Origin of the sequence: Paenibacillus piscarius (assembly GCF_022234545.1) — a bacterium.
GTDB classification, from domain to species: Bacteria; Bacillota; Bacilli; order Paenibacillales; family Paenibacillaceae; genus Paenibacillus_AQ; species Paenibacillus_AQ piscarius.
The window spans coordinates 1-217,185 of the sequence record NZ_JAIEUI010000012.1; the positions used below are offsets into that span (position 1 = coordinate 1).

A 217,185-nucleotide genomic window follows, 5' to 3' on the forward strand; every position below is an offset into this window, starting at 1 on the left:
AAAGAGCAAGGTTACGGCAAGTACCGATTGTATACGGAGGACTCCGGGATAAGGGGGTCGCACCGATGAGATGTATAAATCCCTTTGGTAAGGCGAAAAGTGGGCAGGGCGAGGAAATGTAAGGGATAAATCCCTCTGGTAAGGCGGCAAGTGGGTTGTATGAGTAAATGAGAGGTATTAATCCCTTTGGTTCGGTGGAAAGTAGGCTGAGCGAGGAAATGTAAGGGATAAATCCCACTGATGCGGCGGAAAGTGGGTTAGTTGAGTAAATGAGAAATATAAATTCCACTGATTCGGTGGAAAGTGGGCTGTGTGAGGAAATGTAAGGGATAAATCCCTTTGGTAAGGTGGAAAGTGGGCTGGGTGAGGAAATGTAAGGGATACATCCCTCTGGTGCGGCGGGAAGTGGGTTGGATGAGGGAGTGTAAGGGATAAATCCCACTGATGCGGTGTGAGGTGCATTAGTGCACCTGAACTCGTAGATAGTCGGCAGAATGAGCTCAGGTGCACTAGTGCACCTGAGCTCGGCGTACGTGCCCCTCACCCACCCTATCCCGGCCTACTACCCATCACATCTTATATCTCCCGCTCACCCGTCACATGTGCTACCCTTCCCCGCCATCCGTGTAGAACAGCTCAAACACCAGGTCCTCGTTGTAATTGCCGAATCCTTTGCCAAACAGGGTAAGGCCGCCGATATGGACGGCGTCTTCTTCAACGGCTAGTCTGAAGGTCCATTGTTTGCTGCGGATGCCGACCTGGTCCAGGGTGACGTCCGAGAGCTTCTGACCGTCCATGAATGTGCCTGCCGGGGTAATCCGCAGCTGCTTCAGCAGGCCGTACTGGTTGGTGAGCGCCGGCCACCAGGCGGGGGTGTATTTGCCCGGACTGTCCCCGTAATCGCCGGGGCTTGTCCAGAAGCCGAGCGGCTGCCCGTTCAGGGTGAAGCTGATGTCAGAGGGCCAGTTATTGTTAATCGAGGGCGCTTCGGAGGCGATCTCCATTGTGATGGCCAGCTCCTCGGGCTTCTGGCTGGAGAGCAGGAAGTTCGGAATTTTATATTCCACGAAGCCCTTGCCGAACCAGAGAATACCCGCATTTACCCGCTCTTGATCCCAGAAATAACGCGGATCGTCGAAATTGCCGATGACCTTCTCTGTGGTGGACAATCCGCAGGTAGGCTCGATCTCGAAGTCGGAATAATGACCGACCGGAATCTCCTTGCGGTGGGCTCTGCGCTGCGTGCGGACCTGGCCGGGGAAGATGATCTCCGCCCGGTCGGCGGCGAGTGTGCAGATCTTCTGCAGGCCGCTTTTGCCGGGAGCCATATGGCTGCGGATCAGCCCTGCAGCTTCGAGCTTGCGCACGTGCATCGTCATAATAGCGCTGCTGAGCTTCAGAGCGGCAGCCAGCTCCTTCACGTTCATCGGCTGATCGGACAACAGCCGCAGCATGTGCAGGCGTACCGCACTGGACAAGGCTTCGTACACAGGCAGGGATTGTTCGGTTAAGTCTAGTTTCATGAGAGGCCTCCACGTTCAGGTTCAGGTTATATAGTTAATAATTATATTACTCATATGAACTTTCTACAAGCAAATCAGGATTGGAAACGGTATTCCAATTTATATCACAGACAGGCCCTAACTGCTCCGCTATGATGTAGGAAGAATTAGCGCGAACAAGGTGCCCTTGCCGTATCCGGCCAGGGATAACAGGGAATCGGGTGCAACTCCCGAGCGGTCCCGCCACTGTAAGGAAGAGCTGAGCTTCATGAGGTCACTCGGGTAGTCCCGGGGAAGACGAAGCCCTCAGCGCTTGTATTCCGAGCCAGGAGACCTACCTTGTATACGCACACCACGACTCTACGCGGATAGGAGCGGTGTACGGATAGGTTCATAAGATGAGGCGTTCGGCCCTGAAGAACCGGTGCAGTCCTGCAAATAGCAGGATTAGTCCGGTATGCAACTGCGGAATAGATGGATGAGACGCTCCAGACCCAAGGGAGCGGAGCGGCATCTTGTTCCGTCTCGCAGAAGACGGCCTACGCTATCGGATTTGCCTGCGTACATGCACTCCCACCCTGATAGGGTGGGATTTTTTGTGGACTGAAATTTGATGAGAACCTGGAGGCTGACAAATGAAAAGACGCAGAAATTGGAGCCTGGCGGCACTCGTGGCCGGATTCACCGTGTACTTCATGCTGAATGAGCCGGGCACAGCGCAAGCGATGCATATTATGGAAGGTTTTCTGCCGGTTGGCTGGGCGCTGTTCTGGTGGGCGGCGTTTATCCCGTTTTTTGTGCTTGGCATCATCAGGCTGCGGGCAATGACCCGGGAGAACCCGGAGCTGAAGCTGCTGCTGGGTCTGGCCGGGGCGTTCACCTTCGTCCTCTCGGCACTCAAAATGCCCTCCGTTACCGGAAGCAGCTCCCACCCGACCGGAACCGGACTGGGAGCTGTGATGCTGGGGCCGCTGCCGATGGGCGTGATCGGCTCGATTGTACTCTTGTTTCAGGCGCTGCTGCTGGCGCATGGCGGGATTACCACACTCGGGGCCAATGCGTTCTCGATGGCGGTGGCGGGCCCTTTTGCCGGCTATGCCGTGTATAAGCTGATGATGAAGCTGCCGGACCGCGAGAAGCTGGCCTTGTTCTGTGCCGCAGCGGTAGCGGACCTGAGCACGTATGTAGTGACGTCCTTCCAGCTTGCAGTGGCGTTTCCGGCGGCGGATGGGGGCGTACTGGCGTCTTTTCTGAAATTCGGGGGAATCTTCGCCGTGACCCAGGTCCCGCTGGCGGTCAGCGAAGGGCTGCTGACGGTCTTGCTGTGGAACTGGCTGAAATCGTATAGCCCGAATGAGCTGTCATTGCTGAAACGCAAAGTGAACGGAGGAAGAGCCTGATGAGCAACAAACTGAAAAACGGATTGATGCTGCTGGCCGTCGTCCTGCTTGTTGTTCTGCCGCTGCTGCTGGTCAATGGGGAGTTCGGCGGGGCCGACGATGCGGCCGAGGGCGTGATCACGGAGCTCAATCCTGACTATAAGCCCTGGTTCAAGCCGCTGACGGAGCTGCCGGGTGAGACGGAGAGTATGCTGTTTGCGCTGCAGGCGGCGATTGGCGCCGGAGTCATCGGTTATACCGTGGGGCTGCTCAAAGGGAGACAGGGCGCGAAGAAGCAGACTGGCAGCAAGTGATCCGGAGGATTGATGTTCTCTCCTATAATAATGCGCTGAGGACCTTGTCCCCGATGTGGAAAAGCGCGTTCGCAGCAGCCATGCTCCTGCTCTCTTATACCGTACACCCGCTGCTGCAGATTACCATCACCCTGTGGATGATGTCCTGGTGCATCCGGCAGGCAGGCATTCCTATACGCGCGTATGGACTGCTGTTCGGCACCGCGCTGGTGTTCTATGCCTTGAGTGTCCCGGCGCTGCTCGTGGAATTCGGCCATCCGGCCGCAGGACAAGACGGTATATTCCGGCTGCCGGGACTGTCTCTGCCGGTATATGTCACCTCTGCAGGCCTGCATCGGGCCTGGGAGCTGCTGATCCGAATCTCAGCCTGCATGAGCTGCTTCTTCTTCCTGATCTTCACTACACCATTCAGCGATCTGCTCCAGGTGCTGCGCAGGCTGCATATGCCGCAGATTGTGCTGGAGCTGATGTTGATCATGTACCGGTTCCTGTTCCTGCTGTCGGATGCGGCACACGGGATGATGCTGGCCCGGCGGCTGCGGGGCGGAAGCAGGGGGTATACGGCCCGGCTGCGGGAGACTGCGGCGATGGGGGGAGCGCTGTTTGGCAACACGTTGCACCGGTATTACGGGTTGTCGCAGGGGCTGCTGGCCCGCGGTTTCACCGAGGAGATCCTTCTGCCGCCATATGCGGCGCAGCCGGTGCCCCGGCGTTATGCGGTGCGCGCGTATGCGGGGATTTCCCTGCTGCTGCTGGCCCAGTTGTACCTGTGGCTCAAATCATCATAAAAGGAGTACGTAATGCATCATGGACGAGGAATATAGTCTGGTCTTGGACGGGGTTGTGTTCCGTTACCCTGATACGAAGGAGCCTGCGCTGAAGGGACTGACCCTCTCTATTCCCAAAGGCCGTAAAACCGCAGTACTGGGCCATAACGGCTCCGGCAAATCGACATTGTTCCTCCATGCAGTAGGCATTCTGCGTCCGCAGAGCGGTACGGTAATCCAGGGCGGCAAGGCATTGTCCTACTCGAAAAAAGAGCTGGCCGCTCTGCGTAGGCGCGTAGGCTTGGTGTTCCAGGACCCGGAGCAGCAGCTGATCCTCAGCACACCGCTGGAGGATGTGTCGTTCGGGCTGCGCGGCAGCGGCATGGATGAACCGGCGATTGCTGCACGCTGCCGGCAGGTCATGGAGCTGCTGAATCTGGCAGACCTTAGTGATAAGCCTATTCATCAGCTCAGTCTGGGCCAGAAGAAGCGTACGGCGCTCGCCGGAATCATGGCGATGGAGCCGGAGCTGATTCTGCTTGATGAACCCACCTCCTATCTGGATCCTTTATCCGAGCAGCAGATGCTGGAGGGTCTGGAGGCGATCCATCAGAGAGGCGCAACGGTGGTGATGGCGACGCATGATATGGATCTGGCTTACCGTTGGGCGGACTGGATCATTGTGCTGGACCAGGGACGGTGCCGGGTGGAGGGCAGACCGGAGGAGATTTTTGCGGCGCAGGAGGAGCTGTTGGCGGCCGGGCTTCGCCTGCCATTGCTGGCTGACTTATGGTACAGTCTGCCTGCTGAAATGACCGGCGGGAGCAGCGCCCCCCGCACAGCAGAGGAATTCAAAGCGCGTATGAAAGGGATGCTGGAGCTGTATCCAGCCCTTAAGCCTTCATGAACGGGGGAAGAAGAATGGGGAAACAAGGAAAACTGCTGATCATCGGCTTCGGCCCGGGTGCGCTGGAGCATATTACCGGCCGGGCACTTGCTGCTCTAGAAGAGAGCGAAGCGGTTATCGGCTATACCACTTATGTGGATCTGATCCGGCCGCTGCTTAAGGATCAGGAGATTGTTGGCACCGGCATGACCGAGGAGGTCAGCCGGGCTCAGGAAGCGGTCCGCAGAGCGGAGGCCGGTCAGACGATTGCCGTCATCTCCAGCGGGGACGCTGGTGTATACGGGATGGCCGGCCTGGTCTATGAGGTACTGATTGAGCATGGTTGGAGCCCTTCGAACGGTGTGGAGGTCGAGGTGATCCCGGGAATCTCGGCGATCCAGTCCTGTTCCTCTCTGCTCGGAGCGCCGATTATGCATGACGCCTGCACCATTAGCCTGAGCGATCATCTGACGCCGTGGGAGAGCATTGCCGCGCGTGTGGAGGCGGCGGGAGCTGCTGATTTCGTCGTGGCCTTCTATAATCCGCGCAGCGGCAGACGGACGCGGCAGATTGAAGAGGCGCGCCGGATTCTGCTGCGCTACCGCGATCCGTCCACTCCGGTCGGCATTGTCAAAAGCGCCTACCGCGACCGCCAGCAGACGGTTGTAACGACGCTGCAGGATATGCTGGAGCATGAGATCGGGATGCTCTCGACCGTGGTGGTCGGCAACTCGGCGACGATAGTCTACGAGGGTCTGATGGTCACGCCGCGCGGATATGAGCGCAAGTACAGCCTGGGCGCGCAGACGCAGGCGCTCAAGCCGCATGAGCGGCTGCGCCCGGCGGCCGAGCCCTGGTCGCTGGCTGCGGCGGAAGCGGGCGGAAGTGACGGTACGGAGGGTGTGATGGCGGCTGCGGAGGCTGAGAGGAACCTGTTCGAGCTGGAGATCTCGCCAGCGGTTGGCCGCCGTGAATATAGCGGTGCCCAGATGAAGCTGCTGGCGGAGCTTGCCGGCGATGAGGGGCAATTGGTCTATACGAAGGACGGAACCTTCCTGCTGCGCGGAAGCCGGATAGCAGAGGCTGAGGCAGGAGCGAGAGTGATTGCTGCCGGACTGAATGCCGGTATTCCCGGAGATTACGTGAAGGTGAAGACCTGCGGGTTCTGTGAGCTGCGGCGGAGCGGAGCGCTAAGCGCGGCGGTCCGGCTGCACAGCCTGCTGCAAGGGCATGCGGTGCCCAAAGAGCTGCACATCAGTGTGGCTGGCTGTGGAATGGCCTGCGCGTCGGCTGTGCTGGACGACATCGGGCTAATCTATTCACGCGGCAGCTACGAGCTGTATCTGGGCGGCAAGAAATCCGGCCGGGGAGCCCATGCGGGTGCCATGGTCCGGGAAGGGATGGACGAAGAGGCGGCGTTAGCTGCTGTTGCTGCGGCTGTGGAGGACTACATCGCCCATGGCCGGGAGAATGAACGGTATTCCGCTTATTATGAGCGGGTGCACAGCAGCCCTGCCGGTGATGTACATAACAGCCAAGTTATATCTGGAGGAGAACGAGCTATGAAGACTGTATTGCTGGTTGGACACGGGAGCCGGGTACCGGCGGGGAATGAGGAGCTGCTCCGGTTCACCGGCCAGCTTGCCGCCCGCAGACCGGAGCTGAAGATGGAGACCTGCTTCATCGAGCTGGCATCGCCGTCCATTCTTGGCGGAATCGCCAAATGTGTAGCGGACGGAGCCACACAGATCTATATTGTGCCGATTATTCTGTTCGCTGCGGGGCATTCGAAGCTGGACATTCCAATGGCGATTGATGAGGCTAAGCGGAACTATCCCGGTGTGGAGTTCATCTATGGACGGCCGCTGGGCGTACAGCCGCGGGCAGTGGAACTGCTGCTGGACCGGATCGGCGAAGCGGAGCAGCTGCCGTTTCCGGCGGTTCAGGTGAATGAGACAGGCATCCGGGCCTCGAAGCCTCAGGCAGTCCGCACTTCAGCAGTCGCGGATGAGGATACTGCCGTTCTGCTGATGGGGCGCGGGGGCAGTGACCCTGATGCCAATAGCGACTTTTATAAACTGGGGCGGCTGCTGTGGGAGAGAACCGGCTACCGCACCGTAGAGAGCTGCTTCATTGCCGTTGCCAAGCCCTCGCTGCCGGATGGCCTTGAACGCTGCCTGGCACTGGGTGCGCGCAGAATTATCGTGCAGCCGTATCTGCTGTTCACCGGAGTGCTGATGGAGCAGTTCGCAGAGATAGTTGCACGCTTTGCCGCAGAGCATCCCGGGATAGAAGTGGAGATGGGCGGACCTCTCGGTGCGCATCCGCTAATGCTCGATATGCTGAACGAACGGATCGATGAGACACTGGAGGGAAGGGCCTTCAGCAACTGCGATAACTGCCGGTTCCGCGATGAAGCCTCCTTGCATCACCACCATCACCATCATCATGGTGAGGGGCATGAGCATCACGGGCATGAGCATGGACATGAAGAGTATGGTCATAGTCATCATAACCACGGGCATCATGAACATGAGCATGTGTGCCATGGACATCACAGCCACGGGCATATGTGTCACGGACATGACGAACATGGACATGGTTGTCACAGTTACCACAACCACGAGCATGGGCACCATGATGTAACGCAGACAGCAGCTGCGGCAGAGGGCCGGGAGCTGCCGGAGCGGCGATGATTCTCATGCTGTGCGGGACCAGCGATGCCCGGGAGCTGGCGCTGAGCCTGTCGCGCCAGGGCCTGCCGCTGAAGGCCAGTGTGGTAACTTCAAGCGCCGCGGAGCGGCTGGAGGAAGCGGGGATCGCTACCCGCGCCGGCAGGCTGGACCGGACCGCGATGATCTCGCTGCTGCGGGAGGGCGGCTATCGGGCTGTGGTGGACGGCAGCCATCCCTTCGCGCTGGAGGCTCATGCCAATGCGATGGACGCGGCGGCTGCGCTGGGCCTGCCGTACTTCCGCTACGAGCGGCAGCGCCTGATCTATGACAGCCATCCCCGGCTGATCCTGGTGCATTCCTATGAAGAGGCGGCGTGCAAGGCGAAGACGCTGAAGGGCTCCGTTATGCTGACCACCGGCGGCAAGACGCTGGAGGTATTTGCCCGGGAACTGCTGGGCGACCCGGACATCCGGCTGACTGTGAGGCTGCTGCCCTGCCTGGAGAATATGGAGAAGTGTCTGGCTCTGGGCATCGAGCAGCGGAATATCATCGCGCTTCAGGGTCCTTTTAGCAGAGAGTTGAATGAAGCCTTATTCCGGCAGTATGGCACACAGGTCATGATTACCAAGGAGAGCGGAGCGGAAGGCTCGGTCGATGAGAAGCTGTATGCGGCGCTGGATATGGGGCTGTATGTCATTCTGATTATGCGTCCGGGGATGTCTTATGGCGGCAGCGGGAATGTGTTTGATTCGTTCGACGGACTTACGGATGCCGTGAGGGCTGCGCTTTAACGACAGAGAAAGAGGGATGAATGTGGATTTCGGGACAGAGTTCAAGCCGGTGACGGTACAGCCGCAGGAGATTGAGAGTCTTAGCTTTCAGATGATTACCAAGGAGCTGGGGGAGCATCCCTTCAGCAGTCTGGAGTATCCGGTTGTGCAGCGGATCATTCATGCTTCGGCTGATTTTGAGCTGGGGCGCAGCCTTGTGTTTCATGCCGGAGCGATTGAGGCCGGGATCAGCGCCATTCTCCAGGGCAAGCCGATTATAGCAGATGTGCGGATGGTGGAGGCGGGCATTGCCAAGGAGCGGATTCAGCGGTACGGCGGGGAGGTCAGAGTGCATATTTCCGATCCGGATGTGACCCGGGAAGCGAAGGCGCTCGGAACCACGCGGGCGATCATCGCAACACGCAAGGCCTGTGCGCAGGCTCCGGGAGGTATTTATGTCATCGGCAACGCGCCTACAGCTCTGCTGGAGCTCATCCGTCTGGTCAAGGAAGGCTTGGCTCAGCCGGGGCTCGTAATCGGGATGCCGGTCGGCTTCGTCTCGGCGGCAGAATCCAAGGAGGAGCTGCGCAAGCTGGACATCCCTTACATCACCAATATCGGCCGTAAGGGCGGCAGTACGGTCGTAGTCGCAGCCGTGAACGCGCTGAGTCTGCTGGCGGTCCGCCGGGCCTCAGGCGAGCTGGGGTAGCGGATCAGAGGATCAGGCAGCTGTAGCGTATGGGGCCGTAGTTCGCTGATTGTATTCTATACAACAGAATTCATAATTTTATCGATGAGATCCGGTTCTATTGCAGTTCGTACACTTGATTGCTGGAGATAGACTCCAGAACGCCACTATTTCCAAATTCTAATGTACGAAGTGCAGCAGATTGAACTTTTGGGCGGATATGGGGTTTATCGAGTGTACAAAATGCAATGAAGCCAGAGAGAGGGAGGGCCATGACCATGGAAATGCCCGAACAGGCTGACGATCTGCGAATGGCCGCTTCCTCATCCGCAGAGCAAACCCCGGATTCCCCGATGCGCAGAGGCTACACGACTGGCGCCTGCGCCGCAGCAGCAGCCAAAGGTGCAGCACTCCTGCTCATCACAGGCGAGCGCCTGCCTGCGGTAGAGATTGATCTGCCAGCCGGGTTCCGGCATACGTTTGAGCTTACGGGCTGGCAGCTCGAAGGAACGAATTCGGCCAGCTGTGCCACGGTCAAGGATGCCGGAGATGATCCCGACGCGACGCACAGGGCCCGTATTGAAGCGGCCGTAAGCTGGCGGGAGCAGCCGGGGGTTGAGATCGACGGAGGCCGCGGCGTCGGGCGGGTGACCAAGCCGGGTCTGCCGGTGCCTGTCGGAGAAGCGGCGATTAACCCGGTTCCGCGGCGGATGATTCTGGAGGCAGTGTCGGAGGTACTGGAGGAACACGGAGCGGCACGAGGGCTGAAGGTCATCATCAGCGTGCCTGAGGGTGAGAATATCGCGCAGCGAACCTTGAATCCGCGCCTTGGCATTGTCGGCGGAATTTCAATTCTCGGCACGCGGGGCGTGGTTACGCCATTCTCCACCGAAGCCTATAAGGCGAGCGTGGTCCAGGCGATCTCGGTTGCGGCAGCGGCGGGGAACCGGCAGATCGTGCTGACCACCGGAGGCAGCAGCGAGAAGGTTGCGATCGCGATGTTCCCGGAGCTTCCGGAGGAAGCTTTTGTGCAGATGGGGGAATATGTGGGCTTCTCGCTGGAGCATGCCAAGGCTTACGGGCTCCGCAAGGTGACGCTGGTCGGCATGGCCGGCAAATTCTCCAAGGTTGCGCAGGGTGCGATGCTGATCCACTCCAGGAATGCTCCGGTCGACTTCGGATTTCTGGCCGCAGTGGCCCGGGAAGCCGGGGCTAAGGAGGAACTGGTGCAGCAGATCGCTGGCGCGAATACGGCCTCACAGGTGGTGGATCTGATGACGGAGGCGGGGAATGCTGCGTTCTTCGGACTGTTGTGCAAGCATGTCTGCGAACAGAGTCTGCAAGCTGTGAACGGAGGTTTTATGGTGGAAATGGTGCTGATTACGATGAAGGGCCGGGTGCTGGGAAGGGCGGAGATGGATGGGTAACGTAATTCATGTGATCGGGATCGGTGAGGATGGTGCGGGTGGTCTGACACCGGACAGCCTGAGCCTGGTGAACAACAGTGAGGTATTGCTTGGCGGGGAGCGGCAGCTGGGCTTTTTCAGTACATATACAGGTGTGAAAATCGTGCTGCAAGGCGGGCTGAAGCCCTTTACAGACAAGCTGGAGGAGGTGTGGCGTGAGCGGCGGACCGTGGTGCTGGCCTCGGGGGACCCGCTTTTTTTTGGCATTGCCGGATATCTGGTCCGCAGGTTTGGGCCCGAGCATGTGGAGGTAATTCCACATTATAGCAGCGTGCAGCTTGCCTTTGCCCGGCTGGGGGACAGCTGGCAGGATGCCGAGCTGATCAGCCTGCACGGGCGGCCCATTCAGGGCCTGGCCCAGCGCATGGACGGCAGGCACAAGGTCGCCCTGCTGACAGACGGAAACAACACGCCTGCGGTCATCGCCGCTTATCTGCTGGAATTCGGGATGAAGGAATATGAGGCCTTTGTCTGCGAACGGCTGGGCGGGGACGGGGAGGTCTGCCGCTTCTGGGGGCTGGAGGAGATGGCGGCAGGCGAATTCGACGCATTGAATGTGGTGATTCTGCGCAGGAAGCCGGGGAGTGCGGTTCCGCTGCGTCGGGGATTCGCTTTCCCGGATGAGGAATTCCGGCAGCGGAAGCCGGAGAAGGGCCTAATCACCAAGCGTGAGGTCCGCGCGCTGGTTCTGTCGGAGCTGAATCTGTCCGAGGATGCGGTGGTCTGGGATATTGGCTCCGGCTCGGGGGCGGTGGCGGCGGAATGTGCGCGGATTGCCAGACTCGGCAGGGTCTATGCCCTTGAGAAAAGCGAAGAAAACCTGGCCAACATGGCGGCCAACCGTCTGCGCTTCCGGGCGGACTTCGAGATCATCCATGAGAAGGCTCCGCAGGGATTAGCATCCTTGCCTGACCCTGATGCGGTCTTCATCGGCGGCAGCGGCGGGGAGCTGGCGGATATTATTGCCTATAGCGCCGCCAGGCTGCGGCCGGAGGGCCGGATTGTGGTGGGGGCGATTACGGTGGAGACGCTGCACGGCAGCATGGAGGCGCTGAGGTCGGCCGGGCTTGCCGCCCAGGTCACCCTGCTTCAGGCCTCGCGCGGCAAGCCGATTCTCGGCATGACCCGGTTCGACGCGATGAACCCCGTCTATGTGGTGAGCGGGAGCAAGAATTGAAGCAGGAAATGCAGCCCCGGCACCGAATCATTCGTAATAACAGCAAGCTGACAGCATCATTAACGAAGGAGGAAACCGTAATGAAGACGAATATAACGGAGCCGCGCCTGCACATGGACGGGCAGGAGGCCTCCGCAGGAGCCGGACAAGATACGCTGCTGGCCGAAGCGGCGTTGCAGGCTGCGGAAGCGTTGTATGGCGCTGAGGAAGGGCTCAAGCTGGAGGAAAGATTGACCCCCCGGGCGGTCGGAACGCTATACGGCATCGGGGTTGGTCCAGGCGACCCGGAGCTGATCACGCTCAAGGCGTGCCGGCTGCTGCGCGAATGTCCGGTGATCGCCTATCCGGCCACGCAAAAAGGCGGTAAATCCTACGCCTACGAAATCATCGAGCTGCATGTGGACCCGCAGGACAAAATCATGCTGGGCCTGGTGTTCCCGATGACCAAAGATCCCGAGCTGCTGGCCAGCGGCTGGACCCGCACAGCGGAGCTGTGCTGGGCGGAGCTGAAGCAGGGGCGGGATGTGGCTTTTGTGACGGAGGGCGACCCTAATCTCTACAGCACCTTCATTCATCTGGCCCGGCTGATGCAGGAGCTGCATCCCGGTGTGCCGGTCGTCTCGGTTCCGGGGATCTCTTCGGTGCTGGGCGCTGCGGCGGCGCTGGAGCAGCCTCTGGCGGACGGCAATCAGCGGGTGGGCATTATTCCGGCTACGGACGACAGGGAGATGCTTAGAGAAGCGCTGCTGCATCACGATACGGTAGTGTTCCTCAAGGTGGCCAAGGTGCTGGATCTGGTGCTTGACGTGCTGGATGAGCTGGGCTTGTCCGGCCGGGCTTCTGTAGTAACCAAAGTGACTTCGCCGCATGAGACGGTCTGGCGGGATGCGCGGGATCTGCGGGGCAAGGAACTGGAGTATCTCAGTCTGATGGTGGTAAGCAAATGAGCGGTCTTGTCTTGGAACCGAAGGTATATATTGTAGGCGCAGGGCCCGGTGATCCCGAGCTGATTACGGTCAAGGGCAGCCGGATTCTGCGCTCGGCCGACCTGGTGCTCTATGCCGATTCGCTGGTCAGCGCAGAGCTGATCCGCAGCGCAAAGCCCGGGGCGGAGGTGTTAAGAAGCTCGGGCATGGACCTGGAGCAGCAGGTGGAGCTGATGGCAGGCGCTGTTCAAGCCGGCAAAAGCGTAGCCCGCGTGCACACCGGAGATCCCTCCATGTACGGTGCGATTCTGGAGCAGATGTCGCTCTTGAAGCTGTGCGGCGTCCGCTATGAGATCGTGCCGGGCGTAAGCTCTGTATTCGCCTCTGCGGCGGCGCTTGGCGCAGAGCTGACTGTGCCGGAGCTGACGCAGACGGTCATTCTGACCCGCGCGGAAGGACGCACTCCGGTGCCGGAGCGCGAGCAGCTGCGGAAGCTGGCGGAGCATCATTGTACGGTGGCGGTTTTCTTAAGCGCCTCCCTGGCCGGGCAGGTGAGCAGCGAGTTCCTGGCCGCAGGCTGGAGCCCGGAGACGCCGGTGGCTGTCGTGAAGCGGGCCAGCTGGCCCGACCAGCAGATTCTGCGGACGACTGTGGCGGGGCTGGAGGCCGATCTGCGTGAAGCAGAGATCACGATGCACGCCATGATTCTGGCCGGTTGGGCGCTGGACCCGGGCTTGACAGACCAGGACCGGCACCGCTCCAGGCTGTATGATAAGGCCTTCACCCACGGCTGCCGGGAAGGGAACATCTCTGGTGGATAAGCGGTACGCGGCGGTTGCCATTACCCGGAACGGCACCCAGCTGGCCCTGAAGCTGGGTGAGCTGCTGGAAGGCACCGCCGTATTCGGTTATGCCAAGTACAGCGGCGGTCTGGAGCAGGAGAATGGTAAGTTGCGTGTTTTTGACGGGCCGGTAAAAGAGCAACTGCCCGGTCTGTTCCGCGAATACGAAGCGTTGATTCTGTTCTTCTCGCTGGGTGCGGCTGTGCGGTTAACCGCTCCGCTCCTGCGGGATAAACGGACTGATCCTGCGGTCATCGTCATCGATGAGCGCGGAGAGCATGTCATCAGTATGCTCTCCGGGCATCTGGGGGGAGCCAACCGGCTGACACTGCAGATTGCCGGGCTGCTGGGCAGCCATCCGGTGATTACGACCGCATCGGATGTGCAGGGCACATTCGCTGTGGACCTGCTTGGCCGGGAGTACGGCTGGCGTGCGGACAGCTTCGCGCCGATGAAGGCGGTCAGCGCCGCACTTGTGAATGGGGAGCCGGTCGCTGTGGTGCAGGAGAGCGGGGAGGAGGACTGGCTACCGCAGGGAGCCGTGCTGCCGGAGCATGTCCGCTTATTCGCCAGTACGGAGGAGCTGCGGCAAAGCGGTTATCGTTGCCATGCGGGGATCGTCGTGAGCGACCGGCTGCTGGAAGAGCCAGAGGCAGGCCTTGAGGCTGGACATGTTGTAGTGTATCGCCCCCGCAGTCTGGTCGTTGGGCTTGGCTGCAACCGAGGTACCTCTGCGGAGGAGCTGGAAGCCGTTGTAAAGGACACGCTGACCGCGCTTAAGCTGTCGCTGAGCAGCGTGCGGAATGTGGCGACAGCAGACATTAAGGGCGATGAAGCCGGGCTGCTCGCCCTGTGTGCGAAGTATAGCTGGAAGCTGGCGTTGTATTCGCCGGAGGAGCTAAACACAATTAGGCTGGACTTGCCGTCTGAGGTGGTCTTCCGGGCAACGGGGGCATACGGGGTCTGTGAACCGGCTGCGTTGCTGTCTTCAGGAGCTGCCTCCCTGCTGCAGCCCAAGCTGAAGAGCGGCAATGTGACCATCGCCGTAGCCCGGGTGGTCTATCCCGCAGAGGATGGAGGAGTAGACTGTGAGTGAGAGTAGCAACGGGGCAGCTGGCCGGGAGCCGCAGCACCGCGCCCGGCTGGTGATTGCGGGCACAGGCAGCGGCTCCGGCAAAACGACGGTAACGCTGGGGTTAATGCAGGCTTTTGCCCGGATGGGCCTTACGGTCCAGGGCTTCAAATGCGGCCCCGATTACATTGATCCGGCGTATCATAGCGCTCTGACCGGACGGCCTTCGCGCAATCTGGATTCCTGGATGACTTCAAGCACCTATCTGCAGGAGTATTTCCTGCGTGCTTCGGAAGGTGCAGACTTGTCGGTGATTGAAGGCGTAATGGGGCTTTACGACGGCAAAGAAGACACCACCCTTACTGGTTCAACGGCGGAAATCGCCTTGCTGACCGGCAGCCCGGTGGTGCTTGTTGTGGACGTCCGCAGTATGGGCCGCAGTGCGGCGGCGATTGTACTGGGCTTCCGGCAATTGGAGCCACAGGTGCGGATTGCAGCAGTCATCGTGAACCGCTGCGGCAGTGAAGGCCATTACCGGATGGTCAAGGCTGCGATCGAAGCCGCCTGCGGCCTTCCGGTGATTGGCTGGCTGCCCCGCGACGCCGGCCTGGCCGTTCCGGAGCGGCATCTGGGCCTGTTGCCCGCTGTGGAACGCGGGGAGCTTGCGCCGCTCTTCGGGCACTGCGCCGATGTGTTGGCGCAGGGCACGGACCTGCAGCGGCTGCTGGAGCTTGCAGCCGCTGCACCAGCACTGCCGTATCCGCCGGAAGCGGGACCGGCAGTGGAGCTGGCGCTGCCGGAGGCGGTGGAGCCGGCGGAGGTTGTGCCCGTGATTGCAGTGGCCCGGGATGCGGCATTTAATTTCTATTATGCCGACAATCTGGAGCTGCTTACGCGCGCCGGCGCGCGGCTGGTTGCCTTCAGCCCGCTCAGCGGCGAAGGGATTCCGCAGGAAGCCGACGGCATCTATCTCGGCGGCGGCTTCCCGGAGGAATTCGCAGCGGAGATTGCTGCGAACTCCCTCTTTCTTGGCGGGCTGCGTTCAGCCGCAGCGGCCGGAATGCCGCTGTATGCGGAATGCGGAGGCTACATGGTGCTCGCCCGCAGCCTGACGGACCGCGCCGGTGCGGTGCACCAGATGGCCGGGATCATTCCGGCGCATACCCGGATGCTGGACCGCCGGGCCGCGCTTGGCTATCGTGAAGTCACAGCGCTTCATGACAGCCTGCTGCTGAAGCAGGGGCAGCGGCTGCGCGGCCATGAATTTCACTATTCGGTTATGAATTATGTGGAAGGGGAGGCCCGGACCTATGTCTATGAGAGCCAAGGCCGGGGAGGCGCCCAGCCTGAAGGCTATCTTAACGGCAACATTATGGCCGCTTATGCGCATATTCATCTGGCCTCCTGCCCTTCGGCAGCCGGACGGCTAGTAGCCGCCTGCCGGAGCTACCGCCAGCACAAGCACCTTGTGGATGCAGGAGCGTAATGTAATCGAAAAACCGACTACATTACGCCGGCTGGTGCTGCGCGGTCCTAATGTAATCGAAAAACCGGCTACATTACGCCGGCTGGTGGTGCGCGGTCCTAATGTAATCGAAAAACCGATCACATTACGCCGGCTGGTGCTGCGTGGTCCAAATGTAGTCGAAAAACCGACTACATTACGCCGGCTGGTGCTGCGCGTACCAAATGTAATCGGAAACCCGACCACAATGCGCGGCGCGGAGACGTGTGGCCTAATATGGCAACGCGCCGCTCATATCTCCACCTGTCTCCCCATCCTTTTATGTTAACCGCTTGTCACACACTTGGGAGGCACGTATAATAGGTTCGAGAGAGCGCTTAATTCACCCGCTTGCAGGCCGCCCGTTGGTGTTGAAGCCAGGGGAATACGCGCGCATTAGGCAGCAACAGCTTAATGATGTACACCGAGAGGAGAGAACGCTGCAGTGAAATTGTTGGGAGCGATTGAAGCAGGCGGAACAAAGTTTGTATGCGGAATAGGACATGAGGACGGAACGGTCATCGATAGAGTGAGCTTTCCGACCACGACACCCCAGGAGACGATGGGCCTGGTGACTGATTATTTCTCGGGCAAGAATGTGGAGGCGCTGGGCGTCGGTTCCTTCGGACCGATTGATCCGGTGGTCGGCAGCCCGACTTACGGATATATTACAACCACTCCGAAGCCTCACTGGGGCGGTTATAATCTGGTGGGGGCGATAGAGGAGCAGTTCAAGGTTCCCGTTGGCTTCGATACTGATGTGAATGGTGCGGCTCTGGGCGAGTATACGTGGGGAGCTGCACAGGGGCTCGACAGCTGTCTGTACATCACAGTGGGCACAGGAATCGGTGCAGGTGCAGTTGTAGGTGGGAAGCTGATCCACGGGCTGTCCCATCCCGAGATGGGTCATATTCTGGTCCGCCGTCATCCGGAAGATCAATATCCGGGCTTCTGCCCGTATCATGGCGATTGCCTGGAAGGCCTGGCAGCGGGGCCGGCGATTGGAGCGCGTTGGGGCAAGCCGGCAGGTGAGCTTCCTGCGGACCACTCGGCCTGGGCGATGGAGGCCCATTATCTGGCCCATGCGCTGATGAACTATGTGCTGATCCTCTCGCCGCAGAAGATCGTAATGGGCGGCGGAGTGATGAAGCAGAGCCAGCTTTTCCCGCTGATCCATACCAAGCTGCAGGAATTGCTCGCAGGCTATGTGCAGCATCCGGCGCTGAATCAGGACATTGGCAGCTATATTGTTCCGCCGCAGCTGGGCGATAATGCCGGCCTTACCGGTGCGCTTGGCTTAGCTAAGCTTGCTCTGGACCGCAATTAGAACAGCCTGCACAAAAAGCATTGACACTTGCGTAATATATGGTATCCTAGGTTTTAACAGTATAGCATTTAAGAGGAAGCACCTCTTTCACGAAATTCGTGGGAGAGGTGCTTTTTGTGCGTCCGGGGGTCTGCCCGGAGATCAAGCCCTCATCGGATACGGCAATCTCTGCTTCCCGCCGGCGCAGGGATAATGCTTGCTGTAACACTAAGAAGGTAGGGATTACATATGCAGATCGTATTTATGAACCGGTTATCCAGAATGTCGGGAGCGAATCAGGAGGTTTTCGCCCAGCTGTGGATTGGAGAGGAGGAGGGGCTATGGCGTCTGGGCTGGCGCGACTTCTCCGGGGAGCAGGAAGCGGGCGACAGCTTGTGGTATGAAGGCAGTTCATGGAATGAGATGCTGTGTGTATACCGGCATGAGCTGGCCATGAAGATGGGGGAAGGCTACCGGCCCCTAATTGACGGGGGATTTCATGAGGAGGATCAGCACAGCAGCCGCAGCCAGGAGCAGCTTAGGCTCCAATATTACAGCGAGCAATTCGGAAATGACGCGGTCTATGAGGAACTGTGCTCCTGGCGCAGAGGGAAGGCTTCCAGCGAACGGAAGGCGCCCTATCTGCTGGCCAGCAACCGTCTGCTGCGGATGATCAGCACGTTTCTTCCCCGCACATCAGAGGAACTGCTGCAGCTTCCGGGTGTCGGCGAAGGCAAAGCTTCACAGTATGGTGAGGACTGGCTCAGCATCACCTCGGCAGCTCCGCGTGAGCATCATTTTCCGCTAAGCTGGGTGAATGATGTGATTGACGAAGAGAGCTTCATGTCCTGGCAATACAAGCAGAAGGAGCTGAAATACAGAAGACAGCTGGAACGGCTGCGGCTGCGGCGGGTGCTGCTTCAGGGAATTGAAGAAGGGCAGGATATGGCACAGCTTACGGTGCTTAGCGGAGTAAGCCGCCGTGAAGTGCTTGAGGTTGCGGAAGAGCTGGAGAAGGAGGGCTATCCGGTGGAGAAGCTGATTGCGCTTGAACTCAGGGAAGTGACCTCTGAAGAACTGAACCAGGTCTGGACAGCCTTTGAACTGATCGGTGACAGCTTCCTGAAGCCGGTGCTCTTCAAAGCTTACGGAGAGGATTTCGCGCCTGCGGAAGGACTTGACCGGTATTATGAACGCCTGCGGCTGATCCGGCTCCGCTTCCGGAGAGAGCATCCGGGCACGCTCAACGCGGCCAACGGCCTGTAGCCTGTAAGGGAATATAGCAAAAAGACGAAGGCTTCCCTATACTCTGGTGGTATACGGTGCCTTCGTCCTGCTTATTCGTCCACCTTGGTTCATAGCCATTCCTTCTTACGGAAGATAATGAGCATTCCGCAGCCGAGCGTCACCATGACGGCAATGACGCCATAATAGCCGTACTCGGTGTGGATCTCAGGGATATTGTCAAAGTTCATGCCGTAGATCCCGGTAATCACGGTCAGAGGCATGAATATAGTGGTAATTGCCGTAAATACACGCATGATTTCATTGGCGCGGTTCGCGATACTGGATTGATAAGCTTCGCGCAAGTTGCCCATGAGGTCGCGGTAGGTCTCGAAGGTTTCAGAGATCTTGACCGCATTCTCGTAGATATCGCTGAAATACTTCTGAAGCTGATCGTCGATCAGGCGGAGATCCTTTTTATTCAGGGTATTAATAACTTCCTTCTGCGGACCCAGCATCTTCTTCAGCCAGAGAATCTCACTGCGCAGACCAATAATCTCGCTGAGATGCGATTTCTTGGTATGCATCAGGATATCCTCTTCCAGCTTCTCAATCCGCGCTTCAATCCGGTCACCGACCGAGAAGTAGTTGTCAACGACAAGGTCAACCAGCAGATACAGGAACCGGTCAGGCGCGTTGACCTCCTGCTCCCACAGGACAGGCTTCAGCACACGCAGCTCATGGATCTTCTGCCGGGTTACGGTGATGATATAATGTCTGCCCAGGAACACGTTGAGCGCCCGGAGGAAGATCTCTTCATCATCGAACCGGATGCTGTTCACGACGATAAAATAATGGCTCTCATAAATTTCAAGCTTCGGACGCTGATCCTCTTCACTGAGGCAGTCCTCCACAGCCAGATCATGCAGACCGTACAACGGCTGAAGCTCAACCAGGTCCTCCGTGTCCGCATCAATCCAATAGAACCCCTCTGCCGGGGCGGTAAGTGTATCTTCAATGTTATCAATAGGCGTAAAAACCCCTGCATTCACCAGCCGGATTTTCATCTGATTCACTCCTTTGATCCCTGGTCTTCGTCCAGGGTATGCTCATTTCAGCACACGGAAAAATCAGCTTGGCCGGTGGTACAATCATGGACGAAGTCCAAAAGACGGTTCGAGAGCATGAAGAATAAGGGCTCCCGCCGCCGGCAAGCTGATGCAAATCCTGTGTGGTTGTTCATTCTGCACGCTTATTCGCGAGCCCGGGTCGCCTTCCATTCTTCTCTCACCTCTTCTTTTCGCCGATTGGGTTGAAGCACCTGTCTAGTATACCGCTGGGATATGCCTCTTACAAGAGAAATTCTTTTCATTTTGGTGGCTCCTTCAGCATTGTATGGACTTGACGAACAGGAGGTTCATGATTTAAAGTGAATTTTAAGCAAAGCATCCTTCGGGTGCCTGAAATACCCCAATTAAATACGCGAAATCTTATCAAGAGCAGGTGGAGGGACTGGCCCGATGAAACCCGGCAACCGGCGCGCAAGCGCACGGTGCTAATTCTTGCGGAGGCTTGGCAGGACAATGATTGTCCGGCTTAAGCGCTCTGGCAGATGAGAGAGGCGCATATGACAGCAGATATGACCTTTCTCAACCGGGAAAGGTCTTTTTTCGCGGGTGCTGCCTTGTTAGCCGCCCTGCAGACCCTATATTCAGTTAAGGAGTGAACCAGCAATGCCTATCAAAATTCCCGACAGCCTGCCGGCCAAGGAAGTGTTATCCGGTGAGAATATTTTTGTAATGGATGAGAGCCAGGCCTTTCATCAGGATATCCGTCCGTTGCGTATCGTGATTCTGAATCTGATGCCGACCAAAGAGACCACAGAGACGCAGCTCTTGCGTCTGATCGGGAACTCGCCGCTTCAGGTGGATGTGGTGCTGCTGCATCCCAGCTCCCATACGTCGAAGAATACCTCTGCCGAGCATCTCAAGAGCTTTTACACAACCTTCAATGAAATCAGCCACCGCCGCTTTGACGGAATGATCGTCACCGGCGCTCCTGTAGAACAGATGGAATTCGAGGATGTCAACTACTGGGAAGAGCTGAAGGTGATTTTTGAGTGGAGCAAGCAGAATGTAACCTCGACCATGCATATTTGTTGGGCTGCACAGGCAGGATTGTATCATCACTTCGGTGTGCGCAAGGTAAGCCTGCCGGAGAAATGCTTCGGAGTGTTTCCGCATACCCTGAGCCATAATAATGTCAAGCTGCTGCGCGGCTTCGATGAAGTGTTCCATGTTCCGCATTCCCGCCATACCGACGTCTCCCGCGAGGATATCGAGGCTAATCCCGAGCTGCAGATTCTGGCCGAGTCGGAGGAAGCCGGGGTGTACCTGGTGGCTACGCATGACGGGAAGCAGATTTTTGTCACCGGGCATTCGGAATATGATCCGTTCTCGCTGAAATGGGAATACGACCGGGATATTGCCAAAGGGATGGACGTGGCGCTGCCGAAGCACTACTATCCCAAGGATGATCCGACTCGCACCCCGCCGGCGGTCTGGCGCGCCCATGCCAACTTATTATTCTCTAACTGGCTCAATTACTATGTATACCAGGAGACGCCTTACGATATCGGAGCCTTTATCTAAGCAGCACAGTATTCTTATATAGAAGCTATTAATTTTGGTATACACACAGCCGATGCTTCCGAAGTGAGTTTTGCCCGAAGAATAATCAGGTCGTGTACGCTATACAAAACTTTAGGAGGCCGTGGAGATGGACGAGAAACTGAGAATTGAGAGCAGACTGGCACAGATTGGTTCGCAGGAGGACCCCGCCACCGGAGCGGTGAATTATCCGGTATATCAGTCGACGGCCTTCCGGCACCCGAGACTGGGTCAGAGCACAGGCTTTGACTACATCCGCACCAAAAATCCAACCCGTGCTGTACTCGAAGATGCAGCAGCCGCACTTGAATCGGGGGATGCCGGCTTCGCCTGCGCCTCCGGGATGGCTGCGCTCACAACCGTGTTCACCTTGTTTGGACAAGGGGATCATCTTGTAGTGTCGCTTGATCTGTACGGCGGAACCTACCGTCTGCTGGAGCGGATTCTCACCAAATACGGCATCAGTGCCTCCTATGTGGATACGAATGACCTTGATGCGCTGGAGGCGGCCCGCCTGCCGGGCACCAAAGCCGTATTCATTGAGACGCCGACGAATCCGCTGATGATGATTACAGATATTGAAGCGGTCTGTAGCTGGGCCCGCACTCACGGTCTGCTGACGATCGTCGATAATACCCTGCTGACCCCGTTCTTCCAGCGTCCGCTGGAGCTGGGAGCCGATATCGTCGTTCACAGTGCAACCAAATACTTAGGCGGACATAACGATGTGCTCGCCGGACTGATTGTTACCAAAGGGGAGGAATTGTCGGCGGAAATGGCTGTGCTGCATAACTCGCTGGGGGCCGTGCTTGCGCCTAGTGACAGCTACCAGCTGATGAAGGGGATGAAGACGCTCGCGCTGCGTATGGAGCGGCACGAGAGCAATGCGCTGGGGATTGCCCGGTATCTGCTGGAGCATCCGGCCATCGCTGAGGTCTTCCACCCCGGGCTGCCGGACCATCCGGGCTATGCCATTCAGAACCGCCAATCCTCCGGCAACACCGGCATCTTCTCCTTCAAGGTGAAGGAGGCCAGCTATGTTGAGCCGCTGCTGCGCCATATCCGCCTGATCGCCTTCGCCGAGAGTCTGGGCGGAGTGGAATCGCTTATGACCTACCCGGCGATTCAGACCCATGCCGATATTCCGGTGGAGATCCGCGATGCTGTAGGTGTGGATGACCGGCTGCTGCGTTTCTCTGTCGGCATTGAGCATGTGGATGATCTGATCGCTGACCTTGGACAGGCTCTGGAGGCGGCAAGGCTCGAACTGGAGGGATAGAGAGAATCTCCCTGTATTATAGCAATCCAGGCAGCAGCACCGGAGAGTGCTGCTGTTTGCTGTGGACAGAATTTCAATTCTGTCCGGCGAAACATTTCTCAAGGGCAGCCGATTGTGATACGATGGGAGAACGGATTATTTTTAATTCAAATTGTATTTATCTCATAGACTTCATAGATGAAGAGGAGGCCGTGAACAGTGAGTGCAATCGATCTTATTCTGGATAAAGCACTGAAGGGTGAACGTCTTCAGTTGGAAGATACGGTCACATTGTTTGAGAGCAATGAAATTGAGAAGATGGGTGCGGCAGCAGATATTATTATGAAGCGTTGGCATCCGGAGCCGATCACCACATTCGTGATTGGACGCAATATTAACTATACCAATGTATGCGACGTCTATTGCCGCTTCTGCGCCTTCTACCGCAGACCCGGCTCAGAGGAAGGCTATGTGCTTCCCGATGAAGCCATTTATCAGAAGATTGCCGAGACGGTCAGCGTGAACGGGACCGAGATTCTGATGCAGGGCGGCACGAATCCGAACCTGCCGTTCAGCTATTATACGGATATTCTGCGCGGAATTAAGCAGCGCTTCCCGGACATTACGATGCACTCCTTCTCCCCGGCGGAGATTATGAAGATGGTTGAGGTCTCCGGCCTGCCGCTGGAGCAGGTGATGCGCGAGATTCATGCCGCAGGGCTGGATTCCCTGCCGGGTGGGGGCGCAGAGATTCTCGATGACCGTACCCGCCGCAAGATTAGCCGGCTGAAGGGCTCCTGGCGCGAGTGGATGGATGTCATGCAGACCGCTCACCGCATCGGCATGAACACTACTGCAACGATGGTTATCGGCCTCGGCGAGAGCATGGAGGAGCGGGCGCTGCATCTGCTGCGTGTACGCGAAGCCCAGGACGAGTGCATTGCCAACAAGTATGACTCGGAAGGATTCCTGGCGTTCATCTCCTGGACCTTCCAGCCGGACAATACGAACCTGAAGCTGGACCGCCAGACCCCGGAAGAGTATCTGAAGACGGTAGCGATCAGCCGCCTGGTGCTGGATAACATCAAGAACTTCCAGTCCTCCTGGGTAACCATGGGTCCTGAGATCGGAAAGCTCTCGCTGCAATACGGCTGCAATGACTTCGGCAGCACGATGATTGAGGAGAACGTGGTCTCCTCGGCGGGCGCAACCTACAAGGTTAACATCGAGTCGATCACCCAGATCATCCGCGAGGCGGGCAAGATTCCGGCGCAGCGCAACACGCGCTACGACATTCTGCGCACGTTCGAGGATGCGAGTGCGAAGATTGACCATGATTTTATTATGCAGAACTAGAATATAGTTTTAGGGTGCTTTTGGCATAATAGGGTAAACACCTATATGAGATAACGGAGTAGTACTACACATTTTTGTAGTATTTACTCCGTTTTTTTGTGCCGCAATCCCATATAATGAATCCATAGTACATTCGGGAGTGCACTGTATGCGGGAGGGGAATCGTAATGAGCAAGTACGGTTTAGCGGCTATAAAAGCAGCATCCTTAATTAAAGATGAACCTGGTTGTACACCTTTAAACGGATGGAATCAGTCTACGAATGAGCTTTACGGAGAAAACACGCATTCCCAGCGTAAAGGATGCCCGAAAAATGCATTCTTGGGTTTATGTGAGGAAGGATTAATCAGAGGTATTTCTAAGGGGAACTATGCCTATAAAAGAAAATCCCATAATTCGCAGATGGATGTTGTGCTAGCTTTGTGGAACAAAGGACTTATCCTACAAGAGGGAGATCAAGAATGAATAAAACTCTATTCATAGTATTTATTGTTATCCTTAGTTTGTTAAATGCCAATCATTCAGAGTGTTTTTATCCAGTTGATGTTACAGGCACAGATGTCATTGATACTTTTATTTTTAAGTCTGAAAGGTGATACCTTCCGCATTAAAAGGGAGGATGGAGGAGCTCCCGGAATACAACCGGTTCAGCCATTTGGACCGGAGGCTAAAGCTTTTATCAGCAAACTTCTTCTTGGCTGGACCATTTTACTGGAGACTGAACTATCAGTGCGGGACGAAGATGGGCGTATACTGGCTTTTGCCTATTATGAGAATACTATGGTTAGCCAATTTAAGTACGACTCTGCCCGGTGGAGTCAACTTAAATTGGTTTTTTGTTGTTTTGCCATGGAATTGTAAATTTGCATCGTTATATTTTACAAAAAACGATGAATTAATGTGAGATTTTACACAACAATTTATAAGAGTTAATGCATTTTGATAGATTCCTAGAGTGGGCTATGATACAATTTTTCGGACAGTGGTAGAATAATATAGCAATCACAGGGAGGAAATTAGGTTTATGGGAGAGAGAAGATGGAACAAGCCGATAGCTTCTTTACTGGCTACCACAGTTCTGGCGGCACAGGTGCTGGGCGGAGTATTCAATGGTCCTGTGCTGGCGGCAGGAAAGGCAGAGGCTTCTCCGGTGATTGAGCCGGGAACCACCATTAATTTACGCTTGATGAGTACCACTGATGTGCATACGAACGTATACGGCTGGGATTATTTCAAGGGTGCCCCCTCCGCGACTGTTGGTCTGGACCGTACTTCAACCTTGGTAAAGGCTGCGCGCAGTGACGAAGAGGGCAAAAACAACCTGTTGCTGGACAACGGCGATTTAATTCAAGGCACACCGCTGGGAACGTATATGGCCCAGATTTCTGATTTCAAAGACAGCGAAGACCAGATTCACCCGATCATCGCAGCGATGAACCTCATGGGTTATGATGCAGCAACCTTCGGCAATCATGAATTCAATTATGGATTGGATTATCTGGACCGGACTGTTAAAGGCAATGTGAGCAGTGTAACTTATAAAGATTCTACGGGTGCGAAATTTCCTTATATCAATGCAAATATTTATAATGTATCCAATGGTGAAAATACATTCACTCCTTATAAAATCATCGATAAAGAAGTAACGGACAGCAAAGGCAATAAGTTTACCATTAAAGTCGGCCTCCTGGGTCTGGTTACTCCGCAGATTTTGGAGTGGGACAAGGTGAACCTTGAGGGCAAGGTAATTGCTAAGGATATTGTGGCAACCGCGGAGAAATTCGTGCCTGAGATGAGGGGAAGAGGCGCAGATGTCATCGTCGCCATGACGCATTCCGGGTTCGATGCGGCGGCCTCCGGTGAAAATGCGGAGAATGTCATCAACCTGCTGAGTAAAGTTAAAGGCATCGACGCCATTACCTTCTCGCATACCCACAAGGTATTTCCGACGAACGGGGATAACAGCAAGCTGGATGCTTCCTTCAAAGATCCGTCCACCAAGCTGCCTTACAATAATGATATCGCCCAAGTGGATAATGTTAACGGCCATATCAACGACACTCCTGCTGTACAGGCTGGTTATGGCGGAGGCTATCTGGGCCTGATCGACCTGAAGATCGTCCATAACAGTGACGGCTGGGCGGTAGACAAGCTGAACTCCAAAGCCTCCACCCGTTCGATTGCAGACGCAGCCGTTGACACGGCTATTGATGATCTTGCCGGAGCGGCACATCAAGCTACGATTGATTACGTGAATCAGCCGCTGGGTGTTACAGCTGCGCCGATGAACAGCTACTTTGCGCTGGTGCAGGACGATCCGACTGTACAGATTGTTACGTATGCCCAGCAGCAATATGTTTCTAACCTGATTCATACGAACGAGAATCTGGCTGCATACAGAGACCTGCCGATCCTGAGCGTCGGTGCACCGTTCAAGGCTGGACGCAACGGCCCGGACGAATATACGGATATTAAGAAAGGCGACCTTACCATCGCCAGTGCAAGCGACCTGTATCTCTATGACAATACGCTGAAGGCGATTGTAGTGAAAGGCTCAACCGTCAAGGAATGGGTTGAGATGAGCGCTGGTGCGTTTAACCGCATCAAGCCGGCCATTTCTGCGCCGCAGTCCTTGTTGAACCCGGCATTTGCTGTTTACAACTTCGATGTGATTGACGGCATCAAATATACAATCGACGTGACCCGCAATGCGAAGTATAAGCCGGACGGCAGCATCAACGATGAGTCCTCCAGCCGGGTAACCTCCATCACTTACAATGACCAACCGCTGAGTAATGATCAAGACTTCGTGGTCGTTACCAACAACTACCGTGCAAGCGGCGGGGGGAACTTCCCGGGCGTCAAAGGCGCGCAGATGATCATTGATTCCCAGATGGAGAACCGTCAGGTGCTGATGGATTACATCAAGGAAGCGGGAACCGTTGATCCTACCGCAGACAACAACTGGTCGATTGCTCCTATTGAAGGGAATGTCAATGTAACCTTCACTTCTTCACCTAAGGCAGCGGCATCCGCTCCTTCGAACATCACAGCCACAGGGGTCCAGGATGTTAAGGGCTTTGAAATCTACAACCTTGATTTGAAAAAATCCGTTCCAGCCCCAACGGGAGATGTTGAAGTTCACCTGCTGGGCATCAACGACTTCCACGGCCAACTGGACACCACTTCTGTGGTGAACGGGGAAAATGTAGGAACGGCAGCAACACTGGCTGCTTACCTGAAGGAAGCCCGTGCCAAATATGAGCATTCACTGCTGTTCCACAACGGCGACTCCGTAGGTGCATCCGCACCGGTATCTTCGCTGGAACGCGACAAGCCTACAATGGAATGGATGAATCTCATGAAGTTCGACGTCGGCACCCTGGGGAACCATGAGTTTGACCAAGGTGTTGAGGCAATGAAGGCTCAAATCTATGGCGGCAAGGACCCTAAAAACACCAGCATCGTTCACAATGGTGCCGATTTCGATTATATCAATGCCAATGCAGTAGACAGCACTACCGGCAACCCTATTATCACTCCTTATGTTGTAAAAGAAATTGGCGGTGTGAAGATCGGCTTCATCGGAGTCGTCACCAAAGCTACGCCAAGCAAGGTATCCCCGGCCGGTACAGCAGGGGTGAAATTCCTGAGCGCCGAGGAAGAAGCGGCGGCGATTGAGAAATATGCTGCTGAGCTGAAGAGCAAGGGCGTCAATACGATCATCGTGCTGGCCCATGATCCGGCTACTACCAAGGTTGATCCAGCCACCAAAAAGAATGTATCCACCGGTGAAGCTGTAGATCTGGCCAATGCACTGCCGGCGGATTCTCCGGTGGATGTCATCGTGGCCGGCGACAACCACGGCTACGCTAATGATGTAGTCAACGGCAAGCTGATCGTTCAGGCTTATTCTTACGGAACGGCTTTTGAAGACATCAAGCTGATCATTGACGGACCTACCGGCAAAGTAAAGGATAAGACGGCAGTAGTAACGAATACTGTTCAGAGCAAAATTCAACCGGATGCCGAAACCAAGGCACTGGTAGACTTCTACCTGAACCGTCACCCTGAACTGACCCAGCCTGTAGGAACGACTGACGGTACAATTACCCGTACAGATGCCTATACCAAGGAATCAGCATTGGGTAACCTGATTGCAGATGCAATGCGCAGCGCTGATTTCAATGACGGAGCTAATGGTCCGGCTGATTTCGCCTTCATGAATCCGGGCGGTATCCGTGCCGATCTTCCGAAGGGGAACGTATCCTTCGGCGATCTGGCGAAGATCCAGCCGTTCGGCAACACGCTGGTGAAGCTGACCCTGACCGGACAGCAGATCAAGACGCTGCTTCAGCAGCAATGGAATGTGAAGGCAGACGGAACACCTGACATCAAGACTTTGCAAATCTCCGGCCTGAAATACACAGCCAATATGTATCTGCCGGTTGAACAGCGTGTGGCTAACCTGACCAAGACGGACGGAACACCGATTGAAATGAACAAGAGCTATACCGCTGTAGTCAACAACTTCATGGCTGCAGGTGGAGACAATTACAAGGTGCTGACACAGGCAAGCAGCTCGCTGGCCGGGCCGATTGATCTGGATGTATTCTATGGTTATATCGTCAAAACATTCAAAGGCGGCGCGATCACCGCCGCTATCGAAGGCCGGATCACCAATGTGGAGAAAGATCCTGGAACGGTGACTCCTTCTCCTACACCTAGCTCCAACCCTGGCAACAACCCGAATCCGGGCTCTAACCCGGGACCGGTTGTAACAGCAACGCCTAAGCCTACAGCATCTCCTTCGGCTACCCCGGCGGCAACAGCTACACCGGCACCAACCGCAACACCTGTGCCAACCGCTGCTCCGGCTGCCGCTGCAGTGTTCAAGGATCTGGGTAAGGTGGCCTGGGCTGCAGACGCAATTAATGCGCTGGCTGCCAAAGGAATCGTCAAAGGTATGGATGGCACGAACTTTGCTCCGACGAAGAGCGTAACCCGTGCAGAATTCGTAACCATGCTTGTCCGCTCGCTTAATCTGGATAATGCGGCAACACCTGCGACATTCAGCGATGTGAAGCAAGGGGTCTGGTACGCAAGTCCGATAGCTGCCGCTGTGAATGCAGGGCTGGTCAAAGGCTCGGGCAACGGCAGATTTGAGCCGGGCCGCGAGATTACCCGTGAGGAAATGGCGATTATGATCGCTAATGCCCTTAAGGACCAGCTTAAGCCGGTGGATGCTGCTGCACTTAACAAATTCACAGACAAAACTAAGATTGCGTCCTATGCCCAGCAGGCAGTTGCGCAATTAACTGAGGCTGGAATCGTTAATGGGGTGGACGCTAAGCAGTTCGCACCGAAGAGTCTGGCGAACCGTGCCCAAGCTGCTGTGATTATCTACCGTATGCTGGAGAAGACAGCTTCATAAGTTATAGTTTAATCCTCAAATGATACTCACGCAGGATAGTGGGCCCGTGCTGAAATAGCACGGGCCTTTTTCTGGTTTACAGTTGTATCCAAAAGTGATATCATAATTATATCAAATACATATCTAATGGAGGCGGCATTATGAAAGAGAAATTGTTACATCCGGTCAGCGGTTTCTGGGTCCTCGTTCTGATTGCAGTGTGCCTTGGCGGCGGGATTTACGGAGCAGTTGCGGGATACATAACCCTGCCAGTTATCTTGTTTGTGGCGGCAAGTATACTGTCCACCGGTATTTCAGTGGTTCAGCCGAACAGCTCAGTGGTCGTGACCTTCTTCGGCCGTTACGTGGGGACCATTGCCTCAAGCGGAATGTACGCCGTCATTCCCTTCAGCATCCGCAAGACCGTATCGCTTCGGGTCCGCAACTTTAACAGCGTGAAGCTGAAGGTCAACGACGTGGAGGGCAATCCGATTGAGATTGCTGCGGTCATTGTCTTCAAGGTGATCAATTCGGCGAAGGCGCTGTTTGATGTCGATAAGTATATGGCCTTCGTGGAGATCCAGAGTGAGACCGCACTGCGCCATGTGGCCAGCAAGTACCCGTATGACAACTTCAATGAGACTGGCATGTCCCTCCGGGCCAACGCCGATGAGATTGCCAAGGAGCTTGCCTCAGAGCTGCAGGAGCGCCTGTCCTTATCCGGCGTAGAAGTGATCGAAGCCCGGCTGACCCATCTGGCTTATTCAACAGAGATTGCCAGCACGATGCTGCAGCGCCAGCAGGCTTCTGCCATTCTGTCCGCACGCCAGATTATTGTCGAAGGTGCGGTCAGCATGGTCGATATGGCGATCCGCCAGCTGAAGGACAGCGGTGTAGTTGAGCTGGACGAAGAGCGCAAGGCGGCAATGATTAACAATCTGATGGTGGCGATTGTATCTGAACGCGGCGCGAGCCCGGTTATTAACGCCGGCTCGCTGTACTAAAGGCGGGATTATTATGGCGGCCAAAAAAAGCTTTCCGCTGCGGATTGATCCTGCAGTGCATGAAGCGCTGGAACGCTGGGCGGGAGAAGAGTTTCGCAGTGTAAACGCACATATCGAATACTTGCTGCGTGAGTCTTTGAAGCGTGCAGGCCGCTTGCCGGGCAAGAAGCGACAGGAAGAAGAATAGTCCATCCGGGACGGCTGCGCTTCACACCTTAGAACGGGCAGCCCTTACACGCTTGACGGAAGATTAGCGGCGATTTATAATTACCCTAAATGTAGTTATCAGCGTTGACAAAGATATGAATCGTGGCTTTGGACCGTTTCAGAGAGAGGGAACCTCAGGCTGTAATTCCCTCCGGTGCTGCCGCTGGTTTACCCCTTTGTAGCTGCGGTGAAGAACTTCTGGTGTGACCCGGGCTATGGCTTTGAGGACATTCCAACGGATAGTAAGAACCGCCGGTTCATAACCGTTATCTTATGGGAATGAAGGATGATTTTGTGCAGGAAGCTCGCTTGACCTCAGGCAGCTTATGCAGGAATGAATCGAATTTGGGTGGAATCACGGGTGCAATCACTCGTCCCTTTGCGGGACGGGTGTTTTTTGTGTGCAGAAGCCGCAGGTGCAGGAAAATGAAGCATCAGACCAACATGTAGGGGGAAAGAACAATGTCAGTCAATATCAAGCTTCCGGACGGTTCCGTCCGGGAATACGCAGACGGCAGCAGCATCGATGATGTGGCAGCCTCAATCAGCAGCGGACTGCGCAAGAACGCCGCTGCCGGCAAGCTCAACGGGATTGTGGTAGACCTGTCCGCCAAGCTGCAGGAAGGCGATCTGGTAGAGATCGTAACTCTGGATTCACCGGAGGGCCTGGAGGTCATGCGCCACAGTACCGCTCACCTTATGGCTCAGGCAGTAAGACGCCTGTTCGGCACGAAGGAAGTGAAGCTCGGGGTAGGTCCGGTCATTGAGGACGGCTTCTACTACGACATGGACCTGGAGCATCCGCTCAATCCGGAGGATCTGCTGAAGATTGAGAAGGAGATGGAACGGATTGTCTCGGAGAACCTGCCGATTGTCCGCCATGAGGTCAGCCGTAAAGAAGCGCTGGACCGCTTCGGTGAGCTGGGTGATCCTTATAAGCTGGAGCTGATTGAAGCGCTCCCTGAGGACAGTGTGATCACGATCTATGAGCAGGGTGAGTTCTTCGACCTGTGCCGCGGGCCGCATCTGCCGTCCACAGCCAAGATTAAGGTATTCAAGCTGATGAATGTCGCCGGTGCGTACTGGCGTGGAGACAGCAAGAACAAGATGCTGCAGCGTGTCTACGGCACAGCCTGGGTGAAGAAGGCACAGCTGGATGAGTATCTGCGCCTGCTGGAGGAAGCGAAGAAGCGCGACCACCGCAAGCTGGGCAAGGAGCTGGAGATCTTCACCTTCAACCAGCTGGTGGGACAAGGCCTGCCGATCTGGCTGCCGAAGGGTGCGAAGCTGCGCAGCATCCTGGAGCGTTACATCGTGGATCTGGAGGCCAGCCTTGGCTACCAGCATGTCTACACTCCTGTACTCGGTAACGTGGAGCTGTACAAGACCTCCGGTCACTGGGAGCATTACCAGGAGGACATGTTCCCCAAGATGGTCATTGATAACGAGGAGTTTGTGCTTCGCCCGATGAACTGCCCGCACCACATGATGATCTATAAGAGCTCCATGCACAGCTACCGTGATCTGCCGATCCGTATCGCCGAGCTTGGGATTCAGCACCGTTATGAAATGTCGGGAGCCTTGACAGGCCTGCACCGCGTCCGCTCGATGACGCTGAATGACTCGCATATCTTCTGCCGTCTCGACCAGATCAAGAGCGAATTCATCCGCGTGCTGGAACTGATCAAGCAGGTATACAGTGACTTCGGCATCGAGGATTACCGGTTCCGTCTCTCCTATCGCGATCCTAAGGATACGGAGAAGTATTACGCTAATGACGAGATGTGGGAGACTGCGCAGCGGATGCTGCGCGAGGTGGTTGAAGAAGCCGGCTTGCCGTTCTACGAAGCTGAAGGCGAAGCGGCATTCTACGGTCCGAAGCTCGACGTGCAGATCAAGACGGTTCTCGGCAAGGAAGAGACTCTCTCAACCGTACAGATCGACTTCCTGCTGCCGGAGCGCTTCGAGCTGGAATATGTCGGTGACGATGGACAGAAGCACCGTCCGGTAGTCCTGCACCGCGGGATTCTGGGAACGATGGAACGCTTCGTAGCCTTCCTGCTGGAGAACTTTGCCGGCTCGCTGCCGCTGTGGCTGTCCCCGCAGCAGGTGAAGATTATCCCGGTATCGTCAGCATTCGACGATTACGCGAAGGAAGTGGAAGCGAAGCTGCTGAAGAGCGGCATCCGTGCGGAACTGGATCTGCGTAATGAGAAGATGGGCTACAAGATCCGTGAAGCACAGCTGGAGAAGCTTCCATATATGTTCGTCGTCGGCGAGAACGAGATGAACGCCGGCAGCGTATCGATCCGCAAGCGCGGCGAAGGCGATATTGGAGCCCGTCCGCTCCAGGAAGCTGTAGACTCCCTAGCCCGGGAAATTGCCGGACGCGTTATCTAATCCGGACTTAACTGAACCTCTGGTATAAGCTATATGGGACTGCTGCAATGCGGTTTCATGTATAAAGTTTTGTGAATCGGGAAACCCTCGTACTATGGGGAGGGTTTAACTAATGAACAAAATGGGCTTATATCAGAGGTTTTGGTGTCTTTTCGTCACGCTTGTTCTTCTGCTGACCGCAGCCGGGATTTACCCGGACTACTCACATCAGTCGGCACAGGCAAGGGGACTGGAAGACACTGCAGGACAGGCTGGCAGCAGCTCGCAGGTGAAGTCACAGGTTCAGCGTCAAGACACAGGTGCAGCATCTGCGCTTGGAGGCTCCTCCAGATCCGTCCGGCGTGAATCGCCAGTGACGGCTCCGAAGGCTCCGGCTCCGGCGGCTAAACCGAAGACCGCAGTGAAGCGGCCCGATTCCTTGCCGGTAGCTGCACCGGAACCGGAACAGATCATCACTTCACTTAAGGTGACAGCAACCGGTTATACAGCCGGATATGAATCTACAGGCAAAACGGCAAGCCATCCGGAGTATGGCATTACTTATTCTGGAGTTAAGGTACGCCGGGACAAGAATGCAGTCTCGACCATCGCTGCAGATCCTAAGGTTCTGCCGCTGGGAAGTATTTTATATATACCGGGTTACGGATATGGCATTGTGGCGGATACCGGCTCGGCAATTAAAGGGCGGAAGATTGATCTGTACTTCAGCACCACCAAGCAGGTCTACAAGGAATGGGGCAAGAAGTCGGTCGTAGTCCAGGTAATCAAGCGCGGCAACGGCAAATGCACCGAAAGTATGCTGAAGAGCCTTGGCCATGCGATACAGACCTACAAAACGGTTCCGCAGCATATCCTGGAAGAGGCCATTTAACGGCCTGTGCTGCCAAGCGGCGAGCTTGATTTTATTTTCACGTGCTCATGCATAATACGCCTTCCGGATTCCCATAATATCGACTGGGGCAAAAACTTGCTTCTTCCGATCGATAAGGGAGGTGATTTCCGTGGCTAATTCCAAGAAACCAAAGGTTCAAGAGAACTACAAGACACCGAATGAAAAATACAATGCTGAGTTTGCTGTTGAGAATGATGGCGCGACTAAGCAAAGCAGCAACACATTTGCCAAGCCGGCTCAGAAACCGCAGCAGTAATCCGGAATTCCGGCAAGTCTCCCAGAGACACCAAAACTGTCCTGACCTTCCCGTTAAGCGGGGGCAGGGCAGTTTTTTTATTGAAATATTTGTATGTTCTGGGGTCCCCGCAAAGTATCTGAGTCATCATCGAAGCAAAAGCCTCACTGTGAGGGGTTGTTTTACTTATTATTCCAATCTTCTCGGTCTGGAGACCGAGACCCTCTTCCTTCTCCCGCCGCTGTTCTCTGCTGCCAACTTCCTGTACACTATACATATAAGCGCGACAAGGGATAAGCTGTACTATCCATAAGGGGGAATTCATTATGAAACGAAGGTACACAAGCCGGGTGTTTGGAGGTCTGCTGCTGATCGGTCTGGGAGGGCTGTTCCTGCTCCGGCAGATGGGTTACACGTCGTTCAACCTGGGTACACTGATCTCCACCTATTGGCCGGCTGTGCTGATTGTGATGGGGGTTCAACGGCTGTTAGCGCCGGATGAAGAGCATTCCAGATTCTCTGCCATGCTGGGCGGATGCTTCTTTCTGGCCATCGGATTGTTCTTCCTGGGACGGAACCTGGACTGGTTCTATTACTCGGTAGGCGATTTCTTCAAAATGCTGATTCCGGTCATGCTGATCGGCGGCGGCCTGGCGGTTATCTTCAAGCCGCGCAGCTCCTCACCGCCGGTACCTCCGGTGCCGCCGGCACCACCGAACTATTATCCGCCCGGACCGGGCAAGGGACCGCAGAATACGGAGCCGCCCGCACCGCTGGAATCTACACTGGATGAACAGTTCGAGCAGAAATTCGGCAAGCCGGCAGGGAGCAGAGAACGGGACTGGAATGATTATCTGTCGAAGGAGGATGGGGATACGGAACGTGATCCTCATCTCTCCTCGGCGGATGCCCGCTGGCAGGAGAAGCAGGAGCGCCACGAACGCAGACGTCAGGAACGCCAGGAGCGGCAGGCCCGCCGCCACGGTGAATGGCATGAGGAGTTCCAGCATACTGCCAGTGACAAGGATACTACGAACCGTTCGGCTTTTATCGGGGATGTGCATATGGGCCGTGAGCATTTCCAGCTGAAGAGAACCAATATTTCGCAGTTCATCGGCGATGCGGTACTGGACCTGACCAATGCGCAGATTCCTTACGGCGAGACGAAGATTAACATCTCCGCTTTTGTCGGCGATATCAAGGTATATATTCCGGATGATATGGATCTCGGCGTTGCCGTGACCAGCAGCTCCTTCATTGGAGATATGCAGGTGCTGGAGCAATCCCGCAGCGGGTTCATGAGCAATGTGCAGTGCAAGACGCCTTATTACAAGGAAGCGGGCAAAAAAGTGCGGATCAACGCCAGCTGCTTCATCGGTGACATTAAGGTCAAAACGGTGGGTTAGATGGGAATGATCTTCAGCAATACAAAATGGATGCTGCTGGTGTATTTCCTTCTGAGCGGCGGGGTAACTGCCGGGCTGATGTACGCAGGCACATGCTTGGGCTATATACAGGTAGTGGACACCCGGATGTGGATCTACCTGTGCCTGGGCATCGTGCTGTTCACGGTCATTATCGGCTATATCGCCGGACAGCGGATTCAGCGGCGGATCGATCATCTGGATTTGAATATGCTGCAGGTGGCCAAGGGGAATATGTCGGTGCGGATGCCGGAGAGCGACGATCAGTCCTTTGCCCGGGTCTACCATGAGTTCAACATCATGATGGATACCGTGGAGAAGAAGATGAAGCTGCTCCAGCAGCTTGGCGAGCAGGAAGTGATTGAGAAGGAGAAGGCAGCGGAGAGTGCGGTGCTGGAGGAGCGTCGGCGTATGGCCCGGGATCTGCATGATACGGTGAGCCAGCAGCTGTTCGCGATCCATATGTCCGCCTCCTCGCTGCCTAAAGTGCTGGAACGCAGTGCCGAGCACGGGCAGACGGTGATGGATCAGCTGATCAGCATGTCCCAGATGGCCCAGAAGCAGATGAGAGCGCTGATTGCACAGCTGCGTCCGGTGGAGCTGGAGGGGCGCAATCTGTTCGAGGCACTGGAGAAATGGTTCCCTGATTACTGCCGCCAGAACGGACTTAAAGGGGTGAAGGAGCTTGAGCTGCAGGGTGAGCTATCCGAGGCGATTGAGCATCAGCTCTTCCTGATTATTCAGGAGTCGATGGCGAATATCGTCAAGCACGCCGGTGCGCGTGTTGTCAGTCTGTCACTGCGCGAGGTGCCGCGCCAGGTCGTGCTTAGCATCAGCGATGACGGGCAGGGCTTCGAGCATGTGCAGCATAAGCAGGGCTCTTACGGCCTGACCACCATGCGCGAGCGGGCCGAGAAGCTTGGCGGGCAGGTAGAGATAATCAGCCGCAGGGGAGCGGGAACGACGATCCGCGTACATATTCCGAAGTTTGTCCAAGGTCATGCGGAGCTGGCTGAGAGTACCGGGCCGGTGAATGGACTGCTGCCGGATGCCGGTTCTGAAGAGGCTTAATGGGCTTGAACGTGAGGATACAAGATATTAGGGGGAATACGGGATGAGTCTCGTTAGAGTGCTGCTGGTGGATGATCACGATATGGTGCGGATGGGCCTCAAAACCTATCTGATGCTGGAGCCGATGTTTGAGGTGATCGGCGAGGCAGCGAACGGCCAGGAAGCGCTGGAAATGCTGCGTGACATGGGACCGGAGGGGCTGCCCGATCTCGTGCTGATGGATCTGATGATGCCGGTCATGAACGGGGCGGAGACCACACGTGCCGTCCTGGCTGAATTCCCGGGACTTAAAATTGTCATCCTCACCAGCTTCCTGGAGGATGATCTGGTCGTGGATGCGATTGAAGCCGGTGCAGTCAGCTATGTGCTCAAAACCGTCTCGGCGGAAGAATTGATCTATGCTCTGCAGGGCGCTTACCGCGGGATGCCGGTGATGACCGGGGATGTCTCACAGGCACTGACCCGCGGCATCCGCCAGCGCACGGTCCAGGGCGACTCCTCCGGCTTAACCGAACGGGAGAAGGAGGTGCTGCTCCTGATTGCCGAGGGCAAGACCAATAAGGAGATCGGCGAGGAGCTGCACATCAGCATCAAGACCGTCAAGACCCATGTCAGCAACCTGCTGATGAAGTGTGAGCTGGATGACCGCACTCAGCTGGCGATCTATGCGCACCGCAAGGGCTGGGCACAGGGATAAACGTTGTATAAAAGTAAACAGGCCATTCCGCAGTTGTCAGCTTACAACTGCCGGAACGGCCTGTTTTACTTAAGGGCAAGGCTGCCATTCAAGGCTGCCGCCGTAGATCGGATGGTAACGCCATACAGAGCAGAGCTGCTGATTATCCTTGCCGTTACCCGGCTTTTTGTTGTCCGGTTTGGGCGTACTCTTCGGCTGGTTTTTCGCGGCTTCTTGTTTGGCCTTCTCCAGATACTGGTTGAAATTATCCAGCAGCTGTTGTTTGGTTAGACCTGTCTGCTCCAGATAGGCAGAATCATACGTGTGCACTGCATTCATATAGGGGTTCCACAGCACCACCGCGTTGCTTGCTTCACCGATGAAGCGGAGGGGCACCAGCGTGTTGCCGCTGATGATGGCAGCGGGTTCTGCCAGCTGCACGGATTTTCCGTTAATCACAGCCTGTTTACTGCCCACCTTAAGCGAGAATTCAAGTCCGGACTTTGTGCCATGCACCGTTTGAGCCGCCTGATCCCAGCGTAAGGAGATACCGAGTGCCTCGAATACTGGCCGCATCGGCACCAGCGTAGTGCCGTTCTTCGCATAAGGCGGCGTATTAAGCTGTAGTTGTTTATCATTATGAATGACGACAATCTGCGGGCTGCCCTGGGCCAGCGCGGTTGTTTGATTCAGGGGAATGAGCAACAGAATAAAGGCAAGTGTGGCTGCTAGTGCTCTCACCAGCTTCAATCTTCATCAACTCCTTTTCTTCATTTGTACCCCCCTCCTCCGGCTGTGAACCCCAAAATTACCCATTGATTCTTTTGCCTATGCTGATCTTTTATCTCCGCTTAAATTGTTTTTAAGGTGAACTTAAGGTTTAAAGTCCAATATAAGAACAGGAAAACAAATAACACTTTGCCAGGCACGGCAAGGCGCGGGAGGAAAGAAACATGGACGATAACAAAAACAGCTTCAATCCAGAAAACAACAACAATCGTGATCATGAACCGGGACCGGATCGTGAATGGGACAATAACAATAATAACAGCACTAATTCTTCTGAAGGCGGCTCGTACTACTACTCCTATGGGCCTTTCAAATCCCTGAATAATGAGGAGAGCGGCGGCAGTGATCCTCAGCACTATAACCGCCGGGAGCCTGAACGGGTGGAGGTTACTCCTCCCCAGCCGGTGAGATCTCTGCCTTACAGCACTTCGCTCCGTACGGGCGGGAGTGACGGGAACGGCGGGCGCGGCGGCAATGACGGCGGGAGCTCCTGGCAGTATAACCGCAAGCCGAAGAAGCCGGTGAAGGCGATGCTGATTTCTTTTCTCGCCGGAATGGTGGTTCTATCAGGCTCAATGTGGATGGCCGACCGGGGGAACTGGTTCACTGGCGGCGAAGCGGCCACGGTGGCAGCTACGAATCCGGCAGGGAAGACCGCCAGCGGCGATGCCAAAATTACACCGTCCAACTCCACGGCCGCACTGGTCACCGGATCTGGAGATGTATCCAGCGTAGTCGACAGCGTGGGACCGGCAGTCGTTAAGATTGAGACGCTGGTGAAGACGAATAATTCCCGGAACAGAAGCAGCAGCCCGAATATGAATGATCCGTTCTACCAGTTCTTCTTCGGTGACCAGTTCGGCGGCGGCTCCTCCGGCTCGAATAATTCGGAATCGCAGCCGGGCACGAATGGCTCGAATAATTCCAATTCATCGCAGCTGACACCTTATGGTATCGGTACAGGCTTCATCTATAACTCGGACGGTTATATTCTGACCAACCAGCACGTGGTGGATGGCGCTGATGTTATCCAGGTTACTGTAGACGGCAACTCCAAGCCTTATGAAGCGAAGCTGCTGGGCTCCAGCAAGGATCTGGATTTGGCAGTACTGAAGATTGAAGGATCGGACTTCCCGTCCGTAGCCCTTGGCGATTCTGACAGCATTAAGGTCGGATCTGAGGTTGTAGCCATCGGGAACCCGCAGGGCTTCGACCATACGGTGACCACCGGGGTGCTTAGCGCCAGAGGCCGCAGCATCGATATTGCGGAAGAAGACGGCAGTGGTACAAAAACCTATAAAAACCTGCTCCAGACCGACGCTTCCATTAATCCGGGGAACTCGGGTGGACCGCTGCTAAATATGAACGGCCAGGTTATCGGGATGAACGTTGCGGTGAGCAGAGATGCCCAGGGGATCGGCTTTGCGATTCCGGTGAATACAATCAAAGGCGTAGTGGATAAGCTGGAAGCGAATCAGGAAATTCCTAAAGAGCCGGTTCCATTCATCGGGGCAACTCTGATGACCATTACCGATGAAGTGGCTAAGCAGATGGGGACAGACATCAAAGAAGGCTCTGTCGTGGCCGAGATTGTCTTCAAATCCCCTGCGTATGTGGCAGACCTTCGCCCTTACGATATCATTACAGGCATCGACGGCAAGAACTATGCAACCAACCAGGATCTGATTACCTACATCCAGACGCTTAAGGTTGGCGATAAAGTAACCCTGAATGTCGTCCGCGACGGCAAGAAGCTGGATCTGCCGGTAACGATCGGCAACAAGAATGATTTCGAGAATGCGCAGACTCAGAAGCAATAAGCACACCCTGGCGGTGAGCGCTGGAGCGGAAGGGGCAACCCTTCCGTTCTGTGCTGTCCGGGGACTGAAGCGTAAGCGGATGCGGAGAGACGGATGCATCTGCTACAATAGAGATATATGACTTGGACAATGGGGGCTGCCGGATGCGACCGAATATATTAATTATTGATGACGATGAGAAAATAATCTCGATGCTGCGCCGCGGGCTGGCTTTTGAAGGCTATGATGTTAAAACAGCGGCTAACGGAGCAGATGGACTGCGTGCTGTACTGAACAGTGATCCCGATGTGGTCATTCTGGATGTTATGATGCCCCAGGTGGACGGGTTCGAGGTCTGCCGCCGTCTGCGGGAGGGCGGGAGCAGTGTGCCGATCCTGATGCTGACCGCCAAGGATGAGATTGAACACCGCGTTAAGGGACTGGACCTCGGTGCAGACGACTACCTGGTGAAGCCCTTCGCTCTGGAAGAGCTGCTGGCCCGGGTCCGGGCGCTGCTCCGCCGCAAGAGTGAGCAGGGGGGAGCCTCCGAACAGGCCATCTCCTATGAAGACATTACGCTCGATGTGGACTCCCGGGAAGTGACCCGCGCAGGCAAGCGTCTGGAGCTGACTGCGAAGGAGTTCGAGCTGCTGCATCTGTTCATGCAGAATCCGAAGCGGGTGCTCTCCCGTGATCTGATCATGGATAAGATCTGGGGCTATGATTACAGCGGGGAGTCCAATGTGCTCGAGGTATACATCGCCATGCTGCGGCAGAAGACCGAGGAGCATGGCGGCAAACGGTTGATTCAGACGATCCGGGGAGCCGGTTACATCCTAAGAGGTGACTAATATGTCCATACGACTGCGGCTCACTGCCTGGTATTCAGGGATTCTTGCCGTTATGCTGCTGGTCTTGTCGGCCGTAATCTACGGCTTTGTCTATATTAATACGTACGGCGATTTGAAGAACCGGCTCCAGAATCTGTCGCAACAGGTTGAATTGAAGGCGGGCCTGACTCAGGACGGAACCCTTCAGCCGATGCTTGGTGGACCGGCGGGTCAGAGCCTGTTTGCCCAAATGTACATCTATGATCTGGATCGGCTGATTCCAAGCCAGAATATGACTGAAATTAAACTGAAATTCCAGGTTCCCGCCAAGGAGGACCTGCATAGGCAGGAGGGATTCCTGCAAGCTAGGTATGGCGGCAACCCCTTCCTGATTTATCAGCGGGCGGTTGATGTAACACTCAACAACAGTCTGCCTGCGCCTGCTGTTCTTCAGGTCGCTGTCTATACGGGTGAACAGGTGACGCTGCTTAACCGGCTGAAGAATATTCTGCTGGCCGGTTCCTTCGCTACTCTGGTCGCGGCCTTCACCTTCGGCCTGTTCCTGGCCCGCAAGGCGATGAGCCCAATCGGCATGGTCATTGAGGCGGCGAACGGGATTCAGACGGGTACGGACCTTAGCTCCAGAATTGAATATGACGGGCCGCAGGATGAGATCGGGCGGCTGATTGCAACCGTCAACAGTATGCTCGGGCGGATGGAGGGCTTCTATACGGGGCTGGAGGAGGCCTATGCCACCCAGCGCCGCTTCGTCTCCGATGCTTCGCATGAGCTGCGGACACCGCTTACAACGATCCGCGGGAATATTGACCTGCTGCAGAAGGTCTGGGAGATGGAGCCGGATGACAGCCGGATGACCGAGGCGGAAATCCGCCAGCTTTCGATTGAATCGGTGAAGGATATTGCTGATGAGTCCAAGCGGATGAGCCGCCTGGTGGCGGATATGCTGTCCCTGGCCCGGGCCGATACCGGCCGGACCTTCGACATCGAGCCGGTAGCGCTGGAGCCGATGATGAATGAGGTGGCCCGCCGGGCGTCCTTCCTGCCGCGGGAGGCCGAATGGTCCGTTGGCGACCTGAGCCATCTGAACGGCAAGTACATTCTCGGCAACAAGGATTATCTGCAGCAGATGATGTTCATCTTCATTGATAACGCCTTCAAGTACACGCCGGAGGGCGAGGTTACGCTGGATGCGGTCTTTTATCAGAATCAGGTGGGGATACGCATTGCCGATACCGGGATCGGGATGGACAAGGACGAGGTGCCGCATATCTTCGACCGATTCTACCGTGCGGATGAATCGAGGGGAATTACGGAGGGCATCGGCCTTGGACTGTCCATTGCCAAGTGGATCATCGAGGAGCATGGCGGCTCTGTTGAGGTGGTCACCCGGCAGGGGGAAGGCACGACCTTTGTGATCTGGCTGCCGCTTCTCTTTGCCCCGCCGCTGGAATAGGGTATAATTGAGGGGCTTCTATTACAGCAGTCATTGACAGCAGAAAGCGGTGAATTCATTGGAAGTCCTCAAAATCTCTCCCCGGGGCTATTGCTATGGTGTAGTTGATGCGATGGTGATGGCTCGGCAGGCTGCGCAGAATCTGGATCTGCCCCGGCCGATTTATATATTGGGCATGATTGTGCACAACAGCCATGTCACGAATTCCTTCGAGGATGACGGAATCATTACGCTGGACGGGCATAACCGTCTGGATATTCTTGAACAAGTAGACAAGGGAACGGTGATCTTCACTGCGCACGGCGTATCGCCCGAGGTCCGCAAGCTGGCCCGCGCCAAAGGGCTGACTACGGTGGACGCAACCTGCCCGGATGTAACGAAGACGCATGACCTCATCAAGGAGAAGGTCGATGAGGGTTATGAGGTTATTTATATCGGCAAGAAGGGTCACCCCGAGCCGGAAGGCGCAGTCGGGATCGCTCCTGAGCATGTCCACCTGATCGAGAAGGAGGAGGAGATTGCCGGTCTTAGCGTGCCTTCTTCCCGCATTGTTATTACGAACCAGACGACGATGAGCCAGTGGGATATCAAGCATATCATGCGTAAGCTGCTGGAGACCTTCCCCGGCGCTGAGGTCCATAATGAGATCTGTATGGCGACCCAGGTCCGGCAGGAGGCGGTTGCCGAGCAGGCGGGCCAGTGTGACTTGGTGATTGTCGTGGGCGACCCGCGCAGCAATAACTCCAACCGCCTGGCCCAGGTGTCGGAGGAGATTGCCGGCGTGCCGGCCCACCGTATCGCCGATGTGTCTGAACTGAACATTGAGTGGCTTAAGGGGGTTGCCAAGGTAGGTGTCACCTCAGGTGCTTCCACGCCTACTCCGATCACCAAGGAAGTCATCAATTACCTGGAGCAGTATGATGAAGCCGATCCGGCAACCTGGGAGATCAAGCGCACCGTCAATATGGCGAAGCTGCTCCCGCCGGTGAAGCGGGCAACAACGAACTCATAGTCGTGATAAGTGACAGTGCAGTCCTTGGGGCTGCACTGTTGTTTTATGTTAAGGGGATTGTTATGGGCGAATAATGGTTGACTGAAACGGGATTTTGCGGTAAAATCACTTTAGTGCTTAAAAGCGTACACGCGTCGTAGCGCGATAGTATCGGATGATGAAATTCAATACGGGTCCAAAAGGGGAGCTATCATATGATCGTTATTACATCAAATCAGACACCGCAGGAACAGGTAGATGATATCATTGCCGTCATTGAGAAGGAAGGACTGCAGGTTCATCTCTCCAGAGGGGCGGACCACACGGTCATTGGACTGGTAGGGGGCGTTACGCCCAAGCTGGCTGAGCATCTGCGCCAGATGAAAGGCGTCGAGAATGTGGTGAAGATTACCAAGTCCTACAAGCTCGCCAGCCGTGACTTCCATCCTGAGGATACCATTATCGATATCCGCGGGGTGAAGATCGGCGGGGAGAATCTGGTCGTGATGGGCGGTCCGTGTGCGGTGGAGTCGCCGGAGCAGATCGATGAGATTGCCCGCCTGGTTAAGGCGTCCGGCGGCCAGGTGCTGCGCGGGGGAGCCTTCAAGCCGCGTACCGGACCTTACAGCTTCCAGGGAGTAGGTGTAGAAGGGCTTACTATGATGGCTGAAGCCGGCAAACGCCATGGCCTTCTAACCATTACTGAAGTTATGACGCCGGAATATGTGGATATCTGTGCCGAGCACGCGGATATTCTGCAGGTAGGTACACGCAACATGCAGAACTTCGATCTGCTGCGCAAGCTGGGCACCTGCGGGCGGCCTGTGCTGCTCAAGCGCGGCTTCAGTGCGACTTACGATGAGCTGCTGAATGCAGCAGAGTACATTCTCGCCGGGGGCAACCGCGATGTGATGCTGTGTGAGCGGGGCATTCGTACTTTTGAGACCTACACGCGTAATACGCTGGATCTGTCTGCAATCCCAGTGCTGCAGAATCTCAGCCACCTGCCGGTGATCTCTGACCCGAGCCACGGCACCGGACGCCGTGAGCTGGTTGCTCCAATGGCCAAGGCATCGGTTGCGGCAGGCGCTAATGGTCTGATTATTGAGATGCACACGGACCCGGATAACTCAATGACTGGTGACGGTGTGCAATCTCTCTTCCCTGAACAATTCGACGTTCTGCTGCGGGAGCTGGAGAAGCTGGCGCCGCTGGTCGGCCGCAAGTTCTCCGAGCCGTTGGAAGCAGCGCCAGCATTGTAATTAATAGATATGTCTATAGCTTGAGGAGCAGCTCTCTTCGTCCGTATTCTGCGGAGGAAGAGAGCTGTTTGTGCTGGGATTTGGACAAATTGACATGGAGTGCAGCAGTTTTTTTGATTTTTCACCAAAGCGTCAGAATATCTTACATTGTTGCAAGAAATACCTGACATAAGCATTGACGATGTTAGGTATGCGATTTATAATGACGACAGCAAAAAAATAAAAAACAAGAACATTTGATACGAAGAGCGGCCTAATGTTCGGAACTTGGGGAGGAATTAAGCATGTCGGTTGAAAAAGTGTTGCAGACGATCAAGGAAAACAATATCGAGTGGGTGGATTTCCGGTTTGTAGATCTGGGTGGACGTGCTCACCATATCTCACTGCCAGCATCCGCAGTTGAAGAAGAAACATTTGTAAATGGAGTAGCATTTGATGGTTCTTCCATTACAGGTTTCCGGGGGATTGAAGAATCGGATATGGTAATGATGCCTGATCCAAGCACTACTTACATCGATCCTTTCACAGCTCACCCTACGCTGAACATTATGTGTGACATCTTCACGCCAGACGGCGAACGTTATGAGCGCGACCCGCGAGGTATCGCAGTGAAGGCAGAAGAATTCCTGCAGGCGAGCGGTGTAGGTACGGCAGCATTCTTCGCACCTGAGTCCGAGTTCTTCATCTTCGACGATGTGCGTTACGAGAGCGGAATGAACACTTCCTCCTTCTTCGTGGATTCCGAGGAAGCGGCATGGAACACAGGCCGCAAGGAAGAAGGCGGCAACATGGCCTTCAAAGTGGGCGTTAAAGGCGGATACGTGCCAGTAGCTCCGGTAGACTCCCAGCAGGATATCCGCAGTGAAATGTGCCGTCTGCTTACCGAAGCGGGCCTTGAGATCGAACGCCACCACCATGAAGTGGCTACTGCAGGCCAGGCGGAAATCAACTTCCGTTTCGACACCCTGAAGAAAACAGCCGATAACCTCCTCACTTACAAATACATTGTGCAGAACACTGCACGCCAATACGGCAAGGTAGCCACCTTCATGCCAAAACCGCTGTTCGGTGATAACGGAAGCGGGATGCACGTTCACCAGTCGATTTTCAATGGTGATTCTCCTCTGTTCTACGAAAAAGGCGCTTATGCTAACCTGAGTGAAATGGCCCTGAACTACATCGGCGGTATCCTGTACCATGCACCTGCACTGATCGCGTTGACTAACCCAAGCACCAACTCGTTCAAACGTCTGGTTCCTGGTTATGAAGCACCGGTCAACCTGGTCTACTCCAAAGGTAACCGTTCCGCAGCCGTTCGTATCCCGGTAGCTGCTGTGACACCTAAGGGCTGTCGCATCGAATTCCGTACACCGGACTCCACTGCTAACCCATACCTGGCCTTCTCCGCGATGCTGATGGCCGGCCTGGACGGAATCAAGAAGAAGATCAACCCGGAAGAAATGGGCTACGGTCCGCTGGACAAGAACATCTACGAATTGTCCGACGCTGACAAGGAGAAGATCCGCAGCGTTCCAGGCTCACTGAACGAAGCACTGGATGCTCTGGAAGCCGACTACGAATTCCTGACTGAAGGCGGCGTATTCACCAAGGACTTCATCGATAACTACATCTCTCTGAAGCGTTCCGAAGCCCAGGCCGTTGCGATCCGTGTTCATCCGCATGAATACTCCCTGTACTTCGATGTATAAGATTAGCTAATCTGAATATAGCTTGATGAAGAAACCCCTGGAATCTTTGGATTCCGGGGGTTTTTGCGTCATACTGAAAAGGATAAATCCCTTTGAATCAGCGGGACGTTGGCACGAGCGGGAGATGTAAGGGAGAAATCCCTTTGATTTGGGCAGAAGTGGGCTAGAAAACGAAATGAAGGGGAGAAATCCCATAGATTCATTGAAAAGTTGGCTGGAAGCTAAAATGAAGTGGATTAATCCCTCTGAGGCGTACAGAAGTTAGCTGGAAGGTGGAATGAGAGGGATAAATCAGACGGATGCAATGAGGAGCACTAGTGCACCTGAATTCCCCCAAAGTCTTTCCCTTAGGTTGAAGTGGGAAAGCCTGTTTTAACGTGGTTAAAATAGTAGGATATTGTCTTTTCGGAAAAGTTTCGTTGAATCAATGCTAATAATTCAATAATGTTACATTTATACGTGGAATTCTGTGTTTTGGAGCATGAACTTCGGCTGGATTCTCCCATTAATAGTCGCAAAAAACGCTTTACAAAGGGATATAAGGATGTGATAATGAAACCGAAACCGATTTCGGAAAGCGGTATCGGGAAATGTGATCGAGAAGAGATCTGCTGACAGGGAACAGAGAGGATGAGTGTATTGAAAGAACAAACGAACAGGTCACAAGCCGGCTGGAGCTTTACCGGGAATAACGGGGATTTCAGGCTGGAGCAGCCGGACCGGAGCAGTTATTTATATTTTCCGCTGGTGAATGAAGGGGGCATGATGTCCTCGATCAGCCCTAAGCTGCATGGGCAGGTGACTTCTGGTCATAATACGTTTCTTACGCCGCCGGTCTCGGTAGAGGATCTGCATAACTCCCGGGCCTCGCGCAATTTCTGGGTCTACATTGAAGGTAAAGGCGCTTGGTCAGCGGCGGGCAACTCCGCGCGGCAGAATGCAGCGTTCTATAGTGAAGCCGCAGATGAAGTGGTGCTGGAAGCAGGACTCTTGTGGCATAAAGTGACGCGTGAGAGCAAAGAGCTGGGGCTGCGGGCAGAGATCACCAGCTTCGTGCCGTGCGGCACGGACAAGGTGGAGCTGATGAAGGTTACGCTCACGAACACCGGCCCGGCCCCGCTCAAACTGTCCGCTACTGCAGCGATTCCGCTGTATGCACGTTCGGCGGATGATCTGCGCGACCACCGGCATGTGACATCGCTGCTGAACCGCATCTATACCTCCGCTTATGGCGTTGAAGTGCAGCCTGCCTTGTCCTTCGATGAACGGGGACACCGGGTGAACCATACCTCTTACGGAGTGTTCGGTGCGGCGGAAGGCGGGGAAGCGCCAGCCGGGTTCTTCCCTGTGCAGGAGGATTTCATCGGGGAAGGCGGAAGTCTGGACTGGCCGGAGGCAGTCGTGAATAATCTGACACCGGAGCCCGGTGCAGACGGCGGATTACATAGGGAAGGATACGAGGCGCTTGGCGGCCTGCGCTTTGCGGAGATTACATTGTCTCCGGGCCAGAGCTATTCTTATGTCATAGCGATGGCGATTGCCAGTGACCGGATTGATGTGCCGGCGCTGATAGCGAAGGCTTTATCGGCGGCTGCTTTTGACGCGCTGCTGGAAGAGAACAAGAGCTTCTGGGCTGATAAAATCAATACCGTGGAATTCCACACCGGCGATCACGCTGCTGATGAATGGATGAAGTGGGTGACGCTGCAGCCGGTGCTGCGCAGACTCTACGGCAACTCCTTCCTGCCTTACCACGATTACGGCAGAGGCGGACGCGGCTGGCGCGATCTCTGGCAGGACTGCCTGGCGCTGCTCATTATGGAGCCTGCGGATGTCCGCAGCCTGCTCCTGAATAACTATGCCGGCGTCCGGATCGACGGCAGCAATGCGACGATTATCGGGCAGCAGCCCGGCGAGTTCATTGCCGACCGCAACAATATTCCCCGGGTCTGGATGGACCATGGTGCGTGGCCGTTCCTGACGACCATGCTGTACCTGGACCAGAGCGGCGATCTGGACTTCCTGCTGCAGGAGCAGACGTATTTCCGCGATACCTTCATGAACCGCTGCAAGGAGCGCGATACCTCCGGGGAGCCGGGCGCAGGCAGCAGCCTGCGGACGGCGGCTGGCGAAGTCTATACCGGAACAATTCTGGAGCATATTCTGCTGCAGAATCTGGTGCCGTTCTTCAATGTGGGTGAACACAATAACATTCTGCTGGAGGGTGCGGACTGGAACGATGGCCTGGATATGGCCGCCCAGCGCGGTGAGAGTGTGACCTTCACGGCCTTCTACGCCAGCAACCTGCTGGATCTCTCGGGTCTGCTCCTGACTCTGAAGGAGCGTACCGGCAGTGACACACTGGAGCTGGCCGAAGAAATGGTGCTGCTGCTTGATACGCTGAACGAATCTGTAGACTATGAATCCGTTACAGCCAAGCACGAGCTGCTGAACCGCTTCTATGCGGCTGCCCCGAATAAGGTAAGCGGGGAAAGAGCTGTATTGAAGCTGGAGGAGGTAGCCCGCGACCTGGCCCGCAAGGCGGACTGGATCTTCAGCCACCTGCGGACGAATGAATGGGTGGAGAGTGCACATGGCGACGGCTGGTTCAACGGCTATTATAATAATGACGGAGAACGTGTTGAAGGAGAGCGGGCTGATGGCACCCGGATGACGCTGACCGGCCAGGTCTTCCCGCTGTTGGGCCATGCTGCCGCGCCTGAGCAGATTCCGGCAATCATCTCTGCGGTGGAGCGGAATCTGTTCGATGAGAAGATCGGCTACCGCCTGAACAGCAACTTCGGCGGCATTCAGCAGAATCTGGGGCGCGCGTTCGGCTTCGCCTTCGGCCATAAGGAGAACGGGGCAATGTTCAGCCATATGACCGTCATGTACGGCAATGCCCTCTATAAACGCGGTTATGTCCAGGAAGGCCGCAAGGTGCTGGATTCCTTGTACCGTCTGAGCGCGGACTTTGAGGTCAGCCGGATGTATCCGGGCATCCCGGAATACATCAGCGAAGAAGGCAGAGGCATGTACACGTATCTGACCGGCTCGGCCAGCTGGCTGCTGCTGACGATGGTTACTGAAGTGTTCGGCGTCAAAGGCAAGCTCGGCGATCTGCTGCTGCAGCCGAAGCTGGTGAAGGAGCAGTTTGATGCGCAGAAGAGCGCCTCGATCAAAACACTCTTCGCCGGACGTGAGCTGAAAGTCGTCTATACGGCCTCTGGAAGCACGGAATATGGAGAGTACCAAATACACTCCGCAAAGCTTAACGGGTCTGAGGTAACGCTTCAGCGCGTCTCAGAGGGTGCTGTTGTGTCCCGAGACCTGCTGACGGCTCTGTCCGAAGGAGAAGTTCATCTGTTAGAGGTGGAGCTGGCGTAAGCTGCGTGCTGGCCCCGCCATAAGTTAACGCCTGTCCCGCGAGTTTGCAGGGGGCAGGCGTTTTTAGCTAAAATTAGCGAAAAATGCCCCGCTATACAGCTGAGATGGATATAATTGTACAGAGCGCAGTTGCTGCGCGCGTTTGGCGAGATTATTTTCGCACACCGAAAATTTAGCTTGGACCGGAAAGGATGGACATGAAATGGCGCGTATTCTCTCAAACGGGCAGCTGACCGTAGAGATTGCTGATGTGGGTGCATATGGAGGCACCCGGTTTGACTGGAGCGGATTTATTACCGGAGTGACTCTGGAGCAGGGAGGGCATACCTTTTGTGTTCCAGAGAGTCTGATTCCCGGACAAGGGACAGGGGGCAGCGGACTCTGCAACGAGTTTGGCATTTCCCGGGCAATTGGCTATGACGATGCTGCTCCAGGAGAATGGTTCCCCAAATTCGGAGTGGGGCTGCTGCAGAAGCAGAAGGATGAACCGTACTCGTTCGTCGGAGAGTATCCGCTGATTCCCTTTCCTGTCAATGAGGAATGGACTACAGATTCTGTTACATATACGGTGGAGCCGCTGGAATGCCGGGGCTACAGCATGAAGCTGGTTAAGACGCTGAAGCTGGACGGGAACAGGCTGGACATTTATTACCATGTGGAAAATGTCGGGACAGAGCCGCTCCGTCTGGAAGAGTATATCCACAATTTTGTCGGAATTGATCAGGCTGATGTAGGACCGGATTATGAGCTGAAGCTGCCGGGAAGTCCCCGGATAACCTCGCCCGAATCCTCTTTCACAGAGAACCTCCTCAAGATTGAGGGGAACGCTCTGACCTGGACAGGAGAAACTAACCGCCAGTTCTACTGCAAGCTGGAAGGCTGGGAGCAGGCCGAGGCGGATTATTACTGGGAGCTGGTTCATAAGTCCAGCGGAGCCGGTATGCGGGAGAGCGGAGATTTCACCGCAGAGCGGATCGCATTGTGGGGAGACAAGCATGTGATTTCTCCCGAGGTTTTTATTGACATCACCATTTTACCGCGTCACAGCAAGGGTTGGCGCCGCAGCTATCAATTTTTCACCTGCTGAACGCGCCCTAGCTTACCTCATATGTGAATAATTATACTTGCTGGTGTTTAACGTTATCTGCTATCATAGCGATATCCATATTCATAGGAGAGAAAGGGTGGGAGCTATTTTGAGCAAGAGAGCATACAATTTTAATGCCGGTCCGGCAGCGTTGCCGCTGGAAGTATTGGAACGCGCACAGGCAGAGTTTGTTGAATTCCGGGAGAGCGGAATGTCGATTATGGAGATGTCGCACCGCGGGGCGATATACGAGTCTGTGCATAATGAAGCTCAGGAACGCTTGCTTTCGCTCCTCGGCAATCCGCAGGGCTACAAGGTATTGTTCATCCAGGGCGGTGCAAGCACCCAGTTCGCCATGGTGCCGATGAACCTGATCGGTGCAGGCCAGGTGGGCAGCTATGTGATGACAGGAAGCTGGGCCGAGAAGGCCTTGAAGGAAGCCAAGCTGACCGGGGGCGGACATGTAGCTGCAACCTCAGAGGATAAGAAGTTCCTGGCGATTCCTGAGCTTGGCAGCATCAAGCCTGCGGACAATGCCGCTTATCTGCACATCACCTCTAACGAGACCATCGAGGGAACACAGTATGCCGAATACCCGGATACCGGCGAGCTTCCGCTGATTGCCGATATGTCTAGCGATATTCTGAGCCGCTCCTTCGATACAAGCAAGTTCGGCCTGATCTACGCGGGCGCGCAGAAGAATCTCGGACCTTCAGGTGTCACGGTAGTGATCGCCAAGGAGGAGCTGATCTCCAGTTCCCCGGCGACAATTCCGACGATTCTGCGGTACGATACACACCTTAAGAATAACTCTCTCTACAATACGCCGCCATCCTTCTCTGTATATATGGTCAACGAAGTGTTAAAATGGGTTGAGGAACAGGGCGGACTTGCCGGTATCGAAGCCAAGAACCGTGACAAGGCAGGTCTCTTATACGAAACTATTGACAGCAGTGACGGCTTCTACCGCGGAGTTGCGGAGCAAGGCAGCCGCTCCATTATGAATGTAACGTTCCGGATGCAGTCGGAGGAGCTGGAGAAGCAGTTCATCAAGGCTTCTGAAGCAGAAGGCTTCGTCGGCCTCAAGGGCCACCGCAGTGTAGGGGGCTTACGAGCTTCGATCTACAACGCAGTGCCTCATGAGAGCGTGAAGGCGCTCGCTGACTTCATGAAGCATTTCCGGCAGACACAAGGGTAATCTAAGAACGTTCCTGACCTTCCGCCTGGCAGCGGAAGGTTTCTTCATGCCCGCACCCTGGGAGAATACCCTTCGTCTGCTCCCGGAAGCAGCCCCCGGAATTCATCAATGGGCCAAGTGCGCCCTAAGAGAGGAGTCAACCGTATTATGGCATTACACATCGTGCTGGTGGAACCGGAGATTCCGGCGAACACCGGCAACATCGCCCGCACTTGTGCGGCTACGGGAACTCACCTGCATCTTGTGCATCCGCTGGGCTTCCGCACAGACGATGCGACACTGAAGCGTGCCGGGCTCGATTATTGGCATGCGGTGCATATTGAGTATCACAATTCGTTCAGTGAGGTGCTGGAGAAATATCAGGAAGGCCGGTTCTTCTATGCCACCACCAAGGCCAAGAAGCGGTACACTGACTTCCAGTTCCGCGATGGCGATTTCTTCGTGTTCGGCAAAGAAACCAAGGGATTGCCTGCAGAAATTCTGGAAGCCGGACAAGAAACGGCTATGCGGATGCCGATGGGCCAGGCGGTACGATCGCTGAATCTGTCCAATTCTGCAGCGATTGTGGTCTATGAAGCACTGCGTCAACTGGATTTCCCAGAACTTTTCTAAAAGTTGACATCATTTTTTATTTTTTTCAGCAGGATTCGACATAAAAGTAACGAAATAGTTGAATAGTGCCGAAATAAGTAGTAAGACTACTAATCATAAGTTGAACAGGAGAGTGTAAGTTAGATATGAAACCTGCCGGCGTTGTACGTAAAGTAGATCAGCTGGGTAGAATTGTTCTGCCTAAGTCTCTGCGTAAAAGGTATCAAATGAATGAAGGCGATCCCGTAGAAATTCTTGTTCAGGGCGACCATATTATTCTGGAGCGTTACCGCCCGAAATGTGTCTTTTGCGGGTCGATGGATGGTGTAACCGAATACAAGGACCGTTATATTTGCGCAAGCTGCCTTTCAGAAATGACGCAACTGCCAAGACACGCGTAAGAGCAGACCGCATCGTTATCTACATAGGGACAGTGCCAGAGCGGCTTCCTGTAACAGGGATGCTGCTTGGACAATGCTCAGTACATCATGAACACCGCACAAGCGGAAACAGAGCCTTCCTTATTATAGGACGGCTCCGTTTCAGTGCGAAATATAAGGATAAGTTATCGTGTGGAACATATAAATTCTTATATTTCACAAAAAGAGCGCCGCACATCAGTGCGGTGCTCCTTTTTGCTGTAGGCTCATAGCCTCAGTGCTAAGGGTGCTGCTTACAGCCCTTTGGTCTTATCATCGTTGTAGGAGGATGTAAGGATGCCGGCAAGAAACAGGACAAATACCAGGGTCACGATCCAAAATGTCAGGGAGAACGACATGCAGGGCACCTCCGTCATGTACTATATTCATTACACTGAGTATACCTTGTTCTCCCGCAAAAATAAACGGAAATGTGATATTTGGCATTGACGGCTTCGCTGAGGATTACTTGAAGAACAGGAAGCTCGTCGGGACCCGGCGCAGATTGCCGTCAGAGGGTCTGTTGATGACCTTGCCTCTGAAGATGAGGGAGGACGAGCCGCCGCCATCCAGATTATAGGCATCAATCACACCCAGATTGTACAGCTTGTCCTGCAGCTCGGCTAACGTAGCGCCGGAATTGCCGTTCTCATTGTAGCCGTCAGCGACCAGAACCAGCAGCTGGTTATCCTTGTAGTTGCCGATCACGGTCCGCGGCGCCCGCTTTGGAGCGAGCTGCCATTTCTGCGGAATGACCATCTTGCTCTGGTTCTTCAGCAGCACGGGGACAAAGGTCGCGCCGAATGCCGGCTCCAGCTGATCCAGTTGTGCACGGCTGGTGAATTTCCCTCCGATCAGCTGGCCGGACTTGTTCAGGCCGACGAAGCTGAGATCCTTGTAGCTCGGCTCGAAGCCGTACAGGTATTGGCCGCCGACGATGGTTGTCGAGAGCGGATAGCGCTTGCCGTTCTGGTCGGCAAACCCTCCGGCGTTGATGCCGGCTACGGCACCGTAACGGTTCACTGCCTGCAGCGTGGTCTCGGAGGCGCCGGTGCCGTCACCGGCCAGGCTCATTTTCATAGCGGATGTATCCTTGAGTCTGATCTTCAGGGCGTAAGCTGTATAGTTACCGGGATTCAGCCGGTATAATTCGATAGTTATACGGTCAGTGCTGATCACATCGGCAGGAATGCCAAGCCGGGAAGAGATCCGCCGGTTATAAATCCGCTCCGGACGGGAGGCCTGTGCGGCCGCTGTGCTGACCAGTGCATTCATCGCGTTCGTGGTCTGCTTGTACAGCTGGGCGCTGGCGCCGATCGAGTCAATGGTGTAGGCTGCTTTGCTTTTGGCTGCGGCCAGCTCCTGCTTTAGTTGCTCAGTCTCCTCCACCGGACCGGGAACCGCGGCGAATGATGCGGTATCCAGCGTCAGCTGAAGCGGCGGCTGATACAGCCACAGACAGAGCAGCAGTCCGAACAAGGGAGCGGTCAGGAGCATGAAGAACCGGTTCACTCTTTTGACAGGCGTCATCATTTCAGCAGGTCCATCTCTTTCTTGAGCGTATCCAGCTGCTTCTTGACCTCGCTTAATTGCGTGTACAGCTTGTTGCTGTTATCCGTCTTGTTGCTGGCATTATCCTTGGTGAAGGTCAGAAGCTCGTTGAAGGTCTGGACAGTGCTCTGAAGCTCCTTCACCTGTTCGGACAGGACGGCAATTCTGGATTCGTAATCGGTCTTCAAAACGGCAAGCTGCTGCTGGCTTTGAGATCCAAGCTCGTTCAGCACCTGATCCCTCAGATGATTGGTGTAGCTGTACACGGCATAAACGCCGGCTGCGATCATCAAAATCCAGAACAGTAAAAACCATTTTACGGAAGAACCGCGTCTCTCTGTGGTCCGCCGAGAGTGTGCCCGGGTCGATTCCGCTAGCGGTTGCATTTCATCACCTCATGCCATATTTTTTCAAGATAAAGAATTTACATGTTTCGGGGTCCCCGCAAAGTATCTGAGTAAACATCGAAGCCAAGGCCTCACTTTGTGGGGGGATTTTTCAAGTCCCCATTCTATCAGAATTTTGGTATTTTCGCAAAAGTGAAAGAGCCGCGGCAGAAACGACAAAAAGTAATTGCATCCGGTTAATCTACTGCGATACAATTTCTATAGATTGGAATATCTGAGGGACGTATTCAAGGTAAAAGAAGGAAGATTGGATTTGACAGCATAGATCCTTGCTTGCGTGTTGACAGGAAACGCTAATAGCGCTCTCCATTCTGGTAAATTATATAGATAGCAGGAGGTCTTGGCAGTAATGACGAAGGTCTGGCGGGTGGTTATTGTGGGGTGTCATCCCACAAGCATGTTAGGAACCAAACTTATACTTGAGGATGAGGAGGAGCTTGAGGTAGACGGAATGTACGCCACCTGGGGAGAATGTCTGCCGGTGGTCGAGGAATTGAAGCCGGATCTGGTGCTGAGTGATTATCAGATGCCCGAAGGAACGGTGGAGCAGGTGCTGCCGGAGCTCAAAAAAGGCTCGCCCCGCTCCCATATCATTATTATGACGGAGGAGAATGACAAGGATATTTTTCAGCCGCTGATAGAGCTTGGAGCCAGCGGGGTATTGTCGAAGGGGGCCACCCCGGGGCAGCTGCTGCAGATGATTAACGGAATCCGGGAAGGCTTCCTCTCCATTCCGCTGGAATGGATCGAGAAGGGCTTCCGGCCGGTCACCTCCTCCAGAGGGCTGGAGGGCATGATGCAGCTGACACAGACGGAGATGTTCATTATGGAACGCATTGTGCAAGGAATTACATACGATAAAATTGCCTTAGAAATTCAAGTAAGCCGCCGCTCGATCGATAACTATCTCCGCAAAATCTATGTGAAGCTGGATGTCTCGACCCGGGCGCAGGCGATTGAGAAATTTGCGCTGTTCTCCAGGCAGAACAAGCCAATCTACGCATAATCCCAGCATTACGACATAATAGAGTCAGGACCGGAATATTCTTAAACCAGATAAAAGGGGGGAAGCGTATGAAGTATGAGTTCTCTTCGCGCGCACATACATTGTTATCTTCACCGTTGCTGAGCATCCGCAAGCAGACACGGAAGGGTACGCTGATCTCGCTGGCGGAGGAGCTTCCGGCGGAGGAATTGTTCCCGCTGCCGCTGCTGTCTGAAGCGGCATCTACCGTCATCTCGGCGGATGCGGGCGCTCTCCAGTACGGGGAGCCTGAAGGATATGGCCCGCTGCGGGAATGGCTGACCGGGGATTGGCTGAAGAACAAAGGGGTTGCTGTGGCCGAGGGCGGGGTGCTGCTGACGACAGGAAGCCAGCAGGCCATCGATCTGCTCTCCCGGGTGTATATTGATCCCGGGGATCATGTGCTGGTGGAGAACCCGACCTCGCCGGGGATTCTGCAGGCGCTGCGGATGCAGGGGGCTGTGATTATTCCGGTGCAGGGCGATAAGGAAGGGCTGCTGCCGGACCATCTGCGCAGCATGATCCGGCAGTACCGGCCGAAGATGCTGTTCGCCGCGCCCAGCTTCACTAACCCGAGCGGCGTGCTATGGAGCCTGACCCGGCGGCAGGAGATTCTGCAGCTGTGCATTTCACACAATGTATTAATCGTTGAAGACGATTCATACGGGGACCTGCACTTCAGCCGCTACGATGAGCATCCTTCCGTGAAATATCCTACTCTATATGCCATGGAGAATGCCAGTGAAGGCGGACATGTGTTATATATCGGCTCCTTCAGCAAAACGGTCGCGCCGGCGCTGCGGACGGGCTGGGCGGCGGGAAGCCGCGAGCTGATCGGAATGATGGCGGCGGCCAAGCAAATGGCGGACTGGCAGTCCAGCTCGCTGAACCAGCGTCTGCTGCATCATCTGCTGAGCGTCTCGGCCTTCGATCTGCGCGAGCATATCGCTCTGCTTAACCGCGAGTACAATACCCGCCTGAAGCTGATGGCGGAGCTGCTGAAGCGGCCGGCCTGGAAGAGCAGCGTCTACGATATGCCGGCAGGCGGCATGTTCCTCTGGGTATCGCTGCCGGAGGGCCTGGACGCTATGGCCCTGTTGCGGGCCTCCCTGGCGAAGGGGGTGGCCTTCCTGCCCGGCCCGCTCTGCTCGGTGAGCGGCGGAACCGGCCGCATCCGGCTCAACTTCAGCCATCCCGGCCGCGATGAGCTGCTGCTCGGGATGAATCTGATGAGTGAAGCGGTGAGTGAATTCACGGCCCGCAGCTAAGAAATCATTGAGCTTAATGATTGATAGGAAGATTATATATGAGAGACTGCTTCGCCTTGAGAGCGGACAGTCTTTTTTGTCATGTCATAGAGGACAATATAAACCCCGGTGCCGGTGTGGCGGCAAGTGGGCGGAATGTAATCGAAAAACCGATTACATTGGGCGTGGCGGAGGCAGGTTGGCGGAATGTAATCGAAAAACCGATTACATTGGGCATGGCGGAGACAGGTTGGCGGGATGTAATCGAAAAACCGATTACATTGGGCGTGGCGGAGACAGGTTGGCGGGATGTAATCGGAAAACCGATTACATTGGGCAGGGGCGGCGGTAAGCGGGCGGAATGTGTGTGGAAAAGCGAATACATTGGGCGGCCGGCGATCTTCAGGCCGCCCCATGTAAGCTTGCAGCGCGGCCTACAGCTTGGCCGCGCCGGCGCTGATCTCCGCGACTGCGGCGTACTCGATCAGCGCGGCTCTGCCGGCGGCCGTGAGCGTGTAGCGGCCGCGCTCCACCCGGAAGAACCACGCATAGTAGTTCTTCTGCAGAATCGCAGCGGCGCCCGGCACGCCGCTGTGCTTGCGCAGCGCGGCAGGCGTCACGCCGCCGCCGTGCGGAGCGCCTGGGCCGCCGCCCGCCCCGGAGGCGGCGGTCCCCCCGCCGAGGCCGGCCGCCGCCGCAGCGGCTTCGGCCTCCAGGGCCTGCAGCGCGAGTGCTACGCGCAGCGCCTTCTCGCGGTAGGCAGTCACGAGCTTAACGCGCGTGCTGCCGCCGGTGTTGTAGTCCCCGCTGCGCTCGCGGAACTCATAGAGCAAGCGCTCGCGGCGGCGCACCGCGCTGCGGGCCTGCGGCGGCGCGTCGCCCGGCTCCGCGAGCACCTCAACGAGCGGGGCCTTCGTCTTGTAGAAGACGACGGTGATCAGCCCCAGGCCGAGCCGGCGGCACAGCCCGGTAAGCTCGCCCCAGCGCTGGTTCACCGCGCCCTTCTTCGTCCGGACGCGCTCTACCGCGAGGTAGACGTTCGGGCTGAGCCGCAAGCGTTCCACCCCCTGCAGCAGCAGGGCGAGGTTGAACGATTTTTTCATCTCCACGATCAGCGGCTGGTCCTCGTCCTCCCGGATGCCCACCAGGTCGCACGTCCGCACCTCGCCCTTGATCTCATAGCCCTGCCGCTCAAAAAAAGTCTTAAGCGGAGCATACAGCTCCGTCTCCTGTCTGATTGCCATTTGATTGTCACTCCTGCGCCCGGATGGCAGCTTATTCCTGACCCGGTGATCATGATTCTCTATTATAGCACAGCAAAAAAGAGGTCAACTATTCCGGGCTCCGCGCATAGTTATGTAATACACTTTCTAAGCTTTGGTGGAGCAAGCAGGAGCGCAAGAGGAGGCAGCGAGCCAATGGATATTTTTGAGCGAATAGCAACGCATCGGGCTGAGAACGACCGTTTGGCGTGGAGCGGCACTTTCAAGGACTATATAGAACTGCTGAAACTGGACCCCGCTCCCGCAAAAACGGCTCATGCCCGCGTCTACGACATGATCAAGTCACACGGCGTCGAGGAAATCAACGGGCGGAAGAGGTATAAGTTTTTTGAACAGGAGATCTTTGGGCTGGACCGTGCGGTGGAGAAGCTGGTAGAGGAGTATTTCCATTCGGCCGCCCGGCGGCTGGATGTGCGCAAACGGATTCTGCTGCTGATGGGACCGGTCAGCGGAGGGAAGTCCACGCTGGTAACACTGCTGAAGCGCGGTCTGGAGCAGTATTCACGTACCGAGGGCGGTGCGGTCTATGCGATTGAAGGCTGCCCGATGCACGAGGACCCGCTGCATCTGATTCCGCTGGAGCTGCGCCCGGAGATTGAACGCGAGCTGGGGGTGCGGATTGAAGGCAATCTCTGCCCGTCCTGCCAGATGCGGCTGAAGAGTGAGTACGGCGGGGATATTGAAGCAGTGCCGGTCACACGCGTGCTGTTCTCGGAAGGCGAGCGGGTGGGCATCGGAACTTTCAGCCCCTCCGATCCTAAGTCGCAGGATATTGCCGACCTGACGGGCAGCATCGACTTCTCGACCATTACTGAATACGGCTCGGAGTCCGATCCGCGGGCTTACCGCTTCGACGGCGAGCTGAATAAGGCGAACCGCGGGCTGATGGAGTTCCAGGAGATGCTGAAGTGTGACGAGAAGTTCCTGTGGAATCTGCTGTCGCTGACACAGGAGGGCAATTTCAAGGCTGGCCGGTTCGCGCTGATCAGTGCTGACGAGCTGATTGTGGCCCATACGAACGAGACCGAATATAAAGCCTTCATCGCCAATAAAAAGAATGAAGCGCTCCAGTCCCGCATGATCGTCATGCCGGTTCCCTACAACCTGCGCGTCTCGGAGGAAGAGAAAATCTACGCCAAGCTGATTGCCCAGAGCGATATGAAGCATGTGCATATTGCCCCTCATGCGCTGCGCGCGGCTGCGATCTTCTCGATTCTGACCCGGCTCAAGGAGAGCAAGAAGCAGGGGATGGACCTGATCAAGAAGCTGCGCATGTACGACGGCGAAGAGGTGGAGGGCTACAAGGAAGCCGATCTTAAGGAGATGCAGACGGAGTACCTGGATGAGGGGATGTCCGGTGTGGACCCGCGTTATGTCATTAACCGGATCTCCAGTGCCCTGATCAAGGGTGATCTGCAGTGCATGAACGCACTGGATGTGCTGCGGGCGATCAAGGACGGCCTGGATCAGCATCCATCGATTACGAAGGAGGAGCGCGAGCGGTATCTGAACTTCATTTCCATCGCCCGCAAGGAATACGATATTCTCGCCAAGAGCGAGGTGCAGAAGGCGTTTGTGTACTCTTTTGAAGAATCCGCCAAAACGCTGTTCGAGAATTATCTCGACAATATTGAAGCCTTCTGCAACTGGTCCAAAATCCGCGATCCGCTGACCGATGAGGAGATGGAGCCGGATGAGCGGCTGATGCGCTCGATTGAAGAGCAGATCGGCATCTCGGAGAATGCGAAGAAGGCCTTCCGCGAGGAGATTCTGATCCGTATATCGTCCTATTCCCGCAAGGGCAAGAAGTTCGAGTACAACAATCACGACCGGCTGCGGGAAGCAATTGAGAAGAAGCTGTTCGCAGACCTCAAGGATATCGTCAAAATCACCACCTCCTCCAAAACGCCGGATGAGAGCCAGCTTAAACGGATCAACGAGGTTAGCCGCCGTCTGATCGACGAGCATGGCTACTGCCCGATCTGCGCCAATGAGCTGCTGAAATATGTCGGAAGCCTGCTGAACCGCTGACACAGCTCCAATCAGACCTTCGGGTCCAGCGAAAAGGGAATATCCCGGGCCACCATGATGGCTTAGGGATATTCCCTTTAGATTGCAGAATATATTGTTGAGGCTGCTTAGCCGCCCACTCCTACAGAATGGACAACCCTTCTTGTCAGAGGGCCTCTTATTCTGCTGGAGACTTCTATTCCTGCTAGTCCTCCTGCACTTCCTTGGGCTCCTGCTGCTTGCCGCCAATCTTGAAGCTGATCTGGCCTTTATACTTACCGAGCTGTCCGCCCAAGCCGATGCCTGCGCCTTCGCCGCCGCCAATTTGAGCTTTGGCCTCAGCCCCGATGCCCTTGTTGCCGCCTAGCTGAACATGGGAGTCGAAGCCGGCGCCTTGGCTGAGGCCCAGATGAGCACCTGCATCTGCATCCAGCCCGTGGCCGCCGCCGGCCTGGGCGCCCATATGGACATCGGCTCCTTGCCCGCCGCCAAGCTGGGCCTTGCCTTGAGCAGCCACCCCGTATTTGCCGAAGGCCTGGGCTTCGGCGTTCACTCCCAGGCCTTGCCCGTTACCTATGTGAGAACCGCCTTGGGCTTCGATCCCATAGGAGGGACTGCCGATATGGCCGCCGGCCTTAAGATCAGCGCCGCTGTAGTCCAGATTGCCGCCGGCATGCAAGCCAATGCCGTGCTTGCCCCCGATTTCGCCTCCTGTATCGATATGAATTCCGTTTCCGCCGGTCTGACTTGCTCCAGGGTGGTCGTTCACCGGCTTGTTCGCGGCAGCCGCAGCCGGCTGTTCGCTTTCCAGAACCTTCTGCGGCTTGCTGGCACTCTGAAGCTGCTGCCAGCCGTCCATGGTGTCCTCCGCATGCTCGTTCTCAAGCTTACTTGGAGCGGCCTCAGGCTCGGAGAACCGGACCGTCTGCGTATTCCCGGCAGTTACGTTCTGCTCAGCCGTCTTCGGGGCGGTCTCCTCAGAAGCCCTCTGGCGGACCAGGTGGTGATAATGCGAATAAGGGAAGGGCTGGGGCAGATGCCGGTAGCCTGACGGCTGAACCTGATGATCCGGATTCTCGTTTCTGTAGTTCATGAGGGATACCTCCATTCTTGTGTTCATTACAATAGCCTATTCGCCGGAATTGGAAGTGATACGTATATGGCGAATATAAAAGTGAGCCTGGAGGATTAGCCTGCTAGGATAAGCTGGGAACAGAGCAAGGCTGGAACAGTCCCGCAGGCCCCAGTCTGCTATAATCGGATAAGCTATGTTTTACAGAAAGGCCGGTGGAGCCCTTGAATTACAGCAGAGAGATCGGGCGGAGTATTGATTATATTGAGGAGCATCTTACAGAACCTTTGACGGCGGAGCAGATTGCGGCGTATGCGGGGTATTCGCTGTATCATTTTTGCCGGATGTTCAGTAAGGCGCAGGACATGCCGGTCATGGAATATGTGCGTACCCGGAGACTGTCGCGGGCTGCGGTTGAATTGTTCAACGGGCGGAGAATTACAGACATTGCGCTGGAGTATGGGTTCGAGACCCCCGGCGGCTTCGCCAAAGCCTTCCGTAAGTCTTACGGCTATAGCCCCTCCCAGTATGCGGCGCGGATGAACGGGTATGTCCGGGACCGGCTGGAGTATGACATCAAGGAATATATTGCGGAGCCTGTATTGGCGGTGAAGCCTGCTTTTAACGTAGCGGGGTATGGCATCGAGACCGATGTGGAGGCCGGATATGCCACCCAGGATGTCGCTTCGTTCTGGTATCATTATGAAGGGGACAATCTGGAGGACCAAATGTATGCGAAGCTGAACCCGCAGAGGCACGGGGAGGTCGGTTTATGTATACCTTCAGACACTGGCGGCAATGCTGTGTATCTGCTGGGAGTGATCGTGGAGGACTTCAGTCTGGTCACTTCGGACATGCTTACGGCTGTAGTGCCTGCGGCACAGTACGCGGTATTCACGACACCGCCGGTAGATGCTACCGATCTGGAGCGGCCGGAGACTTTTGCCGAGGTGGTTAAGAGTACCTGGAGATATATCTTCGAGGACTGGTTCCCGGGAAGCGGCTATGTGCATGACGAGGACAAGCTGAACTTTGAATTCTACGATGAGCGCTGCCATGCCCGGGTGGATTCGGTGATGGAGATCTATGTTCCGGTGCGTGAGCGCAGGGTTCATGAAACCATTAAATAGGCTATAGAAATATGGCACTGAAGTCGGAGATTCCACCCCGAACCCACGGATTATTCCGGTGAGATCAGTATTATCCGGGACGGCCAGGAGATCTTGAATTATAATGGAGATTATCAGCGTACTAATCCTGAACAGTACCCTGTGGTATACGAGATGCCGGCTCTGCCGGGGCAAGAGCTGAAGATCACGCTTAAGGGCGAACTGAAAATATGGGATGTCGGGTATACAAAGATGCAGTATATCTGGAACTGAGTACTTGATCTTCCATTAGGAGAGGATGGGTGACGGTTATGAGAATGGCATTTGTGCTGTTTGACGGCATGACCACCATGGATTTCGTGGGGTTCTATGAAGGGGTGAGCTGGGTGGCGATCCTGAAGGCGAAGGAGAACGTATCCTGGACCTTCTGCGCCAACAAGGCTGAGGTGAGTGATGACCGGGGCCTGACCATCAAGGCTAATGAGATTTTGCCTGATCTGGGGGCATTTGATCTGGTCTTCCTCCCGGGCGGTCATGCGACCCGGACGCTCCGCAATGATGAGGAATTCATAAGCTGGATACGGACGGCAGAAGGTGCGCGCTATAAAGTATCGGTCTGCACAGGTGCACTGCTCTTAGGGGCGGCAGGATTCTTAGAGGGTAAAAAAGCGACCACGAACTCGTCAGCCTACGATCTGCTTGCCCCTTACTGCGGGGAAGTCATTAAGGCCCGGGCCGTCCGGGAAGGCGACACCTTCACCGGAGGCGGAGTAACGTCCTCAATCGACCTCGGCCTCTACCTGATCGAGTGCTTAGTGAATACAGATACTGCGCGCCAGGTGCAAAAAAGACTGGAATACCCCTATTATCAGGCGGGTAATCTGAGCGATATTTATTATCCTTATGAAGATAAATAGCCGTATATCCGGCACATGCACCTTTGCGGCCGCTGAATGTGATCGGTTTTTCGACTACATTTGGTCATATTCCGGTAGCCGCCGCTCGATGTGATCGGTTTTTCGACTACATTTGGTCATATCCCTGCGCCACTGCTTAATGTGGTCGGTTTTTCGACTACATTTGGTCATAAACCTGCGCCGCCGCTGAATGTGATCGGTTTTTCGACTACATTTTGGATTCCTCATTCGTAAGAGCACTTATCCATGGGCAGTTGTAAATCAGAATTCCCTAAACAGCAAGAAAAGCAAGCCCCAGCAGCGGGGCTTGCCTTTCTTCTGCTATTGCTGGGCTGCGGCGTCCAGTTGAACCGCTACGTAGCTTCCAAGCTCGACCATGCCTGCACTATCCAGCTTGCTGGCATCGTATTGCTTGATCACCTCCGCAGTCTTCTGCATCAGCTCTGAGCTGTCACTGTCGGCCAGGACACGCAGCACCACCAGAGTTTCGCCCTGCTTCAGCAGCCCGGCGAGCTTGTTCTTGTAATCTTCCAGGGAATCAACCTCCAGCCCCTGGGTCACGTAATAATCATAGGCATTGCTGGTGGCCTTGAACAGAGGCAGTTCATGGTCCAGCCAGTAGGCTTTGTCCATTACATACTCTACATCGGTAGCTGTAGCATCGTTGGAGTTGTAGAGCAGATAAGGCAGTCCGGTATTAGTGGCGTTGTTGGTCGGATCGACATTGACCCACTCATCGCCGATCTTCACCTTGTTCCAGGCGTGACTCACGCCGCTCATTGTTCCTGTTACAACCATCGAAGGGACCTGAACGAGGTCGGACAGTAATTGGAAGGTATGGGCGTAGCTCATGCATACCCCGATCTTTTTGACCAGAATGCCGTAGGTATTGAACGAATCGTTGAATTTCGCATCCACTTCTTTGAAATCCTGTTCCTTGGCATTCTCCAGCGCAGCATCGTCGTAGGTGGTGTTGTCATTCAGGTAATTGTAGATCGCCATCTGCTTGTCATCGGCGCTCATGCCGTCCTTGATGATGGCTGCGATGACCTTGTCGGCCTCGGCCAGAATCTCCTTCTGCTTGGCACGCATCGACTCCGCAGAATCATCGAACTTCACGAACAGCGTCAGCTTCTCATAATCATAGCCGTAGCCGCGGAATCCGAGGATGAGCGGGTTCTGGTACACCACCTTCTGGATGACATCCGATAGGGTGCGGGCATTCTGCGCCTCCGGGAAGGCTTGCAGCGAGATTTCTGTCTCACCGTTGATTAGCGTCAGTGCGAGATACTCCTCCAGAGCAGAGTCGGCATGAATCAGATCAGCCCGGATCGTGGTGCCCGGCACCGCCTGCTTGTTGCCTTCCTCTACCTTGTTCTTGGTATTCTCTTTTTGCTGATCGATGAGATTCTCACCGGGTTCTACAGGATCTCCTGGCGTTCCGGTGGCTCCACTGCCGCTGTTGTTGTCGTCAATGATCGTCGGCACGTCGGGAGCAGGAACATAGTCGGTGCTATTCTGCGGCTCCACATACCCTTGGGTGGCCCCTTTGCTCTGGGCGGCGGCCAGACTCTTAAGGTCTGCTTCCGTCAGCAGCGATACCTGGACATATCCCTTGAGTGCGGTACCCTGAATCGAGTAGGGAAGGTCAATGGGACCGGATGGCTTAAGTGTAACTGCGCCTGTGTCATAGATGACAGGAATTGAAGCTTTGGAGCCGTCAATATACTCGACCGGGACAGTCTTCGGCAGTACTCCGGCGTTCTTGAACAGCTTCAGATTAATATTATCCTCGGAAGCTACGGTGCGCGGCAGCCGTTTGGACAGGGCTACGGTATCGACCGAGGCGCTGAAGCTGGACTCTTTGTCACCCTGGACCGCAGTAATGTAATATTCACCTTGCACATTGTTGTTCTGGATGCTGGTGATCGTCTCATCGACAATTCCCAGCGCTCCGCGCCCGTCCTTCATGAAGTCGTTATAGGCATTGCCCTGCACTGTTGCAATCTTGAGCGGACGCTGATCCGCATAGCCCTGCTCGGCACCGCTCAGCGGTTCATTGGTGTTCTCCATTGTAATATGGGAGGCACTGTAGATGTTGTAGCTCTCCGCGCCCGGCACCTCATTCCAGACCAGGGTCAATCTTCCGTCCGGGCTGATGTCGGCCTGCAGATTCGGCACTGGCAGATCCGATTTTACCGTGAACGGAATGATCACCGGCTGCTTCAGCGGCGTAGGCTTGGACGCATCCAGGTCATAGTTGAGCCGGATATAGTACACCGGGGCGTTCCCCCAGGAGCTCTCTCCCGTGGCGCGCAGAGAGTCGGAAGGGAGTACGCCGAAGCCGAGCGGCTTGATGGAGTACACGCTTTTGCCGTCTACAAGCTGTGAATCTTCCAGAGTTGCAACCTTGCTCTCCGGCAGTGCTTTGATATCGGTATGTACGGACAGCGTCTTGCCGATGGCGTCGGAGCCCAGATCCGTATTGAACCGGAATACAAATTCCATATCCTGCTCCACATTATACATCGGCATGATGCCGGGGTTGCTGTCTTCCTCGTCATCATCATATTTCTGCTTCAGGTCATACACCGTCTGCGAAGCATCCGGCGGCGGGTTCCCCGCAGTGTTCTTCGGCTCTGCCGAAGCACTGGCCTGCGGCGTAGCTGACGGTTCCGGGCTGGCTTCCTTGCTGCTCCCCATGCAGCCTGTCAGCACCATGCACATAATGAGCATAATAACTGCCAGTTGTTTCACTTTCCATTGCCTCTTCACTTTCGACTTCACGTTCACGAATGTCCTCTCCCGTCTGTTTCTGTTTGTCTGGATGAGGGCAATTTGGCAGTAATCCATAATTACCCATTATAAACCACAAGAGTTTTATAACCCATTCAGACACGATTAAAACAAATTTGGGATATTTTATATTTAATAGTCTGAGGGGAGGGGGGGCGGCAAGTGTGCGCTGAGTTTTTCGGGGGAATCATGTTATAATTCAAGTACACTCAATCCGCTTATAGCGAAGGAGGCTGGACTCAGTGTCGAACCCGGATGAGAAGAAGCTTCATACGTACCAGGATTGGCTGTCGTGGGAAGGCCCATGGGAATTAATTAACGGGCAAGCTTATAATATGTCACCCGCTCCGACATCCCTGCACCAGTATGTTGTAGGGGAGTTATATTTCGCATTGCGCACACACTTGCAGAATAAGAACTGTCATGTGTTCGTTGCTCCGTTCGATGTGTTCTTCAGCGAGAGCGATTCTATGAACACGCCTGATCATGTCGTCCATCCCGATCTGTCAGTGGTCTGCTCAAGAGATCAGATTACGAAGAAAGGCTGTCACGGTGCCCCTACTCTGATTATCGAAGTTTTATCGCCGTCAACGGCGCTTAAGGACTTCAATGAGAAGTTCAATCTGTATCAAAAGTATGGCGTTCAGGAATACTGGATTGTCGATCCCGGCAACCGCACGGTTCATGTGTATGCTTTGCAGGAGGGCATCTATCAGGTTCGCAACTTATATTCTGAGCAAGATCATGCGTCTTCGCATGTGTTCCAGGATCTCAAAATCCCGCTGGGCAGGCTGTTTGACATGGAGACCCGGCCTGAAGGCACAAATAACCCAGCCGCAGATTAATTGCACGTAGCAACTCAGACTGCGGCTGGCAAGAACCGATACATATACTTGTCTACAGAAACTTCCGCTGCACCTTTTTGCCGTCATAGGTAAAAAGGGCTTTTTTGTCTTCCACCACGGTCTGCAGATGAATGGTCCGTCCCCACAATGCGTAAATATGCGGGAGCGTGCGCTCCAGATATTTCAGGTCCAGCTCAATGCTCTCGTAGCGGTGGGTGATCAGCAGTTCCCCGTTCCGCTCATAATCAGCATCCTCAATGACAAGATAGGGAGAGCCGCCGTTGACACGGGCCAGCACAAGCTGGTCACGCACATTCTCCCAGGCCTTGTCGGTGATTTTCCACTCTGGGCCTTTTTTCTCAAATACATAGAGGTCCAGGTCGTTCACCAGCTCCTTCGACAGATAGCTGCGGATGAAGGAGATGTCGGAATCGAGCTCACGCACCTCGAACATTTTATCCCGGTCCCAGCGTTTTTCGATGTCCTCGAAGATCTTGAGTCCTAAATAATAGGGATTCAGGCTCTGGCGTGAGGGCTGCACCACAGCAGAATTCAACTTGGCGTATTCGACTGTCTCTTCTGCCGTCAGGTCCAGCTCGCGCATAATCCGCTGATGCCAGTAGGAGGCCCAGCCTTCATTCATGATCTTCGTCTCCATCTGCGGCCAGAAGTAGAGCATCTCGTCACGCAGCATCGTCATGATGTCGCGCTGCCAGTCCTCCAGAACGGTGGAGTATTGCTGGATGAACCAGACGATGTCTTTCTCCGGCTCGGGGGGAAAAGGTTTCTTGCTGTTCGCGTCTGCTGCTGGGGCATCGTCCTCATCGCGGTCCAGTTCCCACAGCTCACTGTACGGACTGGCGGGTCCGGGGATGCGGGGGGCGGAGCCTTTGCGCTCCTTCATTTTGGCTTCGAGCAGGTGGGTCTTGCCCAGCTTACGCGGCTGAATCAGGCTCGGATCGATATGCTCCTGGATCGCCAGCACGGAATCGATGAAGCTCTCTACTGTATCTGTGCCGTAAGTCACCGTGTAATCATTGATCCGGTCAGCGGTGGCGGACATACTCTCGACCATATCCCGGTTGGACATGGAGAAGCGCATATTGTTCTTGAAGAAATCGCAGTGCGCCAGCACATGCGCGACAATCAGCTTGTTCTGCACCAGCGAGTTGCCGTCCAGCAGGAAGGCGTAACAGGGGTTGGAGTTGATCACCAGCTCATAAATTTTGCTCAGGCCAAAATCGTATTGAGCCTTCATTTTATGAAAAGTCTTGCCAAAGCTCCAGTGCCCGAACCGGGTAGGCATCCCGTACGCACCGAAGGTATAAATAATATCTGCCGGACATATCTCATAACGCATCGGATAAAAATCGAGCCCGAACCCGGACGCAATCTCCGTAATCTCGGCAATCGCCCGCTCCAGCGCCTTGATCTCCTCTTCACCGGGCATGATCCATCTCTCCTTCCAGCATATGCAGCGTTCTTCCTATGTATATGGGGGGAGGGGAGGGAGTATGATGGGCGGGATACGCGGGCGTTAGAGAGCAGATGAGTTTTTGTACAAAAATAGCCTAACCCATAGCGAATGCGCTAAGAGATTAGGCTATTTATTGTTTTTCTTAAAATGCGATGCCTTGAATGTATGCGGAAAACAGCACACATTTGCTGTTGCGTGGGCATATGGCTCGAATATATGCGAAAAACAGCATACATTTGCTGGAACGCAGGCAAGTGGCCCGAATGTATGCGGAAAACAGCATACATTGTGCTGAACGCAGGCATGTGGCTCGAATGTATGTGGAAAACAGTATATATACGGTTTAAGCCTACCCAAAACACCCCCTATTCCGCTTCCGTATAGAACAGTTTAAGCAGAATATTCTGCGGATAGTTTCCAAAGTGTTCGCCGAAGATGGTGAGTCCGCCTTTGTTTTTGGAATTTCCGTCAATCCCAATCCTCAGCTTGATGAAGGGGGAGTCTTCGATCTTTAGCTGGGCGAGGGTGACCGATGATATTTTCTGGCCGTCTATTCCGGTGTTGTTCTTGGTGACTCTTAGATGCTTCAACAGGCCGTACTGGCTGAGTTCGTTATTCCACCAGGTTGGTGTTATTTTCCCGCGCACATCTGAGAAGTTTCCCGGAGCCGTCCAGGTGCCTAAGAATACATCGTTGATGTAAAAAGCGATATCACTTGGCCAATTATTGTTGGATTCAGGAAACTCTGAAGAGAGCTCTAAAGATAACTCTAGTAATTCTGCAGTGAAATTGTGGTTGAACTCATTCGGAATGATATATTCAACGAAGCCCTCCGCAAACCAAAGTAAGGAAGCCTCGATCCGCTCATTGGAGACGAAGGTGCGCTGATCATCTAGCTTGCCGATAATTTTAGCCTGGCTGGCTAATCCGCAGGTAGGGATGACCGAGAAATTAGAATAGTAGCCCAGCTTGATTTCATTAGTAATGACTTTAAAAGGAAGATGGAGCTTTTGCGGTAAGTTGAGGGCAATATGATCAACCGCTACAATGAAATTCTTCTTTCTGCTATCTGTATCTTCCAGGTTGTCCTGGAGCTTGATGATCTTGGCGTCCTCCAGTAACCGGATATGGCGTGAGACGATCGCTTTGCTTAAGTTTAGTTTTACGGCCAGCTCACTGACAGTAAGCGGTGTGTGTAACAATAGTCTAAGGATTGAAGCTCTTGTGTCCGATGCCAGTGCTTTCAGAACAGAAATACCATGATCGTCGAGTTCTAAGAACATATGAACCTCCAGTTGTTAACTTTTTAGTTTACAATAATAGCTTTGTTAAAGCGCTAATTTTACTTAGTATACCACAAAGTTGAAAATGAGAAATAACACCGATATAGCCTTGAAATAACGCTTTCATCATGATAGTATTTGCTTGCCTGCGAGGAAGATTTACGATCTAAATCACAAAAAGTTAACTTTTATTGTTGTGGACTACTAAGATGGGAGCTGAAGCTAAATGACACATAGGATGGAATATCCGCGTCCGCAGTTCGTCAGAGACGCATGGCTTAACTTAAATGGAACCTGGCAATTTGCATTTGATGACCGGAATGAGGGAGCCGCGCAGCGGTGGTTTGACCCAGGTGAGAATTTCAGCCAGACCATAGAGGTTCCCTTTGCGTTTCAGACCCCTGCCAGCGGAATACACGATACCACGTTTCATGATTATGTCTGGTATAAGCGCAATTTCACACTCGATCCGGACTGGTATCAGAAGCGGGTGATATTACATTTTGGGGCGGTAGATTACAGAGCCTGGGTGTATGTGAATGGCCAATATATCGGGATGCATGAGGGTGGGCACACTTCATTTTCGTTTGACATTACCCATGCATTGACCGGACAAGAGGAACAGGTAACCGTTCATGTGGAGGATCCTTCAACAGACGAGACGATCCCCCGGGGCAAGCAGTTCTGGATCGAGCAGCCGGAAAGCATCTGGTATACCCGTACAACAGGGATTTGGCAGACCGTGTGGCTGGAGGCGGTCAACCCTGTGCATATTCAACAGGTGAAATTTACGCCCGATTTGGATCAGGGGAGTATTGGCATAGAAGTGAAGTCTGAGGGGCATGGATCAGAAGAATTGGATTTGGAGCTTCGTATTTCTTTTGGCGGAGCACTTGTTATTCAGGACCGGGTCCGTTTGTTACAGCCTATAACACGCAGAATGGTAGATCTGTTTGGTCTGAAAATATTCCGCACCAACTTTCACCGCGCCGGCTGGACCTGGAGCCCGGAAGCTCCTAATTTGTTCGATGTGGAGATGAAGCTGTACGATCACGGAGTTGAGGTGGACTCGATAGAGTCGTATTTCGGCATGCGGAAGGTTCATACAGAGAATGGCATGGTCTACCTGAATAACAAACCGTATTACCAGAAGCTTGTGCTGGACCAGGGCTATTGGCAGGAAGGATTGCTTACCGCGCCAACGGATGAACATCTGAAGAAGGATATCGAATTAGCCAAAGAATTAGGGTTCAACGGTTGCCGGAAGCATCAGAAGGTTGAGGACCCGCGGTTTTTATACTGGGCTGACCGGATAGGGTTCCTGGTATGGGGAGAATGTGCGGCGAACGCCTCTTACAATAATGATGCTGTAGCCCGGTTAACCAAAGAATGGATCGAGATTATTGACCGTGACTTCAATCATCCCTCAATTGTGGCCTGGGTCCCGCTTAACGAGAGCTGGGGGATTCCGCTGGTGAAATCGGATAAGCAGCAGCAGTATCACAGCGTAGCCATGTATAGTCTGATTCATTCCTTGGATAATTCCCGGTTAGTCATATCGAATGACGGATGGGAAATGACCCTGACTGACATTTGTGCGGTACACAATTATCAGCACGGCAGAGCAGATGAGCCCGATAAGTATGAAGAGTTCAAGCGGATTCTTTCCACCAAAGATACCATGCTTGCTTCCAAGCCATCAGCCCGCAGTGTATATGCAGACGGATATGAGCATCGGGGCGAGCCCATCTTGTTGACTGAATTCGGGGGTATCAGCTATAAGGCTGGCGCTGACGACGGCTGGGGATATACCAGTGCACAATCTGCGGAGGATCTTGTTCAGGAATACGGAAGAATCATGAAGGCGGTGTACGCGTCCAAAATTATTTATGGCTATTGTTATACGCAGTTAACGGATGTGGAGCAGGAGATTAACGGCCTGGTTGCCTATGACCGGACACCTAAATGCGATCTGGCGTTAATTAAAGAAATTAACGATCAGTGGCATCTGCGGACCATTTAACCGGACCTACTTAATAATAAGGAGCTGATGAATTTATGACAAATGAAGTTTTGCTGCAAAAAATCGGGCTGGTCGTAGACAGGCTTATGAACCTGGGCGGCAGCGACTATGAAAAGGATAAAACCGTAGTACAGGCCGATACCAGAGTAGGGATTGTGCAACGGGATTTCGGCATTGAGGAATGGGATTGGCCTCAGGGCGTAGGCCTTTATGGTCTTTACAAGCTGCAGAGCTTTTACGGCGATACGCGCTATATGGAATTCTTTCAGAATTGGTATTCGCGTAACCTGGAGGCTGGCCTGCCTTCCAAAAACATTAATACAACCGCTCCTTATCTGCCTCTGGTGCTGCTCCTGGATCAGCTTGAGCCATCCGGCGAACTGGAAAAGCTATGCCGGGAGCATGCGGATTGGCTCATTCATGAGCTGCCCAAAACGAAAGAAGGCGGCTTCCAGCATACGGTCACTGCGATCGGCAACCGGGATGGAATTCACCTGCACAATGGACAGCTATGGATTGATACACTCTTTATGGCAGTGCTGTTTCTGAACCAGGCGGGGCGCAAGTTTAACCGGCCGGATTGGGCGCATGAGGCTGAACACCAGATTCTGCTCCATATCAAATATTTGTTCGACAAACATACCGGCCTGTTCTTCCACGGCTGGAGCTTTGAACGCAATGATAATTTCGGCAGCATCTTCTGGTGTCGAGGAAATTCCTGGTTCACGTACGGGATCGTTGATTACCTGGAAGCCTGCCAGGATTCGATTAGCCCGGGGCTCCGGCGGTTTCTGATTGATACGTATACGGCTCAGGTCAATGCTCTGGTACCCCTCCAGGCAGCATCCGGTCTGTGGCATACCGTCCTGCAGGACCCATCCAGCTATGAAGAGGTATCCGGGTCGGCCGCAATCGCTGCAGGGATTATCAAAGGCATCAAGGCCGGTATTCTGGATTCCTCCTATCAGGCTGCGGCAGACAAGGCTATTCAGGCGGTATGTCAAAATATTAGCGCAGATGGAACGGTGCTGAATGTGTCGGCCGGAACCGGTATGGGGATGGATAAGGAGCATTACAGGAACATTGCCCTTAGACCTATGGCCTACGGCCAGTCCTTGGCACTTATTGCTTTATATGAAGCGTTAAACTAAACAGCAGAAAGCCTAATCCTTGAGCATTTATGCTAATGGATTAGGCTTTTTCATACCGTTTTTATTTTATTTGAACTGGAACCAAGTTAAATTGGCTACTGTGGTTGAATCTGACTTCACAAAAGTAACATATACCGTATGGGTTCCTACTGCTGTCCCGGCACTAATCGGGATATTCTTGAGGGACCATGACTGCCATCCGCCGGTGCTTTCAGCCGTCCAAGAACCCAGCATAGTGCCTGTAGGGCTGTCCAAGTGGAATTCGATTCTTCCGCCGGAGTTCGCGGATGCAACCTTCAGATCAATACTTGTTTTCGCTGTACTGCCAAAGTCTACATTCTTAAATGCGATATAGTCGCCATTAGTCCCGGCACCCACATTCAGCCCGCCGTCAGTGCTTGACTCATAGGACAGAACGCCTGAACTAAGGTTATAGCCTTCCGCTTCAAACTTCAAAGTGTTGAATTTGGGAGCTGCCGCATAGCTGTTCGTATCTGTTATTTTCAAATCTGTCAAATTATTTACCGCCACTCCACCAACGCGAACATTATTGATTGTAACTCCCGAGACCGTAGCGGTGTCACTCCAACCCTTCATGATGGAGACTTCACCCAAAGCGCGTAAATTGATATTATTGTAGACTACATTTTTGATCGGACCGGTTTTGGCCGAAAGATCGAACCATCTGGAGTGAACACCCGATCTTGGCCAGAAGCCTTCTACATCGATATTATCAAATATGATGTTCTGTGCGGCCGGTGTGCCATACAGATGACCAACCGCTAAAGCGCGCCAGCACCGGTATACAAAAGAGTTTTTAACAACAATGCCATCCTGAAGCTGCTTCACTCCATCCCCAACCTTGAATGCTCCACATCTGCTCCAGGCCAAAGCATCATCGACAACTACATTGGACTGGTTCTCAGGAGTTCCCGGCCAGTTCGCAGCGATATCCGTAGTGGCTACATCCCAGGTCTTAAAGGAGTAGGTGTCATCCTCCGATACGGCTACAGTGTGCTTGATGAGTACGTTCTGGCTCTCTTGAATGTCTATGGCATCATTCTCATAATCCAGCTCATTGTTGTTGAAGTGCTTCGTATTCTGGAAGGTTACATTATTAGATCTTGTGACGATTGTAGCCCAGCCGCCGCTGTCTCTGATGGTTATGCCGTCAACGGTGAAGTTGCTGCACTGCAAGGGTACTAGAATATTGTTCAAATAATTGTTTGTATTCCTCATATAATGGCCATTGCCGTCAATAGTTCCCCGGCCGTATATCTTAATATTGTTGGCATTGGTTTCGGTATAAATAAACCACGTTCCATCCTTGTTCAGTGAATTCTTATGGAAATGGGTAGTGTAATCGCTTGGATTTCCTGAACCCCGTATAACCGAACCGCCCTCCAGATAAACCGATACATTGCTTTTTAGAACAATGTTACCGCTCTTGTACACGCCGGCTGGAACGTATACGATACCGCCGCCTGCTGCGTTAGCTGCATTAATGGCATTCTGTATGGCAGTTGTAGCCAATGTGGCACCGGTACTGTCAGCACCGTACTGGGTTTTAACATTGTATATCCCTGTACCGGATGAAGCCGGAACATTGGTTTCCAGCGCATCTGCCGCAATCACCAGATCCTTCAGGTTATTGATTTTGACGATAAGATAGGTTGGCGATGATAGGGTGAAGGTCAGGGTATTTCCGCTCTTGGTTGCAGTGATTCCCAAGGCTTTGGGAGAAATATTATACGTATTGATGGGCTCGCTTGCTGTAATTGTGATGGTAGTCGTACCTGAAAAAGAGAAATTACAATAATTATAGTTTACAAATACCTCCGAAGTGTCGATTACCGGTATATTGGTAGAGTCTGCTGTGACCGTGTATTGATTGGTCGTGGTATAAATCGACGGTAACGGATAGCTTACAATGGTACCCGCCGCGCTTGCTGTCCAAGGAGTGACAGCTACAAGACTGGCTAGCATACAAACAATTAAACTTAATAACCTTAGCCGTTTTAACATAAATGAACACCTCTTTCATATTATTTTGGAAAATACTATCTGTCCCTTCTGTATTCGCTTACAAACCTGATTATAGATTGATAGGCGCATCAGGATAAGGCGGGTAATCCCACATTAAGGGCAGATTTCTGCAGCAGCTGTATACAGCAAAAGGAGGTAATCTCCGCCCTGCGGAAATCCCTCCCCTGCACATTCTTATTCTTTTCCAAAAAATGCAGTGTGAAGCCGAATCAATGCTACCTTAACCGTACACCCGCACCTCAATAATCTCCGCATACTCACTGCCGTTGGTCTCCAGGACCACTACCCGCAGGCGGTCAGCGGTTACTGCTTCGTTCAGCGTGTGTACCCGCTTGCGCTTATAGTTGCCCTGAGCCTCTGCAACCACCGTCCATTCCCCGCCGATATGGGCTTCGATCCGGTAATCCTTGACCAGTGTAGGCAGAATCTCAGCCTCTGTGATATGGTGATGCAGGTTGATCAGGTCCTCGTTGACATCGTCGTTGAAGGTAACGTGAACCTCGCGCAGAGTTACCGGCTCGTTCCAGGCCAACTCCAGCCACTCCGGCCTCCCGGAGGCCATCCGGTCTGAGGACCACAGATGCGGGCCGCCGTATGGACGGAGGTAGCCGTCAATCACTTTGTCCGCCGCCAAGGCGCGGGTGGTACTGGACAGGCGGAGGCAGGGAGCGCCCTGGTCAAATTTCTTTTTGTCCCACAGCACTACAGGCTGGGCGGGTTGATCCGCGAAATCCCGCGAGGCTGCGGGAGTGTCGCTATGACCGTAGGCAAGCATCCCCGAAGCGGACTCATCTGCGATATGCAGGGACAGTGCAGCGTTAGCCTTCACGACCAGGAACGCGTTGCGCGGCGTCTCCGGCTTCCATTGCAGCGGGAGCTTCACCCACTGCGCGGGTCCGGCCTGAACAGGAGCGGATACGGACTGAACCAGCGTATGGGGAACGTAGTTCTCCATACGTCCAGTCTCCCATAGTTCGACGGTCAGTTCTGTTGCCTTGGCTGCATCGATCAGCAGCTCGATCCCGTCCAGCTCAGGATCAACCGGAACGGTGATGCCGATGTTATGGGTAAGCGGTGCGCTGAACGCTGAAGCCTCCACGCTGAACCGGCTACGCTCGCTGGAAGCGCTGACCGCGGCCGCCAACGCCAGATCGGCTGCATCCTCGTTGCGCAGCCCGAGGACAGAGGCATCCTGGCGGAGCAGCGTCTGCTGCAGCTCCTTCAGGTGCGCCGCCTGCAATTCGCGCGGCGTGATTCCCTTGGCGGCGCAGAGTGCCGCGCCGGTGCCTGCAGCTTCGCCGATGACCGCGCAGGTAGCCATGACGCGGGTCGTGCCGAACGCTACATGCGTAGCACTGATGTCGCGGCCGGCCATCAGCAGATTGCTGACGTTCACCGAATACAGCGAACGGAACGGGATGTGATAGTTGCCGTCCGAGTACATATGCTTTGAGCCTGATTCTGTAGCGTACACGCCCTGCGGCGGATGCAGGTCAATGGACCAGCCGCCGAAGGCTACGCGGTCCGCGAATTCACGCTGGGCCAGGATATCGTTCTGATTCAGAATATAATCGCCGATGAACCGGCGGTACTCGCGCTTGCCTGGAATCGAACCGACCCATTCCAGCGTCATGTTGTCCGCGTCGAATTTGCCGGAGTTCTTAATATAGTCCCAGATCCCGTAGATGACAGACCACAGCTCGTCGCGGATGGCCTCATTGTCATGAACGGTATCCTGCTCCCCGCCGAATTCAATCCACCAGTAGGCGCAGCCATTGTCACCGCTGCGGATGATGCGGCGCTCAGTAATCGAGGTCTGGGTAACATCGATAGCCATAGCCGGAGCTATATATTTGACCGGGTGACCGGCGTCCTTGGTGTAGAAGAGCAGGGTACTGCCCAGCGTAATGTCATCAGGCGTCTCCGGTGCCCATTCTTCATTGAATTCCCCGCGCGCTTCGCGGCCGAGCCGGAATTCGGCTCCTGCCAGGAAGCCTACCAGGCCATCCCCCGTACAGTCCAGGAACACCGCGCTTTCAAAAGTAATTCTCCGCTCCGAGCCCATCATCCACCCGGTCACGGACCGGATGCTCCGCTGGCCGCTGCCATCCTCGTAAGCATCCACCTCATGTACATCCGTATTCAGGAATAACTGAATATTTGGTTCGGCCTTAACCGCCTCAAGCACGACCATATCCCACAGATACGGATTGCCGTCTTTGTTGCGGTACTGGTTCTCCACAAACAGCTCGCCCATGATCCCCGTCTCACGGGCATACCGGTGAGTGCCGTGCGAGGTTGCGCCGCATACCCATACCCGCACCTCACTGCTGGAGTTACCGCCCAGCACCGGCCGGTTGTTAATTAGCGCCACGCGCTGGCCGAGCCGGGCTGCTGCAATCGCTGCACATACCCCTGCCAGTCCGCCGCCCACCACAGTTACATCCGTATTAACGGTTTCACTACGCATTGTTGAACCACTCCTTTGAAGTATGTTAATATATCCGTAATTTCATGATAATTGATTTAATATTCAATTAACATGCATGTAATTTCTGATAATATATACTTTATTTCATCGATGTTATAAGGGGAGGCAGATATGCGTACACACTGGTCCGTCCAGCCGGCAACCTACCTCTATTGGGAGCAGAAGGAGCATTTTCTGCTGGAGCATGACACATACCCGGTCTGGACGATCTTTGCGGTCGAGCAAGGACAATTCGCTTACCGGTTCGGAGAACATGAAGGAGAGGGCGGATTCGGGGACCTGATTGTATGTCCGCCCGGCACGGCTTTTTACCGGAGAACACTCACCGCACTAACCTTCCATTTCATTCAGTTTATATGGGAGGAGCCGGGGAAGCCGGAAGAAGACGCCTTGCTGGCAGGCCGGTGGACCATCCGGGACGTAGAGCGTCTGAGTTCGACGTACCGTTATCTGCGGAGCATCGGCAGGGGAGTGCAGGGGGAGCCGGTGCTTGGCCGGATGAAGCATATGATTGAGGATCTGTGGCGGCTGCTTGAGATCGAATACAACCGGGCTGCACAGGACAAGCTCACTGAAGGCAATCATCCCGGCCCGCAGATGCAGCAGGCAAGACAATGGCTGGAGGATCATGGCTGTACCGCTTCTATGAGCATGAGTCATTTGGCCCGGCTGCTGGACCTTACCCCGGTTCAATTGACAAGACAATTCCGGTCCGCCTATGGGACAACTCCTTCGGAATTCGTGACCGGACTGCGGCTCAGGGCAGCCTGCCGGCTGCTGGAGGATTCCACGCAATCCATTGATCTTATTGCCCAGCAGTGCGGCTATGAGAACGGCTTCTATCTGAGCCGGGTGTTCACAGCGAAGCTGGGGATTACACCATCGCAATACCGCAGGCAGCACCGCTTATAATCCTGATTGGCCTGAACTCAGCCCATGCCGTGGAAGATTCGTTTTTTGTTAGGAAATAAGCTTCCATAGTTGTGTTAAGATATGAATATACAGATAAAGGAAGGAAAGGGGGCTAAGGAGTGCCTAGATCCAGACAGACCTGCTTCGTGCTGGTGTCAGTCTTGCTGCTGTTGTTGGTAACAGGCTGCGGCCCGTCCAGAGCAGAGGTGATGGAGAAGCTGGTATCCAAGGAAGAGAATAAGCTCCATATGCATTTATTCTCGGATTCACAGGATTGGCCTGCGGAGGTCAATGAGATCTATAACAATGAGCCTGTCCTGCTTGAGCATATTAAGCAAGTGAGTGTTCATTACGAGGAGAATAAGCTGAAGTGGCTGAAGGCGCTGGGGCTGGAGGAGAAGCGGCCAATGATTGTTATTGTTGACGGCAAGCAACTGGTGTACCACACCAGCGATCCCGGCAAGCTGAAGGAGTTCGCAGATATTCTGGCAGCCAGTCCAAACCAATAAGGAGGCATCCCGATGGCAGAGCGAAGATGCGGAATAGTCAAATGGTATAAGGCGGATGAAGGATACGGGCGGATTATGCTGGACGGGCAGGACGGGGAGCATGTCTTTGTGCATTTCAGCGAGATTCTGCCGGACCCACTTAAGGGGCCGCAGGGCTTCAGATTCCTGGAGGAAGGGCAGCAGGTGGCTTTTGATTTATGCGAATTCCCGAACATCTCAGATTCCCAGTATCGGACAGCTAAGAATGTGCGGGTGCTGGAGGATTAGAGCTGGCAGGCGTTTTGGATAAAAAATACAGATGAACGGGGGACCCACGCTAATGGAGTCACTGGAACACTATATGAAGCAGCTCACCGCTGCTGCCGCGCAGAGCGCAGCTTTCCATAAGGAGCTGCCCTTCGGAGAGTGGCGGGCCGCTCTTGCTGAGAGGTTCGCGAAGCGGCTGGGCGGCTTCCCCGCGCAGTCGGCGGCGCTTGCACCGGTACGGCTGGAGCGGACCGTCTGCAGCGGATACATACGTGAACGTGTAGAGATCACTACTTATGACGGACTAAGAATGCCGCTCTACCTGCTGCTTCCGCAGGAGCCGGTCTCTTCCCCCTGCCCGGCAGTGCTTGCCATCCACGGACACGGCTATGGCAGCCGGGAGATTACCGGCTTGAACCCGGACGGGTCGGAGCGCACGGGCGACCCGGGGCTGCATAAGGATTTTGCCGTCTCGCTGGTTAAGCAGGGCTTCGTGGTTGCTGCACCGGAGATGCTTGGCTTCGGAGACAGACGGCTGGCCGAGGATGCGGAGAGCGGCGAACCCGGCCGCAATTCCTGCTTCCGTCTGTCCTCTGCGCTGTTGCTGGCGGGACAGACGATGGCTGGTTACCGGATCTTTGAGACGATGCGGGCGCTGGATTATGTGCAAACCCGCGAAGAGGTAGACGGCGGCCGGATTGGCATCATGGGTATTTCCGGCGGCGGGCTGGTGGCCGGCTTCACGGCTGCTCTGGATGAACGGATTCGCTGCGCGGTGGTCAGCGGGTACGCCAGTACGTTCGCTGACAGCATACTTGCGCGGAATCATTGTCTGGACAATTACATCCCGGGAATTCTGCTGGAGGCAGAGATGCCGGATCTGCTCGGCTTAATCGCTCCCCGCAGCCTGTTCCTGGAGTCGGGGGACCGCGACCACCTGTTCGGACCGGAAGCCGTCCGGGCAGCGTTAACCAGGCTGAAGGAAATTTACAGTACAGCGGGCGGCGAGGGGCAGGTTGAAGCTGACTTCTTCAGCGGCGGCCATGAGATTCATGGCGGACCGGCCTATGCGTGGCTGCGGCGGCAATTAGTTCAATTTATATAGTTCGGCAGAATTAAGGAGGACAGACATCAAATGGAACAGGACTTACAACGGATAACCGATTGGATCGGCGGTCAGTCAGAGCGGGTGATTATAGGCATCTCGGGTCACGGTGCCTCTGGCAAAACGACGTTTGCCGGAGAGCTGATCCGCCGCCTGGGGGAGGAGAATGTAAATGTTCTGAATACTGACCCCTACATTATAGGGTCAGATCTCAGAAAGTACGCCAAGATCGAATATGAATATGGCGGCGGACATTACCGCGACAAAATGACCGCCTGCCATCCGTCCGCGCATCACGTAACGGCGCTGGAGCGGGACATCCGGATGCTGCGGGACGGGCTGGAGCTGTATTCGATAGGAACCTATTATGCGGGGAGCACACCGCTCACACCTGACCGCAGGATTAATATTGTCGAAGGCATGAGCGTGGCGTTCACGGACCCGGCTCTATATGATCTCACAATCTATCTGTACACCGATGGCGAGACCGAGCTGGAACGCAGAGGGGTCCGTGATGTGGCCGAGCGGGGGACGGAGCTTCAGTACCTGCTGAAATCCCATGAGCAGCGCAGAATTCAATATGAATTATTCATGCATCCCTATCATAAGAGCTTCGATATCGTGATTAAGAATCAGTCTTGACGGCCTGAACCGTCTTCAGAAACTTCTCAATCTGTTTCTTGTGGTGCTTGTCATGCGGAAGGAAACCGCGCAGATGCTTGCGGATGCTGAAGGGTTTGCCGTCACCATCCTTGTAGGTCTGCTCCAGCGCTTCATCGCTCAGGGAAGCAGCATACCCGGTGATTATGCGCCGGTAAAGGACAAACTGGCGGATTGCTTCCTCTGCGGTCACAGTTTCCGCATAGCGTATGGCATTGGCGTTGAATTCGTTGAAATTCAGATGCTGTGAGGTCAGCGGACGTCCCTCCCGGATGCTTACAAAAGCCGCTTCATAGAAATACTTGTCCCATAGCATCAGGTGACACAACAGGTCTTTAAGAGACCATTTGCCTGGCTCCAGCGGTGTATCCCAGATGCTGGCTTCCAGATGATCCAAAGATTCAATGTAAGGGATCAGAGATTCATATTCCTGAATAAGCTGCGTGTTGGTTTTGGCTGCCACGATGATTCCACCTTCTCAATAAATTTGGAATAAGTGCTATATAGTCTACTGTACCTTAAGTAACCTGACGGCAGTCTGTCAGGTTTGGCAGAACCGGTGAATCCGCTAGGGTAGAACCGGTATGAACAGTGGTATAATCTACGGATAGAATGTCAGTCATACAGGAGGTTCATTATGCAGCAGAGAGTGCTGCTGATTGAGGATGATGAAGCAATCAGCGAGATGGTCAGCTCTTATCTAATCAGGGAAGGCTATGAAGTGGATACTGCTTACGACGGAGAGGCAGCGGTCAGCAAGTTCCTTGGCAGCCCGGCATATGATCTGGTCCTGCTGGATCTGATGCTGCCGAAGCGCAGCGGTACGGATGTGCTGCAGATCATCCGCGGCGGCAGTCTGGTGCCGGTGCTGATTATGTCGGCGAAGGACAGCGATGTGGACAAGGCGCTGGGGCTGGGCTTCGGCGCGGATGATTACATCACCAAGCCGTTCTCGATGATTGAGCTGGCGGCCCGGGTGAAGGCGGCGATCCGCCGGGCGGGTTATGCCGCTGCCGGAAGCCAGGCGGCAACTGGCAGCCTCGCGCCGTCCGGTGCAGAGACAGAGCCGGAACCGAATGTGATTACTCGGGGCGGATTAACCGTGGATCTCGATAACTTTGCTGTGCGCAAGAACGGGGAGGAAGTGAAGCTCACGGCCAAAGAATTTCATATCCTGAAGCTGTTCGTAAGCAGCCCTGGGCGGGTCTTCACCAAGGCGCAGATCTATAGTCTGGTCTGGGAGGAAGACTATTTCGGCGACGAGAACGTTATTAATGTACATATGCGCAGACTGCGCGAGAAGATTGAGGATGATCCCTCCCATCCGGTATATATCCGGACCCTGTGGGGCATCGGCTACAAGCTGGGGGATCTGCCGCAATGATTACCCTGCTGTCCATTCTTGTTGTGATCCTGCTGCTGGTGATCCTGCTGCAATACCTGAACATGCGCAAGCACTCACGCCAGCTTGATTATATTCATCATAAGCTGGAACGCATCCTCGGGCAGGGTACACATGAACGGCTCCTGATGATGAGTGATAGCCCTCAGGTGCAGCAGCTGCTGACCGACCTGAACCGGCTGATGGATATCAACTATCAGGGGGCAGCGCAGCGCGCCCGGCTGGAGAAGTCGATGCGGAGTATGCTGGCCAATGTGTCCCATGATCTGAAGACCCCGTTAACCGTGGTGCTGGGATATATTGAGACGCTGCTGCATGATGAGACGGTCTCTGCGGAGGAGCAGCAGCGTATTATGCGGACCATTCACGCCAAGGCTGGCGAGGTCATTACACTGATGAACCGTTTCTTCGATCTGGCCAAGCTGGAGTCGGGGGACCGGGACATTACGTTATCCCGGATCGAGCTGGGCGAGGTATGCCGCCGCAATATTCTGGCCTTCTACGACCTGCTCAGTGCCAAGGGCGCTGAGGTGGAGATCGAGATTCCCGATGAACCGCTGTATATCATGGGCAATGATGAGGCGCTGGACCGGGTGCTGTCCAACCTGCTGTCCAACAGCATTAATTACGGCGATGCCGGCGGAGTGCTGGGTCTGAAGCTCTACGCGGATGCCGGACGGGTATACATCGAGGTCTGGGACCGGGGCAAGGGCATCGCTGAGGGCCATGAGGACAAGGTGTTTGAGCGCTTGTACACACTGGAGGATTCGCGCAACCGCGATTACCAGGGCAGCGGGCTGGGACTGACCATCTCGAAGCGGCTGACCGAGCATATGAACGGAACGATTACGCTGAGCAGCCAGCCGTATGTGCGGACGGCGTTTACGCTTTCTTTTCCCCGGCAGACCTTCTGAGGCTTCTTAAGAATTAAGTAAGATTTCAGTAAGATAAAAGCAAATTCCGCCCTGTAGAATCAGTATCAGGAAGACAAACAAGAGGCTAAAGGGGATAACGGAAATGACGACGATACTGCGGACATGGGATTTAACCAAGGTCTATCAGGATAAGGAAATCGTAAGCAGTGTGAACATGCAGATCAGACAGGGAGAGATTTACGGATTCCTGGGACCCAACGGCGCCGGCAAAACGACCGTGATGAAGATGATCACGAACCTCGTGAAGCCGACTGCGGGAGAGATTGAATTCTTCGGTGAAAAGATGACCGCCCGCTCCTACGAAATGCTGAAGCGCATGGGCAGCATCATTGAATACCCGGTGTTCTACGACAAGCTGAGTGCCCGCGAGAATCTGGCGCTGCACGGAGAGTATATGGGCTTTTATGATGCCAACGCGGTAGAGGAAGCACTTGAGCTGGTCAAGCTGAGAGCCGTGGACAGTAAGCCTGTGAAGAACTTCTCCCTGGGGATGAAGCAGCGGCTGGGCATTGCCAGAGCGGTGATGACGAAGCCGGAGCTGCTCATACTGGACGAACCGATCAACGGGCTGGACCCGCTGGGCATTATGGAGCTGCGCGAGGTGTTCCGCATGTTAAGCCGGGATTACGGGATGACCCTGCTGATCTCCAGCCATCTCCTGGGTGAGATTGAGCAGATTGCTGATACGGTCGGCGTGATCCGAGATGGCAAGCTGGTCGAGCAGGTGGCGATGGATACGATCCGCAGCCAGAATACACAGTACATTGAACTGATTACAGGGGAGAGCACGAAGGCGGTATATGTTCTATCGCACAAGCTGGGTCTGACCAACTTCAAGGTGCTGGACCCGCGCACCATCCGCATTTATGAGGATATCCCGCAGCTAACACTGAGCAAGGCACTGCTAGAAGCCGAGGTCAGCCTGGAGAGCCTCAGCAAGAAGCATCATTCTCTTGAAGATCATTTCGTGGAACTGATGGGAGGTGCCCGCCATGCTTAAGCTGATGCGGCTCGAGCTGCGCAAGAGCAAGTTCGCTTTTCTTAAGGGTGTGTTGATTGCGGACCTGGCGATTCTGGGATTTATGCTTCTAATCGCATTTACGGGCATGAATGAAGGGGACTTTGAGAGTTACAACGATTTGTTCCAAGGGGTGTCTGTGTTTGTCAAAGCGACCTATATCATCTTCGCCTCCGTTCTGATCAGCAAGCTGGTCATCGACGAGTATAAGAGTAATACCATCACAGTGCTGTTCATGTACCCCGTACCGCGTAAAATGCTCATGGCAGCCAAGCTGATTATTGTCTTTCTATTCACCTTCTTAAGTATTTGGCTGTCTAATATAGCGATCAGCGGTATTCTTGCAGGTGTCGGTTATTTCCTGCCCAATGTCATTCAAGGAGTGCTGACACAGAAGCTGTTGCTTACCCACCTGATGACAGCTGGAGCGGATGCACTCTATGCGGCCGGCATCGGACTGATTCCGTTATTCTTCGGAATGCGCCGCAAATCGGTACCGGCGACGATTGTCTCCGCTGTCCTGATCGTCATGCTGATCTCCTCCGGCTTCGGCGAATTCCGCATGGGCAATCTGCTCGGAATTTCGGTCACGCTTGCCCTGGCCGGTGCGTTCATAGCCTATCTGTCAATCCGCAATATCGAGCATCAGGATGTAGGTTAAGCCTGCATCAGCTGCCTCACTGGTCAAGTACACAACCGTGCAATCCTCTTGGGGGACTGGACGGTTGTGTGCTTGTTGCGGCTGCTTAAAAGCGATGTTTTGGTGGCGACCGGCTGCAATTTTTTTGCTATAATAATAACTAATTCAGAGCAGTTCTACATAATCAGACTGGTTCTGCAGTCTTCGGATATTTCATTACAGCTAAGCTTGGAGCAGCAGAGGAGGTGGGCTATGATTAAAGATTGGGCTTCTATATTGGACCGGGCGGTTGCGGGAGACAGTGCTTACCGGGCATTGTATGACCATCATCCGGACCTCATTATTGTACTGGACCGGCAGGGGCGATACATCGACAGCAACCGGCTGCTAAGTGCCGGCGATGCCGTCAGGCTGAACGGCTGGCGCCTGCATTATCCCGGAGAGCGTTCTTTCGCCTCCGCACTCTCTGGCATTGCTGCCAGCTTCGAGCTGGAGGTTGAAGCGCCGGAAGACCGCCGGGGCAATACCGGTGGAGCAGGGGTAACGGTGCAATATGTTCCGCTTCACACGGAGGAAGGCATTGCCGGAATTTTTGCGGTCCTCCACGATCCGGGTAACCGGCCCGTCTCCCTGCTGCTGGAGAGCTGGATCGCCATGGGTACTTCCCCGGGAAATACCGGACGAGGCGGACAGATGCAGGAGGAATGGACGGACGGGAATGCCGGCAGAGAGGAGGATCAGGGAACGCTGCCGCTGTCCGAATTCAACTTCGAGATGGCAGAGGACAAGCGGCTTAGCCTGATTCTGAACTCTGTCGCAGCCGGCATCTTCGGACTGGATACGCTGGGCCGGACGATCTTCATTAACCGTGAGGGAGCACAGATGCTGGGCTATGAGCCTGAAGAGCTGGCCGGGCAGCCGATGATGCAGATGATCCATTATATCCGCGGGAGCAGCGCAGGCCATTCGCCGCTGGAATGCCCGATTATGCTGACCGTGCAGGACGGGATGACCCGCAGCAAGGCGGATGAAATCTTCTGGCGCAAGGACGGCACCAGCTTCTTCGTGAATTACCGGATTGCTCCGCTATTGGACAGAGGTATTATCTGCGGTGTGGTGGTCTCCTTCAGCGATATTACGAACGAGCGGGAGATTCTCCGCGCCAAGGAATCGGCAGAGCAGGCCGCCCAGGCCAAGTCCGACTTCCTGGCAATGATGAGCCATGAGATCCGCACGCCTATGAACGGAATGATCGGCATGGCTGACCTGCTGCTGGAGACGGAGCTTGAAGAGGAGCAGCGCAGCTATGCCGAGATTCTGCGCAGCAGCAGCTACAGCCTGCTGCAGATTCTCAATGATATTCTGGACTTCAGCAAGATGGAAGCCGGCAAAATGCCGCTGCAATCCGAACGCTTCGACCTGCGCGAGATGCTGGAGGGCGTCATCGACCTGTTCACACCGAAGGCGGAGGAGAAGAAGCTCTCCCTGCGCTGGTGGGCCGATACCACCGTACCGGATATAGTAACCACAGACCCGAGCCGTCTGCGGCAGATCATCGTCAATCTGGTTGGCAACGCACTGAAGTTCACCGATCAGGGCAGTGTCACCCTGTCGGTGAAGAATATTCCGCTCCCGGCCTCGCCGGAATATCTGCTGGAATTCTCCGTTCGCGATACCGGAGTAGGTATTGCTGACAGCAAGCTGAATCTGCTCTTCCAGTCCTTCTCCCAGCTTCACCCGTCCATTAACCGCAAGTACGGCGGTACCGGGCTGGGGCTGGCGATCTGCAAGCAGCTGGTGGAGCTGATGGGCGGAACGATCTTTGTGGAGAGTGAGGAGGGCCGGGGGTCGATCTTCCGGTTTATGCTGCCTTTTGTGAAGGAGGAGGCGGAGTTATATGCAGGAACAGATGTCGAGTACGAATAAAGCAGCCTGGGAATCCAAAGCCTATCAGGCCTGGACGCAGCACCATGGAGCACCTGATGAGCTTGCCGAACGATTGAAGCAGGACCCTACATATAAGCTGCGGTACTGGTTGAAGTACACTGGCGAGCCTTCCGGGCTCAAGGTGCTGAACCTGCTTGGCTCCCACGGCATGAAGGCCATTTGCTTCGCGCTGCTGGGGGCTGAAGCCACAGTTGTAGATATCTCAGAGGAGAACCGCTTATATGCCTGCGAGGTTGCAGAAGCAGCTGGGGTCAGGTTGAACTACATTTGTGCAGACGTCATGAATATTCCCGCAGAAGAAGCGCTGGGGACGTTCGATGTGGTGCTGATGGAGTTTGGAGTGTTGCATTATTTCACGGATTTGAATGCTGTGTTTGCATTGGTCCGCAGAAGACTGAAGCCAGGAGGGCGGCTCTTGCTGACCGATTTCCATCCGTTCGCCAGAACCTGGCTGACCACCAAGACACTTCACCAGCCTACAGGGGCATATTTCGATGATTCCCTTCATCAAGGTGAGGTTGCTTACGCCAAGCTGCTTCCCGAAGAGGAGCGTTCCGGGCTGCCGCAGGTAGTGACGCGGAGCTGGACGCTGGGGGACATCCTGACCTCCGTAGCTTCCCAAGGGTTATCAATCCGCGCCTTTGAAGAGATCCCCAGCGCCGAAGACCCGAGATTCCCCGAATTCTACACGCTGGTTGCCGATGCTGTAGAGGGTCCGCTCAGCCTGTTATATCCTGGTAGGACAACATAATAGTATCCAGCAAAAAACAGCAGGTCTCTATTTGGGGACCTGCTGTTAGCTTGAAGCAAGTGGGTGGAATGTATGCGAAAAAGCGAATACAATGGGCGTGGCGGAGGCGCATGGGCCGAATGTAATCGAAAAACCGATCACATTTGGAGCGGGGGCGGCGTGTAGGCCAAATGTAATCGAAAAACCGATCACATTTGGACTGGGAGCAGCGAATGGTCCGAATGTAATCGAAAAACCGATCACAATTGGAGCGGGAGCGGCGCATGGTCCAAATGTAATCGAAAAACAGCATACATTGTGCTCGCGTGAAGGTAATCTTATTCATACGTTAGGGTGATTTTGTTCTTGGAAGAATGTAGTCGAAATACCGAATACATGTACCCGTACTAACGCATATACATCAGGCCTACGGTAGCGGGCCCGCAGTGGCTGCCGATGACACAGCCGGCATGAATGACGGCGATTTCCTTAACCCCGGTCTGTCTCCGCAGCGCCGTCTCCAGGTACTTGGCGTCCTCATCGGCTAGCGTATGGGCGACGATCAGCAGCTCTGTATCCATGTCGGCGGCATTCGCCAGCGCATGCTGGAGCATCTGCTCGACCGCCTTCTCCTTCTTGCCGCGGATGCGGGCAACCGGCACAATGGCTCCGTCCACCAGCCGCAGGACCGGACGGATCTTCAGCAGGCTGCCGATGAAGTTCTGCATCCCCGAGCAGCGGCCGCCCATGTATAAGTAGTCCAGTGTGTCGACCACGAATTCCGATTCCACCCGGCTGCGGGCTGCGGTGATCATCGCTGCGATGTCGGCGGCACTCTGGCCCTTGGCGGCAGCGCGGGCAGCCTTCATGACCAGCAGCGCAATACCGCCGCACAAGGTCTCCGAATCGACAACATGCACCCGGCCTTCCGGGAATTCACCCGCGGCCAGGAGTGCATTCTGATATGTAGAGGATAGAGCAGACGACAGGCTGATGTATACGATATCATGGCCGCTGTCAATCACCGGCTGAAAAGCAGTGATGAAGTCACCGGGGGAAGGGGCGGCTGTCTTGGGCAGAGCGCCTCGCGCGGCCACCCGGCGGTACACTTCCTCAGGGGTAATCTCTACCCCATCCTTGAGTGTGCCTTCCTCAAAAACGACATATAACGGAACAATGCCGATATCATACGTGTCCTTCCAGCCTTGAGGCAAATCGGAAGTGCTGTCTGAAAAGATTTTTACGATAGACATGAATATCTCCTTCACCAATCTCGGATGAGAATACACTAGATTAAGACCCTATAATCTGTTCATTATACCAAGCTTATGGTGAATCTCAAAACAAAAATAATGTAACCTGCCTGACACACAGCGCCCCCGTCCATGCCAAAAACGGCCTCACCGTCCATGTTAGACAGCGATGCCGTTCCCGGATACCACATCCAGCCTTGCAGCTTATTTCTTCATTACCGGAATCCATACTTCACACACATAATCCTCAGAGGTCGTATCGCCGGGCGGGTATACCTCAATCTCAGGCCCGCCGGTATGCTCATAGCCGGTTCCCGGGAACCATTCCTGATAGATCCGCTGCCAGACTCCTTGAATCGCATGCGGCAAAGCACCCTCGGACCGGAAGACCGCCCAGCTGGCGGCCGGAACGACTGCCGTCTCATACCCCTGAGCATCCGTCTCCGGCGTTCCTTCCACACCGATCCAATAGGACAGCATTTCCTTCTCCATATCCATACACATACAGATGCCAAGCCACTCGCGGGAGGTTGACAGCTCAATCAGCTTATCGGAAGTGCCGTCCCCGTTGCATTCGTCCCAGAACTGCGGGATTCTGCGAAGGTTCTCCCCGTCACGGGTGGTTACCTCCATTGATTTGCCGATAACGGTAAAAGCCGGTTTATCTACGATTTTGTAGTCCATGTCCTGATCTCCCTTCAATGATAGGTGGAATGAGATGCGGGGGAAGGCTTTGAGCTGGACGCCGGACTTACGCGCTTCCGAAGGGGTAATTCCATGCGCCTTGCGGAACGCCTTGGCGAAGGACTCCGGCGATTCATATCCGTATTTCAGCGCCACATCCAGTACACGGACCTTGGACACGGCCAGCTCCTGGGCGGCCAGTGTCAATCTGCGTTTGCGGATATAGTCGGCCACGGTGAAGCCGGTCAGCATACTGAACATGCGCTGGAAGTGGAACGGTGAGACATAAGCTACCTCAGCCACATCCTCAATGCGCAGCGTTTCAGTCATTTTCAGCTCCATATAGTCCAGCGCATTCTTCATATGAATCAGCCATTCCAAGCTCCCCATCTCCTTCTGAAATCATCCTATCACACAATCGAACATATGTTCCTGTTATTCTCTGCTCATGAGTGACAGGTTTCGTCCTGTGTTTCATCCACCTATGATGTCATATTCGAAGGGATTTGTCAGCCGTTGTTATGCTACCCGATCCGGCAGACTCTGGCCTCGTAAGGGCGGAGCGTACTGCGATCCATGGCTGCAGGCTCCTCCGGGTAATTGCCGATAATCGTTCCGGTGACGGCATTCAGCTCCTCCGTTAGTCCGATCGTCTGCGGGGTATCACTGAAGTTAAGCAGGATCAGCCACTTTTCACCCTCCAGGGTGCGGGTATAGGCATAGATATATTCATGCTCCGGCAGCAGCAGCTCATAATCGCCATAGACCATAATCAGATGCTGCTTGCGCAGCCGAATTAACTGCTGATAATAGTAAAAGACCGAGTCCGGATCAGCCAGCGCCTGCTCCACATTAATCTCGGTGTAACGCGGGTTGAGCTTCAGCCATGGGGTTCCGGTCGTGAAGCCGGCATTGCTGGAGCCGTCCCACTGCATCGGCGTGCGGGCATTGTCACGGCCTTTGGTATGAATCGCCTGCAGAATGGTGTCGTGGTCTGCGCCGCCTTCGGTCACCTTTTCCCGGTACATATTGAGAATCTCAATATCCTTATAGTCTTCAAGCAGAGGGAATTTCACATTGGTCATGCCGATTTCCTCGCCCTGATAGATGTATGGCGTGCCTTTGAGCGTGTGCAGCAGGGTAGCCAGCATTTTGGCCGATTGGACGCGGTATTTGCCGTCATCTCCGAACCGGGAGACCATCCGGGGCTGATCATGGTTGTTAAGATAGAGGCTGTTCCAGCCCTTGTCTGCAAGCCCTACCTGCCATTTATGCAAAATATCCCGCAGCCCCTTCAGCGTCCACGGCACCACATTCCATTTGCCGCCCGGGCCGGAGTCCACGTCCATATGCTCGAACTGGAACACCATCTGCAGCTCATGGCGGTCTTCGTCTGTGTAAAGAATGGCGTCCTCGACCGTGGCTCCTGGCGTCTCCCCGACAGTCATTACGTCATATTTGGAGAGCACCTCACGGTTCATCTCCTGCAGATATTCATGGACCCGGGGGCCGTTCATGTAGTACTCTCCGCCGCCCGCCAGCTCTCCCGGGGCCAGATCCTCATGCTGGACCGAAGGCAGGCCCTCCACCTTGGAGATCAGGTTGATCACATCCATCCGCAGACCGTCCACGCCCTTGTCGAGCCAGAAGGTTATCATCTTATAGAGGGCTTCCCGCAGCTTCGGGTTCTCCCAGTTCAGGTCCGGCTGCTTGCGCGAGAACAGGTGGAGATAATATTCGCCCGTAGCCTCATCCCGCTCCCAGGCCGGGCCGCTGAAGATGGAGCTCCAATTGTTCGGCAGTGCGCCATCCGGTCCGCCCGGACGCCAGATGTAATAATCGCGGTAAGGATTATCCTTGGAGGAACGGGATTCCGCGAACCAGGCATGCTCGTCCGAGGAATGGTTGATCACAAGGTCCATCATCAGCTTCATGCCGCGTCCATGCAGTCCGGCGAGCAGCTCCTCCCAGTCCTGCAGCGTGCCGAATTCATCCATAATATCCTCGTAGTCGCTGATGTCGTAACCATTGTCATCATTCGGCGATTTGTAGACTGGCGACAGCCAGACAACAGTAACGCCCAGCTTCTGCAGATAGTCCAGCCGGGAGAGGATGCCCTGCAGGTCGCCGATACCGTCTCCGTTGCTGTCCTGGAAGCTGCGCGGGTAGATCTGATAGACGACGGCTTCTTTCCAAAAGGCTCTTTTCATTGGGGGACGCTCCTTCTATGGTATATTAATTTTAGTAGGTTATAAGAAAAGGAAGTGATTGAGCTGGCAATCCAAGCGGTTCTTTTTGATCTGGATGGAACACTGCTGGACCGGGATATCTCTCTGTTACAGTTTGTCCAAGACCAATACCGGCGTTACCCGGAGCTTCAGACCGTTGATCATGAGCTGTTTGTGCAGCGCTTTATTGAGCTTGATAATCACGGTTACCTATGGAAGGACAAAGTCTATCAACAGCTCATACAAGAGCTCTCTATTCGGAATATAGACTGGAACGTGCTACTCGATGATTACTTATACAACTTCCAGCAACACTGTACAGGTTACCCGAATTTGTTAACTATGCTGACTGAGTTGAAGAGTCATGGGCTGAAAATTGCATTAATCTCCAACGGCTATGGCCAATTCCAGTATGATAATTTCAAGGCCTTGAACATCGGGCATTTATTCGATGAGGTGCTCATTTCCGAATGGGAGGGACTCCGTAAACCGGATCAGGCCATCTTCCATCGCGCATTGACCCGGCTGGGTGTAGCCGCAGAGAATGCTGTCTATGTTGGTGATCATCCGGATAACGATATTCGTGCTAGCCGCGAAGCCGGGATGAAAGCGGTCTGGAAAAGAAATGATCAATTTGCCACGGTAGCCGAAGCAGATGCGGTCATTGATGATCTGGCAGAATTAATAGATCTCTTATTAGAAAAAAGCCCCGAAGAAGCCAAATATCTTCGGAGCTGATAAGCTTACACCGTAACAGAAACCCCTGCGGCGCTGACGGTGCCCAGTCCATTCACCGTATACTCCTTGCCGTGAATGGTCAGGGCGGCCGGAACCTCGGTTTCATTGCTGACGGTAACCTGGGCATCGGTCACGGTGACCTTCAGGCGGGAGCCGCGGAACATGATTTTGAACGAATAAGAGGTCCAGTGTCCCGGGTTGGAAGGGTTCAGCACGAGCCGGTCATTCAGCACACGCAGTCCGCCGAAGCCATGGACAACGGACATCCACGTGCCCGCCATGCTGGTGGTATGGCAGCCGTCCTCCGTGTCGTTATTGTAATTGTCGAGATCCAGGCGCGAGGTCCGCAGGTACATCTCGTACGCCTTCTCCTTGTAGCCCAGCTCACAGGCCAGAATGGCATGGATGCAAGGGGAGAGGGAGGACTCATGCACGGTAATCGGCTCGTAGAAGTCGAAGTTGCGCTTCTTGGTCTCCAGATCATAGCGGTCGCCCAGGAAGTAGAGTCCCTGCAGCACATCCGCCTGCTTGATGAAGCAGGAGCGCAGAATCCGGTCCCACGACCATTTCTGGTTCAGCGGCAGATTCTCCGGGGACACATCCTTGACCTGGATAATCTCCTTGTCGAGGAAGCCGTCCTGCTGCAGGAAAATGCCGCGTTCCTCGTCCGCCGGGTAGTACATTTTGCCGATAATCTCATTCCACTGTGCCGTTTCGGTCTCCAGCAGCTCCAGCTTGTCGGCCAGCTCCGCATAACGTGAAGGCTCCTGCTCCTGCAGATAAGCCAGCGCCTCCAGCGTGTACTCCATCGTCCAGGCGGCGATGCGGTTCGTGTACCAGTTGTTGTTGACGTTATTCTCATATTCATTCGGGCCGGTGACGCCGAGCATGACGTATTTGTCCTTATGGGCCACGTAGTGCACACGCTCCTCCCAGAAGCGGGAGATCTCTACCAGCACCTCCAGGCCGTATTGGCCGAGATACGCCTTGTCGCCGGTATAATTGACATAGTTGTAGATCGCATAAGCAATCGCGCCGTTACGGTGGATTTCCTCAAAAGTAATCTCCCACTCGTTGTGGCATTCCTCGCCGTTCATCGTCACCATCGGGTAGAGCGCGCCTTTGCGGTAGCCGAGCTTGCGGGCGTTCTCCTTGGCCTTCTCCAGATGCTTGTAGCGGTAGATCAGCAGATTGCGGGCAATCGATGCGTCTGCCGTGCTGAGATAGAACGGCACACAATAAGCTTCCGTATCCCAGTAGGTGCTGCCGCCGTATTTTTCCCCGGTGAAGCCCTTAGGTCCGATGTTGAGCCGGTCGTCCTCGCCCGTATACGTCTGATTCAGCTGAAAAATATTGAACCGGATCGCCTGCTGCGCCGACACATCGCCCTCAATAATAATGTCGCTTTCCTTCCACTTGTCGCCCCAAGCTGCTGCCTGCTCAGCCAGTAGCGCCACGAAGCCAGCTTCCTGTGCACTTTGAAGTGCCGTATGGGCGGCATCCACTAGCTGGCCCAGACCGTAATTGCGCGAGGTCACATTGGCGGCATACTTATAAATAACCAGCTGGCCGCCGGATGCTACCGGAACCGTCACTTTACTGCCGACATACTTCTCTTGCTCCAGCACTTCGGCTTCAGCGGTAACCGGCTCGCCATTCAGCAGAATATCGAAGGCAAAGGCCGAGGTGACATGGAAATCCAGCTTCTTGGTCTTCAGCGTCAGATGCCCGCCCGCCGGTCCGGCCTTTTTCTCCACCTCGTTCCAGAATTTCTCGTCATAGTTGGAATCCTTGTTCTTGACGTCCCCGTCCAGGTAAGGGGTAATGGTAATCAAGCCGGAGAAGTTCAGCGGCATCAGGGAATAACGGATCGCTCCGATCTCATGGCGGGCCATGCTGACGATGCGGATGCTCTCGACCTTCAATTCTTTGCCCTCCTGGGTGGTTGCGGTGAAGCTGCGGGAGAGGGTGCCTTCCTTCATATTGAGTACCCGGCGGAATTCGCTGACCGTGCACTCGGCCAGATCCAGCGGCGTCCCGTCCAGCTCAATGTTGATGCCGATCCAGTTGGTGCTGTTCAGCACTTTGGCAAAATACTCGGGATAGCCGTTCTTCCACCAGCCGACCCGTGTCTTGTCAGGATAGTAGACCCCGGCCATGTAGCTGCCCTGCAGGCTATGTCCGCTGTATTGCTCCTCGAAGTTGGCGCGGCCGCCCATGTATCCGTTCCCGATGCTGAAGATGCTCTCGGAAATCTCCTGGGTCTGCGGATCGAATGACTCTTCGATGATGGACCATTCGTCAATTTTTAAGTATTGTTTCATTGTTTTGGCTCCTTTAAGGGGGATATAAAATGAACCGCGTGCCTCAGTCTTGCCGGTACGTGCAGGCCGCTCCGAATGCGAAAGGATGTTACGATCGCTGTTGTCTCCAGATGCCATTATTCAAGCTATATGGTAAGCATCCGGAGACAAAGGCGAACGCTGGCGCTTCTTCACATTCCTTTCGCTTTCTCCGCTGATCACGTGCCTGTTGGATAACGCACACAGTTCTTTTACTGAGAGTAGGGCAGAAATAAGTGCATCTCGCTCGCATGTATGCTTGCTGCCGGCGCGTGGCGGGACGCAGATGCTTAGAGTAAGCTGTATTCGGTACATTTAAACTTGGCGATTAGATGTGTTTGAGAGCTATAACTGTAATCTGTACAACTAAATTTGTCCTAAAAGGTCATATCAACTTAAAAGTAATAACATAATTGTACAAAGTACAACTAAACGGATAATCGGGAGCTAAATTGGCAATATAGTTGTACAAAGTGCAGTAAGGCTGGCCGGTGAACTGGAGGCGTCGCTCAAACGGAAAGTCTCGCGGCTCCTCTACGGTATGTCTCCTGTTTACTATTCGTCAGACAGAGGCAAAGAATTCCTGCAATGCGGATACACTGAGCTGCTTCAGGGAAGGGACGACGAGCGTCGCTTCGCCAAGCGTCCCGGGCGAGCCGATACCGACACTGCGCATACCGGCGCGGGAAGCAGCCAGGATACCGGCGGCGGCATCCTCGAAGACGACGCAGTGTGCGGGGGCCGTATCCAGTGCCTGCGCTCCGAGCAGGAAGACCTCAGGGTCCGGCTTGGCAGCACTGGTATGTGTGCCGTCGATGATGGCATCGAAGTAGGGCGTGAGGCCGGTGTTATCCAGGATGGTCATCGCATTCTTGCTGGCAGAGCCGAGCGCCACCTTGATGCCCTGCGCCCGGCATTCCTTCAGGAAGTCCAGGGCGCCCGGCAGGATCTCCGAGCTGTCCATCTTGGCGATATACTCGACATAGCGGCTATTCTTCTGCTCCGCCAGCCGGGCTTTCTCCTCTTCGTCCAGCTCGATGCCGCCGATCTCCAGCAGAATATTCAGCGACGCGGCCCGGCTGACGCCCTTAAGCCGTTCATTATCCTGCTCAGTGAAGTCAAATCCCAGCGATTCGGCCAGCTCTTTCCAGGCGATATAATGATAGCGGGCCGTGTCCACGAGAACGCCATCCAGATCGAACAGGCAGGCTTTTATTTCAGACATGGTTGTTCCTCCTACAAAGTAATAGTGAATCAATATATGTGGACATCGCCTCAGAGGGGCGGAATTCCTGCAGCTTATACAGCCTACTGAACATTAGCGCAAACGTTTGAACAAATTGCGAAAAAATAAATGAAGCACCGTAAGCTTCATTCATCTTTCCTGTTCCTGTCTTATTTCCCCGGGGAATACATCGAGGACTCGCGGACGATCAGGCGGTGGGGGATAACAAAACGGTTCGTATATCCGTCCTGGTTCTCCGGCTTCTGAATACTCTGAATCAGTACCTGCGATGCGGTGTAGCCCAGATGATAAATCCCGATATCAATGCTGCTGATCGGGGGACTGGACAATTCGGACAGCGGGATGTTGTTGAAGCTGACAATCGCCAGATCCTCCGGCACCTTGTACTTCAGCTCATTCAGCCCGCGTAATACGCCGAAGGAGACCATATCATCCACTGCAACAAGCGCGGTTGGCCGGTTCGGGAGATTCATGAAGAAGGACATGGCCCGGTATCCGCTGTCCTGCAGGAATTCGCCTTCGACAATCCATTCCTCGCGCATCTCCAGACCCTTGCTCTGCATCGCCTTGCGGTAACCCTCCAGACGGTCGCGCGATACGATCAGGTTCGGCGGTCCGCTGACGAAGCCGATGCGCTCATGTCCCATCGCAATGAGATGGTTCGTCGCATCAAAGGCCGCCATGACATTATCGTTATCCACCGAGAGGATATCCTCATAACGGTCGCTTCGTCCTACCAGCACAAACGGATAATCACCTGCCTGGAGAAAATCAATGACCGCATCGTCCTTACGTGAGTATAGCAGAATTACACCGTCTACCCGGCGTCCCTTGAGCAGGCGGGAGACCGCTTCCAGCTCCTCCTTCTCATTGGCGCCCGAGCTGATCAGCACATCGTAGCCGGAGCGGCTGGACTGGGTGACGATCCCGCGGATCAGTTCCATGAAGAACAGGTTAGAGAACAGCTCCTCTGCAGGCTTCGGAAGAATGATGCAGATGCTGTTCGTTGTTTTGGAAACCAGACTCTTGGCCATCATGTTCGGGGTGTAGCCCATTTCTTCCATAATCAATTTGACCTTGCGGGAAGTTTCCAAGCTGATTCTGGGATGGCCTGACAACACCCTGGACACCGTGGAGGGCGAGACCCCCGCTTTTCTGGCTACGTCCTTAATGGTAACTGTCATAGAAACCTCCTAATGGAACCGTTTGCTTTACACAGTAATATTAATCGAAGTGCTGATGATTGTAAATAGAGAAACCCTGAACAAGGCATAATTCCGGCGAAAACCAGGCTATCTTCCCTAGAGGCTGGCGTTAGGGCGGCAGCGGGCTGCGTATAAGAATGTGCGCAAATTTGTGCAATTTTTAAAGTAATGGTGTGCAAATCAAGCAAATGGCGGGCTTCACAGTCCTCTTAAAATAGTTGTTGACAGTTGCTTTTCTGATGACTTAGTATGTTAACGAATTGTAGCAAGCGTTTACAAAAGCTGATTTCATGCAGAATTCCGAATATGTGACCGTTCAGGTCCACAAGGGAAGTTCTTTGATGGCATTTTTGCAAACGTTTGCGCAAATTGTAGCCTGGTTGAAATATCATTAACACTAATGGGGGGGATTAACGAACATGAGATTTGCTGTGCGGGTTAAGAAAATATTTACCGTCCTGATGGTTCTTGCTCTCATCGGCTCCGGCCTCGGCGTCGGTCCGGCCAGAGTAAGCGCTGCGGCGGTGAAGGCGGTACTTGTAGGCGATCTGCAGACGAAGTTCGCCGGGCTGGACCCGGCGGAGACGAAGGATTGGAACGAGACCTCGACGGTAACGGAGATGACTTATAAGGGAGCAGGCTTGTACATATTCACGGGCACACTGCCCAAGGGAACGTATGAATACAAGATAGCTCTTAACGATAGCTGGACCGAGAGCTATGGCTCAGGTAACTATACGAATCCTGCCGGCGGGGATGCCGGGGGGAATATCCGGATTTCCTTAGCGGAGGAGACCCGTGTAACCTTTTATTATAATGACCTGACTAAGGCTATCGCGGATTCGACGTATTATTCCCCGGTAGCCCCGGAGCGCCTGCCGCGGGTCATCGGCAATCTGCAGACGGCGCTGGGCGATCCGGCTGACCACTCTCCGGCGGAGGCAGGGACGCTGCTTCATGATGCAGATCTGGACGGAGTGTACGAGCAGACTGCGCTGCTGCCTGAGGGTGAATATACCTATCAGATTTATCTTCCGGGTGCAGAATCTTCCGAAGGAACAGCTTATCCGGAAACTGCCCGGGAGCTCAAGCTGCCTGCGAAGCTTCCGGTAACGTTCCAATATAACGCAGCGGATCATAGTGTCTCAGCAATGTACAATGCTCCTGGCGGTCCGGGTGAGGTGCAGCCGGTTCCGGCGGGGCACCTGCGGGTTCATTACCAGCGTGCGGACGGCAATTATGCCGATCTGGGCTTGTGGACCTGGGGCGATGTCGCTTCCCCATCTGCGAATTGGCCGAAGGGTGCGGTTCCCTTCCCGGCGGGACAGGCGGATGCCTACGGCGCTTATGTCGATCTGCCCGTTAAAGAAGGAGCTAAATCAGTCTCTTTCCTGGTGGTTAACCGCATCAGCGGCGTCAAGGAGATGGAGAACGGGGATAAGACCTTCCTGATCGGCACACCAGAGACCAATGAGGTCTGGATCAAGGAAGGCTCCAATCTGACGACACCTTACGAGCCTGTCTCACTCCCGGAGAATACGGTGCGGATTCACTATTCGCGTGCGGATAATAATGAGAGCCAGTACGGCCTGTGGCTGTGGGATGATGTAGCCTCCCCGTCCGAAGGCTGGCCTAAGGGAGCGACTCCGTTTGCACCAGAGCATAAGGATGCTTATGGAGCTTACGCCGACATCCCGCTCAAGGAGAACGCCAAGGCGATCAGCTTTATCGTCATGAAGCCTGCTAACGGTGACAAGGACGGTCCGGCGGGCAATGAGAATAAAAGCTTTGCTTTTCTGGACCGCTACAATCAGCTATGGGTGAAGGAGAACGATCCGAACGTCTACACCTCCCCGTTCGGCGAGACGCCGGTCGGCCTGTTGTCTGCGGAGGTGCTGTCTGCCAGCAAGCTGGTGCTGGGCTTCACCATGACGGACGGGCTGGACCCGGCTGCGCTGAAGAGCGCCATTTCCGTGAAGGACGCGGAAGGGACGGCCATTCCGGTCACGGCAGTGACGATTACGGGTGCAGGCACTCTGGAGGTGGCTACCGGTGCTTTTGACCTGGGCAAGATTCCGCTCAGTGTAACTTACGCCGGCAAAACGGTATCCGCTTCCACCGGCTGGAGAATGCTCGATGAGATGTACAATTACACCGGCGATGATCTGGGTGCCACGTACCATCAGGAGGATCATTCGGCAACGCTGAAGCTGTGGGCGCCGAAGGCAAGCTCAGTGACTGCTGTGGTGTACGATGCAGCGGATGCTGACCGCACGGTTGGCCGTGTGGAGCTGACCCTTGGAGAGAAGGGGGTCTGGTCGGCCCGGCTGAGCGCCGCTGATCTCGCAGGTGCACCCGGTGACGGGGATGTGAGAGGCTTCTACTACCAGTATGAGGTCACGAATGATTCGGTTACCCGGCAGGTGCTTGATCCTTATGCCAAGTCGATGGCCGTGTTCACTGTGAATACAGCAGGGGAAGCAGGTGCTGGCGGCGATACGGTCGGTAAGGCGGCCATTGTTGATCTCAGCACAACGAATCCGCCAGATTTCAAGGCGGCTGATATTCCCGGCTATGAGGAGCGCGAGGATGCGGTGATCTATGAGGCCCATATCCGGGACTTCACCTCTGACCCTGCGATTCAGTCCAGTCTGGGCGGGGAGCGTTGGGGGTCTTATGCCGCTTTTGCGAAGAAGCTGGATTATATCAAGTCCCTTGGAGTGACCCATATTCAGCTGCTGCCGGTCATGGCCTGGTATTACGGGGATGAGACGCGGATGGATGAGCGGGAGCTGGATTACTCGGCCCAGGGCAATGAATACAACTGGGGGTATGATCCGCACAGCTATTTCTCCCCGGATGGGGCATATTCCCAGCGTCCGGCTGACCCCGAGGCGCGGATCAGAGAGCTGAAGGGCCTGATCGACGCGGTGCATGAGGCCGGAATGGGCGTTATTCTTGACGTGGTCTACACCCATATGGCCAAGAAGGAATTGCTGAACGATATTGTGCCCGGGTATTATGCCTTCCAGGACGCGCACGGCAACTTCATCGGCGGCTTCGGCAACAACCTGGCAACCAGCCACAAGATGGCTGAGAAGCTGATGGTGGATTCCGTGAAGTACTGGTTCGGGGAGTATAAAATCGACGGGATGCGCTGGGACATGATGGGCGACGCGACGGCAGATTCAGTCCAGGCGGCTTATGACGCTGCGGCGGCCATCAATCCGAAGGCTCTGTTCATCGGCGAAGGCTGGATTACCTTCGGGGGAGATGCCGGTGAGCCTGAGCTTAAGGGGCAGGGGGCCGACCAGAAGTGGATGGACAAAACGGACAGCGTCGGCGTGTTCTCCGACGAATTCCGCAATGAGCTGAAATCGGGCTTCGGCTCGGAGGGAGAGCCGCGCTTCATTACCGGCGGCGCGCGCGAGCTGAACACGATCCTGAACAATATCAAGGCCCAGCCCTCCAATGTTCCGGCGGATGATCCGGGTGATATGGTGCCTTATATTGAGGCGCATGACAATCTGACACTTCACGATGTGATTGCCTTAACGCTCCGTAAGAATCCGCAGATTGCGGAGAATGAGCTGGAGATCCAGCAGCGGATCAGGCTCGGCAATCTGCTGCTGCTGACCTCGCAGGGCACGGCCTTCCTCCATGCCGGACAGGAATACGGGCGCACGAAGCAGTGGATGGCGGCAGGGGTTCCCGAGCAGAAATATACCGAGGTCCGGGATGCCGGGGACCAGTCGGTCAGTTATTTCATCCACGATTCCTACGATTCGTCGGATAGCGTCAATCAGTTCGACTGGGCCGCAGCAACGGATGCAGTGAAGCATCCGGTGCAGAATGAGACCAGAGCCTATACGGCGGGACTGATTCAGCTCCGGAAATCGACCAACGCCTTCCGGCTGGGCGATAAAGGGCTGGTGGATGCCAACGTCAAGCTGGTCCAGGCCCCGGAAATGAAGGCGCAGGATCTGGTGATCGGCTATTCAAGTAAGGCTACGGATGGAACGGGGATCTATTATGTTTTCATGAATGGCGACAGTAAGGCCAGAACGCTGACCTTACCGGAGGATCTGTCCGGGGCAGAGGTTGTGGCTGACAGTGACCAGGCTGGTACGGCGGCGATTGCTCCGGTAGAGCAGAGCGGCTTCCGCCTGAGCGCTGAAGCAATTACACTCGATCCGCTTACCTCGGTGATCCTGCGCAAGGAGGCAGCGGCAGCTGTATTGACCAAGCTTGCCGCTGACAAATCGGCCTATTCGCTTCAGGCAGGCGGCACGCATCAGGCCGCAGTTACCGCCACCTACGATGACGGGGCTTCAAGCAATGTGACCGCCAAGGCGCAGTATGTATCGGATAAGCCGGAGATTGTCACGGTTACCGGCAAAGGACTGATCAAGGGACTGAAGGCGGGTACCGCTAATGTAACGATTACGTATGGCGGCTTGTCCGTACAAGTCACGGTTGAAGTCGCAGCGAAGCCAGCGGACAATAAACGGTATGTGCAGTTCACCTACACCCGTCCGGACAAGGACTACAAGGATTGGAGCGTATGGCTCTGGTATACCGGGGCTGTTGACGGTGAGGTCAAGCTGCCTGAGCCGGAAGAGGGTTCCGCAAGCTCCAGCGTGCTGATCGAGGTGGGTAAGGAGGCCACGCGGGTAGGCTTCGTGCTGATTAAGGGTCTGGACTGGTCGGTGAACAAACAGGATATTGCGGAGGACCGCTATATCGATTTGGCACCGGGTGAGCTTTTCACCAAAGTCTATGTCACCAGCATGGTTCAGAAGCTTGACGTTATGCCGGCGGTCCGTGGTCCGCTCCTGCAAGGAGAAGCTGTAACGTTCCTCTACCGGGATGACGAGCTGTTCCGCAGCGGGGATATGTCTGCCATTACGGAGATGAAGGTGAAGGTGAACGGAACCGAATATCCGATGATGTATGACCCGGCCAAGGAGTGGTTCAGCTACCGGCTGGAAGGACTTCAGGAGGGCGAGTATAAATATAGCTTCCTGGTGACCCGGGATGGCGTAACCCGCGAGCTGACGGACCCGCACAATACGGTGGACGGCGAATCGGTGGTCCGCTACCACAAGCCGGAGGTGCAGATTACAGCAGAAGTCAGCCCGCCTGCGGTGAACTTCAATGAGAACGCTGTGATTACGGTAAAAGCAGCCTCTGCTGAGGAAGTGTCCTACACGGATGCTTATCTGGATCTTACAGAGCTGGGCGGACCTTCCAAGGTCAAGCTTGATACCGGACTGATGCAGCAGACCGTGCCGGTGAAGCAGGATGTAACGGCGGGACGCAAGAGCATTCCGGTGGTCCTGGTGGACCAGTACGGCAATGCGCACCGGCAGACGGCTGAGATAGAGGTTAAGGCGAGAACCTACAGCGGTGCCAAGACGGATTTTGACTGGGATGAGGCGCGGATCTACTTCGCACTGACCGACCGCTTCAAGGACGGCGACCCTGAGAACAATGAGAATGTGGACACGACCCATCCTGAAGCCTACCACGGCGGCGATTTCAGAGGGATGATCGACAATCTGGATTACCTGCAGGAGCTGGGCATTAATACACTCTGGATTACGCCGGTTGTCGATAATATCGATTTCAACCAGGGGGCCAGCTTCGGCGGCAAGCAGTATGCCTATCACGGGTATTGGGCCAAGGATTTCACGAAGCTTGATGAGCATCTGGGCGACATGGACACCTTCAAGGAGCTGATTGACAAGGCGCATGACCGGGGCATCAAAATCATGGTTGATATCGTGCTCAATCATACCGGCTACGGGCTGAAGGAGAGCGACGAGCAGCCTGGAGTGACGGCCGGGGATAAGGCGCGCTTCGCAGGAATGCTGCGCACAGACGGAGTACAGGCAGACAAGGATGTCATCAAAGGCGAGCTGAGCGGGCTGCCGGACTTCCGCACCGAAGATCCTGCGGTCCGCGAGAAGCTGATCGCCTGGCAGACCGGCTGGCTGGACAATGCGCGGACAGAACGCGGAGATACGATTGACTACTTCCGGGTAGATACGGTGAAGCATGTGGAGGATACAACCTGGAAAGCGTTCAAGAACGCGCTGACCACGATCGATCCGGGCTTCAAGCTGGTGGGCGAATACTTTGGCGGAACCGCCGATAATGACGGCGGAACGCTGGAGAGCGGCCAGATGGACGGGCTGCTGGACTTCGGCTTCAAGGAACAGGCGAAGCGGTTCACCGGCGGGTCCATTACCGCTGTCGATGCCTATCTCCAGGAGCGTGAAGCGAAGATCAGCAACACCCGCATGATGGCGCAGTTCCTGAGCAGCCACGATGAGGACGGGTTCCTGTCCGAGTATGTGGACGGGGACAAGGGCAAGCTCAAGGTGGCCGCTGCCCTGCAGATTACAGCCAAGGGCCAGCCTGTCATCTATTACGGCGAGGAGCTGGGCCGTTCAGGCAAGAATGCAGGCAATATGGCCGAGGGCGAATTCAGCGGGAACCGCGGCGATATGCCATGGGATCAGCTGGACGCGGAACAGGAGCTTCACGATCATTACAAGAAGCTGCTGAACATCCGTGCGGAATACTCGGACGTGTATGCCAGAGGAACCCGCAGCTGGCTGGCGGGAACCGATGAATCCGGGTATCTGGCCTTTAACAAGCAATACGGCCAAACCAATATTGTGACAATTATCAACAGCAAGGCGGAAGGGCAGAAGGTGGAGATTCCTGTTCCGTATGCTCCTCTGTCAGCCGTGACGGATGAATACAGCGGCAAGGAGTACGCGGTGTCTGCTGCCGGGAAGGTCGTCATTGATCTGCCGGGCAGAGATGATGGCGGGACAGTCATTCTGGCGGTGAAGTCTGAGGTGGTAGTTCCGACGCCAACACCAACGCCAGTGCCGACAGAGATGCCGGCAGCAACGCCGGCGCCGGGTGGAGAAACCGGTGGAACTCCGGCAGTTACTCCGGTTCCAAGCGCTGCAGTCGTTCCGGTCGATATCCAGGAGATTACTGAGGCACAGCTCAAGGCTGCCACGGATGGCCGGGTGGAGCTGCGTCTGGAGCCGGGTAAAACAGCGGTGCTGCTGCCCCTCCAGGCAGGCAGCTTACTGGGCATGAATGAACTGATTATTCACTCGGCGGGGCTGTCAGTTACGCTCCCGGGTGCGGTGCTTAACGCCATGGTTAAGGAGGCAGACGCTGGAAGTGCGCGAATCCTGCTGGAGCTTCGTCCGCTTGGCCAGGATGCAGTGCAGGAAGCAGTGCGTGGTCTGAGTAAGGAGAATAGGACAGTAACTGCGGCGTCAGGAATCTATGAGCTTAAGCTGCAACTGGTCAAGCAGGACGGCACACGTCTGCCGGTTAGCTCATTCAAGCAGCCGGTAACCTTAATGATGAAGCCTGCAGGCCAGCCGGTGAAGGATTGGACAGGTATGTTCGGTTTGGGATACAGCGGTGAGCTGCAGTATATGGGAGGAGCAGTCCAGGCGGACGGTTCCTACACAGCAGCAGCTGTGCAACCCGGCAGGTATGCCGTGCTTGAGGTGCATACTGTATTCAAGGATGTGCCGGCTGCCCACTGGGCTTCTGCCGCAGTTACCTCGCTGGCTGCGAAGCAAGTCGTTCCCGGAGTGAGTGCTGCCGCCTTTGAACCGGCGCGGATGGTGACGCGTGCAGAATTCACGGCACTGCTGATGCGGGCGCTCGGGCAGTCTGGTGAAGGGCAAACCCCGTTCACCGATGTCCGGCCTGGTGCATGGTATGCCCAATACGTGCAGGCAGCCGCAAGCCTGGGCATTGTCCAGGGGCGCAGCAGCAGCCTCTTTGCACCGGATGCGGCCATCAGCCGGGAGGAGATGGCGGTTATGGCCGTCCGCGCCCTGGAGTTCAAGCAGGGCAAGAAGCTGGTCTCCGCCGGATATCCAGCAGTGTTCGCAGATGTTTCCGGCATGGGCGAATGGGCGAAGCCTTATGTTGATGCCGCCGCTGCATTGAAGCTCGTAGCAGGCAGAGAACCGGGCCGGTTTGTTCCGCAGGGACAGCTTACCCGTGCAGAGAGCGCACAGGTGATCTATAATCTGCTCAGTCAGTAAATCTGCGCATGTAATCCGGCTTCATAACGAAACAGGGTATTCCGCCAGCCTGACGGCTGCAGCGGAATACCCTGTTTGTGTTGCCTGTGTACAAAGCTGACTCAAAGCGGAAATTCAGAGATAAATGTAACTGTGACACGGCAATTCCTCAACAATCTATTGCGTAAAGTAGTCTCGCAAGTCTGATCTGAGGTTCTATTAGGACATCTGGGCCTGAAGAATAGCGAAGCCGTAGGCCGGCAGCTTGAAGGACAGCTTGCCGCGTTCAGCGCGCAGCGCTTCGCCGTTCCACAGGTTCACCCAGTTGCGCTCAAGCACGTCCAGGCGGAAGGTCTGGGCGGTCTCATCCGTATTGATCAGCACGATGATCAGATCATCGTCCAGGCTGCGCTCGTAAGCCAGCTTGCTGCCCTGTGGTCCAGCTTCAAGGAAGCTGAAGCGTCCCGTACGCAGGGCCGGATGTGCGCTGCGGATATCAATCAGCTTACGGTAAAAGGCGAACAAGTCGCGGTCCTGCCGCTCCGGATTCCACTCCATGCATTTCCGGCAGTCCGGATCTCCTGCACCGTCCATGCCGATCTCATCCCCGTAGTAGATGCACGGGGTGCCCATGAAGGTGAACTGGAACAGTGCAGCCAGCTTCATCTTGTGCTTGTCCCCTCCGGCAAGGGTCAGGAGGCGCGGGGTGTCATGGCTGTCCAGCAGATTGAAGGCAACCTCGCTGGCTTGCAGCGGATAGCGGGAGAGCTGTCTGCCGATCAAGCCTGCGAAGCCTTCCGCATCAAGCGTTCCATTGACGAAGAAGTCGAGCACCGCATCGGTGAACGGATAGTTCATGACAGCATCGAATTTGTCGCCTTCCAGCCACGGGGCGGATTCATGCCAGATCTCCCCGAGTATGTAAGCCTCAGGATTGGCCCGCTTGACCACCTTGCGGAAATCGCGCCAGAATTCATGATCCACCTCGTTGGCTACATCCAGACGCCAGCCGTCAATGCCGACCTCCTTGATCCAGAACTCGGCGACCTTCAGCAGATATTCCTTGACCTCGGGATGCTCTGTATTTAGCTTCGGCATCAGCGGCTCGAAGGCGAAGGCGTCATAGGTCGGAATATTGTTCACCACCTGAAGCGGATACTCACGGATGTGGAACCAGTTCTTGTACTCGGACGCTTCCCCCTTCTCCAGCACATCCACGAACGGAGCGAACGTGCGGCCCGAGTGGTTGAAGACAGCGTCCAGCAGCACGCGGATGCCGCGCTCATGGCAGGCATCGACTAATCTTTTCAGAGTAGCAACATCGCCGAAATGCGGGTCCACCTGCATGTAGTCCTCTGTATCATATTTGTGATTGGTAGTGGCTGTGAAGATTGGCGTGAAGTAGATCCCCGTGATCCCCAGCTCGGTAAGATGATCCAGGTGGTCGATAACACCTTGCAGGTCGCCCCCGAAGAAGTTATCGGGCCGCGGCGTTCCGCCCCAGGGCTCTACATTCTCAGGGTTCAGGCTGGGATCGCCATTCGCGAAGCGTTCAGGGAAAATCTGATAGAACACCGCATCCTTCACCCAGGCCGGAGGCGTGAACACATCACCGCGGCTGATGTACGGGAATTCGAACAGCCGGTTCGGGGTGGCCGGACGCTCCTTCTGGAATTCGCTCTCGGTCATCCAGATGCGCTCATTGCCCTGCTGGAGCAGGAATCCGTATTTCAGCCTGCGGTAGAGCGGAACCGACTCGCATTCCCAGTAATCGAACATATTATCCGAGGTGAACAGTGTCATAGGGATCAGTTCCTTGGTAGTGTCCCAGGCATATTTATCGCCGGCCCAGGCGTAGACCTCGGTCAGATCTCCTTTTTTGGCCCGCAGGCGCAGGTGGATCGTATTGTGATCGTAGGCGTACGACCAGTTGAGGCGGGGGCGGTGATAGACGGCTTCTAATAACATAATGACTCCTCCTACAAAGTGATAATTGAACCTCCAATTCCGCCCACGGCAAAAAGGCACAACCGGGGTAAAAGCTACACCGAGGTTGTACCAGAGAGAAGGAACAGTGCCTTTAAATTAGGTGAAGAATTGGGTGGTTCATATTGGTTTGGATTATAGCATGGAAAGATGGAAGCTTCAAGAGGTTTGTACAAACAGTTGCACAAAGAAAATAAGGCAGGAAACCGATTTCCAATGTCTGTAAATTCAATAAAGTGGCCATTTTCATGAGATAATATTACATTATATGGTTATATTTACGAGGGTAGAGAATTATGCGTGAATAAACAGTAGCTATTTGAAGTAATCGTGTGAAATATGGAGTAAATACCAATTTTATTTAAATAAATGGCGTATTATTAGTTAATTTCATGTGTGCAAACGTTTTTACAATTACATTGATAGTGATGTATGATGGATTCATGAATGAAGCGCTTTCTAAACAGAGTGCAACGCTTAAGTCAGAGGCAATTGGCAAAAGGAAGATTTTTTTTGGTTCTTCTGAAATCGTTTGCGCAAAGTTGGGGGCATCATCTTGTAGTTAAGGCAAGATACAAAAACGGGAGGGGTTAACAGCAATGCAGCTTAAAAAATGGATGGTACTTACTGCAGCCTGCTCAATGGCAATCTCGATTACGGCCTGCGGCTCGAACAACAGCAACGGAGGGAATGCGGCAGCTACCAATGCTCCGTCAGACAATGCGACAGCCACAAATAACGCCGGAGGAGACAGCGGGAATGCACCTGCAGCCGGTGATATCGTACCTGAAGAAGGCGCTTCCCTGGTCATCTGGGAGAGCAAGGAAGAAAGACAGTTCGCTGAGGAAGTGGCTAAGCAGTTCACTGCGAAATATAACGTTCCCGTCAAAATCGAAGAGGTTGCACCGCCGGATCAAGTCGGCAAGCTGACCCAGGATGGTCCTTCCGGCCTGGCAGCAGACGTTATGGTCATTCCGCATGATAATCTCGGCAAGGCGGCAAGTGCAAGCCTGCTGCTTCCGAACGACATCTTCGCAGAGCAGACCAAGGCTGACAATACAGAGGCTTCCATTGTAGGCTCCTCTTATGACGGCGAGTTGTACGGATATCCGAGAGCAGCTGAAACTTATGCGCTGTACTATAATAAATCCCTGGTCAAGGAAGCTCCGAAATCCTTCGATGACGTGATTGCCTTCAGCAAGACCTTCACGGATAAAGCCAAGAACAGATACGGCATTATGTGGGAAGTCGGCAACATGTACTTCAACTATCCGTTCATCGCAACGACAGGCGGCTACCTGTTCGGCAAGGACGGTACCGACAAGGATGATATCGGCCTGAACAATGAGGGCGCAATTAAGGGCCTGACTGAATATGCCAAGCTGAAGGAAGTTCTGCCGATCAAGAGCGGCGATATTAACCCTGACATCAAGCGCAGCCTGTTCAACTCGGGCGATGTAGCGATGGACATCAACGGACCTTGGGAGCTGGCCGGCTACAAGGAAGCGCTGGGCGACAACCTCGGGATCGCACCGGTCCCTACAATTGACGGCAAACAAGCAATTACGTTCTCCGGGATCAAAATTTTCACCGTCAATGCTTACACACAATATCCGAATGCGGCTAAACTGTATGCCCAATTTGCTTCCGGCAAAGATTCACAGCTGATTCTCAACAAGCTGGTCGGCTCCGTACCGACCAACAATGAGGCGCTACAGGACCCGCAGATTACCAGTGATCCGTATGTATCCGCCTTCGCTGAACAGGCCAAGAGTTCCCAGCCGATGCCTTCCATTCCGGAGATGGGGAACGTCTGGAGTCCGGTTAACGCGGCCCTTCCTGCAATCTGGGACAACAACACAGATCCTAAGGCAGCCATGGACAAAGCCGTGCAGCAGATCAAGGATCTGAACAACGGAGCAGCTGCCCAGTAATCATAGCAATGTATATATCATAGCTTACAGTGGAATCCATCCGCCCGCCGCATAGCCTGCGGCGGGCAGTTTCCTGAATTCCGCACGGAGAGGAGAACGGAAGGGAAATGCAGCGACACAAAGCGAAAGCCGGGATACTGTCGGCCCTTTTTATGGGATTGGGACAAATATATAACCGCCAATTCATCAAAGGCATACTGTTCATAGCTGTAGAGGCAGGAGCACTTGCCTACTTCATTAACAATCTGGGAAGAGCCTTCTGGGGCATTACCACACTCGGGGAATCGCCAAGCCGTCTGGAGAAGGTGAAGGGAATTGCCAAAATGGTTCCCGGGGACCACTCCATCGTCATCCTGATTGAGAGTCTGATTACTCTGCTGTTCTTTGTGTTATTCCTGATTGCCTGGTATATGAATATTAAGGATGCCTACGCAGTGGGTGCAGCACGCGAAAACGGACGTCCATCGCATACATTTAAGCAATCCGTACGGTTCATTCTCGATTATAAGTTTGCCCAGAGCTTTCTGCTGCTTCCGGGGATCGGGATTCTGTTCTTCACCATCATGCCGATTATCTTCATGATCATGCTGGCCTTCACCAACTATGCTGCGCCGAATCACATTCCGCCGGCTAAGCTGGTGGATTGGGTGGGGCTGGAGACCTTCCGCAATCTGCTGGTGCTGAAATCATGGAGCCATACCTTCTACGGTGTACTTACCTGGACCATCATCTGGGCGGTCCTTTCAACCATTACTACTTATTTCGGCGGAATGCTGGTCGCTCTGCTGATCAATCAGAAGGGGATTCGCTTCAAGGGCATGTGGAGAATGATCCTCATCGTCCCTTACGCCATCCCGCAGATGATCTCCCTCCTGCTGATGCGCAACCTGTTCAACGGGCAATTCGGCCCGATTAACCAGTATCTCGGCTACTTCGGACTCGGCGGCCTGCCGTGGCTGACGGACCCGTTCTGGGCCAAGGTTACCGTCATTGTTGTCAACATGTGGGTCGGGATTCCGGTATCCATGCTGCTGATTATGGGCGTGCTGACTACGATTCCGCGCGATATGTACGAGGCGGCTGAGGTTGACGGTGCCACCAATTATCAGAAATTCCGCATCGTTACCCTGCCGATGATCCTGTTCTCCACCGCGCCTACGCTGATTATGCAATTCGCAGGCAACATCAACAACTTCAATGCGATCTTCCTGCTGACCGGAGGGAATCCGGTGAACGGGAACTATCAATATGCCGGCTCAACCGACCTGCTCGTCACCTGGCTGTATAAGCTGACGCTGGATCAGAACAAGAATAATATGGCTTCGGCCATAGGCATCATTCTGTTCATCATTGTTGCCGGGTTCTCCCTGTACAACTACCGCCGGACCAAATCATTCCAAGAGGAGGACATGATCCAATGATGATCGGACGCAAAGCGGTGAATTTCATTCGCCTGGGCTTAAGCTACATTGTACTCATTGCACTGGCCGTCGCTGCACTCTATCCGGCCCTCTGGATCCTGCTGGCATCCTTCCGGCCGGGCAAATCCTTGTATAGCAAGACGCTGATCCCTGAACAGTTTACACTGGGCCACTACAAGGAGCTGTTCACATCAGATATCTATATGTTTGGAACCTGGTATGCCAATACGCTGAAGATCGCGGTGTTCTCGATGCTGATCGGGGTAGTGCTTACGCTTTTGACCAGTTACGCGTTATCCCGGTTCCGGTTCCGGAGCCGCAAGACGACCATGTCCACCCTGCTGATCCTCGGGATGTTCCCGGGCTTCATGAGCATGATCGCCATCTATCTGCTGCTGAAGGAATTCAACCTGCTCGATACCCATCTGGCGCTGATTATCGTGTATGCGGCCGGAGCGCCGCTAGGAGGAACTCTGATTGCCAAGGGCTTCCTTGATACCATTCCGCGTTCGCTGGATGAGGCGGCACGGATTGACGGGGCGAGCAACTTCGGGATCTTCACCCGGATCATCCTGCCATTGTCGCGGCCGATGATTACGTATATGGCGCTGACACAGTTTGTCGGACCGTGGGTAGACTTCATCTTTGCCAAGCTGATTCTGCGGACCAAGGAGAACTGGACGGTCGCGGTCGGTATGTGGGATATGGTCAACACCATGCAGAATTCCAACTTCACGCTGTTTGCGGCGGGGGCGGTGCTGATTTCGGTACCGATTATGATTCTGTTCGGCTTCCTGCAGCGTCTGCTGGTGGACGGCCTGACCGCGGGGGCGAGCAAAGGGTAACCAGATCCGTGTTTTATGAATAACAGGTGCGGCCTTAAGCAGTGATGAGGGGCTGCACCTTTATTTTTGCGGGGATAGGTTCCCTGCATATTAAGGGGAGAGTGTAGCGTGCAATGAAGCGGCGGCGTACATTGAACTTCAGCTCGGTTGGTGTCAAGTTGTTTGTCATATTGTTCTGTACCATTGTCCTGTTGTCCTCGGTTCTGGGTGTAACCTCCTACTACGCAGCCAAGGGTATTATCACTGACGAGGTCGCTGCTGCCTCCTCCCAGTCCATTGTGCAGGCGGCGGATAAGCTGGATTTCCTGTTCGCCGAATATGAGGCCTTATCCAGACAGTTTGCTGTAGATTCTTCATTAAAAGCGGATATGGAAGCTATAGCAGATCCCGGCACGGGAACGGTGGCAAGGGCGGCGGCAGAGGACCGTATCCGGCGCAAGCTTGATTCGGTCAGGGGTTCGGACGAGCGGCTGCTCGGTGTCCGGCTGGTTGCCAAAAGCATGGTCGATGCTGAATCCTACAAATCGACAGGCATTACCGGTGTGCGCAGTGACGAGGGCATTCTGGCCCGCATGAAAGCGGTGGAGGCCGGCAAGGGTAATCCGGTCTGGTTCCCGGTAAGGGCCAAGGGCTTCTTCGATACCTATAGTGAGCCCACTCTGACCATGGGCCGGCTGCTGCGGAATATCCAGAACCCGGCAGCGGAGTATTACATGCTGATTGAGGTGAAGGGCAAGGCGCTCGGCGGGGTGCTGTCCAATCTGCATATCGGACAGGCCGGGGAGATCCGTATTCTGGATCCTGCGGGCAAGGTTGTATACAGTGCCGATAATTCGCTGCTGGGCCAGGCTTCATACATACATACGCCGGATATGCCGGGGGCTGGGAAAGAAACGGAGCAGGAGCCGGCTGGAACGGCAGAAGCTGTGAAGGTGCAGCGCGAAACGTTAAAAGACGCAGCACAGGAGCAGTCCTTCACAGCCGGGGATGAGCAGGGAAGCCCGCAGCTGGTGGTCTATCAGCCGCTGGCGACGGCGGACTGGACGCTGCTGGGCTATGCGCCGGTGAGCGATTTCACCAAATCTGCGGACCGGCTACTTTATATTACGCTGCTGGCCGTAGTGGCGGCGGCCCTGATTGCCCTGGTGATCGGCTATATCCTGGTCCGGCTGATCGGCCGTCCGCTCGGCAAGCTGGCCCGGCTGATGGAGGAGGGTGAGCGGGGTAATCTGCAGGTGCGGACGAGCTTCAAGGGACGTGACGAGATTGGGCGGCTGGGCCACAGCTTCAACCGGATGATGGAGCAGATCTCCCTGCTGGCCGGGCGGAGCAGCAGCTCGGCCGCGGAGGTGCTGGCGACCTCAGAGCAGCTTGTCGCCGCTTCGGGGGCGATCAGCAGCCATGCCAGCGAGGTGGCTGCCGCCACCGGGGAGATAGCCGGCGGTGCAGCGAGTCTGGCCGCTGAGGCGGAGAGCAGCAACGCCAAGGTGGAGCTGATGGGCGGCAAGATGCGCGAGGTAGCCGGCACGAATGCGGTCATGGCTGCTTCCGCCGGGAAGGTCATGGCGGCCAGTGACCGGGGGGCGGAGCAGATGAGAAGACTGGTCGCCGAGAGTGAGAGTGTTCTCTCGATGATGGAGCGGATTCAGGACAATTCCGCCCGGCTACGGGAGAGTACGGTCCTGATCCGCAGCATTCTCTCTCCGATGATTGCCATGAACAAGCAGACGAATATCCTGGCGCTTAATGCTTCTATAGAAGCGGTGCGCGCAGGCGCTGCGGGCAGAGGGTTCGTGGTAATTGCCGAGGAGATCCGCCGATTGGCCCAGCAGTCGAGCCAGTCGATTGCCACAGTCTCCAGTATTACTGAGGAGATAGGCAGCCAGATTGAGAGTACGGTCATAGTCGTGGGGGAAGCCGCACCGTTATTCGGCAGCCAGATCGCTTCCGTCCGCGAATCCTCACAGACCTTCGAGAGTGTGCGGGCTGAGATGGAGGTGTTCAGCGGATATCTGGCCGAGTCCTCCGTGGCGGTCTCTGAGCTGACCGAGATCCAGCATCAGCTTGGTGAGTCGATGGCCAGTGTGATCTCCGTGGTGCAGCAGACCAGCGGCTCCACGGAGGAAGTAGCCTCCATGTCCTCCCAGCAGTTCACCGTCAGCAGAGAGCTGGTGACGCTGTCGCACAGGCTGGAGGAGCTGGCAGAGGAGCTGAAGGCGTCGATGCTGTCTTTTCAGGGGTGAAGGGATGTTGAGTGAACGGGAGCAGAGGGCGTTGTCCTTCTGCTCTTGTTTTGTCCAGGAGATTTAGGACAGTATCATACAAGCTGGGGAGAAGGCGTATGCAGGGCAGAATGTAATCGGAAAACCGATCACATTTGGCTGGCGAGGGGCGTGTGGGCCGAATGTAATCGAAAAACCGATCACAATTGTGCTGGAGAGAGCTGCTTGGGCGGAATGTATGTTAAAAACCGAATACAATGTCCCAGCACGCGCGCTAGATATTCTGATATGTAGACGTGTATGAATGGGCAGGGGGACGATCTACTTCTTGTCCTGTCCGCGCTCAAGCGATACACTGGTGCTATTGATACTGGCAGAGCGGAGGCGGCGGTGTGGCGGAGATGAACGGGAGTCTTTTTGAGCAGGCACTCATGGAGCGGGATTACAGCCCTCACTTCCTGGCTTACTACTATAAGCAGTGGAGCAATTATACGATGGCTTATCATCACCATAACTCTACGGAGATCATGTATCTCATCTCGGGCAGCTGTGTGGTGGAGGTGCGGGATGAAGCAGGGAGAGAGACGCCCTTCCATCTGAAGCGGGGGGAGATGATTCTGCTGGACGCCGGGGTTGCGCACCGGTTGATGGTGGAGGAGGGAGCTTCCTGCCGGATGCTGAATGTGGAGTTTGCTTTTAAGGAGTACGGGGGCGTGGTTCCTTCGATCGGCAGGCTGGCCCGCGAGGAGGCGGTGCTTGCTGAATTGCTGCGGCATCCGTTCCGTAGTCTGGTGCTATCTGACCAGGAGGAGGTCTTCCATGTGCTGAAGGCGCTGGTGCTCGAGCTGGATCAAAGGGGGCGGAAGGGGAGCAGCATGGTGCATCTGCTGTTCGCGGAGCTGCTGCTCCGGCTGGCCCGGCTGCGCAGAGAGTCGCTTCCAGCCAGCCAACAGTCGTCCCAGCTCTATGTGCGGCGGGCGATCGAGTTCCTGCACCAGAATTATGACCGGGGGATTCAGGTTAAGGAGATTGCGCTGTCTGTGAATGTCCATCCGGGGTATCTGCACCGCATCTTCCGGGCACATACGGGACAGACCCTGACCGGTTACCTGAACAAGCTGCGGATGGAGAAGGCCCGGATGCTGCTCGGGCAGGGGGAGATTCCGGTGGCGGAGATTGCCGATTATGTGGGGATTAGCAGCAGACAGTATTTTCACCTCCTATTCAAGAAGGATACGGGGTGTACCCCGATCGAATACCGCAACTCGGTGGAACGGCATTTCTGGAGTGAGGAATAGCTCAGGCTGGCTGCAAAAAGTTAGGATTGTTGACACCCTATAGGCAAAATGGTCATGATATTGGTTACGCTTCCGCACGCCTCCTTGCTACAATGGACAGGAGTTAAACAATTCATTGCCGGAGGATGATTGCGATGTCTTTTAAAGTAACCTTTATCGGGGCGGGCAGTATCGGGTTCACCCGTGGACTGCTGCGCGACCTGCTGACTGTGCCGGAATTCCGTAATATTGAAGTTTCTTTCATGGATATAAACAGCCATAACCTGGACATGGTGACCGAGCTGTGCCAACGTGATATCAAGGAGAACGGTCTGGATATCACCATCGCTGCCACTACGGACCGCAGGGAGGCGCTGAAGGGTGCCAAGTACGTATTTTGTACTATCCGTGTGGGCGGGCTGGACGCCTTCGCCACCGATGTGGATATTCCGCTGAAGTATGGCGTGGACCAGTGTGTCGGGGATACGCTGTGTGCGGGCGGGATTATGTACGGGCAGCGGGGTATAGCGGAGATGCTGCAGATCTGCCGCGATATCCGCGAGATGGCTGCGCCGGATGTGCTGCTGCTGAACTACTCGAATCCAATGGCGATGCTGACCTGGGCCTGCAACAAATACGGCGGTGTGCGGACCATCGGACTCTGCCATGGCGTGCAGCATGGACATCAGCAGATCGCTCAGGTGTATGGGCTGGAGAAGTCGCAGGTGGATATTATCTGTGCGGGTATTAATCACCAGACCTGGTATATCTCTGCGAAGCATGAAGGCAAGGATCTGACTGCGGGGCTGCTGGAAGCCTTCGAGAAGCATCCGGATTACAGCCGTACGGAGAAGGTGCGGATCGATATGCTCCGCCGCTTCGGCTACTACAGCACGGAGTCGAACGGTCATTTGAGCGAATACGTTCCCTGGTACCGCAAGCGTCCCGAGGAGATCATGGACTGGATCGATCTGGGCGTGTGGATCAACGGCGAGACGGGCGGCTACCTGCGGATCTGTACCGAAGGCCGCAACTGGTTCGAGACGGACTTCCCGAACTGGATGAAGGACCCGGCGATGGAGTATATCCCCGAGAAGCGCGGCGAGGAGCATGGCTCGTTCATCATCGAAGGGCTGGAGACAGGCCGCGTCTACAGAGGCCACTTCAACATGGTCAATAACGGCGTCATCTCCAATCTGCCGGATGATGCCATTATTGAAGCGCCTGGTTACGTGGACCGCAACGGCATCTCCATGCCGCTTGTCGGCGACCTGCCGCTTGGACCGGCTGCGGTCTGTAATGTCAGCATTTCTGTACAGCGGCTGGCGGTAGAAGCGGCTGTACACGGCGACGACAAGCTGCTGCGCCAGGCTTTCATGATGGACCCGCTGGTCGGCGCCGTCTGCAACCCGAAAGAGATTTGGCAGATGGTTGATGAGATGCTGGTGGCGGGGGAACAATGGCTGCCGCAATACAGCGCGGCCATTGCCGAAGCGAAGGAACGCCTCGCTTCCGGCAATCTGATCCCGACGAAGGCGGACAACGAAGGCGCTGCCCGTCTCAAGGTGAAGACGGTGGACGAGATGATGCAGGACCGTGAGGCGGCGAACAAGAACGCCGGTGAATCCGACAAGGGCAAGGACCGCGAGAAGGTGAAGTAAGCGGAGCGGGCCTCGGCTTAGGCGAAGTGAATATTCAATGGAATAAGGGCTGTCCAAAGTCATGAAGTGGCTTGGGACAGCCCTTTATTGTGGAGGTGCGGGGTGAGCGCGCAGGGTCCGGGTGTATGTGTATGCGGAAAATCGAATACAATTTGCTCGGGCAGGCGCTTGGGCCAGATGTATGCGAAAAACCAAACACAATTTGCTGGGCTGCTTTTCCACTTGTTAGCTTCTGTGGCTATTGATGCTCTGTATCCCTTAGGTGATTTTGTTCTGTACAAGATGAAAGATAAAGGAAATACATGGAGAGGATCGAATTATAAATTGTAGAAAAAATTTATCTATCGAAGGAGAATAAGGAAATTGAAGAAAAAAATACATAACGATAATTTGCTCTTAATCCTGCTGATTACTCTGCTGGGCGTTGCGATGACCGCAAATACAGTATCCGCAGCAACAGCAACTCAGACTGCTAAGGGAATCCGTGTATATGTGCAAAATAAGGAAATCCATCCGCGTGCGGCTTCGGTGATTCAAGGAGGAAGTGTGTATGTTGAATTCCGCAGTGTAGTGCAGGCTTTGGGCATTAAATTCAAGTATGATGCTGCCGGCAAGCAGATTACAGCTACCTCAGAGGATGCTACTTTTAAAGTTGATCTCAAAACGAAAAAAACATTCGTAAATGGTTCTCCATACACCTATGATTCGAACGTTCCGATGGTTATCGGTTCGGGTGCAGATGCCTTGGTTGCGATCACGTTGTATAGTGAGACTGACTATATTAGTGCTGACTATGATAAGACGAACAAAATAGTTAAAGTATACGAGGATTTGCACGGCAAGCCTAAAAAGGCGGACCTGAAAAAAATACAGGCACTAATTAAAGCCCATTATCAGACTCTGGATGGCTTTCAGTCGATCGACAAGCTTGAAATGGAATCATGGAGAGAGTATACCGTAATGCTTGCTGATGTCTCCTTTCGTAAGACAGAAACTGAACTCCTGGACCGGGTTGAGCATGTAACCTTGGAAATGGAGCATAAGCCCGATGCCAGTTGGACGATACATAATATAGAAATCAATAATACGGAATATCTTGACTATACTTCATTGATAAATAAAGAGGTAAACGTTCCGGCCGCAGATCAAATGGCCATTCATGAGTTGCTCGCTGCTTATTGTAAAGCTATAAAAGATAAAGATGTAGATGCGGAACTGGCGCTGCAAGACCCTGCCAACCTAACGGCTGGGGACGAAAAGAGTCTCAGGAATCTCCGGGAATGGTCTACCCGAAATTTTGATCTGGAATATACTGAAGAACAGGCTGTCATTGTCTCTTATTCGGCAAATCAAGCAGTTGTTTATTGGGTGTGTACACTTCAGGTTAAAAAAGATTCATCGAAGCTTACAGAGCGGCTCTACTCACTTACCTCTGTAGTTAAAAATAAGGATAAATGGTATTTTGATTCAAATGAAGAAATTGCACTCGGTAGTGAGGTTATCGAGTAGAGCCTGAATGGTCATGGGGAGGCCCTGCAGCAGCTAATGTGTGGCCTGCGGGCCTCCCTTTGTGTAGTTATTCCGCGCATCCCCTCACTCCCGAATCAGCTTCTCCTGCCGCAGCCGCGCGATCTTGCGGAGGATCGGCAGGCTGAGCCACACGAAGAACAGGCCCAAAATGACTAAAGATATGCCTACGATGAGGTTGATCTTGTAGAGGTTAGAAGAAGGCATCAGAACTATCAGTATGATATTTAAGAAGCCGACGATTAATTCCAGGAACGCGAGAGCCAGCCATAATCTGTAGATTCGCTGATAGTGGTTGATCTTGGAGTCTACATCGGAATAGATCTGGAAGGGGCCCTCTGCGGCTTTCCTTCTGAAAATTACCCAGCGCTGGTTGATAAACGCACGCTTGCCCTTTGGAGTGGTCCCGGCAGGTACACGCTCTGCCCCGGTCTCCTCCATAAACTGCAGATAACCAGCCGCATCCTTCGGGTCCTTCTCCAGCAGCTCAATCCGGTAAATGTACTCTCCCTTGGCGCTCTCCTCGAATACATAGCGGGCCCATGAATACTCTGCAAGTGCCAGCCCCTTGGCTGACATCTCGTTGAGCCATGCCTCTTCCTTCTCGAAATCAACGAAATATTTGCGTACTACATGACTCATGATGCATCCCCTCCCAGAAGCTTTCTTCCATTAGTAAGCAGTTCATCAAGCCTCGCCATTTCACTCTGGACGACTGACTTCCCCAGCTCTGTAATCTGATACTCCTTCTTGCGCGAATCGGCTCCACCGGCCAGCGGCCCTATCCAGCCCCGTTCCACAAGCGTGCTTAATGCACCATATAGGGTACCTGCACCTAATTCCACACGGCCGTTGCTCAGCAGCTTCACATTCTGCATAATTCCGTAGCCATGCATCGGGGTGAACAGCGACAAAAGGATATAATAGACACCTTCGGTCAGCGCCCCATGGTCATTGCCTTCACCCATCTGCTTCACCTGCTTTCATTTCATCTTGTATCTGTTGCCGTTACATCACTCGACGTTATACCAATTGACGTTATATCGTCAACCGATACATATATTATATCGTCAGCCGATATAATAGTCAACAGGCTTATGCGGACGAATCTCCAGGACAGCACAAAAAAACCGCACTCCGCAAGAAGCGGCGGTGCGGGACGGAAACTCCCAGGATGCAAGTGTACGAGCCTAGCCAGAAATGGCTCACCTGCTCTACTGCACAGGCTGGCAGCCTAAAGTGAGGCTTTTTAAGCTTCACTAGCTTTTTTGCCGAAAAATGCCTTCAGCGCCTGATACACTTCCTTCTTATCCTTAATTACATAATGCATGAATTGCTCCTGCTTCAAGTGGCGGTAGGCGGACATCAGGGTGCTGCTGCGGTTGTACTGGTTAACCTCGCCGTAGCCGAACATGTTGCTGCGCTTCAGCAGCTCGCCGATCAGCTTGACACAGCGCTCGTTGTCGGAGGTCAGATTGTCGCCGTCCGAGAAATGAAAGGGATAGATATTATACTTGGCCGGCGGATAGCGGCTGTCGATAATCTCCAGTGCCTTCTGGTATGCCGAGGAGCAGATCGTTCCTCCGCTCTCCCCGCGGGTGAAGAAGTCCTGCTCACTGACCTCCTTGGCTTCCGTATGATGGGCCAGGAACACAATCTCGACCTTCTCGTACTGGCGGCGCAGGAAGCGGGTCATCCAGAAGAAGAAGCTGCGGGCGCAGTATTTTTCAAAAGTACCCATACTGCCCGAGGTGTCCATCATCGCAATAATCACAGCGTTTGAGTGGGGGACGGTGATGTCATCCCAGGTCTTGTAGCGCAGATCATCCGGGCTGATGCTGTGGATGCCGGGCTTGCCGCTGCTGGCGTTGCGCCGCAGATTCTCAAGTAAGGTACGCTTTTTGTCGATGTTCGACATCATGCCTTTTTTGCGGATATCGTTGAAGACGATGGATTTGACCTCGATCTCTTCCTTGTCCTTCGGCTTCAGATGGGGGAGCTCCATATCCTGGAACAGAATATCCTCCAGATCCTCCAGATTGACCTCGGCCTCTACAGTGTCCTGACCCGGCTGATCCCCGGCCTTATCCCCTTTGCCCGGCTGGGCGGATTGGGAGTCGCGGCCGAGCACATCCCCCACCTGGCTGTCGCCGTCCCCCTGGCCGACATGCTTCTGCTTGCGGAAGTTATAGATAATCCGGTATTCGTCCAGACTGCGGATCGGCACCTTCACAATCTGCTTGCCGCCCGACAAAATAATGTTCTCTTCGGTAACCAGATCCGGCAGATTTCCTTTGATGGCTTCCCTGACCTTTTGCTGGTGACGCTCCTGATCCTGATGGCCTTTGCGGTGCAGGGACCAGTCTTCTTTGGATACGACAAATGTGAATGGACCGGTTGGCTGTGACAGGATGACCACCTCCCATGGACTGTGAAACTGGAATGCTGGTAAGGCTAAGGCAATGGCAGCAGGTTGTAACTAAAGTATATTCAAGGGGAGGGTGGATATGTGAGCCGTCTTATTCACTGATCTCCTCGATGAGCAGTCTGTAGCTATTGGAACGGGCTTCGCCGGAATAGCGGCGTCCATCAATGGTGAACAAATACAGGGCGGCCGAAAAGCCTTGCAGATCCTTGCCCATATAACCGGTGTTGATCCTTACCTGGTAGCGGAGTGTAACGGTCTGCCCGGCTTGCAGTGTCCCCAGGGCAACTGTCCCGCTAAACGGCGTTCCTGGTACAGTTACTGCGCTTATCGTCACGATATCCGGCTCGATGACTGTGCCTTGAGGCACTACGCGGATGACCGAGACCTCGGCCGGATAATTCCCGCTGTTGGTCACTTGAATCCGGAATGCGGCCGTGCCTCCAGGCTCGACAACCGGCGGCGCGCCTTCCATCTGAATAGAGATGATGGGTGAGAGCAGCAGGCTGGTCACCGGATTGGGGCGGGCGACCTGCCGGACGCTGCGCCCGTCCGGGAGGGTGAAGGTGTATTGGACCATTCCCCGGTTCTGAATGGCCGGCGTCTGGCGGATATCGGTGGCGCCCGGGATGGAGACGAGATAATCGACCACGATCGCTACCCCTGCCCTTAAGGTGCCCAGCGGAATACCCTCTGCGGGGCGTACGCCCCGCTGGGGGACACCGTCAATCCGGATGCTGTCCCAGATGAACAGGGTGCCTTGCGGTATAACCTCCGCAAGCACGGCATTCACGGCCAAATTTCCCTGGTTGCGGACCGTGATTTCATAACGGAGGTTGTCACCCGGGGCGGCGCTGTAGAGATCAACCTTAAGACTGGCGGCCAGCCCGGGCTGGATCACATTAATGGTTACGGTGTTAGTTACGGTGGTGCTCCTGCTGCCATTGGTGTCATAGGAGACCTGTGCCTGGGCCTGCAAGATAGATTCCGGCGGTAGAGAGCTTACCCGGATGCGGAAGGAGACTTCTGTGGCTGAACCTGCACTGAGCGAGCCAAGGCTGATCCCGGAGGCCGGGTCGGCCTCCGGCAGATAGACTCCGCCGGCAACAACACTGCCGGGGATGAATACCGCTCCTTCCGGTAGAGGAATGACGGCAATTTTTCCGGTCAGCGGCAGGGCTCCTTCATTCCTCAGCTGAAGGGTATAAGAGACAGCATCCCCTATGAAGGTCGTTGACGTACTGGCGGAGAGCAGCGTGGACAGCTGGTAGGACAGCAAGGAGACACTGACCGGATTGGAGCGCACTTCTCCGCTTATCTTTCTCCCCTCCGCAGTCTCGAAGGAATAAGTACCTGTGGCACTGTTCTCCAGCATAAGGGAAGGCGGAAGCGAGACGACAATAACCTGGAAGGCGATACGGACCGCTGACTGCGGATGGAGCAGGCCGGCCGGGATGCCCGAAGACGGAGTGACCCCGGCAAGGGGCACTCCGTCTCTAAGCACACTATTGGCAATGAAGGATACGCCTGGCGGCAGGACGTCAACGATCGTGACCAGAGCCGGAATGTTGCCGCTGTTCCTGATGGCTATGGTGTAGACGAGCGTCTCCCCCAGGGAGGCGCTCTTGCGGTCAGCTTCCTTCAAGAGGGACAGCACCGGACCTACGACCGGCGTGTTGACCGTATTGGAGTAAGTGATGGCATCGGTTCCTTCCTCAGAGCTGAACAGCACCAAGGATTGATTGGTGACGACGGGCTGAAGGCTTGAGCGGTCTGTCATATGACGATGACCTGAACCTGGAAGGTTACCGTAGCCGAGGCTCCAGGCGCTATGGTTCCAATGATAATCCCGGTTGCCGGATTGGCGCCCGCACGCAGAGTGCCGTCTACGGTAACACTGCCGGGAACGAACTGGCTGCCGGCCGGGATCGGGTCAACCAGCACTACATTGTTGACATTTACAATGCCGTTGTTGGTCACAACAATGGTGTAGGTGATTGTATCGCCAACTACTGCATCGACAGCGCTGGTGCTCTTGACGGCCGTCACATCCGGTGAAGACACCGGAATGACAAGCGTATTCGATACCGCAGATCCGGAGAGCTGGCGGCCGTCCGGCGGGATGAAGGTGAAGGTGGCGCTGGCCTGGTTCACGAGCTGCTGCGGAGACGGGAGGGAAGCTACCGTTACCTGCAAGGTCACGGTTATCGTGACCGTAGCCCCGGCTGCAACGGTTCCCAGACTGATACCGGCTGCCGGATCTGCTCCCGGAACAGGCTGGCCGTTAATCAGTACACTATTCGGAATGAACACGGCTCCTGCCGGAATGGAGTCTGTCAAGGTGACCACAGCAGCGAGATTGCCGGTGTTGGTTACACTCAGCGCATAGGTGACAGTATCACCAACTGTTGCATTTGCGGTATCCGCAGATTTCAGGATGCCGATTACCGGCTGATACACTGGAGTGACCAGCGTGTTGGAGTAAGACGCACCGGAGAAGGCTCCGGAGGTGAAGCTGACCGATGCCTGATTATTCAGGGCAGCCGGATTCGGCAGCGTATTGACCACGATATTGAAGGCAACCTGAACCGTTGCTCCCGGAGCGATCGTTCCCAGTGAGATCCCGTTGGCAGGGATTGCCCCAGGCACCGGTGTGCCATCCACGGTTACGCTGCCGGCCGTGAAGGAAGCGCCAGCGGGAACCGGGTCGCTCAGCACCACATTATTGACCGGGGCAATTCCGTTATTGGTGACCGCGATGCTGTAAGGGACCGTATCCCCCGGAACGGCATCGATGACCGTAGTGCTTTTGACAAGCAAGACATTGGGGGAAGAGACCGGAATCAGATTGATATTCGAGCTGGCAGACTGATTGAAGACACGTCCGTCAGGCAGTGTATAGCTGAAGGCGATAACAGCCTGATTGCTAAGCTGCTGGCTGGCCGGCAGGGTGTCAATCACGACAGAGAATACCACCGTCAGTGCAGCACCGGCAGCGATGCTGCCAAGCGGGATTCCGGTTGCCGGATCTGCCCCCGGTGACGGGAAGCCATTGATCAGCACACTGTTCGGAACCAGCGTTGTGCCGGCGGGAATGGTGTCGGTCAGGGTAGCCGTGGCCGCATAGTTCCCTGTATTGCTGACATTGACGGTGTAGAGAATGGTGTCGCCAACGGTCGCGTTCTGGGTATTGGAGCTCTTGGCCGCAGCAAGAACCGGCTGGAAGACCGGTGTAGTTACAATGTTAGAGAACGCTACACTGGCCAGAGCACCGGAAGTGAAGCTGGCCGAAGACTGATTGATCAGCACACCGGAGGCCGGCAGAGAGGTAACCGTGACGTTGAAGGCCACTGTGACCGAAGCTCCTGGAGCGATACTTCCAATCGCCACCCCGGTAGCCGGTGAGGCTGCCGGGCGGGGGACACCGTCCACCAGCACGCTGCCTGGAACCAGAGTCGTGCCGGCCGGCAAGGCATCCGTGAATACCACATTATTGACCGCAGCGACACCGTTGTTGGTCAGAGTGACAGAGTAGGTAATCGTATCTCCGACATTGGTTGCGGTGGTTGCGGTGGTTTTGACAACCGCCAGATTGGGGTTCGAGACAGGGATCGTCAAGGTATTGGTCGGCACAGATCCCCCGAGCGTTCTTCCGTCAGGCAGGGTGAAGCTGTAGGTAATATTGCCCTGGTTCACCAGGAGCTGCGGCGACGGCAGCGAGGTGATGACTACCGAGAAGGATACAGCTACGGTTGCCCCCGGAGCGATTGTTCCGGCTGCGATCCCGGACGAGGGATTGGCCTGGGGCAGAGGCAGACCGTTAATCAGTACACTGTTCTCTACAAAGGCCGTGCCGGCCGGGATATTATCCGTTACTGTCAGACTTGCCCCGTAGTTGCCGGTATTGGTGACGGTCAGGGTATAAGTGACTGTATCCCCGACGGTTGCATTCGTTGTATTTCCGGTTTTGACTGCTGTGATATTCGGCTGGAAGACGGGAACCGCCACAGGATTCGAGAAGGTTGATCCGCTAAAAGAGACGCCCGACGTATACGTAACCGTAGCCTGATTGTTGATAGAGCTGCCCGCAGGCACAGAGGATACGGTGACACTGTAGGCGACCGTGGCTGTCGCTCCCACGGCGATGGTGCCGATGGAGACCCCGTTGGCCGGATTGGCACCGGGAAAAGGGACACCATTCACAGTTGTACTTCCTTGTACGAAGGCGGCCCCGCCAGGAGTAGGGTCGCTTAGCAGGACATTATTAATAGGGTCGATTCCGTTATTCGTGATGCTCACGGTATAGGCGATGGAATCACCAACGGCTACAGAGGTTGAAGTGGAGCTCTTCACCACGGCTACATTGGGAGCAGACACGTTCACTGTTACAACATTGGACAGGGCTGTTCCTGTGAGCAGTCGTCCGTCGGGCGGGGTATACGTGTAGGTAGCAGAAGCCTGATTGACAAGCTGCTGCGGTGAAGGCAGTGAATTGATAATGACAATGAAGCTGACGGTGACGCTGGCGCCCGGGTTGACCGTGCCTACGGCAATCCCTGTTGCCGGGGAAGCTCCCGGCTGCGGGAAACCGCCGACAATGACACTGTTCGGGTCGAAGACCGTGCCCGCAGGAATGTTATCTGTAAGGGTAACATTTGCCGCAAGATTGCCTGTATTGCTGACCACAATCGTGTAGACGACGGTATCCCCGACAGTCTCATTGAGTTCGTCCGGGCTTTTGACAAGGGTGATCTGCGGCTGGGTTACCGGTGTAGTGGTGACGTTGGATGATGAAGAGCCGGAGAAGACCCCGGAGGTGAAACTGACTGTAGACTGGTTATTGATCTGTGCAGGAATCGGCACGGTTATCCTCACCTCGAATGTTACGGCAACAGAGGCCCCCGGGCCCAGGCTGCCGATTGGAATGCCGGCGGACGGAACTGCCAGCGGCTGGGAGATGCCGCCTGCAATTACGGTTCCGGGTATGAAGACTGCATTCTCAGGCAGAGAATCGCTGAGAATGATGTTGCTGACAGAGGCAGTGCTGTTGTTCGTCAGCAGGGATGTAAAGGTAAGGATGTCGCCGGTCACGGCATCGATCGCATTTACGCTTTTGACGATACTGACATTGGGGGCAGATACGGGAAGCGTCAAGGTGTTCGATACGGCGTTGCCGCCCAGCGTCCGCCCGTCCGGCAAGGTGAAGGAGAAGGAAGCAGCCGCTGAATTGGATAACTGCTGGTTCGGAGGCAAGGCCGTTACCGTAACGAGGAAGCTGACAATAACGCTGTCTCCAGGGGCTAACGGACCGACCGGAATGCCGGTCAGGGGGCTGTAGCCGGGCAACGGCGTACCGCCAATGCTTACACTATTGGTCTCGAATACCGTCTGCGGCGGAAGGATGTCGGTCAGATTAAGTGTGGCTGCGATATTGCCGGTGTTGCTGGCCAGGATGGAGAAGGATAGCAGACTGCCCACTGAAGCCTGTGCAGGGCTTGAGCTCTTGGTGAGGTTAATTACCGGAATGAAGACTGGAGTCTGTACCGTGTTCGACAGAGCGGTACCGCTGAATGATCCTGCCGTGAACGATGCGCTGGCCCGGTTGCTGAGCTGAGGCGGGCTGGGTATCGAATTCGCATTAATCTGGAAGACCACTGTGCTCGTGGTTCCCGCCGCCAGGGTGCCGAGGGCAATGCCGGTATTCGGATTGGCGGACGATACCGCTGCCCCGTTCACCGTGACCGTTCCCGCGACCAAGGCACTGCCCGCCGGCACCGGATCGGACAACACCACATTGTTGACCGCTACTCCACTGGGATTGGACACTGAGACGGTATAGGTGAGATATTCTCCCACGGCGACAGCGGTGCGGTTTGCGCTTTTGAGAATCGTGAGGTTGGGGGCAGAGACCGGAACCGTAACGGTGTTAGACACACTGCCCCCGGACAGGGCGCGTCCGCTGGGCAGCTGGTAGGTGTAGCTGCTGCTTCCCTGGTCCGTCAAGGTGGCCGGAGACGGCAGGGCTTGAACGGCGGTGCGGAAAGTAACCGTGAAGGCAGCCCCCGGAGCAACTGCTCCCAGCGGGATGCCGCTGACCGGGGAGTCGGAAGAGCGCACGGTTCCGTTCACCGTGACACTCCCGGGGACGAAGGCGGTTCCGGCCGGGATGGTATCAAATAAGGTGGCGGCTGCCGCAAGATTGCCTGTGTTCTGCACCTGGAGCGTGTACTGGACATTTCCGCCGACGGTGGCGCTGCCCGGGCTTGCGCTTTTGACAATGCCGATGACCGGCTGATACACAGGGGTCAAGGTCGTATTGGATTGAGAGATAGCAGTGAAAGTCCCTGAGCTATAGGAGGCTGAAGACTGGTTAACAAGCTGGCCGCCGACCGGCACAGCCGTGACATTCACCTGGAAGGTGACCGTCACACTGGTGCCGGCTGCAAGGGTACCGATGGATATTCCCGCAGCCGGATCTGCGGATGGCCTTGTGACTCCGGCCACAGTCACACTTCCCTGCACCAGCGTGCTGCCGGCTGGGATTGGATCGGACAGCACGACATTCGTGATAGCGGCAATCCCGTTATTGGCAATCACCGAAGTATATTGCAGGGTATCGCCTACGGTGACATCCGGGAAGCTGGCATTCTTGGTGATCGTGACATTGGGCAGCCTCACCGGAATGGTCAGCGTGTTGGAGGCTGCACTTCCGCTCACGGTCCGTCCGTCAGGGACGGTGAAGGTGTATGCAGCGGTTGCCTGATCCACAAGCTGCGGCGGTGAGGGCAGGCTGTTCACCAGCACGCGGAACTGGACAGTAGAGCTGGCTCCGGCCGCGATGTTACCAATGGCGATGCCTGCGGCCGGGTTGCCGGCCACCGGTGTCCCGTTCACCGTGAAGCTTCCCGCAACATATGTGCTTCCCGCCGGGATATTATCCGTGAGTGTAGTGAGCGCGCCGATATTGCCTGTATTGGAAATCTGCAGCGTATAGAGAATCTGGTCCCCGACGGTGGCATTGGTGGTGTTCGCGCTCTTGACGATGCCAAGAACCGGAGAATACACCGGCAGCGAGTTCGTATTGGACGGAATCACTCCGCTCACTGTCGGCCCGCCGGCCACACTCTGGAAGGTGAAGGCGGCAGTCGCGGTGTTGGGCACGAACTGCGGGCTGGGCAAGGAGGTCACCCTGGCTTGATATGTAGCCGTGACCGATGTGCCAAGTGCCAGGGAGCCAAGCGGGATGCCTGCAGTTATATCGTAAGTCGGACGGGGGACGCCGGCCACCACCATGCTTCCCGCGGCAAAGGTAAGTCCATCCGGCAGAGTGTCCGACAGAACCACACTTGCTGCGCTTGCAGTGCCGGTGTTGCTGACGGTTACCGTGTAGGTGACCAAATCGCCAACGATGGTGCCGGCCACATTTGCGTTTTTGGTGAGTGAGATCTTGGGTGCATTAATATCAATCTGCAGGGCGTTGGCATTGACGACATACGCGTCGCCTGATGTAGTGAGTGTCAGCAGGGCGGAGGACTGGTTGTTAACGAGGCGTGCAGACACATCCACATTGGTGATATCCCAGCCTTGGCGGCCGCCGATAATGTTGGTGCCCGGACTGCCGTTAGTCTGATTTCGGGTTCCAAAGGTTCCGGTGGTATTCAGATTGCCGGCATCATTGTTAATCTGCGAAGCGAAGAAGTTGTTGGCAAAATTATTGGGGCCCGACAGCGCCAATTGGGTGGTGGATGTAGCGCCGAATAGCGCCTGATCCCCTGAGCGGTTGGCATCTCCCTCCTGGGCGCTGAACAGAATACGGCCGCCGAGGGCGCCGGTGACCGGGGTAGCGAAGCCGGTAATGGTTGTAACCACCGGTGCCGAAGTAGACTGGACCAGGACAGCGCCTGCGCGCAGGGACATGTTGCGGAAGGGCAGAGACGGATTCTGATAGATCACGGCAAGGGTCCAGCCGGCATGGTTGGCCGTGGAGTCCCCGCTGATAACGATGGTGCCGACGACACCGCCGGTGATATAGGTTCCGGCCCCGGAGGCCTGGATCGTACCCGTTACATTGGCAGACCGGACATAGGCGAGCGCTCCGCCGCCGAGATCCACAGAATTGGCCGTTGCCGCATCCGGCGTGACACTCACGGTGTTGCCAAGTGGTGTAATGAGGGAGATCGGATTGTTGATTGCTGAAGTGAGATTGACATTGCCGTTAACATACGAACCGCCCCAGATCAGCTCTGCGTACAGAACCGTACTTCCGGCAGGAAGGGTCAGAATGGCGGCTGAGCTGTTGCTCTGGTACAGACTCGTAGTGCCCGCAGGATAAGTGCCGAATACGGAAGCGGTATTCGTTGTAGTGAAGGCTCCGATACTGTCCAGCGTGCCGGGAACACCGGCAGTATCCGAGCGGCTAAGCCCCAGTGTGTTGCCTGTGAAGGTAATGGCACCTGTTGCATTAACCGTAGACCGGACAACTAGAGGAATGATTATCACCTCCTTAGAAATAATGGATGTGCCGGAGAGAGCCGGACAGCACAAAAAAGCAGACCAGCTCCTCGCAGGGAGCCAGTGTGCTTCTTTCTTATCTGTGGTATTAGCCTATGTGTGATGTAGGGGAAATTTGTCTGTCCATTTCCAAAATTTACAACACATTTAGTTTGCGTTGTGCCTGCAGCCGGCGTTCAAGCAGCGCCTGCGGCTCTGGATGGACCTGTCTGCTCATGAATTCCAGCTCCTCCGGGGTAACCGCCTGCTTCACAACCGCGAAATGATACATAATCTCGTGAACCACATTGGATTGCAGCGCCTTCAGCACCTCAAGCTCTTCTGTCTCATAGAGAGAGTCGTCAAAAGGATACTGATAGAACAGTTCCATCCGCAGCAGTCTGAAATCAAACGGCGGTACGGGCGCGGGGTAATCCGGAACCTCCGGGCAGAGCGGACCCGCCGGCGGCTGAAAGAAAGAGCCGGTGAAGTAGCGGGGAGTATACTCGTCGAACTTCTGCTTGAACATCGGATTGGAGGCATGAGGGAAGCTGTGGGCATAGGGTGAAAGCATACAGACCACCGCTTTGTGTGTACAGATCCGGTAAATCTCTGCCATTGCGGCATACAAGTCACTGACATAGGGCATCACCCGGCTGGCCATGATGAATTCCGCAGTCTGATCCGGCAGGGGAATTCCCTCGCAAATGTCGCAGACGATATCTACTCCGGGGTAAGGCTTGCGGTCGATTCCCAGATAACCTGACTCTTTGCGGGTGCCGCAGCCGATATCGATTCTCAGGGGAAATCACTCCTTTTGGCGTGCAGAATAAGGCTCTTTCCCTATTGTATTAATCCGGTGCAGCTCTGCTTACGGCTGATGCCCAGCTAGGTACGGCAAGTTTATGGAGCCGGGCTTGCGGGGTAATCCTTACTAAGGCCGGCGCCAGCCGCCAGCCTAACCGCAACCCATAGAGGAGGTAACATCATGAGAACACAACGTTCGCTGCCTGCTATGACCGCAATTACTGCACTGCTGCTCACCTTAACGGCTTGCGGAGGAAATGGCCTGCCGCAAGCCTACGGAGAACCGTCACCCGCAGCTTCCGGCGCTCCTGTTGAGACAACAGCTGCGCCTTCGGCAAGTCCGGTTCCCCAGCCTGGTCCTTCTGCAGCCTCAGAGGCGCAGAGCATTCAGGGTTCTGGCATTTATGTCGGACAGATGGATAACCATTCCGTTGAGATTGAGACGGAAGAAGGGCCGACCGCCTTTGAGCTGGGAGCAGGAACGGAGAATGCACCCGATTCTCTGGAGATGGATGATCCTGTAGTCTTTGTATATACCGAACAAACTGTAGGAGACGATCCGGACGTGACTCAGCGGATTCTGTCCCGTCTGGTTAAGGCAGACGGCGGGGAGGCTCCGCACGGGGCCGGAGTGCGCCCGGATACCCGGACCTTTAAGCTGAAGCTGGAGGGGATGGAGGAAGAGAGGACAGCCGCACTGGCTTCCGGTGAAGGATACTCCCTGTATGTATTTGATATCTTCGGCTTCGATGCGGCGAATGGGCGGTTGTCCATGAAGGCTGATCCGGACTATTATGCCGAAATTACCAGACTTCCTGCTGAATTCAATCTCGATCAGCTGGAACAGAAAGGGAGAGCAGAGCTTGCCCCTGTCGGCAGGGTTACTGCACTTAGTGAAGAAGAACGGGACCGGAGGATGTCAGATGTCCGTCTGTATCTTACCGCAACCCGTTCCGGGCTTACCCGCCAGGTTGCCGTGAAGGAAGTGGATGGACAAGGCTATCTGATCCGGCTGAACATCCCGCAGCGCGAGGCTTCAGAAGGGTTCGGCCCACATGTGTATGCTTCGCTGGATTCTCTGGCTAACTCCTATTAACACTCTTTTCACAGCTTTCATTTCATAATTCAAAGGTTTTAATTCTGTAACCAGTCTACGGAGAAACTTTTTTTGGCCTTCATGCGTCAAATGGATAGTGAAATGAGAATGTGTTCCTATCCGGGAGGGTGAGCTTGTGAGAAAAGTATGGATTTCGATTGTAGCAGGATTATTAATGTTCCCCATGTTGTTTCAGGCTCCTGCCCAAGCAGCGGCCAAACCCATCAGAATTATTATTGATGGAGTGACACTGGCCACCGACCAGCCGCCGGTCATGGTGAACGGGCGGACGATGGTGCCTCTGCGGGCCATCTTCGAGGCCTTCAATGCCGACATCAAGTGGAATCAGAAGACACAGACGGTAACTGCTTCCCAAGGCGATACCACAATTGTACTCAAGATTGGCTCCAAGCTCGCAACGATGAATAACAAGGCAGTAACCCTCGACGTGCCGGGCCTGAATCTGAAGGGGCGGACGATGGTGCCGACCCGGTTCGTCAGTGAAGCGCTCGGCCGGCAGGTAGGCTGGAACCCTTCTGCCCAGATTGTAACTATAACGACACCGGCTCCGGTGTTCGGCAATGCGGCGCCGGTCACAGGAGTAACCGCCCAGGATGTCGGCGATTACGGGGACGGACGGGACCTGCAGGTCAGCTTCAACCGGGTAGCCGACGAGTCGCTTGTGGATCACTACCGTGTCCTGATACTCAAGGCGGGCACGCCGCTGAATCTGTCATCAGCACTTGAGGTAGGCTCCTACAATTACTCCGTCGTTCTGGCAACAGGAGCGAATCCTGTAATGAAGCTGAATGCAGCGACACGCACCGTGGACGGTGACCTGATTAAGAATAATCAGGCATATACCGCTTATGTTATTACGGTGGGTAAGGGGAACAACACCAGCGCGCTGTCCGGCCCGTCGGCTCCGGTTACGCTGGTTAACAGGACCGTACCGGCCTTCGGAACAGTGCAGGCCAATGACACGAATGATTACGGGGACGGCCGGGATCTCCTCGTCAGCTTCAACAAGCTGGCAGATGAGTCGAAGGTCAGCTTCTACCGGATCTTCGTGGTCAAGGCTGCGAATGCTTCCGCCTTCGACCGGGACAGAGCGAATGCGGTGTCCAGTGCCAATTACACGCAGATCAACAAGTCCGGCAATAATCTGAGCTTGAACCTCTCCTCCGGTGCACGGGATACGGACGGGGCGCTGATCCGCACAGGAATCAGCTATCGGGTGTTCGCGCTGGCGGTAGACAGCAGCAATGCGGCCAATAATGTATTGTCCGCGCCTTCCGCGGCGCTTACCCTGACTACAGCCGGGATTTCGAATCTGAGTGTAGCCGATGTGAATGACTATAATGACGGCCGGGATCTGAAGGTCTCGTTCACACATCCGTCTGACGAGAGCAACATCAGCCAGTACCGGATCATGGTTGTCCCTGTATCCAGCTACAGCAGCTTCAGTCTGAATGACGCCAATAATGTGCCTAATGGCTACTTCACGGCTGTAAGCACGTCCGGCTCATCCTCCGAGCAGGTGCTGAGCGCTTCCAGCAGGGATGTGCGGGGGAACTTCATCAAGAACGGAACGGGTTACCGGGTATACGTATTATCGGTCGCCAAAGGCAATAATCCGGGGGCTAATGTGTTGTCGGCTGCTTCCCCGGCCATTACACTGCTCAATACCTCAGGCCTGAGTGCTGTTACAGGCTTGAATGTAAGTGATGTGAATGATTATGGCGATGGACGGGATCTAAGGGTATCATTCACCCATGCCAGTGACGAAACCTACATCAGCCAGTACCGGATTCTTGTAGTACCGGTGAAGGATTACAGCAGCTTCAGCTTGAATGATGCGAACAATGCGGCTCACTATACCTCAATAGGCGTAGCCGGAAACAGCACCAGTCAGGTGCTGGAGGCTTCGGCCAGAGATGTGCGCGGCGCAGTGATTAAGCCGGGAATCAGCTACCGGGTGTATGTGCTGTCTGTGCGTAACGGGAACTACCCGGGACCGAACGCCTTGTCCGAGGGCTCGGCAGCGATCAGCCTGTCGGAGAAGCTTCCGGTTATTTCGGTAACGAATGTGACCTATGGCACGGATAACGGCAGAGTTGTCGTCCACTTCACCAAGTCTGCCCGGGAGACGAATCTTACGGAATACCGGGTATTCGTGGTTCCTGCCAGACAGAGCTTCGGTGCAGCAGAGGCGCTGGATGTGAAGTCCTCCAACTACAGAGCCGCTGCTCCTAACGGAAACAACCAGACTGTATGGGCTGCAGACCGGGATGTTAACGGCAACGCTATTGTCAAAGGAACCAAGTACAAATTATATGTACTCTCCGTAGCCAATGCTTCAGGTGTGCAGAATGGCGGACTGTCCGATTCCAGTGAAGAATTTCAATTATAAATAACACTAAAAAACAGCCTCTCTCTTTGAAGGGATAGGCTGTTTGTAGTGTTGTGGCAGCGATCAGGCTGCCCCGGCATTCACCAGGACCACGGACAGCAGCAGCATGAAGAGGAGCAGGAAGATAGCATTGATCAGGGTTCCGAGGATGGCGAAGACCTTGCGGCGCTGCCGGAAGGTTAAGCCGACGATGCCGGTCACAGCGCCTATAACATTGAGCGCTACCAGAATCAGCACAGTCACGCCCAGATACATGATCAACTCTGCTGATTCAGGGATCAGCTTATTATTCTCACCCAAGATCGATGCCGCCTTCGCGCCTGTATATACGAAGGCTGCCGCATAGCCGGCCAGTGTGACCATAGCGATGACGAAGGAAGCGATGCCGGGACCGGAATGCTTGTAGTCGCGCGGATTCTCTTCATATTTATACTCCGGCTCCGGGGACATGCCTTGAGCGGGATTTCCCCACCTGTCTACTGCTTGGCTGTCTGCATCCGGTTTGGGGGGATATTGATAGTCCATGGGCTGCACTCCTTGAAATAGAATGGGATACTACTACTTTTTCACAAGCAGGCTTCAAAAGCAAGCTCTCCGCGTAAAATGTCCCTGTGTCCCCTGAAACTGGCGGCAGGCGGCGCAGATACGTTAGAATAGGAAAAGCTGAAGACAAGAAGGAGCTGTGAAGCCACATGCAACAAAGATTGGTAGGCTGGGGGGCTGTGCTGGCGATGCTGTCCGTTGGAATCGGGGCATTCGGCTCGCATATCCTGAAAGGTGTAATCAGTGAGGATTATCTGAAGGTGTACGAGACGGGGGTTCAGTACCATATGGCCCATGCCCTGGCTCTGGTTCTGATTGGCCTGGCCGCAGGCCAGTGGGGAGACAGTGCCCGTCTGCGCTGGGCGGGAAGACTGATCGGTGCCGGAATCCTGCTGTTCTCGGGAAGCCTGTACGTTCTCAGCACCTCAGGCATCAAAATCCTTGGAGCCATCACCCCGCTTGGAGGCGTATGCTTTATTGCGGGCTGGATCTGCTTGGCCGTGGAAGCCTTCGCGCGCAAGCGGTGAAGAATGTCTGGATATGAAGAAGCACCCGTCCGGGAGACCGGAGCGGGTGCTTCTTCATATCACAGGAATTCGTCAATTTCATTAAGCTTGAAGGTGTATACCTGCTTCTCATCCACGTGGTATACGCTTAGCGAGTTCGCGTTTTCATCAAAGTTCAGAATCCGGCAAGGCATAGAGACCTGCTTCCCGTGCCGGTTCGCTCTCAGCCGCACCAACTGGTTATTCTGGATATACTGCCTGATCTTACCGAATACATCAGCCGGAGTCTCTACCGGGGCAGGCGCTGCAGGCGTCTTCTTGGCGGCAGGCTTCTCGGCCGGCTTGTCCGCCGGCTTCCTGGGCACATTCACCGCAAGCGGAGCCGGTGCAGGAGAGTCGCTGTTCAGGGCCAGCTTGGCGGATTTCAGCAGATGGTCAATAGTTCTGCCCAGCTCCAGGCCGGAGTTGATGTTGAAATCCTTGATGTTGCCGCTGCTGTTCAACATTTCCAGCAAATATTGCAGTGCAAGCGGATTAGTTCGGGCATTAATCAGGATGTCGACATTAAATAAATAGTTGCCGTCGGTGTGTTGTAATTTCTTATCCATTAATCCCCCAGCTTTATCGTTTGGCACGATTTCTCAATTATATTTAAAGTATATAAACTATACCATTAAACATATGAAAATTATAGACCCCTGCACAGAGAAAATAAGGACTTCCGGCCCTCTAATTTATCCCTGATCTAGGACCATCGTCCACACGCGGCCCGCAGCCGGAGCATACCCTAAAATCGTGAATGCGAAAAGAGGGAGGCGCTGCAAATGGTTACATTAGAGCCAGTACAGGTGGGCGGCCATATCCTGGTCGGTGTTGAGGTGAAGCTGCCCAAAACGACGCTGCTCAGCATCAGCACTGACAAAGGGTATATCATGTGCGGGGCACTGGATATCGGACTGCTGAATGAGAGGCTGGCTGACCGTCAGATTATTGCGGCAAGGGCTGTCGGGGTGCGAACGATCGCACAACTGCTGGCCGCGCCGATGGAGTCCGTTACTATAGAGGCGGAGAAGCTGGGGATTGTGCCGGGAATGAGCGGGACCGAGGCCTTGCAGCTCATGCTGTAAGTGAAAGACAGATGAATGCCGGCCGGGGAGCCGACCAGCTCCTTGAAGCCGGCAGATTCTGTGCTGGAAAAATACATAAGCAGCATAAGGAACACAATCTTGGCTCATCCTACAGAGGAGAGATGTGAAGCTGTGGTGCACGGCAGGCTGAAGAGGCTTGTACCTGGCACGCTTGTTTCGCTCTGCAGGCGAAAGGGTAAATGGAGAATAGACAATTGCAAGGCCGGATATGAATCACAAGCCGGCCAAATTCACGGATAAGGAAGGGATCATCTAATGGCTAAAGCGTCAAATAAAGTGAACACTTCTTCAATCGAACAAGTACTTAACCGTCAGGTAGCGAACCTGAACGTCCTCTATGTGAAAGTGCACAATTACCACTGGTATGTGAAGGGCGAGCAGTTCTTTGCCCTCCATGTGAAGTTCGAAGAATTGTACGATGATATTACGCTCAAAATGGACGAGGTGGCAGAGCGCCTGCTGAGCATCAAGGGCAGCCCGGCAGCGACCATGAAAGAGTATCTGGAGATTGCCACCATTCAGGAAGCTTCCGGCAAAGAGGACGCCCGCGGCATGGTGCAGGCGCTCATCGAAGACTTCGCTACCGTAGCGGAGGAGCTGACGGAAGGCATCGAGCTGGCTGAAGAGAACAGCGATCAGCCGACCGCCGACCTGTTCATCAAGATCCGCACTGATCTTGAGAAGAATCAATGGATGCTGCGCGCGTTCCTGGGCTGATTGCCGGGCAGACATCCAGAACGAAGCAAATGAAGCATAGCCTCCCCGCCGGGGAGGCTTTATTTATTTTGAAAGTACCTGAGTCAACACCTGCGCTACAGCCCCACTTTGCGGGGGGATGTGGGACTATAATCAATCATCGTTTGAACAAATTTCAGGGAAGCCTGCAGCTCCGGCTCTGTGAAAGAGTTCATGCTCTCGAGAAATTTCTGTTCAAATTGCTCATGCATCCTGGCGTGGAGGTCAAAGAGCTTTCTGCCTTTAGGGGTAAGGCTGAAGTAGAATTCTTTTTTGTTGTCGTTCATCCGGTTTCGCTTGATGCAGTCATCCTGAAGCAGCTTGGTGCTGATTTTGGTAATGCTCGCCTTGGACAGCTTCATTTTGTCCGCGATTGCCGTACTGTTAATCGGCTCGTTATTACCGATACAATCGAGGACATGAATGCTGGTCAGACTGGTTGATGAGAACGTAATCCCGTGCTCCTGCAGGAGTTCTGCAATAGCACTCTCCTCTGCAGCAAAAAGCTCTTCGGATAAATGGGATAAATGGATGAAACGGTCATACAGCAGACGCTTCAGACCTTCGGCTGGATACATGGGACGGAGCCACTCCTTTTTTAATTGATATTAAGTCTATTCTAAACAATTATTGTTCAATAGTAAACTAATATGTATTACGATTAAATATTGATATAATGGATTGACATTCCTCATCATTAAAAATATAGTTTACTGGTAAATTATTTTATATACCAAGCTATATTCGGGGAGGAATGTGAGTGAAGAATCTGTCCGGAACCATAAGAGAACGGCGGACGATCAGGAGGTACAGCGATGCGCCGGTTGAGCAGAAGGTTATTGTATCTTTACTGAATGAAGCAGCCGCTTTGTACGAGGCTGAGGGAACACCTCACTGGCGCTGTCTGTATGCCGGCGACCCCGAATCCCGGGAGGAACTGGCTGAATGTATGATCGCGAAGATGAAGGGAAGCACTCTCGCGAGGCTCCTTCCTGCCAAAATGACCGATCTTATGAAAAAGCAAATCATAAATACACCGGCCCACCTGATCTTCATTGCTGAATCCGGTGAAACGGAGCGCCAGCAGGATATCAATTATGCCGCAGTATGCAGCATCATGCAGAGTGTCCAGCTTTTGGGCTGGGAGCAGGGGCTCGGTATGTTGTGGTACACTGATCCAATGATGCTGGGCGAACCCTTTTATCAGAAAATCGGTTTGCGGGAAAAAGAAAGGTTTGCCGGAATTCTGGAAATCGGCTACTTCGACAGAACACCGAGGGCGCGGAAAAGAACGCCGGCTGAGCGGAGCTGGACTATCCTTGGCGAAGAGAGCCGCTTACTTACAGATCCCGCTCTGCCTGCTCCACACAGCGTCCTGAAGCTGCTGAACGATGCAGTCTGGGCACCGAATGACGGCCTGCGGGAGCCGTGGCGGTTCATCTATGTAACCGGCGGCGAGGCTGCCCGTCAACTCAGGTCCGCAGGGAAGCACGCTCTGCTGCCGCTCCTTCTGGTTGTAGCCACAGAAGAAGCCGATCCTCATAAGCAGCAGGAGGATTATGCTGCAGTCTGCTGTCTCGTCCAGAATTTTCAGCTTCTGGCCAAATCTGAACCGTGGAAGGTACGCCGCCACATTCCGGAATGGGTGTATGAGCGGGACCAGTGTAAGGCACTTGGACTTCGTCCGCTGGAGAGGATCGTTGCGGTGCTGGAACTGGGCGGGGACAAAAACGATCCTGAATCAGGTTCTTTGCCTCCGGAAGTAAGAATAGAGCTGAATTCATTTGTAAAAACGGGACCTTTGTAATAAAATTAGTGAGAATCATTGATAATCATCTTGAATGAATTTATAATAATTACAATGTGATAGAAAATCTAATTGCTTGTAGCCAGGTTATCCTGTGACAATACAACTTTCTGATTTCGCAAATCGATCAATGGAGGGAATAATAATTATGGCAGCAGAATTTGTCATTGAGGGACTGAAAGCGACGATTGAAGGAAAAGAAATTCTGAAGGGGATCAATCTTCAAATGAAGGGCGGCGAGATTCATGCCATCATGGGACCGAACGGTACTGGTAAAAGTACGCTGGCTTCTGCCCTGATGGGTCACCCGAAGTATGAGGTCACAGAGGGCACGGCCCTGCTCGAAGGCGAAGACCTGCTGGAGATGGCCGTGGACGAACGCGCCCGTGCCGGACTGTTCCTGGCAATGCAGTACCCGAGTGAAATCAGCGGCGTAACCAACTCTGACTTCATGCGCAGCGCGATTAACTCCCGCCGTGAAGAAGGCAGCGAGATTTCCCTGATCCGCTTCATCCGGCTGATGGAAGCCAAGATGAAGGAACTGGATATGAACCCGGAATTCCTGCACCGCTATCTGAACGAAGGCTTCTCCGGCGGTGAGAAGAAGCGTAACGAGATTCTCCAGATGATGATGCTGGACCCTAAGATTGTCATTCTCGATGAAATTGACTCCGGTCTGGATATCGATGCACTCAAAATTGTGGCCGATGGTGTGAACTCCATGCGCAGTCCGGAACGCGGATTCCTGGTTATTACCCACTATCAGCGGTTGCTTAACTATATCAAGCCTGATTATGTCCATGTCATGATGCAGGGACGGATTGTGAAGTCCGGCGGTCCTGAGCTGGCACAGCGTCTGGAAGCAGACGGCTATGAATGGATCAAGGAAGAACTCGGAATTGAAGACGAGACGGTAGGACAAGAAGCTTAAGAAGCGCTGGAAGGAGGAAACCACATATGACGACGCAAACGATTCTGCCCGTGGATGCCCAGAAGCTTAGCGATCTATCGCAGCAGGGCGGCGAGCCGGGCTGGCTGAAGGACAGCCGCCTGCACGCCCTTAAGCTTGCTGCGGATCTGCCTCTGCCGAAGGTAGAGAAGACACGGATTGACCGCTGGAACATTAACAATTACGGTGAATACAAGACAAGCGGAGCATTCACCTCCCTCGGCGAAGCGCCTGCTTCGATTGCCGGGCTCATCAAGGACCAGGAGGAAGGCAGCCTGATTATTCAGCGCAATTCAGGGGCTGTATATACCCGGCTTGCTCCTGGACTCGCGGAGCAGGGAGTGATTTTCACCGATCTGCAGACTGCCGTCCGTGAACATGGAGATCTGGTGCAGCGTTATCTGCATAAGGCGGTTCTGCCTGAAGAGCATTCCATCGCCGCCCTTCATGCGGCGCTGTGGAACGGCGGGGTCTTCCTCTACGTACCGAAGAACGTGGTTATCGAGACTCCGGTACAGGCCGTATTGCTTACAGATGATGCTGAGGCTGCATTTGTGCCGCATATCCTGATTGTTGCCGATGCCAACAGCTCGGTAACCTACGTTGACAACTACGTATCCGACAAGACTGAGGCCGGCCTCCATAATGGAGCCGTTGAGGTATTTGTGGGTGCAGGGGCTGCCGTGCGTTATGCCACCGTGCACCAGCTTGGGGAAGATACAACGGATATTACCTACCGCCGGGCTGTAGTCGAGAATGACGGCAGCATTGAATGGATCATCGGCGAGATGAACTATGGCGATACAGCCAGCGACACCAAGTCTGTGCTGAAGGGCAACGGTTCAAGCTCGGATGCCAAGGTTATCGCCGTAGGCTCCGGTGCTCAGAAGCTGAGTTATACGACCCAAGCCCAGCATTTCGGACGCAACACTCCTAGTGACATGATTACCCGCGCTGTGATGCGGGATTCAGCCACTTCGATCATCAACGGGATTACCAAGATCGAGAAGGGAGCCACCAGAGCAGACGGGCAGCAGACCGAGAAGGTCCTGATGCTGAGCCCCAAAGCCCGTGGAGACGCCAATCCGATCCTGCTGATTGATGAGGATGATGTAACTGCAGGCCATGCCGCTTCCGTAGGACAGGTCAATTATGAACAGGTCTATTACCTGATGTCCCGGGGATTGACACGGCATGAAGCAGAGACACTGATCATATACGGCTTCCTTGCGCCTGTTGTGTCGCAAATTCCACTGGAGGGACTGCGTAATCAGCTCCAATCTCTTGTGGAAAGGAAGTTAGGCCAATGATCAGCAGCCTGATCCGGGAGCAGTTTCCCATCTTGAACCAGAAGATTAACAGCCATCCGCTGGTCTATCTGGACAGTGCAGCGACTTCGCAGAAGCCGCGCCAGGTTATCGAAGCGGTCAAGTCATATTATGAATGGGATAATGCCAACGTGCACCGCGGGGTTCATACCCTGGGGAGCCGGGCAACCGATGCATACGAAGGCGCCCGCGAGAAGCTGAAGAACTTCATCAATGCCCGCAGTACCAAGGAGATTATTTTCACGCGCGGTACTACAACCGCGCTTAATATTGTAGCTTCCTCCTATGGCCCTTCCGTCCTGCAGGAGGGGGATGAGATTGTGATTACCCAGATGGAGCATCACAGCAACTTCATTCCCTGGCAGCAGCTAGCCAAGAGAACCGGGGCCACCCTGAAGTTCCTGCCGCTGCAGAAGGATGGCACAATCACACTTGCGGATGCTGAGCAGACGATTACGGATCAGACTAAGATCGTAGCTATAGCTTATGTATCCAATGTGATGGGCGTTACCCATCCTATTAAGGAGCTTGCCGCTATTGCCCACCGCCACGGCGCAGTAATCGTTGTGGACGGGGCACAGAGCACACCGCATTTGAAGGTGGATGTGCAGGATCTGGATTGTGATTTCTACACCTTATCCGGTCATAAGATGCTTGCCCCAACCGGAATTGGCGCTCTATACGGCAAGAAGGCGCTGCTGGAAGCCATGGAGCCGGTTGAATTCGGCGGCGAGATGATCGATGATGTCGGGCTGTATGAATCCACGTGGAAGGAGCTGCCCTGGAAGTTCGAAGGCGGGACACCGATTATCGCCGGTGCCGTCGGCTTAGGGGCAGCGATCGATTTCCTGCAGGAGGTGGGGATGGATGAGATCCACCGCCACGAGATGCGGCTTGCTGCCTATGCGGAGCAGGCACTGTCGGAGATCAGCGACCTGACGATCTACGGTCCGCGCAACCGTCAGGTAGGCGTAGTCACCTTCAATCTCGGTGATGTCCATCCGCATGACGTAGCGACTGTACTGGATGCGGAAGGCGTAGCTGTCCGGGCCGGACATCACTGCTGCCAGCCGCTTATGCGCTGGCTTGAGGTCAGTTCCACCGCACGGGCCAGCTTCTATCTGTACAATACAGAGCAGGATGTAGATGCGCTGGTTCAAGCCTTACTTAAGGCAAAGGAGTATTTCAGCTATGAACTTGGATGACTTATATAGACGCGTAATTATGGATCATTACAAAAATCCCCGGAACCGCGGCTCTTTTGAAGATGACGCCCTGAAGATTGAACTGAACAACCCGACCTGCGGCGACCGCATAACGCTTCAGCTTAAGGTTGAGGAGGGTGTTGTCAAAGACGCCCGCTTCAGCGGGGAAGGCTGTTCGATCAGTATGTCATCAGCCTCGATGATGACTGAAGCCGTCAAAGGCCAGACCGTAGCTCATGCGCTGGAGCTGGCCGACAGCTTCTCCTCACTAATGAAGGGGGAAGAGGCGGACTTCGGAGATTACGAGGACATCGAGGCCCTGTCCGGTGTGAATAAATTCCCTGCGCGGATCAAATGTGCCACCTTGGCCTGGAACGCGCTTCGCAAAGGCATAGATACGGAAGAGGCTCATCAATAACATTACACACAAGGAGGCTGACATCATGGCTAAGAAAGCGCCTGATATGGAGGAATACCAGTATGGATTCCGCGACGAGCACAAGTCGATTTTTCAGTCCGGTAAAGGACTCACAGAAGAGATCGTCCGGGAAATCTCCGCAATCAAGAACGAGCCGGAGTGGATGCTTGAATTCCGCCTGAAGTCCCTGGAGCAGTTCCGCAAGATGCCGATGCCTAAATGGGGCGGCAATCTGGACGATCTGGACTTCGATGATATTCAGTATTATGTAAGACCTTCGGAGAAGCAGGGCAAGACCTGGGAGGAAGTCCCTTCCGAAATCAAGGAGACCTTCGATAAGCTGGGGATTCCGGAAGCCGAGCAGAAGTTCCTGGCCGGTGTCTCTGCACAGTATGAATCCGAGGTAGTCTACCACAGTATGCAGCAGAACCTGGAGGAGCAGGGTGTTATTTTCACCGATACCGATTCTGCGCTGCGTGATCATCCTGAGCTGTTCAAGAAGTTCTTCGGTACGATCATTCCGCCTGCGGACAATAAGTTCGCCGCACTGAACAGTGCGGTATGGTCCGGGGGCAGCTTCATCTATGTGCCGAAGGGCGTCAAGTGTGAAGTGCCGCTGCAGGCCTACTTCCGGATCAACTCGGAGAATATGGGACAGTTCGAGCGTACTCTGATTCTGGCGGATGAAGACAGCTTCGTGCATTATGTCGAAGGCTGTACCGCTCCGATCTACAGCACCAACTCGCTGCACAGCGCCGTGGTTGAGATTCTCTGCATGAAGAATGCCCGTGTCCGTTACACGACGATTCAGAACTGGGCACCGAACATCTACAACCTGGTTACTAAACGGGCGGTGGCTGAAGAGAATGCAACGATGGAATGGGTAGACGGCAACATCGGCTCCAAGCTGACGATGAAATATCCGGCTGTAGTGCTGAAGGGCCGCGGAGCCAAAGGCTCTGTGTTATCAATCGCTGTAGCTGGTAAGGACCAGCACCAGGATGCAGGGGCCAAAATGATTCACCTGGCACCGGACACCACCTCCACGATTGTATCCAAGTCGATCAGTAAGCACGGCGGCAAGGTGACCTACCGCGGACTCGCTTCCTTCGGCCGTAAGGCGGAAGGCGCCAAGTCCAACATCAAATGCGATACGCTCATTCTGGATAACGAGTCCACCTCGGATACGATTCCATACAATGAGATCATGAACGATAATATCGTGCTGGAGCATGAAGCCACCGTCTCCAAGGTGTCGGAGGAGCAGCTGTTCTACCTCATGAGCCGCGGCCTCTCCGAAGCCGATGCCACCCAGATGATCATCATGGGCTTCATCGAGCCATTCACCAAAGAGCTGCCGATGGAATATGCGGTAGAGATGAACCGATTGATCAAGTTCGAAATGGAAGGTTCCATCGGTTAATCCGGAACGGGACCTCATCCACCTAATAGGCAATATCCTAGACGTGTTCCTGAATCTTGACGGCCTTAGGCCGAAGATTTGGGGGCACGTTTTTGTATAGGGACTCAGAATCGCTTATTGCTCCAGAAAAGCTCAATATTGATGCACAGGCGGACTGAGATTCCGCTAACTTGTTTTTTCGGGGCCTACATCAGGCATATTCGGTGAAATAATGGAATCTGAGTCCGAGTGGTGGGCAACTACTCCTGATTTTCCAGATTAGCGGAATTTCAGTCCGCCACTTCAAGCAAACGGAGACGATTTTCCAATAAATACATTAAATACCTATTTCCATACTGCCTAGAAGCTAATTCTCACACTTGAATCTTGTAATACCTTAATTGAACAGGATTTGCGAGGAAATTGCAGCAATTGAAACGACGGGCGTCCTTTTGTTCCCGTTTAAGCCGTGTTTTTTCCGAAAAAACAGGGAAAACGGAGGTTTCTCCCCTTTGCCGCTTTAAAATTAGGATGATAAACTGCTTAAAGTCCCTAAATTGGAAGCGCTAAAAATGATGGCTCATGTGTGAAAAGCTGCTGCCAGGAGGACTCAGTTTATGCTTACGAAGTCAGCTTCGTAAAGCTTTAAGGAGGAGAGATATGGATGTTCTCAGGCAACTGCGGGGCTTTTATCGGGAGAAGCTGCATTATTTGATTCTGTCGATAATCTGTTTGGCGGCCGCAACTGCAGTGGGGCTTATTACCCCCAATTTGTTAAGGAAATTGATTGATGAGGTTATTGTTCCCCTAAAGTTTGCTGAGGTGCCCGTACTCGCCCTTAGTGTGCTAGCTGTTATTATTGTCAAGGCATGTCTGCAGTTTGCCCATGGCTTCTTCGGCGGACGGCTGGGGAACTTCCTGGCTTACCGGCTGCGCAATGCCTGTTATGAGAAGCTTCAATTTCTGTCCTTCCGGTATTACGATACTGCGAAGACAGGTGACCTGATGTCCCGCTTGACGGGGGACCTGGAAGCGATCCGGATGTTCATCGGCTTCGGCTTCGCCCAATTGCTGAATGTATTCTTCATGGTGCTGTTCGGCTCCATTATGATGTTCACCATCAACTGGAAGCTGACGCTGGTGACGCTGATTACAATGCCGTTTCTGGCGGTGGTCGCCCTTAAGTTTGAATCCAAGATTCATCCGGCCTTTCAGGAGATGCGCCTGGCGTTAAGTTCCCTGACAACGGCTGTACAGGAGAATGTTACCGGGGTGAGAACGGTCAAATCGTTTGCCAGAGAAGGCTACGAGGTTGAGAAATTCTCACACCGTAATGAACGTTATAAGGATAATCAGATTTTTGCGGCGGAGCTGTGGAGCAAGTTCTTCCCGTTCATGGAGCTGCTGGCTTCGGTAAGTGTGGCGATATTGCTCGGGGTCGGCGGAACGCTGGTCATTAACAAGCAGATGTCGCTGGGTGAGCTCGTGGCCTTCTTCAGCCTGATCTGGTACATCATCGGTCCGGTATGGGGACTCGGGTTCCATATCAACAACTATACCCAGTCCAAAGCCTCGGGCGAGCGTGTACTGGAGGTGCTGAATCAGCCAATTGATGTGCGGGACAAAGAGGGGGCGACCCAGCTTGTGCCGAATGAAGTGAAGGGTGAGGTTGAATTCGACCATGTGACCTTTGCGTACGGGAATAAAATGCCGGCAGTTAAGGATATTCACTTCCATGCTGCACCGGGTGCAGTTATCGGCTTCCTTGGCGGAACCGGGTCCGGTAAGTCTACCATCACCCAGCTGATGATGCGGGCCTATGATGTGAATCAGGGGAGCATCAAGCTGGACGGCGTGGATATCCGCGAGCTCCAGGTCCGCAGCCTGCGGTCACAGATCTCGACGGTGTTCCAGGAGACGTTCCTGTTCTCCTCCTCCATCCGCAATAATATCTCCTATGGGCTCAAAAATGTCAGTATGGACGAGATTATCCGCGCCGCCGAGCTGGCAAAGGCCCATGACTTCATTATGGAGATGCCTGAAGGCTATGATACGGTGGTCGGGGAGCGGGGGATGGGTCTCTCCGGCGGACAGAAGCAGCGGATCGCGATTGCCCGGGCGCTGCTGAAGAATCCGCGGATTCTCATTCTGGATGATGCCACCAGCGCGGTGGATATGGAGACTGAGCATGAGATTCAGGCCGGCTTCCAGGAGGTTATGCGCGGGCGGACGACGCTGATTATTGCCCACCGGATCTCCTCTCTGCGCCATGCCGACCAGATCATCGTCATGAATGAAGGCAAGATGGTCCAGCAGGGCACCCATCAGGAATTGATTGAGGTTCCCGGACCTTACCAGGATGTGTACCGGATTCAGTACGCCGATTATCTGGCCAGGGTGAATGACCGAGAGGCAGGTGATCCGGCATGAGTCTAGAGACCTCCAAGCAGACCGCTGGCAGCCAGACGGGAGCCAAGAGCAGCAAGGTAGAAGAGCAGATGCTGGAAGAACGCTTCATCTATAAGGATGATGATGTGATTGACAAGGCTTTTGACTGGAAGCAGTTCATCCGCCTGTTCAGTTATATGAAGCCTTATGCGAAGCAGATGCTGCCGCTGGTCTCAATCATGATGATTCTGGGGACGATTACCAAGCTTACGGTTCCGTTCCTGACCAGTATGGCCATTGATAAAGCGATTGCCCCGAAAGAGGGGAATACCAGCCTGACGCTGCTCTATACGTTGACCGCCAGTGTCATTATTCTGTATCTGATTCAATGGATCGCCGGTGTGTACCGGATCAAATACACGAATGTGATCGGGCAGCGGGTCATCTATGATCTGCGTTCGGACCTGTTCCGGCATATCCAGAAGCTGTCCTTCAACTTCTTCGATAAGCGCCCTGCCGGATCGGTGCTGGTGCGGGTCACCAATGATATTAACTCGCTGCAGGACCTGTTCACGAACGGGGTGGTCAATCTGATGATTGACTGCGTACAGCTCTTCGGCATTATGATCATTCTGCTGCTGATTAACTGGAAGCTGGGGCTGGCGGTAATGGTGACCGTGCCGATAATGTTCCTGATCTCCACCAAGCTGCGGCAGCGAATCCGTATTGCCTGGCAGGATGTGCGGATGAAGAATTCCCGGATCAACTCCCATCTGAATGAGTCGATTCAGGGAATCCGGGTGACGCAGGCCTATACCCAGGAAGAAGAGAATATGCAGTATTTCGATGCGATGAACATGGACAGCCGCAAAGCCTGGAACAAAGCATCAGCGATGAACCAGGCGTTCGGCCCGATCATTGAAGTAACCGGCGGCTTCGGGACGATGATCCTCTTCTGGTTCGGTGCTTATCTGATCCAGTCCGGTGAGCTGACCGTCGGCTTCCTGGTCGCCTTCAGCAGTTATGTCAGCAACTTCTGGGACCCGATCAACCGGCTGGGACAGATGTACAATCAGCTGCTGGTGGCGATGGCTTCCTCCGAGCGGATCTTCGAGTATCTGGATGAGCAGCCTGCGGTTCAGGATAAGCCGGGAGCAACGCCGCTGGCCAAGATCAAGGGTGACATCCGCTTCGATAATGTAGTATTTGAATATGAGAAGGGCCGCGCTGCCCTGAAGGGCATCAATCTGGATGTTAAGGCAGGCCAATCCATAGCCCTTGTAGGTCATACCGGCTCCGGCAAAAGCACCATCATCAACCTGATCGGCAGGTTCTATGATATCAAGAGCGGTGTGATCACGATTGACGGCCGCGATATCCGTGATGTTACGCTGCAGAGCCTGCGCGAGCAGATCGGGATCGTCCTTCAGGATACGTTCATCTTCTCGGGAACAATCCGCGATAACATCCGCTTCGGCCGGCTGGATGCCACCGATGAACAGATTGAAGCGGCCGCCAAGGCGGTGGACGCCCATGAATTCATCGTGAAGCTGCCGCGGGGTTATGATACGGAAGTGGAAGAACGCGGCAGTGCGTTGTCGATGGGACAGCGGCAGCTGCTCTCCTTCGCCCGGGCGCTGCTGGCCGATCCGCGGATTCTGATTCTGGATGAGGCGACTGCCAGCATCGATACGGAGACGGAGATCAAGATCCAGGAGGCGCTGAAGCTGCTGCTTCAGGGCCGGACCTCCTTCATCGTGGCCCACCGCCTCTCTACGATCCGCCATGCGGATAAGATTGTGGTGCTGGATCACGGCGAGATCAAGGAAGAAGGCAACCATGCCGAGCTGACTGAGCATGAAGGTATCTATAACGGTCTAATAGAAGCACAATTCCGCTTCTTATAAGGAGTCTAAGCAGCAGCCTGTCCCGGATGAGGGAGGCTGCTGCTTTTTTGCTGTTAACATGGCGTACTACCGCTTCTTGCCTGTCTTCCCGCTGCTCCGGACCTCCAGCAGCTGAGCACTGATCTCCTGCTGCCAGGCTTCATCCTGCGTATCCGCCGCCAGCAGACCCTCCATATGAAGGCGCGCCATTTCCCAGCAATAGACGGTATTTACATGCAGGCAGTACTGAAGCTCGTCCTGCTCCGCCGGAGCCAGCGGGCGCTTCATATTCAGGGTGTACAGCTCGGCCAGGCGCTGATGAACGGCAAGCATAATATCCCTCCTCATTAGGATGATGTGTGACAATACTGGCACTGTTACGTACGAACTATCTATTATTAGCTTGGCCCCGAAGCCCCGGTTTCAAACTGGAATTGCATATAAGCTCTATCTTCTGGATAAATGATAAATAAAGGGCTTGAAATCGCTTTTATTTATGCTACAATAGCAGTAATACAGGATTGTGACCGGTAACGCGGGCAATGCCTAAGCTGATTCGAGTATCATTTTATGAATGATATTGGAATTAACTTAGGCTTTTTTTGTACAGTCTATGGTGGAGGAGGTGAAATAGAGATGATCATCGAGAAGGTGCTGAACAACAACGTGCTGCTGACGAAGAACCGGAAGGGCAAGGAGGTCATCGTCATGGGCCGGGGGATTTCCTTCAATAAGGTTGCGGGCGATTATGTCGATCCGGCTAAGGTGGACAAGATCTTCCTGCTGAACGAGAATGAATTCACGGCCAGGCTGACGGAGCTGCTGAATGAGATTCCGGTGGCTCATCTGGAGCTGGCAAGCGGGATTGTAGCCTATGCCAATGAAGTGCTGGGCACAGAGCTCAGCGATAACCTCTACCTGACACTGACGGACCATATTCATTTTGCGCTGCAGCGGTTCGGGAAGGGGATTCAGCTCAAGAATGCGATGCTCTTTGAGATCAAACGTTTTTACCAGAAGGAATTCGCCATCGGTCTGGACGCCCTGAAGATTATCGAGCAGGCTACCGGATTTGCGCTGGGGGAAGATGAGGCCGGATTCATTGCCCTGCATCTGGTCAATGCCAGACTGGACGGTAATGAGGTAAGATCGACCATTAAGATGACAGAGATTGTGCAGAATATTCTGAACATTGTTACCTATCATTACAAGGTGGTGCTGGATGAGACTTCGCTGAACTACTCGCGGTTCCTGACTCATCTGCAGTATTTCTCCATGAGGGTGCTGAAGAAGGAGACGAACAATAGCGGCGAGGAATTTCTGTATAACCAGGTGAAGCAGACGTACGTCAAGGCTTTTGAATGCGTGGGTAAGATTAATGATTATCTGGAGACCTCCTACGGCCAGAGCCTCAGCAAGGATGAGTATGTCTATCTCACGATTCATATCCAGCGGGTCACGGAGCGCAATAGCCTGGAATAGCTATCACTTAAGCATTACCATCATAACTTCATAGGATCACAAGTACAGGGTGTAACTGGTCATGCAGGCAAAACCTGAACTGACGGCAAAAAGCGTTCATTTGGCGCCTTCTTTTGCCTTGAGTTCAGGTTTTTCTTGTTTGCGGAGGGGAAGGATATATCTGCTGGCATAATTCGCCTCTGCAGCACAGCTTATCATAACAGACAAGGAGCATAAACCCATGAGCAATCAAGACTTATCCAAACAAATCATTACACTTGTCGGCGGGGAAGATAATGTGAACTCCGTATTCCATTGTGCCACCCGTCTCCGGTTCAAGCTGAAGGATAGCAGCAAGGCCAATAAAGCGGCTCTGGAAAAAACACCCGGAGTCATCACAGTAGTCGAGAGCAGCGGACAGTTCCAGGTGGTGATTGGCAACAATGTCAGCCAGGTGTTCGAGCAGATCATGAAGGAAACCTCGCTTCAGGATGCGGAGAAAAGCGGCAGTGACGAGGGCTCAGAAAGCACCGGCGTCTTGGGTAAAGCGGTCGATATCATTTCAAGCATTTTCTCGCCGATTCTTGGAGCGCTGGCCGGGGCGGGTATTCTTAAAGGCCTGCTGGCGCTGATTCTGTCTTTGGAATGGATCAGCGCAACCAGCGGCACTTACATGATTCTCAATGCGGCCTCGGACAGTGTGTTCTATTTCCTGCCTGTCTTCCTGGCGGTTACGGCGGCGCGCAAGTTCAAGGCGAACCAGTTCGTCTCACTGGCTGTTGCCGGGGCCTTGATCTACCCCAAGGTGATTGAGGCTGTAGGCTCAACCGATCCGCTGAATTTCCTGGGTATCAAAATCGTGCTGATCAACTATTCCTCCAGCGTCATTCCGATTATTCTGGCGGTGTGGGTGCAGTCCTATGTGGAACGCTGGTTCCGTTCGTTCATTCACGAGTCAGTCCGCAATATTCTCGTGCCTATGTTCGCGCTGCTGATTGTCATTCCGCTGACCTTCCTGGCCTTCGGGCCTGTAGGCTCGCTGATCAGTGACGGCTTGGCTTCCGGTTATACTTGGCTCTATAATCTCAGTCCGCTGGTAGCCGGAGCGATAGCAGGAGCCTTCTGGCAAGTCTTCGTCATCTTCGGGGTGCATTGGGGCTTCGTGCCGATCATGCTCAGTAATATTGCTACTCTTGGTCAGGATACGATGCTGCCGATTCTCAGTGCTGCCGTGCTGTCGCAGGCCGGGGCGGTATTCGGGGTATTCCTGAAAACAAGAAACACGCAGCTGAAGGCGCTCGCCGGTTCTTCCACGCTCTCAGCGGTCTTCGGTATTACGGAGCCAACGATTTATGGAGTGACCCTGAAGCTCAAAAAGCCATTCATCTACGCCTGTATCTCCGGTGCAATCGGCGGTGCAATAATTGCCTCAGGCGGCGCAAGAGCCTTATCCTTCTCCCTGCCGGGCCTGCTGGCCTTGCCGACTTATTTCGGCACCGGATTTATCTGGGTCGTCATTGGTATCCTCGTAGCCTTTGTGCTGGCTGCTGTACTGGTCCTGGTGCTCGGCTATCAGGAGCCGGAGGCGGATACAGGGGCTTCAGCGAATGCGGCCGGAACTGCCGGCCACACTGCTCCGACAGTGATTGCTAAAGAACTGGTTGTAAGTCCGCTGGTTGGAACCCTGCAGCCGCTTAAAAGTCTGCCGGATGAAGCCTTCGCTTCCGGCGCTATGGGCCAGGGTATCGTCATTGAGCCTTCCTCCGGCCGGCTGACCTCTCCAGTCAGCGGAACAGTGACTACGGTCTTCCCGACCGGTCACGCCATTGGCATTACCTCGGATCACGGGGCTGAGCTGCTGATTCATATCGGCGTTAACACTGTGAAGCTTAAGGGACAGCATTTCAATAAAATTGCCAAGGAAGGCGACCGGGTGGAGCAGGGCCAGCTATTGTTGGAATTCGATCTGGATGCCATCCGTGCTGCCGGATTCGTCACCGCGACTCCGGTGATTGTAACCAACTCGGCGCAATATCTCGATGTGCTGAAGAGTACGGGGACGGAAGTAAACAGCGGCGATCTGCTGCTGACGCTTATCCGGTAGCTTCTATTAAATAGGAATTAACATTAAGCAGTACCTCTGCAGCCGCGCAGGGGTACTGTTTGTTGTGTATATGTGCGGTACCGGGATTGCCAGGTGAGGCATTTCATCTTAAACTATAATGAGAACAATTCTCAAATGGAGGCCGCGATCATGAATGACATGCATCAGGAGCTTGCTGGTTATCACTACCGGCTGGTTGGACCGGCTCCAGCGGGAGAATCTGCATTCTATCGGCCAGAAGAGCTGAAGAGCCGGGAATATCTTCATACTCTGCTGCTCCTGAGCGGTCCTGTAAAAGAGCAGTATTCCGCTTATAAGCGCAGGCAGACCCTACAGGCAGTGAAGCTTCTTCCTCCGGGAGCAGATGCTTCCGGATATACCGAAGGTTGGGAGAAAAGCATGAGTCTAAGCTTCGTGATTCTCCGTGAGGGATCTTACGGAAACCATGAGCCGGTCTGCCTGGAGCAACCTCTTGAGCATCATCCGGTAATAGGAATCCCGCTGATGGATATGGGGGCAGAAATTCTGGAGAAGCAGACTGGAAGCACGCTGCAGCAGATGAAGGCAAATCTGCTGTTTCAGGAGCTGCTGATTACCTTGCTTGAAGGCTCCACCGGTCCGCAGGAGTCCGTCCATGAGCTGGCGATTGCCCGGACCGTGGAATATATGGAGCGGAATTATGCACGGAGTGTGACCCGGGAGCAGCTGGCGGAAGTGGCAGGAATGAGCCCTGATTATTATTCCAGGCTATTCAAGAAGCAGCATGGCCAGACGCCGGTGGAATGCCTGACCGGCATCCGTCTGAAGCAAGCTAAGCAGGCGCTGCTGTCGAGTAAGGATTCCTTCCGTTCTATTGCCCATAGCGTAGGCTTCGCCGATGAGTTCTATTTCAGCCGCAAATTTCGCTTGGTAGTCGGTATGTCTCCGTCCCAATATGTCCGTCAGGTGAAGTCCGCGGAACGGATTGTCTCTCTGCAGCATCATCTGACGGGCCACCTGCTGGCACTCGGCATTGAGCCATACGGGGCACTGGTTAACGGATATTATCCGCTGAGGCTGAAGCGGACCCGCGAGATCGGCCGGCTGCGGCCCGACTTGGACAAGTTAGCTGCTGTTGAGCCGGAGGTTATCTTCACCTGTGAGATCTATGATGAGCAGACACAGCAGAAGGCCAGGATGTTCGAGCATCTTGCCCAGGTGGTAACAATTCCGTTCCGCGATGACTGGCGCACCCAGCTCCGCAAGGTGGCTCTGGCCACCGGCCGGGAAGAGGCGGGCGAGGCCTGGCTTATGCAATACGAGCTTAAGGTGCAGAGAATCCGCGCGGCACTGTCATCTTTTACGGAGGGCAAGACGGTTCTTATTGTTGGGGTTGGAGACGGACAGGTCTGCCTGCTTGGCCGCAGGAATGGAGGGGAGGTCCTCTACGGGGATCTGGGGCTTCAGGCTCCCGGTGGGCAGGAGGACATCCCGTTGTTCCGGGAGACCAGAATTGCTGAGATTTATGGTTATAACCCGGATATTCTGCTGTTCGCGAGCCTGCATAATGACGGCAGTCCGCATACAGTGCAGGCCATCCGTGAGAAAATGCGGGAGATTACGGAAGATGCCCGCTGGATGGATATAAAGGCTGTCCGCGCCGGCAGGGTCTATTCCCTGTTAGAGGAGCGGCACTTGTATACGATGTACACAGCTTTTTCGCATAATTTACTGCTCGACCGGTTGTTTGAGCTGTGGGGAACGGAATTGTCCAAAATATGAACGTAATCGGCTATGTTCACCCCGGCTGCTTTTTCTATAATTAATAATGAGAATCAATATCAGTTACAAATTGAAATTCTCAAGTACATAGATCACAGCGGGGGAGAATGAATAGTCATGAATCATCGATACAACAGAAGTTCCGTCTGGATGGCAGCCATGCTGCTGATTGTTATGCTAGTTGCAGCTGGCTGCGGCCAGAAGGCGAACAGTGCTAAGGAAACATCTAAGCCTCAATCTACGGAGCAGGCAGGCGTACAGAATGCCGGAACTACGCCGGCACCGGGCTCATCAGGAGAAGAAGTACGCACGATCAATCATGTAATGGGAGAGACACAGATCAAAGGCACTCCCGTACGGATTGTCAGCCTGTATCAGGGGGCCAATGATGTGGCAGTGGCTTATGGCATCAAGCCGGTCGGCATTGTAGAATCCTGGCTGCAGAAGCCTGTGTATGAATACCTTCGCCCGGAACTCGGGGATGTACAGCAGATCGGAACCGAGGTTCAGCCGAATCTTGAAGAGATCTATAAGCTGAAGCCGGATGTGATTTTTGCGAATAAAACCCGCCATGAAGCGATCTATGATCAGCTCAGCCAAATTGCTCCGACTGTGATGACCGATCTGGTATACGACTGGAAGGGCACGGTCAAGCTGATGGGCGAGGTGATGAACCAGCAGGACAAGTCGGATAAGCTGCTGGCGGATTGGGATAACCGGGTGGCAGATTTCAAGCAGAAGATGGGGGATAAGCTGCCTATAGAAGCTACAATTACTAACTTCCGCGAAGATCACGCACGGATCTTCTATATGGGCTATGCCGGAGGCATTCTGAAGGAGCTGGGCTTCACCCGGCCGCCGGGCCATGATGCCGAGGTGTGGGGCGTGCAGCTCACCTCCAAGGAGAATATTCCGGATATGAATGCCGATGTCATCTTCAATTTCAATTCCGGGAATGATGAGGCAGCGGTCCAGAAGCTGTTCTCTGATTGGACCAGTCATCCGTTATGGAAGAACCTGGATGCCGTGAAGAATAATCAGGTCTATCAGGTAGATGAGGTGTCCTGGAATATGGCCGGGGGCATTATATCTGCAAATCAGATGCTCGACAGTCTGTATAAGATGTTCAATCTGACCCAATGAATAAGCGCAACACTATACTGCTGTTAAGCATGATAGTACTGCTGTGCGCAGCCTTCACCGCCAGTCTGCTGCTGGGCAGAACGCCCATTACCTGGGGGACGCTGGTCAAGGCGTTCACCGATTATGATGCCTCCAATGTGGAGCAGCTGATTGTCCGCACGGAACGCTTGTCGCGCGCGGTGATTGCGCTGGCAGTCGGCGCCTGCCTGGCGCTGGCCGGGACTCTGATGCAGACGATGAGCCGCAACCCGCTGGCCTCGCCGGATGTGTTCGGGGTCAGCTCCGGGGCGATTCTGATGGTAGTGCTGGCTATTCTTGTGAACCCGGCGACACCGCTGCTGCTGCTCTCGCTGTATGCTGTCGGCGGAGCTATAATCGCAGCCGCTATTGTCTATGCACTGGGTTCACTCGGGCGCGACGGCTTGACGCCGGTCAAGCTGGTGCTGGCCGGCTCTGCAATTACTGCGCTATTCGCCTCCTGCACCCAGGCAGTGCTGGTCATGAACGAAGCGGGGCTGCAGGATGTGCTGTTCTGGCTGGCCGGCTCAATCAGCGGCCGTTCACTTGACAATGTGCTGCCGCTGCTGCCATTCATCGGAGCAGCTGCGCTGGCTGCCCTGAGCATGGGCCGGGCGCTGAATCTGCTCTCCACCGGCGAGGATGTAGCCAGAGGTCTGGGGCAGCGGACCGGCCTGGTCAAGCTGCTGCTTGGCGCACTGATTGTTATTCTGGCCGGCGGCTCTGTCGCTATAGTCGGAGCGGTCGGCTTCATCGGACTGTTCGTTCCCCATATGGCCCGCGGGCTGGCGGGCAATGATTACCGCTGGGTGCTGCCCTTCTCGGCCCTGCTGGGTGCTGCACTCCTGCTGCTCTCCGATGTGGCTGCCCGGCTGCTGATCAGCCCATCGGAGATTCCAATCGGCGTAATGACCGCAGCGGTGGGGGTTCCCTTCTTCATTCATGTGGCCCGTAAGGGAGGTGCATGGAAATGAAGACAACCGCGAAGCTGAGCGGGAAGTCCCGGCGGTTGTCCGTACCCGGAGAGCGAAGAACCGTATGGGTACTGATAACGGGGTTCTGCCTGTATATCATAGCCATTGCAGCGGGAACCGGATGGGGGAATGATTACATCTCCCCGCTGGGTGTCCTGCAGACGATATTCGGCACCGGACAGGGCGAATATGATTTCGTCATTATGACACTGAGGCTGCCGCGTGTACTGACCGCTCTTCTGGTCGGCTCGGCCCTGGGTATATCCGGGGCCATTCTTCAGGGAGTCATCCGCAATCCGTTGGCTTCCCCGGATATCATCGGCATTACAGGCGGCGCTTCCGCGGCGGCGGTGGCCTTCATCACTTTCTTCAGCGGCAGTGTAAGCATCCGGCTGCTGCCTGCAGCGGCTGTAGCCGGTGCGCTGGTTGTGTCACTGCTGGTCTACGCCTTGTCATGGCAAAAAGGCGTGACTCCCATCCGCCTTGTGCTGATCGGGATCGGACTGTCGGCCGCAGCGAAGGCGGCGACCACGCTCATGCTTGTTATGAGCTCATCGGTCTCTGCAGCCAAGGCCTATCTCTGGATGACCGGCAGCATCTATGGAGCTGCCTGGGAGCAGGTGTACACTGTGCTTCCTGCGGTGCTGGCGGGGCTGCCGGCGGCCCTATATTTCGCCCGCAGCCTGAATGCACAGGAGCTGGGGGATGATGTGGCTGGAAGTCTGGGGGTTACCATACAGCGGCACCGGATGCTGCTGGTGCTGATCAGTGTCATCCTGGCCGGCTGTGCCGTCTCGGTTGCCGGGGCGATCGGCTTCATTGGTCTGATTGCCCCGCATCTGGCCAGACGGCTGAGCGGCAGAATGTTCGGCAGTCTGCTTATCATGTCGGCATTGACCGGCGGCCTGCTGGTCTTCCTGGCCGATCTGATCGCCCGGACCCTGTTCCATCCGCTCGACATTCCGGCAGGCGTATTCACCGCCGGGATCGGAGCGCCGTTCTTTATTTACATGCTGTTCCGTCACCGGAATCAATGGTAGGGAAGGGGGAAGGACGTTGGCAAGTCTGGAAGCGCGTGAGTTAACTGTATCCTATGGCTCCAAGACCGTTATTCATAATCTGAACATGGCTATTCCTGAAGGCAAGGTCACGGTGCTGATCGGCGGCAACGGCTGCGGCAAGTCTACGCTGCTGCGCACGCTGGCCCGCCTGCTGAAGCCGGGCGGCGGAGAGGTGCTGCTGGACGGCGGACAGATCGCCCGCATGTCCACCCGCGAGGTGGCCAAGGCGATGTCGATCCTGCCGCAGGGACCGACAGCACCCGAGGGGCTGACTGTGCGTCAGCTGGTCCGCCAGGGGCGTTATCCGCATCAGAGCTGGCTGAAGGCCTGGTCGGAGGCGGATGAAGCGATGGTCCGGGCCGCACTGGAATCGGCGAAGGTGGAGGAGCTGGCCGAGAGAACCGTGGATTCCCTCTCCGGGGGCCAGCGGCAGCGGGTCTGGATCGCGATGTCCCTGGCCCAGGGGACCGATCTGCTGCTGCTGGATGAGCCGACGACGTATCTGGATCTGTCTCATCAGGTGGAGATTCTCGATATGCTGTATGAACTGAACGAGCGGGAAGGGCGGACGATTGTCATGGTTCTGCATGATCTGAATCTGGCTTGCCGGTATGCCCATCATATGGTGGCCGTCCAGAACGGCAAGATCTATGCCGAGGGACCGCCGGAGAGTATTATCACCGCGGCAACGGTGAAAGAAGTATTCCGGCTCGACTGCGAGGTCATCTGTGATCCGCTGTTCGGGACGCCGCTCTGCATTCCGCGCGGAAGAGGCAGAATCATTCCGGCTCAGCCACCGGAGGAAGCCAGACTGCAGAAGCAGGGCTGAAGCCGGGCCAAGCATGGGCAAGCACGGTTACCCCACAGAAACAATAAGGGCTGTCCCGGCATGAGCCATCTGATGGCTCAGCGGGACAGCCCGTTTGCGTCGGAAGTCTTATTCCATATAGATCTCAACAACGGCAATCTGGCGCTCGCGCGACAGGTCAAGGAACTTGCCCTCGCTCTGCACGAGCGGACGGAAGACATCCAGCGGGTTGTTCATAATGATAACCCCCATATCACCGGTGCTCAGCAGAACGCGCTTGCCGATGAAGTTAGGCATCAGATGGTGAATGAAGGCCTGGACCGGCTTGCCGTTCAGCTTGCCGAAGCTGAGGGAGTTAAGCTCCCGCAGAACCGAGATCAGCTCCTGCTTGGACTGATAGACCCGGTGTGTAGTCATCGCGCTGTATGTATCGGCAACGGCGGCAATCTGGGCATAGGGGTGTATATCATTCTTGGTCAGCTGGCGGGGATAGCCGGAGCCGTCCTCGCGTTCATGATGCTGCAGGGCGACCAGAGCGGTATAAGGGTCCTTCATGGAATTCTGGATGATTTCGTATCCGTAAACCGTATGTAATTTGATTTCTTCGAATTCAGCATCCGTCAATCTGCCGGGCTTGTTCAGAATGTCCGGGGAGATCCGGCACTTGCCGATATCGATCAGGTAGCCTGCACGGCCGATCTCGTAGCACTCTGTCTTGGAATATCCCAGCCATGAAGCCAGGTAATACGAGAGCATTCCAACCTGAAGGGAATGATTGTAGGTATAATTATCTTCCCGGTCCAGCAGCAGAAGGAGGGACACGACATCCTTATGTTTGTCGAGGGTGGATAATGTGGGCTGGAGAATATCGTCGACCACGGACTGGCTGAAGCTGCCCTTGCTGAGCGCTTCCATATACAAGGACTCGAAACCGTCAATCATGGTGTCGAAGGTGCCGGCTGCAGCCTGAATCATGGAGGAACGGCTTGTTGGGGCGGGCAGCTCCTGCACGGTCTCGATATCGACATAATCTACGCCATGCTGAATCAGCTTGGCAATCTCTTCTGGTTGCAGCAATGATCCCTTAGGGAGTACATGCAGCCCGCGCGAGCTGAAGGCGTCCATCCGCAGATGATCCCCCGGTTTAAGATCCATGACGTGTACTCTCAATGAATAGGCCACCTTACTATAGCATTTTTTTACAGCATAGCAACAAACCCGGTAATATTCAATGGTGTAAGAGTACTGATTATGCTCTGCATGCAGGTCCCGGTTATTGTGCAACTGCGAAGACAACGGAGGATGAAAAGATTACGGCAGGGTGTGGTTAACCGCCGGATACGGGCGGAATGAGGGCTACTTCGGCTCCGGGTGTGATAACTGTGTCCTCGGCAGCATATTCCTGATTCACAGCAACCATAGAGACATTGATTTGTGCAGCAGCTTCAGGATAAGAAACGGACAGAAGCTCCTTCAGCCGGAGCGCTGTCAATGGGGACTCGTGGGCGTCAAAGGTGAGTGCAGAGGCTCCCATAACTTCGGCCAGACCGGCGAACATTCGGACAGATATTTGCATAATTATTCCCCCTTAAGGGCTTATCGGCAGACAAGCTATAATGATTCCAATATACCATATTGAGTCCGAAAATGTTATGCTAACTCTAGAACTGCACAAGCCTGCCGCTTACACTATAAACGGCTGTACAAGTGGGAGGGAAGCGAGCTAATGAAGTCTGGACCAGAGCGGTTAACCATTATTCACACCAATGATATACATAGCCACTTTGAAATGATGAGTCCCGCCGCCGCCGAGATCGCAGCGATGAAGGCTGCTGCGGGAGAAGAGCCGGTTCTGCTGCTGGATATCGGCGACCATATGGACCGCGCTGCTGTAGAGACGGAAGGCACGATGGGCCAGGCGAATATCGATATCATGAACCTGACCGGCTACGATGCCGTCACCATCGGCAACAACGAAGGGCTGACCTTCTCCAAGGAGATGATGTCGGCCATATTTACCGGCCTCCAGTGCCCGGTCGTATGCTGCAATTTCCTGGATGCGGCAACAGGAGAGCCCCCGCACTGGATGCAGCGTCATGCAATCCTGGAGAAGGACGGGATCCGGGTCGGGCTGACAGGCGCTACGGCGGCCTTCACCTCGTTCTACTCCCTGCTGGGCTGGGATGTGCTGGACCCGGAGGAGTGCCTGCGCGAGCAGTGCGAGCTTCTGGCCCCGCAGGTGGACCTCCTGATTATTCTGTCCCATCTGGGGCTTCCCGCAGATCAGAAGCTGGCGGAGCATCTGGAAGGAGTGCACGCCATTCTGGGCGGACACACCCATCATATGCTGGAGCAGCCGCAGATCATTGCAGGAACAGCTGTCTGCGGAGCCGGCAAGTTCGGCCGTTACGCCGGACGGCTTGTATTCGAGCGGGAGCATCCGGGGGCTGCGTTCCGCCTGGTTGAAGGGGGATGTACGGAAGTCGATCCGCTGCTTCACGAGGAGACGATTGCCCGGGCGGCGGCGATTCATCTGGAGCGGGGCCGGGAGGCGCTGGAGGAGACCGTCGCCATCAGTGACCGGATGCTCCCGCTGGACCTGCAGGGGGAATCCCCTTTTGCCAACCTGCTGGCCCAGGCTGTCCGCCGTTTCACCGGAAGCCCGATCTCGCTGGTCAATTCAGGACAGCTGCTCGGTCCGCTGCCGGAGGGCAACATCACGGCTGGCATGCTGCATGCCTTATGTCCTTCGCCGATTAACCCGTGTATTGTCCAGCTTACAGGCAAGGACATCCGCATCGCGCTGGAGCAGAGCCTGCTGGCTGAATACCGCAATAAGATTATCTACGGCTACGGCTTCAGGGGAGAGATGCTGGGCACGCTGGCCGTGGATGGATTAAACATCTTGTACGATCCCGGGGTGATGCCGTATGATAACGGTATTGCCATTTTTGCGGGCGGCGAGAAGCTGGAAGACACCAAGATATACCCTGTGGGCACGCTTGATATGTTCACCTTCCGCACCGGGTACGAGAGCCTGGCAAACGGCCGGGACCCTGTATATCTGCTGCCCCATTTCCTGCGTGATCTGCTGCGCATGGAGCTTCAGCGCCCGGGCAGCCTGGATGAGTGTGAAGCGGTCCGCTGGGAGAAGCGCTCCCCATGATCCTCCAGTATTGTTCAGTTAAACAGCTATCGCTTACCCGGATTCATTGACCAGATCAGGAGGAAGTACTATGGATATGATTACGGCAATTATTCTTGCCATTGTAGAAGGAATAACGGAATTCATCCCGGTGTCATCAACGGGACACATGATTCTGACCACCAAGCTGCTGGGCTTCAGTGAGCAGGATTCAATCATGAAGACGTATGAAATTGTGATCCAGCTTGGGGCGATTCTGGCGATTGCCCTCGTCTACCGCCAGCGGGTGCTGAATTTGCTCGGCATCGGACGCAGCCGCACAAGCGGCGTTATGCCGGCTTCGCGCCTGAATCTGATTCATGTGCTGCTGGGCATCGTGCCTGCGCTCGCTGTAGCTTTTTTCGCCCGGGATTTCATCAAAAGCCTGTTCGGGGCTTCCACTGTGCTATGGGCGCTGGTGGCCGGGGGGATTCTGATGATTGTTGCCGAATGGGTGAACAAGCGCAAGATCCGCATCACCGCGCATGAGCTGGATGACTTGTCCTACGGGCAGGCGCTGGCGATTGGCCTCTATCAGATTATCTCTGTGCTCTGGCCCGGATTCTCCCGTTCCGGTTCGACGATCTCCGGGGGGATGCTGAGCGGGGTCAGCTACAAGGCTTCGGCAGACTTCTCCTTCCTCATCGCCATTCCGATTATGTGCGCGGCCTCAGGGTATGAGCTGCTTGACTCCTACCGCAATTTCACGAGTGAGACCATTGGGTATTTTGTCGTCGGCTTCATTATTTCCTTCATTGTGGCCTATGTGGTTGTCGTTCTGTTCATGCGGATGATCCAGAAGATCAGACCGACGCACTTCGCCATCTACCGCTTCATTCTTGCAGCCGCCTTCTGGCTGTTTATTATGCGTTAAGCCTGGAAGTTCCGGGGAGGAACCGCTCCTGACATCATGCGCTTGCCCGGTCGCTTAAGGTAACGGTATAGCATAGAGCCTGGACCCGAGGATTCCGAAACAGAATAGCAATTTACCGTTAAAGGCAGGAGTGAACCAAGGTGCGTCTAGTATCCGTGAACCGGCTTCAGTCGGGAATGAAGCTGGGCAAAAAAATATATAATGATGAAGGGCTGGTTCTCCTCGCCGACGGGGTAGAACTGACAGATGCCCTGATCAAGCGGCTGGCCAGGATCGATATCGGCTATATCTATATTGAGGACGCGGTCACAGAAGATATCGTAATTCCCGGGATGCTGCAGGACGAGACGCGCAATCAGGCACTGAAGGTGATCCGGGGCCAATTCCAGCAAATGTCCGGCGCCTCCGGAATGACCAAGGGCTTCTATCATCTGGACAAGAAATTCTCCAAGGTGATGGATTCAATTCTTGAAGACTTGTCCTCGCAGGAGGACCCGATGATTATGCTGCTTGATATGCATACGGCAGACAATTATCTGTATGTCCACTCCCTGAATGTATGCCTGTATACGCTGGTGCTCGGCATTGCCCACGGGTACACCAGGGAAGAGCTTCGGGTCATCGGCCTGGGCGCACTCCTGCATGACATCGGCAAGACACAGATCCCCGTCAAAATTGTCCAGAAGCCCGGCATGCTCAGCGATGAGGAATTCCGCATCATGCAGGCCCATACCGAGATCGGCTACCGCATTCTGAAGGATGAGCCGAATATTCCGCTGCTGGCCGCCCACTGCGCGCTGCAGCATCACGAGCGGATTGACGGCTCGGGCTATCCGCGCGGGCTGACCGGCCCGCAGATCCATGAATATGCGAAATGGCTCGGGGTAGCGGATTCCTATGATGCCATGACCTCCAACCGCATCTACAAAAAAGCGATGCTGCCGCATCAGGCAGTTGAAGCGCTGTATGTCGGTTCCGGGACACTGTATGAGCAGAAGCAGCTGGAGCTGTTCAGAGACCGGGTGGCTATCTATCCGCTGGGGCTCACAGTCCGGCTGAGTACGGGAGAGAGCGGAGTGGTGGTCAAGATTGATCCCAGTATGCCGCACAGGCCTGTGGTCAGAGTGCTGAACGGACCGGAAGGGGAGGAACTCACCCCCTATGAGCGCGATCTCAGGAAGGCTCTGTCTGTGGTGATTGCCGGAGTAAGCGACGGGGACGAGACGGTCGTGAAGAGTACCGGATAGACGTGAGGGGCAGCGAGGAGAGAGAAGGGGCATCTGCAGAGGCTGCTGCGGAGGCTATTCTCCGCCTGGCTGTTTTTTTGCACCCTCCAGAATACAGACCGGGTCCGGGGAAGGGGTAGTTTCAGCAGTTTTTCAGCAGTCGTGGTATGATATAGCATAAGTTATCGTTCTTTTTGATTTGCTTTGGGTTAATAATAAGGAATAAGCAATAGAAGGAGTATTAAGAAATGAGCATATTAGAGCCATCATCATCAATAATTCCCTTGAAGGAGCTGTCGCCGGAGTATGATCCCTGGGATCCGATCACTTCACTCCGCCAGTACGGGCGGCATGTGCTGACCAGTGTGGAGATGACGGTCACGAATCTGTGCAACATGCGCTGCGAGCATTGTGCGGTAGGGGACAGCCTGACTATGAAGGAAGGGGAAATGCTGCCGCTGGCCGCTATGCTGAACCGTCTGGAGGAGGTAGAGCATCTGCAGACCATCAGCATCACGGGCGGTGAACCGATGTTCCGTGCAGGAACGGTGGAGAACACCATCGTGCCGCTGCTGAAATATGCGCGGGAGCGGGGCATCCGCTCCCAGATCAACTCCAACCTGACGATGCCGTATTCGCGTTATGAGCAATTGCTTCCTTACCTGGATGTCATGCACATCTCCTTCAATTATGTGAATGGAGATGACTTCCATGAGGTGGGCTTCGCGAACAGCGGACATCCGGTTGCGAAGGAGGCGGCTTACCGGCTGTATGACACGATGCTGGAGAATTCCCGCCGGCTCAGCAGTGACGGGATGCTGATCTCTGCCGAATCGATGATCAACTACCGTACGCATACCAAGCTGCCGCAGATTCACAAGCTGATCGGTGACATGGGGGCAAGACGGCATGAGGTTCATCCGATGTATGCCTCCAGCTTCGCCTCGAAGCTGCCGGTGCTGTCGCTGCCGGAGATGGCTGCTGCCATCCACTCCCTGCTGGATCACCGCGACCCGGAGATGTGGATGCTGTTCGGCACTCTGCCGTTCTTCGCCTGCAGCTTCCTGGAGGAAGACCAGAGGCTGCTGCGTAGACTGCGCAGCGAGAAGAATGTGACGCTGCGCAATGATCCGGACGGAAGAAACCGGGTCAATGTGAATCTGTTTACAGGCGATGTGTTTGTCACAGATTTCGCCGACATTTCGGCATTTGGCAATATCGGCAGTGCGAAGCTGGATGACATTTTCACCGAGTGGCAGACTAAGCATCCCCTCAATCAGAAGGTCAACTGCTACTGCGATGCAGCTGGCTGCTGCGGACCTAACCTCCTGGTGGCCGATATGTACTATCCTGAGGTGGATTTCAAATCAAGAAAGGCGATCACTCTGTAGAAAAGAGGCGTTATTATAGTGGTGCATACGGAATTCGAGATAGGAAGCTTAATGCTTAATCTGTTGCTCGTTCTGGTGCTCGTATTATTGAATGGGATCTTCGTGGCGGCGGAATTCTCGCTGGTTAAGGTCAGACATTCCCGTCTGACCCAGCTGGTCAGCGAAGGCAACAAAATGGCCGGCTACGCGTTGAAGGTCAACAAGAAGCTGGATGCCTATCTGTCGGCTACGCAATTCGGGATCACGCTGGCCTCTCTTGGACTCGGCTGGATCGGGGAACCGGCGATATCCGAGCTGCTGGTGGAGCCGCTGATGGTTAAGTTTGGCGTTACAGACCATACCTTGATCTCTACGGTTTCTGTAATCGTCGGTTTCTCGATTATTACCTTCTTACATATTGTACTGGGGGAACTGGCACCGAAATCGCTGGCGATTCAGAAGACGGAGGGCTCTGCTCTTCTGCTGTCAGCTCCGCTGATGTTCTTCTATAATCTGTTCCTCCCCTTCATCTGGGTGCTGAATGCTTCAGCCAATGCCCTGCTGAGACTGTTCGGTGTTGAACCGGCCAGTGAAGCCGAGGCGGCTCACTCCGAAGAGGAAATCCGTATTCTGATGAATCAGAGTGCGAAGAGCGGGGTCATTGATCAGGACGAAATGAAGCTGATGGACAATATCTTCGAGTTCTCGGACCTGCTGGCCCGTGAAGTCATGCTTCCGCGGACGGATATGGATGTACTGTACAGCAATCTCCCGCTGGAAGAGAATATGCGGATTATTACGGAAACGAAGCATTCACGGTACCCGGTGGCCTTCGAGGACAAGGACCGGATCATCGGCTTTATCCATATTACAGACCTGTTGTTTGCGCCGCTGGAGCAGCAGAATGATCTGGCCTCCCTGGTACGGCCGATTCTGAATGTGCCGGAATCCATGGAGATCAGCCACGCACTGCGGCTGATGCAGAAGAATAAGGCTCAGCTTACTCTGGTCGTCGATGAATACGGCGGGACGGCGGGTCTGCTGACGGCAGAGGAGATTCTGGAAGAGATTGTCGGCGATCTGCATGACGAATTCGAGGACGAACGCCCCAGTGTTGAGCGGAACGGGGATTATATCTCCGTTGAAGGCCGGATGCTGATTGAGGATGTCAATGATTTGACCGGCGTCGTGATTGAGGATGACGAGGTGGACTCCATCGGCGGCTGGCTGTTCAAGGAGCTGGAGGGCAATCCGACCAAGGGTAAGCAGGTCGTTGTTGGCGATGTCACCTTCGAGGTGGAGGAGTCCACGCGGCTGCGGATTACACGGATTAACATCCACAAGGCAACTCCAGAGACGCCGGAAGAGGAAGCACCGAACGGGGAAGAAGACAAGGAATAGCGGGAAGAGTGTTCCCCAGTGATATGCAAAATTGAATAGGAGCAGGGTATTCCGGGAGCCGCAATCAGGCGCCTGGAGTCCCTGTTTTTTTATATTGGTGTTCTTTTCCCGCCTTGGCCCGTCATAAGTTAGTTACGAGGGAATGCCGTCAATTCGATTGAGGAGGAATGATCATTGAACTCCCAGGAGCGCGTATGGACACCATACCGGGGACCGTTTGACCCCTGCCCGCCGGTGCCGTTCAAGACGTATGTTGTGCCGCCGAACCAGTTCGTTACCTTTCAGCCGCCGAATCTGCCGCAGTTCTCCCTGCCGGAAGCTCTGAAGCACGGAACACTGTGGCCCTCGCTGTACAGTCCTTATGAGTCCAAGTGCAAAGGAGGGAAGTAGGGTATGGACGCTAATCCTTGCGAGCCCCGCTATTACGAGATGCTTGAGCAGCTGCAGGTACTCGACTTCGCGCTGGTTGAGCTGAACCTGTTCCTGGACACCCATCCTGAGGATCTGAAATCGATTGAGCAGTTCAACCAGCTGACCTACGAGCGCACCATGCTGGCGAACCAGTTCCAGGAGCTGTACGGACCTCTGCAGAACTTCGGCCGTGCGTATTCCAAATGTCCCTGGCAATGGTACGAGAGCCCCTGGCCTTGGCAAGTCTAAGGCGGCAGGATGCCGGGAAGAATCCAGTCTGAGGAGGGGGAAGTTCGAGAATGTGGATCTATGAGAAAAAGCTGCAATACCCGGTGCGTGTCGGCAAATGCGATGTGCGCATGGCCCGGTACCTGACAGAGCAATACGGGGGAGCGGACGGGGAGCTGGCGGCTGCGCTGCGTTATATGAACCAGCGGTATGCCATACCGGACAAGGTCATTGGTGTATTGACCGATATTTCCACAGAAGAATTTGCGCATCTTGAGATGATTGCCACGATGATCTATAAGCTGACCAAGGACGCCTCGGTGGAAGAGCTGGAAGCCGCAGGCTTAGGGCCGAATTATGCGCAGCGGGACCACGCCCTGTTCTATCAGAACTCGGCCGGCGTACCATGGACTGCATCCTACATCCAGGCTAAGGGCGATCCGATCGCCGACCTGTACGAGGACATCGCTGCGGAAGAGAAGGCCCGGGCTACATACCAGTGGCTCATCGATATGACGGATGATGTGGATCTGCAGGACAGTCTGAAGTTCCTCCGCGAGCGGGAGATTATTCATGCGATCCGGTTCAAGGAATCGGTGCAGATCTTAATTGATGAGAAGGATAAGAAGCGGATATTCTGATTCACACTGATTCCTATTACAAAGCCCCACAGCCTTAATCGGTTGATGGGCTTTTTTTGACTTTTAGAATGTATGCGAAAAACCGAATACAATGGACACGCAGGTAGGTGAGAGGGCCGGATGGAGGTGCCTCAAGAAACTGCTGTAGATCTAAATGAAATGATGTGAAATTTTTTGGTGTGTTTTCATCGAATTTTCTGGAATGACCATTAACATCCAGAAAATCAAAGGAAATGATAGCATGACTTCGTTGAGCGGGTGTACAAGAGCCTATAGATAATCATGTGTAAAATTATGTAAATATTTGGACGTTGAGAACGCCTTGGTTTAGGTTTACACTGAATATGTAAATAAATACCAAATATTCAGACGGAGGAAGGCGATCAAGGCCGCTAAGCCGATCATGCCGATCAAGCCGTAACGCACACTCTCTCATACATCGTGATCCATACCCGCAAGTAAGATTCAAACCATCAGAAAAGAATGTGAATTTAGGTGAACAGAGTTGCATTAGTCAGTCCATTACGGACAGCAGTTGGTTCATTTAACAACGGACTTTCGACACTGAATGCTGCAGAATTAGGAGCGGATGTGATGACGGCCTGTCTCCAGCAAAGCCATATTGAGCCTGCGCTAGTGGAGCAGATCTATCTGGGCAATGTCCTCCAGGCGGGCGAGGGCCAGAATCCTGCCAGACAGGCGGCGCTGCAAGCCGGTATCCCTATTGAAGTCCCTGCAACAACGATTAACACCGTTTGCGGTTCCGGGCTTCATGCCGTCGCTCTAGCTTACAACTCTATACGGGCTGAACAAGGGAGCATGCTCCTGGCCGGAGGGATGGAGAGTATGTCGAATGCCCCTTATGTGCTGAGAAAAGCAAGAAATGGCTACAAGCTGGGGAACAGCGAGCTGGTAGACACGGTAGTGGCCGACGGCCTGACTTGTCCGATCAACAAATATCATATGGGCATTACTGCCGAGAATATTGCCGGGAAATATCATATTTCGCGATTGGAGCAGGATGAGTTTGCTTATGAGAGCCAGATTAAGGCCGCAGAGGCCAAACGGAAGCAGCTGTTTGCTGAGCAGATTGTGCCCGTAAGGACCAAATCCAAAAAGGAAAGTGTCTGGTTCGCGGAGGACGAGCATGTAAGAGCAGATGTCAGCAAAGAAAAATTGGCGAATCTGAAGCCTGCTTTTAAGGAAGACGGATCGGTTACTGCCGGAAATGCCTCGGGCATCAATGATGGGGCGGCGGCTGTGCTGGTGATGTCTGAGGATAAATGCAAGGAGCACGAGGTAGAGCCTTTTGCCTATATTAAGGGCTATTCATTGGTGGGTGTAGACCCTGCGTATATGGGGATGGGCCCGGTACAAGCCATTAAGTCGCTGCTTAAAAACCAGGACATTCCTCTTGAGGCCATCGATCTGTTCGAGATTAATGAAGCCTTCGCGGCACAGGCCGTTGCGGTATTGCACGAGCTTGAGATTAACCCGGAGAAGGTGAACGTCAACGGCGGCGCGATTGCGATCGGACATCCTGTCGGGGCCAGCGGAGCCAGAGTGTTAGTGACATTGGTGCATGAGATGGTGCGGAGATCGTCGCATTACGGAATAGCCAGCTTGTGCATCGGAACGGGGATGGGCATTGCGATGCTGGTGGAGAACGCTCGCCTGTAAACACCAATTCTGCCAGAAAGGGAGTTTAAGCTCATTATGAATGCCAAAGAGATTCTTGCGCTGCAATCCATGCCTGCGGCCAGTCCGGGTTACGGGCGTCCGCCGTACCGCTTCATTGACCGTGAATTTATGGTTATCACTTATGAATCCGATCCTGCTGCGATCAGACAGGCGGTACCGGAACCGTTAAAGCCGGATGGAAGTAACACCGTTTCTTATGAATGGATCAAAATGCCTGATTCGTCGGGCCTGGGAAGCTATGAGGAGAGCGGGATCGTGATTCCGTGTACTTTTCAGGGGGAGCCCTGCAATTTTGTAGCCCAGATGTATCTGGACAATGCGCCTGCCATTCTGGGAGGACGGGAAATCTGGGGGTTCCCCAAAAAGTGGGCCTCTCCCCGCTTGACCGTTGCAGGCACAGAGACGCTGACCGGTACGCTGCATTATAACGATGTTCTGGTAGCCGTAGGAACCATGCCTTACAAGCATAACCTGCTGGATACACAGGACACGGCTAGAGCTATCGCCAAAACCCAGGTGAATCTGAAGCTGATCCCCGATGTGGATGGGACCCCTAAGATTGCGCAGCTTGTTGCATATACGCTTGAGGATGTTCAGGTAAAAGGTGCTTGGAGCGGGCCGGCCCGCTTAAGCCTGATCCCCCATGTGAATGCCCCTGTGGCCGATTTGCCGGTGAAGACGTACCGCGGGGGCAAGCATTTCATTGCCGATCTAACGCTGCCTTATGGGAAAGTCATTCATGACTATATCCGGTAACCAGCTTGTCTCCAAATAATGAACAAGGAGCCTGAAATTTATGATAAACAAATTAATCTCTGCTGAAGATGCCGTGAAGAGGGTCAAAGATGGAGATACCGTGATGGTTGGCGGTTTTCTGGCTGGAGGCCACCCCGAAGAGCTGGTGCGTGCGCTGGTCGAGACTCATACGGCGGGTAATCTCTCGCTCATTTCCAATGATACCGGTACCCCGGAATTATCGATCTATAAGCTGGTACAAAGCGGCCGGGTCAAGCGCATCTACGCCTCCTACATCGGCTCCAACCCGGAAACCGGAAGACTGCTGATGACCAGAGAAGCTGAGGTAAACCTCTATCCGCAAGGAACGTTAGCTGAGAAAATCCGTGCCGGAGGTGCGGGGCTGGGCGGTGTTCTAACTCCTGTGGGGGTAGGTACGATTGTAGAAGAAGGGAAGAGGAAGCTCGATATCGACGGAAGAGAGTATCTGCTCGAGCTGCCGCTCCATGCGGATGTGGCGCTGATCCGGGCCCATAAGGCGGACGAGGCCGGGAATCTGGTGATCGACGGCTCTTCCCGGAACTTCAATTTCGTGATGGCGATGGCGGCGGATTATGTAATCGCTGAGGTAGAGACTTATGTGAAGCTCGGGGAGATTGATCCCAATCATGTCAATGTGCCCGGGATTTTAATTGATGCCATTGTAAAGGTGGGGGATAACCGTGAATAACCGGGAATTCATTGTGAGAAGAATCGCTCAGGAGTTCAAAGACGGTGATGTAGTGAATCTGGGGATCGGAATGCCGACCCTGGCGGTTGATTACATTCCTGATCATGTCCAGATTATGCTGCAGGCGGAGAACGGAATTCTCGGTGTCGGCCCCAAGGCGGCCAAGTCAGAGGAGAACATCGATTGCATCGATTCCGGTGGGAGCTTCGTGACTACGATGGCCGGAGCCTGCTATTTTGACAGCGCGCTTTCCTTCTCCATCATCCGTGGCGGGCATGTGGACATCACCGTGCTTGGTGCGCTTGAGGTTGATGAGCAGGGCAATCTGGCCAGCTGGATGATTCCGGGCAAAAAGGTCCCGGGTATGGGCGGGGCGATGGATCTGGTCGTCGGAGCCAAACGGGTCATTATCGCCATGGATCATGTGAACAAGGACGGTCAGCCGAAAATAGTGAAGAATTGCAAGCTGCCCCTGACAGCGGTACATGTCGTAAACACGATTGTCACCGAAATGGCGGTGATTGAGGTGATCCCGGGCCAAGGGCTCATACTGATGGAAATTGCGCCGGGTCTTACGGTCGGAGACGTTCAGCAGGCAACGGGAGCCGAGCTATGGATCTCACCGGTCCTGAAGGGGATTGCTGTCTAATACAATAAAATTTAATATGCTTACATTGTGATGATTCTACGAACATATTCCGCCGTTATGCTGTCTACTAGTACCGACTACAAGGAGCGTGAAAGTTCGTGAGTAATCATCCATTTGTAAAAAAAGTATGGAGCGGGATTGTGGCTATGGCGATTCTGCTTCCCGTCCTAACACCTGCCCTGGCTCCGTTACCGGCTGCTTTTGGGGCTGCGGCGGAGCCAAGCGGTGTCGTGAAGGTAGAGGATTTTGAACAGGTGAGCTTAGCGGACTTGACCTTCGACAGTGCCCGCATTCACAGTGGCAGTCTGGCACTGGAGACGAATCCGAAATACGTACATAGCGGAGCGAAGTCCCTGCGGATTGATTATGACTTCATTGGCATCACCGATAACCCGTCCCAGGTTGCCGTTGGTCCGGCCACTCAGCTGCCGCTCTCAGACAGAACCCCTAAAAGAATCGGGATGTGGGTATACGCCAATCAGGAAGGGCATGGTCTGACCTCCAAGTTCTACGTGTCTTCCACCGGCAAATCCAAAACGTATGAAATCAGGAGTGAAGAGACCGGGATCGACTGGAGCGGCTGGAAGTATGTTGAGGCTGAGATAGGGCCGGATCTGACCATGCCGGGTACTCTGGCCTTCTACTTCCAGATGAAAGAAAGGCAAATGAGCAAAAAGAATAAAGGCTCGATCTGGATTGATGATGTCAGACTGATCTATGATGAGCCCATTAATGAAGATATGGATGTGCCTGTGTTTAGTCCAGTGACACCGGCTCCTAATCAGACCTTGAGCGCCCCTGTCTCTGAGCTTATTCTGTCAGCGGAGGATGCCCAGTCGGGTATTGATCCGGATTCCATCCGGTTAACGGTGGATGGCCAGCCTGCGGCACCGTCAACGTATGCCTATGATCTGAATCTTAAGCAGATTATCTATCACCCGGAGCTTCCGCTGGCTGGGGGGTATCATCAAGTGCTGGCAGAAGTGAAGGATAGGGCTGGCAATCCGACAGCGGCAGAATATGCTTTTCAGATTGAGCATGGTGCCAGATTTACGTTGGAAGCCCCGGAGGAGGCTGTCAGTAATGAGACCTACCGGCTGAAGCTGAAGGCAACGGATACAGGCGAAGCCCAGAGCTTCCATGCCAGGATCAAATTTGATCCAGAGACACTACAGGCAAATGTAGTTACTGCGCGCTCCGGCTTGAGCCAGGTGCAGACGACCGTCGATAATACAGGCGGATATGTTGAAGTCAGTGCAGAGGGACTGCAAGGGGATCAGGCGGAGGCACTGGCAAGTATTGATTTTGAGGTGAACCGGTCTGCGAAAATGGAGCGTGGTGAGACGGCTAAGCAGATAGCCATGGTGGAGGGCGGTTTCGGGTATGGAAGCGGGACACCGGTTAGTTCCTTAGCCTCCCCGCTTACGTTTAAGATCGGGTTTCCTTACAAGATCAGCATCAAGGGATCAGGCCTGCACACTCAGAGTATCATCACGGTTACCTCCCGCGCAGGAGCGCCGGTGGAAGGAGCCGGGATTGATTTTACCGATACTAGCGGTCCTCAGACTTATGTTCGTGTAACCGCCGATGGGTCTAAAGTATATGCCAAAGCCGATCCATCGTCCGCAGTGCTGCTTAATGTTGAGAAAAACGCACAAATGTTCGCCACAGTAGGCAGTGCCTCCGGATTCATCAAGGTGTATTTGCCGGATGGCAGCAAGGCGGGGTACATCTCATCCGCAGATGTGGAGCAGAGTGATCTTGCCGCAGGAATAGGCTTGACGGATGCCAAGGGAGAGATCCATACGTCCCTGACGAACCTTGCCATTGGCACTTGGAGCCTGCAGGCTGTCAAGGATAGCGGGACCAGCGAGAGCATGAGTATGAATGTTGTAGCTCCACTCGGCGGGGCAGATCCGCAATATGTGCAGACCTTTGTTACCGAAGATATGAAGACGATGATGAGTGTCGGATGGCAGAGCGCGCCGAGTGTTCAAGAAGCATACATCCAGTATATGAAAGATAGTGATTGGGTGGACAGTGACCTGGTGAATGCTCCGGCAAAAGCAACCATGCAGCGTGCGCTCTCTGATGTGGAGGTCATTCCTGAGGTTGCAGGCGGACCTGTAGGCGAAATCAAGTTCCACAACGCAGTGGTTACGGGTCTTGAGCCGGGGACAGGCTATCATTACAGAGTCGGCTACGAAGGCCATTGGAGTAATTGGCACCCTTACAGGACGGTGGAGGCTGCGCCGGACAAGCCTGTTTCCTTTGTTTTTGTAACCGATTCGCATACCAAAGGGGACAACGGGCTGGAGACCTACCAGCAATTGATCCAGCATGCATTCACTAATTATCCCGGTACCCAGTTCGTTATGCATGGCGGTGATATGGTCGATGACGGGGCGGTTTTGAATGAGTGGAACCAGTTCCGGGAAGCCTCGTCGGTCTATGCCGCCTCTGTTCCTTCAGCCTATGCCATGGGGAATCATGATGTCAAAGGGGGAGGGAAATACATTTTCGCCAAAGGCTTGGGGCTTCCTCTTAATGGGCCTGAGGTCCAGAAGGAGTATGCCTATTCGTTTGATTCAGGAGAGGTGCATTTCGTGGTGCTGAACTCGGAAGCAGACGAAGTAACGATGGGCAAGCAAGCGGAGTGGCTGCGGGAGGATCTACTGAACAGTAATAAAAAATGGAAGATTGTCATGTTCCACAAGCCTGCCTATCATACCGAAGACGGACGCGGCAATCTGATTGAATACACACAGACTTATTTTGCCCCTATTCTCGAAGAATTGAAGGTCGATCTGGTGCTGGAAGGCCATGACCATGTATATGCGCGCACCTATCCGATGAGCAAAGGCAAGCCACTGCCAAGCGGAGAGCAAGGAACGGTCTATCTGGACGGCGGGGCGTCGGGCTGGAAGTTCTACGATGGAAGCAAATACGAGTATCTTGATTTCATGTTTGACGAGGATGTTCCGGTCTATTCTGCCATTCAGGTGAGCCATGATCAGATCATCATCCAAGCCCGCACTACGCAAAGCGCAGAATTCATTGACAACTATACGATTGTGAAAAAGGATGAGCGGACGCTAATCTCCGTGGCCGTAGCCCCGGCTGAATTGAAGCTGAATGCCGGCGATAAGCACGCCACGGTGCTTACAGCTACCTACAGTGATAACTCCACTGCCGATGTCACGAATCAAGCGGTGTGGACATCTTCTAATGAGCGGGCAGCTACAGTAGACACCCAGGGTATCATTCATGCCGTTGAAGCGGGCGAGGCGACTATTCAGGCGAATTATGGAAACCTGCCGCCGGTGAAGCTAACGGTAACGGTTCAGGCAGAAGGTACGCCGCCTAAGCTGCTGAAGCTGACCGCCGAGCCTGGTACACACACCTTGCAGGTGAACAAACAAGCAGCTTCCGTGATTACAGCGGTATATGACAATGGAGTCAATACAGTGGTTACAAATCAGGTCCGTTGGACGACTTCAGATCCTGCGGTCGCCTCGGTATCGGACAAAGGGATCATTACGGGTGTTGCAGCGGGGGACGGGGTAACGATTACGGCTTCCTACGGTGGCTTAACCGTTGCGATTCCGATCGTGGTTGAGAGCGGAACGGTACCGGTGGTAACGCCGACACCGACACCAATGCCAACGCCACAAGGTGCAGGAACACCTGTTGCAACGTCAACACCTAAGCCGACAGGAACATCGGCAGCAACGCCAAAACCAACACTGTCACCAACAGCAACGCCGACACCGGCTATAACTGCCGGTCCCGTGAAGCCAACTTTAACCAGACCTGTGCTGAAAGACAGCTTGGACTTAGATAAGCTTAAATCTATCGTTGCAAAAGGCCGGACGGCTGCTATGGTTTCAATCAAGGATGTACCTTCCACTCTGTGGAGTGCATCGTTCATTGATCGTGCAGCCCGGATGGGGATGATAACAGGTTATGCGGATGGTTCATTCCACCCTGAAGCCAAAGTAACGCGCGCTGAGTTTGCTGTAATGCTCACCAAAGCTTTTGGCCTGACCGGCTCACAGGGGACCGGATTCTCCGATACGCAGGGGCATTGGGCTTCGATGGCTCTTGCAGCGCTTCAACAGCATGGTGTGATTCAGGGGTATGCCGATGGTTCATTCCACCCCAAGCAGGAGATCACCCGTGCGGAAGCTGTGACTATGCTGGCGCGTCTTACGAGCTATGTTCCCGGCACACCGGCACCATTCTCCGACCTCCCGGCAAGCTGGGCGGCAGAGCCAATTAATGCCTTCGCTAATGCGGGGATTATCTCAGGGACAGGCAACGGCGCCTTCAAACCGAAGGAAGCTGCTTCCCGCGCTGAAGCCGTCGTGATGATCATCCGGCTCATGGATAAGCTTGTTGAAGCGGGCGAGGAGCAGAATAGATAGTATTAGGAAATACGAACATATGTGCCTTTTGTTATATCCGATTCCACTAAAATGGAATATAATCACCAGAAACAAGCAGGATATAACAGGAGGCGACTAAAATACCCTTACCACACGATGAGGCTTTTAAGAAGCTGCTGGAGACGTTCTTTCAGGAATTTATTGAGTTGTTTTTCCCTGAGCTTGATTCTATGCTGGACTACAGTGAGACCCGGTTTCTGATGCAGGAATTGCTGGTCGATATTGTTGGCGAGGAAGCGCGGGAGCTGGATCTGCTGCTGGAAATCCGTTACAAAGGACTGGACGGTTATATTCTGATTCACCTGGAGCCGCAGTCCTATCGGGATTCACGGTTTCATGAACGGATGTTTATTTACTTCAGCCGCCTGTTTGAGCGCTACCGCAAAGAGCATAAGCTGATTATTCCCATTGCGATCTTCACTTCAGATGAGATTAGGGAAGAGCAGGACACCTTGGAGATGGTTATTCCTGAGCATCAGATTCTGCGCTTTCAGTTCCTCAAGGTGGAATTGCGTAAGCAGAACTGGAGAAGATTTATTGATTCGGACAATGCAGTAGCTGCTGCGTTACTGGCCAAGATGGGGTATACTACAAGAGAAGCGAGAGATGTACGCCGGGAGTTCCTGCGCATGTTCATGAAGCTCAAGACACGTCTTGATCAAGGACGGCTGGCGCTTGTGATGTCAGTGGCGGATTTATATTTCCAGCCGGACCGGGCCCAGGATGAAGAGATTATACAAGAATTGATGATACAATATCCGGAGGAGGGTGAAGCCATTATGGAATTGATGCCAGCCTGGAAGCGTTGGGGATACGAAGAAGGTATAGCTGAAGGAATAGAACAAGGAATAGAGAAGGGCATAGTGAAGGGGATAGAGAAAGGCATAGAACAGGGCATAGAGCAGGGAATAGAACAAGGCATAGAGCAAGGAATAGAACGAGGCATAGAGAAAGGCCAAGCGGAGATTATCCGTAAATTACTGCTTCACGGATTTACTCCGGAAGAGGTCTCCAAAGCGGTGGAATTACCGGTGGAGAAGATTAAGAAGCTTATGTAAGCTGCGTCCTCTTAGTAAGGGAAACAAAGCTGATATGTTATAAACTAATGCTTACGCGCCAAAGAGACCGTCTTAGGGTAGACTGTCTCTTTGGTGCGTTCTGATGCAAATCTTTTATTCAATATAGCTCCTCGTCGCTTCATACATCTGGGCCGCATATTCGTCAATCCGGTCGCGTGACATGCGCAGCCGTTCCACCGAACTGCCGTATCCGATCTCCTGAAGTCCCTCCGTGAGGCCCTGGAAGATCCCGTCCGTGAACGCAGCTAACGGCTCGCCTTGCACATGCAGTCCTGAGCCGCCGAGATCCGTATTCACTGCCGGGGGCGCAATCTCGATCACTTCAACAGAGGTCCCGGACAGTTGGAGTCTGAGACTCATGGTGAACGAATGAAGTGCAGCCTTCGTTGCTGAATAGACCGGTGCGATGGCAAACGGCGTAAAGGCTAGGCCGGAGGTCACGTTAATGATAGTTGCTGCCTCCTGGCTTGCGAAGAATGGAGCAAACAGCATGGCCAGATGAAGCGGGGCTTCAAGGTTTGTGATGATTTCCTGATTGAAATCAGCCCAGTGGTTCTTCACATCTGCTGTCTGTACATTGAAGCGTTGCTGAATTCCGGCATTGTTCACCAGAACATTCACACCGGGATAGCTTGCGGTTACCCAGTCAAATAAGCCAAGACGTTCAGACTCTACTTTTAAGTCACACACACGGGTAATCAGCTCCGGGATTTTGTCCTGGGCCGCCTGCAGTACCTCCTCGCGCCGTCCGGTTATGATGACTGTGTTCCCCATACGGATGAACCGTTCTGCCATAGCCAGTCCTATGCCGGAGCCTCCGCCTGTAATCAGAAGGGTGTTTCCTGAGAGCTTCATGATAAAACCTCTTTCCCGTTAGTTTCTAAATAATTCGTATACCGTGCTATTTTCTTCTCAATGCCCTGTAAGGCTTCGGTCATGAGCGCCATTTGTGCCAGTACAGCCTGCTTGTGCTCTTGAAACATGGCAAGCCGCAGTGCAATCGTGCTGTCCCCCTCTGCCATCCAGTCTACATATTGCCTGATCCGGCTGATGGGCATTTGTGTATTTTTCAGATAGAGTACAATTTTAACAAAAGCCAGGTAATCCTCCGTGAAAATCCGCCTGCCCGCTTCATCCCGCTCCATCCGGGGCAGCAATCCTTGCTTCTCATAATAACGGATAGTAGATTCCGGAATCCCTAACCGGGCTGCAGCTTCGCCAATGGAATAATAGTTCATCTGGAGGCCTCCAATGTGATGGTTAGATGTCGACAGAGATAGCATACGACTTAAACCATGGTTTAAGTCAACTTCATTTTCTGGATTCTGTTAAAATATGGATCAGGAGGAGTTTGCCAATTTGCAATAGTATGGGGAATGCGTTTACAATTCATAAGATTGAACCAAAAATTAGGAGGATTTTAAAATGAAGAAAACTGATTTCACGGCGTACAAGTGGATGAATGAGGGAGACATCAGGTTCGAGGAGAACGCAGTCATTATTAGTGCAACGCCGAATAGCGACTTTTTCTGCAACAACGGGGCCATTGCCGAGGAGGGACTGACTCCAGAGAGTCTGACGAATGCTCCATTCTTTTATACAGAGGTGACAGGAGATTTCGTGCTGCGGGTGAAGGTCAGCCATGACTTCAGGGATACGTATGATTCCTCTTCCATTATGGTGATGCAGGACCTTAACGTCTGGGCCAAGGCCTGCTTCGAGCTGACCGATTTCGATACCCGTGCCGTAGTCAGTGTAGTCACGAACCAGACCTCGGATGATGCCAACGGCTGTAACATAGACGGCAAGGAGGTATGGCTCCAGGCGGCCAGATCGGGTAATGCCTTCGCTTTTCATTATTCGACAGATGGCGTAAGGTTCGATATGATGCGCTTCTTCACACTGCCGGCGGGAGAGACGGTCAAGGTGGGGCTGCTGGCACAGGCACCGACAGGTGAAGGCGGAGAGAGAAGGTATGAGCAATATTCGCTGGAATCCCGGACCGTTAAGAATATTAGAGCAGGGGAATAAGCGGGTACTCTAAGCCGGGCCTCTAGCCCCGGGTTTTGGCCTGACGGGGCCAGATGAAGTAAGTAACGGTAATGACCAGATCAATGCCGACGACAATGGACCAGATTCGGAGAATGCCGGAGAGCGCTTCAGTACGTGCGGGATCGTCAATCCAGATAATAAGTCCGTAGAGAATGGCTGCACCGAGGGCAAAAGAGAGCAGATGCCTCACCCAGCCTCTGAGATAATGCTTCGCATAATCCAGGCCGTAACGCTTGGCTGGCTTCGCCCCTTGCTTGGTAACATAATAGCGGAAGCGTTCATCGGCCCAGGCGATCATGCTTTTACCGAAGATCAGGGAGACGGAAATATACACGGCTGCAAGCGCATGTGCTGTTGTTGCGGTAGCACCCCGGGCCAGATCAACGCCGGAGACAATAAGCAGAATGATATCCAGCACCGGAGTCATCGCCAGGAAAATCAGCCCCAGTGTAGGGCGCTTGAAGATATAGCGTGCAGTAAAGCCTGCCAGAATGACCACCCAGAACAACACCTCACAGGTAACAATTGTCCATGCAACCAGATTCATATAGCACCCCTTGTTATAGTTGATAGTAATTATGTCTAGTCGAAGTATAACAGCGATATTTAAACAATACAACTGTATTATTTAAATTGTGCATAGCATTTCGGGTATGCTACAATATGGACATGCCAAAAATTGTAGATCATTCCGAACGAAAATCGAATATTGCCGAAGCTACCTGGCGGGTCATTATCCGGCAGGGAATCAAGGGGGCTACGGTGCGTAATATTGCTGCCGAGGCGGGGGTTTCCTTGGGCGCGCTGCGCCACTATTTCTCTACCCAGCAGGAATTGCTGGAGTTTGCTATGAATCTGGTGAAGGAGCGGGTCACGGTAAGGTGCATAGACATTATGCAGCGTGAGCTTCCTCCCAGAGAGAAGGCGTTCAAGGTTCTCCTGGAGCTCCTTCCCACAGATGAAGACAGCATGGCGGAGATGGAGGTCTGGCTCGCATTCACCTTCCATCTCAAGACTCTGCAGGCATCAGATACTGAGCTGGGAGATGGTATTCATCCTCTGGCCATCTACCTGGTAGAATATCTGGATGAGAACGCTCTGCTGAAGGAGGGGCTGGACAAGGATCTTGAAGCCGAGCGGCTGTATGCCTTGCTGGACGGACTGGCGCTGCACGCGCTCCTGGAGCCTAAGCGGCTGGACCGGGAGCGGATCATCCGGGTACTGGAGGGTTATTTGGAATCGATATGCTGCTAGCATATTAGCTCAGTCCAACGGATTCTTTCTCTTATTTACAAAATGTACTAGAATGGAGAGGGTTGAAACAACCGGCTGCAACCGCCGGATTCAGAGAGGAGTCAAGGATTCATGAAATACCGCAGATTGGGTGGAACGGGACTGAAGGTCAGCGAGATCAGCCTGGGGAGCTGGCTAACCTATGGTGGTTATGTTGAGCAGGACCATGCAGTTAAGGCGATTGAAACCGCTTACTCGCTGGGCGTTAATTTTTTTGATACGGCTAATGTGTATGAAAAAGGGGCTGCGGAGCAAGTACTGGGGGCTACCTTAAGCCACTATCCGCGCGAATCCTATGTTCTGGCGACCAAGGTATTTGGTGTAATGGGCGATGGCCCCAACGACCGCGGCCTGTCCCGCAAGCATATTACCGAGCAATGTCATGCCAGCCTCAAGCGGCTTGGCGCTGAATATGTAGATCTGCTGTACTGCCACCGCTACGATCCTGAGACACCAATTGAAGAAACGCTGCGGGCGCTGGATGATCTGGTCCGGCAGGGCAAGGTGCTCTATGTAGGGGTGAGTGAATGGACGGCAGCGCAGATGACAGAAGCGCTTGCTGTTGCTGACCGCTATCTGCTGGATCACATTGTGGTCAATCAGCCGGTCTACAATATGTTTGAGCGTTATATTGAGAAGGAGATCATCCCCCTTGGGCTACGCAAGGGAATTGGACAAGTCGTATTCTCCCCGCTGGCTCAGGGTCTGCTGACCGGCAAATATAGCTCTGTCAGCGATATTCCTGAGGATAGCCGGGCGGCAAGAGTCGATTGGATGCGCAAAGGGATCACAGAGGAGAAAATTTCCAAGGTCCAGGAGCTGGGCAAGCTGGCTGCGGAGCTGGATATGACAGTCGGCAATCTGGCATTGGCCTGGATTCTGCGCCAGCCTAATGTGGCCAGCGCCCTGGTCGGAGCCAGCCGTCCTGAGCAGGTAGAAGAGAATGTGAAGGCGTCCGGCCTGGAGCTTAGTGCGGATGTCCTGGCACGCATTGACGGCATTATTGCTTGAAATAGGAGTTGAATCTTAACTATATTACGCATGAGAGAGGGAGGAAGCAGATGAAGGTTCTATTTATCGGAGGAACGGGGCTTATCAGCCAGGCGGTATCCAGGCTGGCAGTAGAACGGGGAATAGAACTGTATCTGTTCAACCGGGGAGAACGCAGCAGCCTGGTGCCGGAAGGCGCGCAGGTGATTCAGGGCAACATTCGTGACAAGGAGCAGGCGGCAGAGGCACTTCAAGGGTATGACTTCGATGTGGTAGTAGATTGGATCGCCTTCACACCGGAGCATGTGCAGACCGATATGGAGCTGTTTGCCGGTAAGACGCGGCAATATATCTATATCAGCTCGGCTTCTGCTTACCAGAAGCCGCAGCGCAATTATCTGATTACGGAAGAGACACCGCTGGTGAATCCGTATTGGCAGTATTCCCGGGACAAGATTGCCTCGGAGCAGCTTCTGCTGGAAGCCTATGCGGCCAGCGGCTTCCCGGTGACGATTGTCCGTCCATCTCATACCTACGGGGATACGGCGATTCCGGCAGCACTGACCAGCTGGAGCCATCCGTGGTCGCTGGTGGAGCGCATCCGCAAAGGACAGCCGATCGTCATTCACGGTGACGGCACCTCCCTATGGACGCTGACGCATAACTCCGATTTCGCCAAAGGTTTTGTCGGACTGCTGGGACACCCGGAAGCGATCGGGGAAGCGGTTCATATTACCTCTGACGAGGTACTGAACTGGAACCAGATCTATGCAGCCATCGGAGAAGCCGCCGGCCGGGAGCCGAAGGTGGTGCATATGTCCACCGATTTCATCGCTGCGCATACACCGCCCGGCACAGCAGACGGGCTGATCGGGGACCAGGCGGTCAGCAGTGTGTTCGACAACAGCAAGATCAAGCGGCTTGTTCCGGACTTCCAGGCGACGCTCCCCTTCGCTGAAGGGGTGAAGCGGTCGGTGGCCTGGTTCGAGGCCCGGCCCGAATTATGCACCGTGGACCCGGATTGGTCCAAGATGCTGGACGGGCTGCTGGCCCGGCATGGCGTTGATGCCAAGCTGCTTAGCTATTACGTGTAAGCTGGCCTTATAGATACATGCCTTATATGTCAGGCTGAGCAGGCGTTGTCCGGAAACGGGCAGCGCTTGTTTAGCTATCAGAACGACTAGGTTAAATGAACCAATGTCAGGTTATAGCATGAAACCCGGATTCCTGAATATACTCTCACTACCGAAATCCCCTTGATAAAGGAGTCCTGGCCATGCCGACACATCCTTATGTCTCCCGTTTCTTTGTGAAGAGCGATGCACGCCGAGAGGAGCTGGTGTATCCATTGCCGGAGGCCTGGTGGAGCCGCCCTTATGAATATGAATGGTGTACACGCTTCATCTCACCGCATGATATTGTGCTGGATGCGGCCTGCGGTATTTCCCATCCGCTCAAGTTCTACCTGGCCGGGCATAGTGCTGAGGTCTATGCCTGTGATCAGGATGCCCGGATTCTGTCGCGTAAGGCCATTCTGGAGAATGTCGCCGAAGACATTGGAGCAGAAGCGGCCCGTCTGGTGGAGGCTGTGCCGGTAACGAGGCTCCATCTGGCCCAGGCGAATCTGACGAAGCTGCCGTATGAGGATGAGAGCTTCGACACGATCTTCTGTATCTCGGTGCTGGAGCATCTGTCTGTACAGGAGACCGTACTGGCTGTCCGCGAGTTCCACCGGACGCTGAACGGAGAGGGACTGCTGATTCTGACCTTTGACCATCCTACGGTGAATCTGCCGCAGATGAATGAGATTCTTCTGCAGGCCGGATTTCAGTATTGGGGCGAGACGGACTTCAATCTTCCGGCAGACGCTGTGCATACGGAGCAGTGGGGCGGTCTGAACTGCTTCCGGGCGGTGCTCAAGAAGGTGGAAGTCTAGCAAGCATTATACCATCATTTGGTTGTTTCCTTCCGGTGTAGTAGAATAGCTTCAGGACAGAAGAAAGAAGGAGACAACCTTATGGGTATGATTGGGAATTATCTCACTGTCAATGCTGAGCTGCTGCAGTCCATCAAGAATGAAGAGACTAGTCTGTACGAGATTGAGACGAAACTTGATATCGATAAAACGTGGCAAGCCCTGCATTATATATTAAATGGCGGACAGGAAGGAAATGATTCGCCGCTGGGTGCCGCTGTACCACTGACCAGTCATTATATCGGAAACTATTCGGATGCCGAGGTGTTTGCTCTCGAACCGGATCAGGTGAAGCGAACCGCTGAGGCGCTGGAAGGAATAGATGAAGGATGGCTGCGGGAACATTATACGTTCAGACAGATGATGGAGGAAGGCATCTATCCGCTCATAGAGGGTGACGATGAGGAAGGGTTCTTTGATTACATCTATTCGCATTTCCAGGCTGTACGGGAGTTCTACCAGCAGGCAAGCGCGAGTGCATCCTGCGTTGTGTTCTATATTTCTTAAATCACAGTCATCCATCCATTACATCATAAAAGGAGATAGGGAACATTGCGCAGATATGCTGTTATACTTATGATTCTGCTTCTGCTTGTCCCGGCTGCGGGAGTCAGCGGGCAAGGAGCTGCGGCCCCGCAGGAGGAGATCCGCCTTGCATTTGCGGGGGATATCCTGCTGGATGGCTTTGTCGGAGGACAGATCGCCAAATATGGTGTGAATTTCCCTTTTCTGAAGGTGGCACCGGTCATGCAAAAGGCCGATCTGGCCTTTGCCAATCTGGAGACGCCAGTCTCGGTGCGCGGGGAAGCGGCAGGCAAGACATTCGTCTTCCGTTCAAAGCCGGCGGCGCTGGCCGGACTGACCTATGCCGGAATTGACGGGGTTACCCTGGCGAATAATCACATTCTGGATTATGGCCGTAACGCTATGCTGGACACGCTGATTCATCTGGACCGGAATAAGATCGGGCACACCGGTGCCGGGGCCAATATTGAAGAGGCCTTCAAGCCGTATACTAAGACCGTCAAGGGCAAGCGGATCGCCATTCTGGGGGCCAGCCGGGTGCTGTCCGACCCCTCATGGTATGCCGGGAAGAACAGCCCGGGCGCAGCCTCCGCTTATAAGGACGAGCCGCTCCTGAGCGCGATTAAGAAGTCCGCCAAGGAGAATGATTATACGATTGTCTATATGCACTGGAACCAGGAATTCAAGGATTACCCGGAGGCATATGCCCGCAAGCTGGCCCGGCAGATGATCGACAGCGGGGCGGATATTATTCTCGGAGCGCATAGCCACTGCCTCATGGGGATTGAGTATTACAAGCATAAGCCGATCTATTATTCGCTGGGCAATTTTGTATTCAACCGCTCTACACGGGGCGGGGACAAGACCCTGCACTCCATGCTCGTCAATTTTACAATCGGGAAGTCAGGCGTGACAAGCAGCATTACGCCGGTCAAAATCATTGGCGGACAGCCGAACTTTATGGGCGATGCCTATAATAAAGAAACCATCAGGAGGCTGAACGAGCTCTCCTATAATGCCAAGATTGCCCCCGGCGGGGCGGTCAGCGAGAAGCCCTGAAGCATGAAAGAATACGGTGAATGTTCGGGAATACAGCCCGGGGACAGCTTCTGTTCCCAGGGCTGTTTGGTGTTTCCGGCAGGACTTATTCATTTTGTGCTATTCATTATTAGCATTGTACTAACCGCGTGCAGCTGATCTGCTCTACAATAATATACAGTGTGGCGCGAGCCCCGGTTAATGATTCAACGGCAGTGGAACGATAATATAGACATGACGAATTCCATGCAGAGGATGTTTCCGCGAATGATGCCCAAGCTGAAGAAGTACATGCCGTTCACCTATAAAATGATGATTCCCTACCTGCTGCTGGTGCTCCTGACGGATGTATTCATCGGATACATCTCGTATTCGATGCTGACCGACTCCCGGACCGAAATGGCCGAGTCCAACATCCGCACCGGGATGGAGCAATCCAGGAACAACATCCGCTATCAGATGGATGAAATCCAGCGGATGTCGGACAACCTGTTCGGCAGCCAGCCGTTCCAGCGCGCGCTCAGCCAGAAGGGGACCCCGTTTGAGATCTATCTGACGATGCTTGACGAGATTGTCCCCCAGATTACCGCGCCGCTGCAGCTGTTCGGGAACAAGATCCGCTTCATGCTCTACACCCCGAACTCTGATCTGAATATTGTGTCGGGAGATAATCTGGATGATCCGATTATAACCAGCGATTACTACATTCTGCCGCTGGACGATATTTCAGGCAGCCAGTGGTACCGGTCGCTGAAGGATTCCAAGCGGGACAACCTGTGGCTGCAGATTGATACCGACCGCAAGCTGGGCAATCTCTCGCATGTGCGCACACTCGTCAGCTTCAGCGATTACCGGACGCTGATCGGCTATGTGCGGATTACGGTATCGCTGGAGGACCTGTTCGGCGGCTTCGATACCTTCCCGCTGGAGGAGGGCATTACGCTGCGGCTGGTGGAGGAGACGACCGGAGATACTCTGTTCCAGCGCGGCAGCGCCAATTATGACAGTGAGGATGGGAACTTCCTCAGCCTGCATGAGCCGATTCCGGGCAGTGATTTCGTCATTGAAGCGCTGGTTCCGAATAAATATCTGACCCAGGACGCCGGACGGCTGCGCAGGGTGATTATTGCAGTCTGCTCTTTAAGCTTCCTGGTCATGACCCTGATCGGCTATCTGGTGGCCCGGATCTCCGGGCGCAAGATGAGCCGGATCGTAGGCCTTGTGCGCTCCTTCCAGGACGGGAATTTCCAGAAGCGCATCCGCTTCTCGGGCAACGACGAATTCGTGCAGATCGCCGATTCCTTCAATGATATGGCCTCCAACATACAGGGCCTGATCAACAGTGTCTATGTCCAGGGCATCCAGAAGAAGCAGGCGGAGCTGGAGGCGCTGCAGGCGCAGATCAACCCCCATTTTCTCTATAACACGCTCTCTACGATAAGCAGTCTGGCGAATCTGGGCGAGATCGGCAAGGTGACGGAGATGGTTCAGGGCCTGTCGCGGTTCTACCGGCTGACCTTGAACCAAGGCAATGTCTATATCGAGCTGGAGAAGGAGCTGGAGCAGGTGGCGACCTACCTGGAGATCCAGCGGGTCAAATATGCGGATGCGTTCAAGCTGTATGTGGATGTGGATAAGGAGATTCTGCATATGCAGGTAATTAAGCTGGTGCTGCAGCCGTTCGTGGAGAACGTGTTCAAGCATGCCTGGTTCGGTGAGACGATTGCCATCCGGATCACCGGCAGGCGGGCAGGCGGCAACATCGAACTGAAGGTCATAGATAACGGTATCGGGATGCGGCCCGAGGTCGTCAAGCGCATGATGCAGGGGCCCAGCCAATCCGGCGGTTACGGGGTTAAGAATGTGAATGAGCGGATTCAGCTTAGATATGGGGATGCCTTCGGGGTCACCATTGCCAGCTTCTACGGAGGAGGGACAACCGTCCGGCTGCTGCTCCCCGCAGGGCTTCAGGATCATGAAGAGATCTAGCCCCGGAGACCGGACATAGCACGAAGAGCATCATGAAAGTACAGGAGGAAAAGATTCCATGAGTATTAATGTATTATTGGTGGATGATGAGGCTATCGATCTGGAGTGGCTGCGGCGAAGAGTGCTGGCCAGTCCCCTGGATCTGGCCGTTGTAGGAACGGCAAACAGCGGCTTCAACGCGCTGAAGATTATGGAACAGGAACGGGTGGATCTGATCCTCTCCGACATACGGATGCCGATTATGACGGGGACCGAATTCGCCCGCCGGGCCAAGGTGATTAATCCGAAGGTCAAAATCGTCTTCATCAGCGGCCACGAGGACTTCAGCTATGCCAAGGAGGCGATTCAGATCAATGCCTCCGGTTATCTCCTGAAGCCTGTGGACGACAAGGACCTCTATGAGATGATCGGATCCCTGGCTGCTGCACTGGAGCAGGAACGGGAGCAGAGCCGCTCCTTCACCGAGGCGCTGTCCCTGGTGAACAAGGAGCTGATTCTGCGCTGGTTCGAGGATGCGTCCCCGGAGCCGGCGGAGCCTCATCTGCGCAGCGCCCTGAGTCCGCTGCTGCAGAAGGGGACCGCTGCCGCCATTGTCGAGATCGATGATCTGGAATGGAAGCTGCGTGATCTGTCCGAGGAGGAGGCACGGGTCAAGACCCGGCAGATGACCGGATTAATCAGGGACTTCGTGGAGTCTGCCCAGCTCGGGACGCTGATCCCGCTCCATCATCACCGGTTCGTTATTCTGTGCAGCCTTCCGCCGGACAGCTTCCTGAGCCAGCTTGACGAGCTGATCCGCAGCATGGCCAAGGATTCCCCTTGTACGTTAACGATCGGGGTAGGGCGTTACGCCCAGGATGAAGCGGGCCTGCACGAATCCTATCAGCAGGCGACGGCTGCACTCAGTGCGAAGTGGCTGCTCGGGAAGAACCGGCTGATCCGCGACAGCCTCGAATCCCAGCGCGGCACACCGGGCGCTTGGACCGAGCAGACGGTGGACCAGCTGCTGGAGGCGATTATCCAGTATGATCTGGTGGCGATTGACGACCATCTGCTGGCGTTGTTCAACAATGCGGGCAAGAAGGATGTCTACGAGCTGATTGTCCGCATCACCTCGAAGCTCCATGCAGATCTGCAGCAGCAGAACGAGAATCTGTATGAGCTGCTTCAATGGGAGTCGCATCAGCCGGATATTCTGTTCCAGTTCGAGACGATTCACGATATTCTCTCCTGGATGAGACGCAGGTTCTTCGAGCTATCAGAGCTGCTGTATGTGAAGCGCCAGCGCCAGAAGCGCAAGCTGATTGATGAGATTATGAACTACGTGGAGGAGAACCTGGAGAAGAAGATTACGCTGAAGGAGGTCGCGGCCCATTTTGACTTCACGCCCAATTATCTGGGCTTCCTGTTCAAGGAGGAGAGCGGGTTGCCCTTCAGCGAATATGTCAATGAACGCAAGACAGCGAGAGTCTTCGAGCTGCTCAGCGATCCGACGCTTAAGATCTATGAGATTGCCGAACGCATGGGCTATAAGAATATCATCTATTTCAACCGGCAGTTCAAGCAGATTACCGGCATGACGCCGGGAGAGTACCGTAAGAAGCAGAAGATCTGACCGTCTTACCAAACGTTGCCAGCACTGGTTTTTCAAATCAGAGGCAACGTTTTTTGTTTTTTTGGAGAGGATATAACTAAACCGAATCGTTGCAAAAGTATTACTTTTAGTTGATAGCCCTAATCCACACCGGGAGCACACCTATTTATAATAAAACTATAGAGAAACGGGATATTGGAAAGGGGATTCAAGATGAAACAGAAACAACATGGATTCTGGGATGACGTGAAGAAATACAGATCCTTGCTTCTAATGCTGACACCGGCTGTATTGTTCTTCCTGCTTTTTGCTTATATACCGATGTCGGGGATTATCCTGGCATTTAAGCAATACGACTACAACGGAGGGGTGTTCGGCAGCCCCTGGAACGGATGGGCCAACTTCAAGTTCTTCTTCGATTCCGGTGACGCCTGGCGCGTGACGCGGAACACGGCTCTATATAACATAGCCTTTATCGTTGTGAATAATGTACTGCAGATCTTCGCTGCCATCCTGCTGTTCGAGGTCGCCGGCAAGTGGTTCCGCAAGCTGACCCAGACCGTGTTGTTCCTGCCTTACTTCATCTCCTGGGTTGTCGTTGGCGCCATTGCGTACAACCTGTTCAACTTCGATGTAGGTACCATCAACGTGCTGCTGAAGGGACTGGGAATGCAGCCGATCGATATTTATAATACGGCAGCTTACTGGCCGTTCATTCTGGTTATCGTCTCCGCCTGGAAGACACTGGGCTACGGAACGATCATGTACCTGGCGGCAATCACCAGCATTGACACCGAGATGTATGAAGCGGCCGAAATTGACGGTGCGAATATTTTCCAGCGGATCATGAGAATTACAGTGCCGAATCTGATGCCGACCGTCATCATTCTGGTGCTCCTGGCCATCGGGAATATCTTCCGCGGCGATTTCGGGATGTTCTACAATATGGTCGGCAACAACGGCCTGCTGTTCTCGTCCACCGACGTTATTGACACCTTCGTCTTCCGCTCGCTGACTACATCGAATGAGATTGGAATGTCGGCAGCCGCCGGATTCTACCAGTCACTGCTTGGATTCGCCACCATCATGCTCGCCAACTATGCGGTACGCAAATACGACAAAGACCGTGCCCTATTCTAGGAAAAGGAGGTAATGCCCCATGAGTTCAACGACTGCAAATATTCATTCGCCGGAAATGCGCAAGAAGCCTGTTAACCGGGACAAAATGATCCTGTCCATCGTCGGATACATCACCCTTACTATACTTGCTGTCTTCTGTGTCTTCCCGTTCATTCTGGTTATCTCCTCTTCCTTAAGTGAAGAGAGTGCGATTATCGAGAAGGGATTCCAGATCTTCCCGACAGCCTTCTCTACGGAAGCCTACAGTCTGCTGTTCAAATATCCTACAGAGATGCTCAAAGCCTATGGCATTACGATCTCCGTCACCGCCATCGGGACACTGGTCGGACTGTTCCTGACCTCGATGACCGCCTACGTGCTGTCCCGCAGAGATTTCAAATGGCGCAGCAGCTTCTCGTTCTTCTTCTTCTTCACTACATTGTTCAGCGGCGGTCTGGTGCCGTGGTATCTGATGATCGTCAACTATCTGCATCTGAAGGATACCCTCCTGGTGCTGATCCTGCCGATGCTGATGAACGTGTTCTATATCATTGTTATGAAGTCGTTCATGAGCAGCATCCCGGATGCGATTACCGAATCCGCCAAAATTGACGGAGCGGGAGACTTCCGTATCTTCATGCAGCTGATTGTGCCGCTGTCCAAGCCGGCGCTGGCGACCATCGGTCTCTTCATTGCCCTGGCCTACTGGAATGACTGGTATAACGCATTGCTCTTCATCTCCAAGTCCGACCTGATGCCGCTGCAGTATTATCTCTACAAGATGCTCGGCAATATGGACGGCATGCGCAAGGCGATGATGGCTTCCGGTGCGGTGGTCAACTCCAATCTGCCGACCGAGAGTCTGAAGATGGCCATGACCATTGTGGCGACCGGGCCGATCCTGCTGGCGTATCCGTTCATCCAGAAGTATTTTGTCACAGGACTTACGATTGGTGCCGTCAAGGGATGATCTCAGGGCAACCTGGTTATCAATATAAACTCAAGCAACTATTATCTTAAGGGGGAAATACAGGTCATGATGAATAAGAAAAAGAAACTGACAGCTACACTGGCAGCAATGATGACACTGGGTACGGTTCTCAGCGCCTGCGGAGGCGGTAACAATAACGGCAATTCAGCAGCAGAGGCTACCAAGGCTCCGGCTTCATCCGAAGGAGCAGCGGCTAATTCCGGCGCTCCGGACACTTCCAAGGAAGTGAAGCTCAAAATGATTCTGCTCGGACCGCAGCCCGGTGATTATGACAAGGTCTTCGGCGAGCTGAACGCCAAGCTGAAAGAGAAAATCAACGCTACTGTGGAAACCGAGTTCCTCGACTGGTCTGACTGGACACAGAAATATCCGCTGAAGTTCGCGGCCAATGAGGATTTCGACCTTGTATATTCTGCGAACTGGGCCTTCTATAATGACCAGGCACTCAAAGGCGGGTTCCTGGAGCTGACCGACGATATGCTGAGCAAGTATATGCCTAAGACCTGGGAAGTAATGCCGAAGGTGAACTGGGAGCAGGCCAAGGTGGATGGTAAGCTCTATATGGTGCCGAACAACAACGTGGAGGTAACCGACAAAGTGGTGCTGTACCGTGAGGATCTGCGCAAGAAGCACAATCTGCCGGAGATCAACAGCCCTGAGACATACGCCACCTATCTGAAGGCAGTTGCCAAGGATGAGAAGGGCATCACCGCATTCGGAGCCAAACCGGCAGACGGCTGGAAGTTCCACGAGCTGGATCAGACGCTGCTGGAGCAGAACAACAACTTCAAGCTGGTTGACCGCAGCCTGCTGCCGCTGGCGTACAAGCTCGAAGATGCTACCGGCAAAGTCTTCAATATCTATGACACACCGGAGTTTACTTCCCTGGTGAAATACTACAAAGACCTGGCTGATAACGGCGCATGGTCGAAGAACGTAGTCAGCAATAAAAATGACGTATGGCAGGATGTCAAAGCAGGCAAGGTATCCTCTTATGCCCACAACCTGGGTACGGTAGCCGCCAACCTGTCCGAAATGCGCCGCGACAAACCGGAAATCGAGCTCGGCATTGCTGACCTGACACCGGACAAGAAGAAAATTGCTGCAATCTCGACGCAGAACGGGATGTCCGTTCATGCCAGCTCGAAGAATCCTGAGCGTGCTCTGATGCTGATTGATCTCTTGCAGAATGACAAGGAAATTCATGACCTGACGATGTACGGAATTGCCGGCAGCAACTATAATCCGGAGGGTGACAAGAAGTTCACTGCCGGACCGGCTGCTGCGAACTACACTGGCTTCTCGAACTGGGGCTGGAACTCTCCGCTGAACCGCCAGGACGCAGCTTATCCTGAGGAAGCGAATACGATGTTCGACAAATGGCAGTCCAGCATCTACCACTTCCCGCTGGAGACCTTCGTCTTCGACTCCACACCGGTGAAGAACGAAGTGGCTAACATCGGCAACGTTATGCTGCGCTATGCGATTCCGCTGGAATACGGCTTGATTGAGGATATCGACAAAGGCCAGGCTGAACTGTTGAAGCAATTGAAATCTGCCGGACTCGACAAGGTACAGACGGAAATGCAGAAGCAAATCGATGCGTTCCTGGCTGCGCAGAAGTAAGGATATATAATAGGTTTTCGGGCTGCTCCAAAGCATTCGCTTTGGGGCAGTTTTTGTGAAATGATAGATACAGGTTGTACGCGGATCATACATTACGGCAAAGGAGCAATTCTTATGAATTATACGATTCAAGCTCAGGTGTCCCCCAAGAATATTTATCCGTCTTCGCTCCGCTTGGGCGGGCCCAGTCCGCAAGGGGATGAGATCAGCTTCACCAATTATTATATGGAGCTTAACGGTAAGCCATATTTCGCGATCTGCGGCGAATTCCATTATTCCCGTTATCCCGAAGGAGACTGGGAGACCGAAATCCGCAAAATGAAGCTGTCGGGAATCAATGTGGTTGCCACCTATATCTTCTGGAATCATCATGAAGAGCTTGAAGGAGAGTTCCAGTGGACAGGCAACCGCGATCTGCGCCGCTTCGTTAAGCTGTGCCGGGATAACGGCCTCTATGTGATTCTGCGTGTCGGGCCGTTCTGCCACGGCGAGGTCCGCAACGGCGGGCTGCCGGACTGGCTGTTCGGGCGGGAGTTCGATGTCCGTTCCAATGATGAAGGTTATCTCGGATATGTCCGGCGCTTGTTTGCAGAGATCGGGCATCAGTCCCGCAGCCTGATGTTCAAGGACGGCGGGCCGGTGATTGGCATTCAACTGGAGAATGAGCTGAATGCCGCCGCGGCTCTCTGGGAAGAGACCGCCAAGCAGGGTGATGAGTATCACAGCGGCGGCGCAAGCGGCGCTGCCGGCTCCGAGCATATGCGTCTGCTTAAGCAGTATGCGGTAGAATCAGGGCTGATTGCCCCGATCTATACCAGCACCGGCTGGGGGGCTGCACCGTTCCTGGAGGATGAGGTGCTTCCGCTGTATGGCGGATATGCCTATACCCCCTGGAGCATCAGTGATCCGAACCAGATGCAGAAGCCGACGCCGGAGTACGTCTTCGTGAACTTCCATGACGATCAGGCACCGGGCGGTGAGTTCAATCCGCCGTATCCGCGGACGAAATACCCGTTCGCCTGCTGTGAGATGGGCGGCGGGATGCAGACCTGGTACCTGTCCCGCTTCCAGGTCGAGCCGGAGAGCGTCATCGCCATGAGCTTAATGAAGCTGGCCGGGGGCTGCAACTTCATCGGCTATTATATGTTCCATGGCGGCACCAATCCGGTGGGCAGCACCGGATACCTGAACGAGAGCACTACACCCAAGCTGACCTATGACTTCCAGGCGCCCATCGGCGAGTTTGGCCAGATTCGTGAATCGAACGGCCTGCTCCGGCCGCTGCATTACTTCCTGCGCCGGTTCGCTGACCGGTTGGCTCCGATGGCAACAGTGCTCCCGGCCGGGGCAGAGGCCATCACGCCGGAGGATGCGCATTCGCTGCGTTATGCGGTCCGCACTGATGGCAAGTCGGGCTTCCTGTTCGTGAATAATTACCAGGACCATGTGAAGATGGATGCACACGAAGAGGTGGTGTTTAACGTTGAGCTGGGTGGGGAGGCCATCCGCTTCCCGCAGCGCAGCAAGCTGACGGTTCAGTCCAAGGCTTCCTTCCTGCTGCCGTTCAACTTCGATCTGGACGGGCTGAATCTTACGTATGCTACTGCTCAGCCGGTAACCGTAGTAGAGACGGCAGAAGCAGCGACCTACTTCTTCGCCATGCCGGAAGGCGTGGACGGCGAGTTCCGTCTTGCGGCCGAGGCTGGTATTCTGGATGTGGCGGCTGATGCCGGAGACGTTGTGCAGGAGGACGGCTATACGGTTGTGATTCCGCATGATGGTTCGTCCATGATTGTCATCAAGCGCGAAGATGGCAGAGAAGTGCGGATCTATGCGATGAGCGCGGCGGTAGCCCCGGAGCTATGGGAGCTGGAGGAGCACGGACAGAACCGGGTGATGTTCTCGCCGGTTCCGCCGGTGCAGACCCCAGGCGGAATCGAATTCATCAGCCCGGGGCAGCATGCCTTCACGTTCCGGGAATATGCGGGCGAAGCTGAGGCGGTCACGGATTGGACTCCGGCCCAGGCGGATGCAGCCGTCAGCGGACGGCGTGAGGGCTGGTTCCATAAGTACGATGTGCAGGTTCCGCAGGAGGAGGTTCCCGTAACAGTGCGGCGGATTCATGACTCTAAGGTGGTCCTAGAGCTGCCGGAGCATGTGCTGGAACGCACGGAAGAGGTGCTGCTGAGCATCAATTACACGGGTAATGTGGGCTATGCCTTTGCCGGCGGCAAGCTGTTCCATGACCACTTCTATAACGGCTTGCCGTGGGAGATCGGGCTGTCCCGGTTCCGGGAGGTGCTGCGCCGGGGCGAGATCGTGCTGGAGACTACGCCGCGCCGCACCGGGGCCGTCAAGCTGGCTGACGACGCCGCCATGGCAGTGGAGAAGGTATTCGAGGGCGAAGCGGTGGCCGTGTTCCACAGTGTGACGGCAACGCCGGTGTACCGGATCGGGCTTAGACGGTAGAGCAGGAACCTCTCCCGGAAGGTTGCGGATGCGGGGAGGGGGAAGTGGCTTTCGCGGGAACTGGTGGGTGGTCCGCAGACTGTGAGGTCTCTGGGGATTATGACTAATTAGGAACTGCGCGGCTTGCCCGAACGCCCCTTCAAGCTTCCCAGGAAGGCTAATGCGATGCTAGGTGTGCTTATATGTGCTACGTGGTGCTACGCGGACTGTGATGCGCTTATTCGGCCTGAAAGTACTTCATTCGCCGAGTCTGCGGACTCAGAGGAGCTTATGCTGCGGATTCCTCCTCGTTTATGGCCCCAATGTGCGAAATAAGCGCATGTGAGTCCGCGGATGGTGCCAAAAGTGGTGCTATTGGTGAAATAAGCGCATGTGAGTCCGCGTCTACCCAGGGGAGGGTAGAATGGATGTTTAGAACGATTCAAGGGTGGAGGAATGGAGGGGATTTTGGAACTGCAGGAGCGGTAGCGTCCGCCTTTATGTTTGGATTTCTACTGCGTCCGGCAGTATAAATGGGGAAATCCAAACATAACAGCGGCCGGAAGTCCAAAATCACCGAAATGACGATTATACCCAAAATCAATCCCACCATCAAAAAGGCACGGCCCAAGCGGATTCGCTTAAGCCGTGCCTTCTTTTGCGCCCGATTAGCCCTTAACCGCCCCGGCCACCACGCCCTTAACAATATACTTCTGCAGGAAAATAAACACGATGATCGAAGGAAGCACCGCCATCACCATTGCGGTCATCGCATACTGCCAGTCCGACGTATACTGCCCGACGAAGGTATAGGCTGCCAGCGTCAGTGTCTTGGTGCTAGGTGAGCCGTTCACCATCAGCAGCGGGAGCAGGAAGTCATTCCAGATCCACATCACATCGATGATCACAATCGTGGTGGTGACCGATTTCAGCAGCGGGAAGATCACGCTGAAGAACAGGCGGAAGCCGGAGGCACCGTCGATGGTTGCGCTCTCGTCAATCTCGGCCGGGATGCCCTTCACGAAGCCGTGATAGATGAATACGGCCAGCGGTGCGCCGAAGCCCCAGTACAAGAGGCCCAGTCCCCAGGTGCTCTCCGACAGATTCAGGCTTTTGGCTGTCTGCAGCACAGTCAGCATGATCGACTGGAACGGGATCAGCATCGGCATAATGCACAGGAAGTACAGGACGCCGCTCCATCTGGTTTTGGTCCGGGCCAGCTTATAGGCGGCAATGGATGAGATGAACACAATGCCGAGCAGGCCGACCCCGGTAATGATGAAGTTGTTCAGGAACAAGCGCGGGTAGTTAATGAACTCCCAGACATAGGCGTAGTTGCTGAAGTTGATCTGCTTCGGGAGCGCGATGACATCGGTCATGACCTCGCCGAAGCTTTTCAGGGAGTTGATCACTGCCAGGAATAGCGGATACAGGAACAGCAGAGACAAGAGCACGAGCACCACTTCGAGTATGATCTTGCCTGCCTTATTAGGTTTAGTTGTCATTAGGCCTCTACCTCTCTGCGTTTGAAGACTGTCAGCTGGATGATGGTCACGACCAGCACGGCCAGGAACAGAATCAGCGCTTTGGCTGTACCGTAACCGTACAGGTTATTCTGGAATGTATCCCGGTAGATGTCATAAGCGATACTATAAGTAGTTCCGCCGGGGCCGCCGCCGGTCAGTGACAGAATCACATCGAATACCTTAATCGAGTTGGTCAGCGCCATGAACACAGAGATCGTGATGGATGGGGCCAGCAGCGGCAGCGTCACACTGAAGAACCGTCGCATAGGTCCGGCACCGTCAACGGTAGCGGCTTCCTTGAGATCCTCAGGCACTGACTGCAGACCGGCGATGTAAATGACCAGGTAGAACCCGATCGATTGCCAGATTGAGACGCCTAGAATGGAGATGAACGCCAGCCCCGGTGTGCCGAGCCAGCTCAGGCCGAACATACTCCAGCCGGTGCTCTCCCCGAGGGAGTTGAAGCCCTGCATGAAGATGAATTTCCAGATGAAGCCGACAATCACCAGACTGAGAATATAAGGGATGAAGAAGGCTGCCCGCAGCCAGGAGGTGCTCTTCAGCTTCATGTCCAGCAGCACCGCCAGCAGAATCGCCAGCACGTTAACGATCACGATATAGAGAATCGCGTATTTTACCGTGAACCAGGCGGCACTTGAGAAATTCGTATCCCCGGAGAAAATCTGGCGGAAATTATCAAGTCCGATGAAGGTGGGATGCTTGGCAATCCCGTTCCACTTCGTCATGGAATAGCGGACCGTCATGGCAAAGGGAATGTAGAAGGCGATAGCGATACAGATGAGAACCGGGAGTGTAAAAATTCCGAATTCGAGCTTCTCGCGCCATTGTCTGCCGAGTGTTTTTAACATGGATGCACCTCTTCTGGAGTTATATGCGTGGAAGAATCAGACCCGGCTTGCCACGCTTAACCATTCCGGTTAGTCTATATGGTGTAATTATAGAGCAGCCTCGTGAGTGCCAAAATGGATTTAAGAGGACAGTTAAGGGTAAAAAGGTGAACGGTGTAGAGAGACTGTCCAAAGGGCAGAAACCGGCTTCTGGAAGAAGGGGAACATCATGAAAAAACGGTGGCTGAAGCTGGCTGAGCCCATGCTGGAGCGGATCTCCCGGCGGCTGGCGAACAAGCTGATCCTGTTATTTACGAGTATGATCATTCTGGTGGTCAGCTCACTTACATACATCTCATACCGCATGCTGCAGCGGGAATCCGTGGATAACAGCATCGCCAGCACAAGCAACAATCTGCTGCTGGTCGGCCGGAATCTGGAGAGCTACCTGAGCGGGATTGAGCAGCTATCATTGCCCCAGATCTCCTACGACGAGTTCAATTATGCCCTGCTGCACGAATCGGAGGACTACAGCTCGCGGATGTATGTGGAGGATTATCTGAAGAATCTGTATTTCTCCCGCAATGATCTGGAGTCGGTCTACCTGTATGTCATCAAGGAGCAGAAGTATTACTATGTGACGAAGGAGAACTATAATATCACCGTGCGGGTGTCTGCGCATCCGCCCATTACCGGCCTGCCGTGGTATAAGCGGGCGCTGGCGAGTCCGTATAACCGTTCTTACCAGTCTTTTGCAGACAGAACTCCCGCTCCGGTAAGCGGCAATAATGTGGATTACCCGGTCAACCCGGACAAGGTCTTCATGGGCTATCACCGGCTGATCCGCTCCATCGTCTCCCGGGAGCCGCAGGCGGTATTGTCGCTGTACCTGAATTCCTCGGTGACCGGCGAGATTATGAAGGATATTCCGTTTAGCAGCGGAGAGCACCTGATGTATATCAGCCCGGATGATGAGCCTTATGTCGTGGATGACAAGACATTCTACCGGGAGAGCAGGGAAGCGGGCCTGACGGGGCTGCTGACACCGGAGCAGAAGGGGCGGGTTACCTGGACCGGCAAGGGGCAGAAGTACCTCGTAATCTACGACATCAGCCAAAAGGAAGGCTGGAAGCTCGTCAAGCCGATTCCTTACACGCAAATCTACGAAGCGGCAACAACGACGCGAACCCTGAGTGTGGCAATCGGACTCTTGTTCCTGATTGTCTCGGTTGTGCTGGTCAGCGTCATCTCGAACCGGATCACCGACCCGCTGAAGCATCTGTCGCTCCAGATGAAGCGGTTCAGCTCAGGAGACTTCGACGCCCAGGCTGCGGTTGCCGGCAAGGACGAGATCGCCTACCTGTCCCGTCACTTCAACAAGATGGTCGAGAAGACCAATGAGCTGATCAATGAACGCTACAAAATGAAAATCGTCGAAAAAAACGCCGTCCTCAAAGCGCTGGAGGCGGAAATTAACCCTCACTTCCTGTACAATGCGCTCCAGGCGATCTCGACCAAGGCGCTCAAGAATCATAATGACGATATTGTCGAGATGGTGGACAATCTGGCGTTAACCCTGCGATACTGTATCAGCGGCAAGGATGTCGTGCAGGCGAGGGAGGAGCTGCGGCACATCGGGCGTTATCTGGCATTGCAGCAGGCCCGGTTCGGCAGCCGGATGCAGGTCGTGTATGACTGGGAGGAAGGGCTGATGGACCTCAGAATCCCCAAGCTGTCGATTCAGACCCTGGTTGAGAACTGCATCAAGCACGCGCTGGAGAAGGTGTCCAGTACGGTCACGATAACGATTGAAGCTCATGTTACGGATACACACAGTATCATCTCGGTGCTGGACAACGGACCGGGCATCCGGGCCGAGCGGCTGGAGCAGGTCATGGCTTCGCTGGAGGTTCAGTGGGAGGACCGCGGCCCGGATACGGATGAGGAGAATGGCATGGAGAGCATCGGGCTGAAGAATCTGAACACCCGGCTGAAGCTGCTGTACGGGGAACAGGCGGGACTGGTCATTCACAGCAGGGAACAGGGGACACAAATGGAGATGCGGCTGCCGCGGGGAGGATCACATGTATAGAGTATTGATTATTGATGACGAGGAGCCGCTGCGCGAAGCGATCCAGATTCTGGGGGACTGGGAGGGGATCGGTGTCAGCGAGGTGCTGGAGGCTACAGACGGGAAGTCCGGGCTTGAGCTGCTGCGCAGAGAGAGGTTCGATCTGGTGCTGGTGGATATGAAAATGCCGGAGCTCGGCGGGGCCGAGCTGCTGCAGATCGCCGAGCAGGAATTCCCGGAGCTGCTGATGATTGTAATCAGCGGCTATAATGATTTCGAGTATACGCGCCAGGCCATCCGCTCCAAGGTGGTGGATTACCTGCTGAAGCCGGTGAACCGGACGGATCTGAACCTTGCCCTGCGTAAGGCGGCCGGGGTGCTGGACGCGAAGCGCAAGCGAGAGAGCGAGTTCATCAACCGCAATATTACGCTGAATATGTCGCTGCCGAAGCTGAAGGAGAAGATGTACCTGTCCATCCTTGAGCGGAGCTTCAAGCCGCAGTCGAATGAGGCCTTCCTGCCGCTCATCGGTGCTGACGGGGCAGCCAGTCATTTCGCTGCCGGTATGCTGCGGATGCTCAATCTGGAGCAGGTGCGCAGGGAACGGTTCCACGGGGACCGGGATTTGCTGCATTTTGCGGTTACCAATGTGATGAATGAGCATAGTGACAGGCAATTCGGGGCGTTCAGCTTCGCCAGTCCCAAGGAGGAGCGGGAGTTCATTGCTATCTTCACGATGAAGGACGGATATGAGCAAGATGCCGCTTTCCTGACGCTGCATCATATGAAGCGGGCGGCATCCACCCTGAAGGAGCTGTTCGGCATCGCCTGCGCAGGAGGGCTGGGTGAGCCCTGCCGTGACCCGCTTGCCCTTGCGGCATCCTTCGAGCAGGCCCAGGCGGCAGTGGATAACCTCGATCTGCTCAGCCTGAAGAGCGGCCAGATTGCTCAGGGAAGTGGGGCACAGCCTGCCCCCCGGGACAATCCGTCGCTGACCGGACGAATGCCGCAGATCCGCAGTGCGCTGGAGAGCGGCAATGTGAATCATGCGCGCAGCATCCTGAATGAATTCACCGGAAGCTGGCAGCAGTCCGAAGGCTTCACACTCGGAGAGGCGGACCGCGCGCTGCGGATATTCCTGCTGCAGCTCAGCGAGATTGCCGCCCAGCTGGACGCGCTGCCGCCGCAGAGCTCAAGCGGCAAGGACAATGCCCTTCAATCTCTCGGCTTATCCGGTGATTTCGCCTCCTTCGGGCAGTTTGCGGCGCTGCTTAATGATATCTTTGACGGTTATGCGGGCGGCATCAGCCGTAAGCTGTCGGGAGACCGCAGCAGTGTGCTGGAGAATATTAAAGCCTACATTGACAACCATTACTTTGAAGATATTAAGATATCCAACTTCACGGAGCAATATTTCCTGAGCCGGGAATATCTGATGAAGCTGTTCAAGGGGCAATACGGCTATGGCATCCACGAATATGTGCAGAAGGTAAGGATGGACAAGGCGGCCGCTCTGCTGCGCGATCCCGCCCTCAAAATTCAGGATATCTCCGAGATGCTGGGGTACAAGGACAAGAACTATTTCAGCAAGGCATTCCGCAATTATTATGATTGCTCACCTTCGGAGTTCCGCCAGCAGCTTGAAGGGGGAGAAAAGTGAAACGGTTACATCAGCACACTTTTTTACCCCTATAAGTTCACTTATGTACCTTCTTATCCTTTTTCTTTTTCTTTAGAATGATGAGCAAGACCACAAGCTGTATGAGAAAAAGGGGGCAACTTCCATGTTAAAACGATTCATGGCCGTATCTGCGAGTCTGCTGCTGGCCGGGGGACTGCTGGCGGGGTGCGGCGGAAATAACACCAATAATGCCGCTAACAACACAGGTGGAGCAAGTGGAGCCGGCAATAGCACAGCCGATTCCTCCAAGCCTGTCACGATTAATATGTTCACCGCATCTCCTGAATACACGGACGCCTTCAATGCTTACATTGCCGAATACAAGAAGGTGAAGCCTAACGTAACCATTAACCTTGAAATTATGCAGGCGGACTACAACACCGTGCTGAAATCCAAGATTGCAGCAGGCAGCACCCCGGATGTGTTCCAGACGACGGCGGGCGGCGATATTGATACTTTTGCCGAATACAGTGCCGACCTGACGAATGAACCGCTGGCCGCTGCAATGACTGATGCCGTCCGCTCCAATATGAGCTCCTCGGATGGCAAGGTGCTCGGACTCCCGGTCAAGGGCAACCTGTTCGTTCTGATGTACAATAAGAAGCTGCTGACGGATGCCGGCATTACCGGGGTTCCTAAGACAACCGCCGAGCTGGATGACGCGATCACTAAGCTGGAAGCCAAAGGAATTACACCGTTCGCCAATGCCTACAAGGAGTGGTGGGTATGGAAGCATATCTTCCAGCACTTTGTTGACGCCGCAGCCACCGATGCAGGCACGGATGCCAAGAACCTGGTAGCTGATTTCATCGCCGGCAAGACCACCTTCAAGGATCATCCGGTACTGAACGATAATTTCTTCAACTTCATTGATACTACCGTGAAGCATGGTACAGACAAGCCGCTGGAACGCGACAGCAATGCGGAAGTCAGTGACTTCGCCCTCGGCAGAACCGCCTTCATGACCGGCAAGGGTGCCTGGGATGAAGAGGCGATCAAGAAGATCACGCCTGACTTCGATCTCGGCATCGCCGGTTATCCGGTCAGCGACAAGCCGGAGCAGTCCCAGATCATCACGGGCGCTGACCAGGCGCTGCGCATCAACAAGGATTCTGCTGTAGCCAAAGAAACAATCGAATTCTTCAACTGGCTGTATACCTCTGATTACGGCAAAAGCTGGTTCTCGAACGTAGCCAAGGTCATTCCGCCGATCAAGGATGCACCGATGCCTGACCTGCAAATGCCTAAGGAGATGGAAGAAATCCTCAAGACCGAGAAATCCGGCGACCTGTCCGTGAACTATTCGCTGGATACGTTCCACCAGAAGTTTGGTGAATTGATGCAGGCGTATATCGGCGGCAGCAAGACCAAGGATCAGGCGATTGATGAAATTCAGAAGGCCTGGATTCAATTCGGGTCCGCACAATAAAAGCATCAGCATGAACTTGAACGGCCTCCGAGGTAAGCTTACTTACTGAGGGGGCTGTTCTTCTATTCTTTCTTCTATTAAGGAGGCTATATCAGACATGGACAAGAAGCTCATAGAAATAGCGGAGAACGGACTTTATCTTACGATTGAAGTTACAGCGGAACAGGATGTACGGCTGCTGCATTTCGGCGCTGCGCCGCTTGAGGCGGGGCGCATTGAAGAGAAGAGCAAGGCCGGCTTCCGGCTGCTGGAGCTGCAATTATCGGGCGAGGACCGGGCGGAATATCACGGGCGGACACATCGCGCCTCATACCCGGGGCTGCGTATGGTCTATGACGGCCACCAGGATACGGTCAATGCGCTGGGCCGCAAGCAGGAGATTGCCCTCGCTGATCCGCTGACCGGCCTGAAGGCCGTACAGCATTATCAGTTCTATACCGGGGTACAGGTGGTACGCTCCTGGACGGTCCTGCGCAATGAAGGCGATGCAGACGCCGGGGTGGAGTATGTCTCTTCGTTTGCCCTGACCGGAGCGGACAAGGAGGGCAGCGGAGACCGCAGCGGCAAAATAGAGGTGAGCCTTGCTCACAGCGGATGGCAGAGTGAGCTGCAATGGAAGACCTACAGCCTGCCGGAGCTGGGCATGTCCCATCTGTCCGACCGGGGCTCGAAGCGGATTGCCGCCAGCAATACCGGCTCCTGGTCGGCGGCAGAGCTGCTGCCGATGGCGGTGCTCCAGAACAAGGAGAGCGGAGCCAGCCTGTTTTGGCAGATTGAGCATAACGGCTCCTGGCACTGGGAGCTGACCGATCAATACGATCAGCTCACTCTGCTGGCCGGGGGACCCACGGAGCATGATAACCACTGGTGGCTGAAGCTCGCCCCCGGCGAAGAATTCACTTCTGTGCCGGTTGCCGCAGGTGCCGTGCAAGGCGGCTTCCAGGCGGCGGCGGAGCAGCTGACCGCTTACCGGCGGATTATCCGCAGGCCGAATGAGGATAATGAGCTGCTGCGGATTATTTTCAATGACTATATGAACTGCCTGTGGGGCAGCCCGACGACGGAGAAGCTCTTGCCGCTGATCGATGCCGCAGCCGAAGTCGGCTGTGAATACTTCTGCATCGACGCAGGCTGGTACGCCCCTGGTGAATGGTGGGATGGTGTGGGTGAGTGGGAACCGTCCCTGGAGCGCTTCCCGGAGGGCATTAAGGTTGTGCTGGACTATATCCGCAGCCGAGGGATGATTCCCGGCCTGTGGCTGGAGCTGGAGGTAATGGGCATTAACAGTCCGAAGCTGGCGGAGACCGATGACAGCTGGTTCTTCATGCGCCACGGCAAGCGGGTGAAGGACCGCAGCCGCTATCAGCTCGATTACCGTAGCCCGGCGGTAAGAAGACATGCCGACGGCGTAATCGCCCGGCTGGTGGAGGAATACGGCGTCGGGTATATCAAGATGGACTATAATATCAACGCCGGAATCGGTACGGAGACAGAAGCGGACAGCTTCGGGGACGGGCTACTGCAGCATAACCGGGCCTATCTGGCCTGGCTGGACAGCATTTTTGCCCGTTACCCGCAGCTGGTGATTGAGAACTGCTCCAGCGGCGGGATGCGGATGGACTATGCCATGCTGAGCCGCCATAGCATCCAGTCCACCAGTGATCAGGAGGACTATGTGAAGTATGCGGCGATTGCCGCAGGCGCTCCGGCTGCGCTGACCCCGGAGCAGGCGGCGGTCTGGTCGTATCCGCTGCGCGAGGGCGATGATGAAGAGGTTATCTTCAATATGGTCAATGCGCTGCTGCTCCGGGTTCACCAGAGCGGCCATCTGGCCGAGCTTACGCCTGGACGCCGGGCGCTCGTGAAAGAGGCGCTGGATTATTACAAATCCATCCGCTCCCGGATTCCGCAGGCCTACGCCTTTTGGCCGCTAGGTCTGCCTGACAGCGGGGGAGACTGGGTCAGCCTCGGGCTTCAACACGGAGATATGCGCTATATTGCGGTGTGGCGGATTGCCGGAGAGGCCGCAGAGGTCAAGCTGCGGCTGTCTGAGCTTCAGGGGCAGACACCAGAGACCCGTTGCGCTTATCCTGCCGGGGCTCATGGGACGGAATGGAGCTGGAACGCTGCGGAAGGCAGCTTGAGCGTCTCGCTCCCGGCCGGCCGGATTGCACGGCTCTTCGAGCTTCGTTCTTAGGTAACGAAGCTGTAGCCGGCAGGAGGATTGCGGTTACAGGTTGTTGCGATTACAGGGGGATTTCGGCGCCGGGTACGGGCGCTTGAAATGCCCCTTATTCTTTTATGAAGGCAACGCATTTGCGCAGGAGACGGCGGGTGTGGTAGAAGGACCAGGCCAGCAGCAACCCTACCACCAGGCCGTAGGGCAGACTGAGGAACTCCGGAACAGAATAGTTCGTGGTCAGCCTCATCCCTATGGCGCTGACCCCGAAGGTCCGCAGCAGGCCGGCTATAGGGGCAATGATGGCACAGACTAAGCTCCCCGCCAGCCATGTTCCCAGTACGGGTAAGGCGAACAGGATGACGAATGCTTTGGACAGATAATTGCGCAGATAAGGCACCGGGCCAGTGGATGATCTCATTTCATATACCTCCAGTATCGTTGATTCGAGTGATCTTGCCTACTTGAGCTTGGGGATGAAGGGTCAGACGATCCCGGTAACGGACCTCCCCGATCGTGCAACCAGGCCCTACCGTAACATTATGCCCGCAGACGAGGCCTGCTTGGGTCTTGTATAAGGTGATATCAGCACCTTCAATGGTCTCACAGCTCAGCTTGCGGAAGGGTCGCATCGGGATATTGAGCAGTCTGGAAGAAGGGGATATAGTAATCCCGCCTTCACAGGTCATGTGTCTGATCCGGCACACAGAGCCAAGCTCAATATGGATTGCTGCTGTACAAGACAGCCGGCCAATCCGCACCGCACCGTCAGCCCGGAATTCATCTGCATGTGCAGAGGAGGCTACCGATAAATATCCGCTGGCTGCTGCTTTCTCAGCCTGAAGACTGCCGGTGCGCAGACTTCCGAAGCTGTGAAGCTCCTGCGTACAGCATGAATGTGCCACCGAGCATTCCCCCCGGAGCCTCAGCCGCGCTGCCGTCAGCTTCCCGCGGACATGCAGATGTCCAAGCACCTCGACGCTGGAAGCTTCCATGTCGCCCCGGCAGGTCTGAGAGCCGTAGACCTTCAGCGGCTTCCCGTCTGCCGGTAGCGAATTCAGTGTAGTCATGAATGAAATCACCGCCAGTTCATATATATTTTAGTAACTATAATATATATTAAACGAAATATATAATAAATGAAATACTTAAGATGAAAAAATCACCACATACAATTGGCCCACTCGCGCCCTTCCAGTTAGCCCTTATCCACGGGCATACGTAAATCATGATTCCCAAACAACAAAAAACGGCATCTCCTGTAGGGAGCTGCCGTTCAGCCGGAATGTTACATTGCGTTCAAGGTTGGGTAATCCCGCTTATCAGGTTATCGATCGTTTGCAGCGTCGAGGACATTTTGTCCAGATCCGCTACTGCATAGGTGTCGAACAAGGAGAGGATGTGCTGCCGGCCCTGTTCCGTAAGGACGATATTGACCACCCGCCGGTCTTCCTTCGTCCGGACTCTCTCTACATACTCCAGATCCTCCAGCTTGTCACACATGAAGGAGGCGGCACCCGGTGTAATGATGAGGCGCTCTGAAATATCCGTAATGTTGAGGGAGCCGGTAAGCTGCAACAGGAACATCAGCATAATCTGGTTCTGCGACAGCGTATTCTCCTTCTTCGTGATGTGGTCGATGAATGCCTGCGATTTCTGCTGTACGCTGGTCATATAGTCCATGACCTTGTAGATGGCCTGCTCTTTATCTGCTGCTGTGCTCATGGGACCACTCCAATTTATTTTGCGGATTGAAATATATAGCTAGTATAGTATAAGTCTGCCGGCAAGTGAAGGGTGCGATCTGACCGTGAAATGGACTTGCCGCCAAAAAATAATTTCGGACTTAGTGAAATTTCTGGACTTAATTGAATAAAATAGTTATAAACAAACACGAATTTATTAATTTGTCGAAAAAACTCTAAACTTTGTCGAATTTTTTGTCGATTAATATCAAAAGATGTAGAAATAAAATTGACAGGAAAGAAATAGCACTTTACAATGCTAGTATAGAGATTACATTTCTACTTTTTAGAAGCTTTGATAGTTTTTTAACACCAAGAGTTGTTCATGGGTGATTTCAAGGGAGGATGCATAATGATGAAGGCAACAGGAATAGTAAGAAAAGTAGACGAACTGGGACGTATTGTGATTCCGATTGAACTGCGCAGAACAATGGGAATTGACATAAAGGATCCGCTCGAAATTTTTGTGGACGGCGAGAAGATCATTCTCAGAAAATATGAACCTACTTGCATTTTCTCCGGCAGTGCCGAGAATCTGATCAGCTTCAAGGGCAAAATGGTCAGCAAAGATGTGCTTGATGAGCTGATTGCAAGTTTCGACAAAATCTAAGTTTTGCTGGGCAGGGCCGCAGCATCCACACAGGAACAGTGTGGTGCTGCGGCTCTTTTGGTCTGTCTCGACAATCCCAGCGGCTTCCTATATCATTAAGGGCGTTGTATGCAGAACAATATCGGAAGGGATGGTCACCTCATGAGCAACGAAGAACACACACAGGCGGAGAACAGACCGCTGCCCCCATTGAACCGGCCGGAAGCGATTGTATTTGATATGGATGGTACGCTGTTCCAGACGGAGAGCCTGCTGCTGCCCGCCTATCATAGAATGTTCGATATTCTGCGGGAGGAAGGGCTGCATTCCGGTCCTACGCCGCCGGAGGAGCGCATCCTGGGCAGCCTGGGGATGCTGCTGGCCGACATCTGGAAGAATGTGATGCCTGATGCGGATGAGGCGGTACACCGCCGGGCGGACGAGCTGCTGTTGCAGCTGGAGATTGAAGGACTGGAAGCAGGGGGAACCCTGTTGTACCCCAAAGTAGTAGAGACGCTGCGTGCGCTGCATCAGCGCGGAGTGAAGCTGTTCGTCGCCAGCAACGGGCTGGAGGACTACATCCACAGCATCGTGGTCGTTCATGAGCTGAAGGACCTGTTCGAGGGCCTGTATAGCGCGGGCGGCCAAGGGACGGCAACCAAGACAGAATTACTCCGCCTTCTGCTGGACAATCACAACATCAGCAGCGCCTGGATGGTCGGAGACCGCTCCTCGGATGTGCAGGCAGGCAAAGGCAACGGGCAGACCGTTATCGGCTGCGGCTACGCCGGCTTCGGGCGGCAGGAGGAGCTGAAGGGCTCGGATGTCATTATCTCATCATTCGACGAGCTGATTGAGCTGTACGATAATAGCACAGCGAAAGGCCTGTAATCAGGCGGGCCGAAGCGAAGGCTAAATATATACCAGTAAGCAGATCCGGATGTCTTTCCCGCCGTATTACAGGCGTTAAGGGCATCCGGTTTGATGTTTTAAGCAGAGGGTACGGATAGATCTCGAAATTTCATACCTTTTCTCGAATGGGGACCGTTTCTTTGCACGTGCCCCAAATTTTATACTGGTACTGTAAGCGTTTCACAAGAGGTGAAGCTCATGAGCTTGGCGGAGCGGTACGGTGGCCGGAATACTGTATTTGGAGGGGATAGGGTTGCACAAGCTGTTTCTGGTGGAGGATGAAGCCCTGATCCGTTCGGGCCTTAAGCATTTGATTGAGAAGGTTATCGGCGGCTATCAGGTGGTAGGGGAGGCTGAGAACGGAAGACTTGCGCTGGAGGCGCTCAAGAGCGTGAAGCCTGATGTTCTGATTACCGATATCCGGATGAATGAAATGAACGGTCTGGAGATGATCAGACGGATTCGTGACCAGTACCCCGACATGTACATCCTGATCTTAAGCGGGTTCGCCGACTTTGAATATGCGAAGCAGGCAATTAAATACGGGATCAGCGATTATCTGCTGAAGCCGGTGGACCGCACGGAGCTGGCTCAGGCTCTGGGGGAGTTCAAGCGCAAGCACGGAACCGGGAGCGGGCTGACGGGCCAGCCGGAGGAAGGTGAAGCAGAGCAAAAAGGCAGACAGCTGATCCGTAAAGTGAAGGAGCTGGTCGCACTGCGGCTGGATCAGGAAATATCGCTTCAATATATGGCTGAGCAGGTGCATCTGAATCACCAGTACCTGTCGGTGCTGTTCAAGTCAGAGACCGGCCAGAACTTCACGGATTACGTCTTGCAGTGCCGGATGAAGCGGGCTAAGCAGCTGCTGAAGGAGACCAATCTCAAAATCTATGAGGTCGCCAAATTGTCAGGCTATCTAAGCTCCAAGCATTTCATGGCGGTATTCAAGGACCATACCGGCAGCACTCCCACGCAGTACAGGGAGCAGCTGTAATGTAAACGTTAACTTATAGGAGAAGAGGAGGAACAATAATGCGGAAATATGAAGTCGTTGTAGCAGGCGGGGGAGTCTCCGGCTCCATCGCGGCGATTGCGGCAGCAAGGGCAGGGGCAAGAACGCTGATCATTGAGGCAGGGGGCTTCCTCGGCGGAACGCTGACCGCTGCGGGCGTGGGGCCGATGATGACTTTTCACGCGGGGGATAAGCAGGCTATCCAGGGGATCACCGATGAACTGATCCAGCGGCTCCGGGCGCTCGGCAAATCGCCGGGGCATATCCCGGATGCAACGAACTACACCTATTCGGTGACACCGTTCGATGCGGAAGCGATGAAGTACGAGCTGGATCTGATGCTGCAGGAGAGCGGAGGCGAGGTGCTGTATCATACGATGCTCGCCGGGGCAGAGGTATCAGGCAGACGAATCAAGTCACTTACCTTGTGTAACAAGGCTGGCCTTAGCATGATCTCGGCGGATGTGTTCATTGATGCTACAGGGGATGGCGATTTGGCGGCCTGGTCCGGCATCCCGTTCACCAAAGGGCGTGAATCCGATGAGCAGTCGCAGCCGATGACGCTGAAGATGAAGATGAGAGGAGTGGACACGGAGAAAATAAAGGCCTACATCCGTGAGCACCGCGGGGAGTTTCCACGCATGAATCTGGATATTACGGTAATGGACTCGGCGGCCAGATTATCGGTCATCGGCTTCGACAGGCAATTTGGAGAGGCGAAGGCGCGCGGCGAGATCAGCATTCCGAGAGAGGATGTACTGTTCTTCGAGACGAGCAATCCCGGTGAGATTATCATGAATACCACGCGGATTCTCGGCAAGGACAGCACAGACCCGTGGAGCCTCAGCGAGGCTGAGATTGAGGGCCGCAAGCAGTGCCGCGAGCTGGAGATTTTTCTGAAAAAATATATTCCCGGATTTGAAGATTCCGTGGTTGTCTCCACAGGCCCGTCCATCGGCGTACGCGGCTCCCGCCAGATCAAGGGCGTGTACACCCTGACTGCGCAGGATATATTGTCGGTGAAGCCCTTCGAGGATGTGATTGCCCATTCCGGCTATCCGATTGATATCCACAGCCCGGACGGTGAGGGAACGGCAACGGATCATCTGGAGTGGGGAGCGATGTACGGCATCCCTTACCGCTGTCTGATCACGAACGAGATTGACAATCTGATTGTGGTCGGCAGATGCCTGTCAGCCACGTTTGAAGCCCAGGCGGCTGTGCGGACAACACCGACAGTAGGCGCAATCGGGCAGGCGGGCGGTACGGCGGCAGCGCTGGCGGTCCGGGCAGGAGTTCCTGTCCAGCAGGTGGATGTTAAGAGCTTGCAGGAGACACTTACAGCGCACGGTGCTTATCTGGAAGTATAACGGGCGGCACGATACCTGTAATATGTGCCTCTGTACCTCACCATCGTTCGATTAACTTGTGAATAATTCTTATAACAACGTATATTCAACAAAATATTAGGAGGAATTGGCTTGGAAACCGTGCAAATTATCGGGATTTTACTTGTATTCATTGTGTTTGTGGGTCTGATGATGACCCGCAAGCTGACCACGCTGCTCGCGCTGCCGATGATGGCGATTCTGCTGGCCGCGATTGCAGGCATCCCGCTGCTGTCTGATAACCCTGACACCTTCACCATCACGAAGGGAGTGCTCGCCGGCGGGGCGATGAAGCTGTCCACGGCGATTGCCGGACTGATCTTCGGGGCCTGGTTCGGCCAGATTCTCAGCAAGGTCGGCATCACGAAGACGATTATCCGCAAAGCTGCTGAGCTGGCGGGTGATAAGCCGCTGGCGATCGCCATTATCTTTTTCCTCGCTGCCTCTGTCATCTTCTCCGCGGCCAACGGTCTGGGCATGGTCATTCTCGTCGGAACGATCGCGATTCCCATCATGCTGACAGCCGGGCTTAAGCCCTTCGTAAGCGGCCTGGTGGTGCTGCTGGCCAACGCGGTCGGGGTAGTGTTCAATGTCTCTACGTGGGCGATTTATACCGATGTGCTTAAGGTGCCGACGAACACTATTGCTTCCTATTCCCTCGTCTGTGCAGTTCCGCTGATTGTCATCGCCTTAATTATGATTGTCTACTATACCCGCAAGGACGGTAAGGTCCGCCGTGCCTGGGCGATGCCGCTCAAACCGGAATTTCAGGCTCAGGACAGCAAAAATGTAAGAGCGGTTGCGCTGATCAGCCCGCTTGTTCCGGTGCTGCTGGTCTTTTTCCTGAAGGTGGATATTGTGTCTGCGGTCTTCATGGGGGCGCTTGTCACCCTGCTGCTGGCCACGCCGAAGCGTCCATTCCATGTGTTGTCGAGTGCGCTGGTGGAGGGGATTCAGGATGTAGCCGGTGCGCTCGGCCTGATGATCGGTATCGGGATGCTGCTCAGTGCAGTTACTGCGCCGCAGGTGGCCGCGTTAATCCAGCCGCTGATCGAAGGCATCATTCCAACCAGCCCGCTGATGTATATTCTTGTCTTCACGCTGCTGTCTCCGCTGGCGATCTACCGTGGGCCGCTTAATGTATGGGGACTGGGCAGCGGAATCGCGGCGCTGATCGTGGCCGGAGGTATGGCACCTGTGGCGGCGATGCTGGCCCTGCGTATCGTGAGCAATCTGCAGGCGGTCAGCGATCCGACCAACTCGCACAATGTCTGGATCGCCGATTACACGAAGACGGATATTATTGAGACGCTGCGCAAGACGCTGCCGTGGATGTTCGTTGCGGTAATGATCTCGATGATTATTGCGGGGATGATCGCTTTTTAGGCAGCGGCAAATGAGCCTGTAGACATAAGCTTCACGGAGAGGAGAACCTGCTATGAGCAATAAACAAATCAGAATCGGCATCGATGTCGGAGGAACCTTCACGGATGCCGTGGCGATTGACAATGAGACCTTTGAGGTGCTCTCCAAGGTCAAAATGCCCACCACCCACCACGATGAACGCGGAGTAGCCAGCGGGATTGTCCAGATTATTCAGCGGATTATGAGCGAGAACGGCATCCTTCCCGGCGATATCAAGTTCATCGCCCACGGTACGACCCAGGCCACCAATGCCCTGCTCGAAGGGGACGTTGCCCGTGTCGGCATCGTAGGGATGGGGACAGGAATGGATGCCCGCAGTGCCCGCTCGGAGACGAATGTGGCGGATATCGAATTGGCGGCGGGTAAATACCTGACCACATACCACAAGTTCATTGACTCCAAAGAACTTACAGCAGCAGCGATAGACGAGGTAATTGATCAGTTGCTGGCCCAGGGGGCGGAGGTCATCGTCGCCTCGGAGGCCTACAGCGTTGATGATCCGGCCAATGAGCTGAGAGTGATGGAGGCAGCGCGCAGCCGGGGAGTGTATGCTACCGGCGGACATGAGATCTCCCAGCTCTACGGGCTGAAGACCCGGACCCGCACAGCGGTCGTCAATGCGAGCCTGATTCCCAAAATGATGGAGACCGCCAACATGACCGAGCAGGCAGTTAAGGAGGCGGGGATTACCTCCCAGCTGATGATTATGCGCTGCGACGGCGGGGTCATGAGCATCGATGAGGTGCGCAAGCGCCCAATCCTGACCATGCTGTCAGGGCTGGCGGCCGGAGTGGCCGGCGCCCTGATGTATGAGAAGATCTCGGACGGTATTTTCTTCGAGGTCGGAGGCACGAGTGTAGATATTTCCGTGATCAAGAACGGTAAAGTCATGATCGAGAATGCCCAGGTAGGCGGACACAAGACCTATTTGCGCTCACTGGATGTGCGGACCCTGGCGGTTGCCGGGGGCAGCATGATCCAGATCGGCGGAGGCAAGATTACGGATGTCGGCCCGCGCAGCGCGCACATCGCCGGTCTGGAATACGAATGCTTCACCGGCAAGGAGAATCTGGAGCAGCCGTCTATCGGCCTTGTCCGTCCGCGCGAAGGTGACCCCGATTATGTTACGGTCCGCAGCGCCGGAGGCCAGGAATATGCGCTGACCCTGGCGGGAGCGGCGAATCTGCTGAACCATGTGCCGGAGACGGATTATGCGCGCGGGAATATGGAGAGCACGCGGATCGCCTGGCAGGCGCTGGGGGCCCATCTCGGGATGTCTGCGGAGGAGGCGGCCCGGGCCGCGATGGATATTGCTATCCGCAAGGTGATGGCGGTGGTGAACCAGATGATCAGCGATTATGAGCTGGACACGGGCTTCATTACACTGGTGGGCGGCGGTGGCAGCGGGGCTGTTCTGGTTCCGGCGATGGCGGAGAAGGAGGGCTTCAAGCATCAGATTGCGAACAACGCGCCGTATATCTCCACGATTGGCGTCGGGATGGCGATGGTCCGCGAGCAGATCGAGAAGACGGTAGTGGGTGCCACCGAGCATGACATCAAGCTGATCCGGGCCGAGATTATGGAGAAAATCGTCCAGTCCGGGGCGAACGAAGCCACCGTCGATGTCACGATCGAGATCGATTCCCAGCGGAATATTCTGCGCGCGATTGCTACCGGCTCCACCGAGCTGCGCTCCAAGGATCTGGCCAGCCGCGAGGTGCCGGTGAATGAGCTGATGCTGACGGCAGCGGATGCGCTGGGCCAGCCGGCGGACAAGACGGAGCTGAAGGCCGCCTCCGGCAGATGGTATCTGTTCGAGTCCAGCGAGATCAGGAAGTCGCTGTTCGGGCTGGTGAAGAAGAAGCTGAGCCATGTCAGCGTGCTGGACCGCGAGGGAGTGGTGCGCTTCAAGAAGACGAATGCGTATCATCTGGCTTTTCAGAAGAAGAATATGACGGACCGGTTCGCCGCGTTCCTGGAGGAGAATACGATCTATTCGGACGCCAATGCGACGATCCCGAAGACGTTTGTCTTCTATAAGGAAAAAATGCTGGATCTGACCGGGATGCAGACCAAGGAGCAGCTGTTCTCCATTCTTGAGGTGGAGACCCAGCTGCTTGAGGACAACAGCGAGCTGCTCGCTGTCGTCTACCAGTAGGAGGTGTACAGGATGATGAAGACAGCTGAACATACGCTGCCCGGAGACGATGTGCTGGGGTACGCCGAGCTGAAGAACGACCTGCTGTTTCACCGGATACCCCACAGCAAACGAAGATATTATGTGGAACAGCCGCTTGCGATCGGCAGGGAGCAGGCGCTGGCCTTCAAGGCCCGTTACGGCACCGATGTCGGGGCCATCTGCCGCGACCGCGGCATCCGCATTGATCTGAATCCGCGGAAGGGCACCATCGGGCAGATCCGCTTCCGCGCCCAGATTGAGCTGTCCGCCAAGGAGCGTGTCATCACGCTGTATCAGTCATCCATGGAGGAGCTGCGGCAATCTGCCGGTGCACTGCTTCCGGGCCGCTCCTTCAGCCTGAAGGAGGTCACAGACATTCATCTGGCCCATGAGCTGTTCCACGACCTGGAGTTCACGGAGCTGGGGTACACCAACAAGCGGCTGGAGGATATCAGCAGCCTCTCTCTGGGTCCGCTGCGCATCCGCGCCAGTGTGACCCGAACCTCGGAGATCGCCGCCCATGCCTTCAGCCGCTATCTGCTGGATCTGCCCTGCCTGCCGAATCTGCTGGATTATGCTTATATGATTCACAGCGGTACGCTGAGCGCTGCTGATTTCTGGAGACAGACGGAGATATGGGCGGAAGAGCTGGAGCATAGCTGAACGGCAGGCGCTGAGCGGCTGCCCTTCCGCTGGTAAATACTCATGGCGAAGCGGCTCTGACTTCATCCGCAAATTATGCTATGTTGGTGTAGGAACCAGAGTCAGGGAGGCTGCTTCGCATGCTGTTCAGAAAAGGGTCGAATCCAAAATCACGTTATGTGCCGCTGCGCACCAAATTTATTGTGTTATTTTTTCTGCTGATCACGATACCGTTTCTGATCATCGGTACGATCAGCTACCGGAAATACACCGCCGGTGTCGAACGCAGCACGGTGGAGCTGTCCAATCAGGTGGTGAACCAGATTAATATTAATCTGGAGCGCTATATTAAGGAGCTGGACCGCCTCACCCTTACGCCGCTGTACGATGAGGATATGATGCAGATTCTCCGTAAGCATAGGGGCGCAGGCCCGGCCGGCACTTATCTGAGCACGGATGAGACGCTGAAGATGAACCTGTTCATCTCTTCGCTGGCTTTTGACCGGGGGGAGATTGAGAGCATTCTGGTGTTCACTAATGACGGCGGAATCTTCAGCAATCTGGACCAGAGTGTACGGAAGCGGTGGGACGTCAGCATGGCGGACTGGATGGAACCTGTAGAACGGGAGGACGGGGGGCTGACCATCCTTCCGCCGCATACCGCTGCTTATTATACTGAGGGGAAGCAGGGAATGATCTCCGCAGCCAGGGTAATCCGTGAGCCGTATACGAATGCCAAGCTGGGAATTGTAAAAGTAGATCTGACGCCGCGGGGCTTCGGTTCGATTGTATCCACGCTGCGTTCCGGCGGAAGCGGCCTGCTCCAGATTACGGACAAGAATCAGGCGGTCCTGTACTCTGAAGCAGACAAGCTTCCCGATTTGCAGGAATCCTATATTACAGCTTCGGCGGAATCTTCGTATACGGGACTGAAGGTGACCTCGATGATTCCGCGCACGCAGCTCCGCGAGGACGCCCGTGAGTTAACCAGCTCTACGCTGATAGTCTCCATTGTGGCCCTGGCGGCGGCGTATGCGGCGGCGATCCTGCTGTCGAACCGTCTGATTAAGCCAATTGCCCATCTTCAGTCGAAGATGAGGCAGGTGAAGCGGGGGCTGTTCCTCGAACGGGCAACGGTGACCACCAGCGATGAAATCGGGCAGCTGACCGAAGGGTTCAATACGATGATCGGCGAGATCGACCGGCTGGTCAAAGAGGTGTATGAGACCCGGCTGAAGGAGCGGGAGGCCGAGCTGCTGGCGCTGCAGAGCCAGATTCATCCGCACTTTCTGTACAATACACTGGAGATGGTGAATATGCTGGCTCTTCAGGGCAATACCCGGGAGCTCTCCGGCGTGGTGACCAGTCTCGGCAAGCTGCTGCGTTACACGGTCGGCCACCGGGAGCAGATGGTGTATGTGCTGGATGAGGTGAGATTTGTGGAGGCTTACCTGCGCATTCAGGGCATGCGTCTGGGCGACAAGCTGCAGGCCGTGATTCATATCGATTCTTCCTTCGATTACTGTGTGGTTCCGAAGCTGATTCTGCAGCCGCTGATCGAGAATGTTATTGAACATGCCATGGGGCAGGAGCCGCTGCATCTTGTCCTGACCGCTTCTGTAGACGAAGAGGATCTGGTCCTGTCGGTCAAGGATGACGGGCTTGGCATCAGCGGCACACGGCTGCAGGAGCTTGAACAACAGCTGTATGGCAGTCATTCCCGGCCTGCTGCTGTGGATGCTGACCAGCGGGGCTTTGGCCGGGTGGAAAAGGGGCTGGCGCTGCGCAATGTCCATCAGCGGCTCCGGCTGCTCTACGGGGAGCCTTACGGCCTGACACTGGATAATACGGCAGAGCGCGGCGTAACGGTCTCGCTGCGGTTGCCGATGAACTGGGAAGCGATGAACGATGCCGGCCCCGCCGGGGGGCGGCAGGAGGAGGAAGAATGATACGGACAAGGCTGTTAGGCCTTATGGCAGCGCTGTTATTGATCTCAGGCTGCACGTCTGGTGCAGGAAGCGGAGCGGCTGACGGGACAGACGGCAGCGGAAGTGCAGGCCAGGAGAAGACTGCTGTGCAGGAGCGTGTGAAGCTGAAGTTCAGTCTCTGGGGCAACGATGCGCAGAAAGCGATGGTGGAGGGGCTGGTAAATGAATTCGAGCAGCTTCACCCGGGGGTAGACGTGGAGATTATGACGATTCCTTTCGCCGATTATCAGCAGAAGCTGTCGATTATGCTGGCCTCGCGTACCGCGCCGGATGCGGGGTGGCTGGCGGAACGGATGATTCCCCAGCTGCTGGAATCCGGCCAGCTGGTGGATATTGCTGCAGAGGTGAAGGGGGACCCGAATTATCATTATGCGGATATCTATCCTTCTACGCTCGACATCTTCAAGCGGGAGGACCGGCTGTATGGCATTCCTTTCTCCACACCTCCGGTGCTGATCTATTACAATAAAGACCTGTTTTTGGAAAAAGGCCTGAAGACGCCAACGGAGCTGTATAAGGAAGGGAAATGGAACTACGATGAATTTCTTAAGGCAGCGCGGAGTCTCACCGATCCGCAGCGCGGCATCTACGGCGTGAAGCTGGTCCGTGACTGGAACAACTGGTCGGATGCGCTGCTGCCGCTGTTCTGGTCACACGGCGCCGAGCTGTTTGACAGCAGCGGTATATCGTTTGCGCTGAACACTCCCGCAGGGAGAGAGGCGCTCCAGCTCTACAGTGACATGATGTTCAAGGACAAGGTGCATCCGCTGCCCGGGGATGAGCTGACCTTCGACAGCGGCCGGGTCGGGATGTACACGGACCGTTACAGCTATACCTCGAAGGCCCGTGCAGTCACCGATTTTGCCTGGGATATCGCTCCGATGCCGGCAGGCATTAACGGGACAGGAACGTCGCTTGGCTATGCGGGAGTGTCCGTATTCGAGACCAGGCATCCGGCAGAAGCTGCGGAGCTGCTGAAGTTCATCACCAGCGCGGAGGCTATGCGCGTTACCGCGCAATATTTTGTCCCGTCGCGCAAGTCGGTGCTGGAATCCGACGTCTTCCTGCGGGCGGCCTCCAAGCCTTCACCCGAGAGCATCCAGCTGGCTGTGCTCGACCAGATCGCGAGTGCCCGGATTGCACCGGGGCACAAAAACTGGCAGCAGATTGATACGAAGATCCAGATGCTGCTGGACGGGCTATACACCCAAAGCTCCACTGTGGACGGGGTGCTCGGACAAATGGAGCTGGAGGTTAATCCGCTTATGGAATAAGCGGGGGTCCAATGGAATTACACTCCCGCAAAAACAAGGAAATCCTGCACATAATGCAACATTCCCCCCGGTATAAGGGTCTGAAACCGGGAAATGTTGCACAAAAGGCAGGATTCTTTCCATTTTAACCGTCTGTGTGAGATGAATGTTGCAATTTATGCAGGAATTTCCCTCACCGCCCAATTTCCAACTGCCTAAGTTGCATAGATTGCAACATTGCGGGTTGCCTGATTACGGGTTCCCTGCCTGAGCTGCTCCAGCAACATGGCTATACCCCCAAATCAGGTAATCCCTGCACAGGCTCATAGTAGCAAACATACGCATTATTCACTACCGGGCGCAGCAGTCCTTTACCAACCAGCTCCTGCAGCTGTTTGCGGGCCGTCCGGAAGCTAACATTGTACTGAAGCATAACATCTTTGGGCCGCAGCCCCTTCGTTTGAGCCAAGGCGAGTCTAACCATCTCTTTCTCCAGCGGCGTAAGAGTGGGCCCGGACGGACTCCGCAGCATTGCCGGAGCAATAACCATCTGCAGCAGCATACGGCAAATGTCGGGGCGGTTCTTCACATCATCGAAGGAGAAATGAATGATCCTCCAGCCCAGTCCGCTCAGGTAAGTGTCCCTGTTCAGCGAATAGCTGAACCGCTCCCGGTCCATATCCTTCACATGGCTCTGATAGCCGTCGCACTCCAGGCCGAACTTCCCGTACGAAGGGAGAAAAGCAAAATCAAGGAACTGGGATTTACGGTTCCAGTCGTAGACCTCATATTCCGGATGCAGGTCATCCAGGTTGCCAAAGAGCGGCCACCAGACATTTTGTAACAGCAGCTTCTCCGCATACTGGTGCCCGCGTGACAACCGGCCTCTGCGCTCCCCTGTCCGTACCGATAAGTGACGTTCCAGCAGCAGCTGATGCAGGCCTGTTGATTAGCCAAAAAAAGGTAGCAAAAAGGCCGCTCATTCGGTAAAGTGTTTGTACCCC

At 54.6% G+C, this 217,185-nt stretch carries 171 protein-coding genes and 2 riboswitches; of the genes, 129 read left to right on the top strand and 42 right to left on the bottom strand.

The features are described 5' to 3' along the window. Window positions 1-605: 605 nt before the first annotated feature. Complete coding sequence (locus K1558_RS18765; RefSeq protein ID WP_238653186.1) at window positions 606-1,523, bottom strand: ArsR/SmtB family transcription factor; 918 nt, start codon at window positions 1,521-1,523, stop codon at window positions 606-608. Window positions 1,524-1,664: 141 nt separating this feature from the next. Next, window positions 1,665-1,858: riboswitch (cobalamin riboswitch) on the top strand. A 279-nt stretch (window positions 1,859-2,137) separates the two neighbouring features. Here K1558_RS18765 and K1558_RS18770 point away from each other — a divergent pair. The 13 genes from K1558_RS18770 to K1558_RS18830 all read left to right on the top strand — a co-directional run bounded on the left by K1558_RS18770 (window position 2,138) and on the right by K1558_RS18830 (window position 15,950). Beyond that, a complete protein-coding gene (locus tag K1558_RS18770; RefSeq protein ID WP_238653187.1) occupies window positions 2,138-2,902 on the top strand; it encodes an energy-coupling factor ABC transporter permease in 765 nt (254 codons plus the stop codon). Beyond that, the gene (locus K1558_RS18775; protein WP_238653188.1) at window positions 2,902-3,195 is read left to right on the top strand and encodes an energy-coupling factor ABC transporter substrate-binding protein; all 294 of its coding nucleotides are present in this window, start codon (window positions 2,902-2,904) and stop codon (window positions 3,193-3,195) included. The genes K1558_RS18770 and K1558_RS18775 overlap by 1 nt, the downstream gene beginning before the upstream one ends. After that, window positions 3,192-3,983: a cobalt ECF transporter T component CbiQ gene (gene cbiQ / locus K1558_RS18780; RefSeq protein WP_238653189.1), complete on the top strand. Its 792-nt coding sequence runs from the start codon at window positions 3,192-3,194 to the stop codon at window positions 3,981-3,983. Before K1558_RS18775 ends, cbiQ begins: the two co-directional genes overlap by 4 nt. Before the next feature lie 19 nt (window positions 3,984-4,002). Then, complete coding sequence (locus tag K1558_RS18785; RefSeq protein ID WP_238653190.1) at window positions 4,003-4,869, top strand: energy-coupling factor ABC transporter ATP-binding protein; 867 nt, start codon at window positions 4,003-4,005, stop codon at window positions 4,867-4,869. A gap of 14 nt (window positions 4,870-4,883) precedes the next feature. Then, window positions 4,884-7,544, top strand: coding sequence for a precorrin-3B C(17)-methyltransferase (gene cobJ / locus K1558_RS18790; protein ID WP_238653191.1), 2,661 nt, complete (start codon window positions 4,884-4,886; stop codon window positions 7,542-7,544). Continuing rightward, the gene (gene cobK, locus K1558_RS18795) at window positions 7,541-8,314 is read left to right on the top strand and encodes a precorrin-6A reductase (RefSeq protein ID WP_238653192.1); all 774 of its coding nucleotides are present in this window, start codon (window positions 7,541-7,543) and stop codon (window positions 8,312-8,314) included. The genes cobJ and cobK overlap by 4 nt, the downstream gene beginning before the upstream one ends. A 22-nt stretch (window positions 8,315-8,336) precedes the next feature. Continuing rightward, window positions 8,337-9,002, top strand: a complete 666-nt coding sequence (locus tag K1558_RS18800) for a precorrin-8X methylmutase (RefSeq protein WP_238653193.1) — start codon at window positions 8,337-8,339, stop codon at window positions 9,000-9,002. 257 nt (window positions 9,003-9,259) lie between these two features. Next, window positions 9,260-10,408, top strand: a complete 1,149-nt coding sequence (locus K1558_RS18805; RefSeq protein ID WP_420800447.1) for a cobalt-precorrin-5B (C(1))-methyltransferase — start codon at window positions 9,260-9,262, stop codon at window positions 10,406-10,408. After that, complete coding sequence (cbiE, locus tag K1558_RS18810) at window positions 10,401-11,624, top strand: precorrin-6y C5,15-methyltransferase (decarboxylating) subunit CbiE (protein ID WP_238653194.1); 1,224 nt, start codon at window positions 10,401-10,403, stop codon at window positions 11,622-11,624. Before K1558_RS18805 ends, cbiE begins: the two co-directional genes overlap by 8 nt. Before the next feature lie 230 nt (window positions 11,625-11,854). Continuing rightward, window positions 11,855-12,571, top strand: coding sequence for a precorrin-2 C(20)-methyltransferase (cobI, locus tag K1558_RS18815; RefSeq protein ID WP_420800448.1), 717 nt, complete (start codon window positions 11,855-11,857; stop codon window positions 12,569-12,571). Continuing rightward, a complete protein-coding gene (cobM, locus tag K1558_RS18820) occupies window positions 12,568-13,371 on the top strand; it encodes a precorrin-4 C(11)-methyltransferase (RefSeq protein ID WP_238653196.1) in 804 nt (267 codons plus the stop codon). The genes cobI and cobM overlap by 4 nt, the downstream gene beginning before the upstream one ends. Next, window positions 13,364-14,488, top strand: coding sequence for a cobalt-precorrin 5A hydrolase (locus K1558_RS18825; RefSeq protein ID WP_238653197.1), 1,125 nt, complete (start codon window positions 13,364-13,366; stop codon window positions 14,486-14,488). Before cobM ends, K1558_RS18825 begins: the two co-directional genes overlap by 8 nt. Further along, window positions 14,481-15,950 carry a cobyrinic acid a,c-diamide synthase CobB gene (locus tag K1558_RS18830; protein WP_238653198.1) on the top strand — a complete coding sequence of 490 codons (1,470 nt, stop codon included), beginning with the start codon at window positions 14,481-14,483 and terminating at the stop codon, window positions 15,948-15,950. The genes K1558_RS18825 and K1558_RS18830 overlap by 8 nt, the downstream gene beginning before the upstream one ends. Here K1558_RS18830 and K1558_RS18835 read toward each other — a convergent pair. After that, window positions 15,891-16,175 (bottom strand): hypothetical protein, encoded by a 285-nt coding sequence (locus K1558_RS18835; protein WP_238653199.1) that lies wholly within the window; start codon window positions 16,173-16,175, stop codon window positions 15,891-15,893. The two genes, K1558_RS18830 and K1558_RS18835, sit on opposite strands and share 60 nt — an antisense overlap. Window positions 16,176-16,413: 238 nt before the next feature. On the opposite strand from K1558_RS18835, the gene K1558_RS18840 reads away from it, so the two are divergent. Further along, complete coding sequence (locus tag K1558_RS18840; protein ID WP_338019716.1) at window positions 16,414-17,295, top strand: ROK family protein; 882 nt, start codon at window positions 16,414-16,416, stop codon at window positions 17,293-17,295. 228 nt (window positions 17,296-17,523) lie between these two features. Then, window positions 17,524-18,540 (top strand): HRDC domain-containing protein, encoded by a 1,017-nt coding sequence (locus K1558_RS18845; protein WP_238653200.1) that lies wholly within the window; start codon window positions 17,524-17,526, stop codon window positions 18,538-18,540. A gap of 89 nt (window positions 18,541-18,629) precedes the next feature. Here the strand turns inward: K1558_RS18845 and corA are convergent, their stop codons facing one another. Continuing rightward, on the bottom strand, window positions 18,630-19,565 hold the full coding sequence (corA, locus tag K1558_RS18850; protein WP_238653201.1) for a magnesium/cobalt transporter CorA: 936 nt from the start codon (window positions 19,563-19,565) through the stop codon (window positions 18,630-18,632). Between the two features lie 420 nt (window positions 19,566-19,985). Beyond that, window positions 19,986-20,085: riboswitch (SAM riboswitch) on the top strand. Between the two features lie 146 nt (window positions 20,086-20,231). On the opposite strand from corA, the gene metA reads away from it, so the two are divergent. From metA to K1558_RS18915, 14 genes are all read left to right on the top strand, one after another. After that, the gene (metA, locus tag K1558_RS18855; RefSeq protein ID WP_238653202.1) at window positions 20,232-21,149 is read left to right on the top strand and encodes a homoserine O-acetyltransferase MetA; all 918 of its coding nucleotides are present in this window, start codon (window positions 20,232-20,234) and stop codon (window positions 21,147-21,149) included. Window positions 21,150-21,276: 127 nt separating this feature from the next. After that, window positions 21,277-22,446 (top strand): PLP-dependent transferase, encoded by a 1,170-nt coding sequence (locus K1558_RS18860; protein WP_238653203.1) that lies wholly within the window; start codon window positions 21,277-21,279, stop codon window positions 22,444-22,446. A gap of 198 nt (window positions 22,447-22,644) precedes the next feature. After that, a complete protein-coding gene (mqnC, locus tag K1558_RS18865; protein ID WP_238653204.1) occupies window positions 22,645-23,781 on the top strand; it encodes a cyclic dehypoxanthinyl futalosine synthase in 1,137 nt (378 codons plus the stop codon). Between the two features lie 167 nt (window positions 23,782-23,948). Then, the gene (locus K1558_RS18870; protein WP_238653205.1) at window positions 23,949-24,245 is read left to right on the top strand and encodes a DUF6979 family protein; all 297 of its coding nucleotides are present in this window, start codon (window positions 23,949-23,951) and stop codon (window positions 24,243-24,245) included. A 93-nt stretch (window positions 24,246-24,338) separates the two neighbouring features. Continuing rightward, window positions 24,339-24,641: a thermonuclease family protein gene (locus K1558_RS33185; RefSeq protein WP_420800449.1), complete on the top strand. Its 303-nt coding sequence runs from the start codon at window positions 24,339-24,341 to the stop codon at window positions 24,639-24,641. Window positions 24,642-24,804: 163 nt separating this feature from the next. Beyond that, window positions 24,805-29,214 carry a bifunctional 2',3'-cyclic-nucleotide 2'-phosphodiesterase/3'-nucleotidase gene (locus K1558_RS18875; RefSeq protein WP_238653206.1) on the top strand — a complete coding sequence of 1,470 codons (4,410 nt, stop codon included), beginning with the start codon at window positions 24,805-24,807 and terminating at the stop codon, window positions 29,212-29,214. A 140-nt stretch (window positions 29,215-29,354) separates the two neighbouring features. Next, on the top strand, window positions 29,355-30,197 hold the full coding sequence (locus K1558_RS18880; RefSeq protein ID WP_238653207.1) for an SPFH domain-containing protein: 843 nt from the start codon (window positions 29,355-29,357) through the stop codon (window positions 30,195-30,197). Window positions 30,198-30,210: 13 nt separating this feature from the next. Continuing rightward, the gene (locus K1558_RS18885) at window positions 30,211-30,384 is read left to right on the top strand and encodes a type II toxin-antitoxin system antitoxin (RefSeq protein WP_238653208.1); all 174 of its coding nucleotides are present in this window, start codon (window positions 30,211-30,213) and stop codon (window positions 30,382-30,384) included. A gap of 482 nt (window positions 30,385-30,866) precedes the next feature. Beyond that, entirely contained in the window at window positions 30,867-32,804 is a 1,938-nt protein-coding gene (gene thrS, locus K1558_RS18890; RefSeq protein WP_238653209.1) for a threonine--tRNA ligase, read from the top strand. Window positions 32,805-33,156: 352 nt separating this feature from the next. After that, window positions 33,157-33,675, top strand: a complete 519-nt coding sequence (locus tag K1558_RS18895) for a 3D domain-containing protein (protein ID WP_238653343.1) — start codon at window positions 33,157-33,159, stop codon at window positions 33,673-33,675. Window positions 33,676-33,805: 130 nt separating this feature from the next. Beyond that, window positions 33,806-33,952 carry a hypothetical protein gene (locus K1558_RS18900; RefSeq protein ID WP_238653210.1) on the top strand — a complete coding sequence of 49 codons (147 nt, stop codon included), beginning with the start codon at window positions 33,806-33,808 and terminating at the stop codon, window positions 33,950-33,952. A 305-nt stretch (window positions 33,953-34,257) separates the two neighbouring features. Further along, a complete protein-coding gene (gene liaF, locus K1558_RS18905) occupies window positions 34,258-35,337 on the top strand; it encodes a cell wall-active antibiotics response protein LiaF (RefSeq protein ID WP_238653211.1) in 1,080 nt (359 codons plus the stop codon). Further along, complete coding sequence (locus K1558_RS18910; protein WP_238653212.1) at window positions 35,338-36,426, top strand: HAMP domain-containing sensor histidine kinase; 1,089 nt, start codon at window positions 35,338-35,340, stop codon at window positions 36,424-36,426. Between the two features lie 43 nt (window positions 36,427-36,469). Further along, on the top strand, window positions 36,470-37,123 hold the full coding sequence (locus K1558_RS18915) for a response regulator (RefSeq protein WP_238653213.1): 654 nt from the start codon (window positions 36,470-36,472) through the stop codon (window positions 37,121-37,123). A 69-nt stretch (window positions 37,124-37,192) separates the two neighbouring features. On the opposite strand, the gene K1558_RS18920 is transcribed toward K1558_RS18915, so the two are convergent. Continuing rightward, complete coding sequence (locus K1558_RS18920) at window positions 37,193-37,843, bottom strand: copper amine oxidase N-terminal domain-containing protein (protein WP_238653344.1); 651 nt, start codon at window positions 37,841-37,843, stop codon at window positions 37,193-37,195. A gap of 212 nt (window positions 37,844-38,055) precedes the next feature. Between K1558_RS18920 and K1558_RS18925 the strand changes: the two genes are divergently transcribed. The 11 genes from K1558_RS18925 (at window position 38,056) to K1558_RS18975 (ending at window position 52,620) form a co-directional block, all read left to right on the top strand. Next, window positions 38,056-39,711: a S1C family serine protease gene (locus K1558_RS18925; protein WP_238653214.1), complete on the top strand. Its 1,656-nt coding sequence runs from the start codon at window positions 38,056-38,058 to the stop codon at window positions 39,709-39,711. A gap of 143 nt (window positions 39,712-39,854) precedes the next feature. Then, entirely contained in the window at window positions 39,855-40,541 is a 687-nt protein-coding gene (locus K1558_RS18930; RefSeq protein WP_238653215.1) for a response regulator transcription factor, read from the top strand. A gap of 1 nt (window position 40,542) precedes the next feature. Continuing rightward, the gene (locus K1558_RS18935) at window positions 40,543-41,994 is read left to right on the top strand and encodes a sensor histidine kinase (RefSeq protein ID WP_238653216.1); all 1,452 of its coding nucleotides are present in this window, start codon (window positions 40,543-40,545) and stop codon (window positions 41,992-41,994) included. 58 nt (window positions 41,995-42,052) lie between these two features. Further along, on the top strand, window positions 42,053-43,006 hold the full coding sequence (locus tag K1558_RS18940; protein ID WP_238653345.1) for a 4-hydroxy-3-methylbut-2-enyl diphosphate reductase: 954 nt from the start codon (window positions 42,053-42,055) through the stop codon (window positions 43,004-43,006). Between the two features lie 194 nt (window positions 43,007-43,200). Continuing rightward, complete coding sequence (aroF, locus tag K1558_RS18945) at window positions 43,201-44,247, top strand: 3-deoxy-7-phosphoheptulonate synthase (RefSeq protein ID WP_238653217.1); 1,047 nt, start codon at window positions 43,201-43,203, stop codon at window positions 44,245-44,247. 284 nt (window positions 44,248-44,531) lie between these two features. Next, window positions 44,532-45,956, top strand: a complete 1,425-nt coding sequence (gene glnA / locus K1558_RS18950; protein WP_238653218.1) for a type I glutamate--ammonia ligase — start codon at window positions 44,532-44,534, stop codon at window positions 45,954-45,956. Window positions 45,957-46,586: 630 nt separating this feature from the next. Beyond that, a complete protein-coding gene (locus K1558_RS18955) occupies window positions 46,587-49,343 on the top strand; it encodes a GH36-type glycosyl hydrolase domain-containing protein (RefSeq protein WP_238653219.1) in 2,757 nt (918 codons plus the stop codon). Window positions 49,344-49,545: 202 nt separating this feature from the next. Next, complete coding sequence (locus K1558_RS18960) at window positions 49,546-50,430, top strand: hypothetical protein (protein WP_238653220.1); 885 nt, start codon at window positions 49,546-49,548, stop codon at window positions 50,428-50,430. Between the two features lie 106 nt (window positions 50,431-50,536). Further along, entirely contained in the window at window positions 50,537-51,628 is a 1,092-nt protein-coding gene (serC, locus tag K1558_RS18965; protein WP_238653346.1) for a 3-phosphoserine/phosphohydroxythreonine transaminase, read from the top strand. A 147-nt stretch (window positions 51,629-51,775) separates the two neighbouring features. Beyond that, on the top strand, window positions 51,776-52,240 hold the full coding sequence (gene trmL / locus K1558_RS18970) for a tRNA (uridine(34)/cytosine(34)/5-carboxymethylaminomethyluridine(34)-2'-O)-methyltransferase TrmL (protein WP_238653221.1): 465 nt from the start codon (window positions 51,776-51,778) through the stop codon (window positions 52,238-52,240). Window positions 52,241-52,365: 125 nt separating this feature from the next. Continuing rightward, window positions 52,366-52,620, top strand: coding sequence for an AbrB/MazE/SpoVT family DNA-binding domain-containing protein (locus K1558_RS18975; protein ID WP_238653222.1), 255 nt, complete (start codon window positions 52,366-52,368; stop codon window positions 52,618-52,620). A gap of 483 nt (window positions 52,621-53,103) precedes the next feature. On the opposite strand, the gene K1558_RS18980 is transcribed toward K1558_RS18975, so the two are convergent. Both K1558_RS18980 and K1558_RS18985 read right to left on the bottom strand, forming a co-directional pair. After that, window positions 53,104-54,171, bottom strand: a complete 1,068-nt coding sequence (locus K1558_RS18980; protein WP_238653223.1) for a phosphodiester glycosidase family protein — start codon at window positions 54,169-54,171, stop codon at window positions 53,104-53,106. Then, window positions 54,168-54,575, bottom strand: coding sequence for a hypothetical protein (locus K1558_RS18985; protein WP_238653224.1), 408 nt, complete (start codon window positions 54,573-54,575; stop codon window positions 54,168-54,170). The genes K1558_RS18980 and K1558_RS18985 overlap by 4 nt, the downstream gene beginning before the upstream one ends. A 370-nt stretch (window positions 54,576-54,945) precedes the next feature. On the opposite strand from K1558_RS18985, the gene K1558_RS18990 reads away from it, so the two are divergent. Next, complete coding sequence (locus K1558_RS18990; RefSeq protein WP_238653225.1) at window positions 54,946-55,602, top strand: response regulator transcription factor; 657 nt, start codon at window positions 54,946-54,948, stop codon at window positions 55,600-55,602. A 68-nt stretch (window positions 55,603-55,670) separates the two neighbouring features. Continuing rightward, entirely contained in the window at window positions 55,671-56,888 is a 1,218-nt protein-coding gene (locus tag K1558_RS18995) for an aminotransferase-like domain-containing protein (protein ID WP_238653226.1), read from the top strand. Between the two features lie 413 nt (window positions 56,889-57,301). On the opposite strand, the gene K1558_RS19000 is transcribed toward K1558_RS18995, so the two are convergent. Beyond that, window positions 57,302-58,111, bottom strand: coding sequence for a DUF2161 family putative PD-(D/E)XK-type phosphodiesterase (locus tag K1558_RS19000; RefSeq protein WP_238653227.1), 810 nt, complete (start codon window positions 58,109-58,111; stop codon window positions 57,302-57,304). Between the two features lie 174 nt (window positions 58,112-58,285). Between K1558_RS19000 and K1558_RS19005 the strand changes: the two genes are divergently transcribed. Then, complete coding sequence (locus K1558_RS19005) at window positions 58,286-60,181, top strand: PrkA family serine protein kinase (RefSeq protein ID WP_238653228.1); 1,896 nt, start codon at window positions 58,286-58,288, stop codon at window positions 60,179-60,181. A 184-nt stretch (window positions 60,182-60,365) separates the two neighbouring features. On the opposite strand, the gene K1558_RS19010 is transcribed toward K1558_RS19005, so the two are convergent. Then, entirely contained in the window at window positions 60,366-61,253 is an 888-nt protein-coding gene (locus K1558_RS19010; protein WP_238653229.1) for a hypothetical protein, read from the bottom strand. Between the two features lie 203 nt (window positions 61,254-61,456). Here K1558_RS19010 and K1558_RS19015 point away from each other — a divergent pair, with 203 nt between their 5' ends. From K1558_RS19015 to K1558_RS19025, 3 genes are all read left to right on the top strand, one after another. Further along, window positions 61,457-62,362, top strand: a complete 906-nt coding sequence (locus tag K1558_RS19015) for an AraC family transcriptional regulator (protein WP_238653230.1) — start codon at window positions 61,457-61,459, stop codon at window positions 62,360-62,362. A gap of 93 nt (window positions 62,363-62,455) precedes the next feature. After that, the gene (locus K1558_RS19020; RefSeq protein WP_238653231.1) at window positions 62,456-62,614 is read left to right on the top strand and encodes a hypothetical protein; all 159 of its coding nucleotides are present in this window, start codon (window positions 62,456-62,458) and stop codon (window positions 62,612-62,614) included. Window positions 62,615-62,652: 38 nt separating this feature from the next. Next, window positions 62,653-63,258: a DJ-1/PfpI family protein gene (locus K1558_RS19025; RefSeq protein ID WP_238653232.1), complete on the top strand. Its 606-nt coding sequence runs from the start codon at window positions 62,653-62,655 to the stop codon at window positions 63,256-63,258. Between the two features lie 321 nt (window positions 63,259-63,579). Here the strand turns inward: K1558_RS19025 and K1558_RS19030 are convergent, their stop codons facing one another. Beyond that, the gene (locus K1558_RS19030; protein WP_238653233.1) at window positions 63,580-66,015 is read right to left on the bottom strand and encodes a transglutaminase domain-containing protein; all 2,436 of its coding nucleotides are present in this window, start codon (window positions 66,013-66,015) and stop codon (window positions 63,580-63,582) included. Window positions 66,016-66,296: 281 nt separating this feature from the next. Between K1558_RS19030 and K1558_RS19035 the strand changes: the two genes are divergently transcribed. Further along, entirely contained in the window at window positions 66,297-66,899 is a 603-nt protein-coding gene (locus tag K1558_RS19035; protein WP_238653234.1) for a Uma2 family endonuclease, read from the top strand. Between the two features lie 52 nt (window positions 66,900-66,951). Here the strand turns inward: K1558_RS19035 and K1558_RS19040 are convergent, their stop codons facing one another. Together K1558_RS19040 and K1558_RS19045 are read right to left on the bottom strand one after the other, a co-directional pair. Beyond that, complete coding sequence (locus K1558_RS19040; protein WP_238653235.1) at window positions 66,952-68,349, bottom strand: SpoVR family protein; 1,398 nt, start codon at window positions 68,347-68,349, stop codon at window positions 66,952-66,954. A gap of 392 nt (window positions 68,350-68,741) precedes the next feature. Beyond that, window positions 68,742-69,659, bottom strand: coding sequence for an ArsR/SmtB family transcription factor (locus tag K1558_RS19045; protein WP_238653236.1), 918 nt, complete (start codon window positions 69,657-69,659; stop codon window positions 68,742-68,744). 226 nt (window positions 69,660-69,885) lie between these two features. Here K1558_RS19045 and K1558_RS19050 point away from each other — a divergent pair, with 226 nt between their 5' ends. Both K1558_RS19050 and K1558_RS19055 read left to right on the top strand, forming a co-directional pair. Further along, window positions 69,886-71,682 carry a glycoside hydrolase family 2 protein gene (locus K1558_RS19050; protein WP_238653237.1) on the top strand — a complete coding sequence of 599 codons (1,797 nt, stop codon included), beginning with the start codon at window positions 69,886-69,888 and terminating at the stop codon, window positions 71,680-71,682. Between the two features lie 35 nt (window positions 71,683-71,717). Next, a complete protein-coding gene (locus tag K1558_RS19055; RefSeq protein ID WP_238653238.1) occupies window positions 71,718-72,833 on the top strand; it encodes a glycoside hydrolase family 88/105 protein in 1,116 nt (371 codons plus the stop codon). A 66-nt stretch (window positions 72,834-72,899) separates the two neighbouring features. Here the strand turns inward: K1558_RS19055 and K1558_RS19060 are convergent, their stop codons facing one another. Both K1558_RS19060 and K1558_RS19065 read right to left on the bottom strand, forming a co-directional pair. Beyond that, complete coding sequence (locus tag K1558_RS19060; protein ID WP_238653239.1) at window positions 72,900-74,858, bottom strand: carbohydrate-binding protein; 1,959 nt, start codon at window positions 74,856-74,858, stop codon at window positions 72,900-72,902. A gap of 241 nt (window positions 74,859-75,099) precedes the next feature. Continuing rightward, window positions 75,100-77,349 carry an FAD-dependent oxidoreductase gene (locus K1558_RS19065; protein ID WP_238653240.1) on the bottom strand — a complete coding sequence of 750 codons (2,250 nt, stop codon included), beginning with the start codon at window positions 77,347-77,349 and terminating at the stop codon, window positions 75,100-75,102. Window positions 77,350-77,481: 132 nt separating this feature from the next. Between K1558_RS19065 and K1558_RS19070 the strand changes: the two genes are divergently transcribed. The 5 genes from K1558_RS19070 (at window position 77,482) to K1558_RS19090 (ending at window position 80,784) form a co-directional block, all read left to right on the top strand. Next, window positions 77,482-78,282, top strand: a complete 801-nt coding sequence (locus K1558_RS19070; protein WP_238653241.1) for an AraC family transcriptional regulator — start codon at window positions 77,482-77,484, stop codon at window positions 78,280-78,282. A 119-nt stretch (window positions 78,283-78,401) separates the two neighbouring features. Next, on the top strand, window positions 78,402-78,791 hold the full coding sequence (locus K1558_RS19075; protein ID WP_238653242.1) for a hypothetical protein: 390 nt from the start codon (window positions 78,402-78,404) through the stop codon (window positions 78,789-78,791). A gap of 12 nt (window positions 78,792-78,803) precedes the next feature. Beyond that, window positions 78,804-79,058, top strand: a complete 255-nt coding sequence (locus K1558_RS19080) for a cold-shock protein (protein ID WP_238653243.1) — start codon at window positions 78,804-78,806, stop codon at window positions 79,056-79,058. A 52-nt stretch (window positions 79,059-79,110) separates the two neighbouring features. Next, entirely contained in the window at window positions 79,111-80,142 is a 1,032-nt protein-coding gene (locus tag K1558_RS19085) for a dienelactone hydrolase family protein (RefSeq protein WP_238653244.1), read from the top strand. 30 nt (window positions 80,143-80,172) lie between these two features. Continuing rightward, window positions 80,173-80,784, top strand: coding sequence for a uridine kinase family protein (locus K1558_RS19090; protein ID WP_238653245.1), 612 nt, complete (start codon window positions 80,173-80,175; stop codon window positions 80,782-80,784). On the opposite strand, the gene K1558_RS19095 is transcribed toward K1558_RS19090, so the two are convergent. Next, a complete protein-coding gene (locus K1558_RS19095; protein WP_238653246.1) occupies window positions 80,768-81,265 on the bottom strand; it encodes a DinB family protein in 498 nt (165 codons plus the stop codon). The two genes, K1558_RS19090 and K1558_RS19095, sit on opposite strands and share 17 nt — an antisense overlap. A 174-nt stretch (window positions 81,266-81,439) precedes the next feature. Here K1558_RS19095 and K1558_RS19100 point away from each other — a divergent pair, with 174 nt between their 5' ends. The 6 genes from K1558_RS19100 to K1558_RS19125 all read left to right on the top strand — a co-directional run bounded on the left by K1558_RS19100 (window position 81,440) and on the right by K1558_RS19125 (window position 87,495). Next, window positions 81,440-82,186, top strand: a complete 747-nt coding sequence (locus K1558_RS19100) for a response regulator transcription factor (protein ID WP_274528655.1) — start codon at window positions 81,440-81,442, stop codon at window positions 82,184-82,186. After that, window positions 82,183-83,118 carry a sensor histidine kinase gene (locus K1558_RS19105; RefSeq protein WP_238653247.1) on the top strand — a complete coding sequence of 312 codons (936 nt, stop codon included), beginning with the start codon at window positions 82,183-82,185 and terminating at the stop codon, window positions 83,116-83,118. The genes K1558_RS19100 and K1558_RS19105 overlap by 4 nt, the downstream gene beginning before the upstream one ends. Window positions 83,119-83,221: 103 nt before the next feature. Further along, window positions 83,222-84,139 (top strand): ABC transporter ATP-binding protein, encoded by a 918-nt coding sequence (locus K1558_RS19110; RefSeq protein ID WP_238653248.1) that lies wholly within the window; start codon window positions 83,222-83,224, stop codon window positions 84,137-84,139. After that, the gene (locus K1558_RS19115; RefSeq protein ID WP_238653249.1) at window positions 84,132-84,818 is read left to right on the top strand and encodes an ABC transporter permease; all 687 of its coding nucleotides are present in this window, start codon (window positions 84,132-84,134) and stop codon (window positions 84,816-84,818) included. The genes K1558_RS19110 and K1558_RS19115 overlap by 8 nt, the downstream gene beginning before the upstream one ends. A 231-nt stretch (window positions 84,819-85,049) precedes the next feature. After that, a complete protein-coding gene (locus K1558_RS19120) occupies window positions 85,050-86,723 on the top strand; it encodes an ATP-binding protein (protein WP_238653250.1) in 1,674 nt (557 codons plus the stop codon). Continuing rightward, window positions 86,695-87,495: a class I SAM-dependent methyltransferase gene (locus K1558_RS19125; protein ID WP_238653251.1), complete on the top strand. Its 801-nt coding sequence runs from the start codon at window positions 86,695-86,697 to the stop codon at window positions 87,493-87,495. The genes K1558_RS19120 and K1558_RS19125 overlap by 29 nt, the downstream gene beginning before the upstream one ends. Before the next feature lie 386 nt (window positions 87,496-87,881). Here the strand turns inward: K1558_RS19125 and K1558_RS19130 are convergent, their stop codons facing one another. From K1558_RS19130 to K1558_RS19140, 3 genes are all read right to left on the bottom strand, one after another. Further along, a complete protein-coding gene (locus K1558_RS19130; protein WP_238653252.1) occupies window positions 87,882-88,727 on the bottom strand; it encodes a DegV family protein in 846 nt (281 codons plus the stop codon). Window positions 88,728-88,931: 204 nt separating this feature from the next. Further along, a complete protein-coding gene (locus K1558_RS19135; RefSeq protein ID WP_238653253.1) occupies window positions 88,932-89,792 on the bottom strand; it encodes an AraC family transcriptional regulator in 861 nt (286 codons plus the stop codon). Window positions 89,793-89,935: 143 nt separating this feature from the next. Next, on the bottom strand, window positions 89,936-91,621 hold the full coding sequence (locus K1558_RS19140; protein WP_238653254.1) for a glycoside hydrolase family 13 protein: 1,686 nt from the start codon (window positions 91,619-91,621) through the stop codon (window positions 89,936-89,938). Between the two features lie 63 nt (window positions 91,622-91,684). Between K1558_RS19140 and K1558_RS19145 the strand changes: the two genes are divergently transcribed. Beyond that, on the top strand, window positions 91,685-92,377 hold the full coding sequence (locus tag K1558_RS19145; protein ID WP_238653348.1) for an HAD family hydrolase: 693 nt from the start codon (window positions 91,685-91,687) through the stop codon (window positions 92,375-92,377). Window positions 92,378-92,382: 5 nt separating this feature from the next. Here the strand turns inward: K1558_RS19145 and K1558_RS19150 are convergent, their stop codons facing one another. The 3 genes from K1558_RS19150 to K1558_RS19160 all read right to left on the bottom strand — a co-directional run bounded on the left by K1558_RS19150 (window position 92,383) and on the right by K1558_RS19160 (window position 97,149). Beyond that, the gene (locus tag K1558_RS19150; protein ID WP_238653255.1) at window positions 92,383-94,701 is read right to left on the bottom strand and encodes a glycoside hydrolase family 65 protein; all 2,319 of its coding nucleotides are present in this window, start codon (window positions 94,699-94,701) and stop codon (window positions 92,383-92,385) included. Window positions 94,702-95,281: 580 nt separating this feature from the next. After that, window positions 95,282-95,944 carry a beta-phosphoglucomutase gene (gene pgmB / locus K1558_RS19155; protein WP_238653256.1) on the bottom strand — a complete coding sequence of 221 codons (663 nt, stop codon included), beginning with the start codon at window positions 95,942-95,944 and terminating at the stop codon, window positions 95,282-95,284. Between the two features lie 170 nt (window positions 95,945-96,114). Continuing rightward, window positions 96,115-97,149, bottom strand: coding sequence for a LacI family DNA-binding transcriptional regulator (locus K1558_RS19160; protein WP_238653257.1), 1,035 nt, complete (start codon window positions 97,147-97,149; stop codon window positions 96,115-96,117). A gap of 440 nt (window positions 97,150-97,589) precedes the next feature. Here K1558_RS19160 and K1558_RS19165 point away from each other — a divergent pair, with 440 nt between their 5' ends. Continuing rightward, complete coding sequence (locus tag K1558_RS19165) at window positions 97,590-105,269, top strand: pullulanase (RefSeq protein WP_238653258.1); 7,680 nt, start codon at window positions 97,590-97,592, stop codon at window positions 105,267-105,269. Window positions 105,270-105,467: 198 nt separating this feature from the next. Here the strand turns inward: K1558_RS19165 and K1558_RS19170 are convergent, their stop codons facing one another. Then, window positions 105,468-107,216: an alpha-glycosidase gene (locus K1558_RS19170; RefSeq protein ID WP_238653259.1), complete on the bottom strand. Its 1,749-nt coding sequence runs from the start codon at window positions 107,214-107,216 to the stop codon at window positions 105,468-105,470. Between the two features lie 617 nt (window positions 107,217-107,833). Between K1558_RS19170 and K1558_RS19175 the strand changes: the two genes are divergently transcribed. From K1558_RS19175 to K1558_RS19205, 7 genes are all read left to right on the top strand, one after another. Next, window positions 107,834-109,168, top strand: a complete 1,335-nt coding sequence (locus K1558_RS19175; RefSeq protein WP_238653260.1) for a sugar ABC transporter substrate-binding protein — start codon at window positions 107,834-107,836, stop codon at window positions 109,166-109,168. Between the two features lie 107 nt (window positions 109,169-109,275). Further along, window positions 109,276-110,589 (top strand): sugar ABC transporter permease, encoded by a 1,314-nt coding sequence (locus K1558_RS19180; RefSeq protein WP_238653261.1) that lies wholly within the window; start codon window positions 109,276-109,278, stop codon window positions 110,587-110,589. Next, on the top strand, window positions 110,589-111,434 hold the full coding sequence (locus tag K1558_RS19185) for a sugar ABC transporter permease (protein WP_420800450.1): 846 nt from the start codon (window positions 110,589-110,591) through the stop codon (window positions 111,432-111,434). The genes K1558_RS19180 and K1558_RS19185 overlap by 1 nt, the downstream gene beginning before the upstream one ends. Window positions 111,435-111,547: 113 nt before the next feature. Then, the gene (locus tag K1558_RS19190; RefSeq protein WP_238653263.1) at window positions 111,548-113,677 is read left to right on the top strand and encodes a methyl-accepting chemotaxis protein; all 2,130 of its coding nucleotides are present in this window, start codon (window positions 111,548-111,550) and stop codon (window positions 113,675-113,677) included. A gap of 380 nt (window positions 113,678-114,057) precedes the next feature. Next, window positions 114,058-114,954: an AraC family transcriptional regulator gene (locus tag K1558_RS19195; protein ID WP_238653349.1), complete on the top strand. Its 897-nt coding sequence runs from the start codon at window positions 114,058-114,060 to the stop codon at window positions 114,952-114,954. A 134-nt stretch (window positions 114,955-115,088) separates the two neighbouring features. Next, a complete protein-coding gene (gene melA, locus K1558_RS19200) occupies window positions 115,089-116,594 on the top strand; it encodes an alpha-glucosidase/alpha-galactosidase (protein ID WP_238653264.1) in 1,506 nt (501 codons plus the stop codon). Window positions 116,595-116,957: 363 nt separating this feature from the next. Beyond that, window positions 116,958-118,103 carry a stalk domain-containing protein gene (locus K1558_RS19205; protein WP_238653265.1) on the top strand — a complete coding sequence of 382 codons (1,146 nt, stop codon included), beginning with the start codon at window positions 116,958-116,960 and terminating at the stop codon, window positions 118,101-118,103. Window positions 118,104-118,187: 84 nt separating this feature from the next. On the opposite strand, the gene K1558_RS19210 is transcribed toward K1558_RS19205, so the two are convergent. From K1558_RS19210 to K1558_RS19235, 6 genes are all read right to left on the bottom strand, one after another. Beyond that, window positions 118,188-118,763, bottom strand: a complete 576-nt coding sequence (locus K1558_RS19210) for a DUF2812 domain-containing protein (RefSeq protein ID WP_238653266.1) — start codon at window positions 118,761-118,763, stop codon at window positions 118,188-118,190. Beyond that, complete coding sequence (locus K1558_RS19215; RefSeq protein ID WP_238653267.1) at window positions 118,760-119,089, bottom strand: PadR family transcriptional regulator; 330 nt, start codon at window positions 119,087-119,089, stop codon at window positions 118,760-118,762. The genes K1558_RS19210 and K1558_RS19215 overlap by 4 nt, the downstream gene beginning before the upstream one ends. Before the next feature lie 281 nt (window positions 119,090-119,370). Continuing rightward, entirely contained in the window at window positions 119,371-120,531 is a 1,161-nt protein-coding gene (gene yhbH, locus K1558_RS19220; RefSeq protein ID WP_238653350.1) for a sporulation protein YhbH, read from the bottom strand. Between the two features lie 109 nt (window positions 120,532-120,640). Further along, entirely contained in the window at window positions 120,641-122,326 is a 1,686-nt protein-coding gene (locus tag K1558_RS19225; RefSeq protein WP_238653268.1) for a DUF11 domain-containing protein, read from the bottom strand. Next, the gene (locus K1558_RS19230; protein ID WP_238653269.1) at window positions 122,323-129,045 is read right to left on the bottom strand and encodes a DUF7507 domain-containing protein; all 6,723 of its coding nucleotides are present in this window, start codon (window positions 129,043-129,045) and stop codon (window positions 122,323-122,325) included. Before K1558_RS19230 ends, K1558_RS19225 begins: the two co-directional genes overlap by 4 nt. A 148-nt stretch (window positions 129,046-129,193) precedes the next feature. Further along, window positions 129,194-129,838, bottom strand: coding sequence for a methyltransferase domain-containing protein (locus tag K1558_RS19235; RefSeq protein ID WP_338019717.1), 645 nt, complete (start codon window positions 129,836-129,838; stop codon window positions 129,194-129,196). Between the two features lie 186 nt (window positions 129,839-130,024). Here K1558_RS19235 and K1558_RS19240 point away from each other — a divergent pair, with 186 nt between their 5' ends. After that, on the top strand, window positions 130,025-130,939 hold the full coding sequence (locus K1558_RS19240; protein WP_238653271.1) for a hypothetical protein: 915 nt from the start codon (window positions 130,025-130,027) through the stop codon (window positions 130,937-130,939). A gap of 136 nt (window positions 130,940-131,075) precedes the next feature. Beyond that, window positions 131,076-133,352, top strand: a complete 2,277-nt coding sequence (locus tag K1558_RS19245; RefSeq protein ID WP_238653272.1) for a copper amine oxidase N-terminal domain-containing protein — start codon at window positions 131,076-131,078, stop codon at window positions 133,350-133,352. A gap of 63 nt (window positions 133,353-133,415) precedes the next feature. Here K1558_RS19245 and K1558_RS19250 read toward each other — a convergent pair whose 3' ends face one another. Further along, window positions 133,416-133,877, bottom strand: coding sequence for a hypothetical protein (locus K1558_RS19250; protein WP_238653273.1), 462 nt, complete (start codon window positions 133,875-133,877; stop codon window positions 133,416-133,418). Window positions 133,878-134,044: 167 nt separating this feature from the next. On the opposite strand from K1558_RS19250, the gene K1558_RS19255 reads away from it, so the two are divergent. Then, window positions 134,045-134,422: a DUF423 domain-containing protein gene (locus tag K1558_RS19255; RefSeq protein ID WP_238653274.1), complete on the top strand. Its 378-nt coding sequence runs from the start codon at window positions 134,045-134,047 to the stop codon at window positions 134,420-134,422. A gap of 59 nt (window positions 134,423-134,481) precedes the next feature. Here K1558_RS19255 and K1558_RS19260 read toward each other — a convergent pair whose 3' ends face one another. Then, window positions 134,482-135,009 (bottom strand): hypothetical protein, encoded by a 528-nt coding sequence (locus tag K1558_RS19260; protein WP_238653275.1) that lies wholly within the window; start codon window positions 135,007-135,009, stop codon window positions 134,482-134,484. A 216-nt stretch (window positions 135,010-135,225) separates the two neighbouring features. Between K1558_RS19260 and K1558_RS19265 the strand changes: the two genes are divergently transcribed. Further along, complete coding sequence (locus K1558_RS19265; RefSeq protein WP_238653276.1) at window positions 135,226-135,528, top strand: YunC family protein; 303 nt, start codon at window positions 135,226-135,228, stop codon at window positions 135,526-135,528. 276 nt (window positions 135,529-135,804) lie between these two features. After that, window positions 135,805-136,266 carry a Dps family protein gene (locus K1558_RS19270; RefSeq protein WP_238653277.1) on the top strand — a complete coding sequence of 154 codons (462 nt, stop codon included), beginning with the start codon at window positions 135,805-135,807 and terminating at the stop codon, window positions 136,264-136,266. A gap of 95 nt (window positions 136,267-136,361) precedes the next feature. Here the strand turns inward: K1558_RS19270 and K1558_RS19275 are convergent, their stop codons facing one another. Next, window positions 136,362-136,862 carry a MarR family transcriptional regulator gene (locus K1558_RS19275; RefSeq protein ID WP_238653278.1) on the bottom strand — a complete coding sequence of 167 codons (501 nt, stop codon included), beginning with the start codon at window positions 136,860-136,862 and terminating at the stop codon, window positions 136,362-136,364. Between the two features lie 182 nt (window positions 136,863-137,044). Here K1558_RS19275 and K1558_RS19280 point away from each other — a divergent pair, with 182 nt between their 5' ends. The 8 genes from K1558_RS19280 to K1558_RS19315 all read left to right on the top strand — a co-directional run bounded on the left by K1558_RS19280 (window position 137,045) and on the right by K1558_RS19315 (window position 147,688). Then, window positions 137,045-138,091, top strand: a complete 1,047-nt coding sequence (locus tag K1558_RS19280; RefSeq protein ID WP_238653279.1) for a nitroreductase family protein — start codon at window positions 137,045-137,047, stop codon at window positions 138,089-138,091. A 148-nt stretch (window positions 138,092-138,239) separates the two neighbouring features. Further along, window positions 138,240-139,022, top strand: coding sequence for a Fe-S cluster assembly ATPase SufC (gene sufC / locus K1558_RS19285; RefSeq protein WP_238653280.1), 783 nt, complete (start codon window positions 138,240-138,242; stop codon window positions 139,020-139,022). Between the two features lie 26 nt (window positions 139,023-139,048). Then, window positions 139,049-140,350, top strand: coding sequence for a Fe-S cluster assembly protein SufD (gene sufD, locus K1558_RS19290; protein ID WP_238653281.1), 1,302 nt, complete (start codon window positions 139,049-139,051; stop codon window positions 140,348-140,350). After that, window positions 140,347-141,573 (top strand): cysteine desulfurase, encoded by a 1,227-nt coding sequence (locus K1558_RS19295; protein WP_238653282.1) that lies wholly within the window; start codon window positions 140,347-140,349, stop codon window positions 141,571-141,573. Before sufD ends, K1558_RS19295 begins: the two co-directional genes overlap by 4 nt. After that, entirely contained in the window at window positions 141,560-141,991 is a 432-nt protein-coding gene (sufU, locus tag K1558_RS19300) for a Fe-S cluster assembly sulfur transfer protein SufU (protein ID WP_238653283.1), read from the top strand. Before K1558_RS19295 ends, sufU begins: the two co-directional genes overlap by 14 nt. A 25-nt stretch (window positions 141,992-142,016) precedes the next feature. Then, complete coding sequence (gene sufB / locus K1558_RS19305; protein ID WP_238653284.1) at window positions 142,017-143,414, top strand: Fe-S cluster assembly protein SufB; 1,398 nt, start codon at window positions 142,017-142,019, stop codon at window positions 143,412-143,414. A gap of 639 nt (window positions 143,415-144,053) precedes the next feature. Beyond that, window positions 144,054-145,823: an ABC transporter ATP-binding protein gene (locus K1558_RS19310; RefSeq protein ID WP_238653285.1), complete on the top strand. Its 1,770-nt coding sequence runs from the start codon at window positions 144,054-144,056 to the stop codon at window positions 145,821-145,823. 68 nt (window positions 145,824-145,891) lie between these two features. Then, window positions 145,892-147,688: an ABC transporter ATP-binding protein gene (locus K1558_RS19315; protein ID WP_238653351.1), complete on the top strand. Its 1,797-nt coding sequence runs from the start codon at window positions 145,892-145,894 to the stop codon at window positions 147,686-147,688. Window positions 147,689-147,754: 66 nt separating this feature from the next. Here the strand turns inward: K1558_RS19315 and K1558_RS19320 are convergent, their stop codons facing one another. Continuing rightward, entirely contained in the window at window positions 147,755-148,000 is a 246-nt protein-coding gene (locus K1558_RS19320) for a DUF7667 family protein (RefSeq protein ID WP_238653286.1), read from the bottom strand. Window positions 148,001-148,303: 303 nt separating this feature from the next. Between K1558_RS19320 and licT the strand changes: the two genes are divergently transcribed. The 7 genes from licT (at window position 148,304) to K1558_RS19355 (ending at window position 157,018) form a co-directional block, all read left to right on the top strand. Then, the gene (gene licT / locus K1558_RS19325; protein ID WP_238653287.1) at window positions 148,304-149,149 is read left to right on the top strand and encodes a BglG family transcription antiterminator LicT; all 846 of its coding nucleotides are present in this window, start codon (window positions 148,304-148,306) and stop codon (window positions 149,147-149,149) included. 220 nt (window positions 149,150-149,369) lie between these two features. Next, a complete protein-coding gene (locus tag K1558_RS19330; RefSeq protein WP_238653288.1) occupies window positions 149,370-151,232 on the top strand; it encodes a beta-glucoside-specific PTS transporter subunit IIABC in 1,863 nt (620 codons plus the stop codon). A gap of 150 nt (window positions 151,233-151,382) precedes the next feature. After that, complete coding sequence (locus K1558_RS19335; RefSeq protein WP_238653289.1) at window positions 151,383-152,993, top strand: helix-turn-helix domain-containing protein; 1,611 nt, start codon at window positions 151,383-151,385, stop codon at window positions 152,991-152,993. Between the two features lie 117 nt (window positions 152,994-153,110). Then, on the top strand, window positions 153,111-154,136 hold the full coding sequence (locus K1558_RS19340; protein WP_238653290.1) for an ABC transporter substrate-binding protein: 1,026 nt from the start codon (window positions 153,111-153,113) through the stop codon (window positions 154,134-154,136). Further along, window positions 154,133-155,128, top strand: coding sequence for a FecCD family ABC transporter permease (locus tag K1558_RS19345; protein WP_238653291.1), 996 nt, complete (start codon window positions 154,133-154,135; stop codon window positions 155,126-155,128). Before K1558_RS19340 ends, K1558_RS19345 begins: the two co-directional genes overlap by 4 nt. After that, window positions 155,125-156,168, top strand: coding sequence for a FecCD family ABC transporter permease (locus tag K1558_RS19350; protein ID WP_238653292.1), 1,044 nt, complete (start codon window positions 155,125-155,127; stop codon window positions 156,166-156,168). Before K1558_RS19345 ends, K1558_RS19350 begins: the two co-directional genes overlap by 4 nt. Before the next feature lie 16 nt (window positions 156,169-156,184). Further along, window positions 156,185-157,018, top strand: a complete 834-nt coding sequence (locus K1558_RS19355; RefSeq protein ID WP_238653293.1) for an ABC transporter ATP-binding protein — start codon at window positions 156,185-156,187, stop codon at window positions 157,016-157,018. A gap of 108 nt (window positions 157,019-157,126) precedes the next feature. Here the strand turns inward: K1558_RS19355 and K1558_RS19360 are convergent, their stop codons facing one another. Then, entirely contained in the window at window positions 157,127-158,167 is a 1,041-nt protein-coding gene (locus K1558_RS19360) for an HD-GYP domain-containing protein (RefSeq protein WP_238653294.1), read from the bottom strand. 157 nt (window positions 158,168-158,324) lie between these two features. Then, window positions 158,325-158,573, bottom strand: a complete 249-nt coding sequence (gene moaD, locus K1558_RS19365) for a molybdopterin converting factor subunit 1 (RefSeq protein ID WP_238653295.1) — start codon at window positions 158,571-158,573, stop codon at window positions 158,325-158,327. A gap of 150 nt (window positions 158,574-158,723) precedes the next feature. Here moaD and K1558_RS19370 point away from each other — a divergent pair, with 150 nt between their 5' ends. The 14 genes from K1558_RS19370 (at window position 158,724) to K1558_RS19435 (ending at window position 175,653) form a co-directional block, all read left to right on the top strand. Then, on the top strand, window positions 158,724-160,163 hold the full coding sequence (locus K1558_RS19370) for a bifunctional metallophosphatase/5'-nucleotidase (RefSeq protein WP_238653296.1): 1,440 nt from the start codon (window positions 158,724-158,726) through the stop codon (window positions 160,161-160,163). A 70-nt stretch (window positions 160,164-160,233) separates the two neighbouring features. After that, the gene (locus tag K1558_RS19375) at window positions 160,234-161,055 is read left to right on the top strand and encodes an undecaprenyl-diphosphate phosphatase (protein WP_238653297.1); all 822 of its coding nucleotides are present in this window, start codon (window positions 160,234-160,236) and stop codon (window positions 161,053-161,055) included. Between the two features lie 140 nt (window positions 161,056-161,195). Continuing rightward, window positions 161,196-162,302: an HD-GYP domain-containing protein gene (locus tag K1558_RS19380; protein WP_238653298.1), complete on the top strand. Its 1,107-nt coding sequence runs from the start codon at window positions 161,196-161,198 to the stop codon at window positions 162,300-162,302. 227 nt (window positions 162,303-162,529) lie between these two features. Continuing rightward, entirely contained in the window at window positions 162,530-163,672 is a 1,143-nt protein-coding gene (gene yfkAB / locus K1558_RS19385; protein WP_238653299.1) for a radical SAM/CxCxxxxC motif protein YfkAB, read from the top strand. A gap of 51 nt (window positions 163,673-163,723) precedes the next feature. After that, a complete protein-coding gene (locus tag K1558_RS19390; RefSeq protein WP_274528656.1) occupies window positions 163,724-165,052 on the top strand; it encodes a hemolysin family protein in 1,329 nt (442 codons plus the stop codon). 174 nt (window positions 165,053-165,226) lie between these two features. Further along, entirely contained in the window at window positions 165,227-165,442 is a 216-nt protein-coding gene (locus tag K1558_RS19395) for a spore coat associated protein CotJA (protein WP_238653300.1), read from the top strand. A gap of 3 nt (window positions 165,443-165,445) precedes the next feature. Next, complete coding sequence (locus K1558_RS19400; RefSeq protein WP_238653301.1) at window positions 165,446-165,712, top strand: spore coat protein CotJB; 267 nt, start codon at window positions 165,446-165,448, stop codon at window positions 165,710-165,712. Window positions 165,713-165,762: 50 nt separating this feature from the next. Then, on the top strand, window positions 165,763-166,332 hold the full coding sequence (locus K1558_RS19405) for a manganese catalase family protein (RefSeq protein WP_238653302.1): 570 nt from the start codon (window positions 165,763-165,765) through the stop codon (window positions 166,330-166,332). 495 nt (window positions 166,333-166,827) lie between these two features. Continuing rightward, complete coding sequence (locus K1558_RS19410; protein WP_238653303.1) at window positions 166,828-168,012, top strand: acetyl-CoA C-acetyltransferase; 1,185 nt, start codon at window positions 166,828-166,830, stop codon at window positions 168,010-168,012. Between the two features lie 36 nt (window positions 168,013-168,048). Then, window positions 168,049-168,789 (top strand): acetoacetate decarboxylase, encoded by a 741-nt coding sequence (locus tag K1558_RS19415; protein ID WP_238653304.1) that lies wholly within the window; start codon window positions 168,049-168,051, stop codon window positions 168,787-168,789. 40 nt (window positions 168,790-168,829) lie between these two features. Continuing rightward, window positions 168,830-169,498, top strand: a complete 669-nt coding sequence (locus K1558_RS19420) for a CoA transferase subunit A (RefSeq protein WP_238653305.1) — start codon at window positions 168,830-168,832, stop codon at window positions 169,496-169,498. Beyond that, window positions 169,491-170,147, top strand: coding sequence for a 3-oxoacid CoA-transferase subunit B (locus K1558_RS19425; protein WP_238653306.1), 657 nt, complete (start codon window positions 169,491-169,493; stop codon window positions 170,145-170,147). The genes K1558_RS19420 and K1558_RS19425 overlap by 8 nt, the downstream gene beginning before the upstream one ends. A 98-nt stretch (window positions 170,148-170,245) precedes the next feature. After that, a complete protein-coding gene (locus K1558_RS33085; RefSeq protein ID WP_238653307.1) occupies window positions 170,246-174,574 on the top strand; it encodes an S-layer homology domain-containing protein in 4,329 nt (1,442 codons plus the stop codon). A gap of 101 nt (window positions 174,575-174,675) precedes the next feature. Then, a complete protein-coding gene (locus K1558_RS19435; protein WP_338019718.1) occupies window positions 174,676-175,653 on the top strand; it encodes an Rpn family recombination-promoting nuclease/putative transposase in 978 nt (325 codons plus the stop codon). Between the two features lie 114 nt (window positions 175,654-175,767). On the opposite strand, the gene K1558_RS19440 is transcribed toward K1558_RS19435, so the two are convergent. Both K1558_RS19440 and K1558_RS19445 read right to left on the bottom strand, forming a co-directional pair. Continuing rightward, window positions 175,768-176,529, bottom strand: a complete 762-nt coding sequence (locus K1558_RS19440; RefSeq protein WP_238653309.1) for an SDR family oxidoreductase — start codon at window positions 176,527-176,529, stop codon at window positions 175,768-175,770. Continuing rightward, window positions 176,526-176,912 carry a MerR family transcriptional regulator gene (locus K1558_RS19445; RefSeq protein WP_238653310.1) on the bottom strand — a complete coding sequence of 129 codons (387 nt, stop codon included), beginning with the start codon at window positions 176,910-176,912 and terminating at the stop codon, window positions 176,526-176,528. The genes K1558_RS19440 and K1558_RS19445 overlap by 4 nt, the downstream gene beginning before the upstream one ends. 187 nt (window positions 176,913-177,099) lie before the next feature. Between K1558_RS19445 and K1558_RS19450 the strand changes: the two genes are divergently transcribed. Then, complete coding sequence (locus K1558_RS19450; protein ID WP_238653311.1) at window positions 177,100-177,705, top strand: DUF1349 domain-containing protein; 606 nt, start codon at window positions 177,100-177,102, stop codon at window positions 177,703-177,705. Between the two features lie 22 nt (window positions 177,706-177,727). On the opposite strand, the gene K1558_RS19455 is transcribed toward K1558_RS19450, so the two are convergent. Continuing rightward, on the bottom strand, window positions 177,728-178,273 hold the full coding sequence (locus K1558_RS19455) for a hypothetical protein (RefSeq protein WP_238653312.1): 546 nt from the start codon (window positions 178,271-178,273) through the stop codon (window positions 177,728-177,730). A gap of 122 nt (window positions 178,274-178,395) precedes the next feature. Here K1558_RS19455 and K1558_RS19460 point away from each other — a divergent pair, with 122 nt between their 5' ends. From K1558_RS19460 to K1558_RS19515, 12 genes are all read left to right on the top strand, one after another. Next, window positions 178,396-178,980, top strand: coding sequence for a TetR/AcrR family transcriptional regulator (locus K1558_RS19460; RefSeq protein ID WP_238653353.1), 585 nt, complete (start codon window positions 178,396-178,398; stop codon window positions 178,978-178,980). Between the two features lie 111 nt (window positions 178,981-179,091). Beyond that, window positions 179,092-180,030: an aldo/keto reductase family protein gene (locus K1558_RS19465; RefSeq protein WP_238653313.1), complete on the top strand. Its 939-nt coding sequence runs from the start codon at window positions 179,092-179,094 to the stop codon at window positions 180,028-180,030. Between the two features lie 50 nt (window positions 180,031-180,080). After that, window positions 180,081-181,103 carry an SDR family oxidoreductase gene (locus K1558_RS19470; protein WP_238653314.1) on the top strand — a complete coding sequence of 341 codons (1,023 nt, stop codon included), beginning with the start codon at window positions 180,081-180,083 and terminating at the stop codon, window positions 181,101-181,103. Window positions 181,104-181,285: 182 nt separating this feature from the next. Next, on the top strand, window positions 181,286-181,945 hold the full coding sequence (locus K1558_RS19475) for a class I SAM-dependent methyltransferase (protein ID WP_238653315.1): 660 nt from the start codon (window positions 181,286-181,288) through the stop codon (window positions 181,943-181,945). Window positions 181,946-182,026: 81 nt separating this feature from the next. Beyond that, window positions 182,027-182,491 carry a YfbM family protein gene (locus tag K1558_RS19480; RefSeq protein ID WP_238653316.1) on the top strand — a complete coding sequence of 155 codons (465 nt, stop codon included), beginning with the start codon at window positions 182,027-182,029 and terminating at the stop codon, window positions 182,489-182,491. 45 nt (window positions 182,492-182,536) lie between these two features. Then, window positions 182,537-183,568: a CapA family protein gene (locus K1558_RS19485; protein ID WP_238653317.1), complete on the top strand. Its 1,032-nt coding sequence runs from the start codon at window positions 182,537-182,539 to the stop codon at window positions 183,566-183,568. Window positions 183,569-183,814: 246 nt separating this feature from the next. Then, window positions 183,815-185,536: a sensor histidine kinase gene (locus K1558_RS19490; protein ID WP_238653318.1), complete on the top strand. Its 1,722-nt coding sequence runs from the start codon at window positions 183,815-183,817 to the stop codon at window positions 185,534-185,536. Between the two features lie 58 nt (window positions 185,537-185,594). Next, entirely contained in the window at window positions 185,595-187,151 is a 1,557-nt protein-coding gene (locus K1558_RS19495; RefSeq protein ID WP_238653319.1) for a response regulator, read from the top strand. 192 nt (window positions 187,152-187,343) lie between these two features. Further along, on the top strand, window positions 187,344-188,270 hold the full coding sequence (locus K1558_RS19500) for an ABC transporter permease (protein WP_238653320.1): 927 nt from the start codon (window positions 187,344-187,346) through the stop codon (window positions 188,268-188,270). A 55-nt stretch (window positions 188,271-188,325) separates the two neighbouring features. Beyond that, window positions 188,326-189,219, top strand: a complete 894-nt coding sequence (locus K1558_RS19505) for a carbohydrate ABC transporter permease (protein WP_420800451.1) — start codon at window positions 188,326-188,328, stop codon at window positions 189,217-189,219. Between the two features lie 66 nt (window positions 189,220-189,285). Further along, a complete protein-coding gene (locus K1558_RS19510; RefSeq protein WP_238653322.1) occupies window positions 189,286-190,866 on the top strand; it encodes an ABC transporter substrate-binding protein in 1,581 nt (526 codons plus the stop codon). 114 nt (window positions 190,867-190,980) lie between these two features. Then, complete coding sequence (locus tag K1558_RS19515; protein ID WP_238653323.1) at window positions 190,981-193,335, top strand: beta-galactosidase; 2,355 nt, start codon at window positions 190,981-190,983, stop codon at window positions 193,333-193,335. A 647-nt stretch (window positions 193,336-193,982) separates the two neighbouring features. Here K1558_RS19515 and K1558_RS19520 read toward each other — a convergent pair. Together K1558_RS19520 and K1558_RS19525 are read right to left on the bottom strand one after the other, a co-directional pair. After that, window positions 193,983-194,819, bottom strand: a complete 837-nt coding sequence (locus K1558_RS19520) for a carbohydrate ABC transporter permease (RefSeq protein ID WP_238653324.1) — start codon at window positions 194,817-194,819, stop codon at window positions 193,983-193,985. Next, the gene (locus K1558_RS19525) at window positions 194,819-195,709 is read right to left on the bottom strand and encodes a carbohydrate ABC transporter permease (RefSeq protein WP_238653325.1); all 891 of its coding nucleotides are present in this window, start codon (window positions 195,707-195,709) and stop codon (window positions 194,819-194,821) included. The genes K1558_RS19520 and K1558_RS19525 overlap by 1 nt, the downstream gene beginning before the upstream one ends. Before the next feature lie 208 nt (window positions 195,710-195,917). On the opposite strand from K1558_RS19525, the gene K1558_RS19530 reads away from it, so the two are divergent. The 4 genes from K1558_RS19530 to K1558_RS19545 all read left to right on the top strand — a co-directional run bounded on the left by K1558_RS19530 (window position 195,918) and on the right by K1558_RS19545 (window position 203,066). Beyond that, complete coding sequence (locus K1558_RS19530; protein WP_238653326.1) at window positions 195,918-197,780, top strand: sensor histidine kinase; 1,863 nt, start codon at window positions 195,918-195,920, stop codon at window positions 197,778-197,780. Further along, on the top strand, window positions 197,773-199,419 hold the full coding sequence (locus K1558_RS19535) for a response regulator transcription factor (RefSeq protein ID WP_238653327.1): 1,647 nt from the start codon (window positions 197,773-197,775) through the stop codon (window positions 199,417-199,419). The genes K1558_RS19530 and K1558_RS19535 overlap by 8 nt, the downstream gene beginning before the upstream one ends. 124 nt (window positions 199,420-199,543) lie before the next feature. Further along, window positions 199,544-200,869, top strand: coding sequence for an ABC transporter substrate-binding protein (locus K1558_RS19540; protein ID WP_238653328.1), 1,326 nt, complete (start codon window positions 199,544-199,546; stop codon window positions 200,867-200,869). Between the two features lie 97 nt (window positions 200,870-200,966). Further along, window positions 200,967-203,066 (top strand): alpha-galactosidase, encoded by a 2,100-nt coding sequence (locus K1558_RS19545; protein WP_238653329.1) that lies wholly within the window; start codon window positions 200,967-200,969, stop codon window positions 203,064-203,066. 94 nt (window positions 203,067-203,160) lie between these two features. On the opposite strand, the gene K1558_RS19550 is transcribed toward K1558_RS19545, so the two are convergent. The 3 genes from K1558_RS19550 to K1558_RS19560 form a co-directional block, all read right to left on the bottom strand. Then, entirely contained in the window at window positions 203,161-203,469 is a 309-nt protein-coding gene (locus K1558_RS19550) for a hypothetical protein (RefSeq protein WP_238653330.1), read from the bottom strand. A gap of 1 nt (window position 203,470) precedes the next feature. Then, the gene (locus K1558_RS19555) at window positions 203,471-204,118 is read right to left on the bottom strand and encodes a hypothetical protein (protein WP_238653331.1); all 648 of its coding nucleotides are present in this window, start codon (window positions 204,116-204,118) and stop codon (window positions 203,471-203,473) included. Between the two features lie 229 nt (window positions 204,119-204,347). Next, window positions 204,348-204,773, bottom strand: coding sequence for a MarR family winged helix-turn-helix transcriptional regulator (locus tag K1558_RS19560; RefSeq protein WP_238653332.1), 426 nt, complete (start codon window positions 204,771-204,773; stop codon window positions 204,348-204,350). A 372-nt stretch (window positions 204,774-205,145) separates the two neighbouring features. On the opposite strand from K1558_RS19560, the gene K1558_RS19565 reads away from it, so the two are divergent. The 9 genes from K1558_RS19565 (at window position 205,146) to K1558_RS19605 (ending at window position 216,202) form a co-directional block, all read left to right on the top strand. Next, on the top strand, window positions 205,146-205,403 hold the full coding sequence (locus K1558_RS19565; RefSeq protein WP_274528657.1) for an AbrB/MazE/SpoVT family DNA-binding domain-containing protein: 258 nt from the start codon (window positions 205,146-205,148) through the stop codon (window positions 205,401-205,403). Window positions 205,404-205,544: 141 nt separating this feature from the next. Continuing rightward, complete coding sequence (locus K1558_RS19570) at window positions 205,545-206,273, top strand: HAD family hydrolase (RefSeq protein ID WP_238653333.1); 729 nt, start codon at window positions 205,545-205,547, stop codon at window positions 206,271-206,273. 274 nt (window positions 206,274-206,547) lie between these two features. Continuing rightward, window positions 206,548-207,288: a response regulator transcription factor gene (locus K1558_RS19575; protein ID WP_238653334.1), complete on the top strand. Its 741-nt coding sequence runs from the start codon at window positions 206,548-206,550 to the stop codon at window positions 207,286-207,288. Window positions 207,289-207,326: 38 nt separating this feature from the next. After that, window positions 207,327-208,676, top strand: a complete 1,350-nt coding sequence (locus tag K1558_RS19580) for an FAD-dependent oxidoreductase (protein ID WP_238653335.1) — start codon at window positions 207,327-207,329, stop codon at window positions 208,674-208,676. 120 nt (window positions 208,677-208,796) lie between these two features. Next, window positions 208,797-210,080, top strand: coding sequence for a citrate transporter (locus tag K1558_RS19585; RefSeq protein WP_238653355.1), 1,284 nt, complete (start codon window positions 208,797-208,799; stop codon window positions 210,078-210,080). 52 nt (window positions 210,081-210,132) lie between these two features. Continuing rightward, window positions 210,133-212,277, top strand: a complete 2,145-nt coding sequence (locus K1558_RS19590) for a hydantoinase/oxoprolinase family protein (RefSeq protein ID WP_238653336.1) — start codon at window positions 210,133-210,135, stop codon at window positions 212,275-212,277. Window positions 212,278-212,289: 12 nt separating this feature from the next. After that, window positions 212,290-212,961 carry a hypothetical protein gene (locus K1558_RS19595; RefSeq protein WP_238653337.1) on the top strand — a complete coding sequence of 224 codons (672 nt, stop codon included), beginning with the start codon at window positions 212,290-212,292 and terminating at the stop codon, window positions 212,959-212,961. A gap of 119 nt (window positions 212,962-213,080) precedes the next feature. Beyond that, complete coding sequence (locus K1558_RS19600) at window positions 213,081-214,889, top strand: sensor histidine kinase (RefSeq protein ID WP_238653338.1); 1,809 nt, start codon at window positions 213,081-213,083, stop codon at window positions 214,887-214,889. Then, a complete protein-coding gene (locus tag K1558_RS19605) occupies window positions 214,886-216,202 on the top strand; it encodes an ABC transporter substrate-binding protein (protein ID WP_238653339.1) in 1,317 nt (438 codons plus the stop codon). Before K1558_RS19600 ends, K1558_RS19605 begins: the two co-directional genes overlap by 4 nt. Before the next feature lie 268 nt (window positions 216,203-216,470). On the opposite strand, the gene K1558_RS19610 is transcribed toward K1558_RS19605, so the two are convergent. Further along, window positions 216,471-217,061, bottom strand: a complete 591-nt coding sequence (locus tag K1558_RS19610; RefSeq protein ID WP_238653340.1) for an endonuclease domain-containing protein — start codon at window positions 217,059-217,061, stop codon at window positions 216,471-216,473. Window positions 217,062-217,185: the final 124 nt, after the last annotated feature.

Coding starts and splice junctions, on each gene's coding strand:
- K1558_RS18765 (WP_238653186.1), bottom strand. CDS start 1,523: ATGAAACTAGACTTAACCGAACAATCCCTGCCTGTGTACGAAGCCTTG.
- K1558_RS18770 (WP_238653187.1), top strand. CDS start 2,138: ATGAAAAGACGCAGAAATTGGAGCCTGGCGGCACTCGTGGCCGGATTC.
- K1558_RS18775 (WP_238653188.1), top strand. CDS start 2,902: ATGAGCAACAAACTGAAAAACGGATTGATGCTGCTGGCCGTCGTCCTG.
- K1558_RS18785 (WP_238653190.1), top strand. CDS start 4,003: ATGGACGAGGAATATAGTCTGGTCTTGGACGGGGTTGTGTTCCGTTAC.
- cobJ (WP_238653191.1), top strand. CDS start 4,884: ATGGGGAAACAAGGAAAACTGCTGATCATCGGCTTCGGCCCGGGTGCG.
- cobK (WP_238653192.1), top strand. CDS start 7,541: ATGATTCTCATGCTGTGCGGGACCAGCGATGCCCGGGAGCTGGCGCTG.
- K1558_RS18805 (WP_420800447.1), top strand. CDS start 9,260: ATGGAAATGCCCGAACAGGCTGACGATCTGCGAATGGCCGCTTCCTCA.
- cbiE (WP_238653194.1), top strand. CDS start 10,401: ATGGGTAACGTAATTCATGTGATCGGGATCGGTGAGGATGGTGCGGGT.
- cobM (WP_238653196.1), top strand. CDS start 12,568: ATGAGCGGTCTTGTCTTGGAACCGAAGGTATATATTGTAGGCGCAGGG.
- K1558_RS18845 (WP_238653200.1), top strand. CDS start 17,524: ATGCAGATCGTATTTATGAACCGGTTATCCAGAATGTCGGGAGCGAAT.
- corA (WP_238653201.1), bottom strand. CDS start 19,565: ATGAAAATCCGGCTGGTGAATGCAGGGGTTTTTACGCCTATTGATAAC.
- metA (WP_238653202.1), top strand. CDS start 20,232: ATGCCTATCAAAATTCCCGACAGCCTGCCGGCCAAGGAAGTGTTATCC.
- K1558_RS18860 (WP_238653203.1), top strand. CDS start 21,277: ATGGACGAGAAACTGAGAATTGAGAGCAGACTGGCACAGATTGGTTCG.
- K1558_RS18870 (WP_238653205.1), top strand. CDS start 23,949: ATGAGCAAGTACGGTTTAGCGGCTATAAAAGCAGCATCCTTAATTAAA.
- K1558_RS33185 (WP_420800449.1), top strand. CDS start 24,339: ATGTCATTGATACTTTTATTTTTAAGTCTGAAAGGTGATACCTTCCGC.
- K1558_RS18875 (WP_238653206.1), top strand. CDS start 24,805: ATGGGAGAGAGAAGATGGAACAAGCCGATAGCTTCTTTACTGGCTACC.
- K1558_RS18880 (WP_238653207.1), top strand. CDS start 29,355: ATGAAAGAGAAATTGTTACATCCGGTCAGCGGTTTCTGGGTCCTCGTT.
- K1558_RS18885 (WP_238653208.1), top strand. CDS start 30,211: ATGGCGGCCAAAAAAAGCTTTCCGCTGCGGATTGATCCTGCAGTGCAT.
- thrS (WP_238653209.1), top strand. CDS start 30,867: ATGTCAGTCAATATCAAGCTTCCGGACGGTTCCGTCCGGGAATACGCA.
- liaF (WP_238653211.1), top strand. CDS start 34,258: ATGAAACGAAGGTACACAAGCCGGGTGTTTGGAGGTCTGCTGCTGATC.
- K1558_RS18910 (WP_238653212.1), top strand. CDS start 35,338: ATGGGAATGATCTTCAGCAATACAAAATGGATGCTGCTGGTGTATTTC.
- K1558_RS18915 (WP_238653213.1), top strand. CDS start 36,470: ATGAGTCTCGTTAGAGTGCTGCTGGTGGATGATCACGATATGGTGCGG.
- K1558_RS18925 (WP_238653214.1), top strand. CDS start 38,056: ATGGACGATAACAAAAACAGCTTCAATCCAGAAAACAACAACAATCGT.
- K1558_RS18930 (WP_238653215.1), top strand. CDS start 39,855: ATGCGACCGAATATATTAATTATTGATGACGATGAGAAAATAATCTCG.
- K1558_RS18935 (WP_238653216.1), top strand. CDS start 40,543: ATGTCCATACGACTGCGGCTCACTGCCTGGTATTCAGGGATTCTTGCC.
- aroF (WP_238653217.1), top strand. CDS start 43,201: ATGATCGTTATTACATCAAATCAGACACCGCAGGAACAGGTAGATGAT.
- glnA (WP_238653218.1), top strand. CDS start 44,532: ATGTCGGTTGAAAAAGTGTTGCAGACGATCAAGGAAAACAATATCGAG.
- K1558_RS18955 (WP_238653219.1), top strand. CDS start 46,587: ATGAGTGTATTGAAAGAACAAACGAACAGGTCACAAGCCGGCTGGAGC.
- K1558_RS18960 (WP_238653220.1), top strand. CDS start 49,546: ATGGCGCGTATTCTCTCAAACGGGCAGCTGACCGTAGAGATTGCTGAT.
- trmL (WP_238653221.1), top strand. CDS start 51,776: ATGGCATTACACATCGTGCTGGTGGAACCGGAGATTCCGGCGAACACC.
- K1558_RS18975 (WP_238653222.1), top strand. CDS start 52,366: ATGAAACCTGCCGGCGTTGTACGTAAAGTAGATCAGCTGGGTAGAATT.
- K1558_RS18980 (WP_238653223.1), bottom strand. CDS start 54,171: ATGATGACGCCTGTCAAAAGAGTGAACCGGTTCTTCATGCTCCTGACC.
- K1558_RS18985 (WP_238653224.1), bottom strand. CDS start 54,575: ATGCAACCGCTAGCGGAATCGACCCGGGCACACTCTCGGCGGACCACA.
- K1558_RS18990 (WP_238653225.1), top strand. CDS start 54,946: ATGACGAAGGTCTGGCGGGTGGTTATTGTGGGGTGTCATCCCACAAGC.
- K1558_RS18995 (WP_238653226.1), top strand. CDS start 55,671: ATGAAGTATGAGTTCTCTTCGCGCGCACATACATTGTTATCTTCACCG.
- K1558_RS19000 (WP_238653227.1), bottom strand. CDS start 58,111: ATGGCAATCAGACAGGAGACGGAGCTGTATGCTCCGCTTAAGACTTTT.
- K1558_RS19005 (WP_238653228.1), top strand. CDS start 58,286: ATGGATATTTTTGAGCGAATAGCAACGCATCGGGCTGAGAACGACCGT.
- K1558_RS19010 (WP_238653229.1), bottom strand. CDS start 61,253: ATGAACTACAGAAACGAGAATCCGGATCATCAGGTTCAGCCGTCAGGC.
- K1558_RS19025 (WP_238653232.1), top strand. CDS start 62,653: ATGAGAATGGCATTTGTGCTGTTTGACGGCATGACCACCATGGATTTC.
- K1558_RS19040 (WP_238653235.1), bottom strand. CDS start 68,349: ATGCCCGGTGAAGAGGAGATCAAGGCGCTGGAGCGGGCGATTGCCGAG.
- K1558_RS19045 (WP_238653236.1), bottom strand. CDS start 69,659: ATGTTCTTAGAACTCGACGATCATGGTATTTCTGTTCTGAAAGCACTG.
- K1558_RS19050 (WP_238653237.1), top strand. CDS start 69,886: ATGACACATAGGATGGAATATCCGCGTCCGCAGTTCGTCAGAGACGCA.
- K1558_RS19055 (WP_238653238.1), top strand. CDS start 71,718: ATGACAAATGAAGTTTTGCTGCAAAAAATCGGGCTGGTCGTAGACAGG.
- K1558_RS19060 (WP_238653239.1), bottom strand. CDS start 74,858: ATGTTAAAACGGCTAAGGTTATTAAGTTTAATTGTTTGTATGCTAGCC.
- K1558_RS19065 (WP_238653240.1), bottom strand. CDS start 77,349: ATGCGTAGTGAAACCGTTAATACGGATGTAACTGTGGTGGGCGGCGGA.
- K1558_RS19070 (WP_238653241.1), top strand. CDS start 77,482: ATGCGTACACACTGGTCCGTCCAGCCGGCAACCTACCTCTATTGGGAG.
- K1558_RS19080 (WP_238653243.1), top strand. CDS start 78,804: ATGGCAGAGCGAAGATGCGGAATAGTCAAATGGTATAAGGCGGATGAA.
- K1558_RS19085 (WP_238653244.1), top strand. CDS start 79,111: ATGGAGTCACTGGAACACTATATGAAGCAGCTCACCGCTGCTGCCGCG.
- K1558_RS19090 (WP_238653245.1), top strand. CDS start 80,173: ATGGAACAGGACTTACAACGGATAACCGATTGGATCGGCGGTCAGTCA.
- K1558_RS19100 (WP_274528655.1), top strand. CDS start 81,440: ATGCAGCAGAGAGTGCTGCTGATTGAGGATGATGAAGCAATCAGCGAG.
- K1558_RS19105 (WP_238653247.1), top strand. CDS start 82,183: ATGATTACCCTGCTGTCCATTCTTGTTGTGATCCTGCTGCTGGTGATC.
- K1558_RS19110 (WP_238653248.1), top strand. CDS start 83,222: ATGACGACGATACTGCGGACATGGGATTTAACCAAGGTCTATCAGGAT.
- K1558_RS19115 (WP_238653249.1), top strand. CDS start 84,132: ATGCTTAAGCTGATGCGGCTCGAGCTGCGCAAGAGCAAGTTCGCTTTT.
- K1558_RS19120 (WP_238653250.1), top strand. CDS start 85,050: ATGATTAAAGATTGGGCTTCTATATTGGACCGGGCGGTTGCGGGAGAC.
- K1558_RS19125 (WP_238653251.1), top strand. CDS start 86,695: ATGCAGGAACAGATGTCGAGTACGAATAAAGCAGCCTGGGAATCCAAA.
- K1558_RS19130 (WP_238653252.1), bottom strand. CDS start 88,727: ATGTCTATCGTAAAAATCTTTTCAGACAGCACTTCCGATTTGCCTCAA.
- K1558_RS19140 (WP_238653254.1), bottom strand. CDS start 91,621: ATGAAAAGAGCCTTTTGGAAAGAAGCCGTCGTCTATCAGATCTACCCG.
- K1558_RS19150 (WP_238653255.1), bottom strand. CDS start 94,701: ATGAAACAATACTTAAAAATTGACGAATGGTCCATCATCGAAGAGTCA.
- pgmB (WP_238653256.1), bottom strand. CDS start 95,944: ATGTCTGAAATAAAAGCCTGCCTGTTCGATCTGGATGGCGTTCTCGTG.
- K1558_RS19160 (WP_238653257.1), bottom strand. CDS start 97,149: ATGACAGTTACCATTAAGGACGTAGCCAGAAAAGCGGGGGTCTCGCCC.
- K1558_RS19165 (WP_238653258.1), top strand. CDS start 97,590: ATGAGATTTGCTGTGCGGGTTAAGAAAATATTTACCGTCCTGATGGTT.
- K1558_RS19170 (WP_238653259.1), bottom strand. CDS start 107,216: ATGTTATTAGAAGCCGTCTATCACCGCCCCCGCCTCAACTGGTCGTAC.
- K1558_RS19175 (WP_238653260.1), top strand. CDS start 107,834: ATGCAGCTTAAAAAATGGATGGTACTTACTGCAGCCTGCTCAATGGCA.
- K1558_RS19180 (WP_238653261.1), top strand. CDS start 109,276: ATGCAGCGACACAAAGCGAAAGCCGGGATACTGTCGGCCCTTTTTATG.
- K1558_RS19185 (WP_420800450.1), top strand. CDS start 110,589: ATGATCGGACGCAAAGCGGTGAATTTCATTCGCCTGGGCTTAAGCTAC.
- K1558_RS19190 (WP_238653263.1), top strand. CDS start 111,548: ATGAAGCGGCGGCGTACATTGAACTTCAGCTCGGTTGGTGTCAAGTTG.
- K1558_RS19195 (WP_238653349.1), top strand. CDS start 114,058: ATGAACGGGAGTCTTTTTGAGCAGGCACTCATGGAGCGGGATTACAGC.
- melA (WP_238653264.1), top strand. CDS start 115,089: ATGTCTTTTAAAGTAACCTTTATCGGGGCGGGCAGTATCGGGTTCACC.
- K1558_RS19210 (WP_238653266.1), bottom strand. CDS start 118,763: ATGAGTCATGTAGTACGCAAATATTTCGTTGATTTCGAGAAGGAAGAG.
- K1558_RS19215 (WP_238653267.1), bottom strand. CDS start 119,089: ATGGGTGAAGGCAATGACCATGGGGCGCTGACCGAAGGTGTCTATTAT.
- K1558_RS19225 (WP_238653268.1), bottom strand. CDS start 122,326: ATGACAGACCGCTCAAGCCTTCAGCCCGTCGTCACCAATCAATCCTTG.
- K1558_RS19240 (WP_238653271.1), top strand. CDS start 130,025: ATGAGAACACAACGTTCGCTGCCTGCTATGACCGCAATTACTGCACTG.
- K1558_RS19250 (WP_238653273.1), bottom strand. CDS start 133,877: ATGGACTATCAATATCCCCCCAAACCGGATGCAGACAGCCAAGCAGTA.
- K1558_RS19255 (WP_238653274.1), top strand. CDS start 134,045: ATGCAACAAAGATTGGTAGGCTGGGGGGCTGTGCTGGCGATGCTGTCC.
- K1558_RS19260 (WP_238653275.1), bottom strand. CDS start 135,009: ATGGATAAGAAATTACAACACACCGACGGCAACTATTTATTTAATGTC.
- K1558_RS19265 (WP_238653276.1), top strand. CDS start 135,226: ATGGTTACATTAGAGCCAGTACAGGTGGGCGGCCATATCCTGGTCGGT.
- K1558_RS19270 (WP_238653277.1), top strand. CDS start 135,805: ATGGCTAAAGCGTCAAATAAAGTGAACACTTCTTCAATCGAACAAGTA.
- K1558_RS19275 (WP_238653278.1), bottom strand. CDS start 136,862: ATGTATCCAGCCGAAGGTCTGAAGCGTCTGCTGTATGACCGTTTCATC.
- sufC (WP_238653280.1), top strand. CDS start 138,240: ATGGCAGCAGAATTTGTCATTGAGGGACTGAAAGCGACGATTGAAGGA.
- sufD (WP_238653281.1), top strand. CDS start 139,049: ATGACGACGCAAACGATTCTGCCCGTGGATGCCCAGAAGCTTAGCGAT.
- K1558_RS19295 (WP_238653282.1), top strand. CDS start 140,347: ATGATCAGCAGCCTGATCCGGGAGCAGTTTCCCATCTTGAACCAGAAG.
- sufU (WP_238653283.1), top strand. CDS start 141,560: ATGAACTTGGATGACTTATATAGACGCGTAATTATGGATCATTACAAA.
- sufB (WP_238653284.1), top strand. CDS start 142,017: ATGGCTAAGAAAGCGCCTGATATGGAGGAATACCAGTATGGATTCCGC.
- K1558_RS19310 (WP_238653285.1), top strand. CDS start 144,054: ATGGATGTTCTCAGGCAACTGCGGGGCTTTTATCGGGAGAAGCTGCAT.
- K1558_RS19315 (WP_238653351.1), top strand. CDS start 145,892: ATGCTGGAAGAACGCTTCATCTATAAGGATGATGATGTGATTGACAAG.
- K1558_RS19320 (WP_238653286.1), bottom strand. CDS start 148,000: ATGCTTGCCGTTCATCAGCGCCTGGCCGAGCTGTACACCCTGAATATG.
- licT (WP_238653287.1), top strand. CDS start 148,304: ATGATCATCGAGAAGGTGCTGAACAACAACGTGCTGCTGACGAAGAAC.
- K1558_RS19330 (WP_238653288.1), top strand. CDS start 149,370: ATGAGCAATCAAGACTTATCCAAACAAATCATTACACTTGTCGGCGGG.
- K1558_RS19335 (WP_238653289.1), top strand. CDS start 151,383: ATGAATGACATGCATCAGGAGCTTGCTGGTTATCACTACCGGCTGGTT.
- K1558_RS19340 (WP_238653290.1), top strand. CDS start 153,111: ATGAATCATCGATACAACAGAAGTTCCGTCTGGATGGCAGCCATGCTG.
- K1558_RS19345 (WP_238653291.1), top strand. CDS start 154,133: ATGAATAAGCGCAACACTATACTGCTGTTAAGCATGATAGTACTGCTG.
- K1558_RS19350 (WP_238653292.1), top strand. CDS start 155,125: ATGAAGACAACCGCGAAGCTGAGCGGGAAGTCCCGGCGGTTGTCCGTA.
- moaD (WP_238653295.1), bottom strand. CDS start 158,573: ATGCAAATATCTGTCCGAATGTTCGCCGGTCTGGCCGAAGTTATGGGA.
- K1558_RS19370 (WP_238653296.1), top strand. CDS start 158,724: ATGAAGTCTGGACCAGAGCGGTTAACCATTATTCACACCAATGATATA.
- K1558_RS19375 (WP_238653297.1), top strand. CDS start 160,234: ATGGATATGATTACGGCAATTATTCTTGCCATTGTAGAAGGAATAACG.
- yfkAB (WP_238653299.1), top strand. CDS start 162,530: ATGAGCATATTAGAGCCATCATCATCAATAATTCCCTTGAAGGAGCTG.
- K1558_RS19390 (WP_274528656.1), top strand. CDS start 163,724: ATGCTTAATCTGTTGCTCGTTCTGGTGCTCGTATTATTGAATGGGATC.
- K1558_RS19400 (WP_238653301.1), top strand. CDS start 165,446: ATGGACGCTAATCCTTGCGAGCCCCGCTATTACGAGATGCTTGAGCAG.
- K1558_RS19405 (WP_238653302.1), top strand. CDS start 165,763: ATGTGGATCTATGAGAAAAAGCTGCAATACCCGGTGCGTGTCGGCAAA.
- K1558_RS19415 (WP_238653304.1), top strand. CDS start 168,049: ATGAATGCCAAAGAGATTCTTGCGCTGCAATCCATGCCTGCGGCCAGT.
- K1558_RS19420 (WP_238653305.1), top strand. CDS start 168,830: ATGATAAACAAATTAATCTCTGCTGAAGATGCCGTGAAGAGGGTCAAA.
- K1558_RS19440 (WP_238653309.1), bottom strand. CDS start 176,529: ATGAAGCTCTCAGGAAACACCCTTCTGATTACAGGCGGAGGCTCCGGC.
- K1558_RS19445 (WP_238653310.1), bottom strand. CDS start 176,912: ATGAACTATTATTCCATTGGCGAAGCTGCAGCCCGGTTAGGGATTCCG.
- K1558_RS19450 (WP_238653311.1), top strand. CDS start 177,100: ATGAAGAAAACTGATTTCACGGCGTACAAGTGGATGAATGAGGGAGAC.
- K1558_RS19455 (WP_238653312.1), bottom strand. CDS start 178,273: ATGAATCTGGTTGCATGGACAATTGTTACCTGTGAGGTGTTGTTCTGG.
- K1558_RS19460 (WP_238653353.1), top strand. CDS start 178,396: ATGCCAAAAATTGTAGATCATTCCGAACGAAAATCGAATATTGCCGAA.
- K1558_RS19465 (WP_238653313.1), top strand. CDS start 179,092: ATGAAATACCGCAGATTGGGTGGAACGGGACTGAAGGTCAGCGAGATC.
- K1558_RS19470 (WP_238653314.1), top strand. CDS start 180,081: ATGAAGGTTCTATTTATCGGAGGAACGGGGCTTATCAGCCAGGCGGTA.
- K1558_RS19475 (WP_238653315.1), top strand. CDS start 181,286: ATGCCGACACATCCTTATGTCTCCCGTTTCTTTGTGAAGAGCGATGCA.
- K1558_RS19480 (WP_238653316.1), top strand. CDS start 182,027: ATGGGTATGATTGGGAATTATCTCACTGTCAATGCTGAGCTGCTGCAG.
- K1558_RS19490 (WP_238653318.1), top strand. CDS start 183,815: ATGATGCCCAAGCTGAAGAAGTACATGCCGTTCACCTATAAAATGATG.
- K1558_RS19495 (WP_238653319.1), top strand. CDS start 185,595: ATGAGTATTAATGTATTATTGGTGGATGATGAGGCTATCGATCTGGAG.
- K1558_RS19500 (WP_238653320.1), top strand. CDS start 187,344: ATGAAACAGAAACAACATGGATTCTGGGATGACGTGAAGAAATACAGA.
- K1558_RS19505 (WP_420800451.1), top strand. CDS start 188,326: ATGCGCAAGAAGCCTGTTAACCGGGACAAAATGATCCTGTCCATCGTC.
- K1558_RS19510 (WP_238653322.1), top strand. CDS start 189,286: ATGATGAATAAGAAAAAGAAACTGACAGCTACACTGGCAGCAATGATG.
- K1558_RS19515 (WP_238653323.1), top strand. CDS start 190,981: ATGAATTATACGATTCAAGCTCAGGTGTCCCCCAAGAATATTTATCCG.
- K1558_RS19520 (WP_238653324.1), bottom strand. CDS start 194,819: ATGACAACTAAACCTAATAAGGCAGGCAAGATCATACTCGAAGTGGTG.
- K1558_RS19525 (WP_238653325.1), bottom strand. CDS start 195,709: ATGTTAAAAACACTCGGCAGACAATGGCGCGAGAAGCTCGAATTCGGA.
- K1558_RS19530 (WP_238653326.1), top strand. CDS start 195,918: ATGAAAAAACGGTGGCTGAAGCTGGCTGAGCCCATGCTGGAGCGGATC.
- K1558_RS19535 (WP_238653327.1), top strand. CDS start 197,773: ATGTATAGAGTATTGATTATTGATGACGAGGAGCCGCTGCGCGAAGCG.
- K1558_RS19540 (WP_238653328.1), top strand. CDS start 199,544: ATGTTAAAACGATTCATGGCCGTATCTGCGAGTCTGCTGCTGGCCGGG.
- K1558_RS19545 (WP_238653329.1), top strand. CDS start 200,967: ATGGACAAGAAGCTCATAGAAATAGCGGAGAACGGACTTTATCTTACG.
- K1558_RS19550 (WP_238653330.1), bottom strand. CDS start 203,469: ATGAGATCATCCACTGGCCCGGTGCCTTATCTGCGCAATTATCTGTCC.
- K1558_RS19555 (WP_238653331.1), bottom strand. CDS start 204,118: ATGACTACACTGAATTCGCTACCGGCAGACGGGAAGCCGCTGAAGGTC.
- K1558_RS19560 (WP_238653332.1), bottom strand. CDS start 204,773: ATGAGCACAGCAGCAGATAAAGAGCAGGCCATCTACAAGGTCATGGAC.
- K1558_RS19565 (WP_274528657.1), top strand. CDS start 205,146: ATGATGAAGGCAACAGGAATAGTAAGAAAAGTAGACGAACTGGGACGT.
- K1558_RS19570 (WP_238653333.1), top strand. CDS start 205,545: ATGAGCAACGAAGAACACACACAGGCGGAGAACAGACCGCTGCCCCCA.
- K1558_RS19580 (WP_238653335.1), top strand. CDS start 207,327: ATGCGGAAATATGAAGTCGTTGTAGCAGGCGGGGGAGTCTCCGGCTCC.
- K1558_RS19590 (WP_238653336.1), top strand. CDS start 210,133: ATGAGCAATAAACAAATCAGAATCGGCATCGATGTCGGAGGAACCTTC.
- K1558_RS19595 (WP_238653337.1), top strand. CDS start 212,290: ATGATGAAGACAGCTGAACATACGCTGCCCGGAGACGATGTGCTGGGG.
- K1558_RS19600 (WP_238653338.1), top strand. CDS start 213,081: ATGCTGTTCAGAAAAGGGTCGAATCCAAAATCACGTTATGTGCCGCTG.
- K1558_RS19605 (WP_238653339.1), top strand. CDS start 214,886: ATGATACGGACAAGGCTGTTAGGCCTTATGGCAGCGCTGTTATTGATC.